This is a genomic window from Pseudomonas sp. KnCO4 (genome assembly GCF_045344305.1).
Lineage (GTDB): Bacteria > Pseudomonadota > Gammaproteobacteria > Pseudomonadales > Pseudomonadaceae > Aquipseudomonas > Aquipseudomonas anuradhapurensis.
In genome coordinates this window covers 3,727,113-3,954,394 of sequence record NZ_CP174199.1, presented here as the reverse complement: position 1 = coordinate 3,954,394, position 227,282 = coordinate 3,727,113, and the positions used below count along the sequence as shown (strand labels likewise).

Annotated in this window: 211 protein-coding genes, 5 tRNA genes and 1 other RNA gene (2 of these 217 cut by a window edge); 150 read left to right on the top strand and 67 right to left on the bottom strand. The window is 63.7% G+C overall.

Annotated features, from left to right (window positions below; translation table 11 throughout):
- The 4 genes from ACJA3S_RS18445 to ACJA3S_RS18430 all read left to right on the top strand — a co-directional run.
- A protein-coding gene (locus ACJA3S_RS18445; protein WP_406819524.1) for an AAA family ATPase crosses the window boundary here: on the top strand, nt 1–1,317 show its end. It extends 1,812 nt beyond the left edge of the window; 1,317 of the gene's 3,129 nt are visible here — the last part of the coding sequence; its start codon lies beyond the left edge, outside the window; it ends in the stop codon at nt 1,315–1,317.
- A gap of 576 nt (nt 1,318–1,893) precedes the next feature.
- Nucleotides 1,894–2,094 (top strand): hypothetical protein, encoded by a 201-nt coding sequence (locus ACJA3S_RS18440; protein ID WP_406819523.1) that lies wholly within the window; start codon nt 1,894–1,896, stop codon nt 2,092–2,094.
- 528 nt (nt 2,095–2,622) lie between these two features.
- Nucleotides 2,623–2,865: a hypothetical protein gene (locus ACJA3S_RS18435; protein WP_406819522.1), complete on the top strand. Its 243-nt coding sequence runs from the start codon at nt 2,623–2,625 to the stop codon at nt 2,863–2,865.
- Between the two features lie 96 nt (nt 2,866–2,961).
- Nucleotides 2,962–3,267: a DUF3077 domain-containing protein gene (locus ACJA3S_RS18430; protein WP_406819521.1), complete on the top strand. Its 306-nt coding sequence runs from the start codon at nt 2,962–2,964 to the stop codon at nt 3,265–3,267.
- A 34-nt stretch (nt 3,268–3,301) separates the two neighbouring features.
- Here the strand turns inward: ACJA3S_RS18430 and ACJA3S_RS18425 are convergent, their stop codons facing one another.
- Nucleotides 3,302–4,603, bottom strand: a complete 1,302-nt coding sequence (locus ACJA3S_RS18425) for a mechanosensitive ion channel family protein (RefSeq protein ID WP_406819520.1) — start codon at nt 4,601–4,603, stop codon at nt 3,302–3,304.
- A 103-nt stretch (nt 4,604–4,706) separates the two neighbouring features.
- Between ACJA3S_RS18425 and ACJA3S_RS18420 the strand changes: the two genes are divergently transcribed.
- Nucleotides 4,707–6,068, top strand: coding sequence for a DEAD/DEAH box helicase (locus ACJA3S_RS18420; protein ID WP_406819519.1), 1,362 nt, complete (start codon nt 4,707–4,709; stop codon nt 6,066–6,068).
- A gap of 169 nt (nt 6,069–6,237) precedes the next feature.
- Here the strand turns inward: ACJA3S_RS18420 and ACJA3S_RS18415 are convergent, their stop codons facing one another.
- Nucleotides 6,238–6,510 carry a hypothetical protein gene (locus tag ACJA3S_RS18415; RefSeq protein ID WP_406819518.1) on the bottom strand — a complete coding sequence of 91 codons (273 nt, stop codon included), beginning with the start codon at nt 6,508–6,510 and terminating at the stop codon, nt 6,238–6,240.
- Nucleotides 6,511–6,758: 248 nt separating this feature from the next.
- Here ACJA3S_RS18415 and ACJA3S_RS18410 point away from each other — a divergent pair, with 248 nt between their 5' ends.
- From ACJA3S_RS18410 to ACJA3S_RS18395, 4 genes are all read left to right on the top strand, one after another.
- Complete coding sequence (locus tag ACJA3S_RS18410; protein ID WP_406819517.1) at nt 6,759–7,037, top strand: BrnT family toxin; 279 nt, start codon at nt 6,759–6,761, stop codon at nt 7,035–7,037.
- Complete coding sequence (locus ACJA3S_RS18405) at nt 7,015–7,269, top strand: BrnA antitoxin family protein (protein ID WP_170031305.1); 255 nt, start codon at nt 7,015–7,017, stop codon at nt 7,267–7,269. Before ACJA3S_RS18410 ends, ACJA3S_RS18405 begins: the two co-directional genes overlap by 23 nt.
- A gap of 77 nt (nt 7,270–7,346) precedes the next feature.
- Nucleotides 7,347–7,742, top strand: coding sequence for a transcriptional regulator (locus ACJA3S_RS18400; protein ID WP_225778760.1), 396 nt, complete (start codon nt 7,347–7,349; stop codon nt 7,740–7,742).
- Nucleotides 7,743–7,848: 106 nt separating this feature from the next.
- A complete protein-coding gene (locus ACJA3S_RS18395; RefSeq protein WP_406819516.1) occupies nt 7,849–8,775 on the top strand; it encodes a DMT family transporter in 927 nt (308 codons plus the stop codon).
- A 60-nt stretch (nt 8,776–8,835) separates the two neighbouring features.
- On the opposite strand, the gene ACJA3S_RS18390 is transcribed toward ACJA3S_RS18395, so the two are convergent.
- A complete protein-coding gene (locus tag ACJA3S_RS18390; protein WP_406819515.1) occupies nt 8,836–10,002 on the bottom strand; it encodes an MFS transporter in 1,167 nt (388 codons plus the stop codon).
- A gap of 105 nt (nt 10,003–10,107) precedes the next feature.
- Between ACJA3S_RS18390 and ptrR the strand changes: the two genes are divergently transcribed.
- The gene (ptrR, locus tag ACJA3S_RS18385; protein WP_406819514.1) at nt 10,108–11,001 is read left to right on the top strand and encodes a putrescine utilization regulator PtrR; all 894 of its coding nucleotides are present in this window, start codon (nt 10,108–10,110) and stop codon (nt 10,999–11,001) included.
- A gap of 124 nt (nt 11,002–11,125) precedes the next feature.
- Nucleotides 11,126–11,254, top strand: coding sequence for a PA1414 family protein (locus ACJA3S_RS18380; protein ID WP_009683677.1), 129 nt, complete (start codon nt 11,126–11,128; stop codon nt 11,252–11,254).
- Between the two features lie 101 nt (nt 11,255–11,355).
- Here ACJA3S_RS18380 and ACJA3S_RS18375 read toward each other — a convergent pair whose 3' ends face one another.
- Together ACJA3S_RS18375 and speB are read right to left on the bottom strand one after the other, a co-directional pair.
- Nucleotides 11,356–12,735: a sodium:solute symporter gene (locus ACJA3S_RS18375; RefSeq protein WP_170031295.1), complete on the bottom strand. Its 1,380-nt coding sequence runs from the start codon at nt 12,733–12,735 to the stop codon at nt 11,356–11,358.
- A 168-nt stretch (nt 12,736–12,903) separates the two neighbouring features.
- Entirely contained in the window at nt 12,904–13,854 is a 951-nt protein-coding gene (speB, locus tag ACJA3S_RS18370) for an agmatinase (protein WP_170031293.1), read from the bottom strand.
- Nucleotides 13,855–14,071: 217 nt separating this feature from the next.
- On the opposite strand from speB, the gene ACJA3S_RS18365 reads away from it, so the two are divergent.
- From ACJA3S_RS18365 to ACJA3S_RS18355, 3 genes are all read left to right on the top strand, one after another.
- Nucleotides 14,072–14,965 (top strand): LysR family transcriptional regulator, encoded by an 894-nt coding sequence (locus tag ACJA3S_RS18365; protein ID WP_051099419.1) that lies wholly within the window; start codon nt 14,072–14,074, stop codon nt 14,963–14,965.
- A 138-nt stretch (nt 14,966–15,103) separates the two neighbouring features.
- Nucleotides 15,104–16,669 carry a methyl-accepting chemotaxis protein gene (locus ACJA3S_RS18360; RefSeq protein WP_406819513.1) on the top strand — a complete coding sequence of 522 codons (1,566 nt, stop codon included), beginning with the start codon at nt 15,104–15,106 and terminating at the stop codon, nt 16,667–16,669.
- A gap of 64 nt (nt 16,670–16,733) precedes the next feature.
- On the top strand, nt 16,734–17,333 hold the full coding sequence (locus ACJA3S_RS18355) for a tRNA-uridine aminocarboxypropyltransferase (RefSeq protein ID WP_406819512.1): 600 nt from the start codon (nt 16,734–16,736) through the stop codon (nt 17,331–17,333).
- 41 nt (nt 17,334–17,374) lie between these two features.
- Here ACJA3S_RS18355 and ACJA3S_RS18350 read toward each other — a convergent pair whose 3' ends face one another.
- The 3 genes from ACJA3S_RS18350 to ACJA3S_RS18340 all read right to left on the bottom strand — a co-directional run bounded on the left by ACJA3S_RS18350 (nt 17,375) and on the right by ACJA3S_RS18340 (nt 20,005).
- Nucleotides 17,375–18,733 carry a TolC family outer membrane protein gene (locus ACJA3S_RS18350; RefSeq protein ID WP_170031287.1) on the bottom strand — a complete coding sequence of 453 codons (1,359 nt, stop codon included), beginning with the start codon at nt 18,731–18,733 and terminating at the stop codon, nt 17,375–17,377.
- Nucleotides 18,734–19,044: 311 nt separating this feature from the next.
- Nucleotides 19,045–19,410, bottom strand: a complete 366-nt coding sequence (locus ACJA3S_RS18345; RefSeq protein WP_170031285.1) for a YbaN family protein — start codon at nt 19,408–19,410, stop codon at nt 19,045–19,047.
- A 7-nt stretch (nt 19,411–19,417) separates the two neighbouring features.
- Nucleotides 19,418–20,005, bottom strand: coding sequence for a YecA family protein (locus tag ACJA3S_RS18340; RefSeq protein ID WP_186688557.1), 588 nt, complete (start codon nt 20,003–20,005; stop codon nt 19,418–19,420).
- A gap of 245 nt (nt 20,006–20,250) precedes the next feature.
- Between ACJA3S_RS18340 and recQ the strand changes: the two genes are divergently transcribed.
- Both recQ and ACJA3S_RS18330 read left to right on the top strand, forming a co-directional pair.
- Nucleotides 20,251–22,398 carry a DNA helicase RecQ gene (gene recQ / locus ACJA3S_RS18335; protein ID WP_406819511.1) on the top strand — a complete coding sequence of 716 codons (2,148 nt, stop codon included), beginning with the start codon at nt 20,251–20,253 and terminating at the stop codon, nt 22,396–22,398.
- A 147-nt stretch (nt 22,399–22,545) separates the two neighbouring features.
- Nucleotides 22,546–22,983, top strand: a complete 438-nt coding sequence (locus ACJA3S_RS18330) for a MarR family transcriptional regulator (RefSeq protein WP_170031279.1) — start codon at nt 22,546–22,548, stop codon at nt 22,981–22,983.
- Nucleotides 22,984–23,086: 103 nt separating this feature from the next.
- Here ACJA3S_RS18330 and ACJA3S_RS18325 read toward each other — a convergent pair whose 3' ends face one another.
- The gene (locus ACJA3S_RS18325) at nt 23,087–25,273 is read right to left on the bottom strand and encodes a patatin-like phospholipase family protein (RefSeq protein WP_406819510.1); all 2,187 of its coding nucleotides are present in this window, start codon (nt 25,271–25,273) and stop codon (nt 23,087–23,089) included.
- A gap of 67 nt (nt 25,274–25,340) precedes the next feature.
- Here ACJA3S_RS18325 and ACJA3S_RS18320 point away from each other — a divergent pair, with 67 nt between their 5' ends.
- Nucleotides 25,341–25,622 (top strand): SelT/SelW/SelH family protein, encoded by a 282-nt coding sequence (locus ACJA3S_RS18320; protein WP_406819509.1) that lies wholly within the window; start codon nt 25,341–25,343, stop codon nt 25,620–25,622.
- Here ACJA3S_RS18320 and ACJA3S_RS18315 read toward each other — a convergent pair whose 3' ends face one another.
- A complete protein-coding gene (locus ACJA3S_RS18315; RefSeq protein WP_406819508.1) occupies nt 25,623–26,513 on the bottom strand; it encodes a DMT family transporter in 891 nt (296 codons plus the stop codon). It lies immediately after the preceding gene.
- A 101-nt stretch (nt 26,514–26,614) separates the two neighbouring features.
- The gene (locus tag ACJA3S_RS18310) at nt 26,615–27,388 is read right to left on the bottom strand and encodes an AraC family transcriptional regulator (RefSeq protein WP_406819507.1); all 774 of its coding nucleotides are present in this window, start codon (nt 27,386–27,388) and stop codon (nt 26,615–26,617) included.
- 127 nt (nt 27,389–27,515) lie between these two features.
- On the opposite strand from ACJA3S_RS18310, the gene ACJA3S_RS18305 reads away from it, so the two are divergent.
- Nucleotides 27,516–28,328 (top strand): UDP-2,3-diacylglucosamine diphosphatase, encoded by an 813-nt coding sequence (locus ACJA3S_RS18305; RefSeq protein ID WP_406819506.1) that lies wholly within the window; start codon nt 27,516–27,518, stop codon nt 28,326–28,328.
- 20 nt (nt 28,329–28,348) lie between these two features.
- On the opposite strand, the gene ACJA3S_RS18300 is transcribed toward ACJA3S_RS18305, so the two are convergent.
- Nucleotides 28,349–28,660 (bottom strand): Mpo1-like protein, encoded by a 312-nt coding sequence (locus tag ACJA3S_RS18300; protein WP_406819505.1) that lies wholly within the window; start codon nt 28,658–28,660, stop codon nt 28,349–28,351.
- Between the two features lie 151 nt (nt 28,661–28,811).
- Between ACJA3S_RS18300 and ACJA3S_RS18295 the strand changes: the two genes are divergently transcribed.
- On the top strand, nt 28,812–29,873 hold the full coding sequence (locus tag ACJA3S_RS18295; RefSeq protein ID WP_406819504.1) for an AraC family transcriptional regulator: 1,062 nt from the start codon (nt 28,812–28,814) through the stop codon (nt 29,871–29,873).
- On the opposite strand, the gene ACJA3S_RS18290 is transcribed toward ACJA3S_RS18295, so the two are convergent.
- Nucleotides 29,830–31,284 (bottom strand): TrkH family potassium uptake protein, encoded by a 1,455-nt coding sequence (locus tag ACJA3S_RS18290; RefSeq protein ID WP_170031266.1) that lies wholly within the window; start codon nt 31,282–31,284, stop codon nt 29,830–29,832. The genes ACJA3S_RS18295 and ACJA3S_RS18290 overlap by 44 nt on opposite strands.
- Before the next feature lie 102 nt (nt 31,285–31,386).
- Between ACJA3S_RS18290 and ACJA3S_RS18285 the strand changes: the two genes are divergently transcribed.
- On the top strand, nt 31,387–31,944 hold the full coding sequence (locus ACJA3S_RS18285) for a nitroreductase family protein (RefSeq protein WP_406819503.1): 558 nt from the start codon (nt 31,387–31,389) through the stop codon (nt 31,942–31,944).
- 146 nt (nt 31,945–32,090) lie between these two features.
- Here the strand turns inward: ACJA3S_RS18285 and ACJA3S_RS18280 are convergent, their stop codons facing one another.
- The 5 genes from ACJA3S_RS18280 to ACJA3S_RS18260 form a co-directional block, all read right to left on the bottom strand.
- The gene (locus ACJA3S_RS18280) at nt 32,091–33,431 is read right to left on the bottom strand and encodes an ATP-binding protein (RefSeq protein ID WP_406819502.1); all 1,341 of its coding nucleotides are present in this window, start codon (nt 33,429–33,431) and stop codon (nt 32,091–32,093) included.
- 58 nt (nt 33,432–33,489) lie between these two features.
- Nucleotides 33,490–33,906, bottom strand: a complete 417-nt coding sequence (locus ACJA3S_RS18275; protein ID WP_170031260.1) for a Spy/CpxP family protein refolding chaperone — start codon at nt 33,904–33,906, stop codon at nt 33,490–33,492.
- Nucleotides 33,907–34,007: 101 nt separating this feature from the next.
- On the bottom strand, nt 34,008–34,685 hold the full coding sequence (locus tag ACJA3S_RS18270) for a response regulator transcription factor (RefSeq protein WP_170031258.1): 678 nt from the start codon (nt 34,683–34,685) through the stop codon (nt 34,008–34,010).
- Nucleotides 34,686–34,891: 206 nt separating this feature from the next.
- Nucleotides 34,892–35,191 (bottom strand): YciI family protein, encoded by a 300-nt coding sequence (locus tag ACJA3S_RS18265; protein ID WP_170031256.1) that lies wholly within the window; start codon nt 35,189–35,191, stop codon nt 34,892–34,894.
- Between the two features lies 1 nt (nt 35,192).
- On the bottom strand, nt 35,193–35,786 hold the full coding sequence (locus ACJA3S_RS18260; RefSeq protein WP_186688585.1) for a septation protein A: 594 nt from the start codon (nt 35,784–35,786) through the stop codon (nt 35,193–35,195).
- Nucleotides 35,787–35,853: 67 nt separating this feature from the next.
- On the opposite strand from ACJA3S_RS18260, the gene ACJA3S_RS18255 reads away from it, so the two are divergent.
- The 6 genes from ACJA3S_RS18255 to ACJA3S_RS18230 all read left to right on the top strand — a co-directional run bounded on the left by ACJA3S_RS18255 (nt 35,854) and on the right by ACJA3S_RS18230 (nt 42,456).
- Nucleotides 35,854–36,714: a PHP domain-containing protein gene (locus tag ACJA3S_RS18255; protein WP_200627526.1), complete on the top strand. Its 861-nt coding sequence runs from the start codon at nt 35,854–35,856 to the stop codon at nt 36,712–36,714.
- A 13-nt stretch (nt 36,715–36,727) separates the two neighbouring features.
- Nucleotides 36,728–37,357 (top strand): L-threonylcarbamoyladenylate synthase, encoded by a 630-nt coding sequence (locus ACJA3S_RS18250; RefSeq protein WP_406819501.1) that lies wholly within the window; start codon nt 36,728–36,730, stop codon nt 37,355–37,357.
- Between the two features lie 125 nt (nt 37,358–37,482).
- Complete coding sequence (locus tag ACJA3S_RS18245) at nt 37,483–38,208, top strand: ScpA family protein (RefSeq protein ID WP_170034247.1); 726 nt, start codon at nt 37,483–37,485, stop codon at nt 38,206–38,208.
- Nucleotides 38,195–38,965, top strand: coding sequence for an SMC-Scp complex subunit ScpB (scpB, locus tag ACJA3S_RS18240; RefSeq protein ID WP_406819500.1), 771 nt, complete (start codon nt 38,195–38,197; stop codon nt 38,963–38,965). Before ACJA3S_RS18245 ends, scpB begins: the two co-directional genes overlap by 14 nt.
- 275 nt (nt 38,966–39,240) lie before the next feature.
- Entirely contained in the window at nt 39,241–40,308 is a 1,068-nt protein-coding gene (rluB, locus tag ACJA3S_RS18235; protein ID WP_170031246.1) for a 23S rRNA pseudouridine(2605) synthase RluB, read from the top strand.
- 729 nt (nt 40,309–41,037) lie between these two features.
- On the top strand, nt 41,038–42,456 hold the full coding sequence (locus ACJA3S_RS18230) for an amino acid permease (RefSeq protein ID WP_406819499.1): 1,419 nt from the start codon (nt 41,038–41,040) through the stop codon (nt 42,454–42,456).
- A gap of 97 nt (nt 42,457–42,553) precedes the next feature.
- Here ACJA3S_RS18230 and ACJA3S_RS18225 read toward each other — a convergent pair whose 3' ends face one another.
- Complete coding sequence (locus tag ACJA3S_RS18225) at nt 42,554–43,438, bottom strand: LysR substrate-binding domain-containing protein (protein ID WP_170031242.1); 885 nt, start codon at nt 43,436–43,438, stop codon at nt 42,554–42,556.
- 152 nt (nt 43,439–43,590) lie between these two features.
- On the opposite strand from ACJA3S_RS18225, the gene ACJA3S_RS18220 reads away from it, so the two are divergent.
- The gene (locus ACJA3S_RS18220) at nt 43,591–46,611 is read left to right on the top strand and encodes an FAD-binding and (Fe-S)-binding domain-containing protein (protein WP_406819498.1); all 3,021 of its coding nucleotides are present in this window, start codon (nt 43,591–43,593) and stop codon (nt 46,609–46,611) included.
- 142 nt (nt 46,612–46,753) lie between these two features.
- On the opposite strand, the gene ACJA3S_RS18215 is transcribed toward ACJA3S_RS18220, so the two are convergent.
- From ACJA3S_RS18215 to phhA, 4 genes are all read right to left on the bottom strand, one after another.
- Nucleotides 46,754–47,941 (bottom strand): MFS transporter, encoded by a 1,188-nt coding sequence (locus ACJA3S_RS18215; protein WP_406819497.1) that lies wholly within the window; start codon nt 47,939–47,941, stop codon nt 46,754–46,756.
- A 90-nt stretch (nt 47,942–48,031) separates the two neighbouring features.
- Nucleotides 48,032–48,160: a hypothetical protein gene (locus tag ACJA3S_RS18210; RefSeq protein ID WP_256098753.1), complete on the bottom strand. Its 129-nt coding sequence runs from the start codon at nt 48,158–48,160 to the stop codon at nt 48,032–48,034.
- A gap of 292 nt (nt 48,161–48,452) precedes the next feature.
- Nucleotides 48,453–48,809 carry a 4a-hydroxytetrahydrobiopterin dehydratase gene (locus tag ACJA3S_RS18205; RefSeq protein WP_003254532.1) on the bottom strand — a complete coding sequence of 119 codons (357 nt, stop codon included), beginning with the start codon at nt 48,807–48,809 and terminating at the stop codon, nt 48,453–48,455.
- Between the two features lie 39 nt (nt 48,810–48,848).
- Nucleotides 48,849–49,637, bottom strand: a complete 789-nt coding sequence (gene phhA / locus ACJA3S_RS18200; protein WP_406819496.1) for a phenylalanine 4-monooxygenase — start codon at nt 49,635–49,637, stop codon at nt 48,849–48,851.
- Between the two features lie 256 nt (nt 49,638–49,893).
- Here phhA and ACJA3S_RS18195 point away from each other — a divergent pair, with 256 nt between their 5' ends.
- A complete protein-coding gene (locus ACJA3S_RS18195) occupies nt 49,894–51,453 on the top strand; it encodes a sigma-54-dependent transcriptional regulator (protein ID WP_170031234.1) in 1,560 nt (519 codons plus the stop codon).
- 153 nt (nt 51,454–51,606) lie between these two features.
- Here the strand turns inward: ACJA3S_RS18195 and ACJA3S_RS18190 are convergent, their stop codons facing one another.
- Nucleotides 51,607–51,861 (bottom strand): DUF2790 domain-containing protein, encoded by a 255-nt coding sequence (locus tag ACJA3S_RS18190; protein WP_170031232.1) that lies wholly within the window; start codon nt 51,859–51,861, stop codon nt 51,607–51,609.
- A 397-nt stretch (nt 51,862–52,258) separates the two neighbouring features.
- On the opposite strand from ACJA3S_RS18190, the gene acs reads away from it, so the two are divergent.
- The 21 genes from acs (at nt 52,259) to mgtE (ending at nt 74,321) form a co-directional block, all read left to right on the top strand.
- On the top strand, nt 52,259–54,220 hold the full coding sequence (gene acs / locus ACJA3S_RS18185; protein WP_186676385.1) for an acetate--CoA ligase: 1,962 nt from the start codon (nt 52,259–52,261) through the stop codon (nt 54,218–54,220).
- A gap of 590 nt (nt 54,221–54,810) precedes the next feature.
- Nucleotides 54,811–55,596, top strand: a complete 786-nt coding sequence (locus ACJA3S_RS18180) for an ABC transporter substrate-binding protein (RefSeq protein ID WP_170031228.1) — start codon at nt 54,811–54,813, stop codon at nt 55,594–55,596.
- 88 nt (nt 55,597–55,684) lie between these two features.
- On the top strand, nt 55,685–56,374 hold the full coding sequence (locus ACJA3S_RS18175) for an ABC transporter permease (RefSeq protein ID WP_012273568.1): 690 nt from the start codon (nt 55,685–55,687) through the stop codon (nt 56,372–56,374).
- A complete protein-coding gene (locus ACJA3S_RS18170; RefSeq protein WP_406819495.1) occupies nt 56,371–57,069 on the top strand; it encodes an ABC transporter permease in 699 nt (232 codons plus the stop codon). The genes ACJA3S_RS18175 and ACJA3S_RS18170 overlap by 4 nt, the downstream gene beginning before the upstream one ends.
- Nucleotides 57,070–57,091: 22 nt before the next feature.
- Nucleotides 57,092–57,856: an ABC transporter ATP-binding protein gene (locus ACJA3S_RS18165; RefSeq protein ID WP_406819494.1), complete on the top strand. Its 765-nt coding sequence runs from the start codon at nt 57,092–57,094 to the stop codon at nt 57,854–57,856.
- Nucleotides 57,857–57,954: 98 nt separating this feature from the next.
- Nucleotides 57,955–58,935, top strand: a complete 981-nt coding sequence (gene argR / locus ACJA3S_RS18160; RefSeq protein ID WP_170031222.1) for a transcriptional regulator ArgR — start codon at nt 57,955–57,957, stop codon at nt 58,933–58,935.
- Nucleotides 58,936–59,453: 518 nt separating this feature from the next.
- On the top strand, nt 59,454–60,674 hold the full coding sequence (locus tag ACJA3S_RS18155) for an aspartate aminotransferase family protein (RefSeq protein ID WP_406819493.1): 1,221 nt from the start codon (nt 59,454–59,456) through the stop codon (nt 60,672–60,674).
- A 132-nt stretch (nt 60,675–60,806) separates the two neighbouring features.
- Nucleotides 60,807–61,826, top strand: a complete 1,020-nt coding sequence (gene aruF / locus ACJA3S_RS18150; protein ID WP_406819492.1) for an arginine/ornithine succinyltransferase subunit alpha — start codon at nt 60,807–60,809, stop codon at nt 61,824–61,826.
- Nucleotides 61,827–61,904: 78 nt separating this feature from the next.
- Entirely contained in the window at nt 61,905–62,933 is a 1,029-nt protein-coding gene (gene astA, locus ACJA3S_RS18145; protein ID WP_063912885.1) for an arginine N-succinyltransferase, read from the top strand.
- The gene (gene astD / locus ACJA3S_RS18140) at nt 62,934–64,397 is read left to right on the top strand and encodes a succinylglutamate-semialdehyde dehydrogenase (RefSeq protein WP_406819491.1); all 1,464 of its coding nucleotides are present in this window, start codon (nt 62,934–62,936) and stop codon (nt 64,395–64,397) included.
- A gap of 23 nt (nt 64,398–64,420) precedes the next feature.
- Nucleotides 64,421–65,770, top strand: a complete 1,350-nt coding sequence (gene astB / locus ACJA3S_RS18135; RefSeq protein ID WP_170031215.1) for an N-succinylarginine dihydrolase — start codon at nt 64,421–64,423, stop codon at nt 65,768–65,770.
- A 14-nt stretch (nt 65,771–65,784) separates the two neighbouring features.
- Nucleotides 65,785–66,075 carry a topoisomerase II gene (locus ACJA3S_RS18130; RefSeq protein ID WP_003254508.1) on the top strand — a complete coding sequence of 97 codons (291 nt, stop codon included), beginning with the start codon at nt 65,785–65,787 and terminating at the stop codon, nt 66,073–66,075.
- A gap of 10 nt (nt 66,076–66,085) precedes the next feature.
- Complete coding sequence (gene astE, locus ACJA3S_RS18125; RefSeq protein WP_406819490.1) at nt 66,086–67,093, top strand: succinylglutamate desuccinylase; 1,008 nt, start codon at nt 66,086–66,088, stop codon at nt 67,091–67,093.
- A gap of 418 nt (nt 67,094–67,511) precedes the next feature.
- Nucleotides 67,512–70,136, top strand: coding sequence for an alanine--tRNA ligase (gene alaS, locus ACJA3S_RS18120; protein ID WP_406819489.1), 2,625 nt, complete (start codon nt 67,512–67,514; stop codon nt 70,134–70,136).
- 84 nt (nt 70,137–70,220) lie between these two features.
- Nucleotides 70,221–71,456: an aspartate kinase gene (locus tag ACJA3S_RS18115; protein ID WP_170031209.1), complete on the top strand. Its 1,236-nt coding sequence runs from the start codon at nt 70,221–70,223 to the stop codon at nt 71,454–71,456.
- Between the two features lie 167 nt (nt 71,457–71,623).
- Entirely contained in the window at nt 71,624–71,812 is a 189-nt protein-coding gene (gene csrA, locus ACJA3S_RS18110) for a carbon storage regulator CsrA (RefSeq protein WP_003254503.1), read from the top strand.
- Nucleotides 71,813–71,884: 72 nt separating this feature from the next.
- A tRNA-Ser gene (locus ACJA3S_RS18105) sits at nt 71,885–71,975 on the top strand.
- A gap of 106 nt (nt 71,976–72,081) precedes the next feature.
- Nucleotides 72,082–72,158, top strand: a tRNA-Arg gene (locus tag ACJA3S_RS18100).
- 72 nt (nt 72,159–72,230) lie between these two features.
- Nucleotides 72,231–72,307 (top strand) — tRNA-Arg (locus ACJA3S_RS18095).
- Between the two features lie 70 nt (nt 72,308–72,377).
- A tRNA-Arg gene (locus tag ACJA3S_RS18090) sits at nt 72,378–72,454 on the top strand.
- Between the two features lie 424 nt (nt 72,455–72,878).
- Entirely contained in the window at nt 72,879–74,321 is a 1,443-nt protein-coding gene (mgtE, locus tag ACJA3S_RS18085) for a magnesium transporter (RefSeq protein ID WP_170031207.1), read from the top strand.
- Between the two features lie 219 nt (nt 74,322–74,540).
- Here mgtE and ACJA3S_RS18080 read toward each other — a convergent pair whose 3' ends face one another.
- The gene (locus ACJA3S_RS18080) at nt 74,541–74,867 is read right to left on the bottom strand and encodes an Arc family DNA-binding protein (RefSeq protein WP_060480503.1); all 327 of its coding nucleotides are present in this window, start codon (nt 74,865–74,867) and stop codon (nt 74,541–74,543) included.
- Nucleotides 74,868–75,212: 345 nt separating this feature from the next.
- Between ACJA3S_RS18080 and phnN the strand changes: the two genes are divergently transcribed.
- The 3 genes from phnN to ACJA3S_RS18065 all read left to right on the top strand — a co-directional run bounded on the left by phnN (nt 75,213) and on the right by ACJA3S_RS18065 (nt 77,220).
- A complete protein-coding gene (gene phnN / locus ACJA3S_RS18075; RefSeq protein ID WP_406819488.1) occupies nt 75,213–75,806 on the top strand; it encodes a phosphonate metabolism protein/1,5-bisphosphokinase (PRPP-forming) PhnN in 594 nt (197 codons plus the stop codon).
- A 111-nt stretch (nt 75,807–75,917) separates the two neighbouring features.
- Nucleotides 75,918–75,994, top strand: a tRNA-Arg gene (locus ACJA3S_RS18070).
- Between the two features lie 227 nt (nt 75,995–76,221).
- Entirely contained in the window at nt 76,222–77,220 is a 999-nt protein-coding gene (locus tag ACJA3S_RS18065) for a diguanylate cyclase domain-containing protein (RefSeq protein WP_406819487.1), read from the top strand.
- A 121-nt stretch (nt 77,221–77,341) separates the two neighbouring features.
- On the opposite strand, the gene lpdA is transcribed toward ACJA3S_RS18065, so the two are convergent.
- Genes lpdA through ACJA3S_RS18045 form a run of 4 tightly spaced genes read right to left on the bottom strand, consistent with a single transcriptional unit; the run spans nt 77,342 to nt 82,288 of the window.
- On the bottom strand, nt 77,342–78,721 hold the full coding sequence (gene lpdA / locus ACJA3S_RS18060) for a dihydrolipoyl dehydrogenase (RefSeq protein ID WP_406819486.1): 1,380 nt from the start codon (nt 78,719–78,721) through the stop codon (nt 77,342–77,344).
- Between the two features lie 2 nt (nt 78,722–78,723).
- A complete protein-coding gene (locus tag ACJA3S_RS18055) occupies nt 78,724–79,995 on the bottom strand; it encodes a dihydrolipoamide acetyltransferase family protein (protein WP_406819485.1) in 1,272 nt (423 codons plus the stop codon).
- Nucleotides 79,996–81,054: an alpha-ketoacid dehydrogenase subunit beta gene (locus tag ACJA3S_RS18050; RefSeq protein WP_170031188.1), complete on the bottom strand. Its 1,059-nt coding sequence runs from the start codon at nt 81,052–81,054 to the stop codon at nt 79,996–79,998.
- 1 nt (nt 81,055) lies between these two features.
- Nucleotides 81,056–82,288: a 3-methyl-2-oxobutanoate dehydrogenase (2-methylpropanoyl-transferring) subunit alpha gene (locus tag ACJA3S_RS18045; RefSeq protein ID WP_406819484.1), complete on the bottom strand. Its 1,233-nt coding sequence runs from the start codon at nt 82,286–82,288 to the stop codon at nt 81,056–81,058.
- Nucleotides 82,289–82,486: 198 nt separating this feature from the next.
- Between ACJA3S_RS18045 and bkdR the strand changes: the two genes are divergently transcribed.
- From bkdR to ACJA3S_RS18030, 3 genes are all read left to right on the top strand, one after another.
- Nucleotides 82,487–82,972: a Bkd operon transcriptional regulator BkdR gene (gene bkdR, locus ACJA3S_RS18040; RefSeq protein WP_170031184.1), complete on the top strand. Its 486-nt coding sequence runs from the start codon at nt 82,487–82,489 to the stop codon at nt 82,970–82,972.
- A 261-nt stretch (nt 82,973–83,233) separates the two neighbouring features.
- Nucleotides 83,234–84,472: a glutamine synthetase family protein gene (locus tag ACJA3S_RS18035; protein WP_406822273.1), complete on the top strand. Its 1,239-nt coding sequence runs from the start codon at nt 83,234–83,236 to the stop codon at nt 84,470–84,472.
- A 128-nt stretch (nt 84,473–84,600) separates the two neighbouring features.
- Nucleotides 84,601–85,941 (top strand): MFS transporter, encoded by a 1,341-nt coding sequence (locus ACJA3S_RS18030; protein WP_406819483.1) that lies wholly within the window; start codon nt 84,601–84,603, stop codon nt 85,939–85,941.
- Nucleotides 85,942–86,109: 168 nt separating this feature from the next.
- Here ACJA3S_RS18030 and ACJA3S_RS18025 read toward each other — a convergent pair whose 3' ends face one another.
- The 4 genes from ACJA3S_RS18025 to flgA form a co-directional block, all read right to left on the bottom strand.
- Complete coding sequence (locus tag ACJA3S_RS18025) at nt 86,110–86,853, bottom strand: flagellar brake protein (protein WP_406819482.1); 744 nt, start codon at nt 86,851–86,853, stop codon at nt 86,110–86,112.
- An 81-nt stretch (nt 86,854–86,934) separates the two neighbouring features.
- Entirely contained in the window at nt 86,935–87,402 is a 468-nt protein-coding gene (locus tag ACJA3S_RS18020) for a flagella synthesis protein FlgN (RefSeq protein ID WP_406819481.1), read from the bottom strand.
- Between the two features lie 49 nt (nt 87,403–87,451).
- Nucleotides 87,452–87,760, bottom strand: a complete 309-nt coding sequence (flgM, locus tag ACJA3S_RS18015) for a flagellar biosynthesis anti-sigma factor FlgM (protein ID WP_170031176.1) — start codon at nt 87,758–87,760, stop codon at nt 87,452–87,454.
- Between the two features lie 161 nt (nt 87,761–87,921).
- Nucleotides 87,922–88,674, bottom strand: coding sequence for a flagellar basal body P-ring formation chaperone FlgA (flgA, locus tag ACJA3S_RS18010; RefSeq protein WP_170031174.1), 753 nt, complete (start codon nt 88,672–88,674; stop codon nt 87,922–87,924).
- Between the two features lie 77 nt (nt 88,675–88,751).
- On the opposite strand from flgA, the gene ACJA3S_RS18005 reads away from it, so the two are divergent.
- From ACJA3S_RS18005 to ACJA3S_RS17690, 64 genes are all read left to right on the top strand, one after another.
- A complete protein-coding gene (locus ACJA3S_RS18005) occupies nt 88,752–89,681 on the top strand; it encodes a chemotaxis protein CheV (RefSeq protein WP_406819480.1) in 930 nt (309 codons plus the stop codon).
- 51 nt (nt 89,682–89,732) lie between these two features.
- On the top strand, nt 89,733–90,560 hold the full coding sequence (cheR, locus tag ACJA3S_RS18000; protein ID WP_170031170.1) for a protein-glutamate O-methyltransferase CheR: 828 nt from the start codon (nt 89,733–89,735) through the stop codon (nt 90,558–90,560).
- A gap of 301 nt (nt 90,561–90,861) precedes the next feature.
- Nucleotides 90,862–91,269: a flagellar basal body rod protein FlgB gene (flgB, locus tag ACJA3S_RS17995; RefSeq protein WP_186679645.1), complete on the top strand. Its 408-nt coding sequence runs from the start codon at nt 90,862–90,864 to the stop codon at nt 91,267–91,269.
- A 2-nt stretch (nt 91,270–91,271) separates the two neighbouring features.
- The gene (gene flgC, locus ACJA3S_RS17990) at nt 91,272–91,715 is read left to right on the top strand and encodes a flagellar basal body rod protein FlgC (protein WP_085623112.1); all 444 of its coding nucleotides are present in this window, start codon (nt 91,272–91,274) and stop codon (nt 91,713–91,715) included.
- A 15-nt stretch (nt 91,716–91,730) separates the two neighbouring features.
- The gene (gene flgD / locus ACJA3S_RS17985) at nt 91,731–92,435 is read left to right on the top strand and encodes a flagellar hook assembly protein FlgD (protein WP_170031166.1); all 705 of its coding nucleotides are present in this window, start codon (nt 91,731–91,733) and stop codon (nt 92,433–92,435) included.
- A 31-nt stretch (nt 92,436–92,466) separates the two neighbouring features.
- Nucleotides 92,467–93,822 carry a flagellar hook protein FlgE gene (gene flgE / locus ACJA3S_RS17980; RefSeq protein WP_406819479.1) on the top strand — a complete coding sequence of 452 codons (1,356 nt, stop codon included), beginning with the start codon at nt 92,467–92,469 and terminating at the stop codon, nt 93,820–93,822.
- Between the two features lie 72 nt (nt 93,823–93,894).
- Complete coding sequence (locus tag ACJA3S_RS17975) at nt 93,895–94,080, top strand: hypothetical protein (RefSeq protein ID WP_170031162.1); 186 nt, start codon at nt 93,895–93,897, stop codon at nt 94,078–94,080.
- A 224-nt stretch (nt 94,081–94,304) separates the two neighbouring features.
- Nucleotides 94,305–95,045 (top strand): flagellar basal body rod protein FlgF, encoded by a 741-nt coding sequence (locus ACJA3S_RS17970; protein WP_170031160.1) that lies wholly within the window; start codon nt 94,305–94,307, stop codon nt 95,043–95,045.
- A 47-nt stretch (nt 95,046–95,092) separates the two neighbouring features.
- Nucleotides 95,093–95,878, top strand: coding sequence for a flagellar basal-body rod protein FlgG (gene flgG / locus ACJA3S_RS17965; protein WP_170031158.1), 786 nt, complete (start codon nt 95,093–95,095; stop codon nt 95,876–95,878).
- 45 nt (nt 95,879–95,923) lie between these two features.
- The gene (gene flgH, locus ACJA3S_RS17960; protein WP_170031157.1) at nt 95,924–96,619 is read left to right on the top strand and encodes a flagellar basal body L-ring protein FlgH; all 696 of its coding nucleotides are present in this window, start codon (nt 95,924–95,926) and stop codon (nt 96,617–96,619) included.
- A gap of 12 nt (nt 96,620–96,631) precedes the next feature.
- Nucleotides 96,632–97,741, top strand: a complete 1,110-nt coding sequence (locus tag ACJA3S_RS17955; RefSeq protein ID WP_406819478.1) for a flagellar basal body P-ring protein FlgI — start codon at nt 96,632–96,634, stop codon at nt 97,739–97,741.
- Between the two features lie 11 nt (nt 97,742–97,752).
- Complete coding sequence (gene flgJ / locus ACJA3S_RS17950; RefSeq protein WP_406819477.1) at nt 97,753–98,907, top strand: flagellar assembly peptidoglycan hydrolase FlgJ; 1,155 nt, start codon at nt 97,753–97,755, stop codon at nt 98,905–98,907.
- 12 nt (nt 98,908–98,919) lie between these two features.
- Nucleotides 98,920–100,950 carry a flagellar hook-associated protein FlgK gene (gene flgK, locus ACJA3S_RS17945; RefSeq protein ID WP_170031151.1) on the top strand — a complete coding sequence of 677 codons (2,031 nt, stop codon included), beginning with the start codon at nt 98,920–98,922 and terminating at the stop codon, nt 100,948–100,950.
- A 13-nt stretch (nt 100,951–100,963) separates the two neighbouring features.
- Complete coding sequence (locus tag ACJA3S_RS17940; protein ID WP_406819476.1) at nt 100,964–102,535, top strand: flagellar hook-associated protein 3; 1,572 nt, start codon at nt 100,964–100,966, stop codon at nt 102,533–102,535.
- 74 nt (nt 102,536–102,609) lie between these two features.
- Complete coding sequence (locus ACJA3S_RS17935) at nt 102,610–106,182, top strand: glycosyltransferase (protein ID WP_406819475.1); 3,573 nt, start codon at nt 102,610–102,612, stop codon at nt 106,180–106,182.
- A 140-nt stretch (nt 106,183–106,322) separates the two neighbouring features.
- A complete protein-coding gene (gene rfbF / locus ACJA3S_RS17930) occupies nt 106,323–107,096 on the top strand; it encodes a glucose-1-phosphate cytidylyltransferase (RefSeq protein WP_406819474.1) in 774 nt (257 codons plus the stop codon).
- Nucleotides 107,078–108,160 carry a CDP-glucose 4,6-dehydratase gene (rfbG, locus tag ACJA3S_RS17925; RefSeq protein ID WP_170031143.1) on the top strand — a complete coding sequence of 361 codons (1,083 nt, stop codon included), beginning with the start codon at nt 107,078–107,080 and terminating at the stop codon, nt 108,158–108,160. Before rfbF ends, rfbG begins: the two co-directional genes overlap by 19 nt.
- Complete coding sequence (locus ACJA3S_RS17920) at nt 108,157–108,717, top strand: dTDP-4-dehydrorhamnose 3,5-epimerase family protein (RefSeq protein WP_406819473.1); 561 nt, start codon at nt 108,157–108,159, stop codon at nt 108,715–108,717. The genes rfbG and ACJA3S_RS17920 overlap by 4 nt, the downstream gene beginning before the upstream one ends.
- A complete protein-coding gene (locus ACJA3S_RS17915; RefSeq protein ID WP_406819472.1) occupies nt 108,714–109,940 on the top strand; it encodes a methyltransferase domain-containing protein in 1,227 nt (408 codons plus the stop codon). The genes ACJA3S_RS17920 and ACJA3S_RS17915 overlap by 4 nt, the downstream gene beginning before the upstream one ends.
- Nucleotides 109,937–110,815, top strand: a complete 879-nt coding sequence (locus ACJA3S_RS17910; protein WP_406819471.1) for an NAD-dependent epimerase/dehydratase family protein — start codon at nt 109,937–109,939, stop codon at nt 110,813–110,815. The genes ACJA3S_RS17915 and ACJA3S_RS17910 overlap by 4 nt, the downstream gene beginning before the upstream one ends.
- A complete protein-coding gene (locus ACJA3S_RS17905) occupies nt 110,805–111,872 on the top strand; it encodes a class I SAM-dependent methyltransferase (protein WP_406819470.1) in 1,068 nt (355 codons plus the stop codon). Before ACJA3S_RS17910 ends, ACJA3S_RS17905 begins: the two co-directional genes overlap by 11 nt.
- Before the next feature lie 20 nt (nt 111,873–111,892).
- Nucleotides 111,893–112,633, top strand: a complete 741-nt coding sequence (locus ACJA3S_RS17900; protein WP_406819469.1) for a cephalosporin hydroxylase family protein — start codon at nt 111,893–111,895, stop codon at nt 112,631–112,633.
- Between the two features lie 33 nt (nt 112,634–112,666).
- The gene (locus ACJA3S_RS17895) at nt 112,667–115,564 is read left to right on the top strand and encodes a TIGR00180 family glycosyltransferase (protein WP_406819468.1); all 2,898 of its coding nucleotides are present in this window, start codon (nt 112,667–112,669) and stop codon (nt 115,562–115,564) included.
- Between the two features lie 308 nt (nt 115,565–115,872).
- A complete protein-coding gene (locus ACJA3S_RS17890) occupies nt 115,873–116,808 on the top strand; it encodes a ketoacyl-ACP synthase III (RefSeq protein ID WP_170031129.1) in 936 nt (311 codons plus the stop codon).
- Nucleotides 116,809–117,059: 251 nt separating this feature from the next.
- Nucleotides 117,060–117,911: a flagellin domain-containing protein gene (locus ACJA3S_RS17885; protein ID WP_170031127.1), complete on the top strand. Its 852-nt coding sequence runs from the start codon at nt 117,060–117,062 to the stop codon at nt 117,909–117,911.
- Between the two features lie 73 nt (nt 117,912–117,984).
- Nucleotides 117,985–118,362, top strand: a complete 378-nt coding sequence (locus ACJA3S_RS17880) for a flagellar protein FlaG (protein WP_406819467.1) — start codon at nt 117,985–117,987, stop codon at nt 118,360–118,362.
- Between the two features lie 80 nt (nt 118,363–118,442).
- Nucleotides 118,443–119,843 carry a flagellar filament capping protein FliD gene (gene fliD, locus ACJA3S_RS17875; protein ID WP_406819466.1) on the top strand — a complete coding sequence of 467 codons (1,401 nt, stop codon included), beginning with the start codon at nt 118,443–118,445 and terminating at the stop codon, nt 119,841–119,843.
- Between the two features lie 141 nt (nt 119,844–119,984).
- The gene (gene fliS, locus ACJA3S_RS17870; protein ID WP_170031121.1) at nt 119,985–120,380 is read left to right on the top strand and encodes a flagellar export chaperone FliS; all 396 of its coding nucleotides are present in this window, start codon (nt 119,985–119,987) and stop codon (nt 120,378–120,380) included.
- A 12-nt stretch (nt 120,381–120,392) separates the two neighbouring features.
- A complete protein-coding gene (locus ACJA3S_RS17865) occupies nt 120,393–120,689 on the top strand; it encodes a flagellar protein FliT (protein WP_170031119.1) in 297 nt (98 codons plus the stop codon).
- A 169-nt stretch (nt 120,690–120,858) separates the two neighbouring features.
- Nucleotides 120,859–122,334: a transcriptional regulator FleQ gene (fleQ, locus tag ACJA3S_RS17860; RefSeq protein ID WP_406819465.1), complete on the top strand. Its 1,476-nt coding sequence runs from the start codon at nt 120,859–120,861 to the stop codon at nt 122,332–122,334.
- A 202-nt stretch (nt 122,335–122,536) separates the two neighbouring features.
- Entirely contained in the window at nt 122,537–123,754 is a 1,218-nt protein-coding gene (locus tag ACJA3S_RS17855) for a sensor histidine kinase (protein WP_406819464.1), read from the top strand.
- A complete protein-coding gene (locus tag ACJA3S_RS17850; RefSeq protein WP_406819463.1) occupies nt 123,751–125,115 on the top strand; it encodes a sigma-54-dependent transcriptional regulator in 1,365 nt (454 codons plus the stop codon). The genes ACJA3S_RS17855 and ACJA3S_RS17850 overlap by 4 nt, the downstream gene beginning before the upstream one ends.
- Nucleotides 125,116–125,349: 234 nt before the next feature.
- Nucleotides 125,350–125,682 (top strand): flagellar hook-basal body complex protein FliE, encoded by a 333-nt coding sequence (gene fliE, locus ACJA3S_RS17845; protein ID WP_013973606.1) that lies wholly within the window; start codon nt 125,350–125,352, stop codon nt 125,680–125,682.
- Nucleotides 125,683–125,697: 15 nt separating this feature from the next.
- The gene (gene fliF, locus ACJA3S_RS17840; RefSeq protein WP_186688753.1) at nt 125,698–127,476 is read left to right on the top strand and encodes a flagellar basal-body MS-ring/collar protein FliF; all 1,779 of its coding nucleotides are present in this window, start codon (nt 125,698–125,700) and stop codon (nt 127,474–127,476) included.
- Entirely contained in the window at nt 127,469–128,488 is a 1,020-nt protein-coding gene (fliG, locus tag ACJA3S_RS17835; protein ID WP_013973604.1) for a flagellar motor switch protein FliG, read from the top strand. The genes fliF and fliG overlap by 8 nt, the downstream gene beginning before the upstream one ends.
- Nucleotides 128,489–128,648: 160 nt before the next feature.
- Nucleotides 128,649–129,419: a flagellar assembly protein FliH gene (gene fliH, locus ACJA3S_RS17830; protein WP_170031109.1), complete on the top strand. Its 771-nt coding sequence runs from the start codon at nt 128,649–128,651 to the stop codon at nt 129,417–129,419.
- On the top strand, nt 129,409–130,764 hold the full coding sequence (fliI, locus tag ACJA3S_RS17825) for a flagellar protein export ATPase FliI (protein WP_170031107.1): 1,356 nt from the start codon (nt 129,409–129,411) through the stop codon (nt 130,762–130,764). The genes fliH and fliI overlap by 11 nt, the downstream gene beginning before the upstream one ends.
- 6 nt (nt 130,765–130,770) lie before the next feature.
- On the top strand, nt 130,771–131,223 hold the full coding sequence (gene fliJ, locus ACJA3S_RS17820; RefSeq protein ID WP_170031105.1) for a flagellar export protein FliJ: 453 nt from the start codon (nt 130,771–130,773) through the stop codon (nt 131,221–131,223).
- A 140-nt stretch (nt 131,224–131,363) separates the two neighbouring features.
- Complete coding sequence (locus ACJA3S_RS17815) at nt 131,364–131,669, top strand: STAS domain-containing protein (protein WP_406819462.1); 306 nt, start codon at nt 131,364–131,366, stop codon at nt 131,667–131,669.
- 8 nt (nt 131,670–131,677) lie between these two features.
- Complete coding sequence (locus ACJA3S_RS17810) at nt 131,678–133,369, top strand: SpoIIE family protein phosphatase (RefSeq protein WP_406819461.1); 1,692 nt, start codon at nt 131,678–131,680, stop codon at nt 133,367–133,369.
- A gap of 49 nt (nt 133,370–133,418) precedes the next feature.
- The gene (locus tag ACJA3S_RS17805) at nt 133,419–133,766 is read left to right on the top strand and encodes an Hpt domain-containing protein (protein ID WP_406819460.1); all 348 of its coding nucleotides are present in this window, start codon (nt 133,419–133,421) and stop codon (nt 133,764–133,766) included.
- A 73-nt stretch (nt 133,767–133,839) separates the two neighbouring features.
- Entirely contained in the window at nt 133,840–135,129 is a 1,290-nt protein-coding gene (locus ACJA3S_RS17800) for a flagellar hook-length control protein FliK (RefSeq protein WP_406819459.1), read from the top strand.
- A 179-nt stretch (nt 135,130–135,308) separates the two neighbouring features.
- Entirely contained in the window at nt 135,309–135,806 is a 498-nt protein-coding gene (fliL, locus tag ACJA3S_RS17795) for a flagellar basal body-associated protein FliL (protein ID WP_186679730.1), read from the top strand.
- 9 nt (nt 135,807–135,815) lie between these two features.
- Entirely contained in the window at nt 135,816–136,784 is a 969-nt protein-coding gene (gene fliM, locus ACJA3S_RS17790; RefSeq protein WP_225778674.1) for a flagellar motor switch protein FliM, read from the top strand.
- Between the two features lie 47 nt (nt 136,785–136,831).
- On the top strand, nt 136,832–137,302 hold the full coding sequence (gene fliN, locus ACJA3S_RS17785) for a flagellar motor switch protein FliN (protein WP_225778673.1): 471 nt from the start codon (nt 136,832–136,834) through the stop codon (nt 137,300–137,302).
- Between the two features lie 12 nt (nt 137,303–137,314).
- Nucleotides 137,315–137,749, top strand: a complete 435-nt coding sequence (gene fliO, locus ACJA3S_RS17780; RefSeq protein WP_170034243.1) for a flagellar biosynthetic protein FliO — start codon at nt 137,315–137,317, stop codon at nt 137,747–137,749.
- A complete protein-coding gene (gene fliP / locus ACJA3S_RS17775; RefSeq protein ID WP_170031094.1) occupies nt 137,749–138,504 on the top strand; it encodes a flagellar type III secretion system pore protein FliP in 756 nt (251 codons plus the stop codon). The genes fliO and fliP overlap by 1 nt, the downstream gene beginning before the upstream one ends.
- Before the next feature lie 21 nt (nt 138,505–138,525).
- Entirely contained in the window at nt 138,526–138,795 is a 270-nt protein-coding gene (gene fliQ, locus ACJA3S_RS17770) for a flagellar biosynthesis protein FliQ (protein WP_170031093.1), read from the top strand.
- Between the two features lie 7 nt (nt 138,796–138,802).
- Nucleotides 138,803–139,579, top strand: coding sequence for a flagellar biosynthetic protein FliR (gene fliR, locus ACJA3S_RS17765; protein ID WP_170031092.1), 777 nt, complete (start codon nt 138,803–138,805; stop codon nt 139,577–139,579).
- A 2-nt stretch (nt 139,580–139,581) separates the two neighbouring features.
- The gene (gene flhB, locus ACJA3S_RS17760; protein ID WP_406819458.1) at nt 139,582–140,724 is read left to right on the top strand and encodes a flagellar biosynthesis protein FlhB; all 1,143 of its coding nucleotides are present in this window, start codon (nt 139,582–139,584) and stop codon (nt 140,722–140,724) included.
- A 139-nt stretch (nt 140,725–140,863) separates the two neighbouring features.
- Nucleotides 140,864–142,993 (top strand): flagellar biosynthesis protein FlhA, encoded by a 2,130-nt coding sequence (flhA, locus tag ACJA3S_RS17755; protein ID WP_170031090.1) that lies wholly within the window; start codon nt 140,864–140,866, stop codon nt 142,991–142,993.
- A gap of 11 nt (nt 142,994–143,004) precedes the next feature.
- Nucleotides 143,005–144,315 (top strand): flagellar biosynthesis protein FlhF, encoded by a 1,311-nt coding sequence (flhF, locus tag ACJA3S_RS17750; RefSeq protein ID WP_170031089.1) that lies wholly within the window; start codon nt 143,005–143,007, stop codon nt 144,313–144,315.
- Between the two features lie 84 nt (nt 144,316–144,399).
- Nucleotides 144,400–145,242 (top strand): flagellar synthesis regulator FleN, encoded by an 843-nt coding sequence (gene fleN / locus ACJA3S_RS17745; protein ID WP_406822272.1) that lies wholly within the window; start codon nt 144,400–144,402, stop codon nt 145,240–145,242.
- Nucleotides 145,239–145,979, top strand: a complete 741-nt coding sequence (fliA, locus tag ACJA3S_RS17740) for an RNA polymerase sigma factor FliA (protein ID WP_046614576.1) — start codon at nt 145,239–145,241, stop codon at nt 145,977–145,979. Before fleN ends, fliA begins: the two co-directional genes overlap by 4 nt.
- Nucleotides 145,980–146,084: 105 nt before the next feature.
- On the top strand, nt 146,085–146,459 hold the full coding sequence (locus ACJA3S_RS17735; protein WP_170031088.1) for a chemotaxis response regulator CheY: 375 nt from the start codon (nt 146,085–146,087) through the stop codon (nt 146,457–146,459).
- A 19-nt stretch (nt 146,460–146,478) separates the two neighbouring features.
- Nucleotides 146,479–147,267 (top strand): protein phosphatase CheZ, encoded by a 789-nt coding sequence (locus tag ACJA3S_RS17730; RefSeq protein WP_170031087.1) that lies wholly within the window; start codon nt 146,479–146,481, stop codon nt 147,265–147,267.
- A 12-nt stretch (nt 147,268–147,279) separates the two neighbouring features.
- On the top strand, nt 147,280–149,532 hold the full coding sequence (locus ACJA3S_RS17725; RefSeq protein ID WP_406819457.1) for a chemotaxis protein CheA: 2,253 nt from the start codon (nt 147,280–147,282) through the stop codon (nt 149,530–149,532).
- Nucleotides 149,533–149,578: 46 nt separating this feature from the next.
- Complete coding sequence (locus ACJA3S_RS17720; RefSeq protein ID WP_406819456.1) at nt 149,579–150,691, top strand: chemotaxis response regulator protein-glutamate methylesterase; 1,113 nt, start codon at nt 149,579–149,581, stop codon at nt 150,689–150,691.
- Nucleotides 150,691–151,431, top strand: coding sequence for a flagellar motor protein (locus ACJA3S_RS17715; protein WP_186679796.1), 741 nt, complete (start codon nt 150,691–150,693; stop codon nt 151,429–151,431). Before ACJA3S_RS17720 ends, ACJA3S_RS17715 begins: the two co-directional genes overlap by 1 nt.
- Nucleotides 151,432–151,434: 3 nt before the next feature.
- On the top strand, nt 151,435–152,292 hold the full coding sequence (gene motD, locus ACJA3S_RS17710) for a flagellar motor protein MotD (protein ID WP_170031080.1): 858 nt from the start codon (nt 151,435–151,437) through the stop codon (nt 152,290–152,292).
- 222 nt (nt 152,293–152,514) lie between these two features.
- On the top strand, nt 152,515–153,303 hold the full coding sequence (locus ACJA3S_RS17705; protein WP_170031078.1) for a ParA family protein: 789 nt from the start codon (nt 152,515–152,517) through the stop codon (nt 153,301–153,303).
- Nucleotides 153,303–154,193: a chemotaxis protein CheW gene (locus ACJA3S_RS17700; protein WP_406819455.1), complete on the top strand. Its 891-nt coding sequence runs from the start codon at nt 153,303–153,305 to the stop codon at nt 154,191–154,193. Before ACJA3S_RS17705 ends, ACJA3S_RS17700 begins: the two co-directional genes overlap by 1 nt.
- 41 nt (nt 154,194–154,234) lie before the next feature.
- Nucleotides 154,235–154,714, top strand: coding sequence for a chemotaxis protein CheW (locus ACJA3S_RS17695; RefSeq protein WP_003254393.1), 480 nt, complete (start codon nt 154,235–154,237; stop codon nt 154,712–154,714).
- A 1-nt stretch (nt 154,715) separates the two neighbouring features.
- Entirely contained in the window at nt 154,716–155,111 is a 396-nt protein-coding gene (locus ACJA3S_RS17690) for a DUF2802 domain-containing protein (RefSeq protein ID WP_406819454.1), read from the top strand.
- A 101-nt stretch (nt 155,112–155,212) separates the two neighbouring features.
- Here ACJA3S_RS17690 and ACJA3S_RS17685 read toward each other — a convergent pair whose 3' ends face one another.
- The 4 genes from ACJA3S_RS17685 to ACJA3S_RS17670 form a co-directional block, all read right to left on the bottom strand.
- Complete coding sequence (locus tag ACJA3S_RS17685; protein WP_406819453.1) at nt 155,213–157,966, bottom strand: dermonecrotic toxin domain-containing protein; 2,754 nt, start codon at nt 157,964–157,966, stop codon at nt 155,213–155,215.
- Nucleotides 157,967–158,034: 68 nt separating this feature from the next.
- Nucleotides 158,035–158,376, bottom strand: coding sequence for an EscU/YscU/HrcU family type III secretion system export apparatus switch protein (locus tag ACJA3S_RS17680; RefSeq protein WP_406819452.1), 342 nt, complete (start codon nt 158,374–158,376; stop codon nt 158,035–158,037).
- The gene (locus ACJA3S_RS17675) at nt 158,373–159,929 is read right to left on the bottom strand and encodes a flagellar hook-length control protein FliK (RefSeq protein ID WP_406819451.1); all 1,557 of its coding nucleotides are present in this window, start codon (nt 159,927–159,929) and stop codon (nt 158,373–158,375) included. Before ACJA3S_RS17675 ends, ACJA3S_RS17680 begins: the two co-directional genes overlap by 4 nt.
- A gap of 453 nt (nt 159,930–160,382) precedes the next feature.
- Nucleotides 160,383–163,238: a dermonecrotic toxin domain-containing protein gene (locus tag ACJA3S_RS17670; protein ID WP_406819450.1), complete on the bottom strand. Its 2,856-nt coding sequence runs from the start codon at nt 163,236–163,238 to the stop codon at nt 160,383–160,385.
- Nucleotides 163,239–163,483: 245 nt separating this feature from the next.
- Between ACJA3S_RS17670 and ccmA the strand changes: the two genes are divergently transcribed.
- The 15 genes from ccmA to ACJA3S_RS17595 all read left to right on the top strand — a co-directional run bounded on the left by ccmA (nt 163,484) and on the right by ACJA3S_RS17595 (nt 174,828).
- Entirely contained in the window at nt 163,484–164,116 is a 633-nt protein-coding gene (ccmA, locus tag ACJA3S_RS17665) for a cytochrome c biogenesis heme-transporting ATPase CcmA (RefSeq protein ID WP_406819449.1), read from the top strand.
- Nucleotides 164,113–164,781: a heme exporter protein CcmB gene (gene ccmB / locus ACJA3S_RS17660; protein ID WP_025753825.1), complete on the top strand. Its 669-nt coding sequence runs from the start codon at nt 164,113–164,115 to the stop codon at nt 164,779–164,781. Before ccmA ends, ccmB begins: the two co-directional genes overlap by 4 nt.
- A gap of 46 nt (nt 164,782–164,827) precedes the next feature.
- Entirely contained in the window at nt 164,828–165,595 is a 768-nt protein-coding gene (locus tag ACJA3S_RS17655) for a heme ABC transporter permease (protein ID WP_406819448.1), read from the top strand.
- The gene (ccmD, locus tag ACJA3S_RS17650) at nt 165,592–165,768 is read left to right on the top strand and encodes a heme exporter protein CcmD (RefSeq protein WP_170031060.1); all 177 of its coding nucleotides are present in this window, start codon (nt 165,592–165,594) and stop codon (nt 165,766–165,768) included. The genes ACJA3S_RS17655 and ccmD overlap by 4 nt, the downstream gene beginning before the upstream one ends.
- Nucleotides 165,765–166,220, top strand: a complete 456-nt coding sequence (ccmE, locus tag ACJA3S_RS17645; protein WP_170031058.1) for a cytochrome c maturation protein CcmE — start codon at nt 165,765–165,767, stop codon at nt 166,218–166,220. Before ccmD ends, ccmE begins: the two co-directional genes overlap by 4 nt.
- Before the next feature lie 11 nt (nt 166,221–166,231).
- The gene (locus tag ACJA3S_RS17640; protein ID WP_406822271.1) at nt 166,232–168,205 is read left to right on the top strand and encodes a heme lyase CcmF/NrfE family subunit; all 1,974 of its coding nucleotides are present in this window, start codon (nt 166,232–166,234) and stop codon (nt 168,203–168,205) included.
- Complete coding sequence (locus tag ACJA3S_RS17635; RefSeq protein ID WP_170031056.1) at nt 168,202–168,738, top strand: DsbE family thiol:disulfide interchange protein; 537 nt, start codon at nt 168,202–168,204, stop codon at nt 168,736–168,738. The genes ACJA3S_RS17640 and ACJA3S_RS17635 overlap by 4 nt, the downstream gene beginning before the upstream one ends.
- Nucleotides 168,735–169,211, top strand: coding sequence for a cytochrome c-type biogenesis protein (locus ACJA3S_RS17630; protein ID WP_170031054.1), 477 nt, complete (start codon nt 168,735–168,737; stop codon nt 169,209–169,211). Before ACJA3S_RS17635 ends, ACJA3S_RS17630 begins: the two co-directional genes overlap by 4 nt.
- Nucleotides 169,204–170,400 carry a c-type cytochrome biogenesis protein CcmI gene (ccmI, locus tag ACJA3S_RS17625; RefSeq protein ID WP_406819446.1) on the top strand — a complete coding sequence of 399 codons (1,197 nt, stop codon included), beginning with the start codon at nt 169,204–169,206 and terminating at the stop codon, nt 170,398–170,400. Before ACJA3S_RS17630 ends, ccmI begins: the two co-directional genes overlap by 8 nt.
- A gap of 12 nt (nt 170,401–170,412) precedes the next feature.
- Entirely contained in the window at nt 170,413–170,829 is a 417-nt protein-coding gene (locus tag ACJA3S_RS17620; protein WP_170031050.1) for a hypothetical protein, read from the top strand.
- 421 nt (nt 170,830–171,250) lie between these two features.
- Complete coding sequence (locus ACJA3S_RS17615) at nt 171,251–172,189, top strand: 2-hydroxyacid dehydrogenase (protein ID WP_406819445.1); 939 nt, start codon at nt 171,251–171,253, stop codon at nt 172,187–172,189.
- Between the two features lie 46 nt (nt 172,190–172,235).
- The gene (locus ACJA3S_RS17610) at nt 172,236–173,024 is read left to right on the top strand and encodes a PhzF family phenazine biosynthesis protein (protein WP_406819444.1); all 789 of its coding nucleotides are present in this window, start codon (nt 172,236–172,238) and stop codon (nt 173,022–173,024) included.
- A 92-nt stretch (nt 173,025–173,116) separates the two neighbouring features.
- Complete coding sequence (locus ACJA3S_RS17605) at nt 173,117–173,524, top strand: GFA family protein (RefSeq protein ID WP_406819443.1); 408 nt, start codon at nt 173,117–173,119, stop codon at nt 173,522–173,524.
- A gap of 109 nt (nt 173,525–173,633) precedes the next feature.
- On the top strand, nt 173,634–173,972 hold the full coding sequence (locus ACJA3S_RS17600) for an FKBP-type peptidyl-prolyl cis-trans isomerase (protein ID WP_406819442.1): 339 nt from the start codon (nt 173,634–173,636) through the stop codon (nt 173,970–173,972).
- 193 nt (nt 173,973–174,165) lie between these two features.
- Entirely contained in the window at nt 174,166–174,828 is a 663-nt protein-coding gene (locus ACJA3S_RS17595; RefSeq protein ID WP_406822270.1) for a histidine phosphatase family protein, read from the top strand.
- Between the two features lie 31 nt (nt 174,829–174,859).
- On the opposite strand, the gene ACJA3S_RS17590 is transcribed toward ACJA3S_RS17595, so the two are convergent.
- From ACJA3S_RS17590 to ACJA3S_RS17580, 3 genes are all read right to left on the bottom strand, one after another.
- Nucleotides 174,860–175,588 (bottom strand): aspartate/glutamate racemase family protein, encoded by a 729-nt coding sequence (locus ACJA3S_RS17590; RefSeq protein ID WP_406819441.1) that lies wholly within the window; start codon nt 175,586–175,588, stop codon nt 174,860–174,862.
- A gap of 16 nt (nt 175,589–175,604) precedes the next feature.
- Complete coding sequence (locus tag ACJA3S_RS17585; protein WP_406819440.1) at nt 175,605–177,137, bottom strand: NCS1 family nucleobase:cation symporter-1; 1,533 nt, start codon at nt 177,135–177,137, stop codon at nt 175,605–175,607.
- Between the two features lie 497 nt (nt 177,138–177,634).
- Nucleotides 177,635–178,072 (bottom strand): Lrp/AsnC family transcriptional regulator, encoded by a 438-nt coding sequence (locus tag ACJA3S_RS17580; protein ID WP_406819439.1) that lies wholly within the window; start codon nt 178,070–178,072, stop codon nt 177,635–177,637.
- Nucleotides 178,073–178,205: 133 nt separating this feature from the next.
- Between ACJA3S_RS17580 and ACJA3S_RS17575 the strand changes: the two genes are divergently transcribed.
- The gene (locus ACJA3S_RS17575; RefSeq protein WP_406819438.1) at nt 178,206–179,102 is read left to right on the top strand and encodes a DMT family transporter; all 897 of its coding nucleotides are present in this window, start codon (nt 178,206–178,208) and stop codon (nt 179,100–179,102) included.
- 115 nt (nt 179,103–179,217) lie between these two features.
- On the top strand, nt 179,218–180,144 hold the full coding sequence (locus tag ACJA3S_RS17570; protein ID WP_406819437.1) for a class I SAM-dependent methyltransferase: 927 nt from the start codon (nt 179,218–179,220) through the stop codon (nt 180,142–180,144).
- A gap of 123 nt (nt 180,145–180,267) precedes the next feature.
- On the opposite strand, the gene ACJA3S_RS17565 is transcribed toward ACJA3S_RS17570, so the two are convergent.
- From ACJA3S_RS17565 to gcl, 8 genes are all read right to left on the bottom strand, one after another.
- A complete protein-coding gene (locus ACJA3S_RS17565) occupies nt 180,268–181,269 on the bottom strand; it encodes a sulfate ABC transporter substrate-binding protein (protein ID WP_289135793.1) in 1,002 nt (333 codons plus the stop codon).
- Between the two features lie 136 nt (nt 181,270–181,405).
- On the bottom strand, nt 181,406–182,227 hold the full coding sequence (locus ACJA3S_RS17560; RefSeq protein ID WP_406819436.1) for an ion transporter: 822 nt from the start codon (nt 182,225–182,227) through the stop codon (nt 181,406–181,408).
- Nucleotides 182,228–182,272: 45 nt separating this feature from the next.
- The gene (locus ACJA3S_RS17555) at nt 182,273–183,145 is read right to left on the bottom strand and encodes an urea transporter (RefSeq protein ID WP_406819435.1); all 873 of its coding nucleotides are present in this window, start codon (nt 183,143–183,145) and stop codon (nt 182,273–182,275) included.
- A 187-nt stretch (nt 183,146–183,332) separates the two neighbouring features.
- Entirely contained in the window at nt 183,333–184,748 is a 1,416-nt protein-coding gene (pyk, locus tag ACJA3S_RS17550) for a pyruvate kinase (protein ID WP_406819434.1), read from the bottom strand.
- Nucleotides 184,745–186,019 carry a glycerate kinase gene (locus tag ACJA3S_RS17545; RefSeq protein ID WP_406819433.1) on the bottom strand — a complete coding sequence of 425 codons (1,275 nt, stop codon included), beginning with the start codon at nt 186,017–186,019 and terminating at the stop codon, nt 184,745–184,747. The genes pyk and ACJA3S_RS17545 overlap by 4 nt, the downstream gene beginning before the upstream one ends.
- A gap of 259 nt (nt 186,020–186,278) precedes the next feature.
- Complete coding sequence (locus ACJA3S_RS17540) at nt 186,279–187,172, bottom strand: 2-hydroxy-3-oxopropionate reductase (RefSeq protein WP_176510460.1); 894 nt, start codon at nt 187,170–187,172, stop codon at nt 186,279–186,281.
- Between the two features lie 152 nt (nt 187,173–187,324).
- Nucleotides 187,325–188,107 carry a hydroxypyruvate isomerase gene (hyi, locus tag ACJA3S_RS17535; RefSeq protein WP_406819432.1) on the bottom strand — a complete coding sequence of 261 codons (783 nt, stop codon included), beginning with the start codon at nt 188,105–188,107 and terminating at the stop codon, nt 187,325–187,327.
- A gap of 69 nt (nt 188,108–188,176) precedes the next feature.
- A complete protein-coding gene (gcl, locus tag ACJA3S_RS17530; RefSeq protein WP_170031015.1) occupies nt 188,177–189,952 on the bottom strand; it encodes a glyoxylate carboligase in 1,776 nt (591 codons plus the stop codon).
- 256 nt (nt 189,953–190,208) lie between these two features.
- Here gcl and ACJA3S_RS17525 point away from each other — a divergent pair, with 256 nt between their 5' ends.
- A complete protein-coding gene (locus ACJA3S_RS17525; protein ID WP_170031013.1) occupies nt 190,209–190,649 on the top strand; it encodes a heme-binding protein in 441 nt (146 codons plus the stop codon).
- Nucleotides 190,650–190,768: 119 nt separating this feature from the next.
- Here the strand turns inward: ACJA3S_RS17525 and ACJA3S_RS17520 are convergent, their stop codons facing one another.
- The gene (locus ACJA3S_RS17520; protein WP_013973538.1) at nt 190,769–191,380 is read right to left on the bottom strand and encodes a TetR/AcrR family transcriptional regulator; all 612 of its coding nucleotides are present in this window, start codon (nt 191,378–191,380) and stop codon (nt 190,769–190,771) included.
- A 132-nt stretch (nt 191,381–191,512) separates the two neighbouring features.
- On the opposite strand from ACJA3S_RS17520, the gene ACJA3S_RS17515 reads away from it, so the two are divergent.
- Entirely contained in the window at nt 191,513–192,427 is a 915-nt protein-coding gene (locus ACJA3S_RS17515) for a DUF808 domain-containing protein (RefSeq protein ID WP_406819431.1), read from the top strand.
- 118 nt (nt 192,428–192,545) lie between these two features.
- Here the strand turns inward: ACJA3S_RS17515 and ACJA3S_RS17510 are convergent, their stop codons facing one another.
- The 7 genes from ACJA3S_RS17510 to puuE form a co-directional block, all read right to left on the bottom strand.
- On the bottom strand, nt 192,546–193,328 hold the full coding sequence (locus ACJA3S_RS17510) for an outer membrane protein OmpK (RefSeq protein ID WP_170031009.1): 783 nt from the start codon (nt 193,326–193,328) through the stop codon (nt 192,546–192,548).
- Nucleotides 193,329–193,679: 351 nt separating this feature from the next.
- On the bottom strand, nt 193,680–194,465 hold the full coding sequence (locus ACJA3S_RS17505; RefSeq protein ID WP_406819430.1) for an outer membrane protein OmpK: 786 nt from the start codon (nt 194,463–194,465) through the stop codon (nt 193,680–193,682).
- Between the two features lie 153 nt (nt 194,466–194,618).
- A complete protein-coding gene (locus ACJA3S_RS17500) occupies nt 194,619–195,971 on the bottom strand; it encodes a nucleobase:cation symporter-2 family protein (protein ID WP_406819429.1) in 1,353 nt (450 codons plus the stop codon).
- A gap of 209 nt (nt 195,972–196,180) precedes the next feature.
- The gene (locus ACJA3S_RS17495; RefSeq protein WP_170031003.1) at nt 196,181–197,509 is read right to left on the bottom strand and encodes a urate hydroxylase PuuD; all 1,329 of its coding nucleotides are present in this window, start codon (nt 197,507–197,509) and stop codon (nt 196,181–196,183) included.
- 59 nt (nt 197,510–197,568) lie between these two features.
- Complete coding sequence (locus ACJA3S_RS17490) at nt 197,569–198,072, bottom strand: ureidoglycolate lyase (RefSeq protein WP_056801462.1); 504 nt, start codon at nt 198,070–198,072, stop codon at nt 197,569–197,571.
- A 56-nt stretch (nt 198,073–198,128) separates the two neighbouring features.
- Nucleotides 198,129–198,644 carry a 2-oxo-4-hydroxy-4-carboxy-5-ureidoimidazoline decarboxylase gene (uraD, locus tag ACJA3S_RS17485; RefSeq protein ID WP_170031001.1) on the bottom strand — a complete coding sequence of 172 codons (516 nt, stop codon included), beginning with the start codon at nt 198,642–198,644 and terminating at the stop codon, nt 198,129–198,131.
- A complete protein-coding gene (gene puuE, locus ACJA3S_RS17480) occupies nt 198,644–199,570 on the bottom strand; it encodes an allantoinase PuuE (RefSeq protein ID WP_170030999.1) in 927 nt (308 codons plus the stop codon). The genes uraD and puuE overlap by 1 nt, the downstream gene beginning before the upstream one ends.
- A 408-nt stretch (nt 199,571–199,978) precedes the next feature.
- Between puuE and uraH the strand changes: the two genes are divergently transcribed.
- The gene (gene uraH / locus ACJA3S_RS17475) at nt 199,979–200,332 is read left to right on the top strand and encodes a hydroxyisourate hydrolase (protein ID WP_170030997.1); all 354 of its coding nucleotides are present in this window, start codon (nt 199,979–199,981) and stop codon (nt 200,330–200,332) included.
- 304 nt (nt 200,333–200,636) lie between these two features.
- On the opposite strand, the gene ACJA3S_RS17470 is transcribed toward uraH, so the two are convergent.
- Nucleotides 200,637–201,986 (bottom strand): NCS2 family permease, encoded by a 1,350-nt coding sequence (locus tag ACJA3S_RS17470; protein ID WP_170030995.1) that lies wholly within the window; start codon nt 201,984–201,986, stop codon nt 200,637–200,639.
- A 284-nt stretch (nt 201,987–202,270) separates the two neighbouring features.
- Between ACJA3S_RS17470 and ACJA3S_RS17465 the strand changes: the two genes are divergently transcribed.
- Both ACJA3S_RS17465 and aqpZ read left to right on the top strand, forming a co-directional pair.
- Nucleotides 202,271–203,026 carry a GntR family transcriptional regulator gene (locus tag ACJA3S_RS17465; RefSeq protein ID WP_170030993.1) on the top strand — a complete coding sequence of 252 codons (756 nt, stop codon included), beginning with the start codon at nt 202,271–202,273 and terminating at the stop codon, nt 203,024–203,026.
- Nucleotides 203,027–203,173: 147 nt separating this feature from the next.
- Complete coding sequence (gene aqpZ / locus ACJA3S_RS17460) at nt 203,174–203,872, top strand: aquaporin Z (RefSeq protein WP_406819428.1); 699 nt, start codon at nt 203,174–203,176, stop codon at nt 203,870–203,872.
- On the opposite strand, the gene guaD is transcribed toward aqpZ, so the two are convergent.
- From guaD to xdhA, 4 genes are all read right to left on the bottom strand, one after another.
- Entirely contained in the window at nt 203,869–205,173 is a 1,305-nt protein-coding gene (gene guaD / locus ACJA3S_RS17455; protein ID WP_406819427.1) for a guanine deaminase, read from the bottom strand. The genes aqpZ and guaD overlap by 4 nt on opposite strands.
- A gap of 10 nt (nt 205,174–205,183) precedes the next feature.
- On the bottom strand, nt 205,184–206,029 hold the full coding sequence (xdhC, locus tag ACJA3S_RS17450) for a xanthine dehydrogenase accessory protein XdhC (protein WP_406819426.1): 846 nt from the start codon (nt 206,027–206,029) through the stop codon (nt 205,184–205,186).
- Between the two features lie 170 nt (nt 206,030–206,199).
- The gene (xdhB, locus tag ACJA3S_RS17445) at nt 206,200–208,599 is read right to left on the bottom strand and encodes a xanthine dehydrogenase molybdopterin binding subunit (RefSeq protein ID WP_406819425.1); all 2,400 of its coding nucleotides are present in this window, start codon (nt 208,597–208,599) and stop codon (nt 206,200–206,202) included.
- Nucleotides 208,592–210,046, bottom strand: a complete 1,455-nt coding sequence (gene xdhA, locus ACJA3S_RS17440) for a xanthine dehydrogenase small subunit (RefSeq protein WP_406819424.1) — start codon at nt 210,044–210,046, stop codon at nt 208,592–208,594. The genes xdhB and xdhA overlap by 8 nt, the downstream gene beginning before the upstream one ends.
- A 268-nt stretch (nt 210,047–210,314) precedes the next feature.
- On the opposite strand from xdhA, the gene ACJA3S_RS17435 reads away from it, so the two are divergent.
- From ACJA3S_RS17435 to ffs, 5 genes are all read left to right on the top strand, one after another.
- Entirely contained in the window at nt 210,315–210,974 is a 660-nt protein-coding gene (locus ACJA3S_RS17435) for a GntR family transcriptional regulator (RefSeq protein WP_170030983.1), read from the top strand.
- Nucleotides 210,975–210,977: 3 nt separating this feature from the next.
- Nucleotides 210,978–214,466, top strand: a complete 3,489-nt coding sequence (smc, locus tag ACJA3S_RS17430; RefSeq protein WP_406819423.1) for a chromosome segregation protein SMC — start codon at nt 210,978–210,980, stop codon at nt 214,464–214,466.
- Nucleotides 214,467–214,671: 205 nt separating this feature from the next.
- Nucleotides 214,672–215,562 carry a cell division protein ZipA gene (gene zipA, locus ACJA3S_RS17425; RefSeq protein WP_406819422.1) on the top strand — a complete coding sequence of 297 codons (891 nt, stop codon included), beginning with the start codon at nt 214,672–214,674 and terminating at the stop codon, nt 215,560–215,562.
- 82 nt (nt 215,563–215,644) lie between these two features.
- Nucleotides 215,645–217,975, top strand: a complete 2,331-nt coding sequence (gene ligA / locus ACJA3S_RS17420) for an NAD-dependent DNA ligase LigA (RefSeq protein WP_406819421.1) — start codon at nt 215,645–215,647, stop codon at nt 217,973–217,975.
- A 302-nt stretch (nt 217,976–218,277) separates the two neighbouring features.
- Nucleotides 218,278–218,374, top strand: an RNA gene (ffs, locus tag ACJA3S_RS17415) — signal recognition particle sRNA small type.
- Between the two features lie 250 nt (nt 218,375–218,624).
- Here the strand turns inward: ffs and ACJA3S_RS17410 are convergent.
- Both ACJA3S_RS17410 and ACJA3S_RS17405 read right to left on the bottom strand, forming a co-directional pair.
- Nucleotides 218,625–219,050, bottom strand: a complete 426-nt coding sequence (locus ACJA3S_RS17410; protein ID WP_406819420.1) for a hypothetical protein — start codon at nt 219,048–219,050, stop codon at nt 218,625–218,627.
- 127 nt (nt 219,051–219,177) lie between these two features.
- Nucleotides 219,178–219,600 (bottom strand): helix-turn-helix domain-containing protein, encoded by a 423-nt coding sequence (locus ACJA3S_RS17405; protein WP_406819419.1) that lies wholly within the window; start codon nt 219,598–219,600, stop codon nt 219,178–219,180.
- A gap of 81 nt (nt 219,601–219,681) precedes the next feature.
- On the opposite strand from ACJA3S_RS17405, the gene ACJA3S_RS17400 reads away from it, so the two are divergent.
- Nucleotides 219,682–220,170, top strand: coding sequence for a DUF2938 domain-containing protein (locus ACJA3S_RS17400; RefSeq protein WP_200627610.1), 489 nt, complete (start codon nt 219,682–219,684; stop codon nt 220,168–220,170).
- Nucleotides 220,171–220,195: 25 nt separating this feature from the next.
- Here the strand turns inward: ACJA3S_RS17400 and ACJA3S_RS17395 are convergent, their stop codons facing one another.
- Nucleotides 220,196–220,969 (bottom strand): substrate-binding periplasmic protein, encoded by a 774-nt coding sequence (locus tag ACJA3S_RS17395; RefSeq protein ID WP_406819418.1) that lies wholly within the window; start codon nt 220,967–220,969, stop codon nt 220,196–220,198.
- Between the two features lie 118 nt (nt 220,970–221,087).
- Here ACJA3S_RS17395 and dnaX point away from each other — a divergent pair, with 118 nt between their 5' ends.
- From dnaX to recR, 3 genes are all read left to right on the top strand, one after another.
- Nucleotides 221,088–223,181 carry a DNA polymerase III subunit gamma/tau gene (gene dnaX / locus ACJA3S_RS17390; RefSeq protein ID WP_406819417.1) on the top strand — a complete coding sequence of 698 codons (2,094 nt, stop codon included), beginning with the start codon at nt 221,088–221,090 and terminating at the stop codon, nt 223,179–223,181.
- A 63-nt stretch (nt 223,182–223,244) separates the two neighbouring features.
- On the top strand, nt 223,245–223,580 hold the full coding sequence (locus tag ACJA3S_RS17385; protein ID WP_023381418.1) for a YbaB/EbfC family nucleoid-associated protein: 336 nt from the start codon (nt 223,245–223,247) through the stop codon (nt 223,578–223,580).
- Between the two features lie 289 nt (nt 223,581–223,869).
- Nucleotides 223,870–224,472, top strand: coding sequence for a recombination mediator RecR (gene recR / locus ACJA3S_RS17380; RefSeq protein ID WP_406819416.1), 603 nt, complete (start codon nt 223,870–223,872; stop codon nt 224,470–224,472).
- Between the two features lie 164 nt (nt 224,473–224,636).
- On the opposite strand, the gene ACJA3S_RS17375 is transcribed toward recR, so the two are convergent.
- The 3 genes from ACJA3S_RS17375 to hemN all read right to left on the bottom strand — a co-directional run.
- Complete coding sequence (locus ACJA3S_RS17375) at nt 224,637–225,185, bottom strand: adenine phosphoribosyltransferase (RefSeq protein WP_027921268.1); 549 nt, start codon at nt 225,183–225,185, stop codon at nt 224,637–224,639.
- Nucleotides 225,186–225,239: 54 nt separating this feature from the next.
- Complete coding sequence (gene fnrA, locus ACJA3S_RS17370) at nt 225,240–225,974, bottom strand: Crp/Fnr family transcriptional regulator FnrA (RefSeq protein WP_009683909.1); 735 nt, start codon at nt 225,972–225,974, stop codon at nt 225,240–225,242.
- 182 nt (nt 225,975–226,156) lie between these two features.
- On the bottom strand, nt 226,157–227,282 hold the 3' portion of the coding sequence (gene hemN / locus ACJA3S_RS17365; protein WP_406819415.1) for an oxygen-independent coproporphyrinogen III oxidase. The gene runs 257 nt beyond the window's last position; 1,126 of the gene's 1,383 nt are visible here — the last part of the coding sequence; the start codon falls outside the window, past its right edge; it ends in the stop codon at nt 226,157–226,159.

Sequence of the window (227,282 nt, the reverse complement as noted above, 5' to 3'; positions counted from 1 at the left end):
CGTGAAAGATCTGCTCTTGGGGTGGAGCAGCGTGCGTTAGAAAACAGAATTAGTGTGCTCGATAAAAGCGTCTGGAGTCTTGAGCAAGATGAGCTTTTGAGCCGGTCCCGAGGGGAGATCGCTCAGCTTTCTAATAAACGATTAACGTTGCTCAAGCAACAAACAGAACTGAATCAGCAGATTTTTCAGCTCAATCAGCAAATTTCGCAAGCAGATTCGAATCTGCAAGCGCTGATAACGGAAGAAAATAATTTAAAGTCTCAGGCATCCTATATGCTGGTGGCCAACTATCTCGTCAATAGAGGTGTAAATTCAAACCAGTTAGGTGCGTACTGTCAGATTGAGAATAATAAATTCGAATCTCAGCTTAGCAAGGCTAAGTCTGTAAGTGATGACCTGGCGGCGCAATGCAATGCGCTCCATCAAAAAATGGCATCCGATGGGACGTGGATGAACTTTGTCGATCTCCGATCCCAAAAAGAAGCACTTGAACTGCAGTTAGCGCGCGCACAGTCTGCAGTCAGCGCTTTTTATGAAAGCCTTGCTGCGCTGATTGTGGTTCGGGTGGATGATAATCTAGAGAAAGTGAAGACGCTAATTAGTAGTGAGCTATACAACCGTCGATTACGAGCTGAGAACCTTGAAAAAGTTTCGAACGATTTCAGTCTGCTTTTAGAGTTGATGGCGTCTTTTAAGCCCTACATTAAGCGTCTTGCTCTCCAGGATGAGTTGGCAGAAGTTGAGGTCGGGCTTGAAAAAAGGATACAAGTTGATAAGCTCCTGACTGCTGAGCGGGCTGCCGTGATCGAGCAGCTGAAGTTATTGATTAATAATTTCTTCTATGAGGATCTTATTAATGTTATTTATAGAAAAATTGATCCGCATCCGGCCTTTAAGAAAGTAGAGTTCAAGCCCGATTTCGATTCTGATAAGCCTGGGCTAAATATTGTTGTTAGCGACGAAGACGGTGTATTGATTTCACCAATTCTCTACTTTAGCGCTGCGCAGGCTAATATCCTGAGCCTAAGCGTGTTTTTGGCGGGCGCACTTCACGCCAAGGATGATAAGGGCGAACCGGTTGATGTCGTTATGATTGATGACCCTATTCAGTCGATGGATTCCATAAATATTCTCTCTACTATCGATCTTCTGAGAAGTATCTGTCTTCAGTTCAAAAAGCAAATTATCATTTCTACACACGATGAAAATTTCTTTGGACTACTGCAGCGCAAAATTCCGGCTGAGATATTGGGGGCAAAATTCCTGCAGTTAGAGAAGTTCGGCGTAGTGGTGCCGGTCGAGCCATTCCACAATTAGCGATGACACAGGATGGGCGGACTCGTCCCTCCTGTGACTTCGTCACGCTCAGTGGAGAATAGCTAGCCTACGCAGACGACTGCTATCGCCCCGTCAGGATAGTGATTCCGGATTAGGCATGCGTCTTTCGATCGCGCAACACTTTGGATCACCAACGCAATGCATCTGGAGCAGCAATGAAACGGAATTTGACGTCAGTGCTCATATCCGACGATCCCATTTTTCAAGAGGCTGTGGAGGCAATGAAGCGCTATCACTAAGCCAAGGAAGCGTAAGCGCTCCCCCAGTGTCAGGATAGTTGTCACCTCGCCAGTTTATCTGAAACCAGGCCCCGGGGGGCGGAAAGAGAGCCGTTGTGCCATACTATTCCTCTGCCGAACTGTTCAAGATGCTGGGCCCTCACTCAGTCTGACGATGGCTGAAGTCGCCAGACATGAGGGCGTTACTGAAATGCCGATGTAATATCTAGGGCAAACGAGCCAGTGCCGAAGAATGCGTGGTGGTGACCGATCCCAAACATCCGACTGAAAGTTGGTCGGCAGAAATGAAATTCGCAGCTGTCGCGAATGTGCCAGCGTGTCCGAGATTGAGGTGGAATACTGCCATCGCAAAAGCTTGTATCCCGAGCAGATTGCTGCATGGTGGCAAGCGTTCCTGAGTGAGATGGGCCAAAAAGCGGAGCTCATGGTTGATCGGGAGCAAGCCCGTCAGGATCAGAAACGTATTAAACAACTAGGCGCTTTGAATGAGGTTCATGGAGTGCTTACGGCTATTTGACCGATTTACTTTGTCATCCTCCCGCGCCTGCTCTAACACAATCGGCGGCATTCCTTCTCGCCCACCTCGACCAGATTTCCCTGGAACAGCTTCGTGCCGTGGCGGCACAAGCGTTAAAGGTGCAGTCCTAGGTCGAGGCGGCGAGTAGGGGGATTCAAAACGATGAAACAATGCCTCACCCGTCGTTCAGTACGCATGGCTTGCGAGCGTTACATACTGTTACCCCTAACCGATAAAAAAATCAGATTTCGCCCCTTCCTTGTAGGCCATTTCCCAAAGATACTGCTACCCATTGTAGTGTTCTCAGTTGGCCTCTAGTCTCGGCTGGTCGTTGCAATCCAACGACCGGCTTTGACAGGCCGACTCAAATTACAATCCTCAGCTTTGCCCTCAATGGCGGCTGTGCGTGGGGCGCCTTCGGGCGCGCCGGGTTTCTCAATTTGACCGGTCTGTCAACCCGTGCACAGCTGCCACCCTTTGTTTGACAGCAAATGGCGGTAGTCCCAATCGCAAATTGAGGGTTACACCATGCTGAAGATAGTCCCCGACCCACCCTGCAACCTCCATTCCCTGGAAGACACGCTGCTGATGGCCGCCGATTACGCGCTATGCGCCGAAGCCGTTGCTCAGCAAGCCGTATTGATGCAACCGAAATCATCCGTCTCGGTGTTGATCATGACGTCGATGCACGAGCTAGAAGCCCTCCGCAGGTTGCTCGAATCGGCGCTGGCTCAAGTCCAAAGGTCAGCAGACCCGCAGACGTTGCATTAATCACATCATGATTCGCCTGGGGCTGCGCCTGGTGGGAGTCCGGCTTGCCGGCGGCAGGGCCAGCCCAGGCATCTGCAATTTCAGGGAGATGAACCAATGGCCATCGAAGAAACCCCAGTCACGGTGGGCAAAACCACCTTCTACCAAGGCGAAAACCAGACCCATCCCCTGTTTCGCATCGAGCCAGGCATCCCTTGCCAGAATGCCCGCGAACAGGCTTCAGAGCTGATGGGCTATGCCCGCGATTTGTCCATCGACGGACTGATGGAAGACAAACCCCAGCTACTTTGGGCCTCGCACTACCTTTGCGCCTTGGCCAAGGCCCTGCTCGATGATGCCGAACTGGGCATGATGAAAAGCGCTGATAACGCAGTCCAGCCGCGCCACTCTGAGCGGCCTTGAAAAGGGAAGGGGCTGCAAATCAGCCCCGGTAAACTCAAACCTCGTTCATTTCTTCAAGGCGGCGCGGCATTGGCTCTGGAGCCGCGCGCCCCGCCAGCCCCACCCGCATGTCATTGCCACTCGGCTGCTGGTACAAGCTCAGCCCAAACTCCGGCAACACCGCCAGCAAGTAATCGAAGATATCCCCCTGGATCCGCTCGTAATCCGCCCACACCGTGGTAGTGGTGAAGCAGTAGATCTCCAGCGGCACGCCCTCGGCGGTGGTCTGCATCTGCCGCACCATGCAGGTCATGTTCGGGTGCACGTTGGGGTGGTTCTTCAGGTAGGCCAGGGCAAAGGCGCGGAAGGTGCCGATGTTGGTGAGCTTGCGGCGGTTGGCCGACAGCTCGGCCACTGGCCCCATGGCCTCGTTCCAGCGCTGCAGCTCCTGGCGCTTGCCAGCCAGGTAGTCGGCCAGCAGGTGCACCTGGCTCAGGCGCTGTTCTTCTTCGCGGGTGAGAAAGCGCACCCCGGCGGCATCGATGAACAGGCTGCGCTTGATGCGCCGGCCACCGGACTGCTGCATGCCGCGGTAGTTACGGAACGACTCGCTCATCAGACGCCAGGTGGGGATGGAGACGATGGTCTTGTCGAAGTTCTGCACCTTCACCGTGTGCAGAGTGATGTCGACCACGTCGCCATCGGCACCGACCTGCGGCATTTCGATCCAGTCTCCCACGTGCAGCATGTCGTTGCTGGTCAGCTGCACGCTGGCGACGAACGACAGCAGGGTGTCCTTGTACACCAACAGCAGCACCGCCGACATCGCACCCAGGCCCGACAGTAGCAACAGCGGCGAGCGGTCGATCAGGGTGGCGACGATGACGATGGCGGCGAAGATCCACAGCATCATCTTGGCCAGTTGCACGTAGCCCTTGATCGAGCGGGTGCGGGCGTGTTCGGTGCGGGCGTAGATGTCGAGCAGGGCATCCAGCAGGCACGACAGCGCCAGGGTCATGAACAGCAGGGTGAAGGCCAGGGCGACATTGCCGAGGAAGTGCTGGGCGGTATCGGACAGCTCCGGCACCAGTTTCAGGCCGAACTGCAGCACCAGCGACGGCGTGGTCTGGGCCAGGCGGTGCAAAACCTTGTTGTTGCGCAGGTCGTCCAGCCACCTCAGCGCCGGCTGGCGGGCCAGCAGGCGGGCGCCATGCAGCACCAGGAAGCGCGCCAGGCGGCCGATGACCAGGGAGATCAGCAGCAGCACCGCCAGGCCAATGGCCGCGTGCAGCATTGGATGGCGGTCGAGGGTGCCCCACAGGTCGAGGGAGTCACGCCAGATTCGTTGGATATCCATGGGCTTGCGTACAGTCTTGTTGCCAAACGAAGCGCCATTAGAGCGCGGATAGCAATGAAGTTGCCAAAAGAAATTCGGCTAAGGCGGCAGAAAACGTTACCCTATGCAACTGAATTTCCCGCACTTGCCTGAGGTTACCTCCGTGTTCTCCCAATTCGCCCTGCACGAACGCCTGCTTAAAGCCGTGGCCGAGCTTAACTTTGTCGAGCCAACCCCGGTGCAGGCCGCGGCCATCCCCCTGGCCCTGCAAGGGCGTGACCTGCGCGTGACCGCACAGACCGGCAGCGGCAAGACCGCAGCTTTCGTGCTGCCACTGCTCAACCGCCTGGTCGACCTGCGCGAGCGCCGTGTGGAGATCCGCGCGCTGATCCTGCTGCCGACCCGTGAACTGGCCCAGCAAACCCTCAAGCAGGTGCAGCTGTTCTCGCAGTTCACCTACATCAAGGCCGGCCTGGTCACCGGTGGTGAGGACTTCAAGGAACAGGCCGCCATGCTGCGCAAGGTGCCGGACGTGCTGATCGGTACCCCCGGTCGCCTGCTGGAGCAACTGAATGCCGGTAACCTCGACCTGTCCCATGTGCAGGTGCTGATCCTCGACGAAGCCGACCGCATGCTCGACATGGGCTTCGCCGAAGACATGGAGCGCCTGTGCAAGGAGTGCGAGAACCGCCAGCAAACCCTGCTGTTCTCGGCCACCACCGGCGGCGCGGCGCTGCGCGACATCATCGGCAAGGTGCTGAAAGACCCGGAGCACCTGATGCTGAACAGCGTCTCGCAGCTGGCCGAAGGCACCCGCCAGCAGATCATCACCGCCGACCACGACCAGCACAAAGAGCAGATCGTGCAGTGGCTGCTGGCCAACGAGACGTTCGACAAGGCCATCATCTTCACCAACACCCGCGCCCTGGCCGACCGCATCTACGGCCACCTGGTGGCCAAGGATGTGAAGGCCTTCGTGCTGCACGGCGAAAAGGACCAGAAGGACCGCAAACTGGCCCTGGACCGCTTCAAGCAGGGCAGTTCCAAGGTGCTGGTGGCCACCGACGTGGCCGCCCGTGGCCTGGACATCGACGGCCTGGACCTGGTGATCAACTTCGACATGCCGCGCAGCGGTGACGAGTATGTGCACCGCGTGGGCCGTACTGGCCGTGCCGGTGGCGAAGGCCTGGCGATCTCGCTGATCACCCACAACGACTGGAACCTGATGTCGAGCATCGAGCGCTACCTCAAGCAGCAGTTCGAGCGCCGGGTGATCAAGGAAGTCAAGGGCACCTACACCGGGCCGAAGAAGGTCAAGGCTTCGGGCAAGGCGGCTGGCAGCAAGAAGAAAAAGGTCGAGAAGAAGTCGGGTGACAAGAAGGCCGCGGCCAAGCGCAAGCCAACCGCCAAGCCTAAGGCCAATGCACCGCTGGCCAGTTCCGATGGCCTGGCGCCGTTGAAGAAGCGCAAGGCGGCGGCGGAATAATCGGCGCCCCTCACAGGCTGATGCGTTCTTTGCAGGAGCGGCCTTGCGTCGCGAAAGGGCTGCGCAGCAGCCCCGAGATTCCCGCACTGACGCATCCATCCGGGGGCCGCTTTGCGGCCCTTTCGCGACGCAAGGCCGCTCCTACAGGGCGCACGCCGGCGGCAAGCGGTCAGTCAGCCTTGTTCTCTGCCGCTTTCAGCTCCTTGATCCGCTTGTCGATCAGCTGACACTTGTCGGGCAAGTCCTTGCTCGCCGTTCCCAGCTCCATTCCTTGCAGCTCGTCATTGATCTCCTTGGCCTTCTGCGGGTTCTGCTCGGTCAGCTGGGTAACCAACCCGGCCAGCTCTTCACGTTTCTGCGTCGCTTCCTCCGGCGTGCAGGCCCAGACGGGCAGGGCGCAGACCAGGGCCGTGGCGCAGGCAATGGGCAGCAGCGGTTTCATCCTTTGTACCTCCGGGGTGGTGATGCCCGGTGGAGGTATGCGCCTGGCCGTTAGTTCAGCGCCTTCGACCGATGGCCATACACCAGGGTTAACCGAGCCTTGGTCGATGGTCGGTCAGGTTGGTTCCGCTTCAAGCCGTAGTCCTTTTCCCAAAGCGTTCTGAAGCTATTGAAGAGCGATCGATTGCCCCCTAGCCTCGGCTTGAGTCAGGAGGTATCGTATGTACATATGTAAATACAGGGTGTCCCATGTTCTTTGAATGGGACGAGGCGAAGAACCAGATCAATATTCGCAAGCATGGCATCGATTTCAGCGATGTACCGGATATGTTCAATCATCCGATGCTGATTCGTCGCGATGACAACCCGGACCATGACGAAGAGCGCTGGGTCTGCCTGGGCTGGCTGAAGTGTCTGATAGGCGTGGTCGTGTACACGGAGAGGCAGGGTGATGTCATTCGAATCATTTCTGCACGCAAAGCCACCAGATGGGAGGCCAAACATTATGACCAAAGCATCGAAAACTGATTGGAGTCGCCTGGCCGGACAGGACGACCGAGCTATTGATACCTCGGATATTCCGGAACTGGATGAAAATTTCTTCCGCGAGGCTGAATTGCGAGTGCCAGCCAAGCAGGCAGTGACCATTCGCCTGGATTCCGATGTCCTCGCCTGGTTCAAGGGGCAGGGTAGCGGCTACCAGACCCGGATCAATCAGTTGTTGCGCCAGTACATGCAGGCGCAGCAGCGTCAACGCTGAGATCTTTCGGAACGCTTGGCAGTCACGACGGGTCCCACCCTGTGTACCCCTTCCGTCCACAGCAGGAGCCCATAGCCATGAGCATCGCCTACGACTGGGACCTGATCGAACGCTTGCTGCACGAAGTGCAGAACGGCGCCGGTCACAGCTTCACGCCACGCCCTTATGCCGAGCAGCACGCTGCGGCACTGGCCGCCAAGGGTGAGCCGGTGGGCGACCTGGACCACCTGAAAACCCGTGCCTGCGAATACGAAAAGCTGCTGTTCGAACGTGGCTACATCGAAAGCCGCCCCGAAGAGGATGGCGGCAACGGTGAGAATTTCGTGCTGACCGAACGCGGTTCGCGGCTGATGAGCCTGATCGACAGCAGCATCCCCGGCTTCGAGCACCCGCGCCAGGTGCTCGACGAGCAGGAGGATGCGCTGGACGAAACCACCTTCGAGCAGGTGTCGGCGAAGGCGCAGATTGCCTGAGGTCGTTTTGAGGCTGGCAAGGGCAGCCCTGGAAACCCGATAATCGGTAGCTTCCGAACACTGCCGAGCCCTTGCCCATGCCCATGATTACCCCGAAGGCCCGCCGATGAGCGCGGTCCGCAAGAACCCCGACGCCTTTGCCTTGCAGGTGATGCTGGGGCTGTGCCTGATCTGGGGCTGCCAGCAGGTGCTGATCAAGACCGCCGCTGTCGATATCGCGCCAGTGATGCAGGCGGCGCTGCGCAACGGCATTGCCGCCGTGCTGGTAGGGCTGATGTTGTGCTGGCGCGGCGGTTGGGGCCAACTCGGCAGCACCTGGCGTGCCGGGGTGTTGGCAGGTGGCTTGTTCGGCCTTGAGTTTCTGTTCATTGCCGAGGGGCTGAAGCTGACTTCGGCGGCGCACATGTCGGTGTTCCTCTATACCGCGCCGGTGTTCACTGCCTTGGGCCTGCATTTCCGCCTGCCCAGCGAACGCCTGCGGTTGCTGCAATGGCTGGGGATTCTGCTGGCCTTCGGCGGCATCGCCACGGCATTCGCCGGTGGCATGTCGTTCGAGCAGATGGATGGCCGTACCCTGCTGGGGGATGCCTTTGGCGTGATTGCCGGCCTGGCCTGGGGGGCGACCACCGTGGTGGTGCGCTGCTCGCGGCTGTCGGAAGCGCCCGCCACCCTGACCCTGTTCTACCAACTGGCGGTGGGCTTTGCCGGGCTGCTGCTGATTGCCTTGCTCAGCGGGCAGATCGGTGCGGTGGCGTTGACCCCGCTGGCAATCGGTAGCGTGCTGTTCCAGGGCATCGTGGTGTCGTTCATCAGTTACCTGACATGGTTCTGGTTGCTGCGCAAATATCTGGCGTCGAACCTGGCGGTATTTTCGTTCATTACCCCGCTGTTCGGGGTCACCTTTGGCGTGTTGCTGCTGGACGAGCCGTTGAGCATGAACTTCGTGATCGGCGCGTTGATGGTGCTGCTGGGCGTGGTCCTGGTGAGTGCCGAGCCGTGGGTGAAACAGCAACTGCGGCGGTTTGTCGGTTGAATTGCCGCCGTTGCCGGCCTGTTCGCGGATGAAACGAACAGGCCAGCACGGTAACAGCTATCAGGATGTGATCCTGGCCTGGCAGGCATTGTCCTGCTGTGCATTACCCGCCAGTTGCACCAGCCCACCGGCCACCACCAGCCCAGCCGCCGCCAGCATCAGCGCGGGTTGCAGCCCGCCACTGTAATGGCTGCTCAGCGCCGCCAGCAGCGGCCCGCTCAACTGCCCCAGGGCAAAGCACGCCGTCAGCAACCCGGCATTGCGCTGTGTCGCGTGCGGCGCCAGCTCTCGCGAACGTTGCATCACCAACTGCATGCAAGCCAGGAATGGCGCGCCACACAGCACCACGCCCAAGGCCAGCCCGACACCCCCGCCAATCAGGCAGGCCAGCACACCCAACCCTTGCAACCACAGGGTGACGGTCAGCCAGGTCGAAGTACGCCCGCCGCGGCGCAGGCTCACCAGCAGTACACCCAGTGCCGCCGCCAGGCCGAACGCCGGCCAGAACAGGTCGGCCAGCCACTGCCCGTGAAACTGCTGGCTGGCCATCTGCGACAGAAAGGTGGCCGGCAGGATGTAACCCACGCCATACAGCGCATACACCAGCCCCAGGCGGCTGATACCGGCATGGCGCGGGCCCTGCTGCGCAGACGGTGCGGGCGCTGCCTGCAGTGCCTGGGGTAGCCAGGGCCTGATCGCCAGCAGCATCAGCAGTGCCGCCACGGCATAGATCAGCCACAGCGCTGCCGAGCCCAGCCCCAGCCGATGTGCCAGCAGTGCCAGCAAGCCGCTCAGTGCGATGCCCAGGCCGGGCCCGGCGAATACCAGCGCACCCAGGCGCTGGCGGTTATGGGCATTGGCCAGTTGCTGGCTGAGGCTGGTGATCATCACCAGTACCCAGGCGCTGGCCACGCCAGTACCGAAGCGCAGCAGCAAGTGGCCCCAGAAGCCGTCGGCAGCCCAGGAGGCCAGGGTCAGTACCACGCACAGCCACAGCCCACCCTGCAGGCGCAGGCGCACTTGGCCAGGCGAGCGGGCGAACATCGCATCGAGCGCGCCGAGGAAGTAGCCCAGATAGTTGGCCGCGGCCACCAGCCCGGCCGCCGTCAGGTCGAACTGGCCCTCGGCGATCAGCTGCGGCAGCTGCGGGGTCAGGGCGAAACGGCCAATGCCCATGGCCATCATCAGCGCCACGGCGCTGGCCAGCAGTTGAATGAGTGGCGACATCACAGGTCTCCTGCACGGTGGAAGCGATGACCGGCAGGTTAGGGCGGTTTCATTTTCAATAAAATTGAATAATGATGATCAAGTTGTTCTGTTTTGGAGAATGCCGTGGAATTCAGCCAGCTGCGTATCTTCCAGGCCGTGGCCGAGGAGGGCTCGCTCACCCGCGCCGCAGAGCGCCTGCACCGCGTGCCATCGAACCTGTCGACACGCTTGCGCCAGCTTGAAGAACACCTGGGCGTCGAACTGTTCCTGCGGGAACGCCAGCGCCTGCAGCTGTCGCCGGCGGGCAAGGTGCTGCTGGACTATGCCCAGCGTCTGTCCGCCTTGCGCGACGAGGCCCAGGCCGCCGTGCGCGGCGGCCAGCCAGCCGGGGATTTTGTGCTGGGGACCATGTACAGCACGGCGGCCACGCATCTGCCGGGGCTCTTGGCGCGTTATCACCAGGCCTATCCAGCGGTGAACCTGCAGGTGCGTGCGGCGCCCAGTGGCGAGCTGCTGGAGGGCCTGCTCAACCACAGCCTTGATGCTGCGCTGGTGGATGGCCCTCCAAGCCTGGCCGGGCTGGATGGGGTGCCGCTGTGCGACGAGCAACTGGTGCTGATCACCAGCCCCGAGCACCCGCCGGTGCACACGGCCCGGGACGTGGCGGGCAAGGCGGTGTTCACCTTCCGCCAGGGCTGCTCGTACCGCATGCGCCTGGAGGCCTGGTATGCCCATGCCCATACGCCGATGGGCCGGGTGATGGAGATCGAGTCGTACCAAAGCATGCTGGCCTGCGTGATCGCCGGTGCGGGGGTGGCGCTGATGGCCCAGTCGATGCTTGATAGCCTGCCCGGGCGTGACCGGGTGCGGGTACACCGCTTGCAGGCGCCGTTCGATCAGGCGGTCACCTGGTTGATGTGGCGCCAGGGGATGCGCGGGGCGAATTTGCAGGCGTGGATCGACCTGCAACAAAGCGAAACGATTAACCAGTTGTCGGAATGCCCCGTTACGGCTTGATCCGTATCAAAATGGCCCGTATCTGTAGGCACAGAGGCATGCGTTATACAGAACATGGGGCTATGATCTGTATGAAACATCGCAGGATTGAATTGCCGTGAGGCTGACCCGTCAAGGGGGCATTATGAATAAACCACTGTCCAACTGGCTCCACGACCTGGCTGTCGCCTTGGGGCTGATCCCGCCACCCCTGCAGCCGGTACCGATCCCGACTGATGAAGAGCAGCGCAAGCGCCAACCGCGTCGTCGCTGATACAGACAAAGGCCGCTGCACCTGTGCGGGTGCAGCGGCCTTCTTGTATCTGGTCCATGGATAACGCCTGTACCGACGCCAGGGCCGGTACAGGCGGTCGATCAGGCCAGCTTCACCGCCGTCACCGCTTTGCGCGACAGCAGGCTCACCAGCACGAAGCTCACCAGGCCGACCACCAGGCTGTAGTAGATCGGGGTGTTGGCCTCCAGGCCGTCCAGGAACATGAACAGCAACGCGGTGGCAAAGCCCAGCGACATGCTGGCGATGGCCCCGGCGGTGGTCGCGCGCTTCCAGAAGATCGCCCCGATCAGCGGGATCAGCATGCCGCCGACCAGCAGGTTGTAGGCCAGGGTCAGGGCGCTGATCACGTCGTTCACCACCAGCGCGATGCCCAGCACCACCAGGCCGGTGAGCAGGGTGAACAAGCGGCTGACGGCCAGGCTCGATTGTTTGCCGCCACGCAGCTTGGGCAGCAGGTCTTCGGTCAGGGTGGTCGACGCGGCCAGCAGGCCGGCGCTGGCGGTGGACATCATCGCCGCCAGCGCCGCTGCCATCAGCAAGCCACGGATGCCATCGGGCAGGGTGGTCTTGATCATTTCGGCAAAGGCGTTGTTCGGGTTGGCCAGGTCGGGCATCAGCACATGCGCGGCCATGCCGATGGTGGCGCAGGCCAGGCCGTACAGCACGCAGTACACACCCGCGGTGGTGCCGGCACGCTGGCAGACCTTCTCGTCACGGGCAGTGAATACCCGCTGCCAGATGTCCTGGCCGATGAGGATGCCGAAGAAGTAGATCAGGAAGTAGGTGATGATGGTGTCCCAGCCAATGGTGGTCAGCTGGAAGCTGGCCGCCGGCAGCTTGGCCACCAGGGTGTCCCAGCCACCGGCCTTGTACAGGCACACCGGCAGCAGGATGAACATCAGGCCGACGGTCTTGATCACGAACTGCACGATGTCGGTGAGGGTCAGCGACCACATGCCGCCGATGGTCGAGTACAGCACAACCACGCCACCGCCGAGCAGCAGCGAGGCCCAGAATGGCAGGTCCAGCAGCACCTGCAGTACCGTGGCCATGGCCAAGGTCGAGGTCACCCCGATCATCAGTGCATAGGCCAGCATGATCACCGCGCTGGCCTGGCGTGCGGTGGGGTTGTAGCGCTGTTCCAGCACCTGGGTCACGGTGAAGATGCGCAGGCGCAGCAGGGGTTTGGCCAGGAACAGGTTCAGCGCGATGATACCCAGGCCCAGGGCGGCACACAGCCAGAAGCCGGAGATGCCGTGCACATAGCCCAGGCGTACGGTGCCAACGGTGGAGGCGCCACCGAGCACGGTGGTGGCCATGGTACCCATGTACAGCACCGGGCCGAGGTTGCGCCCGGCAACCAGGTAGTCTTCGTGGGTTTTCGCGCGGCGCATGCCATACCAGCCAAGCCCGAGCATGCCGGCGGTGTAGATCATTACAACAATGATGTCCAAGGCCATTGGGGGTCTCCCGATTATCTTTATTATGGCGAGATCGACCACCCGGGCGGGTTCACGGCGCCCGGCGGTCCTGTCGTGTGTTGGCGGGCCTCAGTGGCCCTCCCTCATGGCTCCTGCCGGGGTGTAGCAAGTACTGCGGCCGCCTCTGCAAAGGCGCCGTGTATCCGGTCAGCGGCGCACTACGCCTGGAAGCACGCAGAGCATCTCGAACAGCAGGTTGGCACCGAGCAGCGAGGTGTTGCCGGTGGTGTCGTAAGGCGGGGAGACTTCGACCAGGTCACAGCCGATCAGGTCCAGGCCGTGGCAGCCGCGAATGATCTCCATCGCCTGGATAGTGGTCAAGCCGCCGATTTCCGGGGTGCCGGTGCCCGGCGCCCAGGCCGGGTCGATGCCATCGATGTCGAACGACAGGTACACCGGGCCGCCGCCGACCTTTTCCCGCACTTCGGCCATCAGCGGTACCAGCGACTGGTGCCAGCACTCTTCGGCCTGGACCACGCGGAAGCCCTGGCGGCGGCTCCAGTTGAAGTCATCGGCGGTGTAGCCCTGGGCGCGCAGGCCGATCTGCACCACGCGCTCGCAATCGAGCAGGCCTTCTTCCACGGCACGGCGGAAGGTGGTGCCGTGGGCGATCTTTTCGCCGAACATGTGGTCGTTGACGTCGGCGTGGGCATCGATGTGCACCAGGCCGATCTTGCCGTGCTTCTTGTGCAGCGCGCGCAGGATCGGCAGGGTGATGGTGTGGTCGCCGCCCAGGGTCAGCGGGATGATGTTGTGCTCGAGGATCTCGTCATACGCTTCTTCGATGATGCGCACGGCGTCCAGCAAGTTGAAGGTGTTGATCGCCACGTCACCGATGTCGGCCACCGACAGCGAGTCGAACGGGGCGGCCCCGGTGGCCATGTTGTACGGGCGGATCATCACCGATTCGGCGCGGATCTGCCGTGGCCCGAAGCGGGTACCGGAGCGCAGCGAGGTGCCGATGTCCAAAGGTACGCCGATGAACGCGGCGTCCAGGCCTTGGGCAGTTTGCAGGTGGGGAAGGCGAAGCATGGTGGCGATGCCGCCGAAACGCGGCATTTCGTTGCCGCCCAGTGGTTGGTGGAGAATCTTGTCCACGGTGGGCCTCATCAGTCGGTCGATTGTTCTGTTTGTTCGAACCTGTGCCGCCGCACGCCTGTTGGTTGACGGCGGGCAGGGCCATTTCGGCCAAGTCTGCTGAAGGCGCTGCCGGGGACAAATCGCTGCCGGCAAATACTTAGTTCAGGAATTTCTGAACTGAACGCGTGCACAGCGGTTAGACTGCGCGCAAATACCGTTGTGGAACCGTTGCACCATGGCCTCGACCTTGCCCGACCTGAAACTGCTGCGCATCTTCGTCAGCGTGGTACGCCACCAGGGTTTCGCCAACGCCCAGCGCGAGCTGAACCTGTCGACTTCAGCCATCAGTACCTACATGAGCCAGCTCGAAGGTGCCCTGGGCATCGTCCTGTGCCACCGTGGCCGTGGCGGCTTCAGCCTCACCAGCAAGGGCGAGCTGTTCCACCAGGAAACCCTGCGCCTGCTGGCCGAGCTGGACGGTTTCGAACAGTACGCCGCTGCGCTCAAGGGCGAGTTGCGCGGCACGCTCAACCTTGGCGTGATCGACTCCACGGTCGGTGACCGGGCCTTGCCGCTGGCCGAAGCCATCGGCGCCTATAGCCAGGAACACCCGGCGGTGCACCTGCACCTGTCGGTGTCCAGCCCTTACGAACTGCAACTGGGCGTGCAGGACAATCGCCTGGACTTGGCCATCGGGGCGTTTTCCTCGCGCATGAGCGGGCTGCTGTATCAGCCGCTGTACCGCGAACAGCACTGGTTGTACTGCAGCAGCCGCCACCCGCTGTATGGCGAGCGGCGAATCCCCGAGCAGGTGGTGACCCAGCAACGCATGGTCGGGCGCGGCTACTGGAGCCAGGCCGAGCTGGCCCGGCATGGCTTCAAGCACAGCGCGGCGACGGTGGAAAGCATGGAAGCGCAGCTGATCCTGATTCTGTCCGGCGCCTACATCGGCTACCTGCCCGAACACTATGCCCAGGCCTGGGTCGACAAGGGCGACCTGCGCGTGCTGTCGCCATCCACCTTCGGTTACCAGGCGCCGTTTTCGTTGATCATCCGCCGTGGGCGCAGCCGTGAACCGCTGATCCAGACCTTCCGCGACCTGTTGAAAAGCCAGCTCAACGTCGGCTGATAGACACGGCGTTGATAACATTCCGTCGGGACGCCTTAAATTCCTGCAAATGCGGGCCGCTAAACTGATAGCGCTCTGCTACATATCAACTTGCGCTGATGATTTTTCCCCTAAATTATCCTGCAAGGATCGCCCAAGATGCGCATGAACTTGCCCGTCACTGAGCACGAAAGAACCTTCTCAAGCGATCAACGCCTGATATCCACCACCGACCTCAACAGCCGCATCACCTACTGTAACGACGCCTTCGTGGCGATCAGCGGTTTCACCTACGACGAGCTGGTCGGCCAACCGCATAACCTGGTGCGTCACCCGGACATGCCGCCAGCCGTGTTCGGCCATATGTGGGACACCATCAAGCAGGGCAAACCGTGGATGGGCGTGGTCAAGAACCGGGCGAAGAACGGCGATTTCTACTGGGTCAGCGCTTATGTCACGGCGATCTACGAGCAGGGCCGCATCAGTGGCTACGAGTCGGTGCGCTCGGTGCCCACGCGCGAGCAGATCCGCCGCGCCGAAGCGCTGTATGCACGCTTGCGGGCCGGCCGTGCGCCGGTGCCGTGGGCGGCCCGCCTGGGGCATGGCCTGGGCCACGGCTGGCCATTGATCGGGGCTGGCCTGCTGTCGGCGGCAGGCTACCTGTGGCTGCCGCCTTATGCGGCGCTGGGCGTGCTGATGGCCAGCCTGCTGCTGGCCTGGTACCTGGTCGAGCTGCGCCAGAACCAGGCCATTCGCCGTACCTTGGCCGAACACCCCAAGGCCTTCACCAGCCCGCTGGTGGCGCTGACCTACAGTGACAACCCTGGCCTGCAGGGCCAGCTTGACCTGGCCATCATCAGTGAAGAGGCCCGCCTGCAAACAGCCCTGACCCGCCTGGTCGATGCTGGCGTCGGGGTGAAGTCACGGGCCGCGCAGTCGGCTGGCCTGTCCGATGCCCAGGCGCAGATGCTCGACCGCCAGCGCAACGAGACCGACCAGTCCGCCACCGCCATCGCGCAGATGGCGGCGACCATCCAGCAGGTCACCCACAATGTGCAGAGCACGGCGCACGCTGCCGGCGATGCCGACCAGCTGGCGCAGCAGGGCAGCGAGCTGGCGCTGCAGAGCCTGAAGGCCATGGGCAGCATGAGCGATGCGGTGAATGACATCGGCCAGGCGGTCAATGCCCTGGCCGAACAGACCCAGTCGATTGGCAGCGTGGTCGATGTGATTACCTCGATCGCCGAGCAGACCAACCTGCTGGCGCTCAACGCGGCCATCGAGGCGGCCCGCGCCGGCGAGCAGGGGCGCGGCTTTGCCGTGGTGGCGGACGAAGTGCGCTCACTGGCCCAGCGTACCCGCGCGTCGACCGAGGAGATCCACCAGATCATCGCCTCGTTGCGTGCCGGGGCCGAGCGCGCGGTGAGCACTGCCAGCCGTGGCGAACAGATTTCCCGCGATAGCGTGCACAGTGTCGAGGCGGTGCAGGCAGCGTTGAGCGGTATTGCCCAGGCGGTCAGCCGGATCACCGGCATGAGCCAGCAGATGGCGACTGCGTCGGAGCAGCAGAGCCATGTCGCCGAGGACATCAACCAGCAGATCGTGCGGATTGCCCACCTGTGCGACGAGAGCGCCGGGCAGGCCAGGCAAGGTGCGGAAATCAGCCAGGACCTGGAGCGCATGGCCGAGTACCTGTACAGCCTGGCCGAGCGTTTCAACCGCTGAGCTGGCCGGGGCCGCTTTGCCGGCCCCGGGTTTGTGGCAAACTGCTCCGGCCAAGGAGAAGCCCATGCCCAGACCCCGCTGCGAGCGCTGCCAGCGCCCGCTCGACCATTGCCTCTGCCCACGGATCCCGGCACTCGACAGCCGCACCCGCGTCGTCCTGCTGCAGCACCACAGTGAAACCAACCATGCGCTCAACACCGCGCGCCTGGCTGCCCTGGGCCTGAAAAATGCCGAGTTGCGGGTCGGCGAAGTGTTCGAGGGCCTGGACGCATTGCTGGCGACGCCCGGCTATCGGCCGGCCCTGTTGTTCCCCGGCGACCAGGCCCGGGTGCTGGCGCCTTACCAGCAGGCGCACGACGAACCCTTGCTGCTGATCGTGCCTGACGGTACCTGGCGCAAGGCGCGCAAGCTGTTGTACCTGAACCCGCTGCTGGAGGCGTTGCCGAGGGTGACGCTGGGGGCTGTTGCGCCGTCGCGCTATCGGTTGCGCAAGGCGCCGGAGGCGGGGGCGTTGTCGACCATCGAGGCGGTGGTGGGGGCATTGAATGCACTGGAACAACCGGCCAGCTTCGATGCGCTGCTGGCGCCGTTCGAGGCATTGATCGAGGGGCAGATCAAGGCCATGGGTGTCGAGACATACCAGCGTAACCACGGCACCGAGTGAAACGGGGGGCCGCAAAGCGGCCCCCGGCAATCGCAAACCGATCAACGCATCTCGGGCAAACGCGCCTCGGTGGTCACTTCGGTAGAAGCCAGCGCCTCCGGCGGCAGCGAAATGCGTTGCTTGCTCAACAGCTCGCCCATGGTCGCCAGCACGCGGTAACGCGAGAATTCCTCGGTATAACGCACTTCGGTGTAGCGGCGGTCGGCGTTGTACAGCTCGTTTTCACTGTCCAGCACGTCCAGCAGGGTACGCTGGCCCAGGCCGAACTGGTCCTGGTAGGCAGCACGCACGCGCTTGGTCGTTTCGGCGTATTCACGTGCGGTCGGCAGCTGCTTGCTGGCGTTGTTCATGGCGTTCCACGCCAGGCTCAGGTTCTCGGTCAGCTCACGCAGGGCGTTGTTGCGGATGTCCAGGGCCTGGTTGATCTTGTGCGCGTCGGACTGCAGGCGAGCCTTGTCGCTGCCGCCGCGGAACAGGTTGTAGTTCATCTCCACGCCGGCCTGCCAGTCGTTGTTGTTGTGGCCTTTCTCGCCGCCGGTGTTGTTGTTGGCACCGGTGGCCAGGATGGCGTCGAAGCGTGGGTAGAAGGTCGACTTGGCCACTTCGTACTGCTTCTCGGCAGCGTTGACATCAGCCTGGGCCGACTTGATGTACGGGTTGTTCTGGCGCATGCCCTCGCGTGCTTCCTCGAGGTTGGCAGGCATTGCCACCTTGATCGACGGCGGGGCTTCCAGCTCGTCCGGCATGCGCCCGACCACGCTGAAGAAGTTGGCCTCGGCGTCGGCCAGGTCGACTTCGGCGGTGTCCAGGTTGTTTTCCGCCAGGGCGCGACGTGCACGGGACTGGTCGAGGTCGGCGGTGCTGCCGACACCGCGCTCGTTGCGCAGGCCGATCTGGTCGTTGACCCGCAGGTGGGCTTGCAGGTTGTTCTTGGCCAGGGTGACCAGCTCACGGCGCTTGAGCACTTCCAGGTACACCTCGACTGCACGCAGGGCAACATCCTGGGCTACGGCCTGGGTGTAGTAGGCGCGAGAGGTCGAAACCGCTTCGGTGCGGCCCACTTCATTGGAGGTGTTGAAGCCGTCGAAGATCATCTGCCGCAGGCGCAGCTCGGACTGGGTGTAGTTGAGGGTTTCCTTGTTGTGGTTGCCCTGGGCACGGGTGCTGGTGTTGTCCGAACGCTGGCGGCCATAGCCAGCGACCAGGTCCACGGAAGGGTAGTAGCCACCACGCGCAAATTTCACATCCTCATCGGCCGACAGCTTGCTGTTGCGGTTGGAGCTGATTTGCGGATGGTAGTCCACGGCGTTTTGGACAGCCTCGGTGATCGACATCGCCTGTACGTTGGCACTCGCCAGGGCCAACAGTAACGCACTGGTGATGGGGTTCAAAACGCGCATGGTACATCTCCCTGATCCTGGAATTGATCCTGCTGCTCGCCAAAAAAATGACGATAAAGTTATCGCACATAGTGTTGCAGGTTTTTAACGTCACAGCTAAGTAGATTCATCACGATGAATAAGAAGATTTATTCATATCAAAAAGCCATGTAAGGCCCGATAAGTCTAACAAACAAAGTTTCGTGCACGCTTCAAGGCGCCGAGGCGAGCCGTTAAACCCAGTAAATACGGGGCTCTGCGCGGGTTCCAGAATGATTTCGGATAAACAGCACAGCCGCTAGGCGAAATTGATATTTGGCGACAAAATATTGTCACTTCGGCCTGCGAAGGGTCTTCTGGCTGAGGATGTACAGGCTGACCAACACTGCGCTGGCCAGCATGAAGCTGCGAGCCCAGAACAAGGGGACCAGGTAGCATGACAGGCCGATACTGGCCCACATCAGGCCGATGGCGTAGAGCTTGCCCTTGAGGGGAATGCCTTCACCACTGAGGTAGTCGCGAATCCACGGCCCGAGCTTGGGGTGGTGGACCAGCCAGTGGTGAAAGCGCGGCGAGCTGCGGGCAAAGCAGGCCGCCGCCAGAAGCAGGAATGGGGTGGTCGGCAATACCGGCAGGAAGATCCCCAACACCCCCAGCGCAACGCTGAGCCAGCCGGTGGCCAGCAGCACGTAGCGCACAGGCGACTCAGTGGTGGCGAGGCTTGAGCAGCGCCGGTTTTTCGTCAGGAGCGTGCAGCAGCAGGAACAGCGCCGTCAGCGCTTCAGGGATCTGTACGATCATGTCGTCCTGCAGGTTGGGGTTGCTGGCGATGTCGGCGAATTCCGGCTGCTCGTCGAACAGGCCCGAGCCGACCATGATCGGCAGCAGCATCTCGCTGACTTCTTCTTCGGCGTTCTCGAACCAGGCCTCTTCACGCAGGAACACGCCTTCCATGAAGCCGATGCACCAGCCGCGCAGGTCGGAATCGTCCGGCTCGTCGGTCAGGTCGAGTTCGCACGGCAGCTCGAACTCGTCGTCACTGGCCAGCTGGCGGGCGATGTGTGCCTTGAGCGCCACCAGGGTAGCTTCGATCTCGGTGCGCTGGGCCTCGCTGGCGTAATGCGGTTCTTCGGCGAACAGGGCGTCGATCCACTCGCGCTCCGGCACCTCCTCAGCGTTGATCGACAAGGCGGTGAGGTAGCCGTGGGCGGCGACGTAGTCCAGCGCTTCTTCGTGCAGCTCGTCGGCGTCGAGGAAGGTTTGCAGGCGGGTCAGTTGCTCGGCGAAGGACATTACGGGGCTACCTTGGGGAATAAACGATAACGAATTCTAGCACCTTGCGGCGGCGGCGGGGGAAAGGGAACGTCTATCACCGTGTGCCCTGCGCGGTGCGGTGCTGCGGTATACTCCGCGATTTTTCATCCAGGCGCAGGTTTTGCCGGCTGCCTGGCAAAAACCGCTTACGCATTTGGCGTGTGCGGGGCGGGTTTTTCGTCCAGCCTGTGTCCAGGATGGTACGGCGATTTGTGGAGTTGCACATGCTCGAACAGGCTCAGCGCGTTCTCAAGGACGTCTTCGGCTACGACAGTTTCCGCGGGCGCCAGGCAGCGATCATCGACTGCGTGGCCAATGGCGGCGATGCCCTGGTGCTGATGCCCACCGGTGGCGGCAAGTCGTTGTGTTTCCAGGTGCCGGGGTTGCTGCGTCCGGGCCTGACGGTGGTGGTCTCGCCGCTGATCGCGCTGATGGACGACCAGGTTGCCACGCTCGATGAACTGGGGGTGCCGGCCGCCGCCCTGAACTCCACGCTGACCCCCGAGCAGCAGCGTGATCTGGCCGGGCGCCTGCGCCGCGGTGAAGTGAAAATGCTGTACCTGGCGCCGGAGCGCCTGGTGCAGCCACGCATGCTCGACTTCCTGCGCGACCTGGACATCGCCCTGTTCGCCATCGACGAAGCCCACTGCGTGTCGCAATGGGGGCATGATTTCCGCCCCGAGTACCTGCAACTTGGCCAGCTGGCCGAGCTGTTCCCGCATGTGCCGCGCATCGCCCTCACCGCCACGGCCGACATGCGCACCCGCGAAGAGATCGTGCAGCGCCTGCACCTGCAAGGTGCCGAGCGCTTCCTGTCGAGCTTCGACCGGCCCAACATCTTCTACCGCATCGTGCCCAAGGAGGCGCCGCGCAAGCAGCTGATGGCCTTCCTCGGCGAACGCCGTGGCAACGCCGGCATCGTTTACTGCCTGTCGCGCAAGAAGGTTGACGAAACCGCCGCCTTCCTCTGCGACCAGGGCTTCCCGGCGCTGCCTTATCACGCAGGCCTGCCTGCCGAGACGCGCGCGGCCAACCAGCACCGGTTCCTCAACGAGGAAGGGCTGATCATGGTCGCCACCATTGCCTTCGGCATGGGCATCGACAAGCCCAACGTGCGCTTCGTCGCCCACCTCGACCTGCCCAAGTCGCTGGAGGCGTACTACCAGGAGACCGGCCGTGCCGGGCGTGACGGCCTGCCGTCCGATGCCTGGATGGCCTACGGCCTGCAGGACATGGTGATGCTCAAGCAGATGCTGCAGAACTCCGAAGGCGACGAGCGCCACAAGCGCATCGAGCAGCACAAGCTCGACGCTATGCTGGCGCTGTGCGAAGAAACCCGCTGCCGGCGCCAGGCGCTGCTGGCCTATTTCGATGAAACCCTCGAACAGCCGTGCGGGCACTGCGACAACTGTGTCGACCAGGTGCAGACCTGGGACGCCACCGAGCCGGCTCGCCAGGCGCTGTCGGCAGTGTTCCGCACCGGACAGCGCTACGGCGTCGGCCACCTGGTCGACGTGCTGCTGGGCAAGGACACCGAGAAGGTACGCAATTTCGGCCATGAGAAACTCTCGGTGTTTGGCGTCGGCAAGGGCCTGGCCGAGGTCGAATGGCGTTCGCTGTTCCGCCAGTTGGTGGCGCGTGGCCTGGTCGATATCGACCTGGAAGGCTATGGCGGCCTGCGCCTGTCCGACAGCTGCCGGCCGCTGCTGCGTGGCGAAGTGACCTTGCAGCTGCGCCGCGACCTCAAGCCGCAGACCAGCGCCAGGCCTTCGTCGTCCGGCGGTGGCAGCCCGGCCAGCCAGCTGGTGCGTGCCGAGGAGCGCGAGCTGTGGGAGGCGCTACGCACCTTGCGGCGCAAGCTGGCCGAGGAACACAGCGTGCCGCCCTACGTCATCTTCCCCGATTCGACGCTGCTGGAGATGTTGCGCAGCCAGCCGGTCAGCCTCAGCGACATGGCCCAGGTCAGCGGCGTGGGGGCGCGCAAGCTGGAGCGTTATGGCCAGGCCTTCCTCGAAGTGCTGAACAACAGCGGCGGCACCGACGAGGCGCCGAAAGTGGTGCTCGACCTGCGCCACGAACTGGTCAGCCTGGCCCGCGCCGGCATGACCCCGGCGCAGATCGCCGGGCAGCTCGATTGCAGCGAAAAGAACGTCTACAGCCTGCTGGCCGAGGCGCTCGGCCGCCAGGAGCTGAGCCTGGAACAGGCCCTGGACCTGCCGGAAGACCTGATGATGGAAGTGCAGGATGCCTTCCTCGACGGCGAGGGCGAGCTGCCGCCGGTGTCGGCCGTTGCGCCGTTGTTCGGTGGCCGCGTGCCGGAAGGCGTGCTGTATTGCGTACGGGCGGCACTGGCGGCGGAGTTCGAGCTGTGACCGGCGCCAGGCTCGACGGCAGTGCCCTCTACTGACCTTTGTCATGTTTTTGCACGATAATCGGCCAGTCACCAAGGCCCGAGCCTTGCCTCGTGGAGCGGGCCATGGTTAGCTGCCTAATAATTAGATCTGTTCAATGAGTTGCTTATGCCCCTGACCGACAATCAACACCGCTTCGGCATGCAGCTGGCCCAGATGTCCCGGGGTTGGCGTGCCGAGCTGGACCGCCGCCTGGCCGGGCTCAACCTGTCCCAGGCGCGTTGGCTGGTGTTGCTGCACCTGGCCCGTTTCGAAGAGGCCCCGACCCAGCGTGAGCTGGCCCAGAGCGTGGGTGTCGAAGGCCCGACCCTGGCGCGCCTGCTGGACAGCCTGGAGGCGCAGGGGCTGGTGCGCCGGCAGGCAGTGCTGGAGGACCGGCGAGCGAAGAAGATCGTGCTGTGCCCGCCGGCCAAGCCACTGATCGACCAGATCGAGACCATTGCCAACCAGCTGCGGGTGGAGTTGTTCACCGGGGTGGATGAGGCGGACCTGCAGGTGTGCATGCGGGTGCATGCCAGGATCCTGGCCAACCTGGAGAAATCCTGAGGGGCCCTGGGGCCGCCTGGCGGCCCATCCAGGCCGCTCACAGGAGTACGCGATCCCTGGAGCGGCCTGGTGTCGCGATGGGCTGCAAGGCAGCCCCGACGGTTCAGAAGGTATGTCCCAGGTTCAGGTACACCGCCTGCTCATGCGCGCTGTTGGCACCATAGGTGAAATTCAACGGCCCCAACGGCGTCTCCAGCCCCAGGAAGATGCTTGCCGCGTTGATGTAGCCGCTGTCGAACGCGTTGTCGTTGTTCCACGCCCGCCCACGTTCCAGTGACCCGCCGAGGTACAACGGGAAGTCCAGCGGCAGGTAGGCCCGTGGCGTCAGGCGGCGATAATAGACCATGCGCAGCAGGCTCACGTTCTGCCCGGACACCGAGTCCTGGCGGAAGCCGGACAGCTCTCTCGCCCCACCCAGCACGAAGCTCGACGTGACCACTTCGGTAGCGTCCAGCGTGCGCCCGTAGCGGCCACCCAGCACGAAGGTGTTCGGCCCGCTGCTGATGGCCTTGTCCAGGTTGAACAGCCACTGCCGGTAATCCTGGTCGGAATCCAGCGACTTGTCGTAGTTGCGCAAGGTCAGGCCAATGTCCTCGCCGCGATGCGGGAAGTACACGTTGTCGAGGGTGTCGAACGAGTACTTCAGCTCGTAGAAGCCTTCGTTGAAACTGACCTTGGGCAAGTCCTGGTCGCCAATGCGCACCTCGGCCTCGCCCCAGGCCTTGCCCACGCCCAGGCGCACCTCGCCGTTGGTGCCGATCTGCCGGCCCACGTTCAGGCCAAAACCGTAGCGTTCCAGGCGGTACTCGGCGATGGGGTCGTTGTCCAGGGTCGCTTCGATGTTCTGCGAATTGAAGTCCAGGTACGGCGCGATGAAATAGCGCGAGCCCACGTCCAGCGGCTGGTAGAACTCGCTATAGAGTTCCTGCTGGTCGCCGATCTGGCCACGCGTCAGCCATTCGGCGCCGAGGCTGTTGATGCCGTTGACCCGGTAGCTGGCGCCCAGGTTGAAGGCGCTGTCGCCGCGCAGGTCGTCCGACAGGTTGAGGCCCAGGCGCAGGTAGTCGGTGCCACCGCGTCGGCCGCGGGCGTTGATCACCAGGGTGTTGTCATCACCCTTGTGGACCACGCGATATTGCACCCGGTCGAAGTAGTCCAGGCCATACAGCGTGCCCATGTCGGTCTGCAGCCGGTCCAGTTCCAGCGGCGCATCGATTGGCTGGCGGATGTACGAACGGATGACCTCGTCGCTGACCTTGGAGTCGTTCTCGATCCGGATTGCGGTAATCACCGGGGTGCGCTGGCGTGGCGAGCGGGCCACCGCCAGGCTGCTGTCGGCCTCGGGCTGGCGCAGGGCGGCGAGGCGAGCATCGAGCAGGCGGGTCGCGCGGTAGCCGGCGTCGATCATCTCCCGCGCGCGGCCGAAGTCGGTGACACCAAAGGCGGCCAGCGGCGGCTGGACGAGAATGTCGTCGCGGTGCAGGCTGGCCAGCTGCTCGTCCGAGTTGCGTCGGGTCATCAGGGTGATCGACTGGTTGAGCACGTCGACCACCGTGGCCAGTTGCTTGCGGTCACGCAGCGGGGTGCCGATGTCGACGACGATGGCCAGGTCCACGCCCATTTCGCGGGCCACGTCCACGGGGATGTTGTCGACCATGCCGCCGTCCACCAGCAGCCGGCCGTCCAGTTCGACCGGGGCGAACACCGCCGGGATCGACATGCTGGCGCGGATCACCTGGGGTAGGTGGCCACGGCTGAACACCACTTTTTCGCCACTGGCGATGTCGGTGGCCACTGCCCGGAAAGGAATCGGCAACTTGTCGAAGTCGCGGGTGTCGGCGGTGTGTGCCAGCTTGCTTTCCAGCAACAAGGACAGGTTCTGGCCCTGGATCACGCCCAATGGCAAGCCCAGGCTGCCATCGTCGCGAAAGCTGAGTTTCTGCTTCACCAGGAAGTCGCGGTCATCCTGCTTGCGCCGGAACGGCACGTCCTTGCGCGGCGGGGCATCGGACAGCGCCTGTTGCCAGTCGAGGGTGGTGGCGAGCTTTTCCAGCTCTTCGACACTGTAGCCCGAGGCGTACAGGCCGCCGATCACCGCGCCCATGCTGGTGCCGGCGATGGCGTCGATGCGCACGCCCTGTTCCTCCAGGGCCTTGAGCACACCGATGTGGGCCAGGCCGCGGGCTGCGCCACCGGACAGCACCAGGCCGACCTTGGGCCTGGCCGGTTCGGCAGCGCCAACCGTGAAGGCGGTGAGGGCGAGCAGCAAACAGAACAGCAAACGGCGCATCGTGAGTCTCAAACCGTGGGCTAAAGACCGCTAGTATAAGCGGCCACTCACCTGGAGACGTTGCACCATGGCCGACAGCAAACCCGAAATCGTGATCACCTATTGCACCCAGTGCCAGTGGCTGCTGCGTGCGGCCTGGCTGGCCCAGGAACTGCTCAGCACCTTCGCCGATGACCTCGGCCGGGTGGCGCTGGAGCCGGGCACCGGGGGGATCTTCCGCATCACCTGCAACAGCGTGCAGATCTGGGAGCGCAAGGCGGACGGTGGCTTCCCGGAGGCCAAGGTACTGAAGCAGCGGGTGCGTGACCAGATCGACCCGCAGCGTGACCTGGGGCACAACGATCGCTGATCAGTTGCCCTCGGCCGCGGGCCGATGCCGGGGTGCCTGCTCGGCGGCCAGGCGGCTGGACAGCACGATGGCGAAGATGATCAGCGCGCCGCCCAGCAGCATGCGCAGGGTCGGGGCTTCGGCGAACACCACCCAGGCCACTGCAATGCCGTAGACCGGCTCCATGCCGAACACCACGGCGGCGGTGCGCGCCTTGATCACCGCCAGGCTGGCGACGAACAGGCTGTGGGCGACAGCGGTGCAGAAGATGCCGAGCAGGGCGATCCACAGCCAGTCCCGGCTGGCTACGTCGGCCAACTGCGGGCCCGCGAACGGCAGCAGGCACAGGCCCACCACCAGGTTCTGCCACAACGCCGCCTGCACCGCCGGCAGGCGCCCGGAACCGGCGCGGTTGGTGAGCGACAGCAAGGCGAACAGCAGCCCCGACAGCAGTGCCCAGAGCAGGCCGCCGGTGGCCTGGCTGGCCAGGTCGAACGCTGGGGTGACCAACACCAGCCCGATGCTCACCAGCAGCACCAGCATGGCTTCGTTGCGGCGGATACGCTCGTGGAACAGCAAGCCCTCGAGGATCACGGTAAAGGCCGGGAAGCTGGCAAAGCCGAGGGTGGCAATGGCCACGCCAGCGACTTTCACGGCGACGAAAAAACTGACCCAGTGGCCAGCCAGCAGCACGCCGCCAAGCAGCAGGCGGCGGCCATCCTGGCCGCTCAGGCGTTGCCAGCCCGGGCCGCTCAGGCTGGCGAACAGGGCCAGGGCGAGCACGGCGAAGGCAGCGCGGCCGAACACGATGATCGCCGGGCTGGCGCTGGTGGCCAGCTTGCCGAAGACGCCGGTGAGGCCGAAGAACAGCGCGCCAATGTGCAGGGCGCCGAGGGCGGTGCGGTGATTCATGGAGGGTCCTTGCTCAAGATCTTTGCTGACAGTGCCGGTCCCGCGCAGTGGCCGGCCCAGGCTCAGTGTAAAGGCTCAGGCCAGCACGTTCTGTCGCCAGGCTAGTGCGCGTTGTCGCCAGACTCTCGCCGCAATGCCAGCGGTGTGCAACCAAACGCCCGCAACATCGCCGCTGAAAACGCACTCTGCGAGCTGTACCCCACCTGCGCCGCAATCTCGCCCATCGGCAACAAGGTCTGCAGCACCAGCCGCCGCGCCTTGAGCAAGCGCCGCTGGCGCACGTACTCCATCGGCGTCATGCCGCATTCGGCAATAAAGCGTGCATGCAGGCGGGTGCAGGACAACCCGGCGATGCGTGCCAGGTCGGCGACCTGCAGCGGATAGGCGGCATGCTGCTCGATATGCGCATCGAACGCCGCATACGGCAGCCGCTGGCAGGCGCCGCTGCTGGCAGCTGCCGTGGAGGAGGTGAGGCTGGCCAGCAGCAGCGCCGCGCCTTGCCGGGCAATCAGCGGGTCGTGCACCGGGCTGGCCGCCAGCCAGTCCACCAACTGTTGCTGACGCTCATTCAGGCCCAGGGCGGCGGGGCGGTCCAGCAAGCGGCGGCTGGCATCGGCATGCTCGCCCAGTTGTTCGCACAACCAATGTTCCCCGGGTACATCCAGCACCAGGCAATCGCTGCCGCCGGTGCTGGCGCAGGTATGATGGGCACCCGCCGGTACCACCACCAGCCCCTGCCGATCGATCCCGGCGCCATGCCCCTGGACCTCGAACTCCAGGCGGCCGCGCAGGCCGAACACCAGTTGCGGATGTTCGTGGCTGTGGGCGATCAGGCTGTGGCGGTAATGGCGCAGCGAGAGGATCGGGCCGCTCATGGGAATGTCCTGGCAGGGCAGGCATGCATTGTGCCTGAATCGCGGCAGCCCATCACTCGTCACGGTATTGCCACGGCACTGTCATCCGCGCCTGCCAGTCTCCAGCAAACTGCGCCGGAGCCTGCCCATGACCCATGCCGAACTGTCCCGTCCCTCGCGTAAGCAGCGGGTGCGAACCTTGTGGATCTCCGATGTGCACCTGGGTACGCGTGATTGCCAGGCCGAACACCTGGCGCAATTCCTCAAGGGCTACCAGGCCGACCGCATCTACCTGGTGGGCGATATCATCGATGGCTGGAAGCTGCGCGGCGGGATCTACTGGCCGCAGGCCCACACCAACGTGCTGCGCCGCCTGCTGACCATGAGCAAGCGCGGTACCGAGGTGGTCTACGTCACCGGCAACCATGACGAATTCCTGCGCCGTTATTCCAGGCTGGTCCTCGGCAATATCCAGCTGGTGGACGAAGCCGAGCACCTGACCGCCGATGGCCGCCGGCTGCTGGTGATCCATGGCGACCAGTTCGATGTGATTACCCGTTACCACCGCTGGCTGGCGTTTCTTGGCGACCGTGCCTATGAATTCACCCTGGTGCTCAACCGCTGGCTCAACCATTGGCGGGCTCGTTACGGTTATGGTTACTGGTCGCTGTCGGCCTACCTGAAGCACAAGGTAAAAGGGGCGGTGAACTTCATCAGCGACTTCGAGGATGCCATTGCCCACGAGTGCACCCGTCGCGGTTTTCATGGCGTGGTGTGTGGGCATATCCACCATGCCGAGATTCGCCGGGTAGGAACGGTGGAGTACCTCAATTGCGGCGATTGGGTGGAGTCGTGCACCGCGTTGATCGAGCATTGGGATGGCACCATCGAGCTGTACCGGTTGGCCGAGGCGCAGGCGCGGGAGGCCCGGGCGGCTGAGGCGCTACGGGAGCCGACGTAAGGCCTGGGGCCCCAGAAAACCTACAGGCTGATCTTGCCCAGCAGGACATCCCTGAACATCACGAAATCCCCTATCAGGCTGTACAGCGGATGGGTAAAGGTCGCCGGCCGGTTCTTTTCGAAAAAGAAATGCCCAACCCAGGCAAAGCCGTAGCCGCACAGGGGCACGGCCAGCAGCAACGCCCATTTGCCACTGCCGATGGTATAGGCCAGCAGGGCGATCACCAGGCTGGTACCGACGAAGTGCAGGCGGCGGCAGGTCGGGTTACTGTGCTCTCCCAGGTAGTACGGATAGAACTCGGCAAAACTGCGAAACTGCGCTGTGCGGTTCATGGCACTGCTCCGGCAGATACTTTTGGACAGGATGCACGGCGTGGAGCCTGATTCGAGTCTAGAGTGACTGGCGGTGCCTTCCAGTGACAATAGGCGCCAATTGAATATCCTTGGGGTTCACCGCAGGAGCGGTCTGCATAAGAAGCCTGTCATGAGCGAAAGAACCACGTCAGCCTGCTGGGCAACTGGGATCGTGAAGGCACTCGAGCTGGAAGGGCTGGACTGCCGGGCCATGTTCAAGCAACTGGGCCTGGACTTCGCCGCCCTCGATGACCCCGATGCGCGCTTCCCGCAGGACGCCATGACCCGCCTGTGGCAACTGGCGGTGGAACTGTCGGGCAACGAGGCCATCGGCCTGAACATGGCGCGGGTGGTGCGCCCGGCGTCGTTCCATGTGGCAGGTTATGCGTTGATGTCCAGCCGCACCCTGGCCGAGGGTTTCGAGCGCCTGGTGCGGTACCAGCGCATCATTGCCGAAAGCTGCGACCTGAGCTTCGTCGCCGACCCCGAAGGCTATTCGCTGATCCTCACCGTGCACGGCGACCATCTGCCACCTACCCGGCACAGTGCCGAAGCGTCGCTGGCCTGCGGCCTGGCTTTGTGCTCATGGCTCAGCGGCCGCCCGGTGCAGCCGCGCCGGGTGCTGCTGCAGGGGCCGCAACCCAAGCATATCGAGCCTTACAAGCTGGCGTTTCGTGCCCCGCTGGTGTTCGGCGCGGCGCACGATGCGCTGCTGTTCGAGCGGGCCGACATGGAGGCAGCGCTGCCCACCGCCAACGAAGCCATGGCGGTGCTGCATGACCGTTTTGCCGGGGAATACCTGGCGCGTTTTTCCGAAACCCGGGTCACCCACCGGGTGCGCCAGGTACTGTGCCGCATTCTGCCCCAGGGCGAGCCCAAGCGCGAAACCCTGGCGCAGGCGCTGCATCTGTCGCAGCGCACCTTGCAGCGGCGTCTGCAGGAAGAGGGCACCAGCTTCCAGGCATTGCTTGACGAAACCCGGCGCGAGCTGGCCGAGCAGTACCTGGCCCAGCCGGGCATGACCCTGCTGGAAACCGCCTACCTGCTGGGCTTTGCCGACCCCAGCAACTTCTACCGGGCGTTCCGCCGCTGGTTCGGCGCCACGCCCAGCGAGTACCGTGCCCGCCGTGGCGCGCCGGCCGAGACGCTCAGTGACGCCAGAACGCTGGCATACACAGCACTAGCACGGTGATGATCTCCAGGCGACCGAGCAGCATGCCGCTGGCGAGAATCCACTTGGCGGCGTCCGGCAGGCTGGCGTAGTTGCCTGACGGGCCGATCACTTCACCCAGGCCTGGGCCGACCCCCGAGACCGTACCGGCAGCGCCGGTCAGGGCGGTCATCCAGTCCACCCCCAGCAGCGACAGCAGCAGCGCCATCACGCAGATGGTAATGGCGAAGAAGAACGAAAACGTCAGGATCGAGCGTACGATTTCTTCGTCGAGGCGGTGGCCGTTGTACTTCTGCTTGATGACGGCGCGCGGGTGGATCAGCTGGTTGAGGCTGGCCTTGAGCAGGATGTAGGCGACCTGGAAGCGGAAGATCTTGATGCCACCGGCAGTCGAGCCGGAGCAGCCACCGACGAAGCCCAGGTAGAAGAACAGCATCAACGAGAAGTTGCCCCACAGGCTGTAGTCACCCAGGGCGAAGCCGGTAGTGGTGACCACCGAAGTGACATTCAGGGCCACGTGGCGCAGGGCGTCGAGCCAATGCAGCTGGGTGGTGGCCCAGTACCAGGTGCCGAGCACCAGCCAGGTGGTCACCAGCATGCCGAGCAGGCCCTGTACCTGCTGGTCGCGAAGCAGCGCCTTGCGGTTGCCGCGCAGGGTCGCCACGTACAGGGTGAACGGCAGACTGCCCATGATCATCACCACCACCGCGACCCAGTGCACGGCGGGGATGTCCCATTTCGCCAGCGACTGGTCGGAGGTGGAAAACCCGCCGGTGGAGATCGCCGACATGGCGTGGTTGATCGCATCGAACGGGCTCATGCCGGCCCACCAGAAGGCCAGCGCGGCGAGGATCGAGAAGCCGACGTAGACCCCGACGATGGACTTGGCGACCATGTGCGAGCGGGGCATGACCTTCTCCGAGCGGTCTGACGATTCGGTCTGGAACAGGCGCATGCCACCGATGCGCAGCAGCGGCAGGATCGCCACCGCCATGGCGATGAAGCCGATGCCGCCGAGCCAGTGCAGCATCGAGCGCCACATCAGGATCCCCGGTGACATGCTGTCGAGCCCGCTGAGCACGGTGGCGCCGGTGGCGGTGATGCCCGACATGCTTTCGAAGAAGGCGTCGGTGTAGCTGATGTGCTGGGTCAGCAGGAAGGGCAGGGCGGCGAACACGCACACCACCAGCCAGCTGCTGACGGTCAGCAGGTACATGTCGCGCGGGCGCAGGTGGACGTGTTCGGGGCGGCCCTGGACCACCAGGGCCAGACCGGCGATGAAGGTGATCAGGCTGGACCAGAGGAACGAAGGCATGTCAGCGGTGCGTTCGAAGATCACCAGGGTCGTCATTGGCACGGCCATGCTGACCGCGAGGGTAATCAGGAAGATGCCGATGATGAAACCAATGATCCTTAAGGTCGGCAACGCCATGTGATCTGCTCTGACTCGAAACGGAAGGGCGCCATTCTACCTATGGGTCTGGTGATGTAAACGCTAGAATGGCGCCACATTCACCTGCCAGGAGGGTAGCCGATGGAGGCTCTCGACGCATTGCTCAACCGTGTTTCCGTGCCACGCCTGACCGACCCGGCGCCCAATGCCGCCCAGCGCGAGGCGCTGTTCCAGGCCGCCCTGCGTGCCCCGGACCACGGCCAGCTGCGGCCTTGGCGGTTCCTGACCATCGAAGGCCAGGGCCGCGAGAAACTGGGCGAGCTGTTCGCCGAGGCGCTGCAGCGCAAGGGCGATGCCAGCCAGGCTGCACTGGACAAGGCGCGTGCCATGCCGTTGCGGGCGCCGTTGCTGATCGTGGTGATTGCCCGCGTGCAGGATCACTTCAAGGTGCCTGGTTCCGAGCAGCGCCTGGCGGCGGGCTGTGCGGCGCATGGCATCCTGATTGCGGCGCATGCGCAAGGGATCGGCGCGGTATGGCGGACCGGTGACATGGCCTACGATGCCCATGTGCACCAGGGCCTGGGGCTGGCCGCGAACGAGGAGCTGATTGGCTACCTGTATGTCGGTACGCCGCTGACCGAGCCGCGTACGGCGCCCATTCTGGAAACCGCTGATTTCGTCAGTGCCTGGGGCGAGTAACGCAGCCTTGGGCTGATTGCAGTATCAAGGCAACTGGCCCTTTCGCGGGTAAACCCGCTCCCACAGGTGTGGCGCAAATTTCAGGCCTTGCACCAGTACCTGTGGGAGCGGGTTTACCCGCGAAGAGGCCGTGTGTATTGACATCTTCAACTGCCTGTCGCTTCAGTCACAGGCAACTCCAGCCGCGCCACAAAGCCTCCCTGTGGATGATTGTCGAGCACCAGGCTACCGCCATGACGCTCCGCCGCCTTGCGTGCAATCGCCAACCCCAGCCCATGCCCCGGCGCTTCCTGCCCCGGTGCGCGGAAGAACGGCTCGCCCAACTGCTGCAGATGCTCTGCCGCCGCCCCGGGCCCATGGTCGCGCACGCTCACCAGGATACGGTCCTGCTCGCGCACGGCACTGAGCTCGATCGGCTGGCCCACCGGGTTGAAGCGCAGGGCGTTGCGCAGCAGGTTGTCCACCGCGCGTTCGATCAGGGTTGGCCAGCCCTGCAGGGTCAACCCCGGCTGCGCCTCCAGGCGCACGTCCTGCTCCGGGGCGCTGAGCAGGGCGTCCTTGCGCACGCTGCCGAGCAGGGCATTGAGGTCGACCGGCTCGGCATGCGCCTGTTCGGCATCGACGCGCGCCAGGGCGAGGATTTCGCTGATCAGGTCTTCCAGCCGGTCGCATTCGCGGGTCAGTCGTGGCCACAGTGCCTGCCGCTGCGCAGGCTCGGCGCGCTCGGCCAGGGCCAGGGCGATGCGCAGCCTGGCCAGCGGTGAGCGCAATTCATGGGACACGTCGCGCAGCAACTGGCGCTGGCTGCCGATGGTGCTTTGCAGGCGCGCGCCCATCTTGTTGAAATCCTTGGCCAGCACGCCGAACTCGTCGCGTCGGGCTGCCAGCTGCGCCAGGCTGTTCTGCTGGTAGCTGGTCTGGCCGAGGTCGTGCACGGCACTGCGCAAGCGGCTGAGCGGGCGGGTGATGGACAAGGTCACCAGCAGACTGAACAGGGTCAGCACCACCAGCGCAATGCCCAGCGCACTGAGCGGCCACAACAGGCTCTCGCGGTGCCAGGCATCCAGCGCCGGGTGCGGGATACGGTAGATCAGCAGGTAGGTCTGGCCGCTATCGGGGCTGGTGTATTCCTCGGTCAGCCGTCGCCACGGCAGGCGCCGCTGGTCATTGTGCTGGCGCGCCTCCAATGCTGCCGCACGGCGCGGGAAGGTACCGGGCACCACGGCTTCGCCACTCTCGTCGAGCACTTGCACGTCGATCTTGAAGCGCTCTTTGCGCCGTTCCAGAAAGTGTTGCGCCGAAGCCAGGCCTTCCTGCTCGTAGTGCCTGGCCCACTTGCTGGCCAGGGTATTCAGGCCGGGGTGGCGGCTGAGTATCCAGGCGTCCTGGTTGAGCATGTGGCCCAGCAGGATCGACAGGCCCGCGACCAGGGCGATGGCCAGCCAGAAACTGGCCAGGATGCGCCAGAACAGTGAACGCAAGTGCACCTCCTAAACGGGAAAAGCCCGGCCCGCGCTAGGGCGGGCCGGGCATCGGCTGGACAGCTTACTGGGCCTTGTTGCCTTTTTCAGCTTTCCAGGCCTGGAACTCCTGCCACTCGGCTTGCTGTGTGGCGCGTTCCTTCTGCAGCTCGTCGAATTTCTTCTGCTGTTCCGGCTTGAGCAGGGCGCGGACCGCGCTGTCGGTCTTGTCGCGGTTGGCCTGCAGCTCATCGTGCATGGCCTTCTGCTCGGCGCTTGGCAGCTTGGACAGATAGCGCTCGGTGATGTCGTGGCGCTGCTTCATCTGTTCGCGCATCAGCTTGCCGACCTGCTGGCGCTGGTCGCGGCTCAGGTCCAGCTGGTGGAACGGCGCATCACCGCGATGATGCGGGCCGTCGTGGCGCGGGCCGTCTTCAGGCATGGCCATGGCCACGGTCGGCAGGGCAGCGGCGAACATCAGGGCGATAAGGGTCTTGCGCATGGTGTCTCTCCTTTCATAGGCCGGTGGTTACCGGATGAGCACAGTCTAGGGAGATCACCGTCAAGCGCCGTCAGCGCAGGGTAAAGGCTCGGTAAAGATGCTCAGAGGCAGTAGTAGTAGCCGCGACTGCGCAGGGCAACGATGCGTGGCCGGCCATCGGCATGCGGGCCGATCTTCTTGCGCAGGTTGCTGACGTGCATGTCCAGGCTGCGGTCATACAGGGTCAGCTTGCGGCCCAGGCCGATCTGCGCCAGTTCCTGCTTGTCCAGCGGCTCGCCGGGTTGGCGTAGCAGGGCTTCGAGAATGCGGCTCTCGGACAGGGTCAGGGTCATTTCGCGGCCGTCGATGCTGGCCACGCCACGGGCAGGGCTGTAGACCAGGTCGCCCAGTTCCACCTGGCTGCTGGTGGCCGCGGGATGGCTGCGGCGCAGCACGGCGCGCAGGCGGGCGGTGAGTTCACGTGGGTCACAGGGCTTGGCCAGGTAGTCGTCGGCGCCCAGTTCCAGGCCAAGGATACGGTCCAGCGGCTCGCCACGGGCCGAGAGCATCAACACCGGCAGTTCGGCATGCTCGCTGCGCAACTGCTTGAGCAGTTCCAGGCCACTGCCGTCAGGCAGCATCACGTCCAGCACCACGGCCGCCGGGGCATGCGTGGCCAAGGCCTGGCGGGCGCTCTTGCCATCGTGGCAGGCGCGCACGGTAAACCCTTCCTGGGTTAGCCAGCTGCCGAGCAGCTCGCACAGCTCCTGGTCATCATCAATCAGTAACAGCTCGCTCATGACTCACTCAATTCAACCATTGACGGCGGCTAAATCGGCCCGCCAGTGGCAAAGATACCGCAGACTGATGGCAATCGTATAACTGCCAGTACCGCGTGGCCTTCTTCGCGGGCTTGCCCGCTCCCACAGGGACACCACAGGGCCTGAGGTTGGTGGGTTCCCTGTGGCAGCGGGCAAGCCCGCGAAGAAGCCGACGCGGTCTCAGATCAGGGCAGTACTTGCTTGAACGGCTTGACCACGACCTTGTCGTACACGCCGGCCGCAATGTACGGATCGGCATCGGCCCAGCGCTGTGCCGCAGCCAGCGATTCGAACTCGGCAACGATCAGGCTGCCGCTGAAGCCTGCTGCACCCGGGTCGTTGCTGTCGATGGCCGGATGCGGGCCGGCCAGCACCACGCGGCCAGCGTCCTTCAGTTGCTGCAGGCGTTCGATGTGTGCCGGGCGTGCGGCCAGGCGCTTTTCCAGGGAGTTTGCGACGTCGCTGGCGATGATGGCGTAGAGCATGTCAATCCTTGGGTTTGGAGGTAGAAGGGTCGTCGTGCAGGTGGCGCGACAGGTACACGCCCTGCGCCACCAGGAATAGCACGGTCATGCCCAGGCTGCCGAACACCTTGAAGTCGACCCAGAAGTCCTGGAAGGTGAAGGCGACGAACAGGTTGGCCGCGCCGCAGAACAGGAAGAAGCCGATCCAGGCCAGGTTCAGGCGGGTCCAGATGGTGTCGGGCAGGCTCAGGGCATGGCCCATGATGCGCTTGATCAGCACCCGGTCACCGATGAAGTGGCTACCGGCGAAACCCAGGGCGAACAGCCAGTTGACCACCGGGGCTTTCCATTTGAGGAAGGTTTCGCTGTGGAAGGTCAGGGTCAGGCCGCCGAACACCAGGCACGCCACCAAGGTCAGCCACTGGCCCTTCTCCAGCTTGCGCTGGCGCAGGAACAGCGCGCCATAGACCACCAGCGAGCTGATGATGAGCATGGCCGTGGCGCTGTAGATTCCGCCGAATTCGAAGCTGTGGCCGGCGACTTCCAGGGGGCGCGGGTCGAGTTTATAGACGATGAAGAACAGCAACAGCGGAATGAAATCGATGAATTGTTTCACAATGGCAGCCAGAATCGGGATGTGACGGCATAATAACAAACATCGATTCCAGCGAAAGCGCTCCTCCATGAATGTTGATCTGCACTGTCACAGCACGGCCTCCGACGGCGCCCTGTCGCCCTCGGCACTGGTCGCCCGGGCCCATGAGCACGGGGTGCGAACGCTGGCCCTGACCGACCATGACACCATCGAAGGCCTGCCCGAAGCGCGCCAGGCCTGCCACGACAAGGGCATGCACTGGGTCAGCGGGGTGGAGCTGTCGTGCACCTGGGGCGGCGCGACCATCCATGTGCTCGGTTACGATTTCCCGCTCGACGCGCCGCCCTTGCTGGCGGCCATCGAAGCGTTGCACCGGGGCCGCTGGCTGCGCGCCGAAGAAATCGACAAACGGCTGGCGGCCAAGGGCATGCCCGGTGCCCTCGACGGCGCCCGTGCCGTGCAGCACGAACTGGGCGACAGCGGCAACGCCCCGGCGCGGCCACATTTCGCCGAATACCTGGTGCGCGCCGGGCACGTCAAGGACCGCGGCGAGGCGTTTCGCAAGTGGCTGGGCGCCGGCAAGCTGGGCGATGTCAAACAGCACTGGCCGAGCCTCGATGAAACCGTCGCCACCCTGCGCCAGTCCAACGCTTGGGTGAGCCTGGCGCACCCCATGCACTACGAACTGACCCGCAGCAAGCGCAGAAGGCTGATTGCCGACTATATTCAGGCAGGCGGGCAGGCAATCGAAGTGGTCAACGGGATGATGCCGGCCGAGCAGGTGGGCACCCTGTCCATCCTCACCCGTGAGTTCGGCCTGCTGGCAAGCGCTGGCAGTGACTTCCACGGCCCCGGCACCTGGGGCGAGATCGGTGCCTACCGGCCTTTGCCCGAGGACCTGCCACCTTTGTGGCGCCGATTCAGCCATGAACAGCCTTTGGCGGTATGAACAGGACGACTACGTGAGCCAATTTTTCCAGATTCATCCGGAGAATCCGCAGCCGCGGCTGATCCGCCAGGCGGTGGAAATCATCCGCAAGGGCGGCGTGGTGGTGTATCCGACCGACTCGGCCTACGCCCTGGGTTGCCAGATCGGCGACAAGGCAGCGATCGAGCGGGTGCGGCGCCTGCGCGGCCTGGACAAGACCCACAATTTCACCCTGATGTGCTGTGACATGTCGCAGCTGGGGCTGTATGCCAAGGTCGACACCGGCACCTTCCGCCTGCTCAAGGCGCATGTGCCGGGGCCTTACACCTTCATCCTCAATGGCACCCGCGAAGTGCCGCGCCTGCTGCTGCACGAAAAACGCCGTACCATCGGCCTGCGTGTGCCTGACCATGCCATCACCCTGGCCTTGCTCGCCGAGCTGGGTGAGCCGCTGATGAGCGTGAGCCTGATCTTGCCCGGGGATGACGAGCCGATGACCGACCCCTACGAGATCCGCGAGCGCCTGGAGCATCATGTCGACCTGGTGATCGACGGTGGTTTCGGCGACCTCAAGGCCTCGACCATCATCGACCTGTCCGGCGACGAGCCGGAGCTGATCCGTGACGGCTGCGGCGACCCCACGCCGTTCCTGGTCAACGCGTGAGCCAGGTAGAAACACCCGAGGCACTGTCCGAGCAGGCCGAGGCGCCGCGCCAGCTGCAGCTGGCGCTGGTGTATGGCGAAGCCCTGACCGAACTGCCGCTGGACCTGTACATCCCGCCGGACGCGCTGGAAGTCATCCTCGAAGCCTTCGAAGGCCCGCTGGACCTGCTGCTGTACCTGATCCGCAAGCAGAACATCGACATCCTCGACATCCCGGTGGCGGAAATCACCCGCCAGTACATGGGCTATGTCGAGCTGATGAAGAGCGTGCGCCTGGAACTGGCTGCCGAATACCTGGTGATGGCGGCCATGCTCGCCGAGATCAAGTCGCGCATGCTGCTGCCACGTTCGGCCGATGTCGAGGAGGAGGAAGGCGACCCGCGCGCCGAACTGATCCGCCGCCTGCAGGAGTACGAGCGTTTCAAGGCGGCCGCCGAAGGCATCGACGCAATGCCTCGGGTTGGCCGCGAGGTCGTGGTACCACGCCTGGAGGCGCCGCAGGCCAAGGTGCGCAAGCTGTTGCCCCAGGTCAGCCTGGAAGAGCTGCTGGTCTCCATGGCCGAGGTGATGCGCCGCAACGACCTGTTCGAAAGCCACCAGATCACCCGCGAGACCCTGTCCACCCGCGAGCGCATGAGCCAGGTGCTGGAGCGCCTGAAAGGCGGCGGCTTCGTGCCGTTCGTCGAGCTGTTTGCCGCCGAGGAGGGCAAGCTGGGCGTGGTGGTGACCTTCATGGCAATCCTTGAGTTGGTCAAGGAATCGCTGATCGAACTGGTGCAGAATGAACCCTTCGCCGCCATCCATGTGCGGCTTCGCCCGGCGCTTGTAGAAGAACCTGATGAACCTGAATGAACCCCGTGACCTGGCGTCGCTGATCGAGGCCTTTCTGCTGGCTTCGGGCAAGCCGCAATCGCTGGAACGCCTGTACGAGCTGTTCGAAGAGGCCGAACGGCCGGAACCCAAGGTCTTCAAGCAGGCCCTGGAACTGCTGGGCACGTCGTGTGCTGGCCGTGCCTTCGAGCTCAAGGAAGTGGCCAGCGGTTACCGCCTGCAGATTCGCGAAGACTTTGCCCCCTGGGTCGGGCGCCTGTGGGAAGAGCGCCCGCAGCGCTATTCGCGCGCGCTGCTGGAGACCTTGGCCTTGATCGCCTACCGCCAGCCGATTACCCGTGGCGAGATCGAGGATGTGCGTGGCGTGGCGGTGAACAGCAACATCATCAAGACCCTCATGGAGCGCGAGTGGGTGCGCGTGGTCGGTTACCGCGAGGTGCCCGGGCGGCCGGCGATGTTCGCCACCACCAAGGGCTTTCTCGACCATTTCAACCTGAAGAGCCTGGACGAGTTGCCGGCCCTGGCCGAGCTGCGGGAAATGCAGCCCGAACCGCTGCTCGATGCGGATGACGCACCGGTGCCGGCGCACCTGCAGGCGTTGGCCGATGCCAGCCTTGGCGAGGAGGAGGCGGTTGCCGAACCGAAGGAGGAGACCAGCTTCCGTAGCCTGCTGGTGGAGCTGGATGCCATGGAAGAGGGGCTGAAGACCGATTTTGATGATTTGCGCGAGGAACAGGCTGAGGCCTCGGTGGAAGAAGAGGGCAAGTCACTACCCTGATTTCTTTGTTGCCTGTACCGGGCCTTTCGCGGGCACGCCCGCTCCCACAGGTACTGCGCAGCCCTCAGGAGCTGTGATATCCCGTGTGGGAGCGGGCATGCCCGCGAAAGGGCCGGTACAGGCAACGCATCACCGTTAGGCAGAAACCCCTGGCAAAGCCCACAAAACCCTCTACCCTCCAGTGCGTTCCGTCGCCGAACCGCGTATGATGCGCGGCCTTTTGGCGCGTTCGTCGCCAGAAGCCATATTTCATTCCTACACCGGGAGGTGCCCAGATGAGTGAGCAAGACCTGCAAGATAGCCAACCCACCCCTCCGTCCGGCGAAAAGCTGCAGAAAGTGCTGGCGCGTATCGGCGTTGGCTCGCGGCGTGACGTCGAGGCCTGGATCAGCCAGGGCCGTATCAAGGTCAATGGCGTCGAGGCCACCCTTGGCCAGCGCGTCGACCTGCACGATGCCATCGCCGTGGACGGCAAGCTGATCAAGCGCGAAGAGGCCGCCGAGGCCACCCGCCGGGTGATCATGTACAACAAGCCTGATGGCGAGATCTGTACCCGTGACGACCCGGAAGGTCGCCCGACCGTATTCGATCGCCTGCCACGGCCGAAAGAAGGCCGCTGGATCAACATCGGCCGCCTCGACATCAACACCACCGGGCTGCTGCTGTTCACCACCGATGGTGAGCTGGCCAACCGCCTGATGCACCCATCCTACGAGATGGACCGTGAGTACGCGGTGCGGGTGCGCGGCGAAGTCGATGACGAGATGATCGAGCGCCTGAAGGCTGGCGTGATGCTGGAAGACGGCCCGGCCAAGTTCACCGACATCCAGAAGGCGCCGGGTGGCGAAGGCTTCAACCACTGGTACCACTGCGTGGTGATGGAAGGCCGTAACCGCGAGGTGCGTCGCTTGTGGGAGTCCCAGGGCATGGTGGTCAGCCGCCTGAAGCGCGTGCGTTTCGGCCCGGTGTTCCTCAATTCCGACCTGCCGATGGGCCGTTGGCGCGAAATGACCCAGGGTGAAATTGACATCCTCGCCGCTGAAGTGGGCCTGCAGCCGGTAGCGCTGCCGGCCATGAAGCTCAAGGCCAAGGATAAGCTGGAGCGCCTGCAGCGCAAGTCGACGCGCCCGTTGGGCCGTGGCGAGCGCGTGCGCAGCCTGCGCCCGGCCCACGAAGGCGGTGCTGGCGAAGAACGCCCGGCGCGCCAGCCGCGTGAAGAAGCGCCGCGCAAAAGCAGCCGTGGCAGCACCGTTGCCGAGCGCCCGAGCGAGATGCGCAAGCGTCCGGGCAAGCCTGACGCTGACAAGCCGGCAGGCCGTGGTCGCGGCAAGCCGCGTGGCTGATCGAGCTTTGCGGTGACGAGAACCAGCCTTCGGGCTGGTTTTTTTATGCCTGTGGAATTCAGGCCTGCTGCGCAGCCCGTCGCCACACAAGGCCGCTGCTGATGCCCTGTCGACGCGGTCCCTGTAGGAGCGGCCTTGCGTCGCGATGGGCCGCAAAGCGGCCCCAAGACCTTGAACAAAAAGAATTTTTCTGACGACTGGCAAGTTCCCGAACCGCCTTGTAAAAAAATCTATACAGATACTGCCGAATTCAGCCCTGATTTCAGATTTTCCACGGCCCTGTAAACATTGCTTGCCGTCGCCGCTGTGCGCGAGCCTGCCCCCAGGCTCCGACCACCCTTGCCCAAACCCCCGCCGCCACGGTGTTATAGCCACCATTGCCGTGTGCAAAAGCCTGTCCACAGAGCCAGGCTGACAAAACAACAAATGGAGGCGCCATGTACGCCGATCACTCCGCCTTTGAAGGCCCACACCACAGGATCGCTGCGTTTTTTCCCAAGGAAACGATGCAGTGCGTTGACGCCTGCGCGTTTGCAGGGGTATACAGTGCGCCGCGTTTTACCTGTGACTCCTTTGCGTACCGCGCACTCCTGATCACCCCTGGTTGACCCGCCCCGGCGGCTGCAGCGTTCAGGAAACCCAAGGTAACCACCTTGCCCATTCCGCTGCGCCACGAGCGCGGTGGGTCCGATTCCGTCACAGATAAAAACAATGCAGGTGACTTCGTTCATGAGTGGACAAAACATGCATTCAGGCGAGCTCAAGCGGGGCCTGAAGAACCGCCACATCCAGCTGATTGCCCTGGGTGGTGCGATCGGTACCGGCCTGTTCCTCGGCTCGGCGGGGGTGATGAAATCCGCTGGCCCGTCGATGATCCTGGGCTACGCCATCTGCGGCTTCATCGCCTTCATGATCATGCGCCAGCTCGGTGAGATGATCGTCGAAGAGCCAGTGGCCGGCTCGTTCAGCCATTTCGCCCATACCTACTGGGGCGGTTTCGCCGGCTTCCTGTCGGGCTGGAACTGCTGGGTGCTGTACATCCTGGTGGGCATGTCGGAGCTGTCGGCAGTCGGCAAGTATGTCCACTACTGGTGGCCGGAGATCCCGACCTGGGTCACGGCGGCGGCGTTCTTCGTGCTGATCAACGCCATCAACCTGATGAACGTGAAGTTCTTCGGTGAAGCGGAATTCTGGTTCGCCATCATCAAGGTGGTGGCCATCGTCAGCATGATCGGCCTGGGTGCCTACCTGCTGACCAGTGGCAGCGGCGGCCCCGAGGCGACCGTGGCCAACCTGTGGTCGCATGGTGGCTTCTTCCCGAACGGTGTCAGCGGGCTGGTGATGGCCCTGGCGTTCATCATGTTCTCCTTCGGTGGCCTGGAAATGCTCGGCTTTACCGCTGCCGAGGCCGACAAGCCGAAGACCGTGATCCCCAAGGCGATCAACCAGGTCATCTACCGCATCCTGATCTTCTATGTGGGTGCCCTGGTGGTCCTGCTGTCGCTGACCCCGTGGGACAACCTGGTGGCCAGCATCGCTGCCTCGGGTGGCAGCTATGGCAGCAGCCCGTTCGTCCAGGTGTTCTCGCTGCTGGGCAGTGACGTGGCAGCGCACCTGTTGAACTTCGTGGTCCTGACTGCGGCATTGTCGGTGTACAACAGCGGCACCTACTGCAACGCCCGCATGCTGCTGGGCATGGCCGAACAGGGCGACGCCCCGGCATCGCTGGCCAAGGTCGACAAGCGTGGCGTGCCTGTGCGTTCGATCCTGGCATCGGCTGGGGTGACCTTCGTTGCCGTGCTGCTGAACTACCTGATGCCGCAGAACGCCCTGGAGCTGCTGATGTCGCTGGTGGTGGCCACCCTGGTGATCAACTGGGCGATGATCAGCTACTCGCACCTGAAGTTCCGCCAACACCTCGACCGCACCGGCCAGAAGCCGCTGTTCAAGGCCTTGTGGTACCCCTATGGCAACTACCTGTGCCTGGCGTTCGTGGTGCTGATCCTGGGTATCATGCTGATGATCCCGGAGATCCGCGTGTCGGTGTATGCGATCCCGATCTGGCTGTTTGCGATGTTCGTGATCTACATGGTCAAGCCGCGTCGCAGGATGAATACCGCTGTAGCGGCTACTGGCATGGCCAAGTAAGGCGCCCTGTAGTAGCCGAAAACCCGAAGTCAGGTCACTGGCTTCGGGTTTTTTCTTGCCTGTCGCGGCCCTGTCGCCGGCAAGCCAGCGCCAGAAGTCAGATCTGTTCGAGCAACCAGCTTCTGAACGCCCGCAACGATGGCAACGCTTCGTTCCTCGGCGGGTAGATCAGGTAATAACTGCGCTGGCTGGCAAACGCCTCGCCGGGGCTGTACAGCTCGCCCTTGGCCAGTTCTTCTTCCACCAGGATGCGCGGCACCAGGCCGATGCCGATACCGGCCCGTACCGCCTGGATCAGGTGCGAGGTCAGCTCGAAGCTCGGCCCCAGGCGCATCGCCCGGTGCGCCAGGCCATGGTGCGAGAACCACTCGCCCCAGGCATGCGGGTTGTTGGCCACGTTCAGCAGCACCTCTTCACTGATCCGGGCCGGGCTCCAGCCCTGGCCATCCGCGCCAGCTTCCGGCGGCAGGATCACCACCAGTTGCTCGGCATGCAGGCGATGGCAGACCAACCCCGGCAGGTCGTGGCTGGCCACGCCGATGGCGGCGTCGATCTCGCTGGTATCGAAATTGATGGCTTCGATGCGTGAATGAATGTGCACCAGCATGCCCGGGTGGGCGCTGTAGAACGCGTGCAGCCGGGGCAGCAGCCACTTCGAGCCGAAGGTGGGCAGGGTGGCCAGGCGCAAGGTGCCGACCCCCGACTGGTAGGCCAAGGCCTGCAGGGTGGCACTGCGGATGCGCCCCAGGGCTTCGCTGAGTTCGCGCTGGTACAGGCGCCCGACATCGGTCAGTTGCACCTGGCGCCCCTCGCGGCGGAACAGGGTCAGCCCCAGCTGCTGTTCCAGTGCCTGTACCTGGCGGCTGACGGCGCTCTGGGTCAGCGACAGCTCGGCGGCGGCGCGGGTATAGCTTTCATGCCGGGCGGCGGCCTCGAAAGCCAGCAGCAGCGACATCGACGGGGTGAGGTGGCGGTAATTCATTCATGGAAGTCATCGATAGCGGCAGGATTATCCGTTTGCCCCTGAAGCGAAACTACAGGAACATTGGCCTATACGTCATCCCTGCATGCCTTCACTCATGCCGGAACGACAGGAATCCCGTGAATTTGCCCATATCAAGAGGCCGTCCTTCGATGATCGCCCAGCTGTCGACCGTCGCCCCGAGCGCCAACTACCCCGAATTCCTCGAAGCCCTGCGCAACAGCGGCTTCCGCGGCCAGATCAGTGCCGACTACGCTACCCGCACGGTGCTGGCCACCGACAACTCGATCTACCAGCGCTTGCCGCAGGCAGCGGTGTTCCCGCTGGACGCCGACGACGTGGTGCGGGTCGCCACGCTGATGGGCGAGCCGCGCTTCCGCCAGGTCAAGCTGACCCCGCGCGGCGGCGGTACCGGCACCAACGGCCAGTCGCTGACCGACGGTATCGTGGTCGACCTGTCACGGCACATGAACAAGATCCTCGAAATCAACGTCGAGGAGCGCTGGGTGCGGGTACAGGCCGGTACGGTCAAGGACCAGCTCAACGCCGCGCTCAAGCCTTACGGCCTGTTCTTCGCGCCGGAGCTGTCCACCTCCAACCGGGCCACCGTCGGCGGCATGATAAACACCGATGCCAGCGGCCAGGGTAGCTGCACCTATGGCAAGACCCGCGACCACGTCCTGGAGCTGCACAGCGTGCTGCTTGGTGGTGAGCGCCTGCACAGCCTGCCGATCGACGATGCCACGCTGGAGCAGGCGTGTGCCGCACCCGGCCGGGCCGGCGAGGTGTACCGCATGGCACGAGAGATCCAGGAAACCCAGGCGGACCTGATCGCAACCACCTTCCCCAAGCTCAACCGCTGCCTGACCGGCTACGACCTGGCGCACCTGCGCGACGAGCAGGGCCGTTTCAACCTCAACAGCGTGCTGTGCGGTGCCGAAGGTTCGTTGGGCTATGTGGTCGAAGCCAAGCTCAATGTGCTGCCGATCCCCAAGTACGCCGTGCTGGTCAACGTGCGCTACAGCAGCTTCATGGATGCCTTGCGCGACGCCAATGCGCTGATGGCGCACAAGCCGCTGTCGATCGAGACCGTCGACTCCAAGGTGCTGATGCTGGCGATGAAGGACATCGTCTGGCACAGCGTCGCGGAGTACTTCCCGGCCGACCCCGAGCGCCCGACCCTGGGCATCAACCTGGTGGAGTTCTGTGGCGACGAACCTGCCGAGGTCAATGCCAGGGTGCAGGCGTTCATCCAGCACCTGCAGAGCGACACCAGTGTCGAGCGCCTGGGCCATACCCTGGCCGAGGGCGCCGAGGCGGTGACCCGGGTCTATACCATGCGTAAGCGTTCGGTGGGTTTGCTGGGCAACGTCGAAGGCGAAGTCCGCCCGCAGCCGTTCGTCGAGGACACTGCGGTACCGCCAGAACAACTGGCCGACTACATCGCCGAGTTCCGCGCGCTGCTCGATGGCTACGGCCTGGCGTATGGCATGTTCGGCCATGTTGACGCCGGTGTGCTGCACGTGCGCCCGGCGCTGGACATGAAGGACCCGGCCCAGGCCGCGCTGGTCAAGCCGATCTCCGATGCCGTGGCGGCGTTGACCCGCAGCTACGGCGGCCTGCTGTGGGGCGAGCACGGCAAGGGCCTGCGTTCGGAGTACGTGCCCGAGTACTTCGGTGAGCTGTACCCGGCGCTGCAGCGCCTGAAGGGCGCCTTCGACCCGCACAACCAGCTCAACCCCGGCAAGATCTGCACCCCGCCGGACAGCGCCGAGGGCCTGACCAAGGTCGATGGCGTGACCCTGCGCGGCGATCTCGACCGCACCATCGACGAGCGCGTGTGGCAGGACTTCGGCAGTGCCGTGCATTGCAACGGCAACGGCGCCTGCTACAACTACGACCCCAACGACGCCATGTGCCCGTCGTGGAAGGCCACCCGCGAACGCCAGCATTCGCCCAAGGGCCGCGCCTCGCTGATGCGTGAGTGGCTGCGCCTGCAGGGCGAGGCGAACATCGATGTGCTGGCTGCGGCGCGCAATCGGGTGTCCTGGCTCAAGGGCCTGCCGGCACGCCTGCGCAACAACCGCGCACGCAGCCAGGGGCAGGCAGATTTCTCCCATGAGGTGTACGACGCCATGGCCGGCTGCCTGGCGTGCAAGTCGTGCGCCGGGCAGTGCCCGATCAAGGTCAACGTGCCGGACTTCCGCTCGCGCTTTCTCGAGCTGTACCACGGCCGCTACCAGCGCCCGCTGCGTGACTACCTGATCGGCTCGCTGGAGTTCACCGTCCCGTACCTGGCCCACGCGCCGGGGCTGTACAACGCGGTGATGGGCTCGAAGTGGGTGAGCAAGCTACTGGCTGACAAGATCGGTATGGTCGACAGCCCGTTGCTCAGCCGCTTCAACTTCCAGGCCACCCTGACCCGCTGCCGTGTCGGCGTGGCCAGTGTGCCAACCCTGCGTGAACTGACCCCGGCCCAGCGTGAACGCAGCATCGTGCTGGTGCAGGACGCCTTCACCCGCTACTTCGAGACGCCGCTGCTGTCGGCCTTCATCGACTTGGCGCACCGCCTGGGCCACCGGGTGTTCCTGGCGCCGTACAGCGCCAACGGCAAGCCGCTGCATGTGCAGGGTTTCCTCGGGGCGTTCGCCAAGGCGGCGATCCGCAATGCCACCCAGCTCAAGGCCCTGGCTGACTGCGGCGTGCCGCTGGTGGGCCTGGACCCGGCGATGACCCTGGTGTACCGCCAGGAGTACCAGAAAGTCCCGGGCCTGGACGGCTGCCCGAAGGTGTTGTTGCCGCAGGAGTGGCTGATGGACGTGTTGCCGGAACAGGCAGCGAGCGCGTCGGGCAGTTTCCGCCTGATGGCGCACTGCACCGAGAAGACCAACGTGCCGGCCAGCACCCGCCAGTGGGAGCAGGTGTTCGCCCGCCTGGGGCTGAAGCTGGTGACCGAGGCCACTGGCTGCTGCGGCATGTCCGGTACCTATGGGCACGAGGCGCGTAACCAGGACACCTCGCGGACCATCTTCGAGCAGAGCTGGGCGACCAAGCTGGACAAGGAAGGCGAGCCGCTGGCGACGGGGTATTCCTGCCGCAGCCAGGTCAAGCGCATGACCGAGCGGCAGATGCGCCACCCGCTGGAAGTGGTGTTGCAGTACGTCCAGCGCTAGGTTTACCGGCCTCGGGGGCTGCTTTGCAGCCCATCGCGACACCAGGCCGTTCCTCCAGCAAGCGTGAGCTGCCCCTCAGATCAAGCGCACGGTACAAGGAGCGGCCTGGTGTCGCGAAAGGGGTGCAAAGCACCCCCTGTTGTTAGAGACCCCGCTGACGCCGCACCTGCCTGTACAGGTACAGGCTCAACAGCAACCCGCAAGCCGCCGCTGCCGCCGCAAACGGAAACATCGAAGCAAAGCCGAATCCCGCCGCCACGGCGCCCACCAGCGGCCCGGTCACCCCCAGCGACAAGTCGATGAACAGCGAATAGGCCCCGACCGCAGCCCCGCGGTTGGCCGCCGATACCTGATTCACTGCCTCCACTCCCAGCGCCGGGAACACCAGCGAGAAGCCGAACCCGCTCAGTGCGGCGCCTGCCAGCGCCAAGTCGGCACTCGGTGCCAGCCACAGCATCAGCAGCCCGAACGTTTCCACCGACAAACAGGCGATCGCCACGCGGAACCCGCCAATCCGATTGATCAGGTTGCCGAACAGCAGCCGTGCGCTGATGAAGCTGGCGCCGAACAGGCTCAGGGTCAGCGCGGCATTGGCCCAGCCGCGGCTGGCGTAGTACAGGGTGATGAAGGTGGCGATTGTGCCGAAGCCGATCGAGCCCAGGGCCAGCCCCGAACCGTGCGGGAACACTTTGCCCAGCACGCGCAGGAACGGCAGGCGCACGCCGCTGACGATCGGCGCCGCCTGCCGGGGCCAGGCCAGCAGCAGGCCGAGCGCACACAACAGGATAATGCTCGCGCCCATGCTCCACAGCCCCAGGCCCTTGACCATCAGCACCCCCAGCGGGGCGCCGATGGCCAGCGCGCCGTAGCTGGCGATGCCGTTCCAGGAGATGACCTTGGCGGTGTGTTCGGCACCGACCCGGCCGATACCCCAGCCGATCGAACCCGACCCCACCAGGCTTTCGGCGCTGCCCAGCACCAGGCGGCCGGCCAGCAGGCTGGCCAGGCTCAGCCAGGGCAGGTGGGTGAGAAAGGCGCAGGCCAGCATGAACACCCCGCTGAGGCCGCACCCGGCCAGGCCATACAGGACTGCTTTCTTGCTGCCGTGGTTGTCGATGATGCGGCTGGCCGTGGGGCGGCTGAGCAGGGTAGCCAGGTATTGCACGCTGATCGCAAGGCCCGCGACCACGGCGCCGAAGCCCAGGTCGTTGTGCACATAGCCAGGCAACACGGCCAGGGGGATGCCGATGTTCAGGTAGCCGATGAAGGTGAAGAGGACGATGGAGACGACTTGCAGGGTGACCGCAAGGGGGCGCGGTGAGTCGGGCATGGGGGCCTACGTGGGTTCTGGACGGTGTGAAAACGTGATGACGGGGTTGGCCCGCAGGTCAGCCGTTTTCACACAGTCGGGGATGCGCGGTTAGTCCTGGTCAGCGCTGGATTGATCGTCACCATCCTGCTCGACGGCAGCTGCCGGTTCGGCATGAACGGTTACGGTTGGCTCTTCTGGGTTCAGGCTTGGGAAGGGAAGATTCGGGATTTCATGCATCTCGTCGTTCCTCGCAAGTGTGAGTGAAAAGTCTGCGCCAGGCGCGTTTGAAGCTTCGCAAAGCTGGGGCAGGATACACAAGTCTGGATGACAGTTTGGTTTTTTTGCCGGTCGCCGGTCGGTTTTGCGGGTGAACAGCGGACATTTCCCCTGCAAAAAACTGGGGCCGCTTCGCGCCCCTTCGCGGGCGTGCCCGCTCCCACAGGGGCCGCGTAAATCCTTGGTTTTCGCGGTCCCTGTGGGAGCGGGCACGCCCGCGAAGGGGCGCGAAGCGGCCCCAATTCCCAAGCGATTACTTGCGGCCTTCAGCCGTCTCCGCCACCTTGTCGGTGCGCGCGCACATGATGAAGTCATTGCGGTGCAGGCCCTTGATCGAGTGGCTCCACCAGGTCACGGTGACCTTGCCCCACTCGGTCAGCAGGCCCGGGTGGTGGCCTTCGGCTTCGGCGATTTCGCCCACGGCATTGGTGAACGCCAGGGCGTGCTTGAAGTTCTTGAACAGGAAGACGCGCTCCAGTTCCATGTGGCCATCGCGTACTTCGATGTTCCAGTCCGGGATCTCGCGAATCAGCTCGGCCAGCTCCTCATCAGTGACTTTCGGGGCGTCGGCGCGGCAGGCTTCGCAATGGGCTTGGTTCAAGGCATTCATGTGGTGTTTTCCGGTTCGAGTTGTTATCGGCAAGGTCGCTCAGGCGGCGACCTTGGGTGGAAACTTCGGTGCGTGCAGGCCCAGCTGCATGGCGTGGTGAACCATGCCCATGATGTCTTCGTGGGCCAGGTCGAACAGGCGCTTCATGTTCGGCAGCACGAAATACAGCGGCTGCAGGATGTCGATGCGGTACGGGGTGCGCATGGCTTCGATCGGGTCGAAGGCCTGGTGCTCCGGCTCGGCAGACAGACTGTAGACGGTTTCTTTCGGCGACGAGAGGATGCCGCCGCCATAGATCTTGCGGCCTTGGGCGGTTTCGATGAGGCCGAATTCGATGGTCATCCAGTACAGGCGCGCCAGGTAAACGCGCTGTTCTTTGGTCGCGGCCAGGCCGAGCTTGCCGTAGGTATGGGTGAATTCGGCGAACCAGGGGTTGGTCAGCAGCGGGCAGTGGCCAAAGATCTCGTGGAAGATGTCGGGCTCTTGCAGGTAGTCCAGTTCTTCCGGGGTGCGGATGAACGTGGCGACCGGGAAGCGCTTGCTGGCGAGCAGCTCGAAGAAGGTCTGGAAGGGGATCAGTGCCGGCACCCGGGCAACCTGCCAGCCCGTGGTGGCGCCCAGCACCTTGTTGATCTCGCCCAGTTGCGGAATCCGGTCATGCGGCAGCTTGAGCTGGTCGATGCCGTCCAGGTATTCCTGGCAGGCGCGGCCTTCGATCACTTTCAGCTGGCGGGTGATCAGGGTGTTCCATACCGCATGCTCTTGCTGCGGGTAGTCGATAAAACCGTGCGCATCGGGCTCGCGTGCCACGTATTGCGTCTGTTTCATGTGGCTCTCCTGGTGAGGGCTTTTCTTGTTATGTGCAGGACATGCCTAAGGAATATCCCTTCGCCGGCTGCTTTGCACGGGGGTGGGAGATAGGCGAGATGGGCTTCTCGCGGCGTTTTCGTAACGAATATTTTACAAAACCCAGCAAGTGTCGGAAAATCCGAGGCATCTGGCTGATGCCTAGGCGGTTTTTGTCAGCTTATCTTTACGACTTTTCTGCGCTGCGTTGAAAAACCTCGGCGCTTCGAGAGCCCTCATGCGTATCAAAGTGCATTGCCAGAACCGTATTGGCATCCTGCGCGACATCCTCAACCTGCTGGTGGAGTACGGCATCAACGTGCTGCGCGGCGAGGTGGGCGGTGACCATGGCAACGCCATCTACCTGCATTGCCCGAACCTGATCAATTTGCAGTTCCAGGCGCTGCGGCCCAAGTTCGAGGCCATCGCTGGGGTGTTCGGCGTCAAGCGCGTGGGGTTGATGCCCAGCGAACGTCGCCACATGGAGCTGAACGCGCTGCTGGGCGCGTTGGACTTCCCGGTGCTGTCGATCGACATGGGCGGCAGCATCGTCGCCGCCAACCGCGCGGCAGCCCAGTTGCTGGGTGTGCGGGTGGACGAGGTGCCGGGCATGCCGCTGGCGCGCTACGTTGAAGACTTCGACCTGCCGGAGCTGGTGCGCGCCAACAAGTCGCGCATCAACGGCCTGCGTATCAAGGTCAAGGGCGATGTGTTCCTGGCCGATATCGCGCCACTGCAGTCCGAACACGACGACAGCGAGGCGCTGGCCGGTGCGGTGCTGACCCTGCACCGCGCCGACCGCATCGGTGAGCGTATCTACAACGTGCGCAAGCAAGAGCTGCGCGGTTTCGACAGCATCTTCCAGAGCTCGCGGGTCATGGCCGCCGTGGTCCGCGAGGCGCGGCGCATGGCACCACTGGATGCACCCTTGCTGATCGAGGGTGAAACAGGCACCGGCAAGGAGTTGCTGGCGCGTGCCTGCCACCTGGCCAGCCCGCGCGGGCAGTCGCCGCTAATGGCGCTGAACTGCGCCGGGTTACCCGAGTCGATGGCCGAGACCGAGCTGTTCGGTTACGGCCCCGGGGCCTTCGAAGGTGCGCGCGCCGAGGGCAAGCTGGGGCTGCTGGAGCTGACCGCCGGTGGCACGCTGTTCCTTGATGGGGTAGGGGAGATGAGCCCGCGCCTGCAGGTGAAGTTGCTGCGCTTTCTGCAGGACGGCTGCTTCCGCCGTGTAGGCAGCGATGAAGAGGTGTACCTGGACGTGCGGGTGATCTGCGCGACCCAGGTGGATTTGTCCGAATTGTGCGCGCGTGGCGAGTTCCGTCAGGACCTGTACCACCGGCTCAATGTGTTGTCGCTGCACATTCCGCCCTTGCGCGAATGCATGGACGGCCTGGAAGGGCTGGTGCAGCACTTTCTCGACCAGGCCAGCCGGCAGATCGGTTGCGCCATGCCGCGCCTGGCACCAGCGGCGATGGACAAACTTGCCCAGTACCATTGGCCGGGCAATGTAAGGCAACTGGAAAACGTATTGTTCCAGGCGGTTTCGTTATGCGATGGCGGCGTGGTCAAGAGCGAACATATTCGCTTGCCGGATTATGGCGCGCGGCAACCGTTGGGTGAGTTTTCGCTGGACGGGGATCTTTCGCAGATTGTCGGGCGCTTTGAGAAGGCGGTGCTGGAAAGTTTGATGGGGGAATTCCCGAGTAGTCGGGCTTTAGGTAAAAGACTGGGTGTTTCGCATACGACCATTGCCAACAAGTTGAGGGATTACTCGCTTGGCAAGTCTGCAGATTAATCAGGCCTTATAAAAGGCGGGACTGCTGCGCAGTCCTTTCGCGACACAAGGCCGCTCCTACAAGTACTGCGCAGGCTTCAAACATTGCGCGGTACCTGTAGGAGCGGCCTTGTGTCGCGAATGGGGCCCGCAGGGCCCCCAATTCACAAGGTATCAGCCGTTCGAGCAGCCGTTCCCCATCACGCGGTATTCGAGAATGTGCTTCTGGCCCTTGGAGTCTTCATAGGTCATGCGGGCTGGCACCACTTCGCATACATTGGGCACTTCGCTCATGGAAATGACGCGGGCAATGTCCAGGTGCTGCGCGTAGTTGTACTGTTCAACCGGAATCTGCTCGGCATCTTTGCCTTCGCCGGCCATCGCCGCGCCGCAAAGACTGCCAAGTACCAATACCAGTAAAGCTTTCATTTTCTATTTACCTGTCTAAGGTCGTGAGGGGGCGCGCGGCGCTTTTGGCGCCGCGAGTAGTGCTGGTTTAACTATCGGGATAAGACGGGGATTAACGCTTGCCTTCGTGGGGGCTGTTACCAGTTGTTAATCGCCTTGCCGTTGCTGGCGAGATGAATTTTAGGGTTGTCGCCAAGGCTGAAACAGTGGGGCTTTTGATAAAGTGTTTTGGCAGAATCTGTAACAATCCTCTGGGCAACGCGCCAATTGTCGCTTCGCCACGGCTGAAAAGCGCATGCTAGAGCGCCCGTGCTGAACGGGCGTACCAAATTACTACCAACGTCGAATGGCTTTTGTCGCTCTGGTACAGTTACAAACGGTCCCATACAAAAACAACTATTACACCGAGGTAACACAGATGAGTGCGGCTCCACTGTATCCCGTTCGTCCCGAGGTTGCGGCCACCACGCTGACCGACGAGGCCACCTACAAGGCCATGTACCAGCAGTCGGTGATCAACCCGGACGGCTTCTGGCGCGAGCAGGCCCAGCGTATCGACTGGATCAAGCCGTTCACCAAGGTCAAGCAGACCTCCTTCGACGACCACCATGTCGATATCAAATGGTTCGCCGACGGCACTCTGAACGTTTCCTCCAACTGCCTGGATCGCCACCTCGAAGAGCGCGGTGACCAGCTGGCCATCATCTGGGAAGGCGACGATCCTTCCGAGCACCGCAACATCACCTACCGCGAACTGCACGAGCAGGTCTGCAAGTTTGCCAACGCCCTGCGTGGCCAGGATGTGCACCGCGGTGACGTGGTCACCATCTATATGCCGATGATCCCCGAGGCCGTGGTCGCCATGCTGGCCTGCGCCCGTATCGGTGCGATCCACTCGGTGGTGTTCGGTGGCTTCTCCCCCGAAGCGCTGGCCGGGCGGATCATCGACTGCAAGTCCAAGGTGGTCATCACCGCCGACGAAGGCGTGCGCGGCGGCCGCCGTACCCCGCTCAAGGCCAACGTCGACCTGGCACTGACCAACCCGGAAACCAACAGCGTGCAGAAGATCATCGTGTGCAAGCGCACCGGTGGCGACATTGCCTGGCACCAGCACCGTGACATCTGGTACGAAGACCTGATGAAAGTGGCTTCCAGCCACTGCGCGCCGAAAGAGATGGGCGCCGAGGAAGCGCTGTTCATCCTTTACACCTCCGGCTCCACCGGCAAGCCGAAGGGCGTGCTGCACACCACCGGTGGTTACCTGGTCTATGCCGCGCTGACCCATGAGCGTGTGTTCGACTACCGCCCGGGCGAGGTCTATTGGTGCACTGCCGACGTCGGCTGGGTCACCGGCCACAGCTACATCGTCTACGGCCCGCTGGCCAACGGCGCCACCACGCTGCTGTTCGAAGGCGTGCCGAACTACCCGGACATCACCCGCGTGTCGAAGATCATCGACAAGCACAAGGTCAACATCCTCTACACCGCGCCAACTGCCATCCGCGCAATGATGGCCGAAGGCGAGGCCGCGGTGGCCGGGGCCGACGGCTCCAGCCTGCGTCTGCTGGGCTCGGTGGGCGAGCCGATCAACCCCGAAGCCTGGAACTGGTACTACAAGGCCGTGGGCAAGGAACGTTGCCCGATCGTCGATACCTGGTGGCAGACCGAAACCGGCGGCATCCTGATCAGCCCGCTGCCAGGTGCCACTGGCCTCAAGCCGGGTTCGGCCACCCGTCCGTTCTTCGGCGTGGTGCCGGCCCTGGTGGACAACCTGGGCAACCTGATCGAAGGTGCCGCCGAAGGTAACCTGGTGATCCTCGATTCCTGGCCGGGGCAATCGCGTTCGCTGTATGGCGACCACGACCGGTTCGTCGACACCTATTTCAAGACCTTCCGTGGCATGTACTTCACCGGCGACGGCGCGCGTCGCGACGAGGATGGCTACTACTGGATCACCGGCCGCGTGGATGACGTGCTCAACGTGTCCGGTCACCGCATGGGCACTGCCGAGATCGAAAGTGCCATGGTGGCGCATTCGAAAGTGGCCGAGGCGGCGGTGGTGGGCGTGCCGCATGACATCAAGGGGCAGGGCATCTATGTATATGTCACCCTCAACGCCGGCATCGAGCCCAGCGAGCAGCTGCGCCTGGAGCTGAAGAACTGGGTGCGCAAGGAAATCGGCCCGATCGCCTCGCCGGATGTGATCCAGTGGGCGCCGGGGCTGCCGAAGACCCGTTCGGGCAAGATCATGCGCCGCATCCTGCGCAAGATTGCCACGGGCGAATACGGCGCGCTGGGTGACATCTCGACCCTGGCCGACCCGGGGGTGGTGCAGCATTTGATCGATACCCACAAGGCGATGAGCCTGGCTTCGGCCTGATAGCCGAGTCGCACACGATCCCCTGTGGGAGCGGGCATGCCCGCGAAGCAGGCGACGCGGTGGATGGCACCGGCTACGCCGGTGTTCGCGGGCGCGCCCGCTCCCACAGGTCGGTGTAGCCATTAAAAACCCCGCCCGGGCAACCGGCGGGGTTTTTGCTTTACTGTTACCCGACATTCATCGGTAACTGTTCTGTCACCGTTGGCGCACGGCATCGGGGCGCCAGGAAACAATTCCGCTTCGTTTCGGTGCATTTCGCCGGCATTTTTCCCCGCACAGCACGCTACACTTGCCGTACTACAAGGCTTTGCCAATAATAGGCCCGGGAATTGCTAGGTCTATAGGTTCTATTTCTTGCGCTTTTGCATATTTTGCACTGGCTGTCAACATCGCCCGCAGCGGTTTCAGGCGCTTCTGTAAGTAGTTGTCGCTTTGAAGAAATATCGACTACCGGGCTGTCGCTAGAATGCCACTCACACGCTCGTGGTCTGCGACCTTGGTCGATACCCTGCGCGGCTCGCGTTGTACCCATTCGCATATCGGGCAGCCGTTACCTGCCTTGTATTGCCCCGTACCGATGGAGTTACCTGATGAAGAAGCTCGCACTGCTTGGCGCCTTGGCGCTGTCCGTGTTTTCCCTGGTATCGCAGGCCGATGAAAAACCGTTGAAAATCGGCATCGAAGCCGCCTACCCACCGTTTGCCTTCAAGCAGCCTGATGGCAGCATCGCCGGTTTCGACTACGACATCGGCAACGCGCTGTGCGAAGAGATGAAAGCCAAGTGCACCTGGGTCGAGCAGGAATTCGACGGCCTGATCCCGGCGCTGAAAGTGCGCAAGATCGACGCCATCCTGTCGTCCATGTCGATCACCGAAGACCGCAAGAAATCGGTCGACTTCACCAAGCGCTACTACCTGACCCCGGCGCGCCTGGTCATGAAGGAAGGCACCACCGTCAGCGACAGCCTGGATGAACTCAAGGGCAAGAAGATCGGCGTGCAGCGCGGTTCGATCCATGACCGTTTCGCCAAGGAAGTGCTGGCTCCCAAGGGTGCCACCGTGGTTCCTTACGGCACCCAGAACGAAATCTACCTGGACGTGGCGGCTGGCCGCCTGGACGGTACCGTGGCTGACGCCACCCTGCTGGAGGACGGTTTCCTGAAGACCGACGCCGGCAAGGGCTTCGCCTTCGTTGGCCCGTCGTTCACCGACGTGAAGTATTTCGGTGACGGCGTCGGCATCGCCGTACGCAAGGGTGACAAGGCCAACGCCGATCGCATCAACGCGGCCATCGACGCCATCCGTGCCAATGGCAAGTACAAAGAAATCGAGAAGAAGTACTTCAACTTCGATATCTACGGTCCAGACTCGAACTAAGACGTCGGGTTTCACCTGTGCAATGGTGCAAACAGCAGAAACTCTGAGGTTTGCACCATTTTTCATTCTCTAGGTCGAGGACCTCATCATGTTGAAAGGCTACGGGGCAGTCATCCTCGACGGGGCGTGGCTGACGCTGCAGCTCGCCCTGTCGTCGATGGCCCTGGCCATCGTGCTCGGCCTGATCGGTGTGGCGCTGCGCTTGTCGCCGGTGCGCTGGCTGGCCTGGCTGGGCGATCTGTATTCCACGGTGATCCGTGGCATTCCGGACCTGGTCCTGATCCTGCTGATCTTCTATGGCGGGCAGGACATCATCAACCGGGTGGCGCCGCTGTTGGGCTATGAAGACTACATCGACCTGAATCCGCTGATCGCGGGTATCGGTACCCTGGGCTTCATCTTTGGCGCGTACCTGTCGGAAACCTTCCGTGGCGCGTTCCTGGGCATTCCCAAGGGGCAGGCCGAAGCGGGCGTGGCCTATGGCATGAGCAATCGCCAGGTGTTCTTCCGCATCCAGGTGCCACAGATGATTCGCCTGGCTATTCCAGGTTTCACCAACAACTGGCTGGTGCTGACCAAGGCCACCGCGCTGATCTCGGTGGTCGGCTTGCAGGACATGATGTTCAAGGCCAAGCAGGCGGCCGATGCCACCCGCGAGCCTTTCACCTTCTTCCTCGCGGTGGCGGCCCTGTACCTGGTGCTGACCAGTGTCTCGCTGCTGGCCCTGAAGTATCTCGAGCGCCGCTATTCGGTGGGCGTCAAGGTGGCTGAACTATGATCTTCGACTACAACGTCGTCTGGGAGGCGTTGCCGATGTACTTCGGCGGCCTGCTGACCACGCTCAAGCTGCTGGCCATTTCGCTGTTCTTCGGCCTGCTGGCGGCCATTCCGCTGGGCCTGATGCGGGTGTCCAAGCAGCCGGCAGTCAACCTGCTGGCCTGGCTCTACACCTATGTGATCCGCGGCACGCCGATGCTGGTGCAGCTGTTCCTGATCTACTACGGCCTGGCGCAGTTCGAGGCGGTGCGCGAAAGCGTGCTGTGGCCGCTGTTGTCCAGCGCCACCTTCTGTGCCTGCCTGGCGTTCGGCATCAACACCAGCGCCTACACTGCCGAGATCATCGCTGGCAGCCTCAAGGCCACGCCGCATGGCGAGATCGAGGCGGCCAAGGCCGTGGGCATGTCGCGCATGAAGATGTACCGGCGCATCCTGCTGCCGTCGGCCCTGCGCCGGGCGCTGCCGCAGTACAGCAACGAAGTGATCATGATGCTGCAGACCACCAGCCTGGCGTCGATCGTCACCCTGATCGACATCACCGGTGCTGCGCGCACGGTCAATGCCCAGTACTACCTGCCTTTCGAGGCCTATATCACGGCGGGCGTGTTCTACCTGTGCCTGACCTTCATCCTGGTGCGCCTGTTCAAGATGGCCGAACGCCGCTGGCTCGGCTACCTGGCGCCGCGCAAGCACTGACCGCTTTGTGAGAATCGACAGCATGTACAAACTCGAAGTCCAAGACCTGCACAAGCGCTACGGCAGCCATGAAGTGCTCAAGGGCGTGTCCCTGTCGGCCAAGGCAGGCGATGTCATCAGCATCATCGGCTCCAGCGGTTCGGGCAAGTCGACCTTCCTGCGCTGCATCAACCTGCTGGAGCAGCCGCACGCGGGCAAGATCCTGCTCAACAATGAAGAACTCAAGCTGGTGCCGGGCAAGGACGGTGCGCTCAAGGCCGCCGACCCGCGTCAGTTGCAGCGCATGCGCTCGCGCCTGTCGATGGTGTTCCAGCATTTCAACCTGTGGTCGCACATGACCGCGCTGGAGAACATCATCGAAGCACCGGTGCACGTGCTCGGGGTGAACCGCAAGGAAGCCCTGGAAAAGGCCGAGCACTACCTGGCCAAGGTCGGTGTCGCGCACCGCAAGGACGCCTTCCCCGGGCACATGTCCGGCGGCGAGCAGCAGCGGGTGGCCATTGCCCGGGCGCTGGCGATGGAGCCGGAAGTGATGCTGTTCGATGAGCCGACTTCGGCGCTGGACCCGGAGCTGGTGGGCGATGTGCTCAAGGTCATGCAGGCCCTGGCCCAGGAAGGCCGGACCATGGTCGTGGTAACCCACGAAATGGGCTTTGCCCGCGAAGTGTCCAACCAGCTGGTGTTCCTGCACAAGGGCCTGGTGGAAGAAACCGGCTGCCCACGCCAGGTGCTGGCCAACCCGCAGTCGGAGCGCCTCAAGCAGTTCCTCTCCGGCAGTCTGAAGTAAAAGCTGCATTTTTGCACCATAATAGGGCATGCTGCGCCGCAAGCGCAGCCTGACCCGGCGCACAGACTCGAACGACCTCAGGTTTCGGACCGCACCCTATGACCACCCAGCGAATCGGTTTTCTCATCTGGCCCAATACCAGGCCCTTGACCCTGGCGCTGGCCGAGGAAGTGTTGCAGGTGGCGCAGCGGGTGCACCCGGAGGTGGTCTACGAGCTGCTGTTCCTGCAGGCGGAGCCGGCGCAGGAGGGTAGTTGGCGCCTGCCGGGCGAGCCGTGGAACGGCCGTCTTGACGGTTGCCAGAAGCTGTTCCTGCTGGCTGACGAGCCGCCGGCGGCGGTGGCGGGGCCCCTGGTGGCGGCGCTCAAGCAACTGGCGCGCAGCGGCTGCATGATCGGTGGCCTGTCGGCCGGGGTCTACCCCCTGGCGATGCTGGGCCTGCTCGATGGCTACCGGGCGGCGGTGCATTGGCGCTGGCAGGATGATTTTGCCGAGCGTTTTCCCAAGGTCATCGCCACCAGCCATCTGTTCGACTGGGATCGCGATCGCCTGACCGCCTGTGGGGGCATGGCGGTGACCGACCTGCTGCTGGCGGTGCTGGCACGTGATCACGGTGCGGAGCTGGCTGGGGCGGTGTCGGAGGAGCTGGTGGTCGAGCGCATCCGCGAGGGGGGTGAACGCCAGCGCATTCCGTTGCAGAATCGCCTGGGCTCCAGCCACCCCAAGCTGACCCAGGCGGTGCTGCTGATGGAAGCCAATATCGAAGAGCCGCTGACCACCGACGAAATCGCCCAGCATGTGTGCGTGTCGCGGCGGCAACTGGAGCGCATCTTCAAGCAGTACCTCAATCGCGTGCCGAGCCAGTATTACCTGGAGCTGCGGCTGAACAAGGCGCGGCAGATGCTGATGCAGACCAGCAAGTCGATCATCCAGATCGGCCTGTCCTGCGGTTTTTCTTCCGGGCCGCATTTTTCCAGTGCGTATCGCAATTTCTTTGGGGCAACACCACGCGAAGACCGTAACCAGCGGCGTAATAGCAGCCCGTTCGAGTTGAGTTCGGCGCCGGCCGAGAAGGGCTGAGGTTTCGGTGGGGGCGGGGTGCATGCCTTGGGGGTGATGGTGGGGCGGAAATCGAGCGCCGCCCGCGCGGCGCATCGCGGATGAATCCGCTCCCACATTTGTTGCAACGTGCCGAACCTGTTACGCCATGGTCGCCTGCCTTGGCGCATGTCTTGAGTCTTGCAAGCCGGCTGGCAACCATGGCCTGACAGGCATGGCCACGTTGCAACAAATGTAGGAGCGGATTTTATCCGCGATGCGCCGCGCGGGCGGCGCTCGATTTCCGCCACGACACATCAACACCACCTTGCACCCGCGGCCACCCCGAATCGCCTGTGAACACCCGTTCACCCAGCCCCCTCTCTCCCGTACACTGCGCTATTGCGACAGTGTTTGTCGCATTGCCGAAAACCTTGTGCAAACAGGGTTTTGCGCTGTAACAAGTTGTCGCTTGGCCGCAAGGACAGGCGCGGATCAGTCCTTACAATCCCCCCATCGCTCGCCACTTCCAGGCCAGCGTTCCTCATCAGGAGACTCAGATGTCCGTTGAGCAAGCCCCGGTGCAACGTGCCGATTTCGACCAGGTCATGGTCCCCAACTATTCCCCGGCGGCCTTCATTCCTGTGCGAGGCGAGGGTTCCCGTGTCTGGGACCAGTCGGGTCGCGAGCTGATCGACTTTGCCGGTGGCATCGCGGTCAACGCCCTGGGCCACTGCCACCCGGCACTGGTCAAGGCCCTGACCGAGCAGGCCAACACCCTCTGGCACGTATCCAACGTATTCACCAACGAGCCGGCCCTGCGCCTGGCGCACAAGCTGGTGGATGCCACCTTTGCCGACCGGGCGTTCTTCTGCAACTCCGGCGCCGAGTCCAACGAGGCCGCCTTCAAGCTGGCCCGGCGCGTTGCCCATGACCGCTTCGGCCCGGAAAAGCACGAAATCATTGCCACCGTGAACAGCTTCCACGGGCGTACCCTGTTTACCGTCAGCGTCGGTGGCCAGCCGAAGTATTCCGACGGCTTCGGCCCGAAGATCACCGGTATCAGCCATGTGCCCTACAACGACCTGGAAGCGCTGAAGGCACAGATTTCCGACAAGACCTGCGCCGTGGTCATCGAGCCGATCCAGGGCGAGAGCGGCGTGGTGCCGGCCGACAAGGCCTACCTGGAAGGCGCGCGCAAACTGTGTGACGAGCACAACGCCCTGCTGATCTTCGACGAAGTGCAGACTGGCGTGGGCCGTACCGGTTCGCTGTATGCCTATCAGCACTACGGTGTGACCCCGGACATCCTGACCAGCGCCAAGAGCCTGGGCGGCGGCTTCCCGATCGGCGCCATGCTGACCACCACCGAGCTGGCCAAGCACCTGGCCGTCGGCACCCACGGCACCACCTATGGCGGCAACCCGCTGGGCTGCGCCGTCGCCTGCGCAGTGCTGGACGTGGTCAACACCCCGGAAACCCTGGCTGGCATCAAGGCCAAGCACGAGCGTTTCAAGGTGCGCCTGGAGCAGATCGGCCAGAAGTACCAGCTGTTCACCCAGGTGCGTGGCGTTGGCCTGCTGCTGGGCTGCGTGCTCGCCGAGGCCTGGAAAGGCAAGGCCAAGGAGGTGCTCAACGCCGCCGAGAAAGAGGGCCTGATGGTGCTGCAGGCCGGCCCGGATGTGGTCCGCTTTGCCCCAAGCCTGGTGGTTGAAGACGCCGATATCGATGAAGGCCTGGATCGCTTCGAGCGCGCCGTGGCCACCCTGACCCAGGCCTGAACGGCCTGAGGTCCCTTCGCCGGCTCCCGCGCTGCGTGCGGGCCGGCGATACCCGATTCCCGTGCAGGTGCCGGTGCACCTGCCGTTTTTTCGTGCCGCCGTGAGCGGCCCGTATTCCAAAGGAGTGACACCATGCTGGTGATGCGCCCCGCGCAAATGGCTGATCTGAACGAAGTGCAGCGCATGGCTGCAGACAGCCCCATTGGTGTCACCTCGCTGCCGGACGACGCTGCTCGCCTGGGCGACAAGATCGCCGCTTCCGAGACTTCCTTCGCCGCCGAGGTCAGCTTCAACGGCGAGGAAAGCTACTTCTTCGTCCTTGAAGACAGCGAAACCGGCAAGCTGGCAGGCTGCTCGGCGATCGTCGCTTCGGCCGGCTACTCCGAGCCGTTCTACAGCTTTCGTAACGAAACCTTCGTACACGCCTCGCGCGAGCTGAAGATCCACAACAAGATCCACGTGCTGTCGCTGTGCCACGACCTGACCGGCAACAGCCTGCTGACCAGCTTCTATGTACTGCCGGAGCTGGTGAACAGTGGTTGGGCCGAGCTCAATTCGCGTGGTCGCCTGTTGTTCATGGCTTCGCACCCGGAGCGTTTCGCCGATTCGGTGGTGACCGAGATCGTCGGCTACAGCGACGAGCAGGGTGAATCACCGTTCTGGGATGCCATCGGTCGCAACTTCTTCGACCTCAACTACGCCGACGCCGAGCGCCTGTGCGGCCTGAAGAGCCGTACCTTCCTCGCCGAGCTGATGCCGCATTACCCGATCTACGTGCCGCTGCTGCCTGACCTGGCGCAGGAGGCGATGGGCCAGGTGCATCCGCGGGCGCAGATCACCTTCGACATTCTCATGCGCGAAGGCTTCGAAACCGAGCACTACATCGACATCTTCGATGGTGGCCCGACGCTGCATGCGCGTACTTCGGGCATCCGTTCGATCGCCCACAGCCGGGTGGTGCCGGTGAAGCTGGAGGACGCCCCGGTCAAGGGCGGGCGCCCGTACCTGGTGTGCAACGGCCTGCTGCAGGACTACCGCGCAGGGCTGCTGGACCTGGACTGGGTGCCCGGCAAGCCGGTCAGCCTGAGCCTGGCGGCCGCCGATGCGCTGGGGGTGGGCGAGGGCGCCAGCGTGCGCCTGGTCGCGGTCTGAGGTCTGGCAACAGACGTTTGCGGATTGATGCGTTAGCAGAGTTTCGCGCCGGCCGCCGCCGTCGCACAAGGAGATAGCATGATCGTTCGTCCTGTACGCAGCAGCGATTTGCCTGCGTTGATCGAATTGGCACGCAGCACCGGGACCACCGGGCTGACCACGCTGCCGGCCAACGAAGAGCGCCTGGGGCATCGCGTTGGCTGGGCGGAAAAAAGCTTCCGTGGCGAAGCCGAGCGCGCCGACACCGACTACCTGTTCGTGCTGGAAAACGACGAAGGCCTGGTAGTGGGCATCAGTGCCATCGCCGGTGCCGTCGGCCTGCGCGAGCCCTGGTACAACTACCGGGTCGGGTTGACCGTCAGCGCCTCGCAGGAGCTGAAGATCTACCGCGAAATCCCCACCCTGTTCCTGGCCAACGACCTGACCGGCAACTCCGAGCTGTGCTCGCTGTTCCTGCGCAGCGACTACCGCTCGGGCCTCAATGGCCGCCTGCTGTCGCGGGCGCGCATGTTGTTCATGGCCGAGTTCCCCGAGCTGTTCGGCAAGAAGATCATCGCCGAAATGCGCGGCATGTCCGATGAGCAGGGGCGTTCACCGTTCTGGGAAAGCCTGGGCCGGCACTTCTTCAAGATGGAGTTCAGCCAGGCCGACTACCTCACCGGCGTGGGCAACAAGTCGTTCATCGCCGAGCTGATGCCCAAGTTCCCGCTGTACACCTGCTTCCTGTCCGAGGCGGCCCGCAACGTCATCGGCCGCGTGCACAAGGACACCGAGCCGGCGCTGGCCATGCTCAAGCAGGAAGGTTTCAACTACCAGGGCTACGTCGACATTTTCGACGCTGGCCCTGCCATCGAGTGCGACACCGACAAGATCCGCGCCGTGCGCGAAAGCCAGACCCTGGTGCTGGCCGTGGGCACGCCGGGCGATGACGCCACGCCATACATCATTCACAACCGCAAGCGCGACGACTGCCGCATCACGGCTGCACCTGCGCGGTTGGCCGCCGGTACCCTGGTGGTCGACCCCCTGACGGCCAAGCGCCTGCGCATGGGTGCTGGCGACAATGTGCGCGCGGTGCCGCTGTCGGCAAGCCGGGAGGCCAAATAAATGACCACGCATTACATCGCCGGCAACTGGCAGGCTGGCCAGGGCGAAACCCTGCAGTCGCTCAACCCGGTAACGCAGTCCGTCATCTGGCAAGGCCAGGGCGCTGACGCCAGCCAGGTGGACGCCGCCGTACAGGCCGCCCGCCAGGCCTTCCCGGCCTGGGCACAACTGAGCCTGGACGCGCGTATCGAGGTGCTGGAAAAGTTTGCCGAGCAGCTCAGGACGCATGCCGAAGCGCTGGCCCAGTGCATCGGCGAGGAAACCGGCAAGCCGCTGTGGGAGTCGGCCACCGAAGTCACCAGCATGATCAACAAGGTGGCGATCTCGGTGCAAAGCTATCGCGAGCGCACCGGCGAGAAGAGCGGCCCGCTGGCCGATGCCACGGCTGTGCTGCGGCACAAGCCCCACGGTGTGGTGGCGGTGTTCGGCCCGTACAACTTCCCTGGCCACCTGCCCAACGGCCATATCGTCCCAGCCCTGCTGGCGGGTAACTGCGTGGTGTTCAAGCCCAGCGAGCTGACCCCCAAGGTCGCCGAGCTGACCGTCAACTGCTGGATTGCCGCCGGCCTGCCGGTGGGGGTGTTGAACCTGGTGCAAGGCGCGCGTGAAACCGGCGTGGCGCTGGCCGCCAACCCGGGTATCGACGGCCTGTTCTTCACTGGCTCCAGCCGTACTGGCAACCTGCTGCACCAGCAGTTCGCCGGCCGCCCGGACAAGATCCTGGCGCTGGAGATGGGCGGCAACAACCCGCTGCTGGTGGACCAGGTCAAGGACCTCGACGCTGCGATATACACCATCATCCAGTCGGCCTTCATTTCCGCTGGCCAGCGCTGCACCTGCGCCCGTCGCCTGCTGGTCCCACAAGGCAGCTGGGGCGATGCGCTGATCGCGCGCCTGGTCGAGGTGTGCAAGACCATCACGGTGGGGGCGTTCGACCAACAGCCGGCGCCGTTCATGGGGTCGGTGATTTCGCTGCAGGCGGCGCGCGCGCTGCTGGCGGCCCAGGCCGAGCTGGTTGCCAAGGGCGCCGTGAAGCTGCTGGAAATGACCCAGCCGCAGGCCGATGCCGCGCTGCTGACCCCGGGCATCCTCGATGTCAGTGCCGTCAGCGAGCGGCCGGACGAAGAATTCTTCGGCCCGCTGCTGCAGGTGATTCGCTACGCCGACTTCGATGCCGCCATCGAAGAGGCCAACAACACCCAGTACGGCCTGGCTGCCGGTTTGCTGTCCGACTCCCGCGCCCGCTACCAGTATTTCTGGTTGCGCAGCCGCGCTGGCATCGTCAACTGGAACAAGCAGCTGACCGGCGCCGCCAGCAGCGCGCCGTTCGGTGGTGTCGGCGCCAGTGGCAACCACCGCGCCAGCGCCTATTACGCCGCTGACTACTGCGCTTACCCCGTGGCCTCGCTGGAGACCGCCAGCCTTGCCTTGCCGGCGACCCTCACGCCGGGCGTCACCCTATAACAACAGGTCTCGGAGCCTAGCCGATGAAATCCTATGAAGTGAATTTTGATGGCCTGGTGGGGCCTACCCACAATTACGGCGGCCTGTCCTACGGTAACGTGGCTTCGCAGAGCAACAGCCAGCAGGGGTCCAACCCGCGCGAAGCCGCGCGCCAGGGCCTGGCGAAGATGAAGGCGCTGGCCGACATGGGCTTCAAGCAGGGCGTACTGGCGCCGCAGGAGCGCCCGGATGTGGCCGCGCTGCGCCGCCTGGGCTTCAGCGGCAGCGATGCCGAAGTGATCCAGCGCGCTGCCAGGGAAGCCATGCCATTGCTGGTGGCCAGCTGCTCGGCCTCGAGCATGTGGGTGGCCAACGCCGCCACCGTCAGCCCCAGTGCCGACACGGCCGATGGCCGTGTGCACTTCACCGCTGCCAACCTCAACTGCAAGTACCACCGCAGCATCGAGCACCCGACCACCAGCCGCGTGCTCGGGGCCATGTTCAGCGATGAGCGGCATTTTGCCCACCATGCGGCGCTGCCTGCGGTGGCCCAGTTCGGTGACGAGGGCGCGGCCAACCACACGCGCTTCTGCCGCAGCTACGGCGAGGCTGGCGTGGAGTTCTTCGTCTATGGCCGCAGTGCGTTCGACAGCCGCTACCCGGCGCCGCAGAAGTACCCGGCCCGGCAAACCCTGGAAGCCTCGCAGGCGGTGGCCAGGCTGCATGGCCTGAGCGACGATGGCGTGGTCTACGCTCAACAGAACCCGGCCGTGATCGACCAGGGCGTGTTCCACAACGATGTGATCTCGGTGGGCAACGGCGAAGTGCTGTTCTACCACGAGGATGCGTTCCTCCAGACCGACACGGTACTTGGCCAGCTGCGAGCTAAACTGGCCAGCAAGGGTGGCAACTTCCAGGCCATCTGCGTGCCACGCGCAGCGGTGACGGTGGAGGACGCGGTGCGGTCCTACCTGTTCAACAGCCAGCTGCTCAGCCGTGAGGATGGTTCCATGCTGCTGGTGGTGCCGGAAGAGTGCCGCAACAATGAACGGGTCTGGGCCTACCTGGGCCAGCTGACCAGCCAGGGCGGCCCGGTGAAGGAGGTCAAGGTGTTCGACCTCAAGCAGAGCATGCAGAACGGCGGTGGCCCGGCTTGCCTGCGTTTGCGCGTGGCGTTGAAGGAAACGGAACTGGCAGCGGTCAACCAAGGCGTTATCATGACCGCCCCGCTGTACGACACCCTGGTGCAGTGGGTCGACAAGCACTACCGCGACCGCCTTGGCGAAGCGGACCTGGCCGACCCGCAGCTGTTGCTGGAATGCCGTACGGCGCTGGACGAGTTGACCCAGATCCTGAAGTTGGGCTCGGTTTATCCGTTCCAACGCCAACCTTGAAGAGAGACTTTGCAATGACCGACGCCCTGCGCCTGATCCTCGAAGATGAAGACGGCACCCAGCTGGAGACTTCCTGCACCCGCTTTGCCGTGGTCTGGCAAGGCAAGGAAGTGTGGATTCAGCAGGATGGCCGTGGCCAGCTGTTGATCGGCGTGGATGTCGAGGAAGACGACACCGAGTATGCCAACCTGTTGCTGCGGCCGATGGCCACCAACCTGGTCAGCCTGCAACTGGAAATGGAGCCGGCGGAGCTTGGCGAAGACGACGATCACGTCCATGGCCCCGACTGCGGCCACCACCACTAAGGAAGTCCCTATGCTCGCCCTTGGCAAATTGCTTGAGCTGACCCTCACCGATCACGAACCGGCCGAGAAGACCCAAGTGACTCCAAAGGGCGTGCGTTTGCGCTGGCTAGGCGAGGGCGCGCTGGAAGTGCGCCCGGCCGAAAGCGACGATTGCGGGCTCGACTTGCTGTTGTCCGCCGGTATCCACGGCAACGAAACGGCACCGATCGAATTGCTCGAGCGCCTGCTGCACGATGTGGCCAAGGGCAAGATCATTCCCCGGGCGCGAGTGCTGTTCCTGTTCGGTAACCCAGCGGCGATCCGCAAGGGTGAGCGTTTCATCGAGCAGGACATCAACCGCCTGTTCAACGGCCGCCACGAGCTGTCCAGTGGCTTCGAGGCCTTGCGTGCCGCGGAGCTGGAACAGTTCGCCCGGGTGTTTTTCAGCAAGCCGGGGCGCAAGCGCCTGCATTACGACCTGCATACGGCCATTCGCGGTTCGAAGATCGAGCAGTTCGCCTTGTACCCCTATAAAGAGGGGCGCAAGCATTCCCGTGATGAGCTGGCACGCCTGGCAGCAGCGGGGATGCAGGCGGTGCTGCTGCAGAGCAAGTCGTCCATTACCTTCAGTGCCTTCACCTATGAGCAACTGGAAGCCGAAGCCTTTACCCTGGAATTGGGCAAGGCCCGCCCGTTCGGCCAGAACGAACTGGTCAACCTCGACAAGCTGGAACAGCGCCTGATCCAGATCATCGAGCACACCGAGCCGGAAGGCGAAGGTTCGCTGGATGGCCTGCAGCTGTTCAGCGTTTCCCGCGAGATCATCAAGCACAGCGACAGCTTCCACCTGCATCTGCCGGCGGACATCGAGAACTTCTCCGAGCTGAGCAAGGGCTACCTGCTGGCCGAGGACCTGGCGGAAACGCGCTGGGTGGTCGAGGAGGAAGGGGCGCGTATCATCTTCCCCAACCCCAAGGTCAAGAACGGCTTGCGCGCCGGTATCCTGATCGTGCCGGATTCAGGGCAGCGCCTCGGCTAGCGCTAATGGGCAAAGGTTTGGTGTAGGAGCGGCCTTGCGTCGCGATGGGGCGCGCAGCGGCCCCGGCAACATTGGCGACCAGGCTGAAATTGCCGGGGCGGCCTTGCGCCCCATCGCGACGCAAGGCCGCTCCTACACAGGCCTTTGCCCGGAATGGCAGCCCATGAAACTCTTTTAATTCACCGCCTGTTCCATTTTCCCTCCCCCTGAGCGGTAATTGGCTTGCCAGTAGCGAAAGGCAGGCTTTAGCATCCGGCCATGTCGTTTTCGTTTGCATAGCCCGAAAAACCGTCCAAACGATGGTTTCTATCGTATAAACACACTGCATCGAGACCGCAGGACCGATATAATGCGGCCCTTTGCCGTCGTTTCGTCGACGCGTTTGCCCAACAGGGCTGCCGTTTCCGTGGAAGAACCTATGAAAAGCGCAGAAATCCGTGAAGCCTTCCTTCGCTTCTTCGAAGAGCAGGGACATACCCGAGTCGCCTCCAGTTCGCTGATCCCGAACAACGACCCGACCCTGCTGTTCACCAATGCCGGCATGAACCAGTTCAAGGACTGCTTCCTCGGTGCGGAGAAGCGTGCCTACACCCGTGCTGTCAGCAGCCAGAAGTGCGTGCGCGCCGGCGGCAAGCACAACGACCTGGAAAACGTTGGTTACACCGCGCGCCACCATACCTTCTTCGAGATGCTGGGCAACTTCAGCTTCGGCGACTATTTCAAGCGCGACGCCATCACCTTCGCCTGGACCTTCCTGACTTCGGAAAAGTGGCTGAACCTGCCCAAGGAAAAGCTCTGGGTAACGGTCTACGCCACTGACGACGAAGCCTACGACATCTGGACCAAGGAAGTCGGCGTGCCAGCCGAGCGCATGGTGCGCATCGGCGACAACAAGGGCGCGCCGTACGCTTCCGACAACTTCTGGACCATGGGCGACACCGGCCCGTGTGGCCCGTGCACCGAGATCTTCTACGACCACGGCCCGGACATCTGGGGCGGCCCACCCGGCTCGCCGGAAGAAGACGGCGACCGCTACATCGAGATCTGGAACAACGTCTTCATGCAGTTCAACCGCACCGCCGATGGCGTGCTGCACCCGCTGCCAGCGCCGTCGGTGGACACCGGCATGGGCCTGGAGCGTGTCAGCGCCGTGCTGCAGCACGTGCATTCGAACTATGAGATCGACCTGTTCCAGAACCTGCTGGCGGCCGCGGCCAAGGCCATCGGCTGCAGCAATGACGGCCAGGCTTCGCTGAAAGTGGTGGCCGACCATATCCGTTCGTGCGGCTTCCTGATCGCCGACGGCGTGCTGCCGTCCAACGAAGGCCGTGGCTACGTGCTGCGCCGCATCATTCGCCGCGCCTGCCGCCACGGCAACAAGCTGGGTGCCAAGGGCAGCTTCTTCTACCAGATCGTGGCCGCGCTGGTCGCCGAAATGGGCGCAGCCTTCCCCGAGCTGAACAGCCAGCAGGCGCACATCGAGCGCGTGCTCAAGGCCGAAGAAGAGCAGTTCGCCAAGACCCTGGAGCAGGGCCTGCGTATCCTCGAGCAGGACCTGGCGCAGCTGAAGGGCGACGTGGTACCGGGCGACGTGGTGTTCAAGCTGTACGACACCTATGGCTTCCCGATGGACCTGACTGCCGACATCGCCCGCGAGCGCGAGCTGACCATCGACGAAGCCGGCTTCGAGCGCGAGATGGACGCCCAGCGTGAGCGTGCCCGCTCGGCCAGCGCCTTCGGCATGGACTACAACAGCCTGGTCAAGGTCGACAGCGCTACCGAGTTCCTCGGCTACGACGCTACCGAAGGCCAGGGCAAGGTCATCGCCCTGTACAAGGACGGCCAGGCCGTCGACCAGCTGGGTGAAGGCGAGCAGGGCGTGGTCGTGCTCGACCGCACGCCGTTCTACGCCGAGTCCGGCGGCCAGGTGGGCGACACCGGCTACCTGCAGGCCGGCGCTGCACGTTTCGACGTGCGCGACACCACCAAGACTGGCGGTGCCTTCCTGCACCACGGCGTGGTCGCCAGCGGTGCGCTGCTGATCGGTTCGTCGGTCGATGCCAGGGTCGATGCCGAGGTGCAGCACGCCACCTCGCTGAACCACTCGGCCACCCACCTGCTGCACGAAGCGCTGCGCCAGGTGCTGGGCGAGCACGTACAGCAGAAGGGCTCGCTGGTCGACAGCCAGCGCCTGCGTTTCGACTTCAGCCACTTCGAGGCGGTGAAACCGGAGCAGATCAAGGCCCTGGAAGACATCGTCAACCGCGAAGTGCGCAAGAACACTGCGGTGGAAACCGAGCTGACCGACATCGAGACCGCCAAGGCCAAGGGCGCCATGGCGCTGTTCGGTGAGAAGTACGGCGACACCGTGCGTGTGCTGAGCATGGGCGGCGATTTCTCGGTGGAACTGTGCGGCGGTATCCACGCCAAGCGCACCGGTGACATCAGCCTGTTCAAGATCATCAGCGAAGGCGGCGTGGCTTCTGGCGTGCGCCGTATCGAAGCGGTAACCGGCGCAGCGGCGCTGGCCTACCTGAACGCTGCCGAAGAGCAGGTCAAGGAAGCCGCGCAACTGGTCAAAGGCAACCGTGACAACCTGATCGACAAGCTGTCGGCTGTGCTCGAGCGCAACCGCCAGTTGGAGAAGCAGCTGGAACAGCTGCAGGCCAAGGCCGCCAGCGCCGCCGGGGATGATCTCTCCAACGCGGCCGTTGAGGTCAAGGGCGCCAAGGTGCTCGCCGCCCGCCTGGACGGGCAGGACGGCAAGGCCTTGCTGGCGCTGGTCGATCAACTGAAGAACAAGCTCGGCCACGCAGTGATCCTGCTGGGCAGCGAGCATGAGGGCAAGGTCGTGCTGGTGGCCGGTGTGACCAAGGACCTCTCCAGCCAACTCAAGGCTGGCGATCTGATGAAACAAGCCGCTGCGGCGGTGGGTGGCAAGGGCGGTGGCCGTCCGGACATGGCCCAGGGTGGTGGCGTCGACGTCGCTGCACTGGACCAGGCCCTGGCGCTGGCCGTGCCATTCGCAGAGCAGGGACTTTGAGATGGGTCGGCCAGTGGTCTAGTCGCTGGCCGACCCATGTTGGATTGTTTTTTGGGGCCCTGTATGGGCTGAGGCACCATTGAAATGGCGTTGATCGTACAGAAATTTGGCGGCACCTCTGTCGGTTCCATCGAGCGGATCGAGCAGGTAGCCGATAAGGTCAAGAAACACCGTGAGGCGGGCGACGACCTGGTGGTTGTGTTGTCGGCCATGAGCGGTGAAACCAATCGCCTGATCGACCTGGCCAAGCAGATCAGCGATCAGCCGGTTCCACGCGAGCTGGACGTGATCGTGTCGACCGGTGAGCAGGTCACCATTGCCCTGCTGGCCATGGCCCTGATCAAGCGTGGTGTGCCAGCGGTGTCCTACACCGGCAACCAGGTGCGCATCCTCACCGACAGCGCGCACAACAAGGCGCGCATCCTGCAGATCGACGACCAGAAGATCCGTGCCGACCTCAAGCAAGGCCGCGTGGTCGTGGTAGCGGGCTTCCAGGGCGTCGACGAGCACGGCAACATCACCACCCTGGGCCGTGGCGGCTCCGACACCACCGGCGTGGCCCTGGCGGCGGCGCTGAAGGCCGACGAGTGCCAGATCTACACCGACGTCGATGGCGTCTACACCACCGACCCGCGCGTCGTGCCACAGGCCCGCCGTCTGGAGAAGATCACCTTCGAAGAGATGCTGGAAATGGCCAGCCTCGGTTCCAAGGTGCTGCAGATCCGTTCGGTGGAGTTCGCCGGCAAGTACAACGTTCCGCTGCGCGTGCTGCACAGCTTCAAGGAGGGTCCGGGTACCCTCATTACCATTGATGAAGAGGAATCCATGGAACAGCCGATCATTTCCGGTATCGCCTTCAACCGTGATGAAGCCAAGCTGACCATTCGCGGCGTGCCGGACACCCCGGGCGTGGCCTTCAAGATCCTCGGCCCGATCAGCGCCTCGAACATCGAGGTCGACATGATCGTGCAGAACGTTGCCCACGATAACACCACCGACTTCACCTTCACCGTACACCGCAACGAGTACGAGAAGGCGCAGAGCGTGCTGGAAAACACCGCGCGTGAAATCGGTGCCCGTGAAGTGATCGGCGACACCAAGATCGCCAAGGTGTCGATCGTTGGCGTCGGCATGCGTTCGCACGCCGGTGTTGCCAGCCGCATGTTCGAAGCCCTGGCCAAGGAGGGCATCAACATCCAGATGATCTCCACCTCCGAGATCAAGGTTTCGGTGGTGATCGAAGAGAAGTACCTGGAGCTGGCCGTACGCGCGCTGCACACCGCGTTCGAACTCGACGCTCCGGCACGACAGAGCGAGTAAATCGCTGCCTGGAAGGGCGCGGCTTGCCGCGCCCTTCGCGTTTCTGCTTGCCACGCAGGCCCTGTCCAAGCCTGCGTGGCGGGCAACCAAGGCCCGAGTCGTCGTCCACGGCCAGGCCGCGACACCCAAGACTGTTATCCCTGTATGTTTCGCGTAAGGAGAAAGCTATGTTGATTCTGACTCGTCGGTGCGCCGAGAGCCTGATCATTGGAGACGGCGAGATCACCGTGACGGTGCTCGGCGTCAAGGGCAACCAGGTGCGTATCGGCGTCAGCGCCCCGAAAGAAGTGGCCGTTCACCGCGAGGAAATCTACCTGCGGATCAAGAAGGAGAAGGACGAGGAGCCAAGCCTTTAATTTTTTTGAAGTTTTTTTCAAAAAAAGGGTTGCAAACGAGGAAGGCTGTGTTTAATATTCGCCTCGTGTTGCGGTGAGGTGGCCGAGTGGCCGAAGGCGCTCCCCTGCTAAGGGAGTATACCTCATAAGGGTATCGGGGGTTCGAATCCCCCCTTCACCGCCATTATTCGCTTAGGGCGCTGCAAACAGTAAGAACGCTAAGTAGTTGATTTTAAACGAAAAAGTTCTTGAAAAAATGTTTCAGCGACCTATAATGCGCGGCAAGACACGGACTCATAGCTCAGCTGGATAGAGTACTCGGCTACGAACCGAGCGGTCGGAGGTTCGAATCCTCCTGAGTCCGCCACTTTTGAAGTGGCTTTGATTGCAAGGCTGCTTCAAATCACCAGTGGTAATCTGGTCTAAAAATACCAACCACGGACTCATAGCTCAGCTGGATAGAGTACTCGGCTACGAACCGAGCGGTCGGAGGTTCGAATCCTCCTGAGTCCGCCACTTTTGAAGTGGCTCTGCTTGCAAAGCACCTTCAACCACCAGTGGTAACCTGGTCTAAAAATACCACCACGGACTCATAGCTCAGCTGGATAGAGTACTCGGCTACGAACCGAGCGGTCGGAGGTTCGAATCCTCCTGAGTCCGCCATACCCCATCAAGAAGCCCGCTCAATTGAGCGGGCTTTTTGTTTTCTTCGCCAATGAATTGTTGGCGATGTCGATCTAAGCTCTCCTGTAGATGTGGCGTTTGGCTTTGCGGCCGGGTAGGGCCGGAGATCAACCGTCAGGCATACACATCCAGGCACAACAAATGTGCTTTAACCGCCAGACCCGCCGTCGCACTGATAGCTTCGAGCGTTGTCCCAGCTTTATCACGCAAACGATTGTTCTGGCCAAAATTTTCAGCGATCTGACAGCTTTAGCAGTGTATGATTGCGCCCGTCAGCCCCGCCGGGGCTTGTGGAAAACCACCATGGACTTACCCAGTAGTTACTCGCTAACAAGATTCGTACAGAAAGATCTGACCGATTGATTCTCCCGGCGTGCTCCGCTGCTGGGAGTGGAGTTCGCCTATGACTGAAGTAGAAGTAAAAAAAGCGCAGGAAAGCCTGCAGGACCGCCTGGCCCAGGTAGTCGAACTGCTGCAACGCCAGCGCGTGGTCGAAGACCTGACGCACCGTCAGGAAGGTGCCCACCACGACTTGGTGGAAAACCTCGTTCACCGTCAGAACCTTGTCGAGCTGCAGCGCAAGCTCGATGACCTGCACCCCGCCGACATCGCCTATATCCTCGAAGCCTTGCCCCTGGAAGACCGCCTGACGGTCTGGCAGCTGGTGCGCTCGGATCGCGATGGCGACATCCTCCTGGAAGTTTCCGACGCCGTGCGGCAATCGCTGATCGCCGACATGGACGATCACGAGCTGCTCGCTGCCGCCAAGGAAATGGACGCCGACGAGCTGGCCGACCTGGCGCCCGAGCTGCCGCGTGACGTTATCCACGAGTTGATGGAAACCCTCGATGCCCAGCAGCGCGAGCGCGTGCGTTCGGCATTGAGCTACGACGAAGAGCAGGTCGGTGCGTTGATGGACTTCGAGATGGTCACCATCCGCGAAGACGTCAGCCTGGAAGTGGTGTTGCGCTACCTGCGCCGCCTGAAAGAATTGCCGAACCACACCGACAAGCTGTTCGTGGTCGACTATGACGGCATCCTCAAGGGCGTGTTGCCGATCAAGCGCCTGCTGGTCAACGACCCGGAGAAGAAGGTGGCGGAGGTCATGGCGACCGACCCGGTGTCCTTCCACCCCGAGGAAGATGCCTACGATGCGGCACAAGCCTTCGAGCGTTATGACCTGGTGTCTGCGCCGGTAGTGGACAAGAACGAGCGCCTGATCGGCCGTCTGACCATCGACGAAATGGTCGACCTGATTCGTGAAGAAAGCGAAAGCGAAGTGCTGAACATGGCCGGTCTGCGCGAGGAGGAGGACATCTTCGCCTCGGTCTGGCGTTCGCTGCGCAACCGCTGGGCATGGCTGGCGATCAACCTGATTACTGCCTTTGTCGCTTCGCGGGTGATCGGCCTGTTCGAAGGGTCGATCGAGAAACTGGTGGCGCTGGCCGCCTTGATGCCGATCGTGGCGGGTATCGGGGGCAACTCCGGCAACCAGACCATCACCATGATCGTGCGCGCCATGGCGCTGGACCAGGTGTCGCCAGGCAATACCAGCCGCCTGATGCGCAAGGAGCTGGCGGTATCGCTGCTCAACGGCCTGATCTGGGGTGGGGTGATCGGGGTGGTGGCGTTCTGGCTGTATGGTAGCTGGTCGCTGGGCCTGGTGATGACTGCGGCCATGACCTTGAATCTGTTGCTGGCGGCCTTGATGGGGGTGTTGATTCCGATGACCTTGACGCGCCTGGGCCGCGACCCGGCAATGGGTTCCAGCGTAATGATCACTGCGGTTACCGACAGTGGCGGCTTCTTTATCTTCCTCGGCCTGGCCACGCTGTTCCTGCTGTAACCCGCTCTTTGCGGCCTACGCGATCCCTGTAGGAGCGGCCTTGTGTCGCGATGGGCCGCAAAGCGGCCCCAGGACTTCAGCAGCGCTGCATGGATTTTTGGGGCCGCTTTGCGGCCCATCGCGACACAAGGCCGCTCCTACAAAGATCGCATCTCTTGCAGGATCATGCGCCCATAAAAAAGCCAGCTTGCGCTGGCTTTTTCAGGTTCGCTGAGCGCCTCAGGAGGCGTCGGCGGCCATTTCCACATCGTGAGCGATGAGGGCGACCAGCGCGTTCTGCTGGCGGTGGGACAGCTGGCGGAAGCGTTGCAGCAGCTCGCGCTCATGCAGGGACAGTTCTGGGCTGTCCATGCGCATGCTCAACTCGTCACCCAGCGCACCTTCCTGGATAAGGCTCTGCTCCAGGCGTGCGATGATCTCGGAGTTCATGCTGCGGTGATGGTTGCGCGCTACCTCGGCAATGCGCTCACGCATCCCGTCTGGCAGGCGTACGACGAACTTGTCAGCGGTGCGGCTCGAATAAATAGCCTGTTTCATTGGGCGCATATAAATTGACCGGATTTTGGTTCAGGGGAAGCGGTTCTCAAATTGGCCGCACGGGGTGGAAGTACGACCGTGGCGACGACAAAATGTTCAACCGCCGGTGAAAAATGGATGCTCATCTTGCCTCATGGTCGCCGTTTCCTTGGCGTCAATTCTGTGACAAATACTGATCTGGATAAAGGCTTTATGCCAGTACCAATTATCAGAAATGAGCACTGGTTTGAAAAGTTTTACATGCACAGGCTATTCGAACTGTCAGTCTTTTGCCGTCAAAAACTGGTAAAACGCAGCAAAAGCCGGAGAAAAGCCCTAGAATGCGCCGGTTTCCTTTCATAGAGCATAGTGGCTATGCAACATGACGCAAGCGACCGCCGATCAGGGACCGGCCGGCTGATATACCTGATAGGACCGTCGGGTTCCGGGAAAGATTCCCTGATCGACGCTTCACGTGAGCGACTGGCAGCTGCCGGGGTGGAAATCGCCCGTCGGGTCATTACCCGTTCGGCCGAAGCCAAGGGCGAAGCTGCTCACGGGGTCACGGCCGAGCAGTTCGAGGCGCTGCGTGCGCAGGGCGGGTTTGCCATGCACTGGCAAGCCAATGGCCTGGATTACGGCATACCTCGGCAGGTGGACGACTGGCTGGCGCAGGGCAGGGCGGTGCTGGTGAACGGTTCGCGCGCGTATCTGGCCGAGGCACGCCAGCGCTATCCCGGCCTTCTGGCGGTGCTGGTTCAAGTCCGGCCCGAGGTGTTGCGCCAGCGCTTGCTGGCTCGCGGCCGGGAAAGCGCTGAGGAAATCGAGCAGCGCCTGGCTCGTAATGCCCGCTTGCAGGCGGTGACCGATCCATCGCTGCACGTGCTGGACAACTCCACCGCCCTGGCGTCAACGGTAGAAGCGTTGTTCGCGCTGTTGCGTGATGAAGGTGTGCTGCCGCAGGTGTAGCATTGGCAGAAAAGGATTACGCGAAAAAGCCTGCTTGAGGCATGACAAACGCCAGCATGCTGGTTAACATGCTGGCCGTCCCGCTGTGCAGCGCTCGCTGCCGGTGCCAGCGTCTCAGTAGCTCAATTGGATAGAGCATCCCCCTCCTAAGGGGAAGGTTGCAGGTTCAATTCCTGCCTGGGACGCCATTTCTCTTTCCCCCCTGAAGCTGTACCGGCGTTGGCTATCGGCTTGCGTCATGGCAGTCATGTCAGTCGTCAACTGGATAAATAATCCAACCTGAGTGCTATTCCGATGGCAGCACGCAGGGCCTATGCTGCTCGTCACAGAAATGACCTTGCCGCTTGCGGCAATTACCACATGGTCGGCAGCCCCTTGGTCGGAGCGCAGTTGCTGGGCATCAGGGAGAGCTTCGATGAGTCAGCAAACCGGGCCGGTACCTGCCGGCTTCAGTGAGCAACAATTGCACACCTTGTTCGATCTGGTCAGCGACGGTATCTGGGACTGGGATGCCAACACCGGCTACGTCTATCGCAACCCGGGCTGGTACGCCATGCTCGGCTACCCCAGCCATTCCCTGTCCAATTCGGTACTCACCTGGGAAAGCGTGATTCACCCGGAGGATTATCCACGGGTAATGGCGCATTTCGAGGCGTACATCAACCAGCGCAACGAGCGTTACCTGGTTGAGTACCGCTGCCGCTGCCACGATGGCAGCTACCTGTGGATCGAAGACAGCGGCTACATCATTGCTCGTAACGAAGACGGCTCGGTGGCGCGCATGCTCGGCGCCCACCGCAATATCGATGCCGGCAAGCGCCTGGTGGCGCAGCTGGAGCAAAGGAACCTGTCGCTGGAAAGCCAGGTGGCCGAGCGTACCCGCGAACTGTCCTGGGTGAACCAGCAGTTGCAACGCCAGCTGGAGGAGAACCGCGAGCTGGCAGAGCGCGATGCGTTGACCCGCGTTGCCAACCGCTACCGGCTGGAAAAGACCCTGCGACTGGAATGCGAGCGGGCGCAGCGCTTTCGCCAGCCATTGGCCCTGATAGCCATGGACCTGGACGATTTCAAGCCAATCAATGACCGCTACGGTCATGCCCAGGGTGATGCCGCGCTGGTGCGGGTGGCCGACAGCCTGCGCAGCTGCCTGCGTGAGCGCGACCTGCTGGCACGCTGGGGTGGCGACGAGTTCGTCATCGTGCTGCCGCAGACTGCATTGGCGCAGGGCCTGGAGCTGGCTGCACGGCTACGCCATGTGGTGGCCCAGGTGGAGCCGGTGGGCGATTGCCGGCTGACCATCAGCTATGGCGTGGTGCAGTGGCAGTTGGGAGAAGATCAGCATGCCCTGCTGGCGCGTGCCGACCAGGCGCTGTACCGGGCCAAGGATGCCGGCAAGAATGCCATAGCCGAATGACCTGTTTTGCCTGAGCCGGCCCTGTCGCCAGCGTGCCGGCAACAGGGTCGGTTCAGGCACGAAAAAAGACCCGCGGCGCCTCGGGGCGCAGCGGGCCAAGTCGGCCTCGGCCGCTTCAGTGTCAGATGTGCAGGGCGTGGCCCAGGGCGCGCAATGCCGCTTCCTGTACCGCTTCCCCCAGCGTCGGGTGGGCATGGATGGTACCGGCCACATCTTCCAGGCAGGCGCCCATCTCCAGCGACTGGGCAAACGCCGTCGACAGCTCGGATACCGCCACGCCAACCGCCTGCCAACCGAGGATCAGGTGGTTGTCACGGCGCGCTACCACACGCACGAAACCGCTTTTCGATTCCAGGCTCATGGCCCGGCCGTTGGCGGCGAACGGGAACTGCGCGACGATGCAGTCCAGCCCTTGCTGGCTGGCCTGTTCCGGGGTCTTGCCGACCACCACCACTTCCGGGTCGGTGAAGCACACCGCGGCAATCGCGCTGGGCTCGAAGCGGCGGGCCTTGCCGGCGATGATCTCGGCGACCATCTCGCCCTGGGCCATGGCCCGGTGCGCCAGCATCGGTTCGCCCGCCACGTCGCCGATGGCCCAGACATTGCGCATGCTGGTCTGGCAGCGCTCGTCGATGGCGATCGCCGCGCCGTTCATCTTCAGGTCCAGGCATTCAAGGTTGAAGCCTTGCGTGCGCGGTCGGCGGCCGACGGCCACCAGCACCTGGTCGGCCTCCAGGCGCAGTTGCCCGCCCTGGCCATCCCGGGCCAGCAGGCAGCCGCCCTCGTAGCCTTCGACGCTATGGCCCAGGTGCAGCGCGATGCCCAGCTTCTTCAGCGACTCGGCAACCGGCGCGGTCAGCTCGCTGTCGTAGGTCGGCAGGATGCGCTCGCGCGCTTCCACCACGCTGACCCGTACGCCCAGCTTGCGGTAGGCAATGCCCAGTTCCAGGCCGATATAGCCGCCGCCTACCACCACCAGGTGCTGCGGCAGGGCTTTCGGCGCCAGGGCTTCGGTCGAGGAAATGATCGGCCCGCCCAGCGGCAGCATCGGCAGTTCGACACTGCTGGAGCCGGTGGCCAGCAACAGGTGCTCGCACTGGATACGCTGGCCATCGACTTCCACCTGCTTGCCATCGAGGACCTTCGCCCAGCCATGGGTCACCTTGACCCCGTGCTTCTTCAGCAGGGCGGCGACCCCGGTGGTCAGGCGGTCGACGATGCCGTCCTTCCAGGCCACGCTCTGGCCAATGTCCAGGCGCGGCGAAGCGACGCTGATGCCGAGCTCCGATGGGCCGGCAAAGCGCGAGGTCTGGTGGAACTGTTCGGCCACATGGATCAACGCCTTGGAAGGAATGCAGCCGATGTTCAGGCAGGTACCGCCCAGCGCCTGGCCTTCCACCAGCACGGTGGGGATGCCCAGTTGCCCGGCGCGGATGGCAGCCACGTAGCCGCCAGGGCCGCCGCCGATGATCAACAGGGTAGTCTGGATAGTCTGTTGCATGCTCACTCCACGAACAGGCAGGCGGGTTGTTCGAGCAGGCCACGCACGGCCTGGATGAACAGTGCGGCGTCCATGCCATCGACCACGCGGTGGTCGAACGAGCTGGACAGGTTCATCATCTTGCGTACCACGATCTGGCCGTCGATCACCACCGGCCGCTCGACCATGCGGTTGACGCCGACGATCGCCACTTCCGGGGTGTTGACCACCGGCGTGCTGACGATGCCGCCGAGGGCGCCCAGGCTGGTCAGGGTGATGGTCGAGCCCGACAGTTCCTCGCGGCTGGCCTTGTTGTTGCGCGCAGCGTTGGCCAGGCGCGAAATCTCGCTGGCATTGGCCCACAGGCTGCCCGCTTCGGCATGGCGCAGCACCGGTACCATCAGGCCGTTGTCACCCTGGGTGGCAATGCCCACATGCACTGCGCCATGGCGGGTGATGACCTGGGCTTCGTCGTCATAGGTGGCGTTGATCTGCGGGAAGTCACGCAGCGCCACGACCAGTGCACGGACCAGGAACGGCAGCAGGGTCAGCTTGCCGCGGCTGTCGCCATGCTTGCTGTTGAGTTGCTGGCGCAGGGCTTCCAGGGCGGTGACGTCGATTTCTTCCACGTAGCTGAAGTGCGCGACGCGGCGCTTGGCGTCCTGCATGCGCTGGGCGATCTTGCGGCGCAGGCCGATCACCGGTACCTGCTCGCTGTCGGTGCGCTTGGCATAGCCATTCGGCGCTTGCCCCGCAGCACTCTGCGGCTTGCTCATGAAGGCGTCGAGGTCTTCGTGCAGGATGCGCCCGGCCGGGCCGCTGCCATGCACGTAACGCAGCTCGATACCGGCATCCAGGGCGCGCTTGCGCACTGCCGGCGAAGCCAGTGGTTTGTCGCCTGGCTGGCGCGGCACGATCGGGGCTGCCTCGTGCTGGACAGGCGCCTGGTACGCTGCCGGCCTGGTTTCCTGCTGCGGTTCCGGCTTGCTGCACACCGGGGCGGCGGGGGCCTCGAGCGGTTTGGCCTGCGGTACATCCACATGGTTGCCGCTGCCTTCCACCTCGATGCGGATCAGCTCGCTGCCGACCGCCATCACTTCGCCCGGCTGGCCGCCCAGGGCCAGCACCTTGCCGCTGACCGGCGAGGGGATTTCCACCGTGGCCTTGTCGGTCATGACGTCGGCCACCACCTGGTCCTCGGCGATCATGTCGCCGACCTTCACGAACCATTCCACCAACTCGACCTGCGCGATGCCTTCGCCAATGTCCGGCATCTTGATGACGTGCGTGCCCATTCAGACCTCCATGACCTTTTTCAATGCCGCACCTACCCGCGATGGCCCTGGGAAGTAAGCCCATTCCTGCGCATGAGGGTAGGGGGTGTCCCAGCCGGTGACGCGCTCGATCGGCGCCTCCAGGTGGTGGAAGCAGTGTTCCTGCACCAGCGACACCAGTTCGGCACCGAAGCCGCAGGTGCGGGTGGCCTCGTGCACCACCACGCAGCGGCCAGTCTTCTTCACCGATTCGACGATGGTGTCGAGGTCCAGCGGCCACAGGCTGCGCAGGTCGATCACTTCGGCATCGACGCCGGTTTCTTCGGCGGCCACCTGGGCCACGTACACCGTGGTGCCATAGGTCAGCACAGTCACGTCGTTGCCGGGGCGGGTAATGGCCGCCTTGTCCAGCGGCACGCTGTAGTAGCCATCGGGCACGGCGCTTTGCGGGTGTTTCGACCAAGGGGTGACAGGGCGGTCATGATGGCCGTCGAATGGGCCGTTGTACAGGCGCTTGGGCTCGAGGAAGATCACCGGGTCGTCGCACTCGATCGAGGCGATCAGCAGGCCTTTGGCGTCATAGGGGTTGGAGGGCATCACGGTGCGCAGGCCGCACACCTGGGTGAACATCGCTTCAGGGCTCTGGCTGTGGGTCTGGCCGCCATAGATGCCGCCACCGCAGGGCATGCGCAGGGTCAGCGGGGCGATGAACTCGCCGGCCGAACGGTAACGCAGGCGCGCCATTTCCGAGACGATCTGGTCGGAGGCCGGGTAGAAATAGTCGGCGAACTGGATTTCCACCACCGGGCGCAGGCCATAGGCACCCATGCCCACGGCGGTGCCGACGATGCCACTTTCGGAGATCGGAGCGTCGAACACGCGGGACTTGCCGTACTTGTTCTGCAGGCCTTCGGTGCAGCGGAACACCCCGCCGAAATAACCGACGTCCTGGCCGTAGATCACCACATTGTCGTCGCGCTCGAGCATGACATCCATGGCCGAGCGCAGGGCCTGGATCATGGTCATGGTAGTGGTGGCCATGGCGGTTTCCGGTTTGATGCTGTTGTTATGGTCGTTCATCTCAAACCCCCAGTTCCTGGCGTTGCCGGCGCAGGTGGTCGGGCATTTCCTTGTACACGTCCTCGAACATCGAGGCGGCACTCGGGATATGGCCGTTGGCCAGGGTGCCGTACTGCTCGGCTTCTTTCTGCGCGGCGATGACCGCGGCTTCGAGTTCGGCAGTGGTGGCCTGGTGTTCTTCCTCGGACCAGTGGCCGATCTTGATCAGGTGCTGCTTCAGGCGAGCGATCGGGTCACCCAGCGGGAAGTGGCTCCAGTCGTCGGCAGGGCGGTACTTGGACGGGTCGTCCGAGGTCGAGTGCGGGCCGGCACGGTAGGTGACCCACTCGATCAGGCTCGGACCGAGGCCACGGCGGGCGCGTTCGGCGGCCCAGCGCGAGGCGGCGTACACGGCGACAAAGTCGTTGCCGTCTACCCGCAGCGAGGCGATACCGCAACCCACGCCACGGCCGGCGAAGGTGGTCGACTCGCCACCGGCAATGGCCTGGAAGGTGGAAATCGCCCACTGGTTGTTGACCACGTTGAGGATCACCGGGGCGCGGTACACGTGGGCGAAGGTGAGGGCGGTGTGGAAGTCCGATTCGGCGGTGGCACCGTCGCCGATCCATGCCGAGGCGATCTTGGTATCGCCCTTGATGGCCGAGGCCATGGCCCAGCCGACCGCCTGCACGAACTGGGTCGCCAGGTTGCCGCTGATGGTGAAGAAGCCGGCATCGCGCACCGAGTACATGATCGGCAGCTGGCGGCCCTTGAGCGGGTCGCGTTCGTTGGACAGCAGCTGGCAGATCATCTCGACCAGCGACACGTCGCGGGCCATCAGGATGCTTTGCTGGCGGTAGGTCGGGAAGCACATGTCGCTGCGGTTCAGCGCCAGGGCCTGGGCACTGCCGATGGCTTCTTCACCCAGGCTCTGCATGTAGAAGGACATTTTCTTCTGGCGCTGGGCAACCACCATGCGGCTGTCGAAGATCCGCGTCTTGAGCATGGCGCGCATGCCTTGGCGAAGGACTTGCGGGTCGATGTCTTCAGCCCACGGGCCTTGCGCGTCGCCTTGCTCATCGAGCACGCGGATCAGGCTGTAGGAAAGATCGGCGGTGTCGGCAGCGTCGACATCGACAGGTGGTTTACGGACTTGGCCTGCATCGTTCAGGCGCAGGTAGGAAAAATCGGTCTGGCAGCCTGGCCGGCCGGTAGGCTCGGGCACATGCAAACGCAGGGGGGCGTACTCGTTCATGCTTTTTACGCTCGCTCGGGTATTTGTTTTTGTGAGCTCTGAAGCGGCCGCCGCTGAGTACCGGCTTGTGACTGGTAAGTCAGCGTCCCCTACATCTTAGTGGGCCAGCAGGAGAATTTTTCTCTCAAGTTGATTGCCTTTGCCGAGCGGGGCAGATAAACATTCCGCATAAACAGAAAAAACCGGTGATTTTGTCTCATGCGCAAACTGGATCGTACCGATATCGGCATTCTCAACAGCCTGCAGGAAAACGCCCGCATCACCAACGCCGAACTGGCGCGCTCGGTGAACCTGTCGCCGACGCCCTGTTTCAACCGGGTGCGGGCCATGGAAGAACTGGGAGTGATACGCCAGCAGGTGACCTTGCTGTCGCCCGAGGTGCTGGGGCTGGATGTCAACGTGTTCATCCATGTGAGCCTGGAAAAGCAGGTAGAGCAGGCGCTGCACCGCTTCGAGGAAGAAATTGCCGAACGGCCCGAGGTGATGGAGTGCTACCTGATGACCGGCGACCCCGATTACCTGCTGCGGGTGCTGTTGCCGAGCATCCAGGCGCTGGAGCGGTTTCTCGATTACCTGACGCGATTGCCGGGGGTGGCCAACATCCGGTCAAGTTTTGCCCTCAAGCAGGTACGCTACAAGACCGCCTTGCCGCTGCCGGCCAATGGCATGACCTTGCGCGAATAGAAGCCTCCTTGTACCGGCCTCTTCGCGGGCCCGCACCGCACCGACCTTGAGCGCAGTGTTATCCCTGTGGGAGCGGGCGTGCCCGCGAGGAGGGGCGCGCGGTGTTGAAGGCAGGTGCTTGATATTTTAAACACCCCCAGCCTATGTTGTTGTCAGCCGACAACAACAAGGACAAGCGTCATGAACACCGGGCACCTGCAGGGCATCGATGAAACCGAATGCGTTACCCCCGACCTCAACGGCGTCCCGCGCGGCAAGGTGATGACCGCCGAGGGCTTCGTCGAAGGCCGCCGCCTGCAGATGGCCCGGGGTGTGCTGCTGCAATGCATCATGGGTGGCTACCCGCCGGCGAAGTTCTATGGCAGCGACGACGGCGACCTGGCGCTGGTGCCCGACCCTGGCCAGGTCCACCGCCTGCCCTGGAGCGATGGCCGCGCCCTGGCCATTTGCGATGCCAACGAACTGGATGGCCGGCCTTCGGCACTGTCCACCCGCGGCCAGCTCAAGGCAGTGCTCGCCCGCTACGCAGCGCTGGGCCTGGCACCCGTAGTGGCGACCGAGCTCGAATTTTTTGTCTTCGCGCCCAACCCCGATCCGCAGCAGCCGTTCCAGCCACCGGTTGGCAGCGATGGCCGCCGCGAACTCGGCCATTCGGCATTCAGTGTCAGTTCCAACAATGGCCTGCGGCCGTTCTTCAACGAGGTGTACCAGTGCATGGCCGCGCTGGGGCTGCCGCGCGACACCTTCATGCACGAAATGGGCGTCAGCCAGTTCGAGATCAACCTGCTGCACGGCGACCCGCTGCTGCTGGCCGACCAGACCTTTCTGTTCAAGCACCTGCTCAAGGAAGTGGCGCTCAAGCATGGCCTGGCCGTGGTGTGCATGGCCAAGCCGCTGGCGCGCACGCCGGGCAGCTCCATGCACATTCACCAGAGCCTGGTGGAAGTGGCCAGCGGGCGTAACGTGTTCAGCGACGAGCAAGGCCAGCCCAGCGCAACCTTCTACCACTTCATCGGCGGCCAGCAGGCGTGCCTGGCCGACTTCACTGCGCTGTTCGCACCCAACGTCAATTCCTACCAGCGCCTGTGCCACCCCTATGCCTCACCGAACAATGCCTGCTGGTCCGAAGACAACCGCGCCGCAGGCCTGCGCATCCCGGCCAGTGCGCCGCTGGCGCGGCGGGTGGAAAACCGCCTGCCCGGTGCCGACGCCAACCCGTACCTGGCCATTGCCGCCAGCCTGGCCGCCGGGCTGCACGGCATCCAGCAGTGCCTGCAGCCGTCGCCGGCGATCCAGGGCGAGTTCGCCGTGCCGGAGCACCTGGCCCTGCCGTGCACCTTGCATGCCGCGCTGGAGCGGCTCAAGCGCAGCGCGTTGGCACGGGAACTGTTCGGCAGTGAGTTCATCGAAGGCTACATTGCCAGCAAGACCCTCGAGCTGGCCGATTTCCTTGATGAGATCACGCCCTGGGAACGCCGAGTGCTGGCGGCACAGGCCTGATCGCGACACAACCGACACTGGACACGCCCCGTAGCGGCAAAATCGCTATCGGGGCCTGCGCCAGGCAGTTTTTGCCCTTATGCTTCTTGCACCCAATCGTCACCTGACCAGGGAGCTTTACGGTACGTATGCGAAATATATGGAAGCCGTTTCAGTCGTTGTATTTCGCCGCGCTGATGATGTTGATCGGCTCGGGCCTGCTCAGTACCTACCTGGCCCTGCGCCTGGCGGCTGACCACGTCGACAGCCTGTGGGTAGGCGCGTTGATGGCGGCCAACTACTTTGGCCTGGCGGTCGGCGGCAAGGTCGGCCACCGCCTGATTGGCCGGGTCGGGCACATCCGCGCCTATGCCACTTGCGCCGGTATCGTCGGCGCGGCAGTGCTCGGCCACGGCCTGACCAATTGGTTGCCGGCCTGGGTCGGGCTGCGGATGATCGTCGGCCTGGGCATGATGTGCCAGTACATGGTCATCGAAAGCTGGCTCAACGAGCAGGCCGATGTGAAGCATCGCGGCGCGGTGTTCAGCGGCTACATGATCGCCTCTTACCTGGGCCTGGTGCTCGGCCAGCTGATCCTGGTGGTGCACCCGCAACTGGGCCCCGAACTGCTGATGCTGGTGGCCATGTGCTTTGCCCTGTGCCTGGTACCGGTGGCGATGACCCGGCGGATCCACCCGGCGCCCTTGCGCCCGGCGCCGATGGAGCCGAAATTCTTCCTCAAGCGCGTGCCGCAGTCGCTCAGCACGGTGCTGGGCTCGGGCCTGATCGTCGGCTCGTTCTATGGCCTGGCGCCGTTGTATGCCTCCAGCCAGGGGCTGAGCACCGAGCAGATCGGTCTGTTCATGGGTAGCTGCATTTTTGCCGGCCTGCTGGTGCAGTGGCCGCTGGGCTGGTTGTCCGACCGCTACGACCGGGCGGTGCTGATCCGTAGCGTGGCGGTGGGCCTGGCGCTGGCTTCGGCACCGCTGGCGGTACTGCCCAGCGTGCCGCTGGAATTGCTGTTTGGTGTGGGCTTCCTGATCTCGTTGCTGCAGTTCTGCCTGTACCCGCTGGCGGTGGCGTTTTCCAACGACCATGTGGAGAGCGAGCGACGTGTGTCGCTGACCGCGATGCTGCTGGTGACCTATGGCGTGGGCGCGTGCATCGGGCCGCTGGCGGCGGGGGTGCTGATGAAGCTGCTGGGGGCGCAGATGCTGTATGCCTTCTTCGTGTTCTTCGCGCTGGTGCTGGTATGGCGCATCCGGCCGAAAGCGGTCACCGGGTTGCACCAGGTACAGGATGCGCCGTTGGGCCACGTGGCGATGCCGGCGGCCGGTTCGCCGTTGTCGGCGGCACTCGACCCACGGGTGGATGAGCAGACCGTGCAGGACGTGATGCAGGCACCGGTGGCCGCGGAGGACACCGAGGCGGAAGAGAAGGGGGCCGGGCAACCGGCGGCTGAACCGCAAGAGGTCAGCAAGTCGGTGTAAGCCTGTGCCGGCCTCTTCGCGGGCATGCCCGCTCCCACAAGGACCGCACAAGCCTGAGGGCTGCGCCGTCCCTGTGGGAGCGGGCGCGCCCGCGAAGAGGCCGGCACTGTAAGAACACAAATGAAAACGCCACCTCGAAAGGTGGCGTTGTTGTCTTGCAGCCGACGATCAATAGTCGTCCTTGTCGAACCGCCGCGCTTCGCGTTGCAACTGGTACACGAAGCTCTCGATCTTGCGCTGGGCCTGGCCGCTGAGGTTATGGAAGCGTACGCCGGCGAAGGTGGTATTGATCCGCTCTTCATAATGCAGGTGGCGCAGTTCGACCATGGTATCCACCAGGCCCAGCGGGTTGCCCGCCTTGAAGCGCTCGTACACCTGGCCCAGTTGCAGGCGCTCCTCGACATTGCCGTCGAAGCGCAGCTTGCAGCCGGTGGCAGAGATATCCAGCAGCTTGCCGCGCAGCGCGCCATTGCCCTTGAGGTGGGCACCATCGAGGATGATGTCGACCAACTGCGACAGCTTCAGCGCGGCGCGGAATGCGTTGCGGCGCTGATGGTAGGTCATTTCCAGGGGCATGGCGCCGCGGTAGCAGCGGTGGCCATCGACTTCGCTGATCCGCAGGGCGTGGGTGCACTCCCAGGCAATGCGCACGCCATCGTGAAAACCTTCGACGCGGAAGTGTTCGCCGTTCTCGATGTACTTCTCGCCGTCGCGGGGAATCATCTCGTCCAGCGCCAGGGTGTTGCTGTCACGGTCCACGTGCACCACGTAGCTCTGGAAACGCTGGCTACGGTCGTGGAAGGTGATGATCAGGGGGTCATGGCTTTCCTGCAGCTGCCGCAAGTTGGCCGCAATCTCCAAAGGGGTGTTCAGCACCTTTGGCGGCTGCGGGGCATCGGATTCATTGAACACGGCTTTATCGTTCTCCAGGCAAAAGCGACACACGCAATTAACGGCATTTTGCCAGTATGTTCCGTGCCTTGATAGAAAAAATCAAACCTGGCTGAGCGCCCGTGGCTTGACCAGCGGCGATGTGCTGCCACGGCTGTCGTAGAGCGACGGAGAGTCGCCGCCCATGAGGATGCGGATCTGGTTGTTGGTGGCGTTCTGCTGCACTTGGATGATCCGCCCATTGGTCTCGTTGAGCTGCTGGCAGGCTTGCATCAACTGGCTGATCACGTCGAGTTGCTGCAGCAGCAGTTCACCGTTCGCTGATTGCGCGGCCACCGCTTCCACCCCGGCGCGGTTGGCGCTCAGGCCCAGGCTGGTGAGCAGGTTGTTGCGCCGCATGCCTTGCTGCTCCAGCAGCACGATCAAAGACTGCTTGCGGGCGAGGATGGTCTCCAGCAACGCCATGTCGCGCCCGTGCAGTGCCACGGCCTCCTTCTGCAAGAGGTCGAGCAGTTCCTGCATCGGGGCGATGTCATCTTCGATCAGTTGCAGCAAGGTGGTGTCGTGCATGGCTAACTCTTGGCTTTTCTAGCGTCCGTGAAGTCAGCGCGCCGAACGGTCAGCGCTGGGCTTCGAAATCGAGCAGTTTACTGGCGACCCGGCCGGCATCGACCTGGTAGCTGCCGTCGGCGATCGCCTGTTTCAACTGGGCCACACGGGCACTGTTGACCACCGGCTCGTCGCGCAGCTTGTCGCTGATCTTCTGCAACTGCTGTGCCTCCTGGCTGAGGTGTACCGCTTCTCCGCTGGCGCTGGTGGTGGCTTCCTGGCTGGCTGCCGCTTTGTCGGCGCTGCCGGATGCGCTGGTGCCGCGCACACCGCCCGTGACGGACGGAGAATTATTTACACGACTGAAGTCGATGACCATGATCAGAAACCCCTGGGTATTTGGACGCTTGCCTTGTTTTCGGCCAACCCGAAAGAAACTTTAGGCACAAATGCGTAGCCGCCTGTCGGCAAGCTTGCGAACCCATTTTCTGACACAGTTTAGGAGCAGCGGTTCCTCACCGCCAGCGCAATGTCGGCTGGCTACATACTGACCTCGACCTGGCCTGGGCCGGTGACCCTGGCCTTGACTACCCGTTTGGAATTGAGGTTGCGCACCCGGATCTGTTCGCTCAGGCCGCCCTTGCTCAGCGCTTCGCCGGGCATGCGTACGCTCAGGCTGCCGCTGCGCGCGATGATCACCACGTGGTCGCCCTTGCGCACCACCTCGGCCTGTTCCAGGTGTTGTGGGGTGAGCACCTGGTCGATCACCGTCGGGCGCAGCATCTTCATGCCGACCGCCTGGTCCAGCTCGGTCAGGAAGCCTTGCCCCAGGGTGCCGACATCGCGTTCGCGCAGGGCCACGTCGCCTTCGCCTACCACGTTGTCGCGCTTGAGCGGCCGGGTCATCACCACCACCTCGCGGAACAGCCGCACGGTGGCCGGTACGAACACGGTCCACGGCGCGGCGCCGTCGCAACGCACTTTTACCGTTACCCGGCCCAGCGGTTGCGCCGGGCTTTCCAGCGAGGCGTCCAGCTGCTGGCTGCACAGCGGCATGCGCAGGCGCGGGTCCAGCGGGTTGACCTGGATTTCGTAGCGGCCGGCGGTCTGGGTGGTGGCCAGGTAATCTTCGACGCTGAATTCAAGAAACCCTTGGGTGACACCGATAAGCTGTTCAGGCAAGGTAAACGCGTCCGCCAGCGTGCGAACGCCGGGCACCAGCAGGCAGAGCATGGCCAGCGAGCCAGTCAGCAGGCGCGTCAATCGTCGGGAAAATGTCGTTTTCGTGTACATGACGCTCAAAAAAGCAAAGCCCGTGCCGACTCGCTATCTGAGTGGCAACAAAAGGCTTAAATGTAGAGGAGTCTGGCATGGCAGGTGTTATGGATTCGGTCAACCAGCGCACCCAGCTGGTAGGGCAGAACCGCCTGGAACTGCTGCTGTTCCGCCTCAATGGCGAGCAGCTTTACGGCATCAACGTGTTCAAGGTGAGGGAAGTGCTGCAATGCCCGGCGCTGACCCTGCTGCCCAAGGCGCACCCGGTGGTGCGCGGCGTTGCCAACATTCGCGGGGCGACCATCCCGATCCTCGACCTGTCGATGGCCACCGGGCTGCGGCCGCTGCAGGAAGACACGCGCAACAGCTTCGTGATCATTACCGAGTACAACACCAAGACCCAGGGGTTCCTGGTGCACTCGGTGGAACGCATCGTCAACATGAACTGGGAAGAAATCCATCCGCCACCCAAGGGCACCGGCCGCGATCACTACCTGACCGCTGTCACCCGGGTGGGCAACCGCATGGTCGAGATCATCGACGTGGAGAAGGTGCTGGCCGAAGTGGCACCGTCGTCCGAGTCGGTGTCGGCCGGGGTGGTCGACGCCGAGGTGCAGGACAAGGCCGTGCTGTTGCGGGTGCTCACCGTCGACGATTCATCGGTGGCGCGCAAGCAGGTCAGCCGTTGCCTGCAGACCGTGGGGGTCGAGGTGGTGGCGCTCAATGACGGTCGCCAGGCCTTGAACTATCTGCGTCAGCTGGTGGACGAAGGCAAGAAGCCGGAAGAAGAGTTCCTGATGATGATCTCGGACATTGAAATGCCGGAAATGGACGGCTACACGCTGACCGCAGAGATCCGCAGCGATCCGCGCATGCAAAAATTGCATATCTGCCTGCATACTTCGCTTTCCGGGGTGTTCAACCAGGCAATGGTCAAGAAGGTCGGGGCCGATGACTTCCTGGCCAAGTTCAAGCCGGACGACCTGGCCCAGCGGGTGGTCGACCGGATCAAGGCAGCGCATTGAAAGCGCCGGGAGCAATCTCCCGGCACCAGTGATTGAAAAGAGGCGGCAGAAGTGTCTACGGGTAATTTGGATTTCGAACAGTTCCGGGTCTTCCTGGAGAAAGCCTGTGGCATCCTGCTGGGGGAGAATAAGCAGTACCTGGTTTCCAGCCGTCTCAACAAGCTGATGGAACAACAGGGCATCAAGAGCCTGGGCGAGCTGGTACAGCGCATCCAGGCCCAGCCGCGAGGTGGCTTGCGCGAGCAGGTGGTCGATGCCATGACCACCAACGAAACCCTGTGGTTTCGCGATACCTACCCGTTCGAAGTGCTGAAGAACAAGGTGATTCCGGAGTTCATCCGCAACAACCCTGGCCAGCGCCTGCGCATGTGGTCGGCGGCCTGTTCGTCGGGGCAGGAGCCGTATTCCATCTCGATGGCCATCGACGAGTTCGAGCGTGGCAACCTCGGCCAGTTGAAGATGGGCGCGCAGATCGTCGCCACCGACCTGTCCGGCAGCATGCTGACCAACTGCAAGACCGGCGAGTACGACAGCCTGGCGATTGCCCGCGGCCTGTCCCAGGAGCGCCTGCAGCGCTACTTCGACCCCAAGGGGCCGGGGCGCTGGGCGGTCAAGCCGGCGATTCGCAGCCGTGTCGAGTTCCGCTCGTTCAACCTGCTCGACAGCTATGCCAGCCTGGGCAAGTTCGACGTGGTGTTCTGCCGCAACGTGCTGATCTACTTCTCGGCGCAGGTCAAGAAGGACATCCTGCTGCGCATTCACAGCACCCTGAAGCCGGGTGGCTACCTGTTCCTCGGTGCTTCCGAGGCGCTGAACGGGCTGCCGGACCATTACCAGATGGTCCAATGTAGCCCGGGGATCATCTACCAGGCCAAGTAAGCAAAAAGGCCGGCAACCAAAGTTGCCGGCCTTTTTTTTTGCCGGGTCGGCGTTTTTACCGGCATGCCCGGAACAGGTCGAAGCAGGAAAAGCTGACGTCAATTTTTTGTTTTGCCGCTTTTGCCACCCGGCAATTGCCGCTTTCGCCGCATCAGGCGGAAGGTCTTTGCCGCTTTTCTGGCATCACCCTGACAGCACTGTGCCCGGCAAGCCCGTAATTCCTGGGTTTGCCTGGGTTGGCACAGGCCTTGCTATACCTTGGCCAACGATATTCCGGTCAACCTTCGAAGGTTTCCCCGACATGAGCATCAGTTTCGACAAGGCGCTTGGCATCCACGAAAAGGCCCTGGGCTTCCGCGCGCAGCGCGCCGAGGTGCTGGCCAACAACATTGCCAACGCCGACACGCCCAACTACAAGGCGCGTGACATGGACTTCGCCTCGGTGCTCGCTGCCGAAAGCGACAAGCAGCAGAGCGGCCGCTTCAGCCTCGAGCGCACCAACAGCCGCCACATCGAGGCCGAAGGCCTGGCGATGGCCGACGATACCCTGAAGTACCGCACGCCGCTGCAGCCGTCGATCGACCAGAACACCGTGGACGCGCAGATCGAGCAGTCGAACTACACCGAAAACGCAGTCGGCTTCCAGGCCAGCTTCACCTTGCTCAACAGTAAATTCAAAGGGCTGGTTTCGGCCCTGCGGGGAGAATGACCATGTCCCTTTCCAGTGTCTTCAACATTGCCGGTAGCGGCATGAGCGCGCAGAACACGCGCCTGAACACCGTTGCCTCGAACATCGCCAACGCCGAGACCGTGTCTTCGAGCATCGACCAGACCTACCGCGCCCGCCACCCGGTGTTCGCCACGACCTTCCAGGATGCGCAGGCCGGCAGCAGCCAGTCGCTGTTCGAGGACCAGGGCGAAGCCGGGCAGGGCGTGCAGGTAAAAGGCATCGTCGAGGACCAGAGCAACCTGGAGGCCCGCTACGAGCCGAACCACCCGGCGGCGAACAAGGACGGCTATGTCTACTACCCGAACGTCAACGTGGTCGAGGAAATGGCTGACATGATTTCCGCCAGCCGTGCGTTCCAGACCAATGCCGAACTGATGAACACGGCCAAGAGCATGATGCAGAAAGTCCTGACCCTGGGTCAGTGATAAGGAAACCAGACCATGGCAATCGATACTACCGGCGTGAATCTCAACGAAGTGCTTGCGGCGTCGGGTGTGGGTACCAACACCAAGAAGACCGTGGACACCGCATCCAAGACCGGCACCGACTCGCTCGGCAAGGATGCCTTCCTGCAGTTGCTGGTGACCCAGATGCAGCACCAGAACCCGCTGGACCCGCAGGACAACGGTGAATTCGTTGCCCAGTTGGCGCAGTTCAGCAGCCTCGAAGGCATCACCTCGCTGAACGAATCGGTCAGTGCCATTACCAGTGCCATGGCCTCGTCCCAGGCGCTGCAGGCGTCGTCGCTGGTCGGTCGCTCGGTGGTGGTGCAGAACGACAAGGCTATCGTCGACACCAGCGAAAGCTTCAACGCGCAGTTCGTGGTGCCGCAAGCCATCGGCGAAGCGAAGATCACCATCAAGGACAAGGACGGCAACACCGTCAAGACCATCGAGCTGGGCGAGCAGAAAGCCGGTTACGCCGATTTCATCTGGGACGGTACCAACAATAGCGGCGAGAAAGTCGACCCGGGTACCTACACCTTCACCGCCAGCACCACGGTGGATGGCAAGGCGGTGCAGATGAACACGCTGTTGCCTGCCAAGGTCACCAGCGTCAGCTTCAGCTCCGGCGGTGAAATGGTGTTGAACCTCGCTGGCGTTGGCAAAGTATCCCTCTCCGACGTGCAAACCATCGGTATCTAAGGCCCATTAGTGCGGCAAAAGGAGCGAATTCATGTCTTTCAATATCGGCCTTAGCGGTCTGTACGCAGCAAACAAGCAACTGGACGTCACCGGCAACAACATCGCCAACGTCAACACCACCGGCTTCAAGTCGTCGCGTGCCGAGTTCGCCGATGTCTACGCCGGCGCCAACCGCCTCGGCGTGGGCAAGAACCAGGTGGGTAACGGCGTGCGTCTGGCGGCCGTGTCCCAGCAGTTCACCCAGGGTGACGTCAACAACACCGGCAACGTGCTGGACATGGGCATCCAGGGCCAGGGCTTCTTCGTGCTGTCCGACAACGGCTCGCGCGTCTATACCCGTGCCGGTGCCTTCCAGGCCAGCAAGGACAACTTCGTGGTGACCTCGGACGGCCTGCGCCTGCAAGGTTATGCCGCAGACTCGAATGGCAAGATCCAGAAGGGCGTGCTGAGTGACCTGCAGATCGATACCTCGGCGCTGCAGCCCAAGGCCACGTCGCTGATCGACCAGGGCATCAACCTGAACTCTTCGGCCGCCGATATCCCGCTGGAAGTCGACGATGGTACTGGCGCGATGGTGCCGAACCTGCCGTTCGACCCGGCTGACCAGAAGACCTACACCAAGTCCTTCCCGACCAAGGTGTACGACAGCCAGGGCAACGAGCACACCATGGAGCAGTTCTACCGTAAGACCGGCACCAATGAGTGGACCATGTACACCCTGGTGGATGGGCGCAACCCGTTCGACCCATCCTCTACCACGCCGCTGACCGGCACCATCAGCTTCAACAGCGATGGCTCGGTCAAGAGCATGACCGCCGACAACACCGGCCACCCGGCGGGCTCGTCGTTCACCGTCACCAACAACACCTTCACCATGACTGGTTGGGTGCCGGCGGTGGAAGACTCGGCGGGTAACTGGATCGCCAATGGCGCCGCAGGCAATGCCGATGGCATGCGCCTGTCGATGAACAGCACCACCTCCTACAACACCGAGACCGCGCGCATGTCGCAGTCCCAGGATGGTTATGCCACCGGTATCCTGTCGAGCCTGAGCATCGACTCCACCGGCGTGTTGTTCGCCAGCTTCAGCAACCAGCAATCCCGCGCCATCGGCCAGGTTGCGCTGGCCAGTTTCGCCAACGAGCAGGGCCTGCAGCAGATCGGTGGTACCCGCTGGACCGAGACCTACTCGTCCGGCATTCCGGGTATCGATGCGCCGAAGACCGGTACCCTGGGCAGCGTCGAGTCCAACTCGCTGGAAGCTTCCAACGTCAACCTGACCCAGGAGCTGGTCGAGCTGATCAAGGCGCAGAGCAACTACCAGGCGAACGCCAAGACCATCTCCACCGAAAGCACCATCATGCAGACCATCATCCAGATGACCTGATGGTCGCTGGCTGAGCGTGTGCGGGCGAACCCCTTTGTCATGAAGGGGTTCGTCGTTTTTGCAGGGGGCTTCATGAACAAACTGCTTGTCGCGCTGATTGCTGCAGCGTGCCTGTACCAGGCCCAGGCCGGCACCGCGCCGTGGTGGCGCTGGGAAAGCCAGGTGGATGGGCGCCTGGTGTGCTCGCAGTGGCCGCCGGGGGAGGGCTGGAAGAAGTTTGCCGGGCCCTTTACCAATGGCGCCTGCCGCGAGCCTTGACCTGGCCGGCGTGTTCGCCGGTTTGCCTGCGAAGACGTTGCTGCAGGCTTGCCGCAATCGGCAACCCGGCGCCGGATAACCGGCGTCCGCGCTTCGGCAGAACCCCGCAAAAGCCCGTAATCACGGGCTTTTTGCTGATTTCAAAAAGTTGGTTCGGAACTTGCTTTAGAGCCTGCACAGCAGCGGCGAGCGGCAAACGATCGCCAGTGCAGCGGAGGATGACTGTGGACAAGATGCTTTACGTGGCCATGACCGGCGCCAGCCAGAACGCGCTGGCGCAGAAGGCCCACGCCAACAACCTGGCGAACATTTCCACCAATGGTTTTCAGCGTGACCTGGAGCAGGCGCGCTCGATGCCGGTGTTCGGCGACAGCTTTCCGGCGCGTGCCTTTGCCATGACCGAACGCCCGGCCACCGACTTCAGCGAAGGGCCGATGGTTGAAACCGGGCGCGACCTGGACGTGACGGTGACCGGCAAGGGCTTCATTGCCGTGCAGGCACCCGACGGCAGCGAAGCCTATGTGCGTACCGGCAGCCTGAACATCGACGCCCTTGGCGTGCTGCGTGCCGGCAACGGCATGCCGGTGATCGGTAACGGTGGCCCTATTGCCATCCCGCCAGAGCAGAAGGTTGAAGTCGGCGCCGACGGCACCATCAGCATCCGCTCCATGGGCGAAGACCCACGGGTGATGGCCGAGGTCGACCGTATCAAGCTGGTCAACCCGGACAGCAAAGGCCTGACCAAGGGCCTGGACGGGCTGATCCACACCAAGGACGGCCAGCCAGCCGCCGCCGACGTCAATGTGCGGGTGGTGTCGGGCTTCCTGGAGGGCAGCAACGTCAACGCCGTGGAGGAAATGACCTCGGTGCTGGCGCTGTCCCGTCAATTCGAACTGCACGTCAAGATGATGAACGCGGCCAAGGAAGGCGACGAAGCCATGGCGCGTGTTTTGCAAATCGGCTAATCACTTTTGAACGGGTGCCGTAAAACAGGCGCACGAGGAGAACTTACATGCTTCCGGCTCTTTGGGTCGCTAAAACCGGCCTGTCCGCCCAGGACACCAACCTGACGGTCATCTCCAACAACCTGGCCAACGTCTCGACCACCGGCTTCAAGCGTGATCGCGCCGAGTTCCAGGACTTGCTGTACCAGATCAAGCGCCAGCCCGGTGCGCAGTCCACCCAGGACAGCGAACTGCCGTCCGGCCTGCAGGTCGGTACCGGTGTGCGCATCGTCGGCACGCAGAAGAACTTCCAGACCGGCAGCCTGCAGACCACGGAAAACCCGCTGGACATGGCGGTCAACGGCCGCGGCTTCTTCCAGGTGCTGCAGCCCGATGGCACGGTTTCGTATACCCGTGACGGTACCTTCCACCTGAACTCCGATGGCCAGATCGTCACCGCCCAGGGTTTTGCCCTGGAACCGGCGATCGTGGTGCCGAATGATGCCCAGACCTTCACCGTCGGCCAGGACGGCACCGTGTCGATCACCACCGCCGGCAACCCGGCAGCGCAGGTGATCGGCAACATCCAGACCGCCGACTTCATCAACCCGGCCGGCCTGCAGGCAATTGGCGACAACCTGTTCCTGGAAACCGCCGCCAGTGGCGCGCCGCAAGTCGGCACCCCGGGCCTGAACGGTTTTGGTACCACGCTGCAGCAGACCCTGGAGAACTCCAACGTCAGCACCGTGGAAGAACTGGTGAACATGATCACCACCCAGCGTGCCTACGAGATGAACTCCAAGGTCATCTCCACCGCTGACCAGATGCTGTCGTTCGTAACCCAGCAGCTCTAAGCCCTAGTGCAGGTTCTACTCCCGTTACACCGTGAGGTAAGTGTCATGAAGCGTTTGTTGTCTGTGTTCGCCCTGGGGGGGGCGGTCGTGCTGGCAGGTTGCGTCGCGCCGACGCCCAAGCCGAACGACCCGTATTACGCGCCGGTCCTGCCGCGCACCCCGCTGCCGGCTGCAGCCAACAACGGTTCGATCTACCAGGCCGGTTTCGAGCAGAGCCTGTACACCGACCGCAAGGCGTTCCGCGTGGGTGACATCATCACCATCACCCTCAACGAACGCACTTCGGCGAGCAAGAACGCCGGCTCGCAGATCCAGAAGAACAGCAAGGCCGACATCGGCCTGACCTCGCTGTTTGGCGCCAACCCGAACACCAACAACCCGTTCGGCGGCGGCGACCTGTCGCTGGAGGCGGGTTACAGCGGCGATCGCACCACCAAGGGTGACAGCAAGGCCACCCAGGGCAACACCCTGACCGGCTCGATCACCGTCACCGTGGCCGAGGTGCTGCCCAACGGCATCATCGCCGTGCGCGGCGAAAAGTGGATGACCCTCAATACCGGTGAAGAGCTGGTGCGTATCGCCGGCCTGATCCGTGCCGATGACATCGCCACCGACAACACCGTGCCGTCCACCCGTGTGGCGGATGCGCGCATTACCTATTCGGGCACCGGTTCGTTCGCCGATGCCAGCCAGCCCGGTTGGCTGGACCGCTTCTTCATCAGTCCGCTTTGGCCCTTCTGAGTACGGATGAACATGTTCTACGTAAGGCAGCTGATTGCCGCGACCCTGCTCCTGTCCTGCGCGTTCGGTGCCCAAGCCGAGCGTCTGAAGGACATCGCCAGTATTTCTGGCGTGCGTTCCAACCAGTTGATCGGCTATGGCCTGGTGGTGGGGCTCAACGGCACGGGTGACCAGACCACCCAGACGCCGTTCACCCTGCAGACTTTCAACAACATGCTCTCGCAGTTCGGCATCAAGGTGCCGGCCGGCTCCGGCAACGTGCAGTTGAAGAACGTCGCGGCGGTGTCGGTGCATGCCGACCTGCCGGCCTTCGCCAAGCCGGGCCAGGTGGTGGACATTACCGTGTCCTCCATCGGTAACTCCAAGAGCCTGCGCGGCGGCAGCCTGCTGATGACGCCGCTGAAGGGTATCGACGGCAACGTCTATGCCATCGCCCAGGGCAACCTGGTGGTCGGCGGCTTCGATGCCGAGGGCCGGGATGGATCGAAGATCACCGTCAACGTTCCGTCGGCTGGTCGCATCCCGGGTGGCGCTACCGTCGAACGGGCGGTACCGAGCGGCTTCAACCAGGGCAACAGCCTGACCCTGAACCTCAACCGCCCCGACTTCACCACGGCCAAGCGCATTGTCGACAAGGTCAACGAGCTGCTCGGCCCTGGCGTGGCCCAGGCCGTGGACGGCGGTTCGGTGCGAGTCACCGCGCCGATGGACCCGAGCCAGCGCGTCGACTACCTGTCGATCCTGGAAAACCTCGAGATCGACCCGGGCCAGGCCGTGGCCAAGGTGATCATCAACTCGCGTACCGGCACCATCGTCATCGGCCAGAACGTCAAGGTGTCGCCGGCGGCGGTGACCCACGGCAGCCTGACCGTGACCATCACCGAAGACCCGATCGTCAGCCAGCCGGGGCCGCTCTCCAATGGCCAGACCGCGGTGGTGCCGCGCTCGCGGGTGAACGCCGAGCAGGAAGCCAAGCCGATGTTCAAGTTCGGCCCGGGCACCACGCTGGATGAAATCGTCCGCGCGGTAAACCAGGTAGGTGCAGCGCCCAGCGACCTGATGGCGATCCTCGAAGCCCTGAAACAGGCCGGCGCCTTGCAGGCCGACCTGATCGTGATCTGAGGACGCTGCCGATGAACAGCAAAAGCCTGGTTTCCGGCAGCGCCGATAGCGGTGCCTACACCGACCTCAACCGCCTGAGCTCGCTCAAGCACGGCGACCGCGACAGCGACGCCAACGTGCGCAAGGTGGCGCAGGAGTTCGAATCGCTGTTCATCAGCGAAATGCTCAAGGCCTCGCGCAAGGCCAGCGACGTGCTGGCCGACGACAACCCGATGAACACCGAGACGGTGAAGCAGTATCGCGACATGTACGACCAGCAGCTGGCCGTGAGCATGTCCCGCGAAGGCGGGGGGATCGGCCTGCAGGACGTGCTGGTGCGCCAGCTGTCGAAGAACAAGAGCGCGCCGGCCAACACCAGCCCGTTCCCGCGCATCGATGGCAACGCCCCGACGCTGTGGGGCAACAAGGTCGCCGAGCCTGTGCATGCCGCCCAGGCGAATGCTGGCCGCAACGACGTGGCCGCGCTCAATTCGCGGCGCCTGGCGCTGCCGAGCAGGGTCACCGATCGCCTGCTGGCCGGCATCGTGCCGTCGGCCGCCACCACCAACAACGCTGCCGTGCCGGCCCGCGACGGCCAGCAGGTGGCCAAGACCTTTGCCGTGCCGGACAACGGCCTGCGCATCCTCGGGCGCGCTGTGGCCCAGCCACCGCTGGCACCGAAAAAGGCCTTCGCCGACAGCGACGAATTCGTTGCCACCATGCTGCCGATGGCCGAACAGGCGGCCAAGCGCATCGGCATCGACCCGCGCTACCTGGTGGCGCAGGCGGCGCTGGAAACCGGCTGGGGCAAATCGGTCATGCGCAACAGCGATGGCAGCAGCAGCCACAACCTGTTCGGCATCAAGGCCAGCGGCAACTGGCAGGGCGATTCGGCGCGGGCGATCACCAGCGAGTTCCGCGATGGCCAGTTCGTCAAGGAAACGGCAGCGTTCCGTTCCTACGACTCGTACCAGGACAGCTTCCACGACCTGGTGAGCTTGTTACAGAACAATTCGCGCTATCAAGATGCGGTGAAGGCCGCCGATAAACCAGAACAGTTCGTGCAAGAGTTGCAAAAGGCCGGGTACGCCACCGACCCGAATTACGCCAGCAAGATCTCGCAGATCGCAAGACAGATGAAGTCGTACGAGCACTACGCAATGCTCGGTACCGCAACAAAACTTTAAGGGCATGGAACCATGGCGAGTCTGATCAACATTGGTATGTCGGGGCTTGGCGCCGCGCAATCGGGGATGTACACCCTCGGTAACAACATTGCCAACGCCGATGTCGAAAGCTACTCACGCCAGCAGAATGTGCAGAAGACCAAGGGTGGCCAGCAGGTCGGCCAGGTGTTCATCGGCACCGGCACCACGCTGGCCGATGTCCGCCGGGTGTATAACGCATTTCTGGAAAACCAGCTGCGCAGCACCACGTCGTTGAGCAGCGATGCCGCCTCGTACCTGAACCAGATCACTCCGCTGGATACCGCCCTGTCGAGCAGCGATACCGGCATCACCGCCGCACTGCAGAGCTTTTTCAGTACGCTGCAGGATGCCGCGGCCAAACCGACCGAGGACGCCTCGCGGCAGCTGCTGCTGACCAGCGCGCAGTCCCTGAGCAAGCGTTTCAACACGCTGTCGGCGCAGCTCAACCAGCAGAACAGCAACATCAACTCCAACATGGCGGCGATCGCCGATCAGGTGAACAACCTGACCAAGACCATCGCTGACCTCAACGACCAGATTTCTCGCGTCACCTCGATCTCCGGCCAGCCCAACGACCTGCTCGACCAGCGCGATGGCGCCGTGCGTGAGCTGAACAAGCTGGTCGGCACCGATGTGGTGGAGCGTGATGGCAACTACGACGTCTACCTGAAAAACGGCCAGGCCCTGGTACTGGGCAAGACCACCCAGACCTTGGGCGTGGAGCCGAGCGCGACCGACCCGACCCGCATGAGCCTGATCCTCAACCGCGGCTCGACCAAGATGGACATCACCAGCACCACCAGCGGGGGCGAGCTGGGTGGCCTGATCCGCTACCGCAAGGAAACCCTCGATCCGGCGCTCAACGAGCTGGGCCGCGTGGCCCTGGTGGTGGCGGACGCGATCAACAGCCAGCTGGCCCAGGGTATCGACAAGAACGGTAACTTCGGCGCCACCCTGTTCGGCGATATCAACAGCGCCGCGGCGGTCAGCCAGCGCAGTATTGCCAAGTCCGGCAACAGCGCCGGCTCCGGCAACCTCGACGTGACCATCAAGGACACCGGCAAGCTGACCACCAGCGATTACCAGGTGACCTTTACCAGCGCCACCGGCTACAGCGTACGCAAGTTGCCTGAAGGCACTGACATGGGCAGCTTCGACCTCGGTGACACGCCGCCGCCGGTGATCGACGGCTTCACCCTGTCGCTCAACGGTGGTGGCCTGAGTGCTGGCGACAGCTTCAAGATCACCCCGACCCGCAACGCTGCGGCCGGCATCGAAACCGTGCTCACCGACCCCAAGCGCCTGGCACTCGCTGCACCGCTGACCGCCACCAGTGGCGCGGGGAACAAAGGCACCGGGGTGATCACCCAGCCGACGCTGACCTCGGAAATGGACATCTATGACGCCACCCAGCGCTCGCAGCTGCAGACCGGGCTGAAGTATTCCACCCCGGTCAAGCTGGTGTTCGGTGACGACAGCACGTCGCCGCAGGCCTATACCCTGTACGATGCCAAGGGCAACAGCATCGGCAGCGGTACGATCATCCCCGGCCAGGAAAACAAGCTGCAATTGTCGGTGCCGATGGTCGATGGCAGTGGCAACCCGCTGGGTAGCGACTTCACCTTCGAGATGAGCGTTTCGGGCGCCCCGAAGAACGGCGACAGCTATACCGTGGCGCTGACCGGCGCCGGCTCGGCGGACAACCGCAACGCCCAATCGGTGATCGACCTGCAGACCAAGCCCACGGTCGAGGTAGGGACCAACGGCAAGGGCATCAGCTTCACCGACGCCTATGCCAAGCTGGTTTCCAACGTTGGCGGCAAGGCTGGCCAGGCACAGATGGACAGCGATGCCACCTCGGCCCTGCATACCTCTGCACTGGACAGCCGCAACGGCCTGTCGGGGGTGTCGGTCGACGAAGAGACCGGCAACCTGATCAAGTTCCAGCAGTACTACACCGCGTCGTCGCAGATCATCAAGGCGGCCCAGGAAACCTTCGCCACCCTGATCAACAGTCTTTAAGGAGCCGTAGATCGTGAGCGTACGCATCTCCACTTCGCAGTTCTACAACACCAACCAGGCCAACTACCAGCGCAACTTCGCCAACTCGGTGAAGACCCAGCAGGAAGCCACCGACGGCATTCGCGTGCGCTCGGCCAAGGACGACCCGGTTGGCGCCGCCCGCCTGCTGCAGCTCGAGCAGCAGCAGAACATGCTCGAACAGTACGGCGACAACATCGTCAATGTGCGCAATGCCCTGGGTACTGCCGAAAGCACCCTGAAGTCCATCGGCACCATCCTGCAGCGGGTCAACGAACTGGCGGTGAGCTCCGGCAACGCCGGCTTCACCGACAGCGACCGCAAGGCCAATGCCGCCGAACTGGACTCGCTGGAGCAGCAGCTGTTCACCCTGATGAACAGCAAGGACGAGAACGGCAAGTACATCTTCTCCGGTTCCAAGGGCGACACCCAGCCGTACGTGCGCAATGCCGATGGCACCTACTCCTACCAGGGCGACCAGTCGCAGCTGAAGTTGCAGGTCGGCGACATGCTCAGCCTGGCGGCCAACGAAACCGGCTACGATGCCTTCGAGCAGGCGCTGAACACCAGCCGCAGCGAGACCCGGCTGACGGCACCGGCCACCGATGATGGCCGGGTCAGCCTGTCCAACGGCCAGGTTTCCGGCAGCGCCACCTACAACGACCGCTTCCGCAGTGGCGAGCCGTACAGCATCGAGTTCGTCAGCAGCACCCAGTTCAAGATCACCGATGCCAACGGCAACGACGTCACCCTCGAAGCCACCCAGGGCGGCAAGTTCGACCCGAACGGCGACAACACCGAAATCAGCTTCCGTGGCGTCGACCTGCGCCTGGACATCAGCTTCAAGGCCGGTGACCAAGCCGACCCGGATGCAGCCATTGCCGGCCACACCTTCAGCCTGACCTCCAAGGCCGACCAGATCGGCAGCAGCCGCAGCCCGGGTAATGCTTCGTCGGTGCAGATCACCGGTAGCTCGGTGGTCGACCCGGCGGCGTACAAGGCTGCCTTCCCCGAAGGCGCGGTGCTCAAGTTCACCAGCGCCACCGACTTCGAGCTGTACACCGCGCCGGTCAGCGACGGCAGCCGGCCGATCTCCACGGGCACCCTGAGCGGTACCAGCGCCACGGTACTCGGCGTGCAGTTCGACTTGTCCGGGGCGCCAAGTGCCGGTGATTCGTTTGCCATCAAGGTCGACACCCACCAGACCCAGAATGTGCTCGATACCATCAGCCAGCTGCGCGCTGCGCTGAGCACCCCGATCGACGGTGACCCGGCGGCGGCGCAGGCGTTCAAGGCTGCGCTGGACTCGGCCATCGGCAACATCGGCAGCGCCACCAACCAGGTCACTTCGTCGATCGCCTCGATCGGTGGCCGTGGTCAGGCGCTGGACGTGCAGGCCGAGACCAACTCGGCGCTGGGCGCGGAGAACACCAAGACCCAGAGCTCGATCCGCGAAAGCGATCCGGCCGAAGTGATGATCCGCCTGACCATGCAGACCAACATGCTGCAGGCCTCGTTGCAGGCATATGCCAAGGTCGCCGGTCTGTCGCTGGTCAACTACATCTGATAGCGCTGCATGCGTAGCCAATCGTGCGCCGCCACCGTCAGGTGCGGCGCACTTTTTTTTGCAAGGTCGCCAACGTGAACGAAAAGCCTCTCGTCAGTATCGTCATCCCTGCCTACAGCCCACGGTTCTTTGCCATGGCCTTGCACAGCGCCCTCGGCCAGACCTATGAAGCCCTGGAGGTGCTGGTCTGCGATGACAGCGAAGGCGAGGAAATCGAAGCCATCGTCAACGCTGTCGAGGGCGACTTGCGCGCTTGCGTGCGCTACGTGCGCAATGGCCGGCGCCTGGGTTTTGTCGCCAACCTGGTGCAGGCGGTGGGCTTGGCCCGGGGTGCGCTGGTCAAGGTGCTGTGCGACGACGACCGGCTGTTCCCGCAGTGCGTGACGCACCAGGCCAAGGCGTTGCTGGAGCACGACGAAGTCGGCCTGGTGTTGTCGCAGCGGGTGCTCTGCGACGAGAACAATTTCATCCTGCCGATGCGCATCGCCAATGCGCGCTTCGCCAATGTCGACAGCCTGTTCAAGGGCGAAGACATGCTGGCCATGCTCGATGGGCGGCCTGTGAACTTCCTCGGCAATTTCTCGGCGGCGCTGATGCGTCGCGAGCAGGCACTGGAGTGGTTGCAGGCGCTCACCAGCGATGGCCTGAGCTTCGTCGCGCTGCTGGACCTGGCACTGTTCGCCTGCCTGATGCGGCGCGGCAACCTGGTCATGCTCAGCGAGCCGGGCCTGATCGAACGGCTGCACCCGCAGCGCCTGAGCAAGCAGGAGGCGCTGGTCCAGGCCGCACCGCAGGAGTGGCGCTGGATGATGCAGATGCTCGCCGCGCGCAGTGGCGAAGCGGCGCCCGCCAGTGGCTGGGTGCGCTACGTGCCATTGACCGAGGCACAGCTGCAACCACGGCAGTGGCAGGAGCTGTGCGTGGCCCGCATCATCAGCAATTGGCAGACCCGCCTGGGTGGCCGGGTGGGCAGCGAATGCGAAAGCTATGCCGAGCTTTATCAGCAGTGGTTGGCGGCGCGCCGCTTCAGCGACGTGCAGCGCGGCCTGCTGCCCCAGGCCATAGCGGCCTGGCCGCGCCAGCCGCGCATCGTCCCGGTGGTGCTGGATACCCAGGGTGACGCCCAGGCCCTGGGGCGTACCCTCGACAGCCTGGCCGGGCAGTTGTACCCGGTGCATGCCTGCGTGGTGTTGGCCGATGCCGAACCCGCCAGCCCGATCCCGCTGGTGCACCAGGCGCTGCAGAGCGACTGGCCCGAGCAGTTGAACCAGTTGCTGGCCTCGTTGCACGACGCCGACTGGATCTACCTGTTGCGTGCCGGTGACCGGCTCGCCGAGTCGGCCATTCTGCTGCTGGCCGAACGTGCCGCGGTGTTCCCCAACCTGGCCTGCGCCTACAGCGATGAAGGGGCCTGGCTCGATGACCAGCCGGGCGAACCGGTGTTCAAGCCGGACTTCAACCTCGATCTGTTGCGCAGCTACCCCTACGTCGGCCGCACCCTGGCCTTCGCCCGCGAGGCGATTCTCGACCTTGGCGGTTTCGATGCCGGCTTTGCCGAGCTGGCCCCGCATGACTTGCTCTGGCGCCTGGTCGAGAGCCGAGGCCTGCAGGTGGTCGAGCACATTGCCGAAATCCAGGTGCAGTCGGAGTTCAGCTTCGCCAACTGGCTGTCGCTGCCGGAAGTGATCGCCCAGAGCGAACCGGTGCTGGCCGCGCACCTGCAGCGGCTGGGCGTGGCGCATCGGATCCGGCATGACGACCTGTCGTTGCTCAATCGGGTCGACTACCTGCATGCCGACACCCCGCAGGTATCGATACTGGTTGCTGTTGGTGATGACCTGGCGGGCCTGCAGGCCTGTGTCGAAGGGCTGATCGAGCGCACCGCCTATGGCCGCTACGAGGTCTTGCTGGTGGCTGGGCCGAGCGTGGCGGCCGACGTCGATGGCTGGCTGCAGGCGATGAGCGAGCTCGGTGCCGGCATGCTGCGCGTGGTCCGGGCGCCCGGCGGTTCGCGCAGCCAGCTGCTCGATGCGGCGGCGGCCCAGGCCTGCGGTGACTACCTGTTGTTGCTCGATGCCAGCGTGCAGGTGTTCGACGGCCAGTGGCTGGCGGAAATGCTCCAGCATGCCCAGCGCCCGGAAGTGGCGGTGGTCGGCGCCAAGCTGGTCGATGCCCAGGGCCGGGTGGTCGAGGCGGGCCGGGTGCTGGGGGTTGCCAGCGTGGCCGGTCCGGCGTTCGCCGGGGAAGATGCGCAGTCGCGTGGTTACCTGCAACGCTTGCAGGTGGTACAGGACTGGAGCGCTGTCGGCGGCGATTGCCTGATGGTGCGCAAGGCAGTGTTCGCCGAGCTGGGAGGGCTGGGTGCGCAACCGCTGAGCCAGGGCATGGCCGAGCTCGACCTGTGCCTGCGTGCGGGGGCGCGCGGTTATCTGGTGGTCGGCACGCCCTATGCCGTGCTGCTCAAGCGCGAAGCGACGACCAGCAGCGATGGGCTTGGTCAGGACGCGTTGCTGGAACAGCAGCAGGTATTCTGCGAGCGCTGGCTGAGCAAGGTCGTCCGCGACCCGGCCTATAACCCCAACCTGGGGCTGGCCAACGGTGACTTCAGCCTCGAGCCGAGCCTGCGCGGCAGCTGGAGCCCGCTGTGTGCCCGGGCCTTGCCGTCGGTGCTGGGGTTGCCGATCAACGACAGTGCGGTGGGCCATTACCGGGTCGAACAGCCGTTCAAGCAGCTGGAAGCCGCCGGGCGCGTGGTCGGGCGCGTGGTCTACGAGTCGCCGACCGTGGTCCAGCTGGCGCGCATGGACCCGGACGTGATCATCCTGCAGTTGCGCCATAACGATGACTCGGTGCGCGACATCGAACGCATTGCCCGCTTCTCCAACGCCCGGCGCATCTTCGAGATCGACGACTACGTGCTCAGCGCGCCGAAGAAAAACACCCATGCGCGCAACAAGCCAGCCGACATCGAGCAGCACCTGCGCCGTGGCATCAGCCTGTGCGACCGGGTGGTGGTGACCACCCAGGCGTTGGCCAATGCGCTGGCAGACATGCATGACGATATCCGCGTGGTGCCGAACATGCTGGCACCGCACCTGTGGACCAACCTTCCGGCCAGCCGCCGTGGCACTTCGAGCAAGCCGCGGGTGGGCTGGGGCGGCGGTACCAGCCACAGTGGCGACCTGGAGATCATCGCCGAGGTGGTGCGCGAACTGGCCAACGAGGTGGAGTGGGTGTTCTTCGGCATGTGCCCCGAGGCGCTCAAGCCCTACATCCACGAGTACCATCCGGGCGTGCCGCTGGCGCGCTACCCGGCCAAGCTGGCGAGCCTGAACCTCGACCTGGCCCTGGCGCCGCTGGAATTCCACATCTTCAACGACTGCAAGAGCAACTTGCGGCTGCTGGAGTACGGTGCCTGCGGTTACCCGACCATTTGCACCGACACCGAGGCCTACCGCGGCTACCTGCCGTGCACGCGGGTGTACAGCAACAGCACCGAGGAATGGCTGCAGGCGATCCGCTCGCACCTGGCCGACCCGGCGGCCAGTTACCGCATGGGCGACGAATTGCGCGAGGCGGTGATGCGCGACTTCGTGCTGCGTGACGACAACCTGCGCCACTGGGAGTGGGGCTGGCTGGCCGACTGAGTTTCACCTGATAGCAACTGGGGCTGCACAGCGGCCCCAGCTTTTTTGCAGATTGGCGCATTTCCTGCAGTACCCCATCGATATCGCCATAAATCCTTCGCCCTGGCGTTGCAAGGGGCGCGAAGTACAAGAGGAAATCGATGAAGGCAGTCATTCTGGCGGGTGGTCTTGGCACGCGTATCAGCGAAGAGTCGCACCTCAAGCCCAAACCGATGATCGAGATCGGTGGCAAGCCAATTCTTTGGCACATCATGAAGCAGTATTCGGCGCACGGTATCCACGACTTCGTGATTTGCCTGGGCTACAAGGGCTATGCGATCAAGGACTTTTTCGCCAACTACTTCCTGCACACTTCCGACGTCACCTTCGACATGCGCGCCAACCGCATGGACGTGCATCAGAACTACAGCGAGCCATGGCGCGTGACCCTGGTCGACACCGGTGAAGAAACCATGACCGGTGGCCGGCTGCGCCGCGCCGCGCGTTACCTGGAAGGCGAGAAGGCGTTCTGCTTCACCTACGGTGATGGCGTGTCCGACATCGACATCGGCGCGCTGGTCGATTTCCACCATGGCCACGGCAAGTTCGCCACGGTCACGGCGGTGCAGCCACCTGGCCGCTACGGTGCCCTGCAGCGCGATGGTGACCAGGTGCTGGGCTTCACCGAGAAACCGCGCGGTGATGGCGGCTGGATCAATGGTGGTTTCTTCGTGCTGTCGCCCGAGGTGCTGCCCTACATCGACGGCGATGCCACCTCGTGGGAAGCCGAGCCGCTGTCGCGCCTGGCCCGTGAAGGGCAATTGCATGCCTTTGCCCATGAGGGCTTCTGGCACCCGATGGACACCCTGCGGGACAAGAACCACCTGGAACAGTTGTGGCACAGCGGGGAGGCGCCATGGAAGCAATGGGCCTGAGCCCTGCGTTCTGGGCTGGCAAGCGCGTTCTGCTCACCGGCCACACCGGTTTCAAGGGCAGCTGGCTGGCACTCTGGCTGCACAGCCTGGGCGCCCGGGTCACCGGCTTTGCCCTCGACCCTGCGACCGAGCCGAGCCTGTTCGAGCTGGCACGGGTCGGCGAGGGCATCGATGACCGCCGTGGCGACATCCGCGACCTTGGCGTGCTGCTGGAGCTGGTCGCTGAAGTGCAGCCGGAGATCGTCCTGCACCTGGCGGCGCAACCGCTGGTGCGCGAAAGCTACCGCGATCCGCTGGGCACCTATTCGACCAATGTCATGGGTACCCTCAACCTGCTCGAGGCCGTGCGCCAGACTGGTGGCGTGCGCGCCTGCGTGGTGGTCACCACCGACAAGGTGTACGCCAACCAGGAATGGCCCTGGCCCTATCGCGAGAACGAAGCGCTGGGCGGGCACGACCCCTACAGTAGCAGCAAGGCCTGCTGCGAGATCCTCGCGCAGTCCTATGCCGCATCGTTCTTCCCGGCCGAGCGCCATGCCGAACATGGCCTGAGCCTGGCCACCGCACGGGCCGGCAACGTGCTGGGCGGCGGCGACTTCTCGCCCGAGCGGCTGATCCCCGACGTGCTCAAGGCGTGGACTGCCGGTGAGCCGGTGACCTTGCGCTTCCCCGCGGCTGTGCGCCCCTGGCAGCACGTGCTGGAGCCGCTGGCCGGCTACCTGCAGCTGGCCGCGAGCCTTTATCAGCAGGGCCAGCGCTTTGCCGGCGCGTGGAACTTCGGCCCCGGTGACGATGACATGTGCAGCGTCGGCGAAGTGGTGCAGTTGCTGGCCGATCGTTGGCCGCAGGCGCCCGGCGTCAGCTTCGAGCAGAGCGACATGCACGAAGCCGGTTTGCTGCGCCTGGACAGCTCGCGTGCCCGCCAGTTGCTGGCCTGGCGCCCGCGCTGGGCACTCGAGGAATGCCTCGAGCGCACCCTGGGCTGGCACCTTGCCTGGCACAAGGGCATGGACATGCGTGCGGTGAGCCTGACCCAGCTGAGCCTGTACCAGGAGTCGCTGTGAGCCAGTATCGCCTGCACCCCTTGCCGTTGCCGGGCCTGACGCGCATCGAACATCGCCGTGTCGAAGACGCCCGTGGCGCTTTTTCGCGATTGTACTGCGAAGACAGCCTGGAGCGCTTCGGCGCGCCGTTCCACATCCGCCAGATCAACCGCTCGCTGACCCGCCAGCGCGGCAGCGTGCGCGGCCTGCATTACCAGGCCGGGCCGCAACCGGAAAGCAAGTACATCACCTGCCTGCAGGGCGCGGTATGGGATGTGGTGGTCGATCTGCGTGCTGGCTCGCCGACCTTCCTGCACTGGCATGCCGAACACCTCGAGGCCGGCCAGGGCAGCAGCCTGCTGGTGCCGGCTGGCTGCGCCCACGGCTTCCAGGCCCTGAGCGACGACGCCGAGCTGCTGTACCTGCACAGCGCCGACTACGCCCCGGAGCATGAAGGCGGGCTGTCGGTGCTCGACCCGCGCCTGGCCATTGCCTGGCCGCTGCCTGTGATCAACCTCTCGGCCCGGGATCAGCAGCACCCCTGGCTGGACGACCGCTTTACCGGAGTGACCGTATGAATTGCCGTGGTTGTGGCAGTGCCCTGCACCTGCCGTTGATCGATCTGGGTACCTCGCCGCCCTCCAATGCCTACCTGCGTCCCGAGCAACTGGCCGAGGCGGAGCAGTGGGTGCCGTTGAAAGTCGCGGTATGCGAGCAATGCTGGCTGGTGCAGACCGAGGACTACACCCGCGCCGAGCAGCTGTTCGACGCCGACTATGCCTACTTCAGCTCCTATTCCAGCTCCTGGCTGGCCCATGCCGAAGCCTATGTGGCGAGCATGACCGAGCGCTTCGGGCTGAATGCCGACAGCCGCGTGGTGGAAATTGCCGCCAACGATGGCTACCTGCTGCAGTACGTGGCCCGGCGCGGCATTCCCTGCCTGGGCGTCGAGCCGACCCGCAGCACCGCCGAGGCGGCGCGGGCCAAGGGCCTGGAAATCCGCGAAGTGTTCTTTGGCCGCACCGTGGCCGCGCAACTGCTGGCCGAGGGCTGGGGCGCCGACCTGATGGCGGCCAACAACGTGCTTGCCCATGTGCCGGACATCAATGACTTCCTCGGCGGCTTCGCCAGCTTGCTCAAGCCGAGCGGCGTGGCCACCTTCGAATTCCCGCACCTGCTGTCGCTGATCGCCCAGCACCAGTTCGACACGCTGTACCACGAGCACTATTCCTACCTGTCGCTGACCGCGGTGCAGATCCTCTGCCAGCGCAACGGCCTGGAGCTGTTCGACGTGCAGGAGCTGTCGACCCATGGTGGCTCGCTGCGGGTGTTTGTGCAGCGTGCCGATGGCCAGCGCCGCGCCGTGGAACCGACCGTCGCCCGCCTGCTGGCGCTGGAGGACGAGGTGGGCGTGCGTAGCCCCGGCTTCTACGCCACCCTGGCGCCGGCCGCCGAGCGCATCAAGCTGCAACTGCTGCGCTTCCTGCTGGATGCCAAGGCCGCCGGCAAGCGGGTGGTCGGCTACGGCGCCGCCGCCAAGGGCAACACCTTGCTCAACTATGCCGGGGTCAAGGCCGACCTGCTGGCCTGGGTGGCCGACGCCAACCCGCACAAGCAGGGCAAGTTCCTGCCCGGTAGCCGCATCCCGGTAGTGGCGCCCGAACGCCTGGCCGAAGAGCAGCCGGACTACGTGCTGGTGCTGCCGTGGAACCTGCTGCGCGAAGTCAGCGAACAGCAGGCCGGTATTCGTGAGTGGGGCGGTCGCTTCGTCATCGCCGTGCCTGAGTTGACCGTGCTATGAGCGCGCTGCATGTGCTGGTGACCGGGGCCACCGGTTTCGTTGGCCGCCATCTGGTGGCGCAGCTGCTGGCCCGCGGTTGCCGGGTACGCGCCCTGGCGCGTGACCTGGAACGGGCGCGCCGCATGCCGTGGTTCGACCAGGTGCAGTTCGTCGCTGCTGACCTGCAACTGGCGGATGCCAGGCAGGTCGCCAGCTGGGTCGACGGTATCGATGCCCTGGCCCACCTGGCCTGGCCGGGGCTGCCGAATTACCAGGCGCTGTTCCACCTGGAGCAGAACCTGATGGCCGACTATCGCTTCGTCAAGCACGCGGTCGAGGCGGGCGTGGCGCAGGTGCTGGTCACCGGCACCTGCTTCGAATACGGCATGCAGAGCGGCCCGCTGGACGAGCACTGCCCGGCGCGCCCGGCCAACCCCTATGGCCTGGCCAAGCACAGCCTGCATCAGTTCCTCCAGGCGTTGCAGATGCACCGGCCGTTCAGCTTGCAATGGGCGCGCTTGTTCTACCTGCATGGTGAAGGCCAGAACCCCAATAGCCTGCTGGCTGCACTCGACCGCGCCATCGACAGCAAGGCGGCGGTGTTCGACATGTCCGCCGGCGAGCAACTGCGCGACTTCCAGCCGGTCACCGAGGCAGCACGGCAATTGGCCGGCCTGTTGCACTGCAGCGGGTTCTCCGGCGTGGTCAACTGCGCCAGCGGCCGGCCGGTAGCGGTGCGCAGCCTGGTCGAACAGCGCCTGCGCGAGCGCGGCGCCGAGCTGCTGCTGAACCTGGGGCATTACCCCTATCCGAGCCACGAACCCATGGCGTTCTGGGCCGTGACCGACCGACTCGAGCAGCTGCTGGCTGCCCAAGGAGCGCCTCATGGCCTATGAGTTGTACCGCGCAGCCGGCCTGCCCGTGCTGCAGAACCGCACCTTCGCCGATGCCGCCAGCGCACGCGCATCGGCCAGCGGCGACATGTGCCTGGTCCAGGATGAGCGCACCGGCCTGGTCTACAACCAGGCCTTCGACGCGTCCTTGCTGAGCTACGACAGCGATTACCAGAACGAGCAGGCGCTGTCGCCGGCGTTCCAGCGTCACCTGGATGACGTCGAACGGCTGATCACCCGCTACTTTGCCGGCCAGCGCCTGATCGAGGTGGGCTGCGGCAAGGGCTACTTCCTCGAGCTGCTGCGCCAGCGCGGGCATCGGGTGACCGGCATCGACCCGGCCTACGAAGGCGACAACCCAGAGGTGATCAAGGCGCCGTTCACCCGTGCGCTGGGGTTGTCGGCCGACGCCGTGGTGCTGCGTCATGTACTGGAGCATATCGCCGACCCGCTGGCGTTTCTCGAGGCCATCGCCGATGCCAACCAGGGTGGCCTGATCTACATCGAAGTGCCATGCCTGGACTGGATCCTCGACCACCGCGCCTGGTTCGACCTGTTCTACGAGCACGTCAACTACTTCCGCCTGGATGACCTGCGCCGGTGTTTCGGCACCGTGCTGGACGCCGGCCACCTGTTCAACGGCCAGTACCTGTACATCGTCGCCGACCTGGCCAGCCTGCGGGTGCCAGCCTTCGATGGCCAGCGCCTGCAGTTGCCAGCGGGCTTCAGCGCCAGCCTCGAACGCGGCCAGGCGTTGCTGCGTGAGCATGCCGGGCGCGGTGCGGCGATCTGGGGGGCGTCGTCCAAGGGCGTGATCTATTCGCTGTACCTGCAGCGTGCCGGGGTGCAGGTCGACCATGTGATCGACATCAACCCGGCCAAGCAGGGCCGCCACCTGCCGCTCAGCGGCTTGCGCGTGTCGTCGCCGCAGGAAGCGCTGGCGAGCCTGCCGGACGGTGCGCAGATCTTCGTGATGAATTCCAACTACCTGGACGAGATCCGCCGCGACACCGGCAACCGTTTCGTCTACCACGCGGTCGATGATGCCGCGTTCCAATGACCTTTGCAGAGACCGCCTCCATGACTGACAACAACAACGTCCACCAGGCCTTCATCGCCGAGTGCAACGAGCAGATCGCCGCCCAGGGCCAGGACCAGAAGCTCCAGGGCCTGGCACGCGACCTGTTCAACGAATCGGCCAAGCACAAGTACAGCTACCATTTCTCGTGGATGGGCCGGCCGATCATCCAGCTGCCCCAGGACATGATTGCCATGCAGGAACTGGTGTGGCGCATCCAGCCAGACCTGATCATCGAATGCGGCATCGCCCATGGCGGTTCGATCATCTACTACGCTTCGCTGCTGCAGTTGCTGGGCCATGGCGAGGTGCTGGGCATCGACGTCGACATCCGCCCGCACAACCGCAAGGCCATCGAAGAACACCCGATGGCGCACCGCATCACCATGCTCGAAGGTTCGAGCATCGCCCCGGAGATGGTTGCCAAGGTGCGCCAGCTGGCCGAAGGCAAGAAGGTCATCGTGGTGCTCGATTCCAACCACACCCACGACCACGTGCTCGAAGAGCTGCGCGCCTATGCGCCGCTGGTGTCGGTGGACAGCTACTGCGTGGTGATGGACACCGTGGTCGAGGACATGCCGGCCGACTTCTTCCCGGACCGCCCATGGGGCCATGGCGACAACCCGAAGACCGCCGTATGGCAGTACTTGAAAGAAAACAGCGACTTCGCCATCGACCGCCAGGTGCAGGACAAGCTGCTGCTTACCGTGGCGCCGGACGGCTACCTGCGCCGCGTGCGTTGATTGTTACCCCAGGTCACCAGCAGGAAGGTCTTCATGCAGCTTCAGGATACCCCGCTCATCGACCGCTCGCTGCGCGAGCGTTTCACCGTGGTGTTGATCACCCATAACCGTCCGGCGTTCCTGCGTCGGGCCTTGCACTATTATCGCGACTTCCCGGCGAGCATCCTGGTACTGGACTCCTCCAGCCAGGCCGACGCCACCCTGCAGGCGGACTACCCGCAGATGGACTACCGCCACTTGCCGCAGTACACCTACAAAGGGCTGCAGGACAAGCTCGCCTATGGCGTGAACGAAGTGCGCACGCCGTTCATGACCTTTGCCGCAGACGACGACTTCCTGCTGTTCGATGGCATGGCCCAATCGGTGCAGTTCCTTGAGCAACACCCGGACTACGGCGTGTGCCATGGCTACGGCATGATGTACGTGGGGCATGGCACTGAGGTGCATTTCTACCGGCGTGACAAGCGCGTGCAGGAAGACTACTGCAGCGACGACCCGGCCCAGCGCCTGCTCGAGTTCATGGGCCAGTTCCTGCCGCCGTTCTACGCGGTCACCCGTACCGACCTGCTGCAGCAGTGGTATGCGCTGCTGCCGGCGAACACCAGCTTCGAGTGGCAGGAAATTGGCCATACCTTCTACCTGCTGGCCAACGCCAAGGCGCGTATCCTGCCGATTCCGTACGCGGTGCGGGAAGCCAACCTGGGGGGGTCGGACCACAACACCAACGTGCTCACCGTGCTGGCCAACCGTGACGAGCGCAGCCGCCAGGAACGCGAGCAGTTCGCCGCGTTTCTCGCCTCGATCCCGACCGCGCTCAGCGGCCTCGGTGCCGAACGGGTGCAACAGGTGGCGCTGGAAGGCTTCCAGGTCATGGCCGAGGGCTTGCTCAGCGGTCGTGCCCTGCATGGCTGCATGATCATCACCTCGCGCTGGAACGTGCCGAGCCCCGAGCCATTGCGCATCTTCGGCAAACAGCAGTTCGTCGAGATGCCGTTCTACAACCAGCCGATGTTCGATCTGCTGGCTCAGCTGGAATTCCTCATCCATGCCATGCCTTGCGGGCGCATCCAGCTGCGTGAGCTCGAAGCGATCCTGGTGCGTCAGCAGGCGCTGATGCAGCTCAATGCCAATGACAACGAGCGCACCGTCCGCGCACGCCTGTGGCAGGCACTGGCCCTGAGCCCCTTCAACCGGGTGGTGGTGGAGCGCCTGCTGGCTTCGCTGGAGGCAGCTGGTGATGAAGCCGAGGCCGCTCCGCTACGGCCCTGGCTGGCCCGGCTCGCGGCATTGCCGAGCTATGACAGCCAGGCGCTGCTCGCGTCGCTGCCCTCCGGGCAGTTGCTGGACTGGCTCGAAGCGCGTACGCCGAACGCCGAGCAGGTCAGCCTGGCCCGGCAGCGCCTGGCGGCAGCAGACGGTGGCCCAAGCTTTGGTATCGTGCTGCTCGACCTGGACGCGCAGATGGACCAGCTGCAGGCCACCTTCGACAGCCTGATGGCTGGGCCGTGCCGCCGGTTCAAGGTGGTGGTACTGACCAGCGGCGACCTGCCGATGGTGACCAATGCCGGGCAGACCGTGCACTTCGTCAAGGTCGACAGCAACGACCACGTACGCCAGATCAACCAGGCGGTGGCCCAGCTGGATACCGACTGGGTGGTGCTGGCCGAAGCCGGCGATCGCTTCACCGCCAGCGGCTTGCTGCGGGCCAGCCTTGAACTGCTGGGTGCCGAAGGCATTCGCGCGGTGGCCATGGATGAAATCCAGGTGCAGGCGGACGGCCGTCTGCGTGAAGTACTGCGGCCTGGCACCAGTCTCGACCTGCTGCAGAGCGTGCCCGGGGTAATGGCGCGTCACTGGTTGCTGCGCCGTGACCTGCTGCTGGCGGCAGGTGGCTTCGACAGCCAGTACCCGCTGGCCCTGGAGTTCGACCTGTTGCTGCGCATGATCGGCGAGCAAGGCCTGGCCGGCCTGGCGCACCTTGCCGAGCCGCTGTTGATCTGCAACGCCCCCGCGCTCGACAGCCAGGACCAGGAGCGGGCGGTGCTGACCCGCCGTCTGGCTCAGCGTGGCTATGCGGCCACGGTGGGTTCGGTACACCCGGGCACTCACCAGATCGACTATCGGCATGCCGAGCGCCCGGCGGTATCGATCCTGCTGCACTGCCAGGACAATGCTGACGCCTTGCAGAGGTGCCTGGTCAGCGTGCTGCAACGCACCCGTTACCAGAACCACGAGATCGTCATCGCCGACAACGCCAGCCAGTCGCCGCAGCTGCGCGAATGGCTGGCCAGCCTGGCGGCTGCTGGCAGCCGGGTGCGGGTTATCCGCAGCGAGCAGGCCATGGCGCCGGTCGCCATGCTCAACCTGGCCAGCCGTGAGGCGCAGGGCGACTACCTGGTGATGCTCGACAGTGACGCCGAAGTGCTCAATGCCAACTGGCTGGAAGGCCTGCTCAACCAGGCCCAGCGCCCGGAGGTCGGGGTGGTTGGCGGCAAGCTGCTGGGCAGCGATGGCAAGGTGCTCGAAGCCGGGCTGGTGCTGGCGGGCGAGGCGGGCATCCGCCCGGCGTTCCAGGGCCTGGCCAAGGATGCACCGGGCTACCTGCAGCGCTTGCAGGTGGAGCACAACGTCTCGGCGGTGTCGGGTTGCCTGATGGTGCGGGCCGAAGTGCTGCGGGCGCTGGGCGGGCTGGATGAACAGGCGGCGAGCATTCGCGCCGCCCAGGTGGCAGCCTGCCTGAGCGTGTCCGAGGCCGGGCTGTTGGTGGTGTGGACGCCCCAGGCGCAGGTGGTGCGCCATGGCCAGGCGGATGCACTGCCGTGTGCCCCGCAGGCGCAGGACCCGTTCTACAACGCCGGGCACAGCCGCGGCGCGGCGCTGTTCACCCTGGACCCGCACAGCCGGGTCGAGTGGCAGGCGCTGATCGCTTGATCGCCGGGCTGCCTGGCAGCCCCGGTTCCCGCCCTGGATCGCGCAGCTTCTGACTGCGCGATCGAATCCGTGGGAGCGGGCTCGCCCGCAACGGGCCGCCAGGCGGCCCGACTTGCCCGCTTTGTCGATTCGACAAAAAGAGCGTGACTTAAGAGTCAGAACGCGCATCTTCACTGTATATTGTCGAAACCGGGAACCGCCGCGTCGCCCCCGGACAAGCCGTCAGGGATCGGGAGCCACCCGTATCGCCTGGCGTTTTGCCGTTTGGCCCTGGCGGGTATTTCGCTGTTACTGAATTGGGAAGCCATATGATTGGCATTAAAAGCATCGCCAGTTACGTGCCCACTGAAGGCGTGGACAACTACGCCCAGGGCGCGAAATTCGGCAAGGACCAGGACTTCATTTTCGGCAAGATCGGTTCGACCTTCTTGCCGCGCAAGGAAGCTGCCCAGGAAACCTCCGACCTTTGCGTCGAGGCCGCGAAGAACCTGTTCGCTGCCAATCCATCGCTTGACCCGGCAGCCATCGATGCGGTGATCGTGGTCACCCAGAACGGTGATGCCGAAGGCCTGCCGCACACTGCGGCGATCGTCCAGCACAAGCTTGGCCTGTCGACTGCGGTGGCTGCCTTCGACATCTCGCTGGGCTGCTCTGGCTATGTCTATGGCCTGTATGCGATGAAAGGCTTCATGGAAGCCGCCGGGCTGAAAAATGGCCTGCTGATCACCGCCGATCCCTATTCGAAGATCGTCGACCCTGAAGACCGCAACACCACCATGCTGTTCGGCGATGCCGCCACCGCTACCTGGATGGGCGAGGGCGCTGCCTGGCAGCTGGGCAAGTCGCTGTTCGGCAGTGACGGCGCCGGGGCCGAGCACCTGCGCACCACCGATGGCAAGTTCTTCATGAACGGCCGCCAGGTCTACAACTTCGCCCTGGTGAAAGTGCCGGCGCATTTGCAGCAACTGCTGGAAGCCAGTGCCCTGCAGCCTGGCGACATCGACTTGTACTGCCTGCACCAGGGCAGCGCGGCGATCGTCGATGCGGTCTCGGCACGTTTCGTCGAGGGCGAGCACAAGCAGAAATTCGTCAAGGATATGGTCGAGACCGGCAATACCGTGTCGTCGAGCATTCCGTTGCTGCTCGAGAAGCACGTACTTGGCTCCCAGCACAAGCGGGTGGCCTTGAGTGGTTTCGGTGTGGGCCTGTCCTGGGGCTCGGCGATCATCGAACGACGTGACTGAGCGCACAGCGCTGATCTAGACGCCGCCGCCTTCAGGCGGCGTTTTTTTTCTCCCTGGCTGCCTTTTGGCGCCTGTAATCTGGCGTCAACTCCTTGATTTCATTGGGGTGGCAGGTTGCCAGTAAATTTTTTCGAAAAACCGCTAAAGAAACCCGCCCTGACGAAGATAACTATTACGAAGGTTCTCTGTGCCACACCCGGCGATTTGCCAAGGCCGGAAGCCGTAGTACCCAATCCAACGAGGAATTCGTCATGGCTTTGACCGTTAACACCAACACCACCTCTCTGGGCGTTCAGAAAAACCTGAACCGTGCTTCCGATGCACTGAGCACCTCGATGACCCGTCTGTCCTCCGGCCTGAAAATCAACAGCGCCAAAGACGACGCCGCCGGCCTGCAGATCGCTACCCGCATGACCTCGCAGATCCGTGGTCAGACCATGGCGATCAAAAACGCCAACGACGGTATCTCCATCGCCCAGACCGCTGAAGGCGCGATGCAAGAGCAGACCAACATCCTGCAGCGTATGCGTGAACTGGCAGTCCAGTCGCGAAACGACTCGAACAGCACCAAGGACCGTGAAGCTCTGAACAAAGAGTTCGCACAAATGTCCGACGAGCTGAGCCGTATCGCCAAGTCGACCCAGCTGAACGGCAAGAACCTGCTGGACGGTACCGCTGGCGTCCTGACCTTCCAGGTCGGTTCCAACTCCGGTGCCAACAACCAGATCAGCATCAGCCTGGACAGCGGTTTCGACGCCCAGACCCTGAGCGTTGACTCGGCCTCCATCGCCATCACCGGTTCGACCAGCGCCGAAGCCGAAGCCAGCATGAACGCTGCTCTGGACGCCATCGACGCCGCTCTGCAAACCATCAACACCACCCGTGCTGACCTGGGTGCTTCGCAGAACCGTCTGACCAGCACCGTCAACAACCTGCAGAACATCAACGAAAACGCCGAAGCCGCTCGTGGCCGTGTACAGGACACCGACTTCGCTGCTGAAACTGCCCAGCTGACCAAGCAGCAGACCCTGCAGCAAGCTTCCACTTCGGTTCTGGCCCAGGCCAACCAGCTGCCGTCCGCCGTACTGAAGCTGCTTCAGTAATCGCTGATGGTGACCGGCGGGGGAGTGCGCATTCAGGCGCTTCCCCCGCTTTTTCATTGCGAGGTGGCAAAACATGGACATGAGCGTCAAGCTTAACCTGTCCTACCCGACCGCTCGTCCGGCCGACCCGGCCGCAGACAAACCGGTCACCCGCTCGGCCGAAGCGCCGCGTGGCAACAGCGATACGCTGGAACCCAAGGCAGTCAACGCTGCGGAAAGTGCACATGATGCCGAAAAGGTGAAGCAGGCCGTTTCGGAAATCGAGAAGTTTCTCAGTTCGACCCGTCGTAACCTGGAATTCTCCACGGACGAAGAATCCGGCAAGATCGTGGTCAAGGTCATCGCCAGCGAGACTGGAGAGCTGATTCGCCAGCTGCCCTCGGAAGAGGCATTGCGGATTGCTCACAGCCTGAGCGATGTAAACAGTCTTTTGTTCGACGCCAAGGCCTGATTGGCGACGAATGCTTCAGGGGCGTTCCATGTCGGCCTTCGCAGGAGCGGAGCTGACGATTGAAGAGAGGGATAACGGTCATGGCGAGTAGCATTGTCTCCAGTATCGGTCTGGGTACCGGGCTGAACATCACCGAAATGGTCCAGGCGCTGGTAAGTGCCGACACTGCGGCAAAAAAGGCGCAGATCACCCGGCAAACCAGCAACAACGCCGCAATGATTTCTGGTGTGGGCTCGCTACGCAGTGCCCTGACGGCGTTCCAGGACGCCATGAAGAAGCTCAACGATCCGAACGCGCCATCGTTCAACGCCTACTCCGCCAAGTCGGCCAACGAGGCGGTGATCAAGGTCACCTCCAGCAACAAGGCGGTGGCCGGCAGCTACTCCATCGTGGTCGACAAGATGGCCACCAGCTCCAAGGTTGCCAGCCAGCAATTCGCCGGCGGTTCGACCTCGGCCATCAGTGCTGGCCAGCTGACCGTGAGCCAGGGTGGCAACAACTGGAACATCGACATCGCCAGTGGCGCCACCCTGGAAAGCGTGCGCGACCAGATCAACAAGGAACTCAACGTCCAGGGCGTCTCGGCCAACATCGTCAATGCCGAGGGTGGCGCGCGGCTGGTGCTTACCTCCACCACCACCGGGGCGGGCTCGGACATTTCGCTCAGCGGTATTCCCGAGCTGCAGATCGATGGCACCGTCAAGATGTCCGGCACGGGTGCCGGCTACATCACCGATCCGGCTCATGATGCCGAGCTGACCATTGACGGCTTGAAGGTCACCAGTGCGAAGAACACCATCGACAGCGCCATCAGCGGCATGACGCTGGAGTTGACCGGTGTTTCCGCTGCCGGCACCAGCACCAGCATCACGGTGGCGGCTGACAATGAGGGGCTGCAGAAGTCCGTCCAGTCGTTCGTCGATGCCTACAACACCCTGCAAAAGGCAATCACCTCGCTGACTTCCACCTCGCGAGATGCCGACGACAACCTGGTGCTGGGGCCACTGACCAACGACCCGACCACCCGTTCGCTGGTCAACGATATCCGCAAGGTGCTTTCCGAAGTGGGCGCAGGCAGCCAGCTGACCACCCTGAGCCAGCTGGGCATCAACACCACCAAGGACGGTACCCTGGAGTTCAACTCCACCAAGTTCAACGCGGCCATGAACGACAAGAAGCTGGGTGCGGAGGTGCAGGAGCTGTTCACCGGTACCAATGGCATCTTCGAGCGCATGAACAAGGCCATTGACCCTTACAACTCCACCGATGGCAGCCTGGCCACGCGCAAGGCCAGCCTGGACAAGGTAGCCAAGAACCTGGCCGATCAGCAGCTGGCGCTGGAGCGCCGCACCGAGTCGCTGACCGAATCGCTGACCAAGAAGTTCGTCGCGATGGATACCGCGGTGGCCAAGCTCAATGCCCAGGCCAACCAGATCAAGTCGGTGTTCGATGCGCTCAACGCGCAGGCCAAGAACTCCTGATCGCAACGGTAGCGCGGTAACGTAAAAAGCCCGACGGCCTCAGCAGGCGTGTCGGGCTTTTCTATTGCGCGCCTAAAGTTTTTTGACGGCCCGGCGATACACAGGTACAAGCAACCTTTTTTGCAGCAACGAGGTAGATCCATGAACCCGATGTTGGCCCTTCGGCAGTACCAGAAAGTCAATGGTGTGGCGCAAACGTCCGAAGCCAGCCCGCACCGTCTGGTGCAGATGCTCATGCAGGGCGGCCTGGACCGCATGGCGCAGGCCAAGGGGGCGATTGCGCGCAACGACGTCGCGCAACGGGGTATCCTCATCGGCAAGGCCATCGACATCATCGGCGGGCTGCGCGAAGGCCTGGACCTGGAAAACCACGCCGACAGCCTGGCCGACCTGGACAGCCTGTATACCTACATGAGCCGTCGCTTGATCGAGGCCAACGCCAAGGGTGACCCCGCTATCATCGATGAAGTGGCACGCCTGCTGATCACTGTGAAGGAAGGTTGGGATGCAATCGGCGATCAGTCGGCGGCTTCCTGACAAAGGAGTGACATGAGCGAAGTAATCGCCCGAATCGAGCAAACCCGGGAGCTGCTGCTGGCGGCGCTGGCCAACCGTGACTGGGAAGCGGTGGGAGAGTTGGACCTGGAGTGCCGCTTGCGCATCAGCGACATGCTGACCGAGGCAAAGGGCAACGAGGCCGATGTCAGTGCCAGCCTTGAGCAATTATTGAGCGTCTATCGCCAATTAATTGAAGTTGCAAGTGGCGAACGTCAATCCCTGGTCGAAGAAATGACGAAAATCCGTCAGGCGAAAAACGCCGCGAAGGTATACCATTTGTTCTCGTGACCACAGATGTTGCCAAAAGCCATGCGCCATTAATTTGACTGGCTGGTTTTTTTTGACTTTACTAGTGGCTGTTTTCGAATTTCAGACGTCCGAACACTGACCATTCAGTCGGAATGATGTCGAACACGCCCCTGCTGGGCGCCGATATGACTAGGGAAGTTGCTATTGCATGTGGCGTGAAACCAAGATTCTGCTGATCGATGACGACAGCGCCCGCCGCCGCGATCTCGCGGTGGTGCTTAACTTCCTGGGCGAAGAAAACCTCGCTTGCTCCAGCCAGGACTGGCAGCAAGTGGTCGAGCCTTTGTCTTCGAGTCGTGAAGTGCTGTGCGTGCTCATCGGTGCTGTGAATGCTCCGGGCAATCTCCTTGGGCTCGTTAAGACAGTGGCAGGGTGGGATGAGTTCCTTCCGGTTCTGCTTTTAGGTGAAATTTCTTCTGTGGAGTTTCCGGAAGACCTTCGCCGCCGGGTACTTTCCAACCTGGAAATGCCGCCCAGCTACAGCCAGCTGCTGGATTCGCTGCACCGTGCCCAGGTCTATCGCGAGATGTACGACCAGGCGCGCGAGCGTGGCCGCCAGCGCGAACCCAACCTGTTCCGCAGCCTGGTAGGCACCAGCCGCGCCATCCAGCACGTACGGCAAATGATGCAGCAAGTGGCCGATACCGACGCCAGCGTGCTGATCCTCGGCGAGTCCGGTACCGGCAAGGAAGTGGTGGCACGCAACCTCCACTACCACTCCAAGCGCCGTGAAGCGCCGTTCGTGCCGGTCAATTGCGGGGCGATCCCGGCCGAGCTGCTGGAAAGCGAACTGTTCGGCCACGAGAAAGGCGCCTTCACCGGGGCCATCACCAGTCGTGCCGGGCGTTTCGAGCTGGCCAACGGCGGTACCCTGTTCCTCGACGAAATCGGCGACATGCCGTTGCCGATGCAGGTCAAGCTGTTGCGCGTGCTGCAGGAGCGCACCTTCGAACGGGTGGGTAGCAACAAGACCCAGAGCATCGATGTGCGCATCATCGCCGCGACCCACAAGAACCTCGAGACGATGATCGAGGACGGCACGTTCCGTGAAGACCTCTACTATCGCCTGAACGTGTTCCCGATCGAGATGGCACCACTGCGCGAGCGGGTGGAAGACATCCCGCTGCTGATGAACGAGCTGATTTCGCGCATGGAGCACGAGAAGCGCGGCTCCATCCGCTTCAACTCCGCCGCGATCATGTCGCTGTGCCGGCATGGCTGGCCGGGCAACGTGCGCGAACTGGCCAACCTGGTCGAGCGCATGGCGATCATGCATCCATATGGAGTGATCGGCGTATCCGAGCTGCCAAAGAAATTCCGCTACGTCGATGACGAAGACGAGCAGATGGTCGACAGCCTGCGCAGCGACCTGGAAGAGCGGGTGGCCATCAACGGCCATACGCCGAACTTCAGCAACCACGCGATGCTGCCGCCCGAGGGCCTGGACCTCAAGGACTACCTCGGTAGCCTGGAGCAGGGCCTGATCCAGCAGGCACTGGACGATGCCAACGGTATCGTCGCCCGCGCGGCGGAGCGTTTGCGCATTCGCCGTACCACCCTGGTCGAGAAGATGCGCAAGTACGGCATGAGCCGCCAGGGGGGCGAGGAGCAGGCGGAGGATTGATGGCTGGGGCGGGTGTTCGCCCTGGTCTTTTCGGTGCCTGTTGGATCGAGTGCCGCCCGCGCGGTGCATCGCGAGCTGCGCTCGATCTCCGCCCCGCCACAATACCCACGCCCTGCACTAAACCCCCCATCTCCGGCACGGCTATTGCTACACCGCTGGCAACATACCGTTTTTATGACGGTCAGCCACGCGAGAGAGCACGATGCCCCAGGCCGCCCACGTATCCCGAGCCCCCTTTGCGCAGGGGCAATCCCTGGTCGAGCAGGACAGCCGCCAGGGCGTCGAACAGGCCTTTGCCCTGTTCAATCAGGTGTCCAGCCAGCTGAGCCAGTCCTACAGCCTGCTCGAGGCGCGGGTCAGCGAACTCAAGGGTGAGCTGGCGGTGGTCAGTGCCCAGCGCATTGCCGAGCTGAGCGAAAAGGAGCGCCTGGCCAACCGCCTGCAGAACCTGCTCGACCTGCTGCCAGGCGGGGTGATCGTGATCGATGGCCAGGGCCTGGTGCGTGAAGCCAACCCGGCCGCCTGTGAACTGCTCGGTGAGCCGCTGATCGGCCAGCTGTGGCGCCAGGTGATCGCCCGCAGCTTTGCCCCGCGCAAGGACGACGGCCACGAAGTCTCGCTGCGCGATGGCCGGCGCCTGTCGATAGCCACCCGCTCGCTGGATGCCGAACCCGGTCAGCTGGTGCTGCTCAACGACCTGACTGAAACCCGTCGCCTGCAAGACCAGCTGGCCCGCCATGAGCGCCTGTCGTCGCTCGGGCGCATGGTCGCCTCGCTGGCCCACCAGATCCGCACGCCGCTGTCGGCGGCGATGCTCTACGCCAGCCACTTGGCCGACCCCGAACAAGACCTGAACGCGCAAACCCGTCAGCGTTTTGCCGGCACCCTGAAAGAACGCCTGCATGAACTGGAGCACCAGGTACGCGACATGCTGGTGTTCGCCCGGGGCGAATTGCCGCTGGGTGAGCGGATAACGCCGAAGGCATTGTTCCAGGCGCTGCAGCAGGCAGCCCAGGTGCATGTACAGGGGCACGCCGTGCGTTGGCAGTGCGACAGCCACCTGGGCGAGTTGCTGTGCAACCGCGATACCCTGGTCGGTGCCTTGCTCAACCTGATCGAGAATGCCCTGCAGGCCAGCGACGGCCCGGCGCGGCTGAAGGTGCACCTGTTCCGCCGCCAGCGCACCCTGCACCTGTGCGTGAGCGATGCCGGCAGCGGCATCGACGCAGATTTGCTCGGGCGCCTGGGCGAGCCGTTTCTGACCACCCGGGCCACTGGCACCGGCCTGGGTCTGGCCGTGGTCAAGGCCGTGGTGCGCGCGCACCAGGGCGCCCTCAGCCTGCGTTCGAAAGTTGGCCGTGGTACCTGCGTGCGGGTGGAGCTGCCGTTGATTGACGGGCAGTTGGCGGAGGGCGCATGACGGTGATCAAGGTGCTGTTGGTGGAAGATGACCGGGTTTTGCGCCAGGCGCTGGGCGATACCCTGACCATCGGCGGCTTCGCCTACCAGGCGGTGGGCAGTGCCGAAGAAGCGCTGGAGGCGGTGCAGGTCGAGGCCTTCAGCCTGGTGGTCAGCGATGTGAACATGCCTGGCATGGACGGGCACCAGCTGCTGGCCGAACTGCGCCGCCAGCAGCCGCAACTGCCGGTATTGTTGATGACCGCGCATGCTGCAGTGGAGCGTGCCGTCGAGGCCATGCGCCAGGGCGCCGTCGATTATCTGGTCAAGCCATTCGAGCCCAAGGCCCTGCTCAGCCTGGTCGAGCGCCATGCTGCCGGGCGACTGGGGGCGGCCGACGAAGAGGGCCCGGTAGCTTGCGAGCCGGCCAGCCGGCAGTTGCTGGAACTGGCCGCGCGCGTGGCACGCAGCGACTCGACCGTACTGATTTCGGGTGAGTCCGGCACCGGCAAGGAAGTGCTGGCCCGCTACATTCACCAGCAATCGCCACGGGCTGCGCAACCATTCGTGGCGATCAACTGCGCGGCCATTCCCGACAACATGCTTGAGGCTACCTTGTTCGGCCACGAGAAGGGCGCCTTCACCGGCGCCATCGCCGCCCAGGCCGGCAAGTTCGAGCAGGCCGAAGGCGGCACCTTGCTGCTCGACGAAATTTCGGAAATGCCGCTGGCCTTGCAGGCCAAGCTGCTGCGGGTGCTGCAGGAGCGTGAAGTCGAGCGGGTAGGCGGGCGCAAGCCGATCAGCCTGGACATCCGCGTGCTGGCGACCACCAACCGCGACCTGGCCGGCGAAGTGGCGGCAGGGCGCTTCCGCGAAGACCTGTTCTACCGCCTGTCGGTGTTCCCCCTGGCCTGGCGCCCGTTGCGCGAACGCCCGGGCGACATCCTGCAGTTGGCCGAGCGGCTGCTGGCCCGCCACGTGGCGAAGATGAAGCACGCCCCGGTGCGCCTGTCGCCAGCGGCCCGTGCATGCCTGCAGGCATATGCCTGGCCGGGCAACGTGCGTGAACTGGACAACGCCTTGCAGCGGGCGCTGATCCTGCAGCAGGGTGGCGTGATCGAGGTGGCGGATTTTTGTCTGGCGGGCGCCATTCCATTGTCGGCCGGCAGCGAGGCGCCGGCCGAGGCGGCGGTCGAAGCCGGCGGCTTGGGTGATGACATGCGTCGCCACGAGTACCAGATGATCATCGACACCCTGCGCGCCGAGCGTGGCCGGCGCAAAGAAGCGGCCGAGCGCCTGGGGATTAGCCCCCGCACCTTGCGCTACAAGCTGGCGCAAATGCGTGACGCCGGGTTTGACGTCGAGGCCAGCCTGTTCGGCTGAAGACTAGAAGCGCCGCTTCGTGCCCCATCACCGGCAAGCCGGCTCCCACAAGTACAGCGCAGCCCTGAAGGCGTGAGCGGTCGCTGCGGGCGCTGGCTTGCCTGGTCGTCAGGAAAAAGCCATCGGCACAGACGCTGAACTGGCTGACATTCCAAGGCTGGCACCTTTGTTGCTTTACGTAGGCTATCTGCCGCATCCCGTCAAAAAAATGCGGCCGCAGGAGAGAGAAGGGTCATGAGCCAAGGTGTTGAATTCAATCGTCTGATGTTGGACATGCGGGCCATGCAGGCCGATGCCATGTCGCTGCCCAAGGTGGCTGCCGCCCCTGAGCTGGCGCCGGGGCAGAGTACCTTTGCCGACATGCTCGGCCAGGCCATCGGCAAGGTGCATGAGACGCAGCAGGCTTCGACCCAGCTGGCCAACGCCTTCGAGATCGGCAAGAGCGGCGTCGACCTGACTGACGTCATGATCGCTTCGCAAAAGGCCAGTGTATCGATGCAGGCCCTGACCCAGGTACGCAACAAGCTGGTCCAGGCGTACCAGGACATCATGCAGATGCCGGTTTGAGGACGGACATAATCCATGGCTGAAGCAGTCGTCGACAACGCCCCCGTGAAAAGCGGCCCGCCCGCGGCCAAGCCGCCGCTGTTCGGCATGGCGTTTCTGGAAAACATCGCGCAGATGCCCATGCTGCGTCAGGTCGGCCTGCTGGTCGGCCTGGCTGCCAGCGTGGCGATCGGCTTTGCCGTGGTGCTGTGGTCGCAGCAACCGGATTACCGCCCGCTGTATGGCAGCCTGGCGGGCATGGACACCAAGCAGGTCATGGATACCCTGGCCGCTGCCGACATCCCCTACAACGTCGAGCCCAATTCCGGCGCTCTGCTGGTCAAGGCCGACGACCTCTCCCGTGCGCGCCTGAAACTGGCTGCCGCCGGCGTGGCGCCGAGCGATGGCAATGTCGGCTTCGAGCTGCTCGACAAGGAGCAGGGCCTGGGCACCAGCCAGTTCATGGAAGCCACCCGTTACCGCCGCAGCCTGGAAGGCGAACTGGCGCGTACCGTGTCCAGCCTGAACAACGTCAAGGCTGCGCGCGTGCACCTGGCTATCCCGAAAAGCTCGGTATTCGTGCGTGACGAACGCAAGCCCAGCGCCTCGGTACTGGTCGAGCTGTACCCGGGCCGTGCCCTGGAAGCCGGGCAGGTGATGGCCATCGTCAACCTGGTCGCGACCAGCGTGCCGGAACTGGACAAGTCCCAGGTCACCGTGGTCGACCAGAAGGGCAACCTGCTGTCCGAACAGATCCAGGACACCGCGCTGACCCAGGCCGGCAAGCAGTTCGACTACAGCCGCCGGGTGGAAAGCATGCTCACCCAGCGCGTGCACAACATCCTGCAGCCGGTGCTGGGCAATGACCGCTACAAGGCCGAAGTGTCTGCCGACCTCGACTTCAGTGCGGTCGAGTCCACCTCCGAGCAGTTCAACCCCGACCAGCCGGCGCTGCGCAGCGAGCAGTCGGTCGACGAACAACGTGCCAGCAGCCAGGGCCCGCAGGGCGTGCCCGGCGCGCTGAGCAACCAGCCGCCAGGCCCGGCCTCGGCACCGCAGACCACCGGTGGCAGCGCCGCACCGGCGGCGGCCATCCAGCCCGGCCAGCCGCTGGTGGACGCCAACGGCCAGCAGATCATGGACCCGGCCACCGGCCAGCCGATGCTGGCGCCGTATCCATCGGACAAGCGTCAGCAGAGCACCAAGAACTTCGAGCTGGACCGTTCCATCAGCCACACCCGTCAGCAGCAGGGGCGCATGACCCGTCTGTCGGTGGCGGTGGTGGTGGATGACCAGGTCAAGGTCGACCCGGCCACTGGCGACACCAGCCGTACGCCGTGGGGCGCCGAGGACCTGGCGCGGTTTACCCGCCTGGTACAGGATGCGGTCGGTTTCGATGCCAGTCGTGGCGACAGCGTGACGGTGATCAACGTGCCGTTCGCCGCCGACCGTGGCGAGGAAATCAGCGACATCGCCTTCTATCAGCAACCGTGGTTCTGGGACATCGTCAAGCAGGTGCTGGGCGTGGTGTTCATCCTGGTGCTGGTGTTCGGTGTACTGCGGCCGGTGCTGAACAACATCACCGGGGGCGGCAAGCAGGCTGCCCAGGATAGCGACATGGAGCTGGGCGGCATGGTGGGGTTGGATGGCGAACTGGCCAACGACCGCGTCACTCTGGGTGGCCCGACAAGCATTCTGCTGCCTAGCCCGACCGAGGGCTACGAGGCGCAGCTCAACGCAATCAAAGGCCTGGTGGCCGAAGACCCGGGCCGTGTGGCCCAGGTCGTGAAAGAGTGGATCAACGCCGATGAGTGATAACCGAGCCGTTACCGCCAAGCTGAGCCGCGTCGACAAAGCGGCGATCCTCCTGCTCTCGCTGGGCGAGACCGATGCGGCCCAGGTGCTGCGCCACATGGGGCCCAAGGAAGTGCAGCGGGTCGGTGTGGCCATGGCGCAGATGGGCAATGTGCACCGTGACCAGGTCGAGCAGGTGATGAGCGAGTTCGTCGAGATCGTCGGCGACCAGACCAGCCTGGGTGTCGGTTCCGACGCCTACATCCGCAAGATGCTCAACCAGGCCCTGGGCGAAGACAAGGCCAACGGCCTGGTCGACCGCATCCTGCTCGGTGGCAACACCAGCGGCCTGGACAGCCTCAAGTGGATGGAACCGCGAGCCGTGGCCGACGTGATCCGCTACGAACACCCGCAGATCCAGGCCATCGTGGTGGCCTACCTCGACCCCGACCAGGCAGGTGAAGTGCTGAGCAACTTCGACCACAAGGTGCGCCTGGACATCGTCCTGCGCGTGTCGTCGCTCAATACCGTGCAACCGGCGGCGCTGAAGGAGCTGAACCAGATCCTCGAGAAGCAGTTCTCGGGCAACTCCAATGCAGCGCGCACCACCCTGGGCGGTATCAAGCGTGCGGCCGACATCATGAACTTCCTCGACAGCTCGGTCGAAGGCGCACTGATGGACGCGATCCGCGAAATCGACAGCGACCTGTCGGAGCAGATCGAGGACCTGATGTTCGTCTTCAACAACCTGGCCGACGTCGACGACCGTGGCATCCAGGCGCTGCTGCGCGAGGTATCGTCCGACGTGCTGGTGGTGTCGCTCAAGGGCGCCGACGAGCGGGTCAAGGACAAGATTTTCAAGAACATGTCCAAGCGTGCCTCCGAGCTGCTGCGTGACGACCTGGAGGCCAAGGGGCCGGTGCGGGTCAGCGACGTGGAAACGGCGCAGAAGGAAATCCTCACCATCGCCCGCCGCATGGCCGAAGCCGGCGAGATCGTGCTCGGTGGCAAGGGCGCCGAGGAAATGATCTAAGGTATTCGCGATCTGAGACCGACGCCGCCCCTTGTGGGAGCGGGTTTACCCGCGAAGGCGTCAGACCTGGCGATAGAGGTTGTCGCTGCCGACGCTTTCGCGGGTAAACCCGCTCCCACAGGGACCGTGTCGGCTGAACATGGTTTGAGAACATGACAGCATGCCCACCAAAGAACATCACCCCAGCGACCTGATCCGCGCCCGCGACCTCGAGGGCGTGGACGTGTGGGCGCTGCCCAGCTTCGACCCACAACCGGAGCCCGAGCCCGAACCGGAGCCGGAACCCGAGGTCATCGAGGACGAAGTCGAGGAAGTGCCGCTGGAAGAAGTCCAGCCGTTGACCCTGGAAGAACTCGAGGCGATCCGCCAGGAGGCCTACAACGAGGGCTTCGCCACTGGCGAGCGCGAGGGCTTCCACAGCACCCAGCTGAAGGTTCGCCAGGAAGCCGAAGAGGCGCTGAAAGCCAAGCTGGAAAGCCTCGATCGGTTGATGGCCAACCTGATGGAGCCTATCGCCGAACAGGATACGCAGATCGAAAAGTCGGTGGTCCACCTGGTGGCGCACATGGCCCGCCAGGTGATCGGTCGCGAGCTGCGCGGCGACTCCAGTCACATCACCCAGGTGCTGCGCGAGGCGCTCAAGCTGCTGCCGATGGGCGCCGACAACATCCGTATTCACCTCAATCCGCAGGACTTCGAGCTGGTCAAGGCGCTGCGCGAACGGCATGAGGAAACCTGGCGGCTGCTCGAAGACAGCGCACTGCTCCCGGGCGGCTGTCGCATCGAGACCGCTCACAGCCGCATCGACGCCAGCATGGAAACCCGCATCGAAAAGGCCGTGGCGCAACTGTTCGACCGCTTGCATGACCATTCCCTGCATCCGGCGGCGGCGGATATCGCCGTCGACCTGGCCAGCTCCGATGAAGCTTGAGCGCACCAGCTTCGGCAAGCGCCTGGGCGGTTATGCCGAAGCTATCGAGCTGCCAGCCCAGCCCGTCGTCGAAGGCCGCCTGCTGCGCATGGTCGGCCTCACGCTGGAAGCCGAAGGCCTGCGCGCAGCGGTGGGCACCCGCTGCCTGGTGATCAACGACGACAGCTACCACCCGGTACAGGTCGAGGCCGAAGTCATGGGCTTTGCCGGGCCCAAGGTGTTCCTCATGCCGGTTGGCAGCATCGTCGGCATCGCCCCGGGCGCCCGGGTGGTGCCGCTGGGCGACAGCGGCCGCCTGCCGATGGGCATGAGCATGCTCGGCCGGGTGCTCGACGGCGCCGGCCGCCCGCTGGATGGCAAGGGCGGGATGAAGGCCGAGGACTGGGTGCCGATGGACGGGCCGGTGATCAACCCGCTCAACCGCGATCCCATCAGCAAGCCGCTTGATGTAGGTATTCGCAGTATCAACGGGCTGCTCACGGTTGGCCGTGGCCAGCGGCTGGGGCTGTTCGCCGGTACCGGCGTGGGTAAATCGGTGCTGCTGGGCATGATGACCCGCTTCACCGAAGCCGAGATCATCGTGGTCGGCCTGATCGGTGAGCGTGGCCGCGAGGTGAAGGAATTCATCGAGCACATCCTCGGTGAAGAAGGCCTCAAGCGTTCGGTGGTGGTGGCTTCGCCCGCCGACGATGCGCCATTGATGCGCTTGCGCGCCGCGATGTACTGCACACGCATTGCCGAGTACTTCCGCGACAAGGGCAAGAACGTGCTGTTGCTGATGGACTCGCTGACCCGTTTTGCCCAGGCCCAGCGGGAAATCGCCTTGGCCATCGGCGAGCCGCCGGCCACCCGTGGTTACCCGCCGTCGGTGTTCGCCAAGCTGCCCAAGCTGGTGGAACGCGCGGGCAACGGCGAGCCGGGCGGTGGCTCGATCACTGCGTTCTACACCGTGCTGTCCGAAGGCGACGACCAGCAGGACCCGATTGCCGACTCGGCGCGCGGCGTGCTCGACGGCCACTTCGTGCTGTCGCGGCGGCTGGCCGAAGAAGGCCATTACCCGGCGATCGACATCGAAGCCTCGATCAGCCGGGTCATGCCCCAGGTGGTCGATGCCGACCATCTGCGCCAGGCGCAGAAGCTCAAGCAATTGTGGTCGCGCCTCTCGCAGAGCCGCGACCTGATCAGCGTGGGTGCCTACGTCGCCGGTGGCGACCCGGAAACCGACCTGGCCATCGCCCTGCAATCGCAGATGGTGGAATTCCTGCGCCAGGGCCTGCAGGAGAACGTGAGCATGGCGCAAAGCCGCGAACAGCTGGGGGCGATCTTCACGCCCCCGGCGGGCTGATAGGCCATGGCACAGCCCGGACGCGCCGCGCGCCTGGCGCCGGTGGTGGCCATGGCCGAGGAGGCCGAGCGCAAGGCGGCCCAGCGCCTTGGCCATTTCCAGCAGCTGGTGGCGACCGCCCAGGCCAAGCTGGCCGAGCTCGAGCGCTTCCGCGAGGATTACCAGCTGCAGTGGATCAACCGTGGCGGGCAGGGGGTCAATGGCAACTGGCTGGTCAATTACCAGCGTTTCCTCGGCCAGCTGGAAACGGCCATGACCCAGCAGCGGCAGAGCCTGGCCTGGCACCAGAACAACCTCAACAACGCCCGTGGAACCTGGCAGCAGGCCTATGCCCGGGTGGAGGGCTTGCGCAAGCTGGTGCAGCGCTACCAGGAGGAGGCCCGGCGCGCCGAAGACAAGCGCGAACAGCGCCTGCTCGACGAACTGTCCCAGCGCCTGCCACGGCAGCACCCGCATTGACGATCCGCTGGCAGCGGGTTTACCCGCGAAGCGGCCGGCACAGGTAGCCAGTATCCGCAAGCCGCATCGCTTGCAGCTCCCACCGTTGCCTGCTAAACCTTAAAGGAGCTGCATCCGCCATCATCGAAGGAATCGCTAGCATGGCAGTCGAGACTGATTTTTCGCAGGACGGGAAGAAACTGACGATCAAGATCAAGGGTCGCTTCGATTTCGGCAAGCATCAGGAATTTCGTGACGCCTACGAGCGTCAGCCCAATCGGCCCGATTCGGTGGTGGTCGACCTGAAGGAAACCACCTACCTCGACAGTTCCGCACTCGGCATGCTGCTGTTGCTGCGCGACCACGCCGGTGGTGATGATTCGGATGTGCGTGTGGTGCATGCCAGCTCCGATGTGCGCAAGATCCTCGCCATCTCCAATTTCGAAAAACTCTTCGATATCAGTTGAGCGCCGACATGCCGGCCGAACAGGCGTTGACCGTGCTGGTCGCCGAAGACGGTGCCGCCGACCGCCTGCTGTTGGCGCAGATCGTCCGACGCCAGGGGCATCAGGTGGTCACCGCGGAAAACGGCGAGCAGGCCGTGGCGCTGTTCATCGAGCGGCGCCCGCAACTGGTGCTGCTGGATGCGCTGATGCCGGTGATGGATGGCTTCGAGGCGGCGCGGCAGATCAAGGCCCTGGCCGGCGAAGCGCTGGTGCCGATCATTTTCCTGACGTCGCTGAACGAAGAAGAGGGCCTGGTACGTTGCCTGGAGGCCGGTGGCGATGACTTCATGGCCAAACCCTACAGTGCGGTGATTCTCGGTGCCAAGATCCGCGCCATGGACCGCTTGCGCCGGTTGCAGGCCACCGTGCTGGAGCAGCGCGACCAGATTGCCGGGCATCACCACCATCTGCTCAACGAGCAGCGGGTAGCCAAGGCGGTATTCGACAAGGTGGCCCACTCCGGCTGCCTGGCCGCGCCCAACATCCGCTACCTGCAGTCGCCCTATGCGCTGTTCAATGGCGACCTGATGCTGGCCGCTTTCACGCCGTCCGGTGAGATGCGCGTGCTGCTCGGTGATTTCACCGGGCATGGCCTGCCGGCGGCGGTAGGCGCCATGCCGCTGGCCGAAGTGTTCTATGGCATGACCGCCAAGGGCTATGGCATCGCGCAGATCCTGCGCGAGATGAACGCCAAGCTCAAACGCATCCTGCCGGTGGACATGTTCTGTTGTGCGCTGCTGCTCGACCTCAACATGCAGCGCGGTTCGGTGGAAGTGTGGAACGGCGGCATGCCCGATGGCTATCGCCTGTCGGTGCAGGGCCAGGTGCTGTCGGCGTTGCGTTCGCGACACCTGCCGCTGGGTATTCTGCCCGCCGAGCGTTTCGACGACACCACCGAGGTGCTGCCGCTGGCGCCGGGCGAGCGCGTGCTGCTGTTGTCGGACGGCGTGATCGATACTGCCGACGACCAGGAGCGCCTGTTCGGCGTGCAGCGCCTGCACCAGGTGCTGGCCGACAACCGTGACCCGGCGCGCCTGTTCGACGAAGTGATGCAGGCCCTGGAACGCTTTGGCGGGCGCCCGCGCGATGACATCAGCCTGTGCGACATTCGCATGTTCAGCGCCGAGGAACGGGTACCGGCGCCGACCCTCTACTCTGACAGCGGCCGCTCCAGCCCGCTGGACTGGTCGTTGCAGTTCGAGGTGCGCGGCGAGAGCCTCAAGCGCTTCGACCCGGTGCCCTATCTGGTGCAGTTATTGCAGGAAATCCATGGCCTGCGGGCGCGCACCGGCAACCTGCACAGCGTGCTCAGCGAGCTGTATTCCAACGCCCTGGAGCACGGCGTGCTGGGCCTGGACTCGCGGCTCAAGCGCGACGTCCAGGGTTTTGCCGCCTACTACGAGGAACGCGCGCGGCGCCTGATGCAACTGACCGACGGCTACGTGCGTATCCAGTTCAAGGTTGAACCGCAGGGTGACGGCGGGCGTCTGATGATCGAGGTTCGCGACAGCGGTGCCGGGTTCGATGTGCAGCGGACGCTGGCGCAGCCTGCGCTGGAGCGACGCCTGAGTGGGCGTGGGTTGAACCTGGTCCAGCGGCTGGCCAGCAGTGCGCGCTGGAGCGAAGGCGGGCGGTGCGCGCAGGTAGAGTTCGTCTGGTGAGCCATGGGCTGGCTCGGGCATAATCTGGCTTGATCAAGGGAGTGAACAAGTGACTGACATGCATATTGACCAAAAGGTACTCAGCGACCTGCGTGAAGTCATGGAGGAAGGCTATCTGCAACTGGTGCAAACCTTCCTCGACGATTCCGAGCGGCGCCTGAGCCAGTTGCGCGCGGCCAGAAGTGCCGAGGAGCTCAGTACGGTCGCGCACAGCTTCAAGGGCAGCAGCAGCAACATGGGCGCCGTTGCCTTGGCCGGCCTGTGCCAGCAGCTGGAGGAGCGCGCGCGGCGGCCCCCGCTGTATGGCATTGAAGACCTGATTTCCCGTATCGATCGGGAGTTCCTTGAAGTACAGCATTTCTACCGGGGCGAGCAGCAACGTATTTTGACCGGTTGACAGGGCAACTTGGCGCGAGTCTTGCTTTGCTCTGCCTGGATGTCTTTTTTGTTCCTGGCGCGGAGACCGCTCGATGCCTGTCGCACCCAACCCATTGTTGCAAGCCAACGTCATTGCCAACACCTCGCGTTCGCCCGCCGCACAGGCCGACAAAGCGCTGCAGGCACCGGCGGACAAGGGCGCCGGCTTTGGCCAGGTAATAGCCAGGCAGGGCCGGGACAAGGCTGCCGGGCAGGATGACAAGGTCGCCCAGGCCAAGCCCAAGGACAAAGCCGAAGCGGCACCTGGCGGCAAGGCCGAGCCCGCCGACACGCCCGCTGTTGCCGATGACGGCAAATCCTTGCCAGCCGACGGCCAGGCCCCGCTGCAGGCTGACACCGACATGCGCGATGCCAGCCTGGTGGCCGGCCAGGTCACCGACGCCCAGCCCGGCGCGCAACTGATCCAGGCCCAGGCCGAGACCGTGGCACCGGTGCTGCAGGCCGCCACGGCGCAGCCCACGGTCGCACCGCCTGCAGCGCCGGCCGCCGAGGAAACCTTCGACCCCGACGCCGACCCGCTGGCCAACCTGCCGACCTTGCGCCTGGCCCTGGAACACAGTGCCCAGGCCAAGGGGACAACCTCGGTACATGCCCAGGACCCGGCCTCGGCCCAAGCTGACGATGCGCCTGTGGCCGTCAATACCTTGGCGAACCTGGTGCAGGATGCCGTGGGCGATTCGGCGCGCGCAGCGGATTCAGGCGAGCCTGGCGACAAGGCCTTCGGTGCCTTGCTCGAAGATGGCCTGAAGGACACCAAGAGCGCCAGCAGTGATACCCGCGTGGATGATTTCGCCAACCGCCTGGCCAACCTGACCCAGGCCGCCACGGCCAAGACCGCCAACGCCGTGCCGGTCAATGCCAGCCCGTTGCACCAGCCGCTGCCAATGAACCAGAACGCCTGGGCCGAAGGCCTGGTCAACCGGGTCATGTACCTGTCCAGCCAGAACCTCAAGTCGGCGGACATCCAGTTGGAGCCGGCAGAGCTTGGTCGGTTGGACATTCGCGTCAATGTTGCGACGGACCAGTCGACCCAGATCACCTTCATCAGTGGCCATGCCGGCGTGCGCGATGCCCTTGATAGCCAGGTGCATCGCCTGCGCGAACTGTTCACTCAGCAAGGCCTGGCCCAGCCGGATGTCAACGTGGCCGACCAGTCGCGTGGGCAGCAACAGCAGCAACAGCAGGCGCAGGCCCAGGGCAGCCAGTTGTCCGGGGTGGCGGCGCGGCAGGCGGGGCAGGGCGGTACCGAGAGCGCCGACAGCGGCAGGCCGGTGGAGCAGCAAGTGGTTATCGGTGACAGTGCGGTCGACTACTACGCCTGATGTCGGGGTGTATGCCTTGGGTTTTGCGGCGCTTTCGAGGGCCAGCGCCGCCCGCGCGGCGCATCGCGGGCGGCGCTCGATTTCGCAGGCGCAACATCCCTCAATGCCAAATCTGGCATAACACTTGCTCAAGCCAAGCCATCCTCCCTTGAACCCCCGATGGACGACGGATTATTGGCATGGCGAAAAGCGAAGCAGTCAAAGACCCCGCCACTAAAGGCAAACTCAAGCTGATCCTGCTGGCGGTCGTCGGCCTGTTGCTGGCGATCGGCCTTTCGGTGGGCGCTACCTGGTTCATCATGCACAAGAGCGAGCCTGCCCCGGCCGCCGAGGCAACCGCTGGTAACGTCAAGCCTGCGGCGATCTACGAGCCGCTGGCGCCGGCCTTCGTGGTCAACTTCAACCAGAACGGTCGCCAGCGCTACATGCAGGTGAGCATTACCATGCAGGCGCGCAACCAGGCCGACCTGGATGCCCTCAAGGTGCACATGCCGGTGATCCGCAACAACCTGGTGATGATGTTCTCTGGGCAGGGCTTCGATACCCTGGCCGGCAGCCCGGTCGGGCAGGAGATGCTGCGCCAGAAGGCCACCGCAGTGGTCCAGGAAGTGGCGCAGAAGGAAGTCGGCAAGCCGGTCGTCGACCAGCTGCTGTTCACCAATTTCGTATTGCAGTAGGAGTCCGCAATGGCCGTACAGGACCTGCTGTCCCAGGATGAAATCGATGCCTTGTTGCATGGCGTCGACGACGGGCTGGTGCAGACCGAGAGTGCCACCGAGCCTGGCAGCATCAAAAGCTACGACCTGACCAGCCAGGACCGTATCGTGCGGGGCCGCATGCCGACCCTGGAAATGATCAACGAGCGCTTTGCCCGTTACACCCGGATCAGCATGTTCAACCTGCTGCGTCGCTCCGCCGACGTGGCAGTGGGCGGCGTGCAGGTGATGAAGTTCGGTGAGTACGTGCATTCGCTGTACGTGCCGACCAGCCTCAACCTGGTCAAGATCAAGCCACTGCGCGGCACCGCGCTGTTCATCCTCGACGCCAAGCTGGTGTTCAAGCTGGTGGACAACTTCTTCGGCGGCGACGGCCGTCACGCCAAGATCGAAGGCCGCGAGTTCACCCCTACCGAGCTGCGCGTGGTGCGCATGGTGCTGGACCAGTGCTTCGTCGATCTGCGGGAAGCCTGGCAGGCGATCATGCCGGTCACCTTCGAGTACATGAACTCGGAGGTCAACCCGGCCATGGCCAACATCGTCGGCCCCAGCGAGGCGGTGGTGGTATCGACCTTCCACATCGAGCTGGACGGCGGTGGCGGCGACCTGCACGTGACCATGCCGTACTCGATGATCGAGCCGGTGCGGGAAATGCTCGATGCCGGCTTCCAGTCCGACCTGGACGACCAGGACGAACGCTGGATCAAGGCCTTGCGCGAGGACGTGCTGGATGTGGCCGTGCCGGTGAGTGCCACGGTCGCCCGGCGCCAGCTGAAGCTGCGCGACATCCTGCACATGCAGCCTGGCGATGTGATTCCGGTGGAGCTGCCTGAACACCTGGTGCTGCGCGCCAACGGCGTGCCTTCGTTCAAGGCGCGCCTGGGTTCGCACAAGGGCAACCTGGCGCTGCAGATCATCGACCCGATCGAACGCCGCTGATGGCGCGCCGGTCGCTCATAACGTATTGAATGCCTGTCGAGGAAATCATGGCTAACGAAAACGAGATCACCTCCCCAGAGGACCAGGCGCTGGCCGATGAATGGGCTGCAGCACTGGAAGAAACCGGTGCAGCCGGCCAGGCCGACATCGATGCACTGCTGGGTGGCGACACCGCCAGCAGCGCCGGCGGCCCGGGGCGCTTGCCGATGGAAGAGTTCGCCAGCTCGCCGAAGCCGAGCGAGAACGTCAGCCTCGAAGGCCCGAACCTGGACGTGATCCTGGACATTCCGGTGAACATTTCCATGGAAGTGGGCAGCACCGAGATCAACATCCGCAACCTGCTGCAGCTCAACCAGGGTTCGGTCATCGAACTGGACCGCCTGGCCGGTGAGCCGCTCGATGTGCTGGTCAATGGCACGCTGATCGCCCATGGCGAAGTGGTGGTGGTCAACGAGAAGTTCGGCATTCGCCTGACCGACGTGATCAGCCCCAGCGAACGTATCAAGAAGCTGCGCTGAGTGAAGGGCACGATGCGCGCCTGCCTGGCGTTCGCCGCGCTGCTTGCCAGCCAGGCCTGCCTGGCCGCGGCCACCCCGACGGCAACCCCTGCGGCTGCCCCAGGCAGCCTCGGCGGGCAGCTGGCGCAGATGGTTTTCGGCCTGCTGCTGGTGGTCGGCCTGATTTTCTTCCTGGCCTGGCTGCTGCGGCGCATGCAAGGGGCTGCGGTGAAGGGCGGGCAGGTGATCGAGATTGTCGGCAGCCGGGCGATCGGCCCGCGTGACCGCCTGTTGCTGGTGCAGGTGGGCAAGGCGCAGATCCTGATCGGCCATACCCCTGGCAGCATCGAGGCGTTGCATGTGCTGGCCGAGCCCGTGGAAGTACCGGAAAGCGCCCGCCAGGCGACGCCGGAGTTCGCCCAGCGGTTGATGGAGCTGATGGGCAAGGACCCTAAGGACAAGAAGTGATGAGCGGCGCGCTGCGTTTGTTGTTGATTCTGGCGCTGCTGCTGGCGGCGCCGCTGGCCCTGGCCGCCGACCCGCTGTCGATCCCGGCCATCACCCTGTCCAATACCGCGGACGGGCAGCAGGAGTATTCGGTCAGCCTGCAGATCCTGCTGATCATGACGGCGCTCAGCTTCATCCCGGCGTTCGTCATCCTGATGACCAGCTTCACCCGCATCATCATCGTGTTCTCGATCCTGCGCCAGGCCCTGGGCCTGCAGCAGACGCCGTCGAACCAGTTGCTCACCGGCATGGCGCTGTTCCTCACCATGTTCATCATGGCGCCGGTGTTCGACCGGGTGAACCAGGATGCGCTGCAGCCGTACCTGAAGGAGCAGATGACCGCCCAGCAGGCCATCGACAAGGCCCAGGGGCCGCTCAAGGACTTCATGCTGGCGCAAACCCGGCAAAGCGACCTCGACCTGTTCATGCGCCTGTCCAAGCGCACCGACATCGCCGGCCCGGACCAGGTCCCGCTGACGATCCTGGTGCCGGCGTTCGTCACCTCCGAGCTGAAGACCGCGTTCCAGATCGGCTTCATGATCTTCATCCCGTTCCTGATCATCGACATGGTGGTGGCCAGCGTGCTGATGGCCATGGGCATGATGATGCTGTCGCCGCTGATCATTTCGTTGCCGTTCAAGATCATGCTGTTCGTGCTGGTGGATGGCTGGGCGCTGATCATGGGCACCCTGGCCAGCAGTTTCGGCGGCGTCTGACGCCGTCAAGGAGAGCCGCCGATGACCCCTGAAGTCGCTGTCGACCTGTTCCGCGATGCCTTGTGGCTGACCACCTTGATGGTGGCCGTGCTGGTAGTGCCGAGCCTGCTGGTGGGCCTGGTGGTGGCCATGTTCCAGGCCGCCACGCAAATCAACGAACAGACCTTGAGCTTTCTGCCACGCCTGCTGGTGATGCTGGTCACGCTGATCGTTGCCGGGCCTTGGTTGGTACAGAAGTTCATGGAATACATCACCGCGCTGTACACCAATATCCCGCAGCTGATCGGTTGACCTGGCAATGCTCGAGCTGACCGACACGCAGATCGGCACCTGGGTCGCTACCTTCATCCTGCCGTTGTTCAGGGTGACGGCGGTGCTGATGACCATGCCGATTTTCGGTACCCGCATGCTCCCGGCGCGGGTGCGCCTGTACGTGGCGCTGGCGATTACCGTGGTGATCGTGCCGGCGCTGCCGCCGCTGCCCGAGTTCGACCCGCTGAGCCTGCGCGGCCTGCTGCTGTGCGCCGAGCAGATCATCGTCGGCGCGCTGTTCGGCCTGGCCCTGCAACTGCTGTTTCAGGCGTTCGTGGTTGCCGGGCAGATCGTCGCGGTGCAGATGGGCATGGCGTTTGCCTCGATGGTCGACCCGGGCAACGGCGTCAACGTCACCGTGGTCAGCCAGTTCATGACCATGCTGGTGAGCATCCTGTTCCTGTTGATGAATGGCCACCTGGTGGTGTTCGAGGTGCTGACGGAAAGTTTCACCACCTTGCCGGTGGGCAATGCGCTGGTGGTCAACCATTTCTGGGAGCTTGCCGGGCGCCTGGGGTGGGTATTCGCTGCCGGGCTGCTGCTGATCCTGCCGGTGATCGCGGCGTTGCTGGTGGTCAACATCGCCTTTGGCGTGATGACCCGTGCCGCGCCGCAGCTGAACATCTTCTCCATCGGCTTCCCGCTGACCCTGGTCCTGGGCATGTTCATCTTCTGGGTCGGCCTGGCCGATATATTGTCCCACTACCAGGCATTGGCCAGCGAAGCGCTGCAATGGCTGCGTGAACTGGCGAGGGCGCGCTGAGCATGGCAGAGAGCGAGAGCGGCCAGGACAAGACCGAAGAACCCACCGACAAGCGCAAGCGCGATGCGCGCGAGAAAGGCGAGATCGCGCGTTCCAAGGAGCTGAACACGGTGGCGGTGACCCTCGCCGGTGCCGGTGGCCTGCTGGCGTTTGGTGGCTACCTGGCCGAGACGCTGCTGGCGATGATGCGCATGAACTTCAGCCTGACCCGCGAAATCATTGTCGACGAGCGGGCCATGGGGGCTTTCCTGCTGGCTTCGGGCAAGATGGCGATATGGGCGGTGCAGCCGGTCATGATCCTGCTGTTCGTGGTTTCCTTCGTGGCCCCGATTGCCCTCAGTGGCTTCTTGTTCTCGGGCAGCCTGCTGCAGCCCAAGTTCAGCCGCATGAACCCGCTGTCGGGGATCAAGCGCATGTTCTCCATGCATGCCCTGACCGAGCTGCTCAAGGCGCTGGCCAAGTTCTTCGTGATTCTGGTGGTAGCGGTGGTGGTGTTGGCCAATGACCGCCAGGCCCTGCTGTCGATTGCCAACGAGCCGCTGGAGCAGGCGATCATCCATAGCCTGCAGGTGGTGGGTTGGAGTGCGTTGTGGATGTCGGCCGGGTTGCTGCTGATCGCTGCCGCGGACGTGCCGTTCCAGCTCTGGCAGACGCACAAGAAGCTGAAGATGACCAAGCAGGAAATCAAGGACGAGTACAAGGACAGCGAGGGCAAGCCCGAGGTCAAGCAGCGTATTCGCCAGCTGCAGCGCGAAGTGTCGCAGCGGCGGATGATGGCGGCGGTGCCGCAGGCCGACGTGATCATCACCAACCCTACGCACTATGCGGTGGCCTTGCAGTATGACCCGGAGAAGGGCGGCGCGGCGCCCTTGTTGCTGGCCAAGGGGACCGATTTCATTGCCTTGAAGATTCGCGAGATTGGCGCGGAGCACAAGATCCAGATTCTTGAGTCGCCGGCCTTGGCGCGGGCGATTTATTACTCCACCGAGCTGGAGCAGGAAATTCCTGCCGGCTTGTACCTGGCGGTGGCGCAGGTGCTGGCCTATGTGTTCCAGATCCGCCAGTACCGCGCCGGCAAGGGCAAGCGGCCGGAGCCTTTGAAGGAAGACCTGCCGATTCCGCCAGACCTGCGGCGTGACAGCTGACAGGTTCCCGCCTTTAAACATTTGGCGCTCGCTCCCACAGGCGCTAAATCTCTGAAGCCCGACAAAGTTGGAAAGCTTCTTGCAAAGCCACGCCCAGGCGCCCCCGGGGCGTCAAAGTTTTGCATCAAGAGGACTCGTGGTGGATCGCACTCAGTTAATCAGCAACGCCCGTCACAACCTGGCCGGGCTCGGCCGGGGCAACCTGGGCGTGCCGCTGTTGCTGCTGGTGATGTTGGCAATGATGATGTTGCCGATACCACCGTTCCTGCTCGACGTGTTCTTCACCTTCAACATCGCCCTGTCGATCGTGGTGCTGCTGGTCTGCGTATACGCCCTGCGCCCGCTCGACTTCGCCGCGTTCCCCACCATCCTGCTGGTGGCCACGCTGTTGCGCCTGGCCCTGAACGTGGCCTCCACCCGCGTGGTGATGCTGCACGGCCAGGAGGGCCACGGCGCTGCCGGCAAGGTGATCCAGGCCTTCGGCGAGGTGGTGATCGGCGGTAACTATGTGGTCGGTGCGGTGGTGTTCGCCATCCTCATGATCATCAACTTCGTGGTGGTGACCAAGGGCGCCGGGCGGATCTCGGAAGTGAGCGCGCGGTTTACCCTCGATGCCATGCCCGGCAAGCAGATGGCCATCGATGCCGACCTCAACGCCGGCCTGATCGACCAGGCCCAGGCCAAGCACCGCCGTGCCGAGGTGGCCCAGGAGGCCGAGTTCTACGGTTCGATGGACGGTGCCAGCAAGTTCGTCCGCGGTGACGCCATCGCCGGCCTGCTGATTCTGTTCATCAACCTGATCGGTGGCATGCTCATCGGTATGCTGCAGCACGGCATGAGCTTCGGCGATGCCGGCAAGGTATACGCCTTGCTGACCATCGGTGACGGTTTGGTGGCGCAGTTGCCGTCCCTGCTGCTGTCCACCGCTGCCGCGATCATGGTCACCCGCGCCTCGGGCTCCGAGGACATGGGCAAGCTGATCAACCGGCAGATGTTCGATTCGCCCAAGGCCCTGGCGGTGTCCGGGGCGCTGATGATCGTCATGGGCCTGGTGCCAGGCATGCCGCATATTGCCTTCCTCAGCCTCGGCCTGCTGGCCGGCGGTGGCGCCTACCTGGTGTGGAAGAAGCAGCAGAAGGCCAAGCTCGAGGCGCAGAGGGAAGCGCAGCGTCAGCAGGACCTGCTGCCTTCGCCGCAGCGTGCGCAGGAAACCAAGGAGCTGGGCTGGGATGACGTAACGCCCATCGACATGATTGGCCTGGAGGTTGGCTACCGGCTGATTCCGCTGGTCGACCGCAACCAGGGTGGCCAGTTGCTGGCGCGGATCAAGGGCGTGCGCAAGAAGCTCTCGCAAGACCTCGGCTTCCTCATGCCCACCGTGCACATCCGTGACAACCTCGACCTGCAGCCCAGCGCCTATCGCCTGACCCTGATGGGGGTGATCCTGGCCGAGGCAGAGATCTACCCGGACCGTGAGCTGGCCATCAACCCTGGCCAGGTGTTCGGCACCCTCAACGGGATTGCCGCGCGCGACCCGGCGTTTGGCCTGGAAGCGGTGTGGATCGACGTCGGCCAGCGCGCCCAGGCGCAGTCGCTGGGCTATACCGTGGTCGATGCCAGTACCGTGGTGGCCACCCACCTCAACCAGATCCTGCAGAAGCACTGTCACGAGCTGATCGGCCACGAAGAGGTCCAGCAATTGCTGCAGGTGCTGGCCAAGGCATCGCCTAAACTTGCCGAGGAGCTGGTGCCAGGTGTCATTTCCTTGTCGGGCCTGCTCAAGGTGCTGCAAGCGCTGTTGTCGGAGCAGGTACCGGTGCGCGATATTCGCAGCATTGCCGAGGCGATCGCCAACAACGCCAGCAAGAGTCAAGATACCGCCGCGCTGGTGGCGGCGGTGCGCGTCGGATTGTGCCGCGCCATCGTGCAAAGCATTGTCGGCGTTGAGTCGGAGCTGCCAGTGATTACTCTGGAGCCAAGGTTGGAACAGATTTTGCTCAATAGTCTGCAAAGGGCCGGGCAAGGTCAGGAAGACGGTGTTCTTCTGGAGCCGAGCATGGCCGAGAAGCTGCAGCGTTCGCTGATCGAAGCGGCCCAGCGCCAGGAAATGCAGGGCCAGCCGGCCATCCTCCTGGTTGCCGGCCCGATCCGCGCCATGCTGTCGCGTTTCGGTCGCCTGGCTGTACCGAATTTGCATGTTCTGGCGTATCAGGAAATACCGGACAACAAGCAAGTCACCATCGTTGCCACCGTGGGCCCTAACGGCTGAGGTAGTGGATAATGCAAGTTAAGCGATTTTTCGCCGCCGATATGCGTCAGGCCATGAAGCTGGTCCGTGATGAGCTGGGCGCTGATGCCGCCATCATCGGCAACCGCCGCATCGCCGGGGGTGTCGAACTGACGGCTGCGCTGGACTACAAGCTGTCCGCCCTGGCCCCGCGTGTGCCCAATGCCGAGCTGGAAGAAGAGCTGCGCAAGACCCATACGCGCATCGCCACTGCCCGTGCCGAGCTGGATCCCCGCCCGGACAGCAGTGACAACAACCGCCAATTGTTCGCCGGGCAGTCGCTGACCGCCGCCGAGCCGTTGATCGAACCACACGTCGACGCCCCCGCGCCTGCCGCTGCAGCCCCGGCTGCGGCGCCGGTCGATGCGCGCCTGGTCGATGCCATGCGCTCCGAGCTGTCTGGCCTGCGCGAGCTGCTGGAAGTGCAGCTCGGCTCGCTGGCCTGGAACCAGCTGCAGGGCAGCAAGCCGCAGCAGGCCACGCTCTGGCGCCGCCTGCAGCGTATCGGCCTGTCTGGCCCGATCGCCCGCGAGCTGCTCGACCTGACCGCCGACATCGAGGAACCACGGCAAGCCTGGCGCATGTTGCTGGCGCACCTGGCGCGGATGATCGACATCCCCGAGATCGAGCCGATCGAAGAGGGCGGGGTGATCGCCATGGTCGGCCCTGCCGGCATGGGCAAGACCACCACCTTGGCCAAGCTGGCCGCGCGCTACGTGCTCAAGTACGGCGCCCACAACCTGGCGCTGGTGAGCATGGACAGCTTCCGCATCGGCGCCCAGGAGCAGCTCAAGACCCTGGGCCGCATCCTCAACGTACCGGTGACCTACGTCGACCCTGGCCAGTCACTGGCTGCGGCGCTGGAGCCACTGCTGCGCAAGCGCGTGGTGCTGATCGATACCGCTGGCCTGCAGGCCAGCGACCCGGCCCTGCGCATGCAACTGGAAACCCTGGCCGGGCGCGGCATTGCCGCGAAGAACTACCTGGTCCTGGCTACCACCAGCCAGAAGCAGGTGCTGACCGCCGCCTACCACAGCTACAAGCGCTGCGGTCTGGCCGGCTGCATCCTGACCAAACTCGATGAAACGGCAAGCCTGGGTGATGTCCTGAGCCTTGCCATCAGTCATGAACTGCCAGTGGCCTACCTGACCGATGGGCCGCGCATTCCTGACGACCTGCACCTGCCGCGCGGGCACCAGTTGGTGTCGCGCGCGGTCAATGTGCAGCAGCAGGACGAGCCCAGCGAAGAGGCCATGGCCGACATGTTCGCTGATCTCTATCACAACCCACGGCGAGCGGGTTGATGATGAAGCGTGTGCAAGGTAGCTATGCCAAGGGGTACGCAGAATTGCCCCACGTGTGGCCTGAGTCCCAGCGAGACAAGGTAAATAACAGACATGGGTAGCATGCATCCCGTACAGGTGATCGCCGTGACCGGTGGCAAAGGTGGCGTCGGCAAGACTAACGTTTCAGTGAACTTGTCTCTGGCGCTGGCCGAGCTTGGCCGCAGGGTCATGCTGCTCGACGCCGACCTGGGCCTGGCCAACGTCGACGTGTTGCTTGGCCTGACGCCCAAGCGCACCCTGGCCGATGTCATCGAGGGGCGCTGCGAGCTGCGGGACGTGATGCTGCAGGGCCCTGGCGGTGTGCGCATCGTCCCGGCGGCCTCGGGCACCCAAAGCATGGTGCACCTGGCCCCGGCCCAGCATGCCGGGTTGATCCAGGCGTTCAGCGAAGTCGGCGACAACCTCGACGTGCTGGTGATCGACACCGCTGCCGGTATTGGTGACTCGGTGGTCAGCTTCGTCCGCGCGGCCCAGGAAGTGCTGCTGGTGGTGTGTGACGAGCCCACGTCGATCACCGATGCCTACGCCCTGATCAAGCTGCTCAACCGCGACTACGGCATGAACCGCTTCCGGGTGCTGGCCAACATGGCGCAGAGCCCGCAGGAAGGGCGCAACCTGTTTGCCAAGCTGACCAAGGTCACCGACCGCTTTCTCGACGTTGCCCTGCAGTACGTGGGTGCCGTGCCCTATGACGAATGTGTGCGCAAGGCCGTGCAGAAGCAGCGCGCGGTCTATGAAGCCTTCCCACGCTCCAAGTGCGCGCTGGCCTTCAAGGCGATTGCCCAGAAGGTCGACAGCTGGCCGCTGCCGGCCAACCCGCGCGGTCACCTTGAATTCTTTGTCGAGCGCCTGGTGCAACCCACCAGCGCGGGACCTGTGTTATGAACGCCAGTGGTTTCAAGATGTATAGCCGAGCATCGAAAGACGCGCAGTACGAGCTGATCGAGCGCTACGCCCCGTTGGTCAAGCGCATCGCCTACCACCTGTTGGCGCGGCTGCCGGCCAACGTGCAGGTCGAGGACCTGATCCAGGCCGGCATGATCGGCCTGCTGGAAGTGGCCAACAAGTACGATGCCAGCAAGGGCGCCAGCTTTGAAACCTACGCCGGTATCCGTATTCGTGGGGCCATGCTCGACGAAGTGCGCAAGGGTGACTGGGCGCCACGTTCGGTGCACCGCAACACGCGCATGGTCAGTGACGCGATGCGTGCCGTGGAGGCCAGAACCGGGCGTGACGCTAAAGATCATGAAGTTGCTGCCGAACTCCAGTTGAGTCTCGATGATTACTACGGGATCTTGAACGATACCTTGGGCAGCCGCCTGTTCAGCTTCGACGACCTGTTGCAGGACGGCGAGCACGAAGGGCTGCATGAGGATGGTGCCAGTGGTCAGGTCGAGCCTGCGCGTGGCCTGGAGGACGAGCGCTTCCAGGCGGCCCTGACCGAGGCCATCGCCAACCTGCCGGAGCGTGAACGCCTGGTGCTGGCGCTGTACTACGACGAAGAGCTGAACCTCAAGGAAATCGGTGAGGTGCTCGGGGTCAGCGAGTCGCGAGTCAGCCAGTTGCACAGCCAGTGTGCCGCGCGCCTGCGCAGCCGCCTGGGTGAATGGCGGGCGCGTTGAACCCGGTGTCGTTGCAGTCGTTTTCCACGTTGTACCCAATTGATTGAATGCGCGCTCGGGGCCGAGCGCGTTAGAGACTGCTTGGAGGTCTACTTGAACAAAGACATGAAAATCCTCATCGTTGACGACTTTTCGACGATGCGGCGGATCATCAAGAACCTGTTGCGTGACCTGGGCTTCACCAACACGGAAGAGGCCGATGACGGCATCACCGCGCTGCCGATGCTGGAGAACGGCCACTACGATTTCCTGGTGACCGACTGGAACATGCCCGGCATGTCCGGCATCGACCTGCTGCGCAAGGTGCGTGCCAGCGACAAACTGAAAGCCATGCCGGTACTGATGGTGACCGCCGAGGCCAAGCGCGACCAGATCATTGAAGCGGCCCAGGCCGGGGTCAATGGTTATGTGGTCAAGCCGTTCACCGCCCAGGTGCTCAAGGAAAAGATCGAGAAGATCTTCGAACGCGTCAACGGCTGAGTCTCGTCAGGGGGGCGCCATGGATTCATCACAAACCTCTTTGGGCGAGTTCGAGTCGACCCTGAAGAAGCATGCCCAGGAACTGGTCGCAAGCCTCGAGCACGGCCGGTTCGGCGAGGCGGTGCAGCTGATCCACGAGCTGAACCAGACCCGTGACCGCGGCCTGTACCAGGAAGTCGGCAAGCTCACCCGTGAGTTGCACAGTGCCATCGTCAGTTTCCAGATCGACCCGACCATGCCGCAGGCCGAGGAGGTGTCGCAGATAACCGACGCCACCGAGCGCCTGTCCTACGTGGTCAGGCTCACCGAGGGCGCGGCCAACCGCACCATGGACCTGGTCGAGGAAAGCACCCCGGTGCTCAACGACCTGGCCAGCGAGGCTGCGGCCCTGAGCAGCGACTGGCAGCGGTTCATGCGCCGCGAAGTGGCTGCACCGGAGTTTCGCGACCTGGTGAAACGGGTTGACAGTTTCCTGACGCACAGCGCGGAAGGTAACCGCAAGGTCGCCGGCCACCTCAACGACATTCTGCTGGCCCAGGACTATCAGGACCTGACCGGCCAGGTGATCAAGCGCGTCACCGCGCTGGTGACCGAAGTGGAAAGCAACCTGCTGAAACTGGTGCTGATGGCCAGCCAGGTCGACCGCTTTGCGGGCATCCAGCATGACCACGATCAACTGCGCGCAGAAAAAGATCGAGAAAAACATCCGACTCGGGGTGAAGGTCCGCAGATTCATGCCGATAAGCGTGAAGACGTCGTGTCCGGTCAGGACGATGTCGATGATCTGCTGTCCAGCCTGGGTTTTTAAGGAGCACCTTTGATGAGCTTCGGCGCCGATGAAGAAATCCTCCAGGATTTCCTGGTAGAAGCCGGCGAAATTCTTGAGCAACTGTCCGAGCAACTGGTCGAGCTGGAAAGCCGGCCCGACGATGCCGACCTGCTCAATGCGATCTTTCGCGGTTTCCACACTGTAAAAGGGGGCGCCGGCTTCCTCCAGCTCAACGAGCTGGTGGAGTGCTGCCATATCGCCGAGAACGTGTTCGACATCCTGCGCAAAGGTGAGCGCCGGGTCGATGCGGAACTGATGGATGTGGTGCTCGAGGCACTGGATACGGTCAACAGCATGTTTGGCCAGGTGCGCGAACGCAGCGAAGTGACCCCAGCCACCCCCGAGCTGCTGGCGGCGTTGTCGCGCCTGGCCGAGCCGGGCGCTGCGCAAGAAGCCGAAGCGCCTGCCGCTGCGGCAGCGGAGCCGGTTGTCGAGGCTGCCGCCGAAGAGCAGGACATTACCGACAGCGAGTTCGAGCAGTTGCTCGACTCGCTCGATGCGGTCAAGGCGCAAGCTGCGGCCGACGAGCAGCTGCAGGGCGAGACCGTCAGTGGCGAAGGTGACGAGATCACCGACGCCGAGTTCGAATCGCTGCTCGACCAGTTGCACGGCAAAGGCCAGTTCACTGCCGAGCTTGCCGCGCCAGCGGTCGCCAGTGCGCCGGAAGCGGCCAGCGACGAGATTACCGACGCCGAATTCGAATCGCTGCTCGACCAGCTGCATGGCAAGGGCACGTTCCAGGCTGATGCCTTGCCGGCCGCCAAGGCCTCGGCGCCTGCCGCCGCTGCCCCTGACGCCGGTGGTGACGAAATCAGCGAGCACGAGTTCGAGGCGCTGCTGGACCAGTTGCACGGCAAGGGCAAGTTCAGCGGCGAAGTGGCCGCTGCCGAAGCCCCCGCTGCGGCCAAGGTGCAAGCGCCGGCTGCCGCCAAAGCCGACAGCCAGCCAGCGGCCAAGCCTGCTGCAGTGCCAGCGCCAGCCCCAGCTGCGGCTGCGGCTCCGGCAGCAGCCAGCAAGCCTGCTGCGGCACCACGCGCGCCGGCCCCGGCTGCCGACAAGCACGGTGCCAGCGAAGCGGAAACCACCGTGCGGGTCGATACCGCGCGCCTGGACGAGATCATGAACATGGTCGGCGAACTGGTGCTGGTGCGTAACCGCCTGGTGCGCCTGGGCCTGAACAGCGGCGACGAGGCCATGTCCAAGGCCGTGTCCAACCTCGACGTGGTCACCGCCGACCTGCAGACCGCGGTGATGAAAACCCGCATGCAGCCGATCAAGAAAGTCTTCGGCCGCTTCCCGCGCCTGGTACGTGACCTGGCCCGCCAGTTGAAGAAAGAGATCAACCTGGAGCTGGTCGGCGAGGAAACCGACCTCGACAAGAACCTGGTCGAGGCCCTGGCCGACCCGTTGGTGCACCTGGTGCGCAACGCGGTCGACCACGGCGTGGAAATGCCTGACGAGCGTGAGGCTGCAGGCAAGCCGCGGATGGGCCGGGTGGTACTGTCGGCGGAACAGGAAGGCGACCATATCCTGTTGTCGATTTCTGACGACGGCAAGGGCATGGACCCCAACATCCTGCGCGCCAAGGCCGTGGAAAAGGGCCTGATGGACAAGGACGCCGCCGATCGCCTGAGCGAATCGGACTGCTACAACCTGATCTTCGCCCCGGGCTTCTCGACCAAGACCGAGATTTCCGACGTGTCCGGCCGTGGTGTCGGCATGGACGTGGTGAAGACCAAGATTTCCCAGCTCAACGGCTCGATCAACATCTTCTCGGCCAAGGGCCAGGGCTCGAAGATCGTCATCAAGGTGCCGCTGACCCTGGCGATCATGCCGACCCTGATGGTGATGCTGGGTAACCAGGCGTTCGCCTTCCCGCTGGTCAACGTCAACGAAATCTTCCACCTCGACCTGTCGCGCACCAACGTGGTCGACGGCCAGGAAGTGGTGATCGTACGCGACAAGGCATTGCCGTTGTTCTACCTCAAGCGCTGGCTGGTCCAGGGCCAGGTGCACGAAGAGCAGCACGAGGGTCATGTGGTGATCCTGTCGGTCGGCACCCAGCGCATCGGCTTTATCGTCGATCAACTGGTTGGCCAGGAAGAAGTGGTAATCAAGCCGCTGGGCAAGATGCTGCAGGGCACCCCGGGGATGTCCGGGGCCACCATTACCGGCGACGGTCGCATCGCGTTGATTCTCGACGTCCCGAGCATGCTCAAGCGTTACGCCGCACGGCGTATTTGATTTCGGTGGCGCACCCTGGCGGGTTGCGCCACCTAACGGAGTGTTTATGGCAGTCAAGGTCCTGGTGGTGGATGATTCCGGTTTCTTCCGCCGCCGCGTCTCGGAAATCCTCGCGGCGGATCCGACGATCCAGGTGGTGGGTACCGCGACCAACGGCAGGGAAGCAATCGACCAGGCGCTGGCGCTCAAGCCCGATGTCATCACCATGGACTACGAAATGCCCATGATGGACGGCATCACCGCAGTGCGGCACATCATGCAGCGCTGCCCGACGCCGGTGTTGATGTTCTCCTCGCTGACCCATGAAGGCGCCCGCGTCACCCTCGACGCACTGGATGCCGGGGCGGTGGATTACCTGCCGAAGAATTTCGAGGACATCTCGCGCAACCCGGAGAAGGTCAAGCAGCTGCTGTGCGAAAAGGTGCATACCATTTCCCGCAGCAACCGCCGCTTTGGCAGCTACGCCAGCCCCGCGCCAGTGGCTACGCCGGCGCCTGCCAGCAGCTTCGCCAGCCCGGCCTCGGCACGTACGCCGGTGACTACCCGTGCGGCAGCCCCGGCCGCCGCGCCAACGCATGCGCCGGCGCCCAAGCGCAAGCCTTACAAGCTGGTGGCCATTGGCACCTCCACCGGTGGCCCGGTTGCCCTGCAGCGTGTGTTGACCCAGCTGCCAGCCAACTTCCCGGCACCGATCGTGCTGATCCAGCACATGCCGGCGGCGTTCACCAAGGCTTTTGCCGAACGCCTGGACAAGCTGTGCCGCATCAGCGTCAAGGAGGCCGAGGACGGCGACATGCTGCGCCCCGGCCTGGCCCTGCTGGCCCCCGGTGGCAAGCAGATGATGATCGACGGCCGTGGCACGGTGAAGATCCTGCCCGGTGACGAGCGCCTCAACTACAAGCCGTGCGTGGACATCACCTTCGGCTCGGCGGCCAAGTCGTATGGCGACAAGGTGCTGTCGGTGGTACTTACCGGCATGGGCGCCGATGGCCGTGAAGGTGCACGCCTGCTCAAGCAGGGCGGCAGCACGGTGTGGGCCCAGGATGAAGCCAGCTGCGTGATCTATGGCATGCCCATGGCCATCGTCAAGGCCAACCTTGCCGACGCGGTGTACAGCCTGGACGATATCGGCAAGCACCTGGTGGAGGCGTGCGTCTGATGGACGTGCTCAGCCTGATCGGCCTGATCCTCGCGTTCGTCGCCATCGTCGGTGGCAACTTCCTCGAAGGCGGCCACGTTGGTGCGCTGATCAATGGCCCTGCGGCGCTGATCGTGCTTGGCGGTACCCTGGCGGCGGCCTTGCTGCAGTCGCCGCTGGCGTCGTTCAAGCGCGCCTTGCAGATCCTGCGCTGGATCCTGTTTCCGCCACGGGTCGACCTGGCCGGCGGCATCGATCGCGTGGTGAACTGGAGCCTGACGGCGCGCAAGGAAGGCCTGCTGGGCCTGGAAGGGGTGGCCGATGCCGAGCCCGACCCGTATGCCCGCAAAGGCTTGCAACTGCTGGTGGACGGCGCCGAGCCGGAGGCCATCCGCAGCATCCTCGAGGTTGATTTCCTGACCCAGGAAAGCCGTGATATCCAGGCCGCCAAAGTGTTCGAGAGCATGGGCGGCTACGCGCCGACCATCGGCATCATCGGCGCGGTGATGGGCCTGATTCACGTGATGGGCAACCTGGCGGACCCGTCGCAACTGGGCAATGGCATTGCCGTGGCCTTCGTCGCCACCATCTACGGTGTGGCCAGCGCCAACCTGGTGTTGCTGCCGATCGCCAACAAGCTCAAGGCCATTGTCATGCGCCAGTCGCGCTACCGCGAGATGTTGCTCGAAGGCCTGCTGTCGATTGCCGAAGGCGAGAACCCCCGCTCGATCGAGCTGAAGCTGCAAGGCTTCATGGAGTAACCCATGCGTCGCCGTCGTCATGCCGAGGAACACGAAAACCACGAACGCTGGCTGGTGTCGTACGCCGACTTCATCACCTTGCTGTTCGCCTTCTTCGTGGTGATGTACTCGATTTCCTCGATCAACGAGGGCAAGTACAAGGTCATTTCCCAGGCCTTGCTCGGGGTGTTCAACGACCCCGAACGCAGCATGAAGCCGATCCCCATCGGCGACGAGCGGCCGCTGAGCGTGCGCCCGGCCGAGCCCCTGGTCAAGGACAGCGAACAGACCGATGCGGCCCTGGCGGCGAGCACTGCCGACCCGCTGAAAACCATCAGCGATGACGTGCGTGATGCCTTTGGCGACCTGATCAGCAGCGACCAGATGACCGTACGCGGCAATGAACTGTGGATCGAGATCGAACTCAATTCCTCGTTGCTGTTCGGCAGCGGCGATGCCATGCCCAGCGACAAGGCATTCGCCATCATCGAAAAGGTGGCCGGCATTCTCAAGCCGTTCGCCAACCCGGTGCATGTCGAAGGCTTTACCGACAACTTGCCGATCCGCACCGCGCAGTACCCGACCAACTGGGAGCTGTCGTCGGCGCGCGCGGCGAGCATCGTGCGCCTGCTGGCCATGGAAGGGGTCGACCCGGCACGCATGGCCTCGGTGGGCTACGGCGAGTACCAGCCGGTGGCCAGCAACGATACGGCCGAAGGGCGTGCGCGTAACCGCCGCGTGGTGCTGGTGATTTCGCGCAACCTCGAAGTGCGCCGCAGCCTGACTGGCTCGGGCAGCGCCAATGCCAAGCCGGATGCGGCATTGCGCCGGGCTGGCACACAAAGTGCACCGGCAACGCCAGCAACGGTGGCGGGGCAGTGATCCGTCAATTCCCCGACGCTGCGATGTACATGATAGTGGATGTGGCGCTGTCAGCTGTGGGAGCGGGCGTGCCCGCGAAGCAGTCGATACGGTGAATGGCACCGGCTGCGCCGGTGTTCGCCGGCTTGGCCGCTCCCACAGCGACCGCGCGAGCTTTCGAATTTTGCGCAAGACAGTTGCCCCCGCAGTGTTCCTGCCAAATCAATAGATAGAGTTTGCTTGATGAGAGTCTGGGCAGTAGCCAATCAAAAAGGTGGCGTCGGCAAGACCACCACTACCATCGCCCTGGCCGGCCTGCTGGCCGAGGCCGGCAAGCGTGTGGTCGTCGTCGACCTCGACCCGCACGGCTCGATGACCAGTTACTTCGGGCACAACCCGGATGCCCTGGAGCACAGCTGCTACGACCTGTTCCTGCACAAGGGCGCGGTGCCCGAAGGCCTGCCCGGGCAGTTGCTGCTGCCCACCAGTGACGAGCGCATTTCGCTGTTGCCGTCGAGCACCGCGCTGGCCGTGCTCGAGCGCCAGTCGCCAGGGCAGAACGGTCTGGGCCTGGTCATCGCCAAGAGTCTGGCGCAGCTGTGGCAGGATTTCGACTTCGCCCTGATCGACAGCCCGCCGTTGCTCGGCGTGCTGATGGTCAATGCCCTGGCTGCCAGCCAGCAGCTGGTGATCCCGGTGCAAACCGAGTTTCTCGCGGTCAAGGGCCTGGAGCGCATGGTCGGCACCCTGGCCATGGTCAATCGCTCCCGCAAGCAGGCGCTGCCGTACCAGATCGTGCCGACCCTGTTCGACCGGCGGACCCAGGCCTCGCTGGGTACCCTCAAGCAACTGCGGGACACTTATGGCCAGCATGTGTGGCAGGGCTATATCCCGGTGGATACGCGCCTGCGCGATGCCAGCCGCAAGGGCGTCACGCCCTCGCAATTCGACAGCAAGAGCCGCGGCCTGGTGGCCTATCGGGCGCTGCTCAAGCACCTGCTGACTTACAAGACTGCGGCGCAGGTGGCCTGATGACCCAGACCCGAACAACCAGCAGCCGGCCACAGATGGCCCTGCAATCCTACCTTGACGGCCTGCTGCAGGACGCCACCGAGGCCGACGAGCTGCTCGCAGCGCCCGCAGTGGCAGACGAATTTGCCGACGCGGTGCGCGAAGAACAGGCGCGCGATGCCCGGCAACCGGCCACGCCAGCAGCGCTCCAGGCCAGCGCCAGCCCGGCGCTGCGGCCGTTCGCCGAGCCCAAGCTGGCGGTATTGCCCAGCGTGATGCCGGTCGACGCCCCGGTGGTGTCGGTGGTCGAGCGCGAGGTCGTGGCCGAGGCCAGCATTCCGGTGCTGATCGAAGAACCCAGCGTGGTGGCGGTGCCATTGGTGGATGTGCACCTGCCGGCGCCCAACCTGCCCGGGCCGCCGACCACCGTCGATGGCCGCCCGGCCTGGGCGGCCGAGCCATTCGAATGCCTGCTGTTCGACGTGGCCGGCCTGACCCTGGCGGTGCCACTGGTGTGCCTGGGCTCGATCTACTCCCTGGCCGGCCAGGAACTGACGCCGTTGTTCGGCCAGCCTGACTGGTTCCTGGGCATCCTGACCTGCCAGGCCGGCAACCTGAAGGTGCTGGACACCGCGCGTTGGGTCATGCCTGACCGCTACCGCGATGATTTTCGCCAGGGCCTGCAGTACGTGATTTCCGTACAGGGCTATGAATGGGGGTTGGCCGTGCACCAGGTCAGCCGCTCGTTGCGCCTGGACCCGGCCGAGATCAAGTGGCGCAGCCAGCGTGGCCAGCGCCCGTGGCTGGCCGGCACGGTTATCGAACACATGTGTGCATTGCTCGACGTCGCTGCGCTGGCCGAGCTGATCGCCAGCGGTGCAGCCAAGCAATTGCATGCGAAACAGAAATGACACCGAACACACCGCCAGTGGCGGATATTGAGGGTAGGGGAATGAAAAAGTCGTCTGCACAAGGTTCCGAAGATCCGATCCTGCAATGGGTTACCTTCCGTCTGGACAACGAGTCCTACGGCATCAACGTGATGCAGGTGCAGGAAGTGTTGCGCTACACCGAGATCGCCCCGGTACCGGGTGCGCCAAGCTACGTGCTGGGCATCATCAACCTGCGTGGCAACGTGGTGACGGTGATCGACACCCGTCAGCGCTTTGGCCTGATGCCGACCGAAGTCACCGACAATACCCGCATCGTCATCATCGAGGCCGACAAGCAAGTGGTCGGCATCCTGGTCGACAGCGTGGCCGAAGTGGTGTACCTGCGTCAGTCCGAGATCGAGACCGCGCCGAACGTGGGCAACGAAGAGTCGGCCAAGTTCATCCAGGGCGTGTGCAACAAGAACGGCGAGCTGCTGATCCTGGTTGAACTGGACAAGATGATGACCGAGGAAGAGTGGTCCGAGCTGGAGAATATCTGAGTTGATCCTCGAGGTTGCTGTCATCTTCCTGGCGCTGGTCTGGGCTGTGAGCCTGTGGTTTTTCCTCAACTACAGCAAGCGCCAGCGCGAGCTGGCCGCCCAGCAGGCGGTGGGGGATGCGCTGCGTGACCAGCGCATCAAGGACCTGGCCAAGCGCCTGGACGACTACCAGAACGGTACCGTGCGCATGGGCGAGGCGCTGCACGCGTTGAGCGTGTCGGTTGCGCCACTGCCGGACAGGATCCAGCAGCTGGAGCAGCGCGACCCCGAAAACGTCACCTTCACCCAGGCGGCCAAGCTGGTGGGCATGGGCGCCAGCGTGGCCGAGCTGACCGAAAGCTGCGGCCTGACCCAGGCCGAGGCCGAACTGATGAGCAAGCTGCACCGCAACGGTTGATACAGGTGCCATCAGTGAGGGCTGGCCTGGGTCGCCAATGGGCTTGAGGGCAACCATTGGCGAGCCGAGCGCTGCCGCAACGCAGTAGCGGGCAAACCGCCTCAGGTGCTGCTCCAGGAATGGTTGCCACCCACCTTGGCAAAGCGGTTGAGCGGCAGCAGGCTGCGCACGGCCTGCTGGCTGCGATGCGGGTCGATGAACGGGTGGTCGTTGACCAGCGGCACGCTCCAGAAGTTGAATATCTGGCGCAACGTACGCAGCCCCGGCAAATGCCGGTCGACCACATCGCTGAGCAGGGCTGGGCCTGTGAGGTAGCTGAGGCGGTTGGCGTAGCGATAGAAGTTCGCCGGGTCTTCAGCCAGGCTGGGCCTGTTGTCGTAGAAGTCCGGGTTGGTCTGGAAGCGCGCATGCATTTCTTCGGAAATCGCCTCCAGCGTCGGGTTGCCGGCGTGGCTGCCGATCAGGCTGGTGTTGTACAGGCAGTTCATGCCCAGCTTTTCGTTGGACATGGGCGGGGACAGTAGCAAGCCTTCCGGGGTGGTGCGCAGTTCGACCTGGTCGATGGCCTCGCCGGGCCTGCCGACAGGTTGCCCGTCGACGATGCGCGGGTATTCACCCACCGCCAGCAAGGTATCGTCGATGTCCATGTACAGGCCCCCTTGGTGGTACAGCATCGGGTAGCGCAGCACGTCGGAGGCCGAGGCGTAATTGGTGGCGATACCCCCATTGCCGTCCAGGGCAGCTTCGTACTGGGCGTAATACCTGCTCTGGCGGAAAGCCCTGAAAAAGGCCTGTTCTTCCAAAGGCAGCACCTGCAAGCCAGGCGCGTACTCGGCCAACCGCCGTAAGTTTTCGCCATAAACCTCGGGCGCGGCGCTGGAGAGGAACAGGCGCAGGGTATATTCGCTGTGTTCGAGCCGCCTGGCATTCTGGCCGAGGTTGGCCAGCAGCTGCCGGCTGATGAGCTTGTCTCCTACCCACAGGCACGACACCTTCTTCGCAATCGGTGCGCTGTTGGCGGGTAAAGAGGGTATTTCCACCGGCAAAGCAAGCTCGACGCCGAGCGCCCGCAGGGTGCGGCTGCGCATGGCGTGGGTCACCACACGGCGGGCGGGTGCCGGTTGCAGGTTGCTGCTGCCGGCGGCGGCAAGGTAGCCTGGCGGGTCGATTGCGTTGCGCGCCTGGTCGGGTATGAACACGTCCCGTTCGAGGTCGTACACCATGTTTTCGGTATAGTTATCGATTTGCCCCTGAAGGCTGTCGAAGCCACCCGTGTAGGCCGGCACGCGGATTATCGAGTCGGCCACGGCCTGGTCGCCGCCGGTCACGGGCGGGATAGCGTCAGGCATGTGGAAGTAGCGCACGCCCTCGGGCTCTGGGAAGCGGGGCGGGGAAAGGGGGCTCAACGGGTAACCGAGCTGTTCGTTCAAGCGCACCGGCATGACGAACGCATCCTGCTTGAACTCGAACAATGCCTTGGCCTTGCTGGCGCCGGCGATGGCCAGCGGCACGGCATTGAACAGGCCCCAGGTAATATTGCCGACACCGGCTTCCTGGTCCTTCAATGACTTGCCGTTGATTGCCTGGTCCAGACCCAGGCCCAGCTGCGCGATGCCGCCGGCTGCCAACAGCGGTGCCAGGCCTGGTACCACCAGGCACAACGGCGCCAGCAGGTTGAGTGTGGTGGTCAGGTAACCGAGCCATCGGGCCTTGCTGACCTGGCTGTCGCGGGTAATGAGGAAATCGGCATCATCGTAACTGCGCTGGCGCTGGCGTTCGGCCAGCGCCTGGAACAGGTCACCGGTTATCTTCGGGTTGTATTTGCCAGGTCGGTAGTTGACATAGGTCCGCGGTGGCCAGATGCCGTCGTCGTTGAAGTAGCCGTGCTCGGGTGGCAACCGATGGCTGGCGGGGTACGCCGCCAGGCCTTCCAGGGCGGTATCCAGGCCGCTGAAGTCAAGGCCTTGCGGGCGGTCGGCCAAGCGAAAGTGCTGCTTCAGGGCCAACCGCCTGGCGGGCTCCTTGCACTGTTGCCCGATCCAGTCCTTCATGGCGTTTTCGCTGGCAAATTCCAGCAGCGGCGAGCTGTTGCCGGGGATGTACAACAGGGTCAGGCCGCTGGCCTTGTCGTTCAGATACAGGATGTCGGTAGCGGCGTAGCCGTAGATGCTGAGGGTGCTCAGGCGTACATTGGCGCCCGGCGGCATCAGCCCGCCAGCCCGCCATGCCAGCTGCCTGGCCGCTTCGCTGAGGCTGCCTTCGCCGACCTGCCTGTTGCAGGCGGCAATGAAGTTGAGTTTGCTGACCAGGCGGTGATCGGGCAAATGGTCGCGCCAGTAGCGGTCGAGCTGCGCCTTGAACGGCGCATGGAAATCCAGTTCGTGGATGAATTGCTGAAAGGCCTCGGCAGCGATCGGCAGGTGCGTCGAGGCGTCATACCGTTGTGGCTTGGTGCGGCGGAACAGGCCATTGAACACCGAGTAGGCGGCGCCCTGATGGATGATGCCAGGCGCAGGCAGGGTTTCGACCAGCCGCAGCGGGCCATTGGGCAGCCTGCCAGCCCAAGGTGCGCGAAGCAGGTCACCGAACAGGTCGTTGTCGGATTCGCCTTGCCAGTTGCTTAGCAATGCCTGCGGCAAGCTCAGGCACTGGGTGATGGCAGCGAGATGGCCGCCGCTGCCATCCGGGCAGTAGTGCAGGGTGACGATATCGATCTGTTCGGGGTCGACGTCATGGCCTCGCTGCTTGAGCCATTGGCCGATGGCCCGGTTGGCTTCGCGGTCCGGACGGGGGATATGGCTGAGATGATCGCGGACGTAATTCACGCCAGCGGTGTTGATGCGGCTGGTGGGCATGGTATTCGCCTTGCTCGTTGAAAGAACGGCAAGGGTGAACGGCTGGCGTGGCCAGCGGTGGTAGATAACTACCGGCGCTCATCCGCAGGCAACAGGGCGGTTACCGGAGTGATGTCGCGTGGCGTGCCGGGTTCGTCGCTGAAGCCCGCCGGCACTTTGCCGCGCAGCTGCCAGGCGAAAGCGATGATCTCGGCAATGGTCAGGTACAGCGCCTCGGGGATCTGCTCGCCCAGTTCCAGGCGTGCCAGCAGCCGCACCAGTTCGGCGTTTTCATAGATCGGCACTTCATGTTCACGGGCGAGTGCCAGGATGGCCTCGGCCAGTGCGTCATCGCCCTTGGCGCTGAGGGTAGGGGCTTGCTCGCCGTCATAGCTCAGGGCGATGGCCTGGCGGGGATGTTGGCCGCTCATGCGTTTTCGTCCACCCAGCGTTGTTCTACCCGGGTGCGCGGCCCTTGTGGTGGCGTACCGGGGTGGCACGCCAGGTCGTCGACATCCAGGCCTCGGGCCAGCAGCCGTTGGCGCAGGCTGGCAAGTTCGGTTTCGATCAGCCGCGCGGTTTGCTCGCGCTCCGCCCACAACTGGCCGCTCAAACGGCCTTGGCTCAACTGCGCCTGCACCTGCAAGGGGCCCAGGGGCGAGAGGTCGAAGGCCAGTTCGATGCGCCATAGCGCTTGCAACGGGTCTTGTGCTTCGTGCTGGCGGTCGGCCTGTTGTTGTGGCGTTTCCTCGCGCTGCAGCCTCACCTGCAAAGGTATGAACTCCTGGCCTTGACGGATCGGCACCTCGGTCTGCCAGGTGGTCTGCAGGTTGCCGTTTTCCAGGGTGCCGGTCTGTTGCAGGCTGCTCATGGCGTGGCTTTGCAAGCGCGATACCGCTGCGGCGGCGAGGCGCAAGAGCTGTTGCAGGTCGCCCTCGTCGGCCATGGCCGCCAGCAGCCGCGCCGGTAGCGGAAACGCGCCAGGCTGCGGCTTGGGGCTGACCCGTTCGAGCATGCCCAGTGCCGTGCGCGCCATTGCCGGCATGGTCACGGCCAGGCTGGCGGGCGCCAGGCCGGGGGGGCCGGGCAAGCTGGCCGGGGCCTGGCTGATCAGCCGCAGCAAGTGTGCCTTGAGGTCGCTGGCGATGCCGCTGGCGGGGCCGCTCAGCAACTTGGCCTCAAGAAACGCACCGCTGTTGTTCAGGGCTTGGGCCAGCGTCCTGGCATCGCCCAGTTGCCTTGCCTCTGGCAGGCTGGCCAGCAGGCGCTCGGCGCTGGCACGCAGCTCGCTATCGACGCCGGAGGCATGGGTCAGCTGTTGCAGGGCCTGGAGCAGGCCGGGCAGCGAAGCCTGGCGGTTCTGCTGGGCCTGCAACTGCTGGGCGATGCTGAGCTGCTCTTGCCGGCCGCTGAGCGGTACGAAACGCAGCGATTGGTCACCCTGCACCTGGGCGCTGAGCAGGCTGCCGATAGCCAGCGGCCGCGGGCTGTCGACAGCCAGGGTAGCCCCGGCCTGGGCGCTGTCGAGCAGGCTGACCAATGCCCGGTAAACGGCCGGTTGCCCGACTGCCTGGGGTAACAGCTGGTTGGTCAGCACCTTGCCCTGCAGTAGCGTGCCGACCGGTACCTTGCTGGTGTCCAGGCGGGTGAGGGTGGCGACCTGGCTGGCGCTTGCCTGTTGCAGCAGGATGGCCAGGCGGTCGCTTTCGGTCTGGCTGACGGTGACCTGGCTCCCCTGTGGCAGGGGCTGGCTTGCGCTGGCCTGGAGCTGCGTCTGCACGCCATCTGCGCGCACCAGGCGCAGCACCAGTTGAAAGTCCTGGCCGGTCTGGCGCAACGACATGACCTCGGCTTGCGCGGTCTCGCCGGGGGCCAGCAAACCGGGCAGCGGCTGGATCAGGCGCAGCAGTTCGCCAGTCATGCCGGCTTTCATGGCTTGGCTGGTGATTGCGTTCTGTGCGCTGAGGCTATTGATTTCGGTCATGATCCTGTACAGCCTGTAGAGCCCGCCCTCTCGGCACCATGGTGGCGCATGCACGACGCCTGCCACGCATCGTTGCCAGTATAACGGCCGCGAAGCCGTCGACTTGAGAAGCACAGAGAGGGTTGGCCTGAGTGCCGGGCCTCCGGCCAACCCGGTGGCAATGCTCTGCTAGGCTCTGTGTGAAAAGCCTTGATACTCGGTGATGCTGCGTTGAAAACAGCCTCGGAATGCTCATTTACAACCCGTAAACTCCGCTTCCTCGGCTGTTTTCGCCTTGCCTGACCTTCGTCTCAAGACTTTTCACACAGACCCTAGGCTCTGTACGAAAAGCCTTGATACTTGTTCATGCTGCGTTGAAAACAGCCTCGGAATGCTCATGTACTCCAGTACACTCCGCTTCCTCGGCTGTTTTCGCCTTGCCTGACCTTCGTCTCAAGACTTTTCATACGGAGCCTAGTGGTTCAGGTGCCGCCAACCGAACCCTTTGTTCACCCGGACTATCCGTGATACGCGGAACATCGATTGCAGCGTGGCCTGCAGCTCGGCTTCCGACACCGGATGCAAGTCTGCCCCCAGTAATGTGGGCGTGCTCAGCAGCGGGCAGCTCAGCAGTTTGTAGATTTGCCGCATTTGCCTGTGTGCAGGCAGGGCCCTGTCGACGACATCATTGAACATACCGACACCGGTCAACTCGTTCAGTGCCTTGGTGTAGCTCGCGTATTTGGGCGCATGCGAGCCGCCGAGCGGCCAGTGCTGTTTCTGTGTGAAAAAGCCTGGGCGAGCGTCCAGGCGCAGTTCCATTTCGTCGAGCACCTGGCGCAGGGTCGGGTTCCCCGGATGGCTACCCATCACGCTGGTGTTATAGAGCTGGTGGATGCTCCTGAATGGGTTCGAGGTGGGTTGCTCCAGCAACAGCCCATTGCGGGCGACGTTCAACGGCACATTGCCGATCCAGTCGTGGGGTGCGCTGGTGTTGATGATACCTGCCGCGGCAGGATGCCCGGCCGGGGCCAGCAAGTCATTGTTGATGTCCATGTACAAGCCGCCTTCGTGGTACAGCGCATGGTACTTCAGCATGTCATTGGCTGCTGTCAGATGAGAGCGTCCGGGCTCGGGGCCCTCCATGGCCGCAGCGTAGTAACGCCGGGAATACCCCATGTTGCGGTAGAACTCCTGTTGTTCGAGGACCCGTACCTGCAAGTCGGGGGCGGCGCTGGCCAGCGCGCGGCTATTGATTGCGAAGGCGTCGTAGCTTGCGTTGGACAGGTAGAGGACGTGGGTGAAGCCGGCGTCGTTGAGCAGCCTGCCGTTACGGCCGATCTGTTCCAGCAGCGCCGGTGAGATGAGGTCACGGCCAGGCCAGGTATGGATGACTTTGCTGGGAATGGGCAGCTGATCGCCTTGGGTGACCCGTGGCACTTCGACGGGCAGCGGTAGCTTGATGCCCAGGCTGCGCAACGTGCGTTCACGCATGGCATCGGTCACCTGACGGGGGCCGTTGATCTCGGGTTGATAGCGGTTCAATTGCGCGTTCTCGGCGATGAAACGGGCCGGAGCAACGTCGCCAACGTCGCTGGATCTGACGAATGCGTCTGCATCCAGATCATAGACATAGTCGGTCTCTGGATGACGCACGTCGATCAGGCTGTCCATGCCGGTGTGAGTGGTTTGTCGGCTGATGACCGTCTCGGGGCTGTGCGGCAATGGTTCCACGGCAACCGGCTGCTCGAAATACTTGTGGAAGTTGCTGCCACCCCAGTGCGGCCTGGGCGCTCGGGTCGGGCTGAGTGGGTAGCCGATCTGGCCGTTGATCCTGCGCGGGAAGATGAAGCCGTCGAACTGGGCGCGGAATAATCGTTTGCTGCCACTCCATCCCGCGTTTACCAGTGGTGCTGCACACAATGCACCGAAGGCGACGTTGCTGGCACCGTCCAGTTTGTCTTGCAGGCTCCTGCCATTGATGACCTCATCCAGGCCCAAGCCAAGCTGGGCAATGCCGCCAACCGCAACCACCCATCCCAAGCCCGGTACGAGCAGCGACAAAGGCGCCAGCAGGTTCAGCGAAAGGTTCAGGTAACCGCGCCATTTCGCCTTGATGACGTCGCTGTTGGTGGTGATCAGGTAGCGTGCGTCGTCATAGCTACGTTGTTTGTGCCGCAAGGCGATATGTTTGAACAGACCGTCGGTTATCACCGGGCTGTATTCGTCGACCTTGTAGTTGATGTACTCGGTTGACCAGCCGCGCGATGGAATGATCACGTTGTTCACCTGCACATACTGGGTACCGTGGTAACTGGCCAGGCCTTCCAGCGTGGCTTGCAGGCCGGAGTAGCCAAGCCCGCTCTGCAAGTCGTCCAGGCGGAAATGCGCCATCAGTGCCTTGCAAGGCTCGGCAGCCCTGCATTGCTCCACCAGCCAGGACTTCATGGCCTCCTGGTTCTGGAACTCATGCAGGGGGGACGAGTTGCCGGGGATATACAGCAGGGTCAGGCCCGAGGCGCGATCGCTGAGGCAGGCAATGTCAGTGGCGACATAACCATAGAAGTTCAGCATGCGGGCTTCGACCAGGCTGTCCTGGGCGGGGGCTGCGCCGTCATCGATGGCGATACCGGCCGAGCGCCAGGCAAGCTGGCAACCGGCTTTGCTCAGGCTGCCTTCCGCGACCTGCTTGTTACACGCAGCGATGAAGTTCACCTGGGCCAGCATGGCGAAATCATCGAACTGCTGCAGCCAATAGTCGTTCAGCTGGCTGAAGAATGCGTCTTCGATATCCAGCGCCCAGATGAATTGCTGAAACGCTTGCAGGTCCGCGGCGATTTGCGCCTCGCGGGCATACTGCATCGGGTCGGTTTTACGGAACAGGCCTTGGTACACCGCATAGTCTTGCAGTTCGCCCTCCTGGGGCAGCCGATCGACGATATGCACCTGGGCACTGGAAAAGGCTTGCGACCAGCTCGTCTGCGGCAGGCTCCATTCCTTGAACAACCCTATCAGGTCAAGGGCGACAAGCGCCCCTGGGCGGCCAAGCGCGGTGCTGGCGGCGCTTTGCAGGTCGATGGATGGCGCCTGCCACTTCGACAACAAGGCCTGACTGAGTGGCATTTCCTCCACCACCTGGGCTAGCCAGCCCCCCTTGGGGTCGGGCTTGTAATGCAAGGTAACGGCAACTGTCGTGTCGGGATCGAGATCGGTGCCGTGGGTTTTCGCCCATTGGCGTATTTTTTCTGCAGCAATTCGATCGGGGCGAGGGATGGCGCTGAGGTGGTTGCGCGTCTGTTCAGCCGCTAACGGGTGCAAGTAAGTGTTCATGTCTAGACCTGCCAGTTGATGGAACTGGCATGGTCGGGCCAGGCCGGGCAGGCCTGGGGGTATGTATTTATGTGGCTTGGCAGGCCGGGACTATTGATTTCAGTCATGATTGTATACAACCTGTTGAGCCTGCCCTCTTGGCAGCGCGACGGTGCATGTAATAATGCCGACCGCCCGTCGTTGCCGGTATAACGGCAGCGCCGGGCGATACCGCCCCTGAAGCCCTGTACAGATAAGGCGAAACCGTGACCCTTCACCTCCAAGCCGCAGGCCTGGCCTGCGAGCGCGACCGGCGCCTCTTGTTCGAGCAGCTGGCGTTCGAACTGCGGCCCGGCGACATGCTGCAGATCAGTGGCCCCAACGGCAGCGGCAAGACCAGCCTGCTGCGCCTGCTGGCCGGCCTGATGCAGCCGACGGCCGGGCACATCCTGCTGGACGGCAAGCCGCTGTCCGAGCAGCGCCATGCCCTGGCCAGTATCCTGCTGTGGATCGGCCACGCGGCCGGCATCAAGGACCTGCTCAGCGCTGAAGAGAACCTCACCTGGCTGTGTGCGCTGCACCAGCCGGCCAGCCGCGAGGCAATCTGGAATGCGCTGCAGGCTGTGGGCCTGCGCGGTTTCGAAGATGTGTCCTGCCACACCCTGTCGGCAGGCCAGCAGCGCCGCGTGGCGTTGGCCCGGCTGTACCTGGCCAGCCCGCCGCTATGGATTCTCGACGAACCTTTCACCGCCCTCGACAAGCAAGGCGTGGCGCAGCTTGAAGCGCACCTGGCGGCGCACTGCGAGCAGGGCGGTACGGTGGTGCTGACCACCCACCACACGCTGGCGCGCAAGCCCTCCGGCTACCGTGAACTGAACCTGGGGCAATGGGCAGCATGAGCGTATTCGTCCTGTTGTTGCGCCGCGAAGCGCGGCTGCTGTTCCGCCGCCCGGCCGAGCTGGCCAACCCGCTGGTGTTCTTTGCCATCGTGGTGGCGTTGTTCCCGCTGGCGGTCGGCCCGGAAAGCCAATTGTTGCAAACCTTGTCGCCAGGCCTGGTCTGGGTGGCGGCACTGCTCGCGGTACTGCTGTCGCTGGACGGCCTGTTCCGCAGTGATTTCGAGGACGGCTCGCTGGAACAATGGGTGCTGTCGCCGCATCCGCTGGCGTTGCTGGTGCTGGCCAAGGTGCTGGCGCACTGGATCTTTTCCGGGCTGGCACTGGTATTGTTGGCGCCGCTGCTGGCGCTGATGCTGGGGCTGCCAAGCCATTGCCTGCCGGTGCTGCTCGGCTCGCTGCTGCTGGGCACGCCGGTCCTGAGCCTGCTGGGCGCCGTCGGCGCGGCGCTGACGGTCGGGCTGAAGCGCGGCGGTTTGCTGCTGGCATTGCTGATTCTGCCGTTGTATATCCCTGTATTGATCCTGGGCAGTGGTGCGTTGCAAGCGGCATTGCAGAATATGCCGGCAACCGGCCACCTGCTCTGGCTGGCCAGCCTCACCGCCCTGGCCGTGACCCTGGCACCCTTTGCGATAGCGGCCGGCCTGAAGATCAGCGTCGGCGAATAACGAGTCCCGGGCTTCCAAGCCCGGCCAATACCCTGGATGTACCCTGATGAAAATAAGCTGGACGTGGTTCCACAAGCTGGGCTCCCCGAAATGGTTCTATGCCATCAGCGGCCGCATGCTGCCGTGGCTTGCCGGCGCTGCCGTGCTGCTGTTGCTGGTCGGCATCACCTGGGGCCTGGCGTTCGCCCCCCAGGACTACCAGCAGGGCAACAGCTTCCGCATCATCTACATCCACGTGCCAGCAGCGATGCTGGCGCAATCCTGCTACGTGCTGCTGGCCGTGGCCGGGGTGGTGGGGCTGGTGTGGAAGATGAAACTGGCCGACGTCGCCCTGCAGTGCGCCGCACCGATTGGCGCCTGGATGACCGCCGTGGCGCTGGTTACCGGTGCCATCTGGGGCAAGCCGACCTGGGGCAGCTGGTGGGTCTGGGATGCGCGGCTGACGTCCATGCTCATCCTGTTGTTCCTGTACTTCGGCATTATTGCGTTGGGCCAGGCGATCAGTAATCGTGACAGTGCGGCCAAGGCCTGTGCGGTGCTGGCGATCGTCGGCGTGGTGAACATCCCGATCATCAAGTATTCGGTGGAGTGGTGGAACACCCTGCACCAGGGCGCCACTTTCACCCTCACGGAAAAACCGGCGATGCCTGCTGAAATGTGGCTGCCGTTGCTGTGCACGGCGCTGGGCTTCTACTGCTTCTTTGGCGTGGTGCTGCTGCTGCGCATGCGCCTGGAAGTGCTCAAGCGCGAAGCTCGCGCCAGTTGGGTCAAGGAGGAAATATTGAACAGCCTGGGGCGGAGGGCCGCACCATGAGTTTTGCCACCTTCGGTGACTTTCTCGCCATGGGCCAGCATGGCCTGTACGTGTGGACGGCCTATGGCATCTGCCTGGCAGTGCTGGCGCTGAATGTTGCCGCACCCGTGCTGGCCCGCCGTCGCTACCTGCAAGATGAGGCGCGTCGTTTGCGCCGGGAGAACAACCAGTGAATCCGCAGCGCAAGAAACGCCTGTTGCTCATCGTCGGCCTGCTGGTCGGCGTCGGGGTTGCCGTCGGCTTTGCCTTGAGCGCATTGCAGCAGAACATCAACCTGTTCTACACCCCGACCCAGATCGCCAACGGCGAGGCACCGCTGGATACGCGCATTCGCGCCGGCGGCATGGTCGAGAAGGGCTCGGTGCAGCGTTCTGCCGATTCGCTCGACGTGCGCTTCGTGGTCACCGACTTCAACAAGTCCGTGCCGATCACCTACCGCGGCATCCTCCCGGACCTGTTCCGTGAAGGGCAAGGCATCGTCGCCCTCGGCAAGCTCAACGGCGACGGCGTGGTGGTCGCCGACGAGGTGCTGGCCAAGCACGACGAGAAATACATGCCGCCCGAAGTGACCAAGGCCCTGAAGGAAAGCGGCCAGGCGGCTGGCGGCATGGAGGCCAGGCCATGAACGCGGCGCTGGTGATCCCCGAACTTGGCCAGCTGGCGATGATCCTGGCGATCTGCTTTGCCGTCGTGCAGGCCACGCTGCCACTGCTGGGCGCGTGGCGTAACGACAGCCTGTGGATGAGCCTGGCGCGCCCGGCGGCCTGGGGCCAGTTCGCGTTCCTGGCCTTTGCCTTCGCCTGCCTGACCCACGCGTTCATGACCGACAACTTCTCGGTCGCCTACGTGGCCAGCAACTCCAACAGCGCCTTGCCGTGGTACTACAAGTTCAGCGCCGTCTGGGGCGCCCACGAAGGCTCGTTGCTGCTGTGGGCGTTGATCCTCGGCGGCTGGACCTTTGCCGTGTCGATCTTCTCGCGCCAGCTGCCACAGGTGATGCTGGCCCGTGTGCTGGCGGTGATGGGCATGATCAGCGTCGGCTTCCTGAGCTTCCTGATCATCACCTCCAATCCGTTCCAGCGCCTGTTGCCGCAGGTGCCGAGCGATGGCCGCGACCTCAACCCGCTGCTGCAGGACTTCGGCCTGATCGTCCACCCACCGATGCTGTACATGGGCTACGTCGGTTTCTCGGTGGCCTTTGCCTTCGCCATCGCCGCGCTGCTCGGCGGGCGCCTGGATGCCGCCTGGGCGCGCTGGTCGCGGCCGTGGACCATCGTCGCCTGGGCTTTCCTCGGCGTGGGGATCACCCTTGGTTCGTGGTGGGCCTATTACGAACTGGGTTGGGGCGGCTGGTGGTTCTGGGACCCGGTCGAGAACGCCTCGTTCATGCCCTGGCTGGTGGGCACCGCGTTGATCCACTCGCTGGCGGTGACGGAAAAGCGCGGGGTGTTCAAGAGCTGGACCGTGCTGCTGGCGATTGCCGCGTTCTCGCTGAGCCTGCTGGGTACCTTCCTGGTCCGCTCCGGCGTGCTGACCTCGGTGCATGCGTTCGCCGCCGACCCGGCGCGTGGTGTGTTCATCCTGATCTTCCTGCTGTTCGTGGTCGGCGGTTCGCTGACCTTGTTCGCCGTGCGCGCGCCGGTGGTCAAGAGCCAGGTCGGCTTTGCCCTGTGGTCGCGGGAAACGTTGCTGCTGGCCAACAACCTGATCCTGGTGGTGGCTGCTTCGATGATCCTGCTCGGCACCTTGTACCCGTTGGTGCTTGACGCCCTCAGCGGGGCCAAGCTGTCGGTCGGGCCGCCGTACTTCGATGCCTTGTTCCTGCCGTTGATGGCGCTGCTGATGGTGGTGCTGGGCGTGGGCGTGGTGGTGCGCTGGAAAGACACCCCGGGCAAGTGGCTGGCGAGCATGATGACCCCGGTATTGATCGGCAGCGCAGTGCTGGCGCCGCTCGCCGGCTTCATCGTCGATGATTTCGACTGGCCAGCGCTGAGCGCCTTCGCTTTGGCTGCCTGGGTGGTGCTCGGTGGGTTGCGCGACATCTTCGACAAGACCCGCCACAAAGGCCTGGTCAAAGGCGTGCGGGGCCTTTCGCGCAGCTACTGGGGCATGCAGCTGGCGCACCTGGGCCTGGCGGTGTGTGCCTTGGGCGTGGTGCTGTCGAGCAACAACAGCGCCGAGCGCGACCTGCGCATGGCACCGGGCGAAAGCGTCGAGCTGGGCGGTTATCACTTCCTGTTCGAAGGCGCCAGGCACTACGAAGGGCCGAACTTCATCTCCGACAAGGGCACCATCGTGGTCAGCCGCGATGGCCGCGAAGTGACCACCCTGCACCCGGAAAAGCGCCTGTACAGCGTGCAGCAGTCGATGATGACCGAAGCCGGCATCGACGCCGGCTTCACCCGCGACCTGTATGTTGCCCTCGGCGAGCCGCTGGAAAACGGCGCCTGGGCAGTGCGCGTGCATATCAAGCCTTATGTCCGCTGGATCTGGCTGGGCGGTCTGCTGACCGGCCTGGGCGGGTTGCTGGCGGCCCTCGACCGGCGCTACCGCGTCAAGGTCAAGACCCGGGTGCGTGAAGCCCTGGGCGTGTCTGGAGCAGCTGCATGAAGCGTTGGATCATGGTGGTGCCATTGGTGGTGTTCCTGCTGATGGCGGTTGTCCTCTACAAGGGGCTGTTCCTCAAGCCCGACGAGCTGCCGTCGGCAATGATCGGCAAGCCGTTCCCGGCGTTTTCCCTGGCCTCGACCCAGGGCGACCGTACCCTGACCCAGGCTGACTTGCAGGGCCGCCCGGCGCTGGTCAACGTGTGGGCGACCTGGTGCCCGTCGTGCAAGGTCGAACACCCGTACCTCAACCAGCTGGCCGAGCAGGGCGTGGTGATCCACGGCATCAACTACAAGGACGACAACGCCGCGGCACAGAAGTGGCTGGCCGAGTTCCACAACCCGTACCAGCTGGACATCCGTGACGAACAGGGCAGCCTGGGCCTGGACCTGGGCGTGTACGGCGCGCCGGAAACCTTCCTGATCGACGCCAAGGGCATCATCCGCTACAAGCACGTCGGCATCGTCGATGCCACGGTATGGCGCGAACAGCTGGCACCGCTGTACCAGGGCCTGGTCGACGAGGCCAGGCCATGAAGCGCTGGTTGGCAGCGGCCGTGCTGGGCATGAGCCTGGCCGGTGTGGCCAAGGCGGCCATCGATACCTACCAGTTCCGCGATGACGCCGAGCGCGAGCGTTACCAGCAGCTGACCAAGGAACTGCGTTGCCCCAAGTGCCAGAACCAGGACATCGCCGACTCCAACGCACCGATCGCCGCCGACCTGCGCCGCGAAATCTTCCGCATGCTCGGCGAAGGCAAGAGCAACCAGCAGATCGTCGACTTCATGGTCGACCGCTATGGCGACTTCGTGCGCTACAAGCCGGCACTCAGTGGCCGCACCTGGTTGCTCTGGTTCGGCCCGGGGATCTTGCTGGTCGGTGGCTTCGTGGTGCTGGCGGTGATCGTGCGCCGTCGCCGTGGTTCGGCCACCCAGGCTGCGCAGGAGCTGTCCTTCGAAGAACGCGAGCGTCTCGCCAAACTGCTGGAAAAAGAACAGACCCATGACTGAATTCTGGCTTAGTGCGGGCCTGCTGCTGCTCGCTGCCATCGGCTTTCTGCTGATCCCGATCCTGCGTGGCCGTCGCCAGCAGCAGGAAGAAGACCGCACCGCCCTGAACGTGGCGCTGTACCAGGAGCGTATCGCCGAACTGGCGGCGCAGCAGGCCGCTGGCGTGCTCGACGACGCGCAGATGGCCAAGGGCCGCGACGAAGCCGCCCGCGAGCTGCTGGCGGATACCGACGGTGTCGAACCTGCGCGTCAGGGCCACCTGGGCAAGGCGTTGCCAGTGCTGGCGGCGCTGCTGGTGCCGCTGATGGCGCTGGGGCTGTACCTGCATTTTGGCGCGGCGGACAAGGTGGCGCTGACCCAGGAGTTCGCCGAGGCGCCGAAGTCGATGGAAGAAATGACGACGCGCCTGGAGCGGGTGGTGCAGGCCCAGCCGGATTCGGCCGAGGCGGTGTACTTCCTGGGGCGTGCCTACATGGCCGAACAGCGCCCGGCCGACGCCGCGCGCACCTTCGAGCGCGCGGTGGCCTTGGCCGGGCGCCAGCCTGAATTGCTCGGGCAGTGGGCCCAGGCCTTGTACTTCGCGGCTGGCAAGCAATGGAGCGGGCAGTTGCAGGCGCTGACGGACGAAGCACTGAAAGCCGACCCCAACGAAGTGACCAGCCTGGGGCTGCGTGGTATCGCTGCGTTCGAGGGCGAGCGTTACCAGGAAGCGATCGATTACTGGAAGCGCTTGCTGGCGCAACTGCCGGAAGGCGACGCATCGCGTGCGGCCCTGCAAGGTGGCATCGATCGCGCTGCCGAGCGCCTGGGTGGTTCGCCGGGCCAGGCCGCGCAAGCCGCGCCGGTGGCGGCGCGCCTGAAGGTGCGGGTGGAGCTGGCTGCGGCGTTGAAAGACAAGGTTCGGGCGAACGACACGGTGTTCATCTTCGCCCGCGCCAGCAATGGGCCGCCGATGCCGTTGGCGGCCAAGCGGGTGACGGTGGCGCAGTTGCCGATCGAGGTGGAATTGTCCGATGCTGACGCAATGATGCCGCAGATGAAACTGTCCGACTTTGCCGAAGTCCAACTGGTTGCACGTGTCTCGCGCGCTGGCCAGCCTACCCATGGCGAGTGGATTGGCCAGGGCGCGCCACTGCCCAGCGCCACCCAGGCGACCCAGCACCTGACCATCGACAGCCCCGACCCGTAAGAGAGCAATGCCATGCACAGCACCGTCCGCCTGACCCTGATCACCCTGGCCCTGGGTTTGTCTGCGTGTACGGTGCATGAGCCGTACGAGCAGCCGGAGCCGCCGATCGAGCGGTTGCCGCAGCAGGGGCCGGTGGTCAAGCCGGTGCCGGGTGGGCAACCGTCCACTGCGCCGAGCAAGCCGGCGGCCATCCCCAAGCCGATGCCGCGGACTTCGGCCAGCTTCGCGCCACCGCCTGGCGGGGCGAGCCATTGGGACCCGAAACTGGGTGTATATGTGCTTGAGAAGCAACCCAATACCTTCTACCGCCAGCGTACCTACTACCGGTTCGATAACGGCTGGAGTTGGTCGCTGAGCCCGAATGGGCCTTGGCAGGAAACGGACAGCAGTGGCGTGCCGGGTGGCTTGGGACGCGCATTCGCGCAGTAGTTGCAGCGTTAACGTTGCTTCTTGCTTCTTGCTTCTTGCTTCTTGCTTCTTGCTTTTTGCTTTTTGCTTTTGCTTTTGCTTCTAAGCGCGCAATAGTTCAGGCGCCGCCGAATGCGACTTCAGTAGGCCGAGCGAAGGGCTTGCGGAGGGAGGTGACGGGCATCCATGCCCGTCACCTCCCTCCGCAAGCCCTTCGCTCGGCCTACTGAAGTCGCGAAGATCAAGATCAAGATCAAGATCAAGATCAAGATCAAGATCAAGATCAAGATCAAGATCAAGATCAAAAGCAGAGCAGAGCAGAGCAAGAGCAAGAGTAGGAAGCCATGTTGAGCAGAACAGTGCAGTTCTGCCTCATTATTTCGGTTGACTGTACTGGTCGGTGATTCCGCATAATGCCACCTCGAACTGATCCGGAGGTGGCATGCGCAAGACAGTCCTGGTCCTGGTAGAAACCGTCGACGATTACCTGCCCCTGCTGGAGCAGGCTGGCTATCAGCTGATTCGTGCCCCCACACCGCAACTGCGCGCCGAGGCCATTCGGCAGCACGCCGATGAAATCGATGCGGTTCTCACCCGCGGCCCGCTGGGCCTGACAGCCGCCGAAATCCAAACCCTGCGCCGATTACAGATCATCTGCGTGATCGGCGCCGGCTACGAGCAGGTCGATCTGGCCGCCGCCGCCGCCCGCGGCATCACCGTCACCAACGGTGCCGGGGCCAATGCCAACGCGGTCGCGGACCACGCCATGGCCTTGCTGTTGGCGTTGTTGCGCGACATCCCCCGCGCCGATGCCAGTATCCGCCACGGCGAATGGAACCGAGTGATCAGCCCCTCGGTGACCGGCAAGCGCCTGGGCATTCTCGGCCTCGGTGCGGTCGGGCAGGCTATCGCCAGGCGCGCCCATCAGGGCTTCGACATGCCCATCAGCTACCACAGCCGCACGCCACGCCAAGATCTGCCCTACACCTGGTACGACAGCCCGCTGCACCTGGCCGAGGCCGTCGACATTCTGCTGGTGGCTACCCCCGGCGGTGCCGAGACCCGCCATCTGGTCGATGCCGCGGTGCTCGATGCGCTGGGCACCAAGGGCTACCTGGTAAACATCGCCCGCGCCAGCGTGGTCGACACCCAGGCGCTGGTTGCCGCCCTGCAGCAGGGGCGGCTGGCCGGTGCCGCGCTCGATGTGTTCGATGACGAGCCGCAGGTGCCCGATGCGCTCAAGGCCCTCGGCAATACCGTGCTCACGCCCCATGTAGCCGGCCAGTCGCCAGAGGCGGCACGCGACACGGTAACCTTGGTGCTGCGCAACTTGCAGGCGTTCTTTGCCGGTGAGCCGGTGCTGACCCCCGTTCTACCTTGACCCATTCGATATCCCCGGCACTGCCCGGCCCATAAGGAGCGTTTGCATGCAACTCGAGATCTTCCAGGTCGATGCCTTTTCCGACAAGCCTTTCGGTGGCAACCCGGCCGCTGTAGTCCCGCTGGAAAGCTGGTTGCCGGATGAGGTACTGCAGCGCATCGCAGAAGAGAACAACCTGTCGGAAACCGCCTATTTCGTGCGTAACGGTGAAGCCTTCGACCTGCGATGGTTCACCCCGACCGTGGAAGTCGACCTGTGCGGCCATGCCACCCTGGCGTCAGCCTATGTGCTTTTCGAACAGTTGGGCGAGCAGGCGCAGGTGCTGCGCTTCAACACCCGCAGTGGCGAGCTGCGTGTCAGCCGCAGCGGCGATGGGCTGTTGGCCATGGACTTTCCAGCCAGGCAACCGGCCGCCGTGGAACTTCCCACGGGCCTGCTGCAGGCGCTCGGGCTGAGCCAGGCGCAAGCAGTGTTCCGCAGCGATGACTATGTGGTAGTGATCGACGATGCCTTGTTGCTCGATCGTTTGCAGCCGGACTTCGTCGCCCTGGCGCGCTTCGACGTGCGCGGCATCGCAGTGACGGCGGCAGGCCGCGGCTTTGATTTCGTTACCCGCTGGTTCGGCCCGCGAGTGGGCGTCAACGAAGACCCGGTGACCGGTTCGGCGCACACCTCACTGGCGCCGATATGGGCCGAGCGCCTGGGCAAACAGGTGCTCAGCTGCGAGCAGGGTGGTGCGCGCAAAGGGCGCCTGCAATGCGAAGTGCCGGGCAACGGCAGGGTCATCATCAGCGGGCGGGCAGCATTGTACCTGCGTGGTACGGTGTCCATCTGACCCGGGCATCCGCCTTGCGCTGCCTGTGCCGGCGATGTGGCCGGCACAGGCGTCTATAATTGCTGGCCCATCTTCAGCTGAAGGAGTCAGCCATGCCCCTGGAAAAACACGGTACCTGCCTGTGCGGTGCCACCCGGCTCACCGCTATCGTCGACAACACCCACATCAGCGCCTGCCATTGCAGCATGTGTCGCAAGTGGACCGGCGGCCCGCTGCTGGTGGTGCACTGCAGCCAGCCACCGGTAATCGAAGGGCGTGCGCCCAGCGTCTACGATTCGTCCGATTGGGCTCAGCGCGGTTTCTGCGGCCAGTGCGGCACCCATCTGTATTACCGGCTCAAGGCCAACGACTTCCATGCCGTGCCGGTCGGCCTGCTTGACGGTGACCAGGAATGGGCGTTCGACCTGCAGATTTTTGTCGAACAGAAACCCGCCTGGTATTGCTTCGCCAACCAGACCAGGGAATTGACCGGGCAGCAGGCCTTCGAGCAGCTCGGCTGATTCAGGCCTGGGGCAGCGGGCGGCACTGACGTCGATGCCATGCGAACTTGCCAAACAGGCGCATTCCTGAGAAAAGGGCGGCTTTGTTTCCAGTATTGGAGTGTGCCCCGTGAGCCAAGAACTGCAGATCACCGACCTCGTCGAAGGCGACGGCAAGGCCGTCGTCAAAGGCGCCCTGATCACCACCCAGTACACCGGCTGGCTGGCCGATGGCAGCGAGTTCGACTCATCCTGGTCGCGCGGCAAACCGTTCCAGTGCGTGATCGGCACCGGCCGGGTCATCAAGGGCTGGGACCAAGGCCTGATGGGCATGCGCGTGGGTGGCAAGCGCAGGCTGCAGGTACCGGCGCAGTTGGCCTACGGCGAGCGCAGCGTGGGTGCGATCCCGCCGCATTCGGACCTGACCTTCGAGATCGAGTTGCTGGAAGTGCTGACGCGGGATGACTGAAAGCGCCCGGCCACCCGCCAGGCGCATGCAACCGCAGGTTCTTTACCCTACACAATTCGGCAATACCCATTACCTAGCATGGCCTTGTCCAGGGACGGCAGCCGACTTCAAGGAGGAACCAAACGGGTTCAGGGCACTCTGACCCTCACTCGTTGCCAAGGATGGCACCCACTACAAAGGGTGTCTCGCCTTGATCAAGTTGCCTACGTTCTTTTCCCGTCATCGCCACCTGCTGCTGGGCCTGGTGCTCAGCACCGCCGCCGTGCCGCTGTTGCTGGAGGCTGTCGAAAGCCGGGCGCAACCGGCGGATGGCACGCAAACCCTGGTGTTCCTGCGCCACGCCGAGAAGCCGGAAGAGGGCTTGGGCCAATTGAGCTGCCAGGGCCTCAACCGGGCGCTGGATCTGGCCAGCGTGCTGCCCGAACGCTTCGGCAAGGCCGACTACGTGTTCGCCGCCAACCCGTCGCGGCATGTCGAGGAAGGTAGCAAGCAGGAAAGCTACAGCTACATCCGCCCGCTGATGACCATCAGTCCCAGCGCCATTCGCCTGGGCCTGCCTGTGAACATCGATTACGGCGCCAACGACACCGAAGCGCTGGCCGACGAGCTGCTGCGCGACAAGTACCGCAACGCGACCGTCTACACCGCCTGGTCGCACGGCTACCTCCCCGAGCTGATCAACACGGTGGCCGGCAAGGCCCTGGGTGACCAGCGGGTGATCACCGAGGACTGGAACGGTGACGATTTCGATACCCTCTACGTGCTCAAGCTGACCTGGCACGACGGCAAGGCCAGCCTGCTCAGCCGCAACGTGCGCCAGGGGCTGGATGGTCGGGCTCGGGGCTGCCCGACCTGAGCCGCGGGTGACGGATTGACCGTATCAGGAATCAACGACCGCAGCGCATCGGCCAACCCAGCACCTTTTTCACCCGCGGCGTGGCATAGGTACGTACCTTGGAAGTACTCAGGCCCATGCGCACCAGTGCTTCGGCAACGGTAACCGCGGCGCTGACGCCATCCACCACCGGCACGCCCGTGCGCAGGCGGATCTGCTCGTCCAGCCCGGCCATGCCACCGCAACCCAGGCAGATCACTTCGGCCTTGTCGTCACGCACGGCGCGTTCGGCCTGCTCGACGATCGCCGCCACGGCGCGCTGCGGGTCGGCCTCCAGTTCCAGCACCGCCAGGCCACTGGCGCGCACCGAGGCGCAGCGGTCATACAGCCCGGACAGCTTCAGGCGGTCTTCGATCAGCGGCACGGTGCGGTCCAGGGTGGTCACCACCGAATAGGCGTGGCCCAGGTACATCGCGGTGCTGGCGGCGGCGTCGGTGATGTCCACCACCGGTACGTCCAGCAACTCCTGCAGGCCCTCGCGGCCATGCTCGCCATAGCCGGCCTGGATCACCGCATCGTACGGGCCGTCGTAGGCCAGCACCCGGTCCATCACGGCGATGGCGGCCAGGTAGCTTTCGAAATTGCCTTCCACCGATTCGGCGCCGAACCATGGGGTCAGGCCGATGATTTCGGTACCGGGCGCGGCCACGCTGCGGGCCTGTTCGGCGATGGCTTCGGTGATGGCTGCGGTGGTGTTGACGTTGGCAATCAGGATACGCATGTGTAGCCCTCCCTGGTCAGTGGCTGCTGTGGTCGACGGCGATGCATTCGCCGCTGACGTCGTGGTATTGGCGGTTGCGCGGCGCGATCAGCAGGTACACCGCAGCGGCGATGCCGGCGCCGATCAGCCAGGAGAACGGCGCGATGCCATGGAAGTTGGGCACCAGGGCCAGGACGATGGCCAGCAGTGCGGCCGGCACGAAAGCGGCCACGGCGCGCAGGTTGATGCCCTTGCTGTAGTGGTAGGCCCCGGCTGGGTGCTCGGTGTACAGCTCCGGCACGTTGATGCGGCCTTTGCGCAGCAACCAGTAGTCGGCCATGATCACCCCGTACAGCGGGCCGAGCAGCGCGCCCAGGCCGGACAGGAAGTACACGATCACCAGCGGGCTGTTGTACAGGTTCCACGGCAGGATCAGCACCGCCAGGGTGGCGCTGATCAGCCCGGCACGGCGGAAGTTCAGCTGGCGCGGCGCCAGGTTGCTGAGCACGAAGGCCGGCGCGACGAAGTTGGCCATGATGTTCACCGCCACGGTGACGATCAGGAAGGCCAGGCAACCGAGCACCAGGAACGGCGTGCTGGGGATGCTGGCGACGATTTGCGTCGGGCTGTCGATGACTTGGCCGTTGATCTGGAACTGCGCACCGCACAGCACCACGGTGATCATGGCGAACACCAGGATGTTCACCGGCAGGCCCCAGAAATTGCCCACGCGAATGGTCTTGCGGCAGGGCGAAGAGCGGGCGAAGTCGCAGAAGTTCAGCACCAGGGTGCCGTAGATGGCCAGCCATAAGGCGCCGCCGGCAAAGATGTTGCGCCACATCTCGTAGCCGCTCAGCGGCGCGGCCACCGACCAGGCGATGCGGGCGTCGGCCTGGACGTACATGAACACCGCCAGGGCGGCAACCGTCAGCAGGATCACCGGGCCGGCGAAGGCCTCGTAGCGGCGCACCATCTCCATGCCGTAGGCGAGGATTACCAGCTGCACCAGCCAGATCGACACGAAGCACACCCAGCCCAGGCTCGACAGGCCGAGGATGCTGTCGTGGTCGTAGGCGGCCAGGTGCGGCCACACGGCAGTCAGCAGCACGCGCAGCACCACCGATGCCAGGTAGGTCTGGATGCCGAACCAGGCGATGGCGATGACCGCGCGGATCAGGGCCGGGATCTGCGCGCCGTGGATGCCGAAGGCGATGCGGCTGATGACCGGGAACGGCACGCCGGTTTTCTGCCCCATGTAGCCAGACAGGTTCATGAAGAAGTACACCAGCGCTGCGCCGATGGCCAGCGACAGCAGTATCTGCCAGCCACCCAGGCCGAGGGCGAACAAGCCCATGGCGAACGAGTAGTTGGCAATGTTGTGCACATCGTTGGTCCACAGCGCGAAGATGCTGTAGCGGCCCCAGCGGCGGCCTTGGAGGCGCGTCGGGGCAAGGTCGCGATTATGCAGGCGCGGGCTCAGGGCAAGGGCCGGCTGGCTGTCGGCAAGTGGCGAGGCGGGGTGGGTGCTGGCGACGGATAGTTCAGGGGCAAGGTCGAGGCTGGTACTCATTCCGGCGGGCTCCTGATGCACGTGGACTGCGATGAGCGGGCATGCGCACGGGCTCGCCATCTCGTCGGTGCAGCGTTGGCATCACTGGGTTCAGGGCGCGGCGGCCGCTGTTGGGGCGGCGTCGCGGGTTCTTGTGTATTTATGTTTTGTTCAACTTGTATACAAAACACGAACACACAAAAGCGAGTTCCGTGCCATAGGAGAACCAACCAGGCAGATGCCATTATTTTGAATCTGTCGTTATTGCCGATAACTTTATGAAATGCGTCAAATATAAATTGACCGATTGAACAGGTTTAAATTTTTTGCGTACTGTTTAGTTGATCGATTGGTCAAACTTTAAGGTGGGCGTGGTGTAACGTATTGGGGCGCTAAATTGGAAAGTGCACACAAAAATGGCACTTATGGTGACATTCTTGTGTACAAAAAATAGTCAGCTTTTTTCTGAGCCGGCCTCTTCTCAGGTTTGCCTGCGCAGCGGTCGGCTCAGACTTGGCTCACTCCATTGGCGGCAGCCGCCGCTTCACCGGGCTTTTCTTGATAATTGCGGTATTGGTTTCGGCCAGCGTGTTAAGCCGGTCAAGGAGGGTATCCAGCTGCTCCATCGAACGCACATGCAGGCGGGCGATGAAGCAATCCTCGCCAGTGACCTTGTCGCACTCGGTGAACTCGGGGATGGCAATGATCTGCCGCTCCACCTCCTGTAACTGCCCGGGCAGCGGGCGGATGCGCACGATCGCTTGCAGCTGGTAGCCAAACGCGCGCGGGTCGACCTCCACGGTGTAGCCACGCAACACGCCGCGCTCCTCCAGGCGGCGCAAGCGTTCACTGACGCTGGGCGCAGACAACCCGCTGATCTGCGCCAAGGCCTTGAGCGAACGGCGTGAGTCTTCCATCAGTGCATTGATCAGCAACTGGTCGATGGCATCGGTCATGCTCACCTCGTAAGGTCGTTTGGATGATTTGCCTTGATAGTAAAGGTAGCTCGGCAAATCTACCTTCGATATTCGCTGGAAGGCCTCCCGGAAACATTTGCATACTGTTGCCATCATCGACAGGAGGTGTGAAATGGATAGTTCGTTGCGCCGTGGTTCGCTGGAAATGGTGGCCGCCATGCTGATTTCCGGGACCATCGGCTGGTTCGTGCTGGTGTCTGGCCAGCCGGTGCTCGAGGTGGTGTTCTGGCGCTGCGTGTTCGGTGCCGTGACCTTGCTGGCCATCTGCGCAGGCTTTGGCTTCTTGCGGCCGGGCGTTATCAGCCGCACGGCGTTTATGCTGGCGATTGCCAGCGGTGTGGCGATCGTCGGCAACTGGGTGCTGTTGTTCGCGTCCTACTCGCGGGCATCGATTGCCATCGGCACGGCGGTGTACAACGTGCAGCCGTTCATGCTGGTGGGGCTGGCGGCGGTGTTCCTGGGCGAAAGGATCACCTTGGCCAAGGTCACCTGGCTGAGCGTGGCGTTCCTCGGCATGCTGGCGATCGTCAGTGCCCATGGCAGCGGGCAGGGTGGTGGTGACGATTATCTGCTGGGCATTGCCCTGGCGCTGGGGGCGGCCTTCCTGTATGCCATCGCGGCACTGATCATCAAGCGCCTGAGCGGCACCCCACCGCACCTGATCGCGTTGATCCAGGTGGCTACCGGCGTGCTGTTGCTGGCGCCTTGGGTCAAGCTGGGCGGGTTGCCGGGCGAAGTGCCGGCGCTGGCCAGCCTGGTGACCTTGGGCATGGTGCACACGGGCTTGATGTATGTGCTGCTGTACAGCGCCATCCAGCGCTTGCCCACGGCATTGACCGGGGCGCTGTCGTTCATCTACCCGATTGCAGCGATATTGGTCGACTGGGTGGCCTTTGGGCACCGTCTGGCACCGCTGCAGTGGCTGGGGGTGGCGCTGATCCTGCTGGCGGCGGCGGGGATGCAGCAGGGCTGGTGGTTCCGGCCTGCTCGGGTTGTGGCCGAGGAGTGAGGGGGTAGGCGGGCAGACCCGCTTGCAGGGCCGGCACAGCCCCTGTGGGCGCGGGTTTACCCGTGAAAGGGCGCGCAAGGTAGAATGCCGTTTTTTTGCCAGCTTGCGACCCCTGATGACTTCGCCAATCCAGACTCTTGAGCATCACCTGCTCACCGCCCTCGACCCTGCCCCGCAGGAAACCCGCCGCCTGTTCCACGGCCGTGGCCGCTGCTGGGCGGGCCTGGAGCAGGTCACCGTCGACTGGCTGCAGGGTGTGCTGTCGGTGGCGCTGTTCCGCGAGCCGGCCGAAGGCCAGCTGGCTGAACTGGAAGCCATGTTGCGCAGCCTCGCCGAGCGCCCACAGTGGACCGGCCAGGCTATCCTTATCCAGCACCGTTACCTGCCCGACAGCCCGGGCCAGTGGCTGCTGGGCGAGCCGTGCCGGCAACGCGAAGTGATCGAAGACGGCCTGACCTACCTGCTCGACCTGGGGGTGCGGCAGAACAACGGCCTGTTCCTCGACATGCGCTATGGCCGACGTTGGGTGCGCGAGCAGGCGGCGGGCAAGCGCGTGCTGAACCTGTTCGCCTATACCTGCGGCTTCTCGGTGGCGGCAATTGCCGGCGGCGCCGAGCAGGTGGTGAACCTGGACATGGCCAAGTCGGCATTGTCGCGCGGGCGCGACAATCATCGGCTGAATGGCCATGACCCATCGCGCGTGGCATACCTGGGGCATGAGCTGTTCAAGTCGTGGGGCAAGGTGCGCAAGTACGGGCCTTATGACCTGATCATCATCGACCCGCCGACCTTCCAGCGCGGCAGCTTCGTGCTGACCCAGGACTACGCGAAGATCCTGCGGCGCTTGCCGGAGCTGTTGAACCCGGGCGGTACGGTGCTGGCGTGCGTGAACGACCCGGGGATCGGGTCGGAGTTTCTGATCGAGGGCATGGCGCAGCAGGCGCCGTCGCTGGCGTTTGTCGAGCGGCTGGAGAACCCGCCGGAATTTCCTGACGTGGACCCGGCGGGGGGCTTGAAGGCCCTGGTATTCCGTCAGGTCTAATGTCGCCTGTACCGGCCCTTTCGCGGGCAAGCCCGCTCCCACAGGGACCCCACAGCATTCAGGCCTGTGCTAATCCTGTGGGAGCGGGCTTGCCCGCGAAGAGGCCGGTAAGGCTTACATCAATTACTGATTGTTGGTGTAGATCTGGTCAAACACCCCACCATCATTGAAGTGGGTCTTCTGCACGGTGCGCCAGTCGCCGAAGGTCTTCTCCACCGACAGGAAGTCCACTTTCGGGAAGCGGTCGGTGTACTTGGCCAGTACCGTTGCATCACGCGGGCGCAGGTAGTTTTGCGCGGCAATTTCCTGGGCCGCTGGCGACCACAGGTACTTCAGGTATTCCTCGGCCACCGCCTGGGTGCCTTTGCGCGCCACGACCTTGTCGACCACGCTGACTGGCGGCTCGGCTTCGGCCGATACGCTCGGGTAGACCACTTCGAACTGGTCGCGGCCAAATTCGCGGGCGATCATCTCGGCTTCGTTCTCGAAGGTCACCAGCACATCGCCGATCTGGTTGGTCATAAAGGTAGTGGTTGCGGCGCGGCCACCGGTGTCGAGCACAGGCGCCTGCTTGAACAGCTTGCCGACGAAGGCCTTGGCCTTGTTCTCGTCGCCGCCCTGCTTGAGTACATAGCCCCAGGCCGACAGGTAGGTGTAGCGACCGTTACCCGACGTCTTCGGGTTGGGCACGATTACCTGCACGCCGTCCTTGAGCAGGTCGGGCCAGTCCTTCAGGGCTTTCGGGTTGCCCTTGCGCACGATGAACACGGTGGCCGAGGTGAACGGCGCGCTGTTGTTCGGCAGGCGGCTTACCCAGTTGTCCGGCACCAGCTTGCCGTTGTCGGCCAGGGCGTTGATGTCGGTGGCCATGTTCATGGTGATGACGTCAGCCGGCAGGCCATCGATCACTGCACGCGCCTGTTTGCTCGAGCCGCCGAAGGACATCTGCACGTTGACCTTCTCGTTGTGCTCGGCTTCCCAGTGCTTCTGGAAGGCCGGGTTGTAGTCCTTGTAGAAGTCGCGCATCACGTCGTAGGAAACGTTGAGCAGGGTGGGGGCGGCCTGGGCCAGGTTGCCCAGGGCAAGGCCTGCGGCGAGCAGCGAGGCGGTGAAGAGTTTTTTCACGTTGCTTCCTTGTTAGCGAGAAGGTATTGGCAATTTTGCCTGCGACTATAGCGGGCAGGTCCGTGGCGGTTAAAGAACAAAAAACACTTTGGTTATGCTTCTGCCTAATCGTGCGACAGGGCCGGAACAGGCAACTTCATTGTTTAGGGAACAGCGCATTGCCACAGCGGGAACAGAACGCTGCCGCCGGTTCATGGCTCTTCTTGCTGCAGGTGGGGCAGTCGTGTTGCACCTGCTCGCCGCGCATGGCATTGGTCAGTTCGGCGGTGAATATCCCGGTCGGCACGGCAATGATCGAATAACCGATGATCATCACCAGCGACGAAATCACCTGCCCCAGCGGGGTCTTCGGCACGATATCGCCAAAGCCCACGGTGGTCAGGGTGACGATGGCCCAGTAGATGCCTTTGGGAATGCTGGTGAAACCGTGCTGCGGCCCTTCGATCACGTACATCAGGGTGCCGAACACGGTTACCAGGGTGGAAACGGTGACCAGGAACACGATGATCTTCTGCTTGCTGCCGCGCAGCGCGTCGATCAGGTAATGCGCCTGCTTTAGGTACGGGCTGAGCTTGAGCACGCGGAAGATCCGCAGCATCCGGATCACGCGGATGATCAGAAGGTACTGGGCGTCGCTGTAGTACAGGGCGATGATCCCCGGCACGATCGCCAGCAGGTCGACCAGGCCGTAGAAGCTGAAGGCATAGCGCAGCGGCTTGGGCGAGCAGTACAGGCGGGTGAGGTACTCGGCCAGGAAGATCGCGGTGAAGCCCCACTCGATAGCGGCCAGCAGGCCGGCGTAGCCCTGGTGTACTTCGTCGATGCTATCGAGGATGACGGTGACCAGGCTGGCCAGGATGATCAGCAGGAGGATCTTGTCGAAGCGTCTTCCAGCCACGGTGTCGGTCTGGAAGACGATGACGAAGAGCCGCTCGCGCAGGCTCGCGGGGTTGTTCATGGGCTCGTTCCACAATGGCGATGGGCTGAGCCTAGGGGTTGCCTTTCAGCTGTGCAAGCGGCTGGCGTTGCGCTGCCTGGGCTGGGCCAGGTGGCTGCCCAGGTGCATCAGCCAGCAGGCGGCGACGAAGGGCGCGGTCAGGCCGGGCAGCGGCAGCCATTTGAACAGGGGTTGCACCAGCAGGGCGAGGACGATGGCCAGCAGCGTTACCCAGGGCTTCTCACCTTGCCTGCTGAAGGCCAGTGCCGCCAATGCCGCGTTGAAGCCGTACAGGCCCAGCCACGCAGCCTGTGCCTGATCGGTGAGCAACGCCAGGCCGCCACCGATGGCCGAGCCGAGCACTGCCCACAGTGCGGCATAGGGGTTGGCAATGAACATGCCGACGATGATCAGCAGGCCGGCCAGCGGCTGGTCGAGCAGGAAAATCTGCCCCACCCCGCGCGCCAGGGCACACAGCGGGTCGGCTTCGACGAAGCCAGCGGGCGCGGGCGTGGCGATCAGCAGGGTGACCCAGCCGAGCAGCACGAAGGGGGCGGTGTAGGCAACCAGCAGCTTGCCGCCACGCTTGCGCCATTGCTGGGTGATGATGCTGGACAGGCCACCGGCGGCGATGATCAGCGGTGGCAGGATGGCCGACCAGGGCAGCACGGCGCTGATCAGGATGCCGATCAGTACGCCGTTGTAGCTGTACAAGCCGGCCTGGCGATCGGCGCGGTCGTAGCCGCGGGCCTGGGCGGTGAGCAGCCCGGCGAGAGCGCCGAGCAGGGCGCCACCGACCAGGTCGGGGGCGGTCAGCAGGATGGCCAGCAGGCAGCACAGGCCGCACAGGGGATTGCGCAGCAGCAGCACCTGGCTGAAGCCGTTGAGCAGCGCCGTGGCCCAGTCGGGGCACGGGTTGACGAAATTCTTGGTGTACATCGGGGCAGTCAGTGAAGTTGATGGGGAGCGGTGGGCCTCTTTGGGCCTCGGGTTTTCCGCAGTTGTGTGCGACACCACCGACCCTGTGGGAGCGGGCGTGCCCGCGAATGCGTCAGCTCAGGCAACATCGTTGTCCCTGCTGGCCGCTTCGCGGGCACGCCCGCTCCCACAGGAGAGATGCGCTGATTCAGATCAAGGTTTCGATCCGCAGCGTATTAGTCGACCCCGGCTTGCCGAACGGCACACCGGCGGTGATCAGCAGCGTGTCGCCACGGCTGGCCATGCCTTGCGCTTGGGCAATCTCCAACGCGGTGGACACCACCTCGTCCACCTGGCGCAGGCGGTCGTTGACCACCGAGTGCACGCCCCACGCCACGCTCAGGCGGCGCGCGGTGTTCAGGTTCGGCGTCAGGTTGAGGATCGGTGCCCGTGGGCGCTCGCGCGCAGCACGCAAGGTCGAGGCGCCCGACTCGCTGTAGTTGACCAGCACCGCCACCGGCAGGATGCCGCTGATCCGGCGGATCGCGCAGCTGATGGCGTCCGACACGGTGGCTTCGGCCTTCGGCCGACCCACGTCGAGCTGGGCCTGGTAGTCCGGGCCATGCTCCACCTGGCGGATGATCTTGCTCATCATCTGCACGGCTTCCAGCGGGTAGTCACCCGAGGCGGTCTCGGCCGACAGCATCACCGCGTCGGCACCCTCGGCCACGGCGTTGGCCACGTCGGTGACTTCGGCACGGGTCGGGGCCGGCGAGAAGCGCATGGATTCAAGCATCTGCGTGGCCACCACCACCGGTTTGCCCAGCTGGCGGCAGGTGCCGATGATGCGCTTCTGGATCTGCGGCACGCTTTCCGCCGGCACTTCCACGCCGAGGTCGCCACGGGCCACCATGATCGCGTCGGACAGTTCGGCGATGGCCTGCAGTTGCTCGACTGCCGAGGGCTTCTCGATTTTCGCCATCAGGTAGGCGCGGTCACCGATCAGCTGGCGTGCTTCGGTGATGTCTTGCGGGCGCTGGACGAACGACAGGGCCACCCAGTCCACGCCCAGTTCCAGGCCGAAGGCCAGGTCGCGGCGGTCTTTCTCGGTGAGCGGCGAGAGGTCGAGTACCGCTTGCGGCACGTTGACCCCCTTGCGGTCGGACAGCTCGCCACCGGCCAGCACTTCGGTGTCGATGGCGTCGCTGTGCTTGGCGGTGACGCGTAGGCGCAGCTTGCCGTCGTCGAGCAACAGGTCCATGCCAGGCTCGAGCGCGGCGATGATTTCGGGGTGCGGCAGGTTCACCCGGCGGCTGTCGCCCGGGGCCTTGTCCAGGTCCAGGCGCAGGGCCTGGCCGCGTTGCAGCTGGACCTTGCCTTCGGCAAAGCGGCCAACGCGCAGCTTCGGCCCCTGCAGGTCCATGAGAATGCCCAGCGGGTAGTTCAGTTGCTGCTCGACCTCGCGAATCCACTGGTAGCGCAGCGCGTGGTCGGCGTGTTCGCCGTGGCTGAAGTTGAGGCGGAAGATGTTCACCCCGGCTTCGACCAGTTGGCGGATATCGTCGATGCCTTTGATCGCAGGGCCGAGGGTGGCGAGGATCTTCACTTTTTTATCAGGCGTCATGATTGGGCAGTCTCGAGAATCAGGATGGCGCGGAAGTCGTTGACGTTGGTGCGGGTTGGCTCGGTGACGATCAGCGCATCCAGCGCGGCGAAGTAGCCGTAGCCGTTGTTGTTGTCCAGCTCGTCGCTGGCCGACAGGCCCAGCGCTTCGGCGCGGGCGTAGCTGCCCGGGGTCATCAAGGCACCGGCGTTCTCTTCCGAGCCATCGATGCCGTCGGTGTCGCCGGCCAGGGCATACACCCCTGGCAGGCCCTTGAGGCTCTCGGTCAGGCTGAGCAGGAATTCGGCGTTGCGCCCGCCACGGCCATTGCCACGCACGGTGACGGTGGTTTCGCCACCGGAGAGGATCACGCACGGCGCCTTCAGCGGCTGGCCATGCTGGACGATCTGCCGGGTGATGCCGGCGTGCACCTTGGCCACTTCGCGCGACTCGCCTTCCAGGTCGCCGAGGATCAGCGGGCTGAACCCGGCCTGGCGCGCCTTGACCGCAGCGGCCTCGAGCGACTGCTGGGGCTTGGCGATCAGCTGGAAGTGGCTGCGGGCCAGGGCCGGGTCATCGGCCTTGACGGTTTCCGAGGCTGGGTTGTTGAGCCAGTCGATGACCGCTTTGGGGGCCTCGATGTTGTAGCGCTTGAGGATGGCCAGGGCGTCGGCCGAGGTGCTCGGGTCGGCCACGGTGGGGCCGGACGCGATCACCGTGGCGAGGTCGCCCGGTACATCGGAAATGGCATAGGTGTAGACCGTGGCCGGCCAGCAGGCCTTGGCCAGGCGGCCGCCCTTGATCGCCGAGAGGTGCTTGCGCACGCAGTTCATCTCGCCGATGGTGGCGCCGGACTTGAGCAGCGCCTTGTTGATCTGTTGCTTGTCGGCCAGGGTCAGGCCCTCGGCGGGCAGGGCCAGCAACGCCGAACCACCGCCAGACAGCAGGAAAATGACGCGGTCGTCTTCGCCGAGGTTGCTGACCAGCTCCAGCACGCGCTTGGCCACGGCCAGGCCGGCGGCATCGGGGACCGGGTGGGCGGCTTCGACCACTTCGATCTTCTGGCAGTTGGCGCCATGGCCGTAGCGGGTGACGACCAGGCCGGAGACTTCGCCGTGCCAGCTTTTTTCGACCACTTCGGCCATGGCGGCGGCGGCCTTGCCGGCGCCGATGACGATGACCCGGCCGCTACGGTCGGCGGGCAGGTAGGGTTCGAGGACTTGGCGCGGGTGGGCGGCGGCGATGGCTGTGTCGAACAGCTCGCGGAGAAGTTTTTGCGGATCGACCGACATGGCAGGCTCCCAGTTTATTGTTGTTCTGCACAATCAAGAACGCCCCTGGAACTGCCTCCGTGCAGGCCGAACCAGGGGCGGGTGTTGCTCGGGGTCACCGCTGAGACTGTGGTCGCAGGTTCAGCGGTGTGGATCTGCAATCCTGGGGGCGCTTTGCGCCTCTTTCGCGACGCAAGGCCGCTCCTACAAGGGATCGCGTACCGCTTGTAGGAGCGGCCTTGTGTCGCGATAGGGCTGCGCAGCAGCCCCCGGATTCAAATTACTTGTCGTCGCGGATCGAGAAGTTGGCCATGTGCTCCAGGCCTTTGATCAGCGCCGAGTGGTCCCAGTTGCCGCCGCCCAGGGCCTGGCAGGTGTTGAACACTTGCTGGGCATTGGAGGTGTTGGGCAGGTTGATGCCCAGTTCCTTGGCGCCTTGCAGGGCCAGGTTGAGGTCCTTCTGGTGCAGGTTGATGCGGAAGCCTGGGTCGAAGGTGCCCTTGATCATGCGCTCGGCATGCACTTCAAGGATCTTCGACGAGGCGAAGCCACCCATCAGCGCTTCACGTACCTTGGCAGGGTCGGCGCCATTCTTGGCGGCGAACAGCAGGGCTTCGGCCACGGCCTGGATGTTCAGGGCAACGATGATCTGGTTGGCCACCTTGGCGGTCTGGCCGTCGCCGTTGCCACCCACGCGGGTGATGTTCTTGCCCATGGCTTCGAACAGCGGCAGGGTGCGCTCGAAGGCCTTCGGGCAGCCACCGACCATGATGCTCAGGGTCGCGGCCTTGGCACCCACTTCACCACCGGATACCGGGGCGTCCAGGTAGGCAGCGCCAGTGGCCTTGATCTTTTCGGCGAAGGCTTTGGTCGCGGTCGGCGAGATCGAGCTCATGTCGATCACTACCTTGTTCGGGCCCACGCCCTCGGCCACGCCGTTTTCACCGAACAGGACGCTTTCGACCTGGGGGGTGTCCGGCACCATGATGATGATGAACTCGGCTTCCTGGGCCACTTCCTTCGGGTTGGCCAGGGCCACTGCGCCAGCGGCGATCAGGTCGGCTGGGGCCGCGTCGTGGTGGGTGGAAACGAAGATGCTGTGGCCTGCTTTCTGCAGGTTCTGCGCCATGGGCTTGCCCATGATGCCGGTGCCGAGGAAACCGATTTTAGCCATGAAAATGTGCCTCTTTGTATTTGTGATATCTCAAGCGAGCCTTGGCCCCCTGTGGGAGCGGGCTTGCCCGCGAAGCAGACAACTCGGTGGGTGGCACCGGCTTCGCCGGTGTTCGCGGGTACGCCCGCTCCCACAGTGTTCCGCGTTGTTTCTTAAATTGCGTTATGGGTCTTCAGCCAGCCCAGACCCGCTTCGGTGGTAGTCAGCGGCTTGTACTCCGCGCCCACCCAACCCTGGTAGCCGATGCGGTCCAGGTGCTCGAACAGGAAGCGATAGTTGATCTCGCCGGTGCCAGGTTCGTTACGCCCCGGGTTGTCGGCCAGCTGGATGTGGTTGATCAGCTTCAGGTTGGCTTCCATGGTCCGCGCCAGGTCACCTTCCATGATCTGCATGTGATAGATGTCGTACTGCAGGAACAGGTTGTCGCTGCCCACCTCGGCCTGGATATCCAGGGCCTGCTGGGTGGTGTTCAGGTAGAAGCCGGGAATGTCGCGGGTGTTGATCATTTCCATGACCAGGCGGATCCCGGCGGCTTTCAGCTTGTCGGCGGCGTAGCGCAGGTTCTCCACGAAGGTCTTGCGCACGGTGGCGCAGTCCGGGCCTTGTGGGCGAATGCCGGCCAGGGCGTTGACCTGGGTGTTGCCCAGCACCTTGGCGTATTCGATGGCCTTGTCGACCCCGGCGCGGAACTCCGCGACGCGGTCCGGGTGGCAGGCGATGCCTCGCTCGCCTTTGGCCCAGTCACCGGCCGGCAGGTTGAACAGCACCTGGGTCAGGCCGTTGGCCTGCAGCTGCTGCTTGATCTCGGCGGCGCTGAAGTCATACGGGAAGAGGTATTCGACGCCGCTGAAACCAGCATCGGCGGCAGCCTTGAAGCGGGCCAGGAAGTCCTGTTCGGTGAACAGCATGGACAGGTTGGCAGCGAAGCGAGGCATGGTGTGTCTCCTTGCAGTGAAGGCCCCCGGCGCCCCTGCAACAGGGGCCGGCACGGGGGCGTCAGGCGATCAGTCGAGCAGCGAGATGGCGGTAGGCGCGTCGTTGCCGACCAGGGCCAGGTCTTCGAATTCGTTGACCGCGTTGATCTCGGTGCCCATGGAAATGTTGGTGACGCGCTCGAGAATCACCTCGACCACCACCGGCACGCGGAACTCTTCGGCCATCTTCTGTGCCTTGAGCAGGGCAGGGGCGATGTCTGCCGGCTCGAACACACGGATGGCCTTGCAGCCCAGGCCCTCGACCACGGCAACGTGGTCGACACCGTAGGTGGCGGCGTCGGTGGCGTTGATGTTCTCGAACGCCAGTTGTACACAGTAATCCATGTCGAAGCCACGCTGCGCCTGACGGATCAGGCCGAGGTAGGCGTTGTTCACCAGCACGTGCACGTACGGCAGGTTGAACTGCGCGCCCACCGCCAGTTCTTCGATCATGAACTGGAAGTCGTAGTCACCCGACAGCGCGACCACCTTGCGTTTCGGGTCGGCCTTGACCACGCCCAGGGCAGCAGGGATGGTCCAGCCCAGTGGGCCGGCCTGGCCGCAGTTGATCCAGTGGCGTGGCTTGTACACGTGCAGGAACTGCGCACCGGCGATCTGCGACAGGCCGATGGTGCTGACGTAGCAGGTGTCCTTGCCGAACACCTGGTTCATTTCTTCGTAGACGCGCTGCGGCTTGACCGGCACGTTGTCGAAGTGGGTCTTGCGCTGCAGGCTGGCCTTGCGCTGCTGGCAGTCCTCCAGCCAGGCCTTGCGGCACTTCAGCTTGCCGGCGGCCTTCCACTCGCGGGCCACTTCGAGGAACACGTCCAGCGCCTTGCCGGCGTCGGAAACGATACCCAGGTCGGGGGTGAACACACGGCCGATCTGGGTCGGTTCGATGTCGACGTGGATGAACTTGCGGCCTTCGGTGTAAACGTCGACCGAGCCGGTGTGGCGGTTGGCCCAACGGTTACCGATGCCGAACACCAGGTCGGATTTCAGCAGGGTGGCGTTGCCATAGCGGTGCGAGGTCTGCAGGCCGACCATGCCGACCATCTGCGCGTGGTCGTCAGGGATGGTGCCCCAGCCCATCAGGGTCGGGATGACCGGCACGCCGGTCAGTTCGGCGAACTCGACCAGCTTGTCGCTGGCGTCGGCGTTGATGATGCCGCCACCGGCAACCAGCAACGGGCGCTCGGCGTCATTGAGCAGGGCCAGGGCTTTTTCGGCCTGTACGCGGGTGGCGGACGGCTTGTGCACGGGCAGCGGTTCGTAGGCATCGATGTCGAATTCGATCTCGGCCATCTGCACGTCGAACGGCAGGTCGATCAGTACCGGGCCTGGGCGGCCGGTGCGCATTTCATAGAAGGCTTTCTGGAACGCATAAGGCACCTGGCCTGGCTCCAGAACGGTAGTGGCCCACTTGGTTACCGGCTTGACGATGTTGGTGATGTCGACTGCCTGGAAGTCTTCCTTGTGCAGGCGCGCACGCGGCGCCTGGCCGGTGATGCAGAGGATCGGGATGGAGTCGGCCGAGGCACTGTACAGGCCGGTGACCATGTCGGTGCCGGCCGGGCCGGAGGTACCGATGCACACGCCGATGTTGCCCGGGTTGGCGCGGGTATAACCCTCGGCCATGTGCGAGGCGCCTTCGACGTGGCGAGCGAGGACGTGATCGATGCCACCGACTTTCTTCAGGGCCGAGTACAACGGGTTGATGGCAGCCCCCGGGATGCCGAACGCGGTATCTACACCTTCACGGCGCATGACCAGAACGGCTGCATCGATTGCTCTCATTTTGCTCATGGTTTGTGCCTCATCGATTTTGTAATTGTATACAACTTGCTTTGCGCCAGAGTGTATTCATGGCTGGCCGCTCAGGTCAACGGGTTTTCGTCGGCAGTGGATGCTTTCGTTCGAGCGCCCAGGAAAACGGGCGTTTGCGCCATCGCATACGATCGTTTCAAAATATTGTATACAAAAAATCAACCCGTTGTGTTCTATTGGTCCTATTGTTTTCAACTGCCCTCAGGGCTTCTCACAACAAGAAGAGGACCTTTCCATGAACGCTTTGAACCTGAAAGTCGCGGTCAGCCTGGTGAATGCCGCGCTGGCGGCGGGCCGCAAGATCAATGCTGCACCGCTGACCGTGGCGGTGCTGGACGCCGGCGGCCACCTGCTGGCGCTGCAACGCGAAGACGGTGCCAGCCTGATCCGCCCACAGGTGGCCACTGGCAAGGCCTGGGGCGCGATTGCGCTGGGCAAGGGCTCGCGCTTGCTGGCGCTGGATGCGCAGCAACGGCCAGCGTTCTTTGCCGCGCTGAACGGCTTGGGTGAACGGCCGGTGGTGCCGGCGCCGGGTGGCGTGCTGGTGCGTGATCAGGACGGCAAGGTGCTGGGGGCGGTGGGGATCAGCGGCGATACCTCGGATATCGACGAGCAGTGTGCGATCAGTGCGATCGAGGAGGTGGGCTTGCGCGCGGATGCCGGGGTAGCAGCCTAGCGCTCTATTACCTGTTCTGGCCTTTTCGCGGGCGCGCCCGCTCCCACAGGGCTGCCATAGACTTCCGAACTGTGGTGGTCCTGTGGGAGCGGGCGTGCCCGCGAATGGCCTTTGGCGGCTCAGGCTACTTCGGGTTCACAACCCTTGAGCACCATGCGGATGATGGTTTCGGCCGCCGCGTCATAATCGCTGTCGGCCAGCTTGGCCTTGCCGGTCACCGCCGAAATCTGCCAGTCGAAATCGGCATAGGTCTGGGTCGCTGCCCAGATGCTGAACATCAGGTGATGCGCGTCGACGTGGGCGATCTGCCCGCGGTCGATCCAGCGCTGGATGCACTCGATGTTGTGCCGGGCCTGCTCGTTCAGCTGCGCCACCTGGTTCGGCGACAGGTGCGGGGCACCGTGCATGATCTCGCTGGCGAACACCTTGGACGCATGCGGCAGGTCGCGCGAAATGCGGATCTTCGAGCGAATGTAGGCACTCAGCACTTCTTTCGGGTCACCGTCGGCATTGAACGGGGTCGAAGCCTGCATGATCGGCGCGATGATGCTTTCCAGCACCTCGCGATAGAGGTTGTCCTTGGACTTGAAGTAGTAGTACACGTTCGGCTTGGGCAGGCCGGCCTTGGCCGCGATATCGCTGGTCTTGGTGGCGGCGAAGCCCTTGTCGGCGAATTCCTCGCTGGCCGCGCGCAGGATCAGTTCCTTGTTGCGCTCGCGAATGGTGCTCATGGTCAGGGATCTTCCTCGTGTCTGGCCACCTCTAAGAGGGATCGGGCATGGTAGCACCGGGCTCGACGGGGGCTCAAGGCAGCGGCTTTGCGCTAGAATCGGCAGCATTCATTCATGCGGAAGCAGACAAACATGGCAGGAAGCAGTCTACTGGTACTGATCGACGACATCGCCACGGTGCTCGATGACGTCTCGCTGATGACCAAGGTCGCGGCAAAAAAGACCGCAGGTGTGCTGGGCGATGACCTGGCGCTGAACGCCCAGCAGGTCACTGGCGTGCGCGCCGACCGCGAGCTGCCGGTGGTGTGGGCGGTGGCCAAGGGGTCGCTGCTGAACAAGGCCATCCTGGTACCGGCGGCGCTGTTGATCAGTGCGTTCATACCCTGGGCGGTGACCCCGCTGCTGATGCTGGGCGGGGCCTACCTGTGCTTCGAGGGTTTCGAAAAGCTGGCGCACAAGTTCCTGCACAGCAAGGCGGAGGACGAGGCCCAGCACGAGGCGCGCAAGGAGGCGTTGGCGGATGCCAATGTCGACCTGGTGGCGTACGAGAAGAGCAAGATCAAGGGCGCGGTGCGCACCGACTTCATCCTTTCCGCGGAAATCATCGCCATTACCCTGGGCATCGTTGCCGATTCGCCGTTGAGCCAACAGGTGATCGTGCTGGCGGGCATTGCGGTGGTCATGACCATCGGTGTGTACGGGCTGGTGGGCGGCATCGTCAAGCTCGATGACCTCGGGCTGTGGATGACGCGCAAGGCATCCCGCCTGGCCCAGGCAGTGGGTAACGGTATTTTGTGGGCCGCGCCGTACATGATGAAGAGCCTGTCGGTGATCGGTACTGCGGCGATGTTCCTGGTCGGCGGCGGGATCCTGGTGCATGGCATCGTGCCGCTGCATCACGCCATCGAGGCGTTCAGCGAGGGGCGTGGCGGGGCGTTGACCGTGGCGCTGCTGAATGGCGGCGTCGGGGTTGTGGCCGGTGCGGTGGTGCTGGCCCTGGTAAGCCTGGCAGGGAAGCTGTGGCGGGCGGTTCGGCCTGCCAATTGAGGTGCATGGCCGGGGCAAAGCCCCGGTTCACGGGTAAACCCGCTCCTGCAGGGTGCGCTGCGCCTGTGGGAACGGGGTTGGCAGCGAATGGGCCGCAACGCGGCCCCGAAGGTTCAACTCAGAAATGAACCTTGAGCAAGAAGCTCATGGTGTTCTGGTCAGTGGTAAAGGCATCGGAGTCCTTGATGCCGTACTTGTTCTTCCAGTAGTCGTATTCCACACCCACGTACAACTGCTTCTCACCCAGGTGCAAGGCCTTGCCCAGGTCGTACTTGATTTGCGGGTTGAAGTGCAGGTTGGCCTGGTAGGTGCCGCGACGGTTCTCGTCGTTGTCCACCACCCAGTCCATGAAGCCGTCGATCAGCAGGTCGGAAGAGCCGACCGGGATGGTGTACGACCACACCGGGGTAATCTGCCATACGTTGTCGCCAGCGCGGCTGCCATCGGTGGTGCGGTTGTAGAAGTTCAGCTGGAAGTAGTCGAAGCCGGGGATGGCCAGGTCGAAGCCGGGGCCGATCAGGTACGACTCGGTGTCACCCTCGCCGAACTCGTAGGTCATCGCCAGCAACACATCCTTGACCGGGCCGAACTCGAGCTTCTGATCGAAGATCTTGCCGAAGGACAGGCGCGGGCTGATCTCGCCATAGTAGGTGTTCGGGCCGTTGCCGGCGTCTTTCTGGCCCTGGTAGAAGATCTTGTCGACGAAGATGAAGTTGTCGCCGTACTTCCAGGCGTCGGCGTGCTCGAAGGTGAGCGTTTGCTGGATCGCCGGGTTGACCTTGAAGTTCTTGCCCCACAGGTAGGTCAGGCTGTTGTTCTGCCATTGCAGCAGGTCGCCGCCGAAGGTGGTGCCGCAGGCCAGCAGGCCGCCGGCGAGGATCAGGCTGTTGATGGTACGCATTGCGAGTTTCGCTCCCTTGATTGATCTGTTGTCAGCGCGTTATCGCGCTTTTTTTTGTCTTTCGAGTCAGTTTTTTTCGATAGGCCACAGCTGTTTGGCAAGGGTTGAGCCAACTTTCCCGGGCTGGCAAAACCTTCCTGCTCGACTTCGTTCTGAACGGATGAAAAGGGTCTTTCAGGCTGGCAACACGTTGGCCAACCGCCCGAATTCATTGACTGAGCGGTCAGTAAACGCAGGCAGAATCCGTTCTGCCCTGATCGAGGGGGCGCGCAGATTACTGGCTTGCGCGCCTTGCCTCAAGTGCTCCGTCCTGGAGCGTGACGGACCAAACTTGTGCGTTTGGTCAGTTTTTCAGAAGTGCACCTTGACCAGTGCACTGGTGACGCTCTGGTTGCTGTCGACGTTGCCTTGGCTGTCGATGCCGTACTTGTCCTTCCAGTAGCTGTACTCGATGCCCACGTACAGCTGCTTGGCGCCCAGGCCAAGGGCTTTGCCCAGGTCGTACTTGACCTGTGGGTTGAACTGCAGGTTGGCGTGGTAGGTCCCGCGACGGGTCTGGTCGTTGTCCACCACCCAGTCCATGTAACCGTCGATCAGAATGTCGGACTTGCCCACGGGCACGGTGTAGGACCAGGCTGGGGTGATCTGCCAGACGTTGTCACCGGGGCGGCTGCCTTCGGTGTTACGCAGGTAGAAATTCAGGGTGAAATAGTTGAAGCCGGGGATGGCCAGGTCGAAGCCGGGGCCGATCAGGTAGGCCTCGTTGTCGCCCTCGCCGCGCTCGTAGGTCATGGCGACCAGCACATCCTTGATCGGGCCCAGTTCGAACTTGTGGCCGCTGATCTTGCCCAGCGACAGGCGCGGGCTGAACTCGCCGTAGTAGCTGGTGACGCCTTTGCCGGGGTCGGCCTTGCCGTTGTAGAAGATCTTGTCGACGAACATGAAGGTGTCGCCGTACTTCCATTTGTTGGCGTGCTCGAAGGTGATCGTCTGCTGGATGCGGGGGTTGACCTTGAAGTCCTTGCCATACAGGTAGGTCAGGCTTTCGCCGTGCCACTGCAGCCATTCCCCGGCGTGGGCGGGGAGGGTGGCCAGCAGGCTGCTGCCCAGCAAGAGGGACGAGGTGATGCGTTTCATGTTGTGGTTCCCGGACTTATTGTTTTTGTTGGGTTTTTTTGGCGCGCAGGCGCCCCGGGCGGCCCATTCCGGCGGGCCGACGGTACAGCGTTTACGACGAGGTCGAGGCAGGGGCGGCAGTGCGCCGCCCCCTGTTGCTCCAGGCGGGTTGCTTCAGTGCTGATGGCAGGCGTTGTGCGCCGCGCGATCGGCACCGCCGAGGATGTTGAACAGCACGTTCAGCACCAGCGCACTGACCGTGGCCATGGCGATGCCACTGTGGGTGATGGGTTCCATCCACTGCGGCATCTGGGCAAAGAACTCCGGGCGTACCACAGGGATCAGCCCGAAGCCGACGCTCACCGCAACCAGCAACTGGTTGCGGCGGTCGCCAATGTCCGCCTCCTGCAGAATCTTGATCCCGGTGGCGGTAACCATGCCGAACATGGCGATGGAGGCGCCGCCCAGCACCGCAGGCGGGATCGAGGCAATCAGGAAGGCCGCCTTGGGCAGCAAGCTGAGCAGGATCAACAGCGCGCCGGCCACCACGGTGACATAGCGGCAGCGTACCCCGGTCATCTGCACCAGGCCGATGTTCTGGGCGAACGAGGAGTGGGTGAAGGTGTTGAAGAAACCGGCGACGAAGGAGGCCCCGGCGTCGCACAACAGGCCGCGACGCAGCATGCCTGGGGTCACTTCACGGCCAGTCACCTTGCCCAGCGCCAGGAACATGCCGGTGGACTCGACGAAGATGATCACCACCACCAGGCACATGGACAGGATCGGTGCCAGGCTGAAGGTCGGCATGCCGAAGTGCAGGGGGGTGACCACTTGCAGCCAGGGTGCCTGGCTCAGGCCCGACAGGTCGACCATGCCGATGGCGCCGGCCAGGATATAGCCCAGGCCCATGCCTACCAGCACCGACACATTGACCCAGAACCCACGCATGAAGCGATTGATCAGCAGGATCACCGCCAGCACCAGGCCGGCCACCAGCAGGTAGATCGGTGAACCGAAGGTGCCAGCCTGCTGGCCGCCGCCGGCCCAGTTGACCGCCACCGGGAACAGCGACAGGCCGATCGAGGTGATCACCGTGCCGGTGACCAGGGGGGGGAAGAACCGTACGACCTTGGACATGAACGGCGCGATCAGCATGCCGAAGAACCCGGCGGCGATGGTCGCGCCGAAGATCCCCTGCAGGCCCACGCCGGGCATGCCGGCCATGGCCACCATGCTGCCGACGGCAGCGAAACTGGCCCCCATCATCACCGGCATGCGGATGCCCACCGGGCCGATACCGAATGACTGGATGATGGTGGCGACACCTGCTACCAGCAGGTCGGCGTTGATCAGGAAAGCGACTTCTTCACGGGACAGCCCGGCGGCCTGGCCAATGATCAGCGGCACGGCGATCGCGCCACCGTACATCAGCAGGACATGTTGCAGGCCAACCAGGATCAGCTGGAACAGGGGCAAGGGCTCTCGCGGCGGCGCAACAGGGATATACGCCTTGCGTGACTCGGACATGCAGCACCTCGAGTTTTGTTTTTATTCTCGGATCCAAGCGCCGGCACCAGGCGGCAGGCTCACGCGGTGGAGAGCCTGGGGTTACCGCCTGGGGCTGACGCTCGATGCTTGCTTGTTGCATCAATCTTCGGGTTCGAGGCCGGATGTGCCGGCCTCTTCGCGGGTAAACCCGCTCCCACAGGAAGCGGTGTTGCCCCGACAGGGGTGTTTCAGTTGACCGGCGCGCCCTTGGCGATCCAGTCACCGACGAGCTTGCGCTCTTCGGTGGTCATCTGGGTGATGTTGCCCAGCGGCATGATCTGGCTGGCGACCGCTTGCGCCTGGATGCGCGCGGCCTGGGCCTGGATCTGCTGCGGGGTGTCGAACATCACGCCGGCAGGCGCGCTGCTGAACAGTGGGCTGGTCGGCTTGGACGAGTGGCACACGGTGCAGCGTTCCTGGATGACATTGTGGATCTTGTCGAAGCTCTCGCCGCCCGCCTGGGCCGTGGCCTGGGCTGGGGCTTCGGCGGGCGCGGCAGGTGCAGCGGCAGCCTTGGCGGCGTCCTCGGCACGTTGCTCGGCAGCGGTCTTGCCACCGACCGCGGTCGCCGGCAGCGGCTGGTACTCGATCTTCGCTGCGGCCTGCTCAGGGCTGGTGGGCATCGGCTTGGGGCCGGTCACGTAGGCCAGGCAGATCATCGCCAGGGCACCGACCGGCAGGGTCCAGGCGTACTTGTTGCTGTCATGGCGGGTGTTGAAGTAGTGGCGGATGAGTACCGCGGCTACGGCAATACCGGCCAGGATCAGCCAGTTGTACTGGCTACCGTAGGTGCTCGGGAAGTGGTTGCTGATCATGATGAACAGCACCGGCAGGGTGAAGTAGTTGTTGTGGCGCGAGCGCAGCAGGCCCTTGGCCGGCAGAACCGGGTCGGGCGTCTGGTTGTTCTCGATCGCCGCCACCAACTGGCGCTGGGCCGGCATGATGATGCGGAACACGTTGCCGACCATGATGGTGCCGATGATCGCGCCAGTGTGCAGGTACGCACCACGGCCGCTGAACACCAGGCTGAAGCCCCAGCAGGCGGCGATGATCAGCACGAACAGCACGGCACCGAGCAGCGCTGGCTTCTTGCCCAGGGGCGAGTCGCACAGGAAGTCGTAGATGAACCAGCCGGCGATCAGCGAGCCGATACCGATGGCCACGCCTTCGGCACCGCTCAAGGTGCTGCCAGGGGCCAGCAGGTACAGCGTCGGGTTCCAGTAGAACACCACGCACAGCAGGGCGATACCGGACATCCAGGTGAAGTAGGCTTCCCATTTGAACCAGTGCAGGTTCTCGGGCATTTTCGGTGGTGCGAGCTTGTATTTCTCCAGGTGGTAGATACCACCGCCGTGAATTGCCCAGAGATCACCCGACAACCCATCGCGCGGGTTGCTTCGGTTCAGGTGGTTCTCCAGCCAGACGAAGTAGAACGATGCACCGATCCAGGCTACGCCGGTGATCATGTGAACCCAGCGAATGCTCAGGTTCAGCCATTCGTGAAGGTGTGCTTCCACAGTATGTACCTCTTGCCGGTCACCCGCTCAGGCTGGGCCGTTGCATGACCGACCTTTTCTTATTGGTGGGGATTGAGGATCAGCATCTGTTCCTCGGTGAAGTAATGCTCGTCGCAGTTGTTGCCAGAACCGCTGCGATCAACCACCAGGAAGTCATCCCGCTTTTCGATCGTCAGCACCGGGTGGTGCCAGACGCCGCGATGGTAATTAACGCCCTGCCTGCCATTACTGCGGAAGGCCCGGACCAAGCCTGATACAGGTGCATCGCCAACCGGCGCGACCACGATCAGAAAGGGGTTGCCGAGCAGCGGGATGAAAGCCTGGCTGCCCAGCGGATGGCGTTCCAGCATGCGCACGGTCAGCGGCATGTCCAGCGCGTCGGCGCGGAAGATGCTGATGATCGCCTTGTCTTCAGGCTCGGCGGTTTCCACCGTGGCGAGCTTGTGGAAGCGCATGGTCGAGCCGTTGTTGATCATGAAGTGGTCGCTGCCATCGGTTTCGATCACGTCTCCGAAGGGGGCGAAGGCTTCTTTGCTCAGGGGCTCGATCATCAGGGTGCGCATGCGGATATCTCTTCTATGTTCGTTGTTCTGGTTCAGGTCAAGGGTTGCCGCGCCGGTTACAGCTGCAGCAGGCGGAACAGCGCGATCAGGTTGATCTGCGCCAGGGCTTCCTTGAATTCGGCATCGGCGTCGTTGTGGATGCGCTTTTCGAAAGCGGCGAGGATCTGGTGCCGGTTGCTGCCTTTTACCGCCATGATGAACGGGAACTGGAATTTGGCCTTGTAGGCGTCGTTCAGCTCGGTGAAACGGGCGAATTCTTCCGCGGTGCACTGGTGGATACCGGCGCCGGCCTGCTCGTTGGTGCTCGACTCGGTCAGTTCGCCCTGGATAGCCGCCTTGCCAGCCAGGTCCGGGTGCGCGTTGATCAGCGCCAGCTGCTCGGCGTGGCTGGCGCTGAGCAGGATGTCGCTCATGCGCTGGTGCAGCGCCTCGATCTCGTCCAGTTCAGCCAACTGGCCCAGGTCGTAGGCTTTTTCCGCAACCCAGGGCGAGTGCTCGTAGATGTCGGCGAAGGCCTTGACGAAGGCTTCACGGTCCAGGGCGGATGGCTTGAGGGTCTTGAAGGCGGTCATCAGGCGTTCTCTTTCTGGTACGGGTGGGTGGTGTGCCAGTGGCGGGCGATGTCCACGCGACGGGCGAACCAGACCTGGTCATGGCTTTTGGCGTAGTCGACGAAGCGCTTCAGCGCGGCCAGGCGCGCCGGGCGCCCGACCAGGCGGCAATGCAGGCCGATCGACAGCATTTTCGGTGCTTCGGCACCTTCGGCGTACAGCACATCGAAGGCATCCTTGAGGTACTGGAAGAACTGCTCGCCGCAGTTGAAGCCTTGTACCTGGGTGAAGCGCATGTCGTTGGTGTCGAGGGTGTAGGGGATCACCAGGTGCGGCTTGCCGGTGGGGTTGTTCGGCTCCCAGTAGGGCAGGTCGTCGTCATAGGTGTCACTGTCGTAGAGGAAGCCACCTTCCTCCATCACCAGGCGACGGGTGTTCGGGCCGGTGCGGCCGGTGTACCAGCCCAGCGGGCGTTCGCCGGTGATTTCGGTAAGGATGCGGATGGCTTCGAGCATGTGCTCGCGCTCCTGGGCCTCGTCCATGTACTGGTAGTCGATCCAACGGTAGCCGTGGCTGCAGATCTCATGGCCGGCTTCGACCATGGCACGGATCACGTCGGGGTGGCGCTGGGCGGCCATGGCCACGGCGAAGATGGTCAGCGGTACGCCGCTGTCCTTGAACAGTTTCAGCAGGCGCCACACGCCGGCGCGGCTGCCGTACTCGTAGAGCGATTCCATGCTCATGTTGCGCACGCCCTGCAGCGGCTGGGCGGCGACCATTTCAGAGAGGAACGCTTCGGATTCCTTGTCCCCGTGCAGAATGTTGCGTTCGCCGCCTTCCTCGTAGTTGAGGACGAAAGACAGCGCGATGCGAGCGTTGCCCGGCCATTGCGGGTGAGGAGGGTTGTTGCCGTAACCGATCAGGTCGCGAGGATAGTCAGCGCTCACTGCAGTCTTCCTTCTTGTGCGTTTGTGCGGGGGTGGGCGGGCCGCGTCGGGATGTCGCACCACCGGATGGGCTGATTGTATACAACTTCTGAAATCTTTTGTAAGCCTGTTTTTCCGCATTTCTTCCCTTTTGTCGCTTGGCAGCGGCCCGGAATTTCATTGCAAGAAACCTGCCTGATTGGTCAGCTTGGGACGTTGTCGTCGGCTCGGAGCCTGAGTTGCCCGTGTATTTGCCAACAAAAGGGAGCGGCTGGGCGGGAAACGCCCGGTGAAGCGGATTGGTTCAAAAAATTGTGTACAATCTTTCGTTCAAATGTCTTAATGGTGTCCTTCCCGCGCATCGATGGCCTTTGCCGTGATGCTGGCCGTGTATTTTTTGCCCACAGATTGAACAAGAGGCGACAAGCAATGGGACGTTTGACCACACACGTACTGGATGCCGCGCATGGCTGCCCGGGCAGCTCGATCAAGGTCGAGCTGTACCGTGTCGAAGGCCAGCAGCTGGAGCTGGTGAACACTGCCCTGACCAACAGCGATGGCCGCGTCGACGCGCCGCTGCTGCAGGGTGACGACTACCGCACCGGTGTCTACCAACTGCAGTTCAGTGCTGGCGATTACTACCGCGCCCGCGGCGTGCAGCTGCCGGCCCAGGCGTTCCTGGATGTTGTCGTGCTGCGTTTTGGCATTGACCAGCAGCAAGAGCACTATCACGTGCCACTGCTGATCTCGCCGTACAGCTATTCGACCTATCGTGGAAGCTAGTTGGTCGCTAGAAGAATCTTCGTAGGTCCTTGGCCCGCTCTCACACTGGCGGGCTTTTTTTCGTCTGCTGTTTGTCACCGGCCAGCCAGCCGCCATCCGATCGCTAGCGCGGGCCCCGGTAGGAGCGGCCTTGTGTCGCGAAAGGGCTGCGCAGCAGCCCCAGGGTTGCAGCGCAGATGCACAAATTGCCGGGGCTGCTGCGCAGCCCTTTCGCGACACAAGGCCGCTCCTACAAAAGCCAGCAGATTGATGCCGGCCAAATGAAGAAAGGGCGCCGAAGCGCCCTTGGTTGCTGCAGCTGGGGTCAGAGGAACACGAACTTGGCAATGAAGATCGCGCACAGCACCCACAGGCTGGCGGAGATTTCCTTGTACTTGCCGGTACCCGCCTTCAGCGCCACGTAGCTGATGAAGCCCAGGGCGATACCATCGGCGACGGAGAAGGTCAGCGGCATCATGATCACCGTGACGATCGCCGGAATGCTGTCGGTAGCTTCGTCCCAATGGATGTGGGCCATGCTGCCCATCATCAGCATCGCCACGTAGATCAGCGCACCGGCAGTCGCGTAGGCGGGAATCATCCCGGCCAGTGGCGCGAAGAACATCGCGGCAATGAACAGCACGCCGACCACCACCGCCGTCAGCCCGGTGCGGCCACCTGCGGCGACGCCGGCAGCACTCTCCACGTAACTGGTCACCGGCGGCACACCGACCACGGCACCGAACACGCTCGAAGCACTGTCGGCCTTCAACGCCCGCGACAGGTTTTCGATGCGCCCGTCCGGCGCCACCAGGTTGGCCCGCTGCGCCACGCCCATCAGGGTGCCGGCCGTGTCGAACATGTGCACGAAAAGGAACGCCAGCACCACGCTGATCATGCTGACGTTGAACACCCCGGCCACATCCATGGCCATCCAGGTCGGGGCCAGGCTCGGCGGCATCGACATCACCCCGCCAAACTTGACCAGGCCCAGGCCCCAGCCCGCCAGGGTGACGCCGATGATGCTGATCAGGATCGCGCCGAACACCCGCTTGTAGCTGAGGATGGCGATCAGCAGGAAGCACAGCGCCGCCAGCAGCGGCCCTGGCTCGTGCAGCGAGCCCAGCTTGATCAGGGTGGCGGGGCTGTCGACGATGATGCCTGCCGTCTTCAGGCCGATCAGCCCGAGAAACAATCCGACGCCGGCCCCCATGGCATGGCGCAGGCTGACCGGGATGCTGTTGAGCAACCATTCGCGCACTTTCGACAAGGTCAGGAACATGAACAGCACGCCCGAGACGAACACCGCCCCGAGTGCCGTTTCCCAGTTGTAGCCCATGGTGCCGACCACGGTGTAGGTGAAGAAGGCGTTGAGGCCCATGCCGGGCGCCAGCCCCACCGGCCAGTTGGCATACAGGCCCATCAGCAGGCAGCCCAGTGCGGCGGCGATGCAGGTGGCGACGAAGGCGGCGCCGTGGTCGATGCCAGCGTCGGCCATGATATTGGGGTTGACGAAGATGATGTAGGCCATGGTGATGAAGGTGGTCACCCCGGCGATCAGTTCGGTCCTGACGGTACTGCCGTGTTGCTTGAGTTTGAAAATCCGCTCCAGCCAGCTCGTTTCGAGCGGTGGGGCGAGATCCAGCGTAGGGGCTTCGGATTTGCGGCTTTCCACAGCAGGTACTCCTCAAGTCTTTCTTGTTGTTCTTGGGCCCGGTTCCTGCGCAATGCACTTGGCGGCCCCGCGAGGGAAGGCAGACGTCTGACCGCTTTTTATTGACTTGCAGGTCAAGAAGTTGCTCGGTGGATTATGCTTTTGTGTACAAAGAATGCAAATAATGTTTTATGTTTTGTGTGCGCACTGTGGCGTACAACGGCTATATAGGTAAAAGGCCACCTGCAGAATCGGCTCAGCCTGTGTACAATGGCGCCATACTTTCCTTCGTGCCTCGAGAGCCCATGAACGAACAGCTGCAACCTCTGAAGAAACCTGCGCGCAACGGCAAGGCCGGCCGCAGTGGTACCCAGGACGACATCGTCTACGCGCACATCTTCGAGGCGATCCTCGAGCAGCGTCTGGCTCCGGGCACCAAGTTGAGCGAGGAAGCGCTGGGCGAGATCTTCGGCGTCAGCCGCACCATCATCCGCCGTGCCTTGTCGCGCCTGGCCCACGAAAGCGTGGTGCTGCTACGGCCGAACCGTGGCGCCGTGGTGGCCAGCCCCACGGTGGAAGAAGCCCGTCAGGTATTCTTCTCGCGGCGCATGGTCGAGCGGGCCATCACCGAGCTGGCGGTGCAGCACGCCACGCCAGAGCAGCTCAACGAACTGCGGCAGATGGTGCGCGACGAGCGCGACAGCTTTTCCCGCGGTGACCGGGGCGCCGGCATCCGCCTGTCCGGCGAGTTCCACCTCAAGCTGGCAGAGGCTGCCGGTAACGCGCCGCTGGTCAGCTTCCAGCGCAGCCTGGTGTCGCAGACCTCGCTGATCATTGCCCAGTACGAAAGCGGCAACCGCTCGCACTGCTCGTATGACGAGCACATGCAACTGATCGATGCCATCGAGGCGCGTGATGCCGAGCAGGCCGTGAGCCTGATGATGCACCACATGGACCACATCGACAGCAAGCTGAACCTGGACGAGGAAAGCGCCTCGGACGACCTGCATGCGGTGTTTTCGCACCTGCTGAAAAAGCCCAAGGCAGCCGCCAAGGGTTGATCGTTTGCCAGGAATCGAAGGGGCCGCCATGCGGCCCTTTTTCTTGCTGGCCTTTGGCCGTACACCTGATAGATTTACTAGTTGCAAACCCCTTTTCAATGTGGTTGGGCTTGCGCATTTTGCGTTCAACTACTTGAGGAGAGGTCCATGACTACGTCTCTGGGTGTGCGCATGGGTGCCGAGCTGGTTGGCACCTTCTGGCTGGTGCTTGGTGGCTGTGGCAGTGCGGTGCTCGCAGCCAGTTCCCCCATTGGCATTGGTGTTCTCGGTGTCGCTTTCGCCTTTGGTCTCACCGTGCTGACCATGGCTTTCGCCATTGGCCATATCTCTGGCTGTCATCTCAACCCCGCGGTGTCGTTCGGACTGGTGGTGGGCGGGCGCTTTCCGGCCAAGGAGCTGCTGCCCTACGTGATCGCCCAGGTGACCGGTGCGATTCTGGCGGCAGCGGTGATCTATTTCATCGCCAGTGGCAAGGCAGGTTTTGAACTGTCATCAGGCCTGGCCTCCAATGGCTACGCCGAGCACTCGCCCGGCGGCTACTCGCTGGGGGCAGGCTTCGTCAGTGAGGTAGTGATGACGGCGATGTTCCTGGTGGTGATCATGGGCGCCACCGACGTGCGCGCGCCGGCAGGCTTTGCGCCGATCGCCATCGGCATGGCCCTGACGCTGATTCACTTGATCTCGATCCCGGTGACCAATACCTCGGTCAACCCCGCGCGTAGCACGGGGCCGGCCTTGTTTGTCGGTGGCTGGGCGCTGCAACAGCTGTGGCTGTTCTGGATAGCGCCGCTGATCGGTGCTGCAATCGGCGGCTCGCTATACCGAGGCTTGTCAAAAGAACCTTAACGCTGGTGCACGCAACGCCCGGCGGCGTAGGTTTCGCGCACGGTGCGATCGTCGCCCAGGGTAGTGAGCACGAACAGCGTCTCTTCAATGCTGTTGGACTGCTGGATACGGTAGTCCAGCAGCGGCGTGGCCTTGTAGTCCAGCACCACGAAGTCGGCATCGTTACCCGGGCGCAGGCTGCCGATGCGGTCGTCCAGGCGCAGCGCCCGGGCGCCGCCGAGGGTGGCCAGGTACAGCGACTTGTACGGGTGCAGGCGCGCGCCCTGCAGCTGCATCACCTTGTACGCTTCGTTGAGGGTGTTGAGCAGCGAGAAGCTGGTGCCGGCACCGACGTCGGTGCCCAGGCCCACGTTGACCTTGAAGCGCTCGGCCTGCGGCAGGTTGAACAGGCCGCTGCCGAGGAACAGGTTGGAGGTGGGGCAGAAGGCCACGGCCGAGCCGGTTTCCGCCAGGCGCTGGCATTCCTCGTCGCACAGGTGCACGCCATGGGCGAACACCGAGCGCTCGCCCAGCAGCTCGAAGTGGTCGTACACGTCGAGGTAGCCCTTCTGCTCGGGGAACAGCGACTTGACCCAATCGATTTCCTTGAGGTTTTCCGACAGGTGCGTGTGCATGTACACGCCCGGGTGCTCCTTGAGCAACTGGCCGGCCAGGGTCAGCTGTTGCGGGGTGCTGGTCGGGGCGAAACGCGGGGTGACGGCATAGTGCAGGCGGCCCTTGCCATGCCAGCGCTCGATCAGCGCCTTGCTTTCGGCGTAGCCGGACTCGGCGGTATCGGTCAGGTAGTCCGGCGCGTTGCGGTCCATCATCACCTTGCCGGCGATCAGGCGCAGGTCGAGGCGCTCGGCCTCTTCGAACAGGGCATTGACCGATTGCGGGTGCACGCTGCCGAACACCAGCGCAGTGGTCGTGCCGTTGCGCAGCAGTTCCTTGAGGAAGATCTTCGCGACCTGGTCGGCGTGATCCTTGTCGGCAAACTGCTTTTCGCAAGGGAAGGTGTAGGTATTCAGCCAGTCCAGCAGCTGTTCGCCGTAGGAACCGATCATGCCGGTCTGCGGGAAGTGGATATGGGTGTCGATGAAGCCTGGGGTGATCAGCGCGTCCTGGTAGTGCTCGACCGGGATGTCGGCATCCAGGCTCGGCAGCAGTTCGCTGGCATGGCCAACGGCGCGGATGCGGCCATCGTCGACCACCAGCAGGCCGTCCTCGAAGTACTCATGGGAGGCCTCCATGCCCACCTCGGCCGGGTCGGCGATGCTGTGCAGGATGGCGGCACGGTAGGCTTTGCGGGTAACGGTCATAACACACTCGTCAATGGGCTTGGCTGCGCCGGGAGGGCGGCAGCAACTGGGCAATGGGGCCGGCATTGGCCGCAGCGTCGTGCTGGCCGAAGCAGGCGTTGTAGGTGGCGATGATCTCGGCGGCGATGGACACGGCGATCTCGATGGGCAGCTTGCCCTTGACCTCGGCCAGGCCCATCGGGCAACGCATGCGTGCCAGCACGGCCTCGTCGTAGCCGCGCTCGCGCAGGCGGTGTTCGAACTTGACCCGCTTGGTCTTCGAGCCGATCAGGCCGAACCAGGTGAAGTCGTTGCGCTTGAGGATGGCGGCGCTCAGCTCCAGGTCGAGCTGGTGGTTGTGGGTCATGACGATGCAGTAGCAGCCCGCTGGCAGGCTGGCGACTTCGTCGACCGGTTCCTCGCTGACCACCTTGGTTACCCCGTCGGGCACCAGGGCCGGGAATTCCTGCTCGCGCGAATCGATCCAGCGCACCCGGCAGGGCAGCGCGGCGAGCAAGGGTACCAGAGCGCGGCCGACATGGCCCGCGCCGAACACGGCGATTTGCGCCTGCACGGCGGCCATCGGCTCGAACAGCAGCACGGTGATGCCGCCGCAGCATTGGCCCAGGCTGGCGCCGAGGCTGAAGCGCTCCAGGTGCGGGGTGCTGCGCTGCTCCTCGAGCATCTGCCGGGCGATGTGCAGCGCCTTGTATTCCAGGTGGCCACCGCCGATGGTGTCGAACAGGCCGGTGGCGCTGACGACCATTTTCGAGCCAGCGTTGCGCGGGGTCGAGCCGCGCTCCTCGATGATGGTGACCAGCACGCAGGCTTCACCACGGGACTGGTGGTCGGCGAGGGCGTTGATCCATTGGTGCATGATGCAGATCCTCTCCAGGGCAACGCGGTCCGCTTTGTGTAGGAGCGGCCTTGTGTCGCGAAAGGGCTGCGCAGCAGCCCCAGAAAGCCATGTTGCTGTTCGAATTTTGGGGCCGCTGCGCGGCCCTTTCGCGACACAAGGCCGCTCCTACAAAAAGCGCGCCGGCGGCGTTACTGCGGGACGCTTTCCAGTTGCGGCTCGGCAGGTTGCGCTGCAGCCGCCGCCTTGCGCATCTGCTCGCAACCCCACAACACCCGCTCCGGCGTTGCCGGTGCATCGATGGCGGGCTGCACGCGGTAGTCGGCGATGCTGGCCACGGCGTCCTTGATCGCGCACCAGGCGGCGATGCCGAGCATGAACGGTGGTTCGCCCACGGCCTTGGAGTGGAACACGGTGTCTTCCGGGTTCTTGCGGTTTTCCACCAGCTTCACCCGCAGGTCCAGCGGCATGTCGGCCACGGCGGGGATCTTGTAGCTGGCCGGGCCGTTGGTCACCAGCTTGCCCTTGGCGTTCCACACCAGTTCTTCGCTGGTCAGCCAGCCCATGCCCTGAATGAAGCCGCCTTCCACCTGGCCAATGTCGATGGCCGGGTTCAACGAAGCGCCCACGTCGTGCAGGATGTCGGCGCGCAGCATCTTGTACTCGCCGGTCAGGGTGTCGAGGATCACCTCCACGCAGGCGGCGCCGAAGGCGAAGTAGTAGAACGGCCGGCCGCGCGCCTGGTTGCGGTCGTAGTAGATCTTCGGTGTGCGGTAGAAGCCAGTGCTGGACAGCGACACCTGGGCGAAGTAGGCCTGCTGCACCAGTTGCTCGAAGCTGACGATCTGGTCGCGCACGCGCACATGGCCGTTACGGAACTCGACGTCTTCCTCGGTTACCTGGTAGTGCCGCGCGGCGAACTCGGTCAGGCGCTGCTTGAGGATCTCGGCGGCATTCTGCGCCGCCTTGCCGTTCAGGTCGGCGCCACTGGAGGCGGCGGTCGGCGAGGTGTTGGGCACCTTGTCGGTGTTGGTGGCGGTGATCTGGATGCGGCTGAAATCGACCTGGAACACCTGCGCCACCACCTGGGCCACCTTGGTGTTCAGGCCCTGGCCCATCTCGGTGCCGCCGTGGTTGAGGTGGATGCTGCCGTCGGTGTAGATGTGGATCAGCGCACCGGCCTGGTTGAGGAAGGTGGCGGTGAACGAGATGCCGAACTTCACCGGGGTCAGCGCCAGGCCTTTTTTCAGCACCGGGCTGTTGGCATTGAAGCGGCGGATCGATTCGCGGCGCTCGGCATAGTCGCTGCTGGCTTCCAGTTCGGCGGTCATTTCCTCGAGCATGTTGTGCTCGACGGTCTGGTAGTAGTGGGTGACGTTGCGCTCGCGCTTGCCGTAGTAGTTGGCCTTGCGCACCGCCAGCGGGTCGCGGCCCAGGTGCCGGGCGATGTGGTCCATCACCTGCTCGATGGCGACCATCCCCTGCGGGCCGCCAAAGCCGCGGTAGGCGGTGTTGGAGGCGGTGTTGGTCTTGCAGCGGTGGCCGTGCACGGTGGCATCGCCCAGGTAGTAGGCGTTGTCGGAGTGGAACATGGCGCGGTCGACGATCGAGCCGGACAGGTCGGGTGAGTAGCCGCAGTTGCCGGCCAGGTCGAGGTTGATGCCATGCAGGCGGCCGTCGTCATCGAAGCCCACGTCGTACTCGACATAGAAGGGGTGGCGCTTGCCGGTCATGGTCATGTCCTCGACCCTTGGCAGGCGCATCTTGGTCGGTTGCCCGGTCAGGCGCGCAATGACGGCGCACAGGCACGCCGGGCTGGCGGCCTGGGTTTCCTTGCCGCCAAAACCGCCACCCATGCGGCGCATGTCCAGCACCACCTTGTTCATCGGCACGTCGAGCACTTCGGCGACCAGCTTCTGCACTTCGGTAGGGTTCTGCGTGGAGCAGTAGACGATCATGCCGCCATCTTCGGTGGGCATTACCGAGGAGATCTGCGTTTCCAGGTAGAAGTGCTCCTGGCCACCGATGTGCAGGGTGTCCTGGAGGCGGTGCGGGGCGGTGGCCAGGGCGGCAGCGGCGTCGCCACGCTGGTGGGTGTGGCTGTCGAGCACGAAGTGCTTCTTGCGCAGTGCTTCGACCACATCCAGCACTGGCTCCAGGTCTTCGTACTCGACGATCGCGGCCATCGCCGCACGGCGTGCGGTGTCGAGATCGCGCGCGGCCACGGCGAGCACCGGCTGGCCGAAGTACTCGACCTTGTCGATGGCCAGCAACGGGTCGCCGGCCACTACCGGGCCGATGTCCTTGAGGCCGGGGATGTCTTCGTGGGTGATGGCGATGCGCACACCTTCGAAGGCATAGCAGGGCGTGGTGTCGATACGCAGGATGCGCGCATGGGCGCGATCGGAGGTGCGCGCGTAGACGTGCAACTGGTTGGGGAATTCCAGGCGGTCATCGATGTACACCGCCTCGCCGGACACATGCTTGTCGGCGCTGTCATGCTTGACGCTGCGGCCAACCCCGGTGGTCAGGTCCTGGCTGAACAGTGCGGCCATCTCGGCCTGGCTCTTGGCTACGTGATGGTTAGACATAAGCGGTCACCCGGGTTTCGATGTGCGGCGTTTGCTGTTCGATGAAGTACTTGCGCAGCAGGTTCTGCGCGGTCAGCAGGCGGTATTCCTTGCTGGCGCGGAAGTCGCTGAGCGGGGTGAAGTCTTCGGCCAGGGCCTGGCACGCGCGCTCGACGGTGGCCTGGTTCCACGGCTTGCCGCGCAACGCTGCCTCGCAGGCGCGGGCACGCTTGGGGATGGCCGCCATGCCGCCGAACGCGATGCGCACGCCGCTGACCACACCGTCTTCGATGCTCAGGTTGAAGGCCCCGCACACCGCAGAGATGTCATCGTCCAGGCGCTTGGAAACCTTGTAGGCGCGGAACGCCCAGTCGCGGGTGGCGCGTGGCACGATGATCTTCTCGATGAACTCGCTGTCCTGGCGGGCAGTGATGCGGTAGTCGATGAAATAGTCTTCCAGCGCCATCACCCGCTGGCGCTCGCCCTGGCGCAGGACGATCTGCGCGTCCAGGGCAATCAGCAAGGGTGGCGAGTCGCCGATCGGCGAAGCGTTGCCGATGTTGCCGCCCAGGGTGCCCTGGTTGCGGATCTGCAGCGAGGCGAAGCGGTGCAGCAGGGCGCCGAAGTCGGGGTACTCTTCGTTCAGTGCGCCGTAGCAGTCGGTGAGTGGGGTGGCCGCGCCGATTTCCAGGTGACTGGCGGTCTTCTCGATGCGCTTGAGTTCGGCCACGTGGCCGACGTAGATCATCACCGGCAAGGTCTTGTGGAACTGGGTGACTTCCAGGGCCAGGTCGGTACCGCCGGCCAGCAGCCGCGCCTCGGGGTGCGAGCTGTACAGGTCGGCCAGGTCGGCCACGGTCAGCGGCACCAGGCAGCGTTTGTCGCCGCTGTTCAACTCGCCAGTCTGGGTCGGGGCAATCGCCTTGAGGCGGCTCATGGTCTGGGCCTGCTGGGCATCGAACTGGTCGCGGCACGGTTGCCGGCAGCTCTGCTCGGCGGCTTCCAGGATCGGCCGGTAGCCGGTGCAGCGGCACAGGTTGCCGGCCAGGGCTTCCTGGGCCTGGTGCAGGTCGGGGCCGTTGCTGTTCTTCTGCAGGGCGAACAGCGACATGACGAAGCCGGGAGTGCAGAAGCCGCACTGCGAACCATGGCAATCGGCCATGGCCTGTTGCACGCTGTGCAGTTGCCCTTGGTGCTTGAGCCCTTCGACGCTGATCAGTTGCTTGCCATGCAGCGACGATACGAACGTCAGGCATGAGTTGAGGCTGCGGTAGCGCAGGCTGTCGTTGCCCTGGTCGTCCTGGGTCAGTTCACCGACCACCACGGTGCAGGCGCCGCAGTCACCACTGGCGCAGCCCTCCTTGGTGCCAGGTTTGCCCAGGTGCTCGCGCAGGTATTGCAGCACCGTCATGTTCGGGTCCAGGGCATGCTCACTACGCAGCTCCTGGTTGACGAGAAACTGGATCACGGGGATGGCCTCGCAATGGTTTTATTGTTGTTGGGCGGACTCTAAGCAAGAGCTGTCCTGCTGGTCAATAATTTTCTGACTCAAAGGTCAGGAAATTGTGCGCGTCGCTGCCCAACGGTTCACATTGCCCATATGCCAAGCATAGATCGCGCCGGGCGCGAGGTTGCCTGGCGGGTCAAATAAACCACCTGGCCCCTCTGCGCGATTACCGGGCAAGTGCGCTACAATCCGCTGCTTGTGCCCAGTTCACTGATTTTGAAGGACAACCATGACGTTCAAGGCCCCGGACAGCCTCTCCGAGCAGATTGCCGATTACCTGGCCGAACGCATCATCCGCGGCGAACTGGCGCCAGGCGAGCGTATCCAGGAGCTGAAGGTCACCCAGGCGCTCAACGTCAGCCGTGGCTCGGTGCGCGAAGCGCTGCTGATCCTCGAACGCCGTCACCTGGTCGCGATCCTGCCGCGCCGTGGTGCCCACGTGACCGAACTGGACGAGCGCGGGGTCCGCAGCCTGTGTGCGCTGATGAGCGAGTTCTACATCCTGCTGGGCAATGCGGTCGCGCAAAAATGGCGCACCGATGCTGACCTGCGCCCGTTCCTGGACATCCAGCAGCGCCTGCAACGTGCCCATCAGCAGCTCGATATCAAGGCCTTCGTCGCCGACAGTTTCGCAGTCATGCGCGCGGCCTATCCATTCGCCGACAACCCGTTCCTGCAGGAAACCGTGGAAAACCTGCAGCCGGCCATGAGCCGCGCCTACTACCTGGCACTGGATCAGCGCCAGGCCAGCATGAGCGATTACCTCGACCTGTTCGCCCGCCTGCTCGACGCCGTGGTCGCCCGTGACCTGCCGCGCATTCGCGAGGTGCTGACCGCCTACTGCCAGCGCAGCTGCGAACTGGTGCTGGCGGCGCTGGCCAGAGGCTGACCGATGCGCCTGAAGTGCATTCGCCTGGCCGGGTTCAAGTCGTTCGTCGACCCGACCACGGTCAATTTCCCCAGCAACATGGCGGCCGTGGTCGGCCCCAACGGCTGTGGCAAGTCCAACATCATCGATGCCGTGCGCTGGGTGATGGGCGAGAGCTCCGCGAAGAACCTGCGCGGCGAGTCGATGACCGACGTCATCTTCAACGGCTCCAGTGGCCGCAAGCCGGTCAGCCAGGCCAGCATCGAACTGGTGTTCGACAACAGCGAAACCACCCTGGTCGGCGAGTATGCCGCCTACGCCGAGATCTCGATCCGCCGCAAGGTCACCCGTGACGGGCAGAACAGCTATTACCTCAATGGCACCAAGTGCCGGCGCCGCGACATCACCGACATCTTCCTCGGTACCGGCCTGGGGCCGCGCAGTTACTCGATCATCGAACAGGGCATGATCTCCAAGCTGATCGAGGCCAAGCCCGAGGAACTGCGCAACTTCATCGAGGAAGCGGCCGGGATTTCCAAATACAAGGAACGCCGCCGCGAAACCGAGAACCGCATCCGCCGCACCCAGGAGAACCTGGCGCGCCTGACCGACCTGCGCGAAGAGCTGGAACGCCAGCTGGAGCGCTTGCACCGGCAGGCCCAGGCCGCCGAGAAGTACCGCGAATACAAGGCCCAGGAACGCCAGCTGAAGGCCCGCCTGTCGGCCTTGCGCTGGCGCGACCTGGACGCCCGCGTGCGCCAGCGCGAGGCGGTGATCGGCGACCAGGACGTGTCCCATGAAGCGTTGGTCGCCGAGCAGCGCAACGCCGATGCCAGCATCGAGCGCCTGCGCGATAGCCATCACGAATTGTCCGAGCGCTTCAACCAGGTGCAGGGCCGCTTCTATTCGGTGGCAGGGGATATCGCCCGGGTCGAGCAGAGCATCCAGCACGGCCAGCAGCGCCTGCGCCAGTTGCAGGACGACTTCAAGGAAGCCGAGCGCACGCGCCTGGAGACCGAATCGCACCTGGGCCACGACCGCACCCTGCTGGCGACCCTGGGCGAAGAGCTGGCCATGCTCGAGCCCGAGCAGGAAATGACCTTGGCCGCTGCCGAAGAAGCCGCCGCCGCCCTTGAAGAGGCCGAACTGGGCATGCACGGCTGGCAGGAGCAGTGGGACAGCTTCAACAGCCGCTCCGCCGAGCCGCGCCGCCAGGCCGAAGTGCAGCAGGCGCGCCTGGTGCAGCTGGAGGCCAGCCTGGAGCGCTTGGCCGAACGCCAGCGCAAGCAGGGCGAGGAGCGCGAGCAGTTGGGCAGCGACCCGCAGGACGCCGCCATGCTGGAATTGTCCGAGCAGTTGGCCAGCAGCGAAATGTTGCTCGAAGAGCTGCAGTTGTCCGAAGAGCAGGTGGTCGAGCGCCTGGAAGGCCTGCGCCAGCAACTGCACCAGGCCACCCAGGCCCAGCAGCAGGCGCAGGGCGACCTGCAGCGCCTGGGTGGCCGCCTGGCGTCACTCGAAGCCTTGCAGCAGGCGGCGCTGGAGCCGGGCGCGGGGGCGGCCGACTGGTTGTACGGCCAAGGCCTTGAACAGCAACCGCGCCTGGCTGAAGGGCTGCGCGTGGAGCCGGGCTGGGAGCTGGCCGTGGAAACGGTGCTTGGCGCCGACTTGCAGGCGGTGCTGGTGGACGATTTCAACCGCCTCGATTTTGCCGGCCTGGAGCAGGGCGAGTTGCGTCTGCTGCTGGCCAGTGGCACCAGTGCTTCGCTGCCCGGCAGCTTGCTGGAAAAGGTCTCCGGCGGTATCGACCTGGCGCCCTGGCTGGGCCAGGTGCGGCCCGTCGAAGACCTGGCACAAGCGCTGGCGCAGCGCGCCTCGCTCGGTGAAGGCCAGAGCCTGGTCAGCCGCGATGGCTATTGGGTAGGCCGGCATTTCCTGCGCATACGCCGTGGTGGTGAGGCCGAAGGCGGGGTGCTGGCGCGCGGCCAGGAAATCGAACGCCTCGGCCACGAGCAGGCGCAGCAGGAAGCGGCGCTCGAGCAGCTGGAGCAGCAGTTGCAGGCCCTGCGCGAGCAACAGCTGGGCCTGGAGGAGCAGCGTGAACAGCTGCGCCGCCGCACCCAGGAAGAAAACCGCCTGCACGGTGAGCTGAACGCCAGCCTGTCGGCCGGCCGTGCGCGCGCCGAGCAGGTCGAGCTGCGTCGCCGGCGCCTGCAGGAAGAACTGGCCGAGCTGGAAGAGCAGCGCGCCCTCGAGCACGAACAACTGGGCGAAGCACGCCTGTTGCTGCAGGAAGCCTTGGAGTTGATGGCCCAGGACACCGAGCAGCGCGAGCAGTTGATGGCCCGCCGCGACACCCTGCGCGAAAACCTCGACCGCGTGCGCCAGGAGGCCCGCCAGCACAAGGACCACGCCCACCAGCTGGCCGTGCGCCTGGGCTCGCTGCGCGCCCAGCACGATTCCACCCGGCAGGCCCTGGAGCGCCTGGAGCAGCAGGCGGCGCGCCTGACCGAGCGCCAGGAGCAATTGAGCCTGAACCTGGAAGAAGGCGCGGCGCCGCTGGAGGAGCTGCGCCTGAAGCTCGAAGCGCTGCTGGAGCAGCGCATGGGCGTCGATGAGGAAATGCGCCTGGCCCGCCTGCACATGGACGAAGCGGACCGTGAGCTGCGCGATGCGGAGAAGCGCCGCACCCAGGCCGAGCAGCAAGCGCAGCTGCTGCGTGGCCAGCTGGAGCAGTTGCGCCTGGAGTGCCAGGGCCTGGACGTGCGGCGCAAGACCCTGCAGGAACAGTTGCTGGCCGATGGTTACGACCTGCAAGGCGTGCTCGCCACCCTCGAGGCCGACGCCACCGAGCAAGGCACTGAACAGGAGCTGGAGCAGCTCGATGCGCGAATCCAGCGCCTGGGGGCGATCAACCTGGCGGCCATCGAAGAGTACCAGCAGCAGTCCGAGCGCAAGCGCTACCTGGATGCCCAGGACGCCGACCTGGTCGAGGCGCTGGAGACCCTGGAAAACGTCATCCGCAAGATCGACAAGGAAACCCGCAACCGCTTCAAGGATACCTTTGATCAGATAAATGCCGGATTACAGGCACTTTTCCCAAAAGTTTTCGGTGGTGGCAGCGCTTATCTGGAACTGACGGGCGAAGATCTACTCGATACAGGGGTAACGATCATGGCGCGACCACCGGGCAAGAAGAACAGCACCATCCATCTGCTGTCCGGCGGCGAAAAGGCACTGACCGCACTGGCGCTGGTGTTTGCCATCTTCAAGTTGAACCCCGCACCGTTCTGCATGCTCGACGAGGTCGATGCGCCGCTGGACGATGCCAACGTCGGGCGTTATGCCCGCCTAGTCAAGGAAATGAGTGAAAGCGTGCAGTTCATCTACATCACCCATAACAAGATCGCGATGGAGATGGCCGACCAGCTGATGGGCGTGACCATGCATGAACCGGGCTGTTCACGGCTGGTCGCGGTGGATGTGGAGGAGGCCATGGCCATGGTCGATGCCTGACAGGCAGCGCTGGGGCATATTCTGAAGCGAAATGCCCCCGCCATGTGCGACAGACGGTGTAAAGTTGTCTTTGGTCGTGCTAGCTTAATGTCACTCGTTTTTTGCGTGGGTAAAAACGCCTGTCAGAACATAGAGTTGGCGCCACGTGTTAAAGGGCTTTGAACCCTTTGTTTTCAAGCATATTTTTATAGAGGCACGGGATTACATGGAAATCGGTCTGCGCGAGTGGCTGATCGTCATCGGCATCATTGTCATTGCCGGGATTCTTTTCGACGGCTGGCGCCGCATGCGCGGCGGCAAAGGCAAGTTGAAATTCCGTCTGGATCGCAGCTATGCCAACCTGCCGGACGAAGAGGGCAATGCCGAAGTGCTTGGCCCGTCGCGGGTGCTGGAAACCCACAAGGAGCCTGAGCTGGACGAAAGCGACCTGCCGTCGCTCAGCGCTTCTGCGCGCGACCGCGAGCGTGAACCCAAGCCGGCCAAGGCCAGCAAGCGCGGCAAGCGTGCCACGGCTGCTGCCGAGGCCCAGCAGGGCGACCTGAACCTGAGCGCCGAACCGCGTGAAGCCGACCTGTTTGCCGACAGCGACGAAGACTTTGCCGCACAGAACACCCGCAGCAGCAACCCGGCGCCTGCCAGCAGCAGCGTCAAGGAACTGCCGCCGGCCGAGGAAGTGCTGGTGATCAGCGTGATCTCCCGCGACGAGGGTGGCTTCAAGGGCCCGGCCCTGCTGCAGAACATCCTGGAGAGTGGCCTGCGCTTCGGCGAAATGGACATCTTCCACCGGCACGAAAGCATGGCCGGCCACGGCGAAGTGCTGTTCTCCATGGCCAACGCGGTCAAGCCTGGCGTATTCGACCTGGACGATATCGACCACTTCAGCACCCGTGCGGTGAGCTTCTTCCTCGGCCTGCCGGGCCCGCGTCATCCGAAGCAGGCTTTCGATGTGATGGTGGCTGCGGCGCGCAAGCTGGCCCACGAACTGAACGGCGAGCTCAAGGACGACCAGCGCAGCGTGCTGACTGCCCAGACCATCGAGCACTATCGCCAGCGTATTGTCGAATTCGAGCGCCGTGCGCTGACCCAAAAGCGCTGACAGATCCAGACGAAAGAGCAGCCTGAGGGCGGTGCTGGACGCCCCCAGGCTGCTCTTTTGCTTTGCAAGAGAAGACAACCCCATGACCGTCGAATCCCGTATCCACGAACTCCGTCACCAGCTCGACCAGCACAACTACCGCTACTATGTGCTCGACGAGCCCAGCGTGCCCGATGCCGAATACGACCGCCTGTTCAACGAGCTCAAGGCGCTTGAAGCCGAACACCCGCACCTGGTGACCCCCGACTCGCCGACCCAGCGCGTTGGCGGCGCGGCCCTGGCCGCGTTCAGCCAGGTTCGCCACGAAGTGCCGATGCTGAGCCTGGGCAACGCCTTCGAAGAAGCCGACCTGCGTGAGTTCGGCCGCCGTGTGGTCGATGGCCTCGACCAGCCCGGTGCAATCGACTACAGCTGCGAGCCCAAGCTCGACGGCCTGGCCGTGAGCCTGCTGTACCGTGACGGCCTGTTGGTGCAGGGCGCCACTCGTGGCGACGGCACTACCGGCGAAGACATCAGCGCCAACGTGCGCACCGTGCGCAACATCCCGCTCAAGCTGCAGGGCGAAGGTTGGCCGGCGGTGCTGGAAGTGCGCGGCGAGGTGTACATGAGCAAGGCCGGTTTCGAGCGGCTCAACGCCGCCCAGGCCGAAGCCGGTGGCAAGACCTTCGCCAACCCGCGCAACGCCGCCGCCGGTAGCTTGCGCCAGCTGAACTCGAAGATCACCGCCAGCCGCCCGCTGGAGTTCTGCTGCTATGGCGTCGGTCAGGTGTCCGCGAGCATCGGCGACAGCCACATCGGCATCCTCGAGCAGCTCAAGGCCTGGGGTTTGCCGATCAGCCGTGAGCTCAAGCACGCTGCCGGCATCGAGGAGTGCCTGGCCTACTACCGCGACATTGGCGAGCGACGCAACAGCCTGCCCTATGAAATCGACGGCGTGGTGTTCAAGGTCAACAGCCTGGCGGCCCAGCGCGAGCTGGGCTTCCGCGCCCGTGAACCGCGCTGGGCGATCGCCCACAAGTTCCCCGCCATGGAAGAGCTGACCGAGGTGCTGGACGTCGAGTTCCAGGTCGGCCGCACTGGCGCGGTGACCCCGGTGGCCCGCCTGAAGCCAGTCAAGGTGGCGGGCGTGACCGTGTCCAACGCCACCCTGCACAACATGGACGAGATCGCGCGCCTGGGCCTGCGCATTGGTGATACGGTGATCATCCGCCGCGCCGGCGACGTGATCCCGCAGGTGATGCAGGTAGTGCTGGAGCGTCGCCCGGAAGCGGCCCGCCCGGTGCAGGTGCCGAGCGAATGCCCGGTGTGCGGCTCGCAGGTCGAGCGTACCCGGCTGGTCAAGCGCAGCAAGGGCAAGGAAACCACCAGCGAAGGCGCGGTGTACCGCTGCGTCGGTCGCCTGGCCTGCGCCGCCCAGCTCAAGCAGGCGATCATCCATTACGTGTCGCGCCGCGCCATGGACATCGACGGCCTGGGCGAGAAGAGCGTCGAGCAACTGGTCGACGAAGGCCTGATCGGCTCGCCGGCGGACCTGTACAAGCTGGAGTTCGAGCAGATCGTCGGCCTGGAAGGGTTCGCCGAAGTGTCCAGCCGCAAGCTGCTGGATGCTATCGAAGCCAGCAAGCGCCCGAGCCTGGCGCGCTTTATCTATGCCTTGGGCATTCCGGACGTCGGCGAAGAGACCGCCAAGGTGCTGGCCCGTTCGCTGGGCAGCCTGGCGCGCGTCCGGCAGGCGCTGCCACAAGTGCTCACCTACCTGCCGGACATCGGCCTGGAGGTGGCTTACGAAATTCACAACTTCTTCGAAGACGAACATAACCAGAAGGTGATCCAGCAACTGCTCGACAGCGGCATGCAGTTGCAGGACGAAGGCGAGCTGGCTGCCGAATTCGCTGCCAGCACGACCCTGGCGGGCATGATCGCCAAGCTCGACATCGCCTCGGTCGGCCCGACCGGTGCTGAAAAGCTGGTGGCCAAGCTCGACAGCCTGGACAAGATCATCGCCGCCGACGGCATCGACCTGCGCCAGGCCTTGGCGGCCAAGCAGGCTGACGCGGTGCGCGAGTTCTTCAAGGATGAAGCCAACCAGAAGCTGGCGCGGGACATCGAGGCGCAGTTGCTGGCGTTCGGCATGCACTGGAGCAACGAGAAGAAGGTCGCCGAAGGCTTGCCACTGGCCGGCCAGACCTGGGTGCTGACCGGCACCTTGGAGCGCATGAGCCGTGACATTGCCAAGGAAAAGCTGGAAAGCCTGGGAGCCAAGGTGGCCGGTTCGGTGTCAGGCAAGACCCACTGCGTGGTGGCGGGGCCAGGGGCGGGCTCCAAGCTGGCCAAGGCCAGCGAACTGGGGGTGAAGGTACTGGACGAAGACGCCTTCGTTGCCTTCCTGGCCGAGCAGGGCATAGCCGTCTGACGCCCTGCGCAATTTCCTGTAGGAGCGGCCTTGCGTCGCGAAAGGGCCGCAAAGCGGCCCCGGCAATGTTGGCTCGAGACCCACGTCCAGGCTTGCACGGAAGCCCCGTCTTGCTCAGGCTCTGCAAGGTGACGCGCCCCGTGAAGGTGCGCGCCAATCCGCGAAGAGGCCCGCCCAGGCCTTTTCAATCCGGACAAGTCATTGAGAAATGATGACTTTTTCTCGCCCCAGAGGTTGTATCTGCTCTCAAGACCGGTACAATGGCGCCACTCGCTGCTCAGCGAGCTCTGTAGTGGTGGCCCCATCGGTCCCCCCGCATTGATTACCCGTTAACCTGGTCAGGCCCGGAAGGGAGCAGCCATAGCGGGAACATCGAGTGCCGGGGTGTGGCTGGTGGGGCTGCCTCCATTTCAGGCTCTTGAATTCTCAAGACGTCTCGCTAGAAATATTTCCGGTTACGACGGAATTCGGAATCTCCCGAATGAAGTGTCATCTGCAAGCTGACAGCCCTACACTCCTAACATTCGTACAATGATCGACAGCGGACAGGCTTCATCCCATCCGCGCCACAAGCCAGGCAGGCCGACCCAGGCCGTATCCTCGAATACGCCAGCCTCAGGCCGGACGTTGCGCTGTTCGGCCGAAGCTCTCAGAGGTTGTACTTTTCATCGATTCTGCGTTTGTCGAGCGTGTAGCGCTTGACGTCGATCTCATCGGACTCAAGCTGGGCGTCCAGCGCGTCCATATCGTGTTTTTTCAAGCTCGCAACGTGAGCCTTGGTGGCCTGATAGTTGATGAGTTCTGCGGCGTCATGCCCACTCACCGGGTCCCAAAAAATGGAAAGCGGCCAAAACAACAGGTTGACCACGCCAAAGCCGTATGCGCGACCGTAGAAGGAACCGCCACCTGGAAGCAGACCAAGGCCGGCGGCAAGCCCAGGGTTCTTTTCTTCAACCGCGAGGTTTCTGGCGCGATAGCCGGCAAGTTCCGACTCCTGGACAGAATTGGGGCCTGTAGCACAATCAGGGGTCAGCGCTATGAGTGCGGCAGCGGTGAGGTTTCTTACTGTGGACATGCAACTTTTCCTGAGTGTGAGTACGGTTCTCGCGCACAGCTGGGTGCGGAGGCGCGTCACTCTACACTGAGTGATGGCTTATTGATATTAATGAGCCATCATTCGGTTCGGGTTTGCACCAGTACCTCTACCTTGGGTGTTTCATGACAAGCGTTGACCGGTTCTGCCTTTTTCCAAGCCCCGCTGCCGATAACTTCATCAGCCGCTGGAATGTCGGGCATGCCAGGTGATCCGCTTCCGGGCACTGCGCCGCATGCCGCAGGCCCTTGCTCATTGCCTGCAAGCGCCTGATCCGTGCATCCAGTTCGTCGGCCTTGGCAATCAGCAGCTGCCGGTCGACCTGCAAGTCCACCAGCATCGCTCCCACTTCATCCAGCGAAAACCCCGCCGCCTGCCCCAGGGCGATCAGCGCCAGGCGGTCTGTCACATCGGCGGCAAACTGCCGGCGCTGGCCACGCCCGGCAAGTGACTTGAGCAAGCCTTTCTTTTCGTAGTAACGCAGTGTCGAGGCGGGTACGCCTGTGCGTCTGGCGACGTCGGCAATGTCCATTGCGGGCCCTTGACTTGAAGTTGACTTCAACTTCTATGCTGCGCGGCGTAGTGACGACAGTCAATCATCGAGGGCTTTTCAATGACGTTTACTGCGATGCTTTCAGCGGCCTTGCCGATTGGTTTGGGTGCCACGCTGGTCATGGACGTGTGGGGCTTGTTGCTGCGGCGCCTGGGGGTTGCCGCGCCGAACTTCGCCATGGTCGGGCGCTGGGCGGGGCATCTGTGGCAAGGGCGTGTGCGCCACGGGGCGATTGCCAAGGCGGAGCCTGTGCGGCACGAACTGATGTGGGGCTGGTTGATTCATTACGCCATCGGGGTGCTGTTCGCGCTGCTGTTGGTAGTGATTGTCGGCGAAGGCTGGTTGCTGGCGCCGACCTTGTGGCCTGCACTGGCGGTTGGGGTGGGGACGGTGGTGGCGCCGCTGTGCCTCATGCAGCCGGCGATGGGGGCGGGGTTCTTTGCAGCGAAGACACCGACACCTGTGCGTAACTGCTTGAAGAGCCTGGTGACGCATGGTGTGTTCGGGCTGGGCCTGTTCCTCAGCGCAAGCCTGGTTGCGCCTGGGTGAGAGGCTTCAGGTAGACGTGGCGTGCTCAAGGTCGGGCTACGGGCATCACCGCCTGATGGCCCTGCCCGCCATAGCGCTGCACGATCCGCTCGATCTGCCCCGACTGTTTCATACGCGCCAGCGCCCGCAGCAAGGCCTGGGTCGGTAGCGCCGGATCATTGCGTACCATGCACCCCAGCTGCTGCTCGTCCAGCACCGCCAGCGCCTGCAGGCGCTGCCCATCCGGCAGGCCCCGGTTGAACCACTGGAGCGACAGCTGGTTGCTGACTGCGTGGCGATAGCGGCCGGCTTGCAGCTTCTGCAATACCAGCAACTGGTTGCGGCTGTCTTCGCGCTGCAAACGACCCTGGTCAAGCAACGGCTGCAAACCCGGGTAGGTGAAACCCAGCACTGTACCGATCGCCTGTGGTGGCAGCTGCTCGGGGGATATCGCCGTGCTGTCGCCCGGGCGACCGACCAGCAGGTCGCGCTGGTTGATCAGGGGGACGCTCCAGACGAAATTCCCTGGTGGGGCATCGAACCACTGGCTGCTGACATAGCAGCGCACATCGATATCGCCATGCTCCATAGCCTCCTGCAGGCGCAGGCGGGCCATGACGTGGTACACAGGGCGCGCGCCCACCTCGCTGGCCAGCGCCTGCGTCAGGTCGTACAGCAGGCCCTCCACTGGCTGGTCGGCTTCGATGCGCACCAGCGGCATGCTCCAGCTCTCGGCCACGGAAAAACGCAGCACCGCCTGTTCGGCGAGACATTGCGAGGTCCACAACAGCAGCAAGGCCAGCAGTCTTGGCAAAGGCATATCCTCCCTGGACAGCACATACAGTTTCTAGCTTAGACGAGCCGCGCGGGGTGCATTTTTGCCCCCGCTCCGCTAGCATTAGCGATCTTCCGCTCGATCAGGCTACGATGGTTTTTCGATGAGTTATCAGGTCCTTGCACGTAAATGGCGTCCGCGCTCGTTCCGCGAAATGGTCGGCCAGGCCCATGTGCTCAAGGCTTTGATCAACGCCCTGGACAACCAGCGCCTGCACCATGCCTACCTGTTCACCGGTACCCGGGGCGTGGGCAAGACCACCATCGCCCGGATCATTGCCAAGTGCCTGAACTGTGAAACCGGCATCACCTCGACGCCATGCGGCACCTGTTCGGTGTGCCGGGAAATCGACGAAGGCCGTTTCGTCGACCTGATCGAGATCGACGCCGCCAGCCGGACCAAGGTCGAGGATACCCGCGAACTGCTCGATAACGTGCAGTACGCCCCAAGCCGTGGGCGCTTCAAGGTCTACCTGATCGACGAAGTGCACATGCTGTCGACCCACTCGTTCAACGCCTTGCTCAAGACGCTGGAAGAGCCGCCGCCCTACGTCAAGTTCATCCTCGCCACCACCGACCCGCAGAAGCTGCCGGCCACCATTCTGTCGCGCTGCCTGCAGTTCTCGCTGAAGAACATGAGCCCGGAGCGGGTGGTCGAACACCTCAGCCACGTACTGACTGCGGAAAACGTGCCCTTCGAGACGGATGCCCTGTGGTTGCTGGGCCGCGCTGCCGATGGTTCGATGCGCGATGCGATGAGCCTGACCGACCAGGCCATCGCCTTTGGCGAAGGCAAGGTGCTGGCCGCCGATGTGCGGGCGATGCTCGGCAGCCTTGACCATGGCCAGGTCTATGGCGTGTTGCAGGCGCTGCTCGAGGGGGATGCACGGGCCTTGCTCGAGGCCGTGCGCAACCTGGCCGAACAGGGCCCGGACTGGGCTGGCGTACTGGCCGAGATGCTCAATGTGCTGCACCGCGTGGCCATCGCCCAGGCATTGCCGGAAGCCGTGGACAACGGCCAAGGTGACCGCGAGCGGGTACTGGCGCTGGCCGCGGCATTGCCGGCCGAGGACGTGCAGTTCTATTACCAGATGGGCCTGATCGGTCGCCGTGACCTGCCGCTGGCGCCGGACCCACGTGGTGGCTTTGAAATGGTCCTGCTGCGCATGCTGGCGTTCCGCCCGGCCGACGCCGACGACGCGCCGAAGCCGGTGCTAAAGCCAGTGGGGATCAGCCAGGCCACAGCTGATCCTGCAACCCCGGTGGCAGCGCCAGCGGTTGCCGCGGTGCCGCCAGCCGCTGCCGTGCAACCTGCTGCAGCGGTTGCCGCGCCGCAGCAGCAGGCACCCATGCCAGTGATGCCAGCACCACAGCCGGTTGATGCACCTGTGCCGCAGGCTGAGCCTGCTGCCGTTGTCGAACCCGAGCCGCAAGCCGAGCCCGAGCCCGAGCCCGAGCCGGAGCCAGCTGTCGTGGCAGAGGTGGTTGACCTGCCGTGGGAGGAGTCGGTACCCGTAGCGCCTGAGGCCGCGCCGGCGCCTGCGCCGGCTCCCGCGCCAGCGCCCGCGCCGATGCCGGCGGTCCCGGCCCACGACGACGAGCCGCCCTTCGACCCGTCGGCCTATGCTGCCGTGGGCATGGACCGCGACGATGAGCCGCCACTGGACGAAGACTATTATGGCGGCGAAAGCGACCCGGTCGGCTTCAGCTACCTGGACGAGCTGGCCGAACACGTCCAGGAAGAGGCCCCCAAGCCGGTCGCCGAGCCGCTGCCAGCGGCCAAGCCGGCGACCGGCCTGGCCCTGCAATGGCTGGAAATGTTCCCGCAGTTGCCGGTCTCCGGGATGACGGGCAACATCGCGGCAAACTGTACGCTGGTGGCCGCCGATGGCGACGACTGGCTGCTGCACCTGGACCCTGGCCAGGGGGCGCTGTTCAACGCCACCCAGCAGCGGCGCCTGAACGAAGCGCTCAACCAGCACCTGGGGCGCACGCTGAACCTGCGTATCGAGCTGATTCAGCCCGAGCAGGAAACCCCGGCCCAGGCCGCGGCGCGCAAGCGCAGGGAGCGTCAGCACGAGGCCGTGGTGTCGATCGAGCAGGATCCGTTGATCCAGCAGATGATCCAGCTGTTCGGTGCCAAGGTGCGGCAGGATACTATTGAACCTGTAGAGGCCCTGGCCAGTCAGGGCCAGTAACGGATAACCATGCGGCCGGCCTGGTGTCGGGCCGCATCACATGACCCAATCGAGGTATACCCCATGATGAAAGGTGGCATGGCCGGCCTGATGAAGCAGGCCCAGCAGATGCAGGAAAAGATGCAGAAGATGCAGGAAGAGCTGGCCAACGCAGAAGTCACCGGCCAGTCCGGTGGTGGCCTGGTGAGCGTGGTGATGACCGGTCGTCACGATGTGAAGCGCGTCAGCATCGACCAGAGCCTGATGTCGACCGACGCCGACGACAAGGAAGTGCTGGAAGACCTGATTGCCGCTGCATTGAATGACGCCGTGCGCAAGGTCGAGCAGAACAGCCAGGAAAAGATGGGCAGCATGACCGCCGGCATGCAGTTGCCGCCGGGCTTCAAGATGCCGTTCTAAGGGCATTGCCTTACCAGGAACCGCCGCTCACGACAGCGGCGGTTTTTTTTGTGCCTTCTGGCAGCCTGCGCGGTCTTTGTAGGAGCGGCCTTGTGTCGCGAAAGGGCTGCGCAGCAGCCCCGGCAATCCATGCTGCGAAGCTGAGAACCTGGGGCCGCTTCGCGCCCCATCGCGACACAAGGCCGCTCCTACAGGGACCGCGCCGGCCTTACGCTGTACGCAAGGTTGTTTGACGGCGTTGTCTGCGCTGGGTATAAACCGCCTCTTATTGAATTGTCAGGCCTTTCCCATGAGCTTCAGCCCTCTCATCCGCCAACTGATCGATGCCCTGCGTATTCTCCCGGGTGTTGGCCAGAAAACCGCCCAGCGCATGGCCCTGCAGCTGCTCGAGCGTGACCGCAGCGGCGGTCTGCGCCTGGCCCAGGCCTTGACCCAGGCCATGGAAGGGGTAGGCCATTGCCGCCAGTGCCGTACCCTGACCGAGCAGGAGCTGTGCCCGCAGTGCGCCGACCCGCGCCGTGACGATACCCAGTTGTGCGTGGTCGAGGGGCCGACCGATGTGTACGCGGTGGAGCAGACGGGCTACCGTGGCCGTTACTTCGTGCTCAAGGGCCACCTGTCGCCGCTGGACGGCCTGGGCCCGGAGGCGATCGGCATACCGCAACTGATGGCGCGGATCGAGGAGCAGGGCACCTTCAGCGAGGTGATCCTGGCAACCAACCCGACGGTGGAGGGGGAGGCGACTGCGCATTACATTGCCCAGCTGCTGAGCGAGAAGGGCCTGGTGGCGTCGCGCATTGCCCATGGCGTGCCGCTGGGTGGGGAGCTGGAGCTGGTCGACGGCGGAACCCTGGCCCATGCCTTCGCCGGGCGGCGGCCGATTTCGCTCTGATTCAGAATTGCCGGGGCCGCTTTGCGGCCCATCGCGACACAAGGCCACTCCTGCAGGAGGTTGCGTTCCCAGAGGGTGGACAGATGTCCAACATTAGCGGCGCAGCTCATTCCCCTGTAGGAGCGGCCTTGTGTCGCGATGGGCTGCAAAGCAGCCCTGTGGTCTCAGTATTCGCTGAGCGAAAACTCGGTCAGGCAGAACGTCGGCACACCCGCCGCCTGTAGCCGGCGCGAGCCGTCCAGTTCCGGCAGGTCGATGATTGCCGCCGCCTCGAACACCTGGGCCCCGGTCCGGCGCACCAGGTTGGCCGCTGCCAGCAGTGTACCGCCGGTCGCGATCAGGTCATCGAAGATCAGCACCGAATCCCCTTCGCACAGGCTGTCGGCATGCACTTCCAGGAACGCTTCGCCGTATTCGGTCTGGTAAGCCTCGCTGAGCACATCAGCGGGCAGCTTGCCTTGCTTGCGGAACAGGATCAGCGGCTTGTTCAGTTGATGGGCGATGATCGAGCCGATCAGGAAGCCCCGCGCATCCATGGCGCCGATGTGGCTGAACTCGGCCTCGACATAGCGCTCGATGAACTGGTCGGCGACATAGCGCAGCCCGCGCGGCGATTGGAATAGCGGGGTGATGTCGCGGAAGATCACGCCCGGCTTGGGGAAGTCCACTACCGGGCGGATCAGGGCTTTGAGGTCGAAGGCGTCGCTGTGCATTGGTGCGGGTATCCTGGGAAAACGAATGCCCAAGTATACCTGCTAAACCAGCCCTCAGGCCTCCATCGCACCGCCGGCCAGCGCGCACAGCTGGATCGGGTCGAGGATGTGCACTTCCTTGCCTTCGGCGCGAAGCAGGCCGTTCTGCTGGAAGCGGGTGAACACGCGTGACACGGTTTCCACGGCCAGGCCCAGGTAATTGCCGATTTCGTTGCGCGACATGCTCAGGCGGAACTGGTTGGCCGAATAGCCGCGGGCACGGAAGCGCGCCGACAGGTTGACCAGGAAGGTGGCGATGCGCTCGTCGGCGGTCTTTTTCGACAGCAGCAGCATCATTTGCTGGTCATCGCGGATTTCCCGGCTCATGACCCGCATCAGTTGCCGCCGTAGCTGAGGCAACTGCACCGACAGCTCGTCGAGGCGCTCGAAGGGGATTTCGCACACCGAGGTGGTTTCCTGCGCCTGGGCCGACACCGGATAGGCCTCGGTGTCCATGCCCGACAGGCCGACCAGTTCACTGGGCAGGTGGAAGCCGGTGATCTGCTCTTCGCCGCTGTCGCTGAGGCTGAAGGTTTTCAGGGCGCCGGAACGTACCGCGTAGACCGAGCCGAAATTGTCACCCTGGCGGAACAGGAACTCGCCTTTTTTCAGCGGCCGCCCGCGCTTGACGATTTCGTCAAGTGCATCCATGTCTTCCAGGTTCAACGACAGGGGCAGGCACAGGGGGGCCAGGCTGCAGTCCTTGCAATGGGCCTGGTTGTGTGGGCGCAGTTTGACTGGCTCGGACATTTTCTTCGATCCTTGTGGGAAAGCACACATAAGACGTAAGGGTAACTCACGGCATAGGTTGTAGGCCAGCGTGCGCTGTCGTGCGGCGAGCTGGCCAGGCCCCGGCGTGTGTGCCGGGGCCATCACTGCGCCCATAGTGTGCCTGGCAAGGAAGCTTGTCCATGCGGTTGAACGACTCGGTTTCAGATCACCCGCGAAAAACGCTGGCGGTTGTGCAGCCCCAGGTAGGCATCGAACACCATGCACACCGAGCGCGCCAGCAGGCGGCCGGCCGACAGGATGCGGATGCCCTTGTCGTCCAGGCGGATCAGGCCGTCGCGCTGCAAGGTCAGCAGTTCTGGCCAGAGGTCGTTGAAATAGCCGCGAAAATCGATGGTGAAGGCCTGTTCGATCGGCTCGAAGTCCAGCTCGAAATGGCAGATCAGCTGCTGGATCACCGCCCGGCGCAAGCGGTCGTCGTCGTTGCAGATCAGGCCGCGCTGGGTGGCCAGCTGGGCGTTGGACAGGCTGTCCTGGTAAGTGTTGAGGTCGCTGCTGTTCTGGCAGTACAGGTCGCCGATCTGGCTGATCGCCGACACGCCCAGGCCGATCAGGTCGCAGTGACCATGGGTGGTATAGCCCTGGAAGTTGCGCTGCAGGGTGCCTTCTTCCTGGGCGATGGCCAGCTCATCGTCGGGCAGGGCGAAGTGGTCCATGCCGATGTAGCGATAGCCGGCTGCGGTCAGCTGGTCGATGGTGGCATGCAGCATCTCCAGCTTGGCGGCTGCGCTGGGCAGGTCATTGCTGTCGATGCGCCGCTGCGGCATGAAGCGCTCGGGCAGGTGGGCGTAGTTGAATACCGACAGGCGGTCGGGTTGCAAGCGGATCACTTCCTCGACGGTACGAGCGAAGCCTTCCGGGGTCTGCTTGGGCAGGCCATAGATCAGGTCCAGGTTGATCGAGCGGAACTGCAGGGTGCGTGCGGCCTCGATCAGGGTCCGGGTCTGCTCCAGGCTCTGCAGGCGGTTGACTGCGCGCTGCACGGCCGGGTCGAGGTCCTGCACGCCGAGGCTGACGCGGTTGAAGCCCAGTTCGCGCAGCAGGCCCATGGTCGACCAGTCGGCCTCGCGGGGGTCGATCTCGATGCCGTAGTCACCGGAGTCGTCGTCCAGCAGGTGGAAGTGCTGGCGCAGGGTGGCCATCAGCTGGCGCAGTTCCACATGGCTGAGGAAGGTTGGGGTGCCGCCGCCAAAATGCAGCTGTTCAACCCGTTGCTTGGGGTCGAGATGGCAGGCGATCAGCTGGATTTCCTGTTCCAGGCGCTGCAGG

Bases quoted from the DNA above. Each gene is read 5' to 3' on its own strand.
- ACJA3S_RS17505 (WP_406819430.1), bottom strand. From the start codon at position 194,465: ATGAAACGCATCACCTCGTCCCTCTTGCTGGGCAGCAGCCTGCTGGCC.
- dnaX (WP_406819417.1), top strand. From the start codon at position 221,088: ATGAGTTATCAGGTCCTTGCACGTAAATGGCGTCCGCGCTCGTTCCGC.
- uraH (WP_170030997.1), top strand. From the start codon at position 199,979: ATGGGACGTTTGACCACACACGTACTGGATGCCGCGCATGGCTGCCCG.
- ACJA3S_RS18180 (WP_170031228.1), top strand. From the start codon at position 54,811: ATGAAGAAGCTCGCACTGCTTGGCGCCTTGGCGCTGTCCGTGTTTTCC.
- ACJA3S_RS17905 (WP_406819470.1), top strand. From the start codon at position 110,805: ATGGCCTATGAGTTGTACCGCGCAGCCGGCCTGCCCGTGCTGCAGAAC.
- flhB (WP_406819458.1), top strand. From the start codon at position 139,582: ATGGCAGAGAGCGAGAGCGGCCAGGACAAGACCGAAGAACCCACCGAC.
- ACJA3S_RS18290 (WP_170031266.1), bottom strand. From the start codon at position 31,284: ATGGCGTTGCCGACCTTAAGGATCATTGGTTTCATCATCGGCATCTTC.
- ACJA3S_RS18190 (WP_170031232.1), bottom strand. From the start codon at position 51,861: ATGAAAGCTTTACTGGTATTGGTACTTGGCAGTCTTTGCGGCGCGGCG.
- ACJA3S_RS17880 (WP_406819467.1), top strand. From the start codon at position 117,985: ATGGACATGAGCGTCAAGCTTAACCTGTCCTACCCGACCGCTCGTCCG.
- ACJA3S_RS17955 (WP_406819478.1), top strand. From the start codon at position 96,632: ATGTTCTACGTAAGGCAGCTGATTGCCGCGACCCTGCTCCTGTCCTGC.
- aruF (WP_406819492.1), top strand. From the start codon at position 60,807: ATGCTGGTGATGCGCCCCGCGCAAATGGCTGATCTGAACGAAGTGCAG.
- ACJA3S_RS17500 (WP_406819429.1), bottom strand. From the start codon at position 195,971: ATGTCCGAGTCACGCAAGGCGTATATCCCTGTTGCGCCGCCGCGAGAG.
- ACJA3S_RS18210 (WP_256098753.1), bottom strand. From the start codon at position 48,160: ATGCATGAAATCCCGAATCTTCCCTTCCCAAGCCTGAACCCAGAAGAG.
- ACJA3S_RS17560 (WP_406819436.1), bottom strand. From the start codon at position 182,227: ATGAACAACCCCGCGAGCCTGCGCGAGCGGCTCTTCGTCATCGTCTTC.
- ACJA3S_RS17570 (WP_406819437.1), top strand. From the start codon at position 179,218: ATGACTTCGCCAATCCAGACTCTTGAGCATCACCTGCTCACCGCCCTC.
- ACJA3S_RS17525 (WP_170031013.1), top strand. From the start codon at position 190,209: ATGAACGCTTTGAACCTGAAAGTCGCGGTCAGCCTGGTGAATGCCGCG.
- ACJA3S_RS17490 (WP_056801462.1), bottom strand. From the start codon at position 198,072: ATGCGCACCCTGATGATCGAGCCCCTGAGCAAAGAAGCCTTCGCCCCC.
- ACJA3S_RS18220 (WP_406819498.1), top strand. From the start codon at position 43,591: ATGATCGCCCAGCTGTCGACCGTCGCCCCGAGCGCCAACTACCCCGAA.
- argR (WP_170031222.1), top strand. From the start codon at position 57,955: ATGACCACCCAGCGAATCGGTTTTCTCATCTGGCCCAATACCAGGCCC.
- rfbF (WP_406819474.1), top strand. From the start codon at position 106,323: ATGAAGGCAGTCATTCTGGCGGGTGGTCTTGGCACGCGTATCAGCGAA.
- ACJA3S_RS18415 (WP_406819518.1), bottom strand. From the start codon at position 6,510: ATGAAACCGCTGCTGCCCATTGCCTGCGCCACGGCCCTGGTCTGCGCC.
- flgG (WP_170031158.1), top strand. From the start codon at position 95,093: ATGCTTCCGGCTCTTTGGGTCGCTAAAACCGGCCTGTCCGCCCAGGAC.
- phhA (WP_406819496.1), bottom strand. From the start codon at position 49,637: ATGAAACAGACGCAATACGTGGCACGCGAGCCCGATGCGCACGGTTTT.
- ACJA3S_RS17605 (WP_406819443.1), top strand. From the start codon at position 173,117: ATGCCCCTGGAAAAACACGGTACCTGCCTGTGCGGTGCCACCCGGCTC.
- ACJA3S_RS18035 (WP_406822273.1), top strand. From the start codon at position 83,234: ATGACCGCCGAGGGCTTCGTCGAAGGCCGCCGCCTGCAGATGGCCCGG.
- ACJA3S_RS18430 (WP_406819521.1), top strand. From the start codon at position 2,962: ATGGCCATCGAAGAAACCCCAGTCACGGTGGGCAAAACCACCTTCTAC.
- fliF (WP_186688753.1), top strand. From the start codon at position 125,698: ATGGCTGAAGCAGTCGTCGACAACGCCCCCGTGAAAAGCGGCCCGCCC.
- pyk (WP_406819434.1), bottom strand. From the start codon at position 184,748: ATGACGCCTGATAAAAAAGTGAAGATCCTCGCCACCCTCGGCCCTGCG.
- ACJA3S_RS18320 (WP_406819509.1), top strand. From the start codon at position 25,341: ATGGCCGACAGCAAACCCGAAATCGTGATCACCTATTGCACCCAGTGC.
- zipA (WP_406819422.1), top strand. From the start codon at position 214,672: ATGGAAATCGGTCTGCGCGAGTGGCTGATCGTCATCGGCATCATTGTC.
- ACJA3S_RS17520 (WP_013973538.1), bottom strand. From the start codon at position 191,380: ATGAGCACCATTCGCGAGCGCAACAAGGAACTGATCCTGCGCGCGGCC.
- ACJA3S_RS18420 (WP_406819519.1), top strand. From the start codon at position 4,707: ATGCAACTGAATTTCCCGCACTTGCCTGAGGTTACCTCCGTGTTCTCC.
- ACJA3S_RS18315 (WP_406819508.1), bottom strand. From the start codon at position 26,513: ATGAATCACCGCACCGCCCTCGGCGCCCTGCACATTGGCGCGCTGTTC.
- fliE (WP_013973606.1), top strand. From the start codon at position 125,350: ATGAGCCAAGGTGTTGAATTCAATCGTCTGATGTTGGACATGCGGGCC.
- ACJA3S_RS17435 (WP_170030983.1), top strand. From the start codon at position 210,315: ATGACGTTCAAGGCCCCGGACAGCCTCTCCGAGCAGATTGCCGATTAC.
- ACJA3S_RS17670 (WP_406819450.1), bottom strand. From the start codon at position 163,238: ATGAACACTTACTTGCACCCGTTAGCGGCTGAACAGACGCGCAACCAC.
- ACJA3S_RS17400 (WP_200627610.1), top strand. From the start codon at position 219,682: ATGACGTTTACTGCGATGCTTTCAGCGGCCTTGCCGATTGGTTTGGGT.
- ACJA3S_RS17635 (WP_170031056.1), top strand. From the start codon at position 168,202: ATGAAGCGTTGGATCATGGTGGTGCCATTGGTGGTGTTCCTGCTGATG.
- ACJA3S_RS17815 (WP_406819462.1), top strand. From the start codon at position 131,364: ATGGCAGTCGAGACTGATTTTTCGCAGGACGGGAAGAAACTGACGATC.
- ACJA3S_RS17675 (WP_406819451.1), bottom strand. From the start codon at position 159,929: ATGACCGAAATCAATAGCCTCAGCGCACAGAACGCAATCACCAGCCAA.
- ACJA3S_RS17545 (WP_406819433.1), bottom strand. From the start codon at position 186,019: ATGTCGGTCGATCCGCAAAAACTTCTCCGCGAGCTGTTCGACACAGCC.
- flgJ (WP_406819477.1), top strand. From the start codon at position 97,753: ATGAACAGCAAAAGCCTGGTTTCCGGCAGCGCCGATAGCGGTGCCTAC.
- ACJA3S_RS18400 (WP_225778760.1), top strand. From the start codon at position 7,347: ATGAGCATCGCCTACGACTGGGACCTGATCGAACGCTTGCTGCACGAA.
- ACJA3S_RS17705 (WP_170031078.1), top strand. From the start codon at position 152,515: ATGAGAGTCTGGGCAGTAGCCAATCAAAAAGGTGGCGTCGGCAAGACC.
- ACJA3S_RS18255 (WP_200627526.1), top strand. From the start codon at position 35,854: ATGAATGTTGATCTGCACTGTCACAGCACGGCCTCCGACGGCGCCCTG.
- ACJA3S_RS18295 (WP_406819504.1), top strand. From the start codon at position 28,812: ATGAGCGAAAGAACCACGTCAGCCTGCTGGGCAACTGGGATCGTGAAG.
- ccmD (WP_170031060.1), top strand. From the start codon at position 165,592: ATGAGTTTTGCCACCTTCGGTGACTTTCTCGCCATGGGCCAGCATGGC.
- ACJA3S_RS17700 (WP_406819455.1), top strand. From the start codon at position 153,303: ATGACCCAGACCCGAACAACCAGCAGCCGGCCACAGATGGCCCTGCAA.
- ligA (WP_406819421.1), top strand. From the start codon at position 215,645: ATGACCGTCGAATCCCGTATCCACGAACTCCGTCACCAGCTCGACCAG.
- ACJA3S_RS17385 (WP_023381418.1), top strand. From the start codon at position 223,245: ATGATGAAAGGTGGCATGGCCGGCCTGATGAAGCAGGCCCAGCAGATG.
- ACJA3S_RS18395 (WP_406819516.1), top strand. From the start codon at position 7,849: ATGAGCGCGGTCCGCAAGAACCCCGACGCCTTTGCCTTGCAGGTGATG.
- ACJA3S_RS17850 (WP_406819463.1), top strand. From the start codon at position 123,751: ATGACGGTGATCAAGGTGCTGTTGGTGGAAGATGACCGGGTTTTGCGC.
- mgtE (WP_170031207.1), top strand. From the start codon at position 72,879: ATGACTGAAGTAGAAGTAAAAAAAGCGCAGGAAAGCCTGCAGGACCGC.
- fliR (WP_170031092.1), top strand. From the start codon at position 138,803: ATGCTCGAGCTGACCGACACGCAGATCGGCACCTGGGTCGCTACCTTC.
- guaD (WP_406819427.1), bottom strand. From the start codon at position 205,173: ATGACCGTTACCCGCAAAGCCTACCGTGCCGCCATCCTGCACAGCATC.
- ACJA3S_RS17540 (WP_176510460.1), bottom strand. From the start codon at position 187,172: ATGGCTAAAATCGGTTTCCTCGGCACCGGCATCATGGGCAAGCCCATG.
- xdhB (WP_406819425.1), bottom strand. From the start codon at position 208,599: ATGTCTAACCATCACGTAGCCAAGAGCCAGGCCGAGATGGCCGCACTG.
- bkdR (WP_170031184.1), top strand. From the start codon at position 82,487: ATGCGCAAACTGGATCGTACCGATATCGGCATTCTCAACAGCCTGCAG.
- ACJA3S_RS17630 (WP_170031054.1), top strand. From the start codon at position 168,735: ATGAAGCGCTGGTTGGCAGCGGCCGTGCTGGGCATGAGCCTGGCCGGT.
- ACJA3S_RS17865 (WP_170031119.1), top strand. From the start codon at position 120,393: ATGAGCGAAGTAATCGCCCGAATCGAGCAAACCCGGGAGCTGCTGCTG.
- ACJA3S_RS17395 (WP_406819418.1), bottom strand. From the start codon at position 220,969: ATGCCTTTGCCAAGACTGCTGGCCTTGCTGCTGTTGTGGACCTCGCAA.
- ACJA3S_RS18215 (WP_406819497.1), bottom strand. From the start codon at position 47,941: ATGCCCGACTCACCGCGCCCCCTTGCGGTCACCCTGCAAGTCGTCTCC.
- ACJA3S_RS18380 (WP_009683677.1), top strand. From the start codon at position 11,126: ATGAATAAACCACTGTCCAACTGGCTCCACGACCTGGCTGTCGCCTTG.
- ACJA3S_RS18205 (WP_003254532.1), bottom strand. From the start codon at position 48,809: ATGAATGCCTTGAACCAAGCCCATTGCGAAGCCTGCCGCGCCGACGCC.
- ACJA3S_RS18045 (WP_406819484.1), bottom strand. From the start codon at position 82,288: ATGAACGAGTACGCCCCCCTGCGTTTGCATGTGCCCGAGCCTACCGGC.
- ACJA3S_RS18285 (WP_406819503.1), top strand. From the start codon at position 31,387: ATGGAGGCTCTCGACGCATTGCTCAACCGTGTTTCCGTGCCACGCCTG.
- fliH (WP_170031109.1), top strand. From the start codon at position 128,649: ATGCCCACCAAAGAACATCACCCCAGCGACCTGATCCGCGCCCGCGAC.
- fliP (WP_170031094.1), top strand. From the start codon at position 137,749: ATGAGCGGCGCGCTGCGTTTGTTGTTGATTCTGGCGCTGCTGCTGGCG.
- ACJA3S_RS17680 (WP_406819452.1), bottom strand. From the start codon at position 158,376: ATGAGCGGCCAACATCCCCGCCAGGCCATCGCCCTGAGCTATGACGGC.
- ACJA3S_RS18275 (WP_170031260.1), bottom strand. From the start codon at position 33,906: ATGCGCAAGACCCTTATCGCCCTGATGTTCGCCGCTGCCCTGCCGACC.
- ACJA3S_RS17910 (WP_406819471.1), top strand. From the start codon at position 109,937: ATGAGCGCGCTGCATGTGCTGGTGACCGGGGCCACCGGTTTCGTTGGC.
- ACJA3S_RS17615 (WP_406819445.1), top strand. From the start codon at position 171,251: ATGCGCAAGACAGTCCTGGTCCTGGTAGAAACCGTCGACGATTACCTG.
- ACJA3S_RS17510 (WP_170031009.1), bottom strand. From the start codon at position 193,328: ATGCGTACCATCAACAGCCTGATCCTCGCCGGCGGCCTGCTGGCCTGC.
- ACJA3S_RS18405 (WP_170031305.1), top strand. From the start codon at position 7,015: ATGACCAAAGCATCGAAAACTGATTGGAGTCGCCTGGCCGGACAGGAC.
- csrA (WP_003254503.1), top strand. From the start codon at position 71,624: ATGTTGATTCTGACTCGTCGGTGCGCCGAGAGCCTGATCATTGGAGAC.
- fliA (WP_046614576.1), top strand. From the start codon at position 145,239: ATGAACGCCAGTGGTTTCAAGATGTATAGCCGAGCATCGAAAGACGCG.
- ACJA3S_RS17465 (WP_170030993.1), top strand. From the start codon at position 202,271: ATGAACGAACAGCTGCAACCTCTGAAGAAACCTGCGCGCAACGGCAAG.
- ACJA3S_RS18055 (WP_406819485.1), bottom strand. From the start codon at position 79,995: ATGGGCACGCACGTCATCAAGATGCCGGACATTGGCGAAGGCATCGCG.
- ACJA3S_RS17885 (WP_170031127.1), top strand. From the start codon at position 117,060: ATGGCTTTGACCGTTAACACCAACACCACCTCTCTGGGCGTTCAGAAA.
- astD (WP_406819491.1), top strand. From the start codon at position 62,934: ATGACCACGCATTACATCGCCGGCAACTGGCAGGCTGGCCAGGGCGAA.
- ACJA3S_RS17580 (WP_406819439.1), bottom strand. From the start codon at position 178,072: ATGACCGATGCCATCGACCAGTTGCTGATCAATGCACTGATGGAAGAC.
- ACJA3S_RS18355 (WP_406819512.1), top strand. From the start codon at position 16,734: ATGCCCAGACCCCGCTGCGAGCGCTGCCAGCGCCCGCTCGACCATTGC.
- ACJA3S_RS17725 (WP_406819457.1), top strand. From the start codon at position 147,280: ATGAGCTTCGGCGCCGATGAAGAAATCCTCCAGGATTTCCTGGTAGAA.
- fnrA (WP_009683909.1), bottom strand. From the start codon at position 225,974: ATGTCCGAGCCAGTCAAACTGCGCCCACACAACCAGGCCCATTGCAAG.
- phnN (WP_406819488.1), top strand. From the start codon at position 75,213: ATGCAACATGACGCAAGCGACCGCCGATCAGGGACCGGCCGGCTGATA.
- ACJA3S_RS17810 (WP_406819461.1), top strand. From the start codon at position 131,678: ATGCCGGCCGAACAGGCGTTGACCGTGCTGGTCGCCGAAGACGGTGCC.
- flgD (WP_170031166.1), top strand. From the start codon at position 91,731: ATGGCAATCGATACTACCGGCGTGAATCTCAACGAAGTGCTTGCGGCG.
- ACJA3S_RS18265 (WP_170031256.1), bottom strand. From the start codon at position 35,191: ATGCTCTACGCCATCATCGCCAGCGACGTCGCAAACTCCCTGGAAAAG.
- flgA (WP_170031174.1), bottom strand. From the start codon at position 88,674: ATGTACACGAAAACGACATTTTCCCGACGATTGACGCGCCTGCTGACT.
- ACJA3S_RS18300 (WP_406819505.1), bottom strand. From the start codon at position 28,660: ATGAACCGCACAGCGCAGTTTCGCAGTTTTGCCGAGTTCTATCCGTAC.
- ACJA3S_RS18175 (WP_012273568.1), top strand. From the start codon at position 55,685: ATGTTGAAAGGCTACGGGGCAGTCATCCTCGACGGGGCGTGGCTGACG.
- ACJA3S_RS17685 (WP_406819453.1), bottom strand. From the start codon at position 157,966: ATGCCCACCAGCCGCATCAACACCGCTGGCGTGAATTACGTCCGCGAT.
- astE (WP_406819490.1), top strand. From the start codon at position 66,086: ATGCTCGCCCTTGGCAAATTGCTTGAGCTGACCCTCACCGATCACGAA.
- ACJA3S_RS18130 (WP_003254508.1), top strand. From the start codon at position 65,785: ATGACCGACGCCCTGCGCCTGATCCTCGAAGATGAAGACGGCACCCAG.
- ACJA3S_RS18170 (WP_406819495.1), top strand. From the start codon at position 56,371: ATGATCTTCGACTACAACGTCGTCTGGGAGGCGTTGCCGATGTACTTC.
- fliL (WP_186679730.1), top strand. From the start codon at position 135,309: ATGGCGAAAAGCGAAGCAGTCAAAGACCCCGCCACTAAAGGCAAACTC.
- ACJA3S_RS17855 (WP_406819464.1), top strand. From the start codon at position 122,537: ATGCCCCAGGCCGCCCACGTATCCCGAGCCCCCTTTGCGCAGGGGCAA.
- ACJA3S_RS18050 (WP_170031188.1), bottom strand. From the start codon at position 81,054: ATGAACGACCATAACAACAGCATCAAACCGGAAACCGCCATGGCCACC.
- recQ (WP_406819511.1), top strand. From the start codon at position 20,251: ATGCTCGAACAGGCTCAGCGCGTTCTCAAGGACGTCTTCGGCTACGAC.
- rfbG (WP_170031143.1), top strand. From the start codon at position 107,078: ATGGAAGCAATGGGCCTGAGCCCTGCGTTCTGGGCTGGCAAGCGCGTT.
- fliS (WP_170031121.1), top strand. From the start codon at position 119,985: ATGAACCCGATGTTGGCCCTTCGGCAGTACCAGAAAGTCAATGGTGTG.
- ACJA3S_RS18225 (WP_170031242.1), bottom strand. From the start codon at position 43,438: ATGAATTACCGCCACCTCACCCCGTCGATGTCGCTGCTGCTGGCTTTC.
- ccmI (WP_406819446.1), top strand. From the start codon at position 169,204: ATGACTGAATTCTGGCTTAGTGCGGGCCTGCTGCTGCTCGCTGCCATC.
- flgH (WP_170031157.1), top strand. From the start codon at position 95,924: ATGAAGCGTTTGTTGTCTGTGTTCGCCCTGGGGGGGGCGGTCGTGCTG.
- alaS (WP_406819489.1), top strand. From the start codon at position 67,512: ATGAAAAGCGCAGAAATCCGTGAAGCCTTCCTTCGCTTCTTCGAAGAG.
- astA (WP_063912885.1), top strand. From the start codon at position 61,905: ATGATCGTTCGTCCTGTACGCAGCAGCGATTTGCCTGCGTTGATCGAA.
- xdhC (WP_406819426.1), bottom strand. From the start codon at position 206,029: ATGCACCAATGGATCAACGCCCTCGCCGACCACCAGTCCCGTGGTGAA.
- astB (WP_170031215.1), top strand. From the start codon at position 64,421: ATGAAATCCTATGAAGTGAATTTTGATGGCCTGGTGGGGCCTACCCAC.
- ACJA3S_RS18080 (WP_060480503.1), bottom strand. From the start codon at position 74,867: ATGCGCCCAATGAAACAGGCTATTTATTCGAGCCGCACCGCTGACAAG.
- ACJA3S_RS17895 (WP_406819468.1), top strand. From the start codon at position 112,667: ATGCAGCTTCAGGATACCCCGCTCATCGACCGCTCGCTGCGCGAGCGT.
- flgE (WP_406819479.1), top strand. From the start codon at position 92,467: ATGTCTTTCAATATCGGCCTTAGCGGTCTGTACGCAGCAAACAAGCAA.
- ACJA3S_RS17620 (WP_170031050.1), top strand. From the start codon at position 170,413: ATGCACAGCACCGTCCGCCTGACCCTGATCACCCTGGCCCTGGGTTTG.
- ACJA3S_RS18270 (WP_170031258.1), bottom strand. From the start codon at position 34,685: ATGAGCGAGCTGTTACTGATTGATGATGACCAGGAGCTGTGCGAGCTG.
- flgC (WP_085623112.1), top strand. From the start codon at position 91,272: ATGTCCCTTTCCAGTGTCTTCAACATTGCCGGTAGCGGCATGAGCGCG.
- ACJA3S_RS17555 (WP_406819435.1), bottom strand. From the start codon at position 183,145: ATGTACACCAAGAATTTCGTCAACCCGTGCCCCGACTGGGCCACGGCG.
- scpB (WP_406819500.1), top strand. From the start codon at position 38,195: ATGAACCTGAATGAACCCCGTGACCTGGCGTCGCTGATCGAGGCCTTT.
- ACJA3S_RS18360 (WP_406819513.1), top strand. From the start codon at position 15,104: ATGCGCATGAACTTGCCCGTCACTGAGCACGAAAGAACCTTCTCAAGC.
- ACJA3S_RS18375 (WP_170031295.1), bottom strand. From the start codon at position 12,735: ATGGCCTTGGACATCATTGTTGTAATGATCTACACCGCCGGCATGCTC.
- lpdA (WP_406819486.1), bottom strand. From the start codon at position 78,721: ATGCAACAGACTATCCAGACTACCCTGTTGATCATCGGCGGCGGCCCT.
- ACJA3S_RS17695 (WP_003254393.1), top strand. From the start codon at position 154,235: ATGAAAAAGTCGTCTGCACAAGGTTCCGAAGATCCGATCCTGCAATGG.
- ACJA3S_RS17405 (WP_406819419.1), bottom strand. From the start codon at position 219,600: ATGGACATTGCCGACGTCGCCAGACGCACAGGCGTACCCGCCTCGACA.
- ACJA3S_RS18350 (WP_170031287.1), bottom strand. From the start codon at position 18,733: ATGCGCGTTTTGAACCCCATCACCAGTGCGTTACTGTTGGCCCTGGCG.
- ACJA3S_RS18065 (WP_406819487.1), top strand. From the start codon at position 76,222: ATGAGTCAGCAAACCGGGCCGGTACCTGCCGGCTTCAGTGAGCAACAA.
- ACJA3S_RS18410 (WP_406819517.1), top strand. From the start codon at position 6,759: ATGTTCTTTGAATGGGACGAGGCGAAGAACCAGATCAATATTCGCAAG.
- ACJA3S_RS18020 (WP_406819481.1), bottom strand. From the start codon at position 87,402: ATGCACGACACCACCTTGCTGCAACTGATCGAAGATGACATCGCCCCG.
- ACJA3S_RS17890 (WP_170031129.1), top strand. From the start codon at position 115,873: ATGATTGGCATTAAAAGCATCGCCAGTTACGTGCCCACTGAAGGCGTG.
- ACJA3S_RS18165 (WP_406819494.1), top strand. From the start codon at position 57,092: ATGTACAAACTCGAAGTCCAAGACCTGCACAAGCGCTACGGCAGCCAT.
- ACJA3S_RS18195 (WP_170031234.1), top strand. From the start codon at position 49,894: ATGCGTATCAAAGTGCATTGCCAGAACCGTATTGGCATCCTGCGCGAC.
- ACJA3S_RS17375 (WP_027921268.1), bottom strand. From the start codon at position 225,185: ATGCACAGCGACGCCTTCGACCTCAAAGCCCTGATCCGCCCGGTAGTG.
- ACJA3S_RS18435 (WP_406819522.1), top strand. From the start codon at position 2,623: ATGCTGAAGATAGTCCCCGACCCACCCTGCAACCTCCATTCCCTGGAA.
- ACJA3S_RS18155 (WP_406819493.1), top strand. From the start codon at position 59,454: ATGTCCGTTGAGCAAGCCCCGGTGCAACGTGCCGATTTCGACCAGGTC.
- hyi (WP_406819432.1), bottom strand. From the start codon at position 188,107: ATGCCTCGCTTCGCTGCCAACCTGTCCATGCTGTTCACCGAACAGGAC.
- flhF (WP_170031089.1), top strand. From the start codon at position 143,005: ATGCAAGTTAAGCGATTTTTCGCCGCCGATATGCGTCAGGCCATGAAG.
- ACJA3S_RS17575 (WP_406819438.1), top strand. From the start codon at position 178,206: ATGGATAGTTCGTTGCGCCGTGGTTCGCTGGAAATGGTGGCCGCCATG.
- ACJA3S_RS17730 (WP_170031087.1), top strand. From the start codon at position 146,479: ATGGATTCATCACAAACCTCTTTGGGCGAGTTCGAGTCGACCCTGAAG.
- ACJA3S_RS17720 (WP_406819456.1), top strand. From the start codon at position 149,579: ATGGCAGTCAAGGTCCTGGTGGTGGATGATTCCGGTTTCTTCCGCCGC.
- fliD (WP_406819466.1), top strand. From the start codon at position 118,443: ATGGCGAGTAGCATTGTCTCCAGTATCGGTCTGGGTACCGGGCTGAAC.
- flgB (WP_186679645.1), top strand. From the start codon at position 90,862: ATGAGCATCAGTTTCGACAAGGCGCTTGGCATCCACGAAAAGGCCCTG.
- fliO (WP_170034243.1), top strand. From the start codon at position 137,315: ATGCGCGCCTGCCTGGCGTTCGCCGCGCTGCTTGCCAGCCAGGCCTGC.
- ACJA3S_RS17975 (WP_170031162.1), top strand. From the start codon at position 93,895: ATGAACAAACTGCTTGTCGCGCTGATTGCTGCAGCGTGCCTGTACCAG.
- fliM (WP_225778674.1), top strand. From the start codon at position 135,816: ATGGCCGTACAGGACCTGCTGTCCCAGGATGAAATCGATGCCTTGTTG.
- ACJA3S_RS18030 (WP_406819483.1), top strand. From the start codon at position 84,601: ATGCGAAATATATGGAAGCCGTTTCAGTCGTTGTATTTCGCCGCGCTG.
- rluB (WP_170031246.1), top strand. From the start codon at position 39,241: ATGAGTGAGCAAGACCTGCAAGATAGCCAACCCACCCCTCCGTCCGGC.
- ACJA3S_RS18390 (WP_406819515.1), bottom strand. From the start codon at position 10,002: ATGTCGCCACTCATTCAACTGCTGGCCAGCGCCGTGGCGCTGATGATG.
- fliQ (WP_170031093.1), top strand. From the start codon at position 138,526: ATGACCCCTGAAGTCGCTGTCGACCTGTTCCGCGATGCCTTGTGGCTG.
- ACJA3S_RS17715 (WP_186679796.1), top strand. From the start codon at position 150,691: ATGGACGTGCTCAGCCTGATCGGCCTGATCCTCGCGTTCGTCGCCATC.
- ACJA3S_RS17515 (WP_406819431.1), top strand. From the start codon at position 191,513: ATGGCAGGAAGCAGTCTACTGGTACTGATCGACGACATCGCCACGGTG.
- ACJA3S_RS17735 (WP_170031088.1), top strand. From the start codon at position 146,085: ATGAAAATCCTCATCGTTGACGACTTTTCGACGATGCGGCGGATCATC.
- ACJA3S_RS17900 (WP_406819469.1), top strand. From the start codon at position 111,893: ATGACTGACAACAACAACGTCCACCAGGCCTTCATCGCCGAGTGCAAC.
- ACJA3S_RS17590 (WP_406819441.1), bottom strand. From the start codon at position 175,588: ATGCGTATCCTGATTGCCAACGTCAACACCACCGCAGCCATCACCGAA.
- ACJA3S_RS17655 (WP_406819448.1), top strand. From the start codon at position 164,828: ATGAAAATAAGCTGGACGTGGTTCCACAAGCTGGGCTCCCCGAAATGG.
- smc (WP_406819423.1), top strand. From the start codon at position 210,978: ATGCGCCTGAAGTGCATTCGCCTGGCCGGGTTCAAGTCGTTCGTCGAC.
- ACJA3S_RS18310 (WP_406819507.1), bottom strand. From the start codon at position 27,388: ATGAGCGGCCCGATCCTCTCGCTGCGCCATTACCGCCACAGCCTGATC.
- ACJA3S_RS18115 (WP_170031209.1), top strand. From the start codon at position 70,221: ATGGCGTTGATCGTACAGAAATTTGGCGGCACCTCTGTCGGTTCCATC.
- ACJA3S_RS18230 (WP_406819499.1), top strand. From the start codon at position 41,038: ATGAGTGGACAAAACATGCATTCAGGCGAGCTCAAGCGGGGCCTGAAG.
- ACJA3S_RS18425 (WP_406819520.1), bottom strand. From the start codon at position 4,603: ATGGATATCCAACGAATCTGGCGTGACTCCCTCGACCTGTGGGGCACC.
- ACJA3S_RS17915 (WP_406819472.1), top strand. From the start codon at position 108,714: ATGAATTGCCGTGGTTGTGGCAGTGCCCTGCACCTGCCGTTGATCGAT.
- fliG (WP_013973604.1), top strand. From the start codon at position 127,469: ATGAGTGATAACCGAGCCGTTACCGCCAAGCTGAGCCGCGTCGACAAA.
- ACJA3S_RS17410 (WP_406819420.1), bottom strand. From the start codon at position 219,050: ATGTCCACAGTAAGAAACCTCACCGCTGCCGCACTCATAGCGCTGACC.
- fliJ (WP_170031105.1), top strand. From the start codon at position 130,771: ATGGCACAGCCCGGACGCGCCGCGCGCCTGGCGCCGGTGGTGGCCATG.
- recR (WP_406819416.1), top strand. From the start codon at position 223,870: ATGAGCTTCAGCCCTCTCATCCGCCAACTGATCGATGCCCTGCGTATT.
- ccmB (WP_025753825.1), top strand. From the start codon at position 164,113: ATGAGCGTATTCGTCCTGTTGTTGCGCCGCGAAGCGCGGCTGCTGTTC.
- ACJA3S_RS17585 (WP_406819440.1), bottom strand. From the start codon at position 177,137: ATGAGTACCAGCCTCGACCTTGCCCCTGAACTATCCGTCGCCAGCACC.
- ACJA3S_RS18005 (WP_406819480.1), top strand. From the start codon at position 88,752: ATGGCAGGTGTTATGGATTCGGTCAACCAGCGCACCCAGCTGGTAGGG.
- ACJA3S_RS18305 (WP_406819506.1), top strand. From the start codon at position 27,516: ATGACCCATGCCGAACTGTCCCGTCCCTCGCGTAAGCAGCGGGTGCGA.
- flgK (WP_170031151.1), top strand. From the start codon at position 98,920: ATGGCGAGTCTGATCAACATTGGTATGTCGGGGCTTGGCGCCGCGCAA.
- uraD (WP_170031001.1), bottom strand. From the start codon at position 198,644: ATGACCGCCTTCAAGACCCTCAAGCCATCCGCCCTGGACCGTGAAGCC.
- fleQ (WP_406819465.1), top strand. From the start codon at position 120,859: ATGTGGCGTGAAACCAAGATTCTGCTGATCGATGACGACAGCGCCCGC.
- gcl (WP_170031015.1), bottom strand. From the start codon at position 189,952: ATGAGCAAAATGAGAGCAATCGATGCAGCCGTTCTGGTCATGCGCCGT.
- ACJA3S_RS18340 (WP_186688557.1), bottom strand. From the start codon at position 20,005: ATGTCCTTCGCCGAGCAACTGACCCGCCTGCAAACCTTCCTCGACGCC.
- ACJA3S_RS18365 (WP_051099419.1), top strand. From the start codon at position 14,072: ATGGCCTCGACCTTGCCCGACCTGAAACTGCTGCGCATCTTCGTCAGC.
- acs (WP_186676385.1), top strand. From the start codon at position 52,259: ATGAGTGCGGCTCCACTGTATCCCGTTCGTCCCGAGGTTGCGGCCACC.
- ACJA3S_RS17800 (WP_406819459.1), top strand. From the start codon at position 133,840: ATGCCTGTCGCACCCAACCCATTGTTGCAAGCCAACGTCATTGCCAAC.
- ACJA3S_RS18325 (WP_406819510.1), bottom strand. From the start codon at position 25,273: ATGCGCCGTTTGCTGTTCTGTTTGCTGCTCGCCCTCACCGCCTTCACG.
- ACJA3S_RS18330 (WP_170031279.1), top strand. From the start codon at position 22,546: ATGCCCCTGACCGACAATCAACACCGCTTCGGCATGCAGCTGGCCCAG.
- ACJA3S_RS17610 (WP_406819444.1), top strand. From the start codon at position 172,236: ATGCAACTCGAGATCTTCCAGGTCGATGCCTTTTCCGACAAGCCTTTC.
- fliI (WP_170031107.1), top strand. From the start codon at position 129,409: ATGAAGCTTGAGCGCACCAGCTTCGGCAAGCGCCTGGGCGGTTATGCC.
- motD (WP_170031080.1), top strand. From the start codon at position 151,435: ATGCGTCGCCGTCGTCATGCCGAGGAACACGAAAACCACGAACGCTGG.
- aqpZ (WP_406819428.1), top strand. From the start codon at position 203,174: ATGACTACGTCTCTGGGTGTGCGCATGGGTGCCGAGCTGGTTGGCACC.
- fliN (WP_225778673.1), top strand. From the start codon at position 136,832: ATGGCTAACGAAAACGAGATCACCTCCCCAGAGGACCAGGCGCTGGCC.
- flgM (WP_170031176.1), bottom strand. From the start codon at position 87,760: ATGGTCATCGACTTCAGTCGTGTAAATAATTCTCCGTCCGTCACGGGC.